The sequence below is a fragment of the Bacillus sp. FSL M8-0077 genome, assembly GCF_038050255.1.
GTDB classification, from domain to species: domain Bacteria; phylum Bacillota; class Bacilli; order Bacillales; family Bacillaceae; genus Bacillus; species Bacillus altitudinis.
On the sequence record NZ_JBBPAF010000001.1, the window covers coordinates 1,633,178 to 1,863,863 of the forward strand.

At 40.4% G+C, this 230,686-nt stretch carries 221 protein-coding genes and 3 pseudogenes (1 of these 224 only partly in view); 204 read left to right on the top strand and 20 right to left on the bottom strand.

The window, feature by feature from the left end; translation table 11 throughout:
* The 86 genes from fabD to NST57_RS08800 all read left to right on the top strand — a co-directional run.
* Nucleotides 1-93, top strand: the end of a protein-coding gene (gene fabD, locus NST57_RS08375; RefSeq protein WP_046343522.1) for an ACP S-malonyltransferase. The gene continues 852 nt to the left of window position 1, outside the view; the window shows 93 of its 945 coding nt (coding positions 853-945); its start codon lies off the left edge, out of view; the stop codon is at nt 91-93.
* Complete coding sequence (fabG, locus tag NST57_RS08380) at nt 93-836, top strand: 3-oxoacyl-[acyl-carrier-protein] reductase (protein ID WP_142155025.1); 744 nt, start codon at nt 93-95, stop codon at nt 834-836. Before fabD ends, fabG begins: the two co-directional genes overlap by 1 nt.
* Before the next feature lie 81 nt (nt 837-917).
* Nucleotides 918-1,151 carry an acyl carrier protein gene (acpP, locus tag NST57_RS08385; protein ID WP_003212028.1) on the top strand — a complete coding sequence of 78 codons (234 nt, stop codon included), beginning with the start codon at nt 918-920 and terminating at the stop codon, nt 1,149-1,151.
* Nucleotides 1,152-1,335: 184 nt separating this feature from the next.
* Nucleotides 1,336-2,079 (top strand): ribonuclease III, encoded by a 744-nt coding sequence (gene rnc / locus NST57_RS08390; protein ID WP_008344850.1) that lies wholly within the window; start codon nt 1,336-1,338, stop codon nt 2,077-2,079.
* A 105-nt stretch (nt 2,080-2,184) separates the two neighbouring features.
* Nucleotides 2,185-5,745, top strand: a complete 3,561-nt coding sequence (gene smc / locus NST57_RS08395) for a chromosome segregation protein SMC (RefSeq protein WP_341298387.1) — start codon at nt 2,185-2,187, stop codon at nt 5,743-5,745.
* Between the two features lie 21 nt (nt 5,746-5,766).
* Nucleotides 5,767-6,753, top strand: coding sequence for a signal recognition particle-docking protein FtsY (ftsY, locus tag NST57_RS08400; protein ID WP_007499644.1), 987 nt, complete (start codon nt 5,767-5,769; stop codon nt 6,751-6,753).
* 141 nt (nt 6,754-6,894) lie between these two features.
* Nucleotides 6,895-7,227, top strand: a complete 333-nt coding sequence (locus NST57_RS08405; protein ID WP_008344844.1) for a putative DNA-binding protein — start codon at nt 6,895-6,897, stop codon at nt 7,225-7,227.
* Between the two features lie 13 nt (nt 7,228-7,240).
* Complete coding sequence (gene ffh, locus NST57_RS08410; protein ID WP_341298388.1) at nt 7,241-8,584, top strand: signal recognition particle protein; 1,344 nt, start codon at nt 7,241-7,243, stop codon at nt 8,582-8,584.
* Nucleotides 8,585-8,689: 105 nt separating this feature from the next.
* A complete protein-coding gene (rpsP, locus tag NST57_RS08415) occupies nt 8,690-8,962 on the top strand; it encodes a 30S ribosomal protein S16 (protein ID WP_003212139.1) in 273 nt (90 codons plus the stop codon).
* Nucleotides 8,962-9,207: a KH domain-containing protein gene (locus NST57_RS08420; protein WP_012009937.1), complete on the top strand. Its 246-nt coding sequence runs from the start codon at nt 8,962-8,964 to the stop codon at nt 9,205-9,207. The genes rpsP and NST57_RS08420 overlap by 1 nt, the downstream gene beginning before the upstream one ends.
* A 103-nt stretch (nt 9,208-9,310) precedes the next feature.
* Nucleotides 9,311-9,697 carry a YlqD family protein gene (locus NST57_RS08425; protein ID WP_046526650.1) on the top strand — a complete coding sequence of 129 codons (387 nt, stop codon included), beginning with the start codon at nt 9,311-9,313 and terminating at the stop codon, nt 9,695-9,697.
* Between the two features lie 8 nt (nt 9,698-9,705).
* Entirely contained in the window at nt 9,706-10,230 is a 525-nt protein-coding gene (gene rimM / locus NST57_RS08430) for a ribosome maturation factor RimM (protein ID WP_341298389.1), read from the top strand.
* Entirely contained in the window at nt 10,227-10,961 is a 735-nt protein-coding gene (trmD, locus tag NST57_RS08435) for a tRNA (guanosine(37)-N1)-methyltransferase TrmD (RefSeq protein ID WP_007499635.1), read from the top strand. The genes rimM and trmD overlap by 4 nt, the downstream gene beginning before the upstream one ends.
* 137 nt (nt 10,962-11,098) lie before the next feature.
* Nucleotides 11,099-11,446 carry a 50S ribosomal protein L19 gene (gene rplS, locus NST57_RS08440; RefSeq protein ID WP_003212364.1) on the top strand — a complete coding sequence of 116 codons (348 nt, stop codon included), beginning with the start codon at nt 11,099-11,101 and terminating at the stop codon, nt 11,444-11,446.
* 90 nt (nt 11,447-11,536) lie between these two features.
* A complete protein-coding gene (gene ylqF / locus NST57_RS08445; protein ID WP_007499632.1) occupies nt 11,537-12,385 on the top strand; it encodes a ribosome biogenesis GTPase YlqF in 849 nt (282 codons plus the stop codon).
* 76 nt (nt 12,386-12,461) lie between these two features.
* The gene (locus NST57_RS08450) at nt 12,462-13,226 is read left to right on the top strand and encodes a ribonuclease HII (protein WP_341298390.1); all 765 of its coding nucleotides are present in this window, start codon (nt 12,462-12,464) and stop codon (nt 13,224-13,226) included.
* 28 nt (nt 13,227-13,254) lie between these two features.
* Nucleotides 13,255-14,988: a glycosyltransferase gene (locus NST57_RS08455; protein ID WP_341298391.1), complete on the top strand. Its 1,734-nt coding sequence runs from the start codon at nt 13,255-13,257 to the stop codon at nt 14,986-14,988.
* Nucleotides 14,985-15,260 carry a FlhB-like flagellar biosynthesis protein gene (locus NST57_RS08460; protein WP_341298392.1) on the top strand — a complete coding sequence of 92 codons (276 nt, stop codon included), beginning with the start codon at nt 14,985-14,987 and terminating at the stop codon, nt 15,258-15,260. Before NST57_RS08455 ends, NST57_RS08460 begins: the two co-directional genes overlap by 4 nt.
* Before the next feature lie 176 nt (nt 15,261-15,436).
* Nucleotides 15,437-16,597 (top strand): ADP-forming succinate--CoA ligase subunit beta, encoded by a 1,161-nt coding sequence (sucC, locus tag NST57_RS08465; RefSeq protein ID WP_008344824.1) that lies wholly within the window; start codon nt 15,437-15,439, stop codon nt 16,595-16,597.
* 22 nt (nt 16,598-16,619) lie between these two features.
* Nucleotides 16,620-17,522: a succinate--CoA ligase subunit alpha gene (gene sucD / locus NST57_RS08470; RefSeq protein ID WP_007499624.1), complete on the top strand. Its 903-nt coding sequence runs from the start codon at nt 16,620-16,622 to the stop codon at nt 17,520-17,522.
* 63 nt (nt 17,523-17,585) lie between these two features.
* Nucleotides 17,586-18,488: a DNA-processing protein DprA gene (gene dprA / locus NST57_RS08475; protein ID WP_142155031.1), complete on the top strand. Its 903-nt coding sequence runs from the start codon at nt 17,586-17,588 to the stop codon at nt 18,486-18,488.
* A 194-nt stretch (nt 18,489-18,682) separates the two neighbouring features.
* On the top strand, nt 18,683-20,758 hold the full coding sequence (gene topA, locus NST57_RS08480) for a type I DNA topoisomerase (RefSeq protein ID WP_142155032.1): 2,076 nt from the start codon (nt 18,683-18,685) through the stop codon (nt 20,756-20,758).
* 70 nt (nt 20,759-20,828) lie between these two features.
* Entirely contained in the window at nt 20,829-22,133 is a 1,305-nt protein-coding gene (gene trmFO / locus NST57_RS08485) for an FADH(2)-oxidizing methylenetetrahydrofolate--tRNA-(uracil(54)-C(5))-methyltransferase TrmFO (protein WP_072367268.1), read from the top strand.
* A 62-nt stretch (nt 22,134-22,195) separates the two neighbouring features.
* On the top strand, nt 22,196-23,113 hold the full coding sequence (gene xerC / locus NST57_RS08490; RefSeq protein ID WP_341298393.1) for a tyrosine recombinase XerC: 918 nt from the start codon (nt 22,196-22,198) through the stop codon (nt 23,111-23,113).
* Between the two features lie 14 nt (nt 23,114-23,127).
* The gene (hslV, locus tag NST57_RS08495; protein ID WP_007499614.1) at nt 23,128-23,673 is read left to right on the top strand and encodes an ATP-dependent protease subunit HslV; all 546 of its coding nucleotides are present in this window, start codon (nt 23,128-23,130) and stop codon (nt 23,671-23,673) included.
* 16 nt (nt 23,674-23,689) lie between these two features.
* A complete protein-coding gene (gene hslU, locus NST57_RS08500) occupies nt 23,690-25,090 on the top strand; it encodes an HslU--HslV peptidase ATPase subunit (RefSeq protein ID WP_142155034.1) in 1,401 nt (466 codons plus the stop codon).
* Nucleotides 25,091-25,124: 34 nt separating this feature from the next.
* Entirely contained in the window at nt 25,125-25,904 is a 780-nt protein-coding gene (gene codY / locus NST57_RS08505) for a GTP-sensing pleiotropic transcriptional regulator CodY (protein ID WP_041108981.1), read from the top strand.
* Between the two features lie 288 nt (nt 25,905-26,192).
* On the top strand, nt 26,193-26,582 hold the full coding sequence (gene flgB, locus NST57_RS08510) for a flagellar basal body rod protein FlgB (RefSeq protein WP_073413488.1): 390 nt from the start codon (nt 26,193-26,195) through the stop codon (nt 26,580-26,582).
* Nucleotides 26,582-27,034, top strand: a complete 453-nt coding sequence (flgC, locus tag NST57_RS08515; protein WP_007499610.1) for a flagellar basal body rod protein FlgC — start codon at nt 26,582-26,584, stop codon at nt 27,032-27,034. Before flgB ends, flgC begins: the two co-directional genes overlap by 1 nt.
* Nucleotides 27,035-27,045: 11 nt before the next feature.
* On the top strand, nt 27,046-27,363 hold the full coding sequence (gene fliE, locus NST57_RS08520) for a flagellar hook-basal body complex protein FliE (protein WP_007499609.1): 318 nt from the start codon (nt 27,046-27,048) through the stop codon (nt 27,361-27,363).
* Nucleotides 27,364-27,413: 50 nt separating this feature from the next.
* Nucleotides 27,414-29,006: a flagellar basal-body MS-ring/collar protein FliF gene (gene fliF, locus NST57_RS08525; protein WP_341298394.1), complete on the top strand. Its 1,593-nt coding sequence runs from the start codon at nt 27,414-27,416 to the stop codon at nt 29,004-29,006.
* An 11-nt stretch (nt 29,007-29,017) separates the two neighbouring features.
* Entirely contained in the window at nt 29,018-30,034 is a 1,017-nt protein-coding gene (fliG, locus tag NST57_RS08530; protein WP_008344808.1) for a flagellar motor switch protein FliG, read from the top strand.
* Nucleotides 30,027-30,791, top strand: a complete 765-nt coding sequence (fliH, locus tag NST57_RS08535) for a flagellar assembly protein FliH (protein ID WP_142155035.1) — start codon at nt 30,027-30,029, stop codon at nt 30,789-30,791. Before fliG ends, fliH begins: the two co-directional genes overlap by 8 nt.
* Complete coding sequence (gene fliI, locus NST57_RS08540) at nt 30,788-32,104, top strand: flagellar protein export ATPase FliI (RefSeq protein ID WP_142155036.1); 1,317 nt, start codon at nt 30,788-30,790, stop codon at nt 32,102-32,104. The genes fliH and fliI overlap by 4 nt, the downstream gene beginning before the upstream one ends.
* Before the next feature lie 8 nt (nt 32,105-32,112).
* Nucleotides 32,113-32,556 carry a flagellar export protein FliJ gene (gene fliJ, locus NST57_RS08545; protein WP_024720352.1) on the top strand — a complete coding sequence of 148 codons (444 nt, stop codon included), beginning with the start codon at nt 32,113-32,115 and terminating at the stop codon, nt 32,554-32,556.
* A 12-nt stretch (nt 32,557-32,568) separates the two neighbouring features.
* Entirely contained in the window at nt 32,569-33,252 is a 684-nt protein-coding gene (locus NST57_RS08550; RefSeq protein WP_142155037.1) for a magnesium transporter MgtE N-terminal domain-containing protein, read from the top strand.
* Nucleotides 33,253-34,575, top strand: a complete 1,323-nt coding sequence (gene fliK / locus NST57_RS08555) for a flagellar hook-length control protein FliK (RefSeq protein ID WP_142155038.1) — start codon at nt 33,253-33,255, stop codon at nt 34,573-34,575.
* Nucleotides 34,575-35,018: a flagellar hook assembly protein FlgD gene (gene flgD / locus NST57_RS08560; protein WP_142155039.1), complete on the top strand. Its 444-nt coding sequence runs from the start codon at nt 34,575-34,577 to the stop codon at nt 35,016-35,018. The genes fliK and flgD overlap by 1 nt, the downstream gene beginning before the upstream one ends.
* A gap of 21 nt (nt 35,019-35,039) precedes the next feature.
* Nucleotides 35,040-35,831 (top strand): flagellar basal body rod protein FlgG, encoded by a 792-nt coding sequence (flgG, locus tag NST57_RS08565; protein WP_142155040.1) that lies wholly within the window; start codon nt 35,040-35,042, stop codon nt 35,829-35,831.
* A gap of 37 nt (nt 35,832-35,868) precedes the next feature.
* Nucleotides 35,869-36,084, top strand: a complete 216-nt coding sequence (locus NST57_RS08570) for a flagellar FlbD family protein (RefSeq protein WP_008344794.1) — start codon at nt 35,869-35,871, stop codon at nt 36,082-36,084.
* Nucleotides 36,081-36,509, top strand: a complete 429-nt coding sequence (fliL, locus tag NST57_RS08575; protein ID WP_142155041.1) for a flagellar basal body-associated protein FliL — start codon at nt 36,081-36,083, stop codon at nt 36,507-36,509. Before NST57_RS08570 ends, fliL begins: the two co-directional genes overlap by 4 nt.
* Nucleotides 36,510-36,541: 32 nt before the next feature.
* A complete protein-coding gene (fliM, locus tag NST57_RS08580) occupies nt 36,542-37,540 on the top strand; it encodes a flagellar motor switch protein FliM (RefSeq protein ID WP_142155042.1) in 999 nt (332 codons plus the stop codon).
* On the top strand, nt 37,530-38,651 hold the full coding sequence (gene fliY / locus NST57_RS08585; protein ID WP_142155043.1) for a flagellar motor switch phosphatase FliY: 1,122 nt from the start codon (nt 37,530-37,532) through the stop codon (nt 38,649-38,651). The genes fliM and fliY overlap by 11 nt, the downstream gene beginning before the upstream one ends.
* Before the next feature lie 27 nt (nt 38,652-38,678).
* Nucleotides 38,679-39,041, top strand: coding sequence for a response regulator (locus NST57_RS08590; RefSeq protein WP_003212360.1), 363 nt, complete (start codon nt 38,679-38,681; stop codon nt 39,039-39,041).
* Nucleotides 39,042-39,059: 18 nt separating this feature from the next.
* A complete protein-coding gene (gene fliZ / locus NST57_RS08595; protein ID WP_142155044.1) occupies nt 39,060-39,719 on the top strand; it encodes a flagella biosynthesis regulatory protein FliZ in 660 nt (219 codons plus the stop codon).
* Entirely contained in the window at nt 39,712-40,377 is a 666-nt protein-coding gene (fliP, locus tag NST57_RS08600; RefSeq protein WP_142155045.1) for a flagellar type III secretion system pore protein FliP, read from the top strand. Before fliZ ends, fliP begins: the two co-directional genes overlap by 8 nt.
* Nucleotides 40,378-40,393: 16 nt before the next feature.
* A complete protein-coding gene (gene fliQ, locus NST57_RS08605) occupies nt 40,394-40,663 on the top strand; it encodes a flagellar biosynthesis protein FliQ (protein WP_003211206.1) in 270 nt (89 codons plus the stop codon).
* A gap of 6 nt (nt 40,664-40,669) precedes the next feature.
* Complete coding sequence (fliR, locus tag NST57_RS08610) at nt 40,670-41,449, top strand: flagellar biosynthetic protein FliR (RefSeq protein ID WP_142155046.1); 780 nt, start codon at nt 40,670-40,672, stop codon at nt 41,447-41,449.
* On the top strand, nt 41,446-42,534 hold the full coding sequence (flhB, locus tag NST57_RS08615; protein ID WP_142155047.1) for a flagellar biosynthesis protein FlhB: 1,089 nt from the start codon (nt 41,446-41,448) through the stop codon (nt 42,532-42,534). The genes fliR and flhB overlap by 4 nt, the downstream gene beginning before the upstream one ends.
* 29 nt (nt 42,535-42,563) lie before the next feature.
* Nucleotides 42,564-44,597 (top strand): flagellar biosynthesis protein FlhA, encoded by a 2,034-nt coding sequence (gene flhA / locus NST57_RS08620; RefSeq protein ID WP_142155048.1) that lies wholly within the window; start codon nt 42,564-42,566, stop codon nt 44,595-44,597.
* Entirely contained in the window at nt 44,597-45,715 is a 1,119-nt protein-coding gene (gene flhF, locus NST57_RS08625; protein ID WP_341298395.1) for a flagellar biosynthesis protein FlhF, read from the top strand. Before flhA ends, flhF begins: the two co-directional genes overlap by 1 nt.
* Nucleotides 45,712-46,617: a P-loop NTPase gene (locus NST57_RS08630; protein ID WP_142155050.1), complete on the top strand. Its 906-nt coding sequence runs from the start codon at nt 45,712-45,714 to the stop codon at nt 46,615-46,617. Before flhF ends, NST57_RS08630 begins: the two co-directional genes overlap by 4 nt.
* Nucleotides 46,614-47,696: a chemotaxis-specific protein-glutamate methyltransferase CheB gene (locus tag NST57_RS08635; RefSeq protein ID WP_142155051.1), complete on the top strand. Its 1,083-nt coding sequence runs from the start codon at nt 46,614-46,616 to the stop codon at nt 47,694-47,696. Before NST57_RS08630 ends, NST57_RS08635 begins: the two co-directional genes overlap by 4 nt.
* A 5-nt stretch (nt 47,697-47,701) precedes the next feature.
* Nucleotides 47,702-49,732, top strand: coding sequence for a chemotaxis protein CheA (locus tag NST57_RS08640; protein ID WP_341298396.1), 2,031 nt, complete (start codon nt 47,702-47,704; stop codon nt 49,730-49,732).
* Between the two features lie 24 nt (nt 49,733-49,756).
* On the top strand, nt 49,757-50,218 hold the full coding sequence (locus tag NST57_RS08645; RefSeq protein WP_008344771.1) for a chemotaxis protein CheW: 462 nt from the start codon (nt 49,757-49,759) through the stop codon (nt 50,216-50,218).
* A 12-nt stretch (nt 50,219-50,230) separates the two neighbouring features.
* On the top strand, nt 50,231-50,857 hold the full coding sequence (locus NST57_RS08650) for a chemotaxis protein CheC (RefSeq protein ID WP_007499567.1): 627 nt from the start codon (nt 50,231-50,233) through the stop codon (nt 50,855-50,857).
* Complete coding sequence (locus NST57_RS08655) at nt 50,857-51,357, top strand: chemotaxis protein CheD (RefSeq protein WP_007499566.1); 501 nt, start codon at nt 50,857-50,859, stop codon at nt 51,355-51,357. Before NST57_RS08650 ends, NST57_RS08655 begins: the two co-directional genes overlap by 1 nt.
* Before the next feature lie 24 nt (nt 51,358-51,381).
* Entirely contained in the window at nt 51,382-52,149 is a 768-nt protein-coding gene (locus tag NST57_RS08660) for a FliA/WhiG family RNA polymerase sigma factor (protein ID WP_007499565.1), read from the top strand.
* A gap of 21 nt (nt 52,150-52,170) precedes the next feature.
* Complete coding sequence (locus NST57_RS08665; RefSeq protein WP_142155053.1) at nt 52,171-52,710, top strand: Swarming motility protein SwrB; 540 nt, start codon at nt 52,171-52,173, stop codon at nt 52,708-52,710.
* A gap of 155 nt (nt 52,711-52,865) precedes the next feature.
* A complete protein-coding gene (gene rpsB, locus NST57_RS08670; protein ID WP_007499561.1) occupies nt 52,866-53,600 on the top strand; it encodes a 30S ribosomal protein S2 in 735 nt (244 codons plus the stop codon).
* Nucleotides 53,601-53,691: 91 nt separating this feature from the next.
* Nucleotides 53,692-54,573 (top strand): translation elongation factor Ts, encoded by an 882-nt coding sequence (gene tsf / locus NST57_RS08675; RefSeq protein WP_007499558.1) that lies wholly within the window; start codon nt 53,692-53,694, stop codon nt 54,571-54,573.
* A gap of 134 nt (nt 54,574-54,707) precedes the next feature.
* Complete coding sequence (gene pyrH / locus NST57_RS08680) at nt 54,708-55,430, top strand: UMP kinase (RefSeq protein WP_008344767.1); 723 nt, start codon at nt 54,708-54,710, stop codon at nt 55,428-55,430.
* Between the two features lies 1 nt (nt 55,431).
* A complete protein-coding gene (gene frr, locus NST57_RS08685) occupies nt 55,432-55,989 on the top strand; it encodes a ribosome recycling factor (RefSeq protein WP_008344764.1) in 558 nt (185 codons plus the stop codon).
* A 129-nt stretch (nt 55,990-56,118) separates the two neighbouring features.
* Nucleotides 56,119-56,901, top strand: a complete 783-nt coding sequence (locus NST57_RS08690; RefSeq protein ID WP_142155054.1) for an isoprenyl transferase — start codon at nt 56,119-56,121, stop codon at nt 56,899-56,901.
* Between the two features lie 12 nt (nt 56,902-56,913).
* On the top strand, nt 56,914-57,708 hold the full coding sequence (locus tag NST57_RS08695) for a phosphatidate cytidylyltransferase (protein WP_142155055.1): 795 nt from the start codon (nt 56,914-56,916) through the stop codon (nt 57,706-57,708).
* 39 nt (nt 57,709-57,747) lie between these two features.
* Nucleotides 57,748-58,899, top strand: a complete 1,152-nt coding sequence (gene dxr / locus NST57_RS08700) for a 1-deoxy-D-xylulose-5-phosphate reductoisomerase (protein WP_142155056.1) — start codon at nt 57,748-57,750, stop codon at nt 58,897-58,899.
* A 6-nt stretch (nt 58,900-58,905) separates the two neighbouring features.
* Nucleotides 58,906-60,171, top strand: coding sequence for an RIP metalloprotease RseP (gene rseP, locus NST57_RS08705; RefSeq protein WP_139241394.1), 1,266 nt, complete (start codon nt 58,906-58,908; stop codon nt 60,169-60,171).
* Nucleotides 60,172-60,251: 80 nt separating this feature from the next.
* On the top strand, nt 60,252-61,949 hold the full coding sequence (locus NST57_RS08710; protein ID WP_142155057.1) for a proline--tRNA ligase: 1,698 nt from the start codon (nt 60,252-60,254) through the stop codon (nt 61,947-61,949).
* 75 nt (nt 61,950-62,024) lie between these two features.
* A complete protein-coding gene (locus NST57_RS08715; protein ID WP_445818785.1) occupies nt 62,025-66,338 on the top strand; it encodes a PolC-type DNA polymerase III in 4,314 nt (1,437 codons plus the stop codon).
* A gap of 419 nt (nt 66,339-66,757) precedes the next feature.
* Nucleotides 66,758-68,608: a glycoside hydrolase family 9 protein gene (locus NST57_RS08720; RefSeq protein WP_341298397.1), complete on the top strand. Its 1,851-nt coding sequence runs from the start codon at nt 66,758-66,760 to the stop codon at nt 68,606-68,608.
* A 17-nt stretch (nt 68,609-68,625) separates the two neighbouring features.
* On the top strand, nt 68,626-70,734 hold the full coding sequence (locus tag NST57_RS08725) for a glycoside hydrolase family 48 protein (RefSeq protein WP_142155060.1): 2,109 nt from the start codon (nt 68,626-68,628) through the stop codon (nt 70,732-70,734).
* A gap of 79 nt (nt 70,735-70,813) precedes the next feature.
* Nucleotides 70,814-72,040, top strand: a complete 1,227-nt coding sequence (locus NST57_RS08730; protein WP_142155061.1) for an endo-1,4-beta-xylanase — start codon at nt 70,814-70,816, stop codon at nt 72,038-72,040.
* A 20-nt stretch (nt 72,041-72,060) separates the two neighbouring features.
* Nucleotides 72,061-73,191, top strand: a complete 1,131-nt coding sequence (locus NST57_RS08735; protein WP_142155062.1) for a cellulase family glycosylhydrolase — start codon at nt 72,061-72,063, stop codon at nt 73,189-73,191.
* 241 nt (nt 73,192-73,432) lie between these two features.
* Complete coding sequence (gene rimP, locus NST57_RS08740; RefSeq protein ID WP_008344744.1) at nt 73,433-73,906, top strand: ribosome maturation factor RimP; 474 nt, start codon at nt 73,433-73,435, stop codon at nt 73,904-73,906.
* Between the two features lie 32 nt (nt 73,907-73,938).
* On the top strand, nt 73,939-75,054 hold the full coding sequence (gene nusA, locus NST57_RS08745; protein ID WP_003211013.1) for a transcription termination factor NusA: 1,116 nt from the start codon (nt 73,939-73,941) through the stop codon (nt 75,052-75,054).
* Between the two features lie 15 nt (nt 75,055-75,069).
* Nucleotides 75,070-75,354, top strand: coding sequence for an RNase P modulator RnpM (rnpM, locus tag NST57_RS08750; RefSeq protein ID WP_142155063.1), 285 nt, complete (start codon nt 75,070-75,072; stop codon nt 75,352-75,354).
* Nucleotides 75,347-75,649: a YlxQ family RNA-binding protein gene (locus tag NST57_RS08755; RefSeq protein WP_007499528.1), complete on the top strand. Its 303-nt coding sequence runs from the start codon at nt 75,347-75,349 to the stop codon at nt 75,647-75,649. Before rnpM ends, NST57_RS08755 begins: the two co-directional genes overlap by 8 nt.
* Nucleotides 75,650-75,668: 19 nt before the next feature.
* Nucleotides 75,669-77,786 (top strand): translation initiation factor IF-2, encoded by a 2,118-nt coding sequence (infB, locus tag NST57_RS08760; RefSeq protein WP_142155064.1) that lies wholly within the window; start codon nt 75,669-75,671, stop codon nt 77,784-77,786.
* A complete protein-coding gene (locus tag NST57_RS08765; protein ID WP_017359071.1) occupies nt 77,783-78,061 on the top strand; it encodes a DUF503 domain-containing protein in 279 nt (92 codons plus the stop codon). The genes infB and NST57_RS08765 overlap by 4 nt, the downstream gene beginning before the upstream one ends.
* 17 nt (nt 78,062-78,078) lie before the next feature.
* Nucleotides 78,079-78,429 (top strand): 30S ribosome-binding factor RbfA, encoded by a 351-nt coding sequence (rbfA, locus tag NST57_RS08770; RefSeq protein WP_007499525.1) that lies wholly within the window; start codon nt 78,079-78,081, stop codon nt 78,427-78,429.
* 68 nt (nt 78,430-78,497) lie between these two features.
* A complete protein-coding gene (gene truB, locus NST57_RS08775; protein WP_341298398.1) occupies nt 78,498-79,427 on the top strand; it encodes a tRNA pseudouridine(55) synthase TruB in 930 nt (309 codons plus the stop codon).
* Nucleotides 79,428-79,445: 18 nt separating this feature from the next.
* On the top strand, nt 79,446-80,396 hold the full coding sequence (gene ribF, locus NST57_RS08780; RefSeq protein WP_017359069.1) for a bifunctional riboflavin kinase/FAD synthetase: 951 nt from the start codon (nt 79,446-79,448) through the stop codon (nt 80,394-80,396).
* Between the two features lie 155 nt (nt 80,397-80,551).
* A complete protein-coding gene (gene rpsO / locus NST57_RS08785; protein ID WP_008354438.1) occupies nt 80,552-80,821 on the top strand; it encodes a 30S ribosomal protein S15 in 270 nt (89 codons plus the stop codon).
* A gap of 183 nt (nt 80,822-81,004) precedes the next feature.
* Nucleotides 81,005-83,122, top strand: a complete 2,118-nt coding sequence (gene pnp / locus NST57_RS08790; RefSeq protein ID WP_007499522.1) for a polyribonucleotide nucleotidyltransferase — start codon at nt 81,005-81,007, stop codon at nt 83,120-83,122.
* A 125-nt stretch (nt 83,123-83,247) separates the two neighbouring features.
* Nucleotides 83,248-84,201: a polysaccharide deacetylase family protein gene (locus NST57_RS08795; RefSeq protein WP_445818786.1), complete on the top strand. Its 954-nt coding sequence runs from the start codon at nt 83,248-83,250 to the stop codon at nt 84,199-84,201.
* Between the two features lie 33 nt (nt 84,202-84,234).
* The gene (locus tag NST57_RS08800) at nt 84,235-85,467 is read left to right on the top strand and encodes an insulinase family protein (RefSeq protein ID WP_142155067.1); all 1,233 of its coding nucleotides are present in this window, start codon (nt 84,235-84,237) and stop codon (nt 85,465-85,467) included.
* 52 nt (nt 85,468-85,519) lie between these two features.
* On the opposite strand, the gene NST57_RS08805 is transcribed toward NST57_RS08800, so the two are convergent.
* Nucleotides 85,520-85,783, bottom strand: coding sequence for a phosphopantetheine-binding protein (locus NST57_RS08805; RefSeq protein ID WP_142155069.1), 264 nt, complete (start codon nt 85,781-85,783; stop codon nt 85,520-85,522).
* A 170-nt stretch (nt 85,784-85,953) separates the two neighbouring features.
* Here NST57_RS08805 and NST57_RS08810 point away from each other — a divergent pair, with 170 nt between their 5' ends.
* From NST57_RS08810 to NST57_RS08820, 3 genes are all read left to right on the top strand, one after another.
* Complete coding sequence (locus NST57_RS08810; protein ID WP_341298399.1) at nt 85,954-86,874, top strand: aminoglycoside phosphotransferase family protein; 921 nt, start codon at nt 85,954-85,956, stop codon at nt 86,872-86,874.
* A gap of 173 nt (nt 86,875-87,047) precedes the next feature.
* Complete coding sequence (locus NST57_RS08815) at nt 87,048-88,817, top strand: ATP-binding cassette domain-containing protein (protein ID WP_160141241.1); 1,770 nt, start codon at nt 87,048-87,050, stop codon at nt 88,815-88,817.
* Nucleotides 88,814-90,529: an ATP-binding cassette domain-containing protein gene (locus tag NST57_RS08820; protein ID WP_142155071.1), complete on the top strand. Its 1,716-nt coding sequence runs from the start codon at nt 88,814-88,816 to the stop codon at nt 90,527-90,529. The genes NST57_RS08815 and NST57_RS08820 overlap by 4 nt, the downstream gene beginning before the upstream one ends.
* On the opposite strand, the gene NST57_RS08825 is transcribed toward NST57_RS08820, so the two are convergent.
* Nucleotides 90,516-90,776 carry a phosphopantetheine-binding protein gene (locus NST57_RS08825; RefSeq protein WP_160141242.1) on the bottom strand — a complete coding sequence of 87 codons (261 nt, stop codon included), beginning with the start codon at nt 90,774-90,776 and terminating at the stop codon, nt 90,516-90,518. The genes NST57_RS08820 and NST57_RS08825 overlap by 14 nt on opposite strands.
* Before the next feature lie 101 nt (nt 90,777-90,877).
* Here NST57_RS08825 and NST57_RS08830 point away from each other — a divergent pair, with 101 nt between their 5' ends.
* From NST57_RS08830 to NST57_RS08845, 4 genes are read left to right on the top strand one after another with little or no spacing between them, the layout of a single operon-like run.
* Nucleotides 90,878-91,891 carry a hypothetical protein gene (locus NST57_RS08830; RefSeq protein WP_142155073.1) on the top strand — a complete coding sequence of 338 codons (1,014 nt, stop codon included), beginning with the start codon at nt 90,878-90,880 and terminating at the stop codon, nt 91,889-91,891.
* Between the two features lie 19 nt (nt 91,892-91,910).
* A complete protein-coding gene (locus NST57_RS08835; RefSeq protein ID WP_142155074.1) occupies nt 91,911-92,489 on the top strand; it encodes a CYTH domain-containing protein in 579 nt (192 codons plus the stop codon).
* Nucleotides 92,490-92,495: 6 nt separating this feature from the next.
* A complete protein-coding gene (locus tag NST57_RS08840; RefSeq protein WP_142155075.1) occupies nt 92,496-93,641 on the top strand; it encodes a nucleotidyltransferase family protein in 1,146 nt (381 codons plus the stop codon).
* Nucleotides 93,642-93,664: 23 nt separating this feature from the next.
* On the top strand, nt 93,665-94,834 hold the full coding sequence (locus NST57_RS08845) for a hypothetical protein (RefSeq protein ID WP_341298400.1): 1,170 nt from the start codon (nt 93,665-93,667) through the stop codon (nt 94,832-94,834).
* Here NST57_RS08845 and NST57_RS08850 read toward each other — a convergent pair.
* Nucleotides 94,831-95,913, bottom strand: coding sequence for a serine hydrolase (locus NST57_RS08850; RefSeq protein WP_160141243.1), 1,083 nt, complete (start codon nt 95,911-95,913; stop codon nt 94,831-94,833). The two genes, NST57_RS08845 and NST57_RS08850, sit on opposite strands and share 4 nt — an antisense overlap.
* A 109-nt stretch (nt 95,914-96,022) precedes the next feature.
* Between NST57_RS08850 and NST57_RS08855 the strand changes: the two genes are divergently transcribed.
* The 53 genes from NST57_RS08855 to mutL all read left to right on the top strand — a co-directional run bounded on the left by NST57_RS08855 (nt 96,023) and on the right by mutL (nt 160,236).
* Entirely contained in the window at nt 96,023-97,252 is a 1,230-nt protein-coding gene (locus tag NST57_RS08855; protein WP_045034279.1) for a methionine adenosyltransferase, read from the top strand.
* 5 nt (nt 97,253-97,257) lie between these two features.
* Nucleotides 97,258-98,292: a hypothetical protein gene (locus NST57_RS08860; protein ID WP_341298401.1), complete on the top strand. Its 1,035-nt coding sequence runs from the start codon at nt 97,258-97,260 to the stop codon at nt 98,290-98,292.
* A gap of 15 nt (nt 98,293-98,307) precedes the next feature.
* Entirely contained in the window at nt 98,308-98,859 is a 552-nt protein-coding gene (locus NST57_RS08865) for an AAA family ATPase (RefSeq protein WP_341298402.1), read from the top strand.
* A 4-nt stretch (nt 98,860-98,863) separates the two neighbouring features.
* Nucleotides 98,864-99,853 carry a phosphotransferase enzyme family protein gene (locus NST57_RS08870; protein WP_341298403.1) on the top strand — a complete coding sequence of 330 codons (990 nt, stop codon included), beginning with the start codon at nt 98,864-98,866 and terminating at the stop codon, nt 99,851-99,853.
* A complete protein-coding gene (locus NST57_RS08875) occupies nt 99,850-100,578 on the top strand; it encodes an SDR family NAD(P)-dependent oxidoreductase (protein WP_341298404.1) in 729 nt (242 codons plus the stop codon). The genes NST57_RS08870 and NST57_RS08875 overlap by 4 nt, the downstream gene beginning before the upstream one ends.
* A 14-nt stretch (nt 100,579-100,592) precedes the next feature.
* Nucleotides 100,593-101,366, top strand: coding sequence for a glucose 1-dehydrogenase (locus NST57_RS08880; protein ID WP_142155081.1), 774 nt, complete (start codon nt 100,593-100,595; stop codon nt 101,364-101,366).
* Between the two features lie 16 nt (nt 101,367-101,382).
* Nucleotides 101,383-102,189 carry a histidinol-phosphatase HisJ family protein gene (locus tag NST57_RS08885; protein ID WP_142155082.1) on the top strand — a complete coding sequence of 269 codons (807 nt, stop codon included), beginning with the start codon at nt 101,383-101,385 and terminating at the stop codon, nt 102,187-102,189.
* Between the two features lie 24 nt (nt 102,190-102,213).
* A complete protein-coding gene (locus tag NST57_RS08890; RefSeq protein ID WP_057079536.1) occupies nt 102,214-103,296 on the top strand; it encodes an inositol-3-phosphate synthase in 1,083 nt (360 codons plus the stop codon).
* Between the two features lie 3 nt (nt 103,297-103,299).
* Nucleotides 103,300-104,151 carry an HAD hydrolase family protein gene (locus NST57_RS08895; RefSeq protein WP_142155084.1) on the top strand — a complete coding sequence of 284 codons (852 nt, stop codon included), beginning with the start codon at nt 103,300-103,302 and terminating at the stop codon, nt 104,149-104,151.
* The gene (locus NST57_RS08900; protein WP_142155085.1) at nt 104,152-105,288 is read left to right on the top strand and encodes an aminoacyl--tRNA ligase-related protein; all 1,137 of its coding nucleotides are present in this window, start codon (nt 104,152-104,154) and stop codon (nt 105,286-105,288) included. It abuts the gene before it with no gap.
* Complete coding sequence (locus NST57_RS08905; protein WP_341298405.1) at nt 105,275-106,405, top strand: nucleotidyltransferase family protein; 1,131 nt, start codon at nt 105,275-105,277, stop codon at nt 106,403-106,405. Before NST57_RS08900 ends, NST57_RS08905 begins: the two co-directional genes overlap by 14 nt.
* 4 nt (nt 106,406-106,409) lie before the next feature.
* Nucleotides 106,410-107,666: an ATP-grasp domain-containing protein gene (locus NST57_RS08910; RefSeq protein ID WP_341298406.1), complete on the top strand. Its 1,257-nt coding sequence runs from the start codon at nt 106,410-106,412 to the stop codon at nt 107,664-107,666.
* The gene (locus tag NST57_RS08915) at nt 107,653-108,963 is read left to right on the top strand and encodes a type III PLP-dependent enzyme (RefSeq protein ID WP_341298407.1); all 1,311 of its coding nucleotides are present in this window, start codon (nt 107,653-107,655) and stop codon (nt 108,961-108,963) included. The genes NST57_RS08910 and NST57_RS08915 overlap by 14 nt, the downstream gene beginning before the upstream one ends.
* Nucleotides 108,929-110,122 carry an acyl-CoA dehydrogenase family protein gene (locus NST57_RS08920; RefSeq protein ID WP_341298408.1) on the top strand — a complete coding sequence of 398 codons (1,194 nt, stop codon included), beginning with the start codon at nt 108,929-108,931 and terminating at the stop codon, nt 110,120-110,122. Before NST57_RS08915 ends, NST57_RS08920 begins: the two co-directional genes overlap by 35 nt.
* Nucleotides 110,123-110,147: 25 nt before the next feature.
* Complete coding sequence (locus tag NST57_RS08925) at nt 110,148-111,143, top strand: hypothetical protein (protein WP_341298409.1); 996 nt, start codon at nt 110,148-110,150, stop codon at nt 111,141-111,143.
* Nucleotides 111,112-111,666: a hypothetical protein gene (locus NST57_RS08930; protein ID WP_142155091.1), complete on the top strand. Its 555-nt coding sequence runs from the start codon at nt 111,112-111,114 to the stop codon at nt 111,664-111,666. Before NST57_RS08925 ends, NST57_RS08930 begins: the two co-directional genes overlap by 32 nt.
* Before the next feature lie 12 nt (nt 111,667-111,678).
* Entirely contained in the window at nt 111,679-113,646 is a 1,968-nt protein-coding gene (gene asnB / locus NST57_RS08935; RefSeq protein ID WP_142155092.1) for an asparagine synthase (glutamine-hydrolyzing), read from the top strand.
* A 61-nt stretch (nt 113,647-113,707) separates the two neighbouring features.
* Nucleotides 113,708-113,980: a YlmC/YmxH family sporulation protein gene (locus NST57_RS08940; protein ID WP_008344726.1), complete on the top strand. Its 273-nt coding sequence runs from the start codon at nt 113,708-113,710 to the stop codon at nt 113,978-113,980.
* Nucleotides 113,981-114,103: 123 nt separating this feature from the next.
* Entirely contained in the window at nt 114,104-115,006 is a 903-nt protein-coding gene (dpaA, locus tag NST57_RS08945) for a dipicolinic acid synthetase subunit A (RefSeq protein WP_341298410.1), read from the top strand.
* On the top strand, nt 115,003-115,596 hold the full coding sequence (gene dpaB / locus NST57_RS08950) for a dipicolinate synthase subunit B (protein ID WP_017367267.1): 594 nt from the start codon (nt 115,003-115,005) through the stop codon (nt 115,594-115,596). Before dpaA ends, dpaB begins: the two co-directional genes overlap by 4 nt.
* A 139-nt stretch (nt 115,597-115,735) precedes the next feature.
* Nucleotides 115,736-116,755: an aspartate-semialdehyde dehydrogenase gene (asd, locus tag NST57_RS08955; protein WP_019744172.1), complete on the top strand. Its 1,020-nt coding sequence runs from the start codon at nt 115,736-115,738 to the stop codon at nt 116,753-116,755.
* A 92-nt stretch (nt 116,756-116,847) separates the two neighbouring features.
* Nucleotides 116,848-118,062 (top strand): aspartate kinase, encoded by a 1,215-nt coding sequence (dapG, locus tag NST57_RS08960; RefSeq protein ID WP_341298411.1) that lies wholly within the window; start codon nt 116,848-116,850, stop codon nt 118,060-118,062.
* A 30-nt stretch (nt 118,063-118,092) separates the two neighbouring features.
* Entirely contained in the window at nt 118,093-118,959 is an 867-nt protein-coding gene (dapA, locus tag NST57_RS08965) for a 4-hydroxy-tetrahydrodipicolinate synthase (protein ID WP_142155096.1), read from the top strand.
* Between the two features lie 171 nt (nt 118,960-119,130).
* Nucleotides 119,131-120,798 carry a ribonuclease J2 gene (rnjB, locus tag NST57_RS08970; protein ID WP_142155097.1) on the top strand — a complete coding sequence of 556 codons (1,668 nt, stop codon included), beginning with the start codon at nt 119,131-119,133 and terminating at the stop codon, nt 120,796-120,798.
* 276 nt (nt 120,799-121,074) lie between these two features.
* Complete coding sequence (locus NST57_RS08975) at nt 121,075-121,803, top strand: ClpP family protease (protein WP_008344713.1); 729 nt, start codon at nt 121,075-121,077, stop codon at nt 121,801-121,803.
* Entirely contained in the window at nt 121,800-122,036 is a 237-nt protein-coding gene (locus NST57_RS08980; RefSeq protein WP_142155098.1) for a YlzJ-like family protein, read from the top strand. The genes NST57_RS08975 and NST57_RS08980 overlap by 4 nt, the downstream gene beginning before the upstream one ends.
* A 110-nt stretch (nt 122,037-122,146) precedes the next feature.
* On the top strand, nt 122,147-124,522 hold the full coding sequence (locus NST57_RS08985) for an FtsK/SpoIIIE family DNA translocase (RefSeq protein WP_341298412.1): 2,376 nt from the start codon (nt 122,147-122,149) through the stop codon (nt 124,520-124,522).
* A 164-nt stretch (nt 124,523-124,686) separates the two neighbouring features.
* Nucleotides 124,687-125,412, top strand: coding sequence for a GntR family transcriptional regulator (locus tag NST57_RS08990; protein ID WP_008344706.1), 726 nt, complete (start codon nt 124,687-124,689; stop codon nt 125,410-125,412).
* 103 nt (nt 125,413-125,515) lie between these two features.
* The gene (locus tag NST57_RS08995; protein WP_227820623.1) at nt 125,516-126,745 is read left to right on the top strand and encodes an MFS transporter; all 1,230 of its coding nucleotides are present in this window, start codon (nt 125,516-125,518) and stop codon (nt 126,743-126,745) included.
* A 318-nt stretch (nt 126,746-127,063) separates the two neighbouring features.
* Nucleotides 127,064-130,180 carry an MMPL family transporter gene (locus tag NST57_RS09000; protein WP_341298413.1) on the top strand — a complete coding sequence of 1,039 codons (3,117 nt, stop codon included), beginning with the start codon at nt 127,064-127,066 and terminating at the stop codon, nt 130,178-130,180.
* 145 nt (nt 130,181-130,325) lie between these two features.
* Nucleotides 130,326-131,603 carry an EF-P 5-aminopentanol modification-associated protein YfmF gene (yfmF, locus tag NST57_RS09005; RefSeq protein WP_341298414.1) on the top strand — a complete coding sequence of 426 codons (1,278 nt, stop codon included), beginning with the start codon at nt 130,326-130,328 and terminating at the stop codon, nt 131,601-131,603.
* Entirely contained in the window at nt 131,603-132,895 is a 1,293-nt protein-coding gene (gene yfmH / locus NST57_RS09010) for an EF-P 5-aminopentanol modification-associated protein YfmH (protein WP_341298415.1), read from the top strand. The genes yfmF and yfmH overlap by 1 nt, the downstream gene beginning before the upstream one ends.
* A 153-nt stretch (nt 132,896-133,048) precedes the next feature.
* The gene (locus NST57_RS09015; protein WP_142155103.1) at nt 133,049-133,525 is read left to right on the top strand and encodes a MarR family transcriptional regulator; all 477 of its coding nucleotides are present in this window, start codon (nt 133,049-133,051) and stop codon (nt 133,523-133,525) included.
* Nucleotides 133,503-136,622 (top strand): MMPL family transporter, encoded by a 3,120-nt coding sequence (locus NST57_RS09020; RefSeq protein ID WP_341298416.1) that lies wholly within the window; start codon nt 133,503-133,505, stop codon nt 136,620-136,622. The genes NST57_RS09015 and NST57_RS09020 overlap by 23 nt, the downstream gene beginning before the upstream one ends.
* Before the next feature lie 29 nt (nt 136,623-136,651).
* Entirely contained in the window at nt 136,652-137,380 is a 729-nt protein-coding gene (gene ymfI / locus NST57_RS09025) for an elongation factor P 5-aminopentanone reductase (RefSeq protein WP_142155105.1), read from the top strand.
* A gap of 73 nt (nt 137,381-137,453) precedes the next feature.
* Nucleotides 137,454-137,711: a DUF3243 domain-containing protein gene (locus NST57_RS09030; RefSeq protein ID WP_008344693.1), complete on the top strand. Its 258-nt coding sequence runs from the start codon at nt 137,454-137,456 to the stop codon at nt 137,709-137,711.
* 131 nt (nt 137,712-137,842) lie between these two features.
* Entirely contained in the window at nt 137,843-138,634 is a 792-nt protein-coding gene (locus NST57_RS09035) for a DUF3388 domain-containing protein (RefSeq protein ID WP_003211480.1), read from the top strand.
* A gap of 23 nt (nt 138,635-138,657) precedes the next feature.
* On the top strand, nt 138,658-139,569 hold the full coding sequence (locus tag NST57_RS09040) for a RodZ domain-containing protein (protein ID WP_142155107.1): 912 nt from the start codon (nt 138,658-138,660) through the stop codon (nt 139,567-139,569).
* A gap of 72 nt (nt 139,570-139,641) precedes the next feature.
* Nucleotides 139,642-140,223 carry a CDP-diacylglycerol--glycerol-3-phosphate 3-phosphatidyltransferase gene (gene pgsA, locus NST57_RS09045; protein ID WP_008344688.1) on the top strand — a complete coding sequence of 194 codons (582 nt, stop codon included), beginning with the start codon at nt 139,642-139,644 and terminating at the stop codon, nt 140,221-140,223.
* 16 nt (nt 140,224-140,239) lie between these two features.
* Entirely contained in the window at nt 140,240-141,490 is a 1,251-nt protein-coding gene (locus tag NST57_RS09050) for a competence/damage-inducible protein A (protein WP_116306871.1), read from the top strand.
* A gap of 177 nt (nt 141,491-141,667) precedes the next feature.
* Nucleotides 141,668-142,711 carry a recombinase RecA gene (gene recA / locus NST57_RS09055; protein WP_007499478.1) on the top strand — a complete coding sequence of 348 codons (1,044 nt, stop codon included), beginning with the start codon at nt 141,668-141,670 and terminating at the stop codon, nt 142,709-142,711.
* 300 nt (nt 142,712-143,011) lie between these two features.
* Nucleotides 143,012-144,574: a ribonuclease Y gene (rny, locus tag NST57_RS09060; RefSeq protein WP_003211958.1), complete on the top strand. Its 1,563-nt coding sequence runs from the start codon at nt 143,012-143,014 to the stop codon at nt 144,572-144,574.
* Between the two features lie 89 nt (nt 144,575-144,663).
* Nucleotides 144,664-145,458: a TIGR00282 family metallophosphoesterase gene (locus tag NST57_RS09065; RefSeq protein ID WP_019744184.1), complete on the top strand. Its 795-nt coding sequence runs from the start codon at nt 144,664-144,666 to the stop codon at nt 145,456-145,458.
* A gap of 202 nt (nt 145,459-145,660) precedes the next feature.
* The gene (gene spoVS / locus NST57_RS09070; RefSeq protein WP_003211281.1) at nt 145,661-145,921 is read left to right on the top strand and encodes a stage V sporulation protein SpoVS; all 261 of its coding nucleotides are present in this window, start codon (nt 145,661-145,663) and stop codon (nt 145,919-145,921) included.
* Nucleotides 145,922-146,124: 203 nt separating this feature from the next.
* Nucleotides 146,125-149,169 (top strand): efflux RND transporter permease subunit, encoded by a 3,045-nt coding sequence (locus NST57_RS09075; protein WP_341298417.1) that lies wholly within the window; start codon nt 146,125-146,127, stop codon nt 149,167-149,169.
* Nucleotides 149,170-149,361: 192 nt separating this feature from the next.
* The gene (locus NST57_RS09080) at nt 149,362-150,231 is read left to right on the top strand and encodes an alpha/beta fold hydrolase (protein ID WP_341299210.1); all 870 of its coding nucleotides are present in this window, start codon (nt 149,362-149,364) and stop codon (nt 150,229-150,231) included.
* Nucleotides 150,232-150,452: 221 nt separating this feature from the next.
* Nucleotides 150,453-151,517 (top strand): L-threonine 3-dehydrogenase, encoded by a 1,065-nt coding sequence (gene tdh, locus NST57_RS09085; protein ID WP_142155111.1) that lies wholly within the window; start codon nt 150,453-150,455, stop codon nt 151,515-151,517.
* Entirely contained in the window at nt 151,514-152,695 is a 1,182-nt protein-coding gene (locus NST57_RS09090) for a glycine C-acetyltransferase (protein ID WP_007499472.1), read from the top strand. The genes tdh and NST57_RS09090 overlap by 4 nt, the downstream gene beginning before the upstream one ends.
* A gap of 158 nt (nt 152,696-152,853) precedes the next feature.
* On the top strand, nt 152,854-154,380 hold the full coding sequence (miaB, locus tag NST57_RS09095) for a tRNA (N6-isopentenyl adenosine(37)-C2)-methylthiotransferase MiaB (RefSeq protein ID WP_007499471.1): 1,527 nt from the start codon (nt 152,854-152,856) through the stop codon (nt 154,378-154,380).
* Between the two features lies 1 nt (nt 154,381).
* Nucleotides 154,382-154,816: a RicAFT regulatory complex protein RicA family protein gene (locus NST57_RS09100; RefSeq protein ID WP_060832340.1), complete on the top strand. Its 435-nt coding sequence runs from the start codon at nt 154,382-154,384 to the stop codon at nt 154,814-154,816.
* A 248-nt stretch (nt 154,817-155,064) separates the two neighbouring features.
* On the top strand, nt 155,065-155,610 hold the full coding sequence (gene cotE / locus NST57_RS09105) for an outer spore coat protein CotE (RefSeq protein ID WP_007499466.1): 546 nt from the start codon (nt 155,065-155,067) through the stop codon (nt 155,608-155,610).
* Between the two features lie 125 nt (nt 155,611-155,735).
* Complete coding sequence (mutS, locus tag NST57_RS09110) at nt 155,736-158,312, top strand: DNA mismatch repair protein MutS (protein ID WP_142155112.1); 2,577 nt, start codon at nt 155,736-155,738, stop codon at nt 158,310-158,312.
* Nucleotides 158,313-158,334: 22 nt separating this feature from the next.
* Entirely contained in the window at nt 158,335-160,236 is a 1,902-nt protein-coding gene (gene mutL, locus NST57_RS09115; protein ID WP_341298418.1) for a DNA mismatch repair endonuclease MutL, read from the top strand.
* A 222-nt stretch (nt 160,237-160,458) separates the two neighbouring features.
* On the opposite strand, the gene bslA is transcribed toward mutL, so the two are convergent.
* Nucleotides 160,459-160,995: a biofilm surface layer hydrophobin BslA gene (gene bslA / locus NST57_RS09120; protein WP_142155114.1), complete on the bottom strand. Its 537-nt coding sequence runs from the start codon at nt 160,993-160,995 to the stop codon at nt 160,459-160,461.
* Nucleotides 160,996-161,120: 125 nt separating this feature from the next.
* Entirely contained in the window at nt 161,121-161,522 is a 402-nt protein-coding gene (locus tag NST57_RS09125) for a hypothetical protein (RefSeq protein ID WP_341298419.1), read from the bottom strand.
* 590 nt (nt 161,523-162,112) lie between these two features.
* Here NST57_RS09125 and NST57_RS09130 point away from each other — a divergent pair.
* The 3 genes from NST57_RS09130 (at nt 162,113) to NST57_RS09140 (ending at nt 164,963) form a co-directional block, all read left to right on the top strand.
* A complete protein-coding gene (locus NST57_RS09130; protein WP_142155117.1) occupies nt 162,113-162,586 on the top strand; it encodes a CarD family transcriptional regulator in 474 nt (157 codons plus the stop codon).
* Between the two features lie 313 nt (nt 162,587-162,899).
* Nucleotides 162,900-163,649 carry a poly-gamma-glutamate hydrolase family protein gene (locus NST57_RS09135; RefSeq protein ID WP_142155118.1) on the top strand — a complete coding sequence of 250 codons (750 nt, stop codon included), beginning with the start codon at nt 162,900-162,902 and terminating at the stop codon, nt 163,647-163,649.
* 165 nt (nt 163,650-163,814) lie between these two features.
* The gene (locus NST57_RS09140) at nt 163,815-164,963 is read left to right on the top strand and encodes a Rap family tetratricopeptide repeat protein (RefSeq protein WP_341298420.1); all 1,149 of its coding nucleotides are present in this window, start codon (nt 163,815-163,817) and stop codon (nt 164,961-164,963) included.
* A gap of 89 nt (nt 164,964-165,052) precedes the next feature.
* Here the strand turns inward: NST57_RS09140 and NST57_RS09145 are convergent, their stop codons facing one another.
* Nucleotides 165,053-166,378, bottom strand: coding sequence for a S8 family peptidase (locus NST57_RS09145; RefSeq protein ID WP_341298421.1), 1,326 nt, complete (start codon nt 166,376-166,378; stop codon nt 165,053-165,055).
* Between the two features lie 585 nt (nt 166,379-166,963).
* Between NST57_RS09145 and NST57_RS09150 the strand changes: the two genes are divergently transcribed.
* Both NST57_RS09150 and NST57_RS09155 read left to right on the top strand, forming a co-directional pair.
* Nucleotides 166,964-167,698: a poly-gamma-glutamate hydrolase family protein gene (locus NST57_RS09150; RefSeq protein WP_073414213.1), complete on the top strand. Its 735-nt coding sequence runs from the start codon at nt 166,964-166,966 to the stop codon at nt 167,696-167,698.
* Between the two features lie 76 nt (nt 167,699-167,774).
* Nucleotides 167,775-168,224: an SACOL1771 family peroxiredoxin gene (locus NST57_RS09155; protein WP_142155121.1), complete on the top strand. Its 450-nt coding sequence runs from the start codon at nt 167,775-167,777 to the stop codon at nt 168,222-168,224.
* 46 nt (nt 168,225-168,270) lie between these two features.
* On the opposite strand, the gene erbB is transcribed toward NST57_RS09155, so the two are convergent.
* The 4 genes from erbB to NST57_RS09175 form a co-directional block, all read right to left on the bottom strand.
* Nucleotides 168,271-168,639, bottom strand: coding sequence for an SMR family multidrug efflux transporter EbrB (gene erbB / locus NST57_RS09160; RefSeq protein WP_341298422.1), 369 nt, complete (start codon nt 168,637-168,639; stop codon nt 168,271-168,273).
* A 15-nt stretch (nt 168,640-168,654) separates the two neighbouring features.
* A complete protein-coding gene (gene erbA / locus NST57_RS09165; protein WP_142155123.1) occupies nt 168,655-168,972 on the bottom strand; it encodes an SMR family multidrug efflux transporter EbrA in 318 nt (105 codons plus the stop codon).
* A 2-nt stretch (nt 168,973-168,974) separates the two neighbouring features.
* The gene (locus NST57_RS09170; RefSeq protein ID WP_142155124.1) at nt 168,975-169,517 is read right to left on the bottom strand and encodes a TetR family transcriptional regulator; all 543 of its coding nucleotides are present in this window, start codon (nt 169,515-169,517) and stop codon (nt 168,975-168,977) included.
* 112 nt (nt 169,518-169,629) lie between these two features.
* Nucleotides 169,630-169,893, bottom strand: a complete 264-nt coding sequence (locus NST57_RS09175; RefSeq protein ID WP_142155125.1) for a spore coat protein — start codon at nt 169,891-169,893, stop codon at nt 169,630-169,632.
* 104 nt (nt 169,894-169,997) lie between these two features.
* On the opposite strand from NST57_RS09175, the gene NST57_RS09180 reads away from it, so the two are divergent.
* The 9 genes from NST57_RS09180 (at nt 169,998) to NST57_RS09220 (ending at nt 176,872) form a co-directional block, all read left to right on the top strand.
* On the top strand, nt 169,998-170,399 hold the full coding sequence (locus NST57_RS09180) for a YmaF family protein (RefSeq protein WP_007499437.1): 402 nt from the start codon (nt 169,998-170,000) through the stop codon (nt 170,397-170,399).
* A gap of 69 nt (nt 170,400-170,468) precedes the next feature.
* Complete coding sequence (miaA, locus tag NST57_RS09185; RefSeq protein WP_142155126.1) at nt 170,469-171,419, top strand: tRNA (adenosine(37)-N6)-dimethylallyltransferase MiaA; 951 nt, start codon at nt 170,469-170,471, stop codon at nt 171,417-171,419.
* A gap of 25 nt (nt 171,420-171,444) precedes the next feature.
* Nucleotides 171,445-171,666 (top strand): RNA chaperone Hfq, encoded by a 222-nt coding sequence (hfq, locus tag NST57_RS09190; RefSeq protein WP_003211269.1) that lies wholly within the window; start codon nt 171,445-171,447, stop codon nt 171,664-171,666.
* 161 nt (nt 171,667-171,827) lie between these two features.
* Nucleotides 171,828-172,160: a YmzC family protein gene (locus NST57_RS09195; protein WP_142155127.1), complete on the top strand. Its 333-nt coding sequence runs from the start codon at nt 171,828-171,830 to the stop codon at nt 172,158-172,160.
* A 79-nt stretch (nt 172,161-172,239) separates the two neighbouring features.
* Nucleotides 172,240-172,452, top strand: a complete 213-nt coding sequence (locus NST57_RS09200) for a hypothetical protein (protein ID WP_003212415.1) — start codon at nt 172,240-172,242, stop codon at nt 172,450-172,452.
* A 265-nt stretch (nt 172,453-172,717) separates the two neighbouring features.
* Nucleotides 172,718-173,110: a class Ib ribonucleoside-diphosphate reductase assembly flavoprotein NrdI gene (nrdI, locus tag NST57_RS09205; protein WP_017359034.1), complete on the top strand. Its 393-nt coding sequence runs from the start codon at nt 172,718-172,720 to the stop codon at nt 173,108-173,110.
* The gene (gene nrdE, locus NST57_RS09210) at nt 173,070-175,172 is read left to right on the top strand and encodes a class 1b ribonucleoside-diphosphate reductase subunit alpha (RefSeq protein WP_142155128.1); all 2,103 of its coding nucleotides are present in this window, start codon (nt 173,070-173,072) and stop codon (nt 175,170-175,172) included. Before nrdI ends, nrdE begins: the two co-directional genes overlap by 41 nt.
* Before the next feature lie 17 nt (nt 175,173-175,189).
* A complete protein-coding gene (gene nrdF, locus NST57_RS09215; RefSeq protein WP_024720404.1) occupies nt 175,190-176,170 on the top strand; it encodes a class 1b ribonucleoside-diphosphate reductase subunit beta in 981 nt (326 codons plus the stop codon).
* An 84-nt stretch (nt 176,171-176,254) separates the two neighbouring features.
* Nucleotides 176,255-176,872: a hypothetical protein gene (locus NST57_RS09220; RefSeq protein ID WP_007499431.1), complete on the top strand. Its 618-nt coding sequence runs from the start codon at nt 176,255-176,257 to the stop codon at nt 176,870-176,872.
* A 55-nt stretch (nt 176,873-176,927) separates the two neighbouring features.
* Here NST57_RS09220 and NST57_RS09225 read toward each other — a convergent pair whose 3' ends face one another.
* On the bottom strand, nt 176,928-177,686 hold the full coding sequence (locus NST57_RS09225; protein WP_341298423.1) for an N-acetylmuramoyl-L-alanine amidase: 759 nt from the start codon (nt 177,684-177,686) through the stop codon (nt 176,928-176,930).
* A gap of 319 nt (nt 177,687-178,005) precedes the next feature.
* On the opposite strand from NST57_RS09225, the gene spoVK reads away from it, so the two are divergent.
* From spoVK to NST57_RS09280, 12 genes and pseudogenes are all read left to right on the top strand, one after another.
* Entirely contained in the window at nt 178,006-178,965 is a 960-nt protein-coding gene (spoVK, locus tag NST57_RS09230; RefSeq protein ID WP_008344008.1) for a stage V sporulation protein K, read from the top strand.
* Between the two features lie 120 nt (nt 178,966-179,085).
* Nucleotides 179,086-180,348 (top strand): GTPase HflX, encoded by a 1,263-nt coding sequence (gene hflX, locus NST57_RS09235; RefSeq protein WP_341298424.1) that lies wholly within the window; start codon nt 179,086-179,088, stop codon nt 180,346-180,348.
* A gap of 18 nt (nt 180,349-180,366) precedes the next feature.
* A complete protein-coding gene (locus NST57_RS09240) occupies nt 180,367-181,647 on the top strand; it encodes a methionine gamma-lyase family protein (protein WP_046343581.1) in 1,281 nt (426 codons plus the stop codon).
* 91 nt (nt 181,648-181,738) lie between these two features.
* Nucleotides 181,739-182,149, top strand: a complete 411-nt coding sequence (locus tag NST57_RS09245) for a MerR family transcriptional regulator (protein WP_007499423.1) — start codon at nt 181,739-181,741, stop codon at nt 182,147-182,149.
* A gap of 60 nt (nt 182,150-182,209) precedes the next feature.
* Nucleotides 182,210-183,544, top strand: a complete 1,335-nt coding sequence (gene glnA, locus NST57_RS09250; protein ID WP_335373675.1) for a type I glutamate--ammonia ligase — start codon at nt 182,210-182,212, stop codon at nt 183,542-183,544.
* A 456-nt stretch (nt 183,545-184,000) separates the two neighbouring features.
* Entirely contained in the window at nt 184,001-184,285 is a 285-nt protein-coding gene (locus NST57_RS09255; protein ID WP_142155133.1) for a hypothetical protein, read from the top strand.
* Between the two features lie 71 nt (nt 184,286-184,356).
* Nucleotides 184,357-184,572, top strand: a complete 216-nt coding sequence (locus NST57_RS09260; RefSeq protein ID WP_142155134.1) for an XtrA/YqaO family protein — start codon at nt 184,357-184,359, stop codon at nt 184,570-184,572.
* Nucleotides 184,573-185,311: 739 nt separating this feature from the next.
* Nucleotides 185,312-185,587, top strand: coding sequence for a DUF3986 family protein (locus NST57_RS09265; protein WP_142155135.1), 276 nt, complete (start codon nt 185,312-185,314; stop codon nt 185,585-185,587).
* A gap of 401 nt (nt 185,588-185,988) precedes the next feature.
* Nucleotides 185,989-187,158 (top strand): annotated as a pseudogene (locus NST57_RS09270) (ribonuclease YeeF family protein); the annotation flags it as partial.
* Between the two features lie 84 nt (nt 187,159-187,242).
* Nucleotides 187,243-187,656: pseudogene (locus NST57_RS20350) on the top strand (deaminase); the annotation flags it as partial.
* Between the two features lie 12 nt (nt 187,657-187,668).
* Nucleotides 187,669-188,073, top strand: a complete 405-nt coding sequence (locus NST57_RS09275) for a hypothetical protein (protein ID WP_341298425.1) — start codon at nt 187,669-187,671, stop codon at nt 188,071-188,073.
* A 652-nt stretch (nt 188,074-188,725) separates the two neighbouring features.
* On the top strand, nt 188,726-189,382 hold the full coding sequence (locus tag NST57_RS09280; protein WP_341298426.1) for a sulfotransferase family protein: 657 nt from the start codon (nt 188,726-188,728) through the stop codon (nt 189,380-189,382).
* Nucleotides 189,383-189,565: 183 nt separating this feature from the next.
* On the opposite strand, the gene NST57_RS09285 is transcribed toward NST57_RS09280, so the two are convergent.
* On the bottom strand, nt 189,566-189,826 hold the full coding sequence (locus tag NST57_RS09285) for a YesK family protein (RefSeq protein ID WP_142155138.1): 261 nt from the start codon (nt 189,824-189,826) through the stop codon (nt 189,566-189,568).
* A gap of 34 nt (nt 189,827-189,860) precedes the next feature.
* Entirely contained in the window at nt 189,861-190,280 is a 420-nt protein-coding gene (locus NST57_RS09290; protein ID WP_142155139.1) for a stress protein, read from the bottom strand.
* A 191-nt stretch (nt 190,281-190,471) separates the two neighbouring features.
* Here NST57_RS09290 and NST57_RS09295 point away from each other — a divergent pair, with 191 nt between their 5' ends.
* The 13 genes from NST57_RS09295 to NST57_RS09355 all read left to right on the top strand — a co-directional run bounded on the left by NST57_RS09295 (nt 190,472) and on the right by NST57_RS09355 (nt 202,829).
* Entirely contained in the window at nt 190,472-191,311 is an 840-nt protein-coding gene (locus tag NST57_RS09295; RefSeq protein ID WP_142155140.1) for an SMI1/KNR4 family protein, read from the top strand.
* A gap of 613 nt (nt 191,312-191,924) precedes the next feature.
* Nucleotides 191,925-193,016: a response regulator aspartate phosphatase gene (locus tag NST57_RS09300; protein WP_142155141.1), complete on the top strand. Its 1,092-nt coding sequence runs from the start codon at nt 191,925-191,927 to the stop codon at nt 193,014-193,016.
* A 2-nt stretch (nt 193,017-193,018) separates the two neighbouring features.
* Nucleotides 193,019-193,153 (top strand): hypothetical protein, encoded by a 135-nt coding sequence (locus NST57_RS09305; protein WP_341298427.1) that lies wholly within the window; start codon nt 193,019-193,021, stop codon nt 193,151-193,153.
* Nucleotides 193,154-193,279: 126 nt separating this feature from the next.
* Nucleotides 193,280-195,208 carry a T7SS effector LXG polymorphic toxin gene (locus NST57_RS09310; RefSeq protein WP_142155142.1) on the top strand — a complete coding sequence of 643 codons (1,929 nt, stop codon included), beginning with the start codon at nt 193,280-193,282 and terminating at the stop codon, nt 195,206-195,208.
* A 5-nt stretch (nt 195,209-195,213) separates the two neighbouring features.
* Entirely contained in the window at nt 195,214-195,693 is a 480-nt protein-coding gene (locus NST57_RS09315) for an immunity protein YezG family protein (RefSeq protein WP_142155143.1), read from the top strand.
* Nucleotides 195,694-196,614: 921 nt separating this feature from the next.
* The gene (locus tag NST57_RS09320; protein ID WP_142155144.1) at nt 196,615-197,532 is read left to right on the top strand and encodes a patatin-like phospholipase family protein; all 918 of its coding nucleotides are present in this window, start codon (nt 196,615-196,617) and stop codon (nt 197,530-197,532) included.
* A gap of 233 nt (nt 197,533-197,765) precedes the next feature.
* Nucleotides 197,766-198,026, top strand: coding sequence for a hypothetical protein (locus NST57_RS09325; protein WP_142155145.1), 261 nt, complete (start codon nt 197,766-197,768; stop codon nt 198,024-198,026).
* Complete coding sequence (locus tag NST57_RS09330; protein WP_142155146.1) at nt 197,999-198,394, top strand: hypothetical protein; 396 nt, start codon at nt 197,999-198,001, stop codon at nt 198,392-198,394. Before NST57_RS09325 ends, NST57_RS09330 begins: the two co-directional genes overlap by 28 nt.
* A gap of 48 nt (nt 198,395-198,442) precedes the next feature.
* Nucleotides 198,443-198,916: a hypothetical protein gene (locus NST57_RS09335; RefSeq protein WP_142155147.1), complete on the top strand. Its 474-nt coding sequence runs from the start codon at nt 198,443-198,445 to the stop codon at nt 198,914-198,916.
* 689 nt (nt 198,917-199,605) lie between these two features.
* Nucleotides 199,606-200,355 (top strand): hypothetical protein, encoded by a 750-nt coding sequence (locus tag NST57_RS09340; protein WP_142155148.1) that lies wholly within the window; start codon nt 199,606-199,608, stop codon nt 200,353-200,355.
* Nucleotides 200,356-200,442: 87 nt separating this feature from the next.
* The gene (locus NST57_RS09345; protein ID WP_142155149.1) at nt 200,443-200,709 is read left to right on the top strand and encodes a hypothetical protein; all 267 of its coding nucleotides are present in this window, start codon (nt 200,443-200,445) and stop codon (nt 200,707-200,709) included.
* A gap of 717 nt (nt 200,710-201,426) precedes the next feature.
* Nucleotides 201,427-202,356: a DNA/RNA non-specific endonuclease gene (locus NST57_RS09350; RefSeq protein WP_341298428.1), complete on the top strand. Its 930-nt coding sequence runs from the start codon at nt 201,427-201,429 to the stop codon at nt 202,354-202,356.
* Nucleotides 202,356-202,829 (top strand): antitoxin YezG family protein, encoded by a 474-nt coding sequence (locus tag NST57_RS09355; protein WP_341298429.1) that lies wholly within the window; start codon nt 202,356-202,358, stop codon nt 202,827-202,829. Before NST57_RS09350 ends, NST57_RS09355 begins: the two co-directional genes overlap by 1 nt.
* Nucleotides 202,830-202,935: 106 nt before the next feature.
* On the opposite strand, the gene NST57_RS09360 is transcribed toward NST57_RS09355, so the two are convergent.
* Entirely contained in the window at nt 202,936-203,397 is a 462-nt protein-coding gene (locus NST57_RS09360) for a macro domain-containing protein (RefSeq protein ID WP_142155151.1), read from the bottom strand.
* 186 nt (nt 203,398-203,583) lie between these two features.
* On the opposite strand from NST57_RS09360, the pseudogene NST57_RS09365 reads away from it, so the two are divergent.
* Together NST57_RS09365 and NST57_RS09370 are read left to right on the top strand one after the other, a co-directional pair.
* Nucleotides 203,584-204,126, top strand: a pseudogene (locus tag NST57_RS09365) (GNAT family N-acetyltransferase).
* 140 nt (nt 204,127-204,266) lie between these two features.
* Complete coding sequence (locus NST57_RS09370) at nt 204,267-204,848, top strand: phosphatase PAP2 family protein (protein ID WP_142155152.1); 582 nt, start codon at nt 204,267-204,269, stop codon at nt 204,846-204,848.
* 57 nt (nt 204,849-204,905) lie between these two features.
* Here NST57_RS09370 and NST57_RS09375 read toward each other — a convergent pair whose 3' ends face one another.
* Nucleotides 204,906-205,277 carry an iron chaperone gene (locus NST57_RS09375; RefSeq protein WP_341298430.1) on the bottom strand — a complete coding sequence of 124 codons (372 nt, stop codon included), beginning with the start codon at nt 205,275-205,277 and terminating at the stop codon, nt 204,906-204,908.
* A gap of 559 nt (nt 205,278-205,836) precedes the next feature.
* On the opposite strand from NST57_RS09375, the gene NST57_RS09380 reads away from it, so the two are divergent.
* A complete protein-coding gene (locus NST57_RS09380) occupies nt 205,837-206,949 on the top strand; it encodes a response regulator aspartate phosphatase (protein WP_341298431.1) in 1,113 nt (370 codons plus the stop codon).
* 462 nt (nt 206,950-207,411) lie between these two features.
* Nucleotides 207,412-207,633 carry a hypothetical protein gene (locus NST57_RS09385; RefSeq protein ID WP_142155155.1) on the top strand — a complete coding sequence of 74 codons (222 nt, stop codon included), beginning with the start codon at nt 207,412-207,414 and terminating at the stop codon, nt 207,631-207,633.
* A 40-nt stretch (nt 207,634-207,673) separates the two neighbouring features.
* On the opposite strand, the gene NST57_RS09390 is transcribed toward NST57_RS09385, so the two are convergent.
* Nucleotides 207,674-208,369, bottom strand: coding sequence for a YoaK family protein (locus NST57_RS09390; RefSeq protein ID WP_341298432.1), 696 nt, complete (start codon nt 208,367-208,369; stop codon nt 207,674-207,676).
* A 34-nt stretch (nt 208,370-208,403) separates the two neighbouring features.
* Nucleotides 208,404-210,269 carry a DNA ligase D gene (locus NST57_RS09395; RefSeq protein ID WP_341298433.1) on the bottom strand — a complete coding sequence of 622 codons (1,866 nt, stop codon included), beginning with the start codon at nt 210,267-210,269 and terminating at the stop codon, nt 208,404-208,406.
* Between the two features lie 115 nt (nt 210,270-210,384).
* Between NST57_RS09395 and ku the strand changes: the two genes are divergently transcribed.
* Nucleotides 210,385-211,233, top strand: coding sequence for a non-homologous end joining protein Ku (gene ku, locus NST57_RS09400; RefSeq protein WP_341298434.1), 849 nt, complete (start codon nt 210,385-210,387; stop codon nt 211,231-211,233).
* A 27-nt stretch (nt 211,234-211,260) separates the two neighbouring features.
* On the opposite strand, the gene NST57_RS09405 is transcribed toward ku, so the two are convergent.
* On the bottom strand, nt 211,261-211,704 hold the full coding sequence (locus tag NST57_RS09405) for a DUF2188 domain-containing protein (protein ID WP_341298435.1): 444 nt from the start codon (nt 211,702-211,704) through the stop codon (nt 211,261-211,263).
* 136 nt (nt 211,705-211,840) lie between these two features.
* Between NST57_RS09405 and NST57_RS09410 the strand changes: the two genes are divergently transcribed.
* The 3 genes from NST57_RS09410 (at nt 211,841) to NST57_RS09420 (ending at nt 213,741) form a co-directional block, all read left to right on the top strand.
* Complete coding sequence (locus NST57_RS09410; RefSeq protein WP_341298436.1) at nt 211,841-212,314, top strand: VOC family protein; 474 nt, start codon at nt 211,841-211,843, stop codon at nt 212,312-212,314.
* 48 nt (nt 212,315-212,362) lie between these two features.
* On the top strand, nt 212,363-212,776 hold the full coding sequence (locus NST57_RS09415) for an Rrf2 family transcriptional regulator (protein ID WP_341298437.1): 414 nt from the start codon (nt 212,363-212,365) through the stop codon (nt 212,774-212,776).
* Between the two features lie 113 nt (nt 212,777-212,889).
* Nucleotides 212,890-213,741 carry an SDR family oxidoreductase gene (locus NST57_RS09420; RefSeq protein ID WP_341298438.1) on the top strand — a complete coding sequence of 284 codons (852 nt, stop codon included), beginning with the start codon at nt 212,890-212,892 and terminating at the stop codon, nt 213,739-213,741.
* 117 nt (nt 213,742-213,858) lie between these two features.
* Here NST57_RS09420 and NST57_RS09425 read toward each other — a convergent pair whose 3' ends face one another.
* Nucleotides 213,859-215,214 (bottom strand): IS1182 family transposase, encoded by a 1,356-nt coding sequence (locus NST57_RS09425; protein WP_142154945.1) that lies wholly within the window; start codon nt 215,212-215,214, stop codon nt 213,859-213,861.
* A gap of 258 nt (nt 215,215-215,472) precedes the next feature.
* On the opposite strand from NST57_RS09425, the gene NST57_RS09430 reads away from it, so the two are divergent.
* From NST57_RS09430 to NST57_RS09445, 4 genes are all read left to right on the top strand, one after another.
* The gene (locus NST57_RS09430; RefSeq protein WP_341298439.1) at nt 215,473-216,189 is read left to right on the top strand and encodes a (Fe-S)-binding protein; all 717 of its coding nucleotides are present in this window, start codon (nt 215,473-215,475) and stop codon (nt 216,187-216,189) included.
* Between the two features lie 21 nt (nt 216,190-216,210).
* Nucleotides 216,211-217,635, top strand: coding sequence for a LutB/LldF family L-lactate oxidation iron-sulfur protein (locus NST57_RS09435; RefSeq protein ID WP_341298440.1), 1,425 nt, complete (start codon nt 216,211-216,213; stop codon nt 217,633-217,635).
* Nucleotides 217,632-218,354, top strand: coding sequence for a LutC/YkgG family protein (locus tag NST57_RS09440; protein WP_341298441.1), 723 nt, complete (start codon nt 217,632-217,634; stop codon nt 218,352-218,354). Before NST57_RS09435 ends, NST57_RS09440 begins: the two co-directional genes overlap by 4 nt.
* A gap of 133 nt (nt 218,355-218,487) precedes the next feature.
* Nucleotides 218,488-219,396 (top strand): DMT family transporter, encoded by a 909-nt coding sequence (locus tag NST57_RS09445; protein ID WP_341298442.1) that lies wholly within the window; start codon nt 218,488-218,490, stop codon nt 219,394-219,396.
* 11 nt (nt 219,397-219,407) lie between these two features.
* Here the strand turns inward: NST57_RS09445 and NST57_RS09450 are convergent, their stop codons facing one another.
* Nucleotides 219,408-219,692, bottom strand: a complete 285-nt coding sequence (locus NST57_RS09450) for a hypothetical protein (protein ID WP_341298443.1) — start codon at nt 219,690-219,692, stop codon at nt 219,408-219,410.
* 15 nt (nt 219,693-219,707) lie between these two features.
* Here NST57_RS09450 and NST57_RS09455 point away from each other — a divergent pair, with 15 nt between their 5' ends.
* From NST57_RS09455 to NST57_RS09485, 7 genes are all read left to right on the top strand, one after another.
* Entirely contained in the window at nt 219,708-221,924 is a 2,217-nt protein-coding gene (locus NST57_RS09455; protein ID WP_341298444.1) for an RNA ligase, read from the top strand.
* Nucleotides 221,925-221,988: 64 nt separating this feature from the next.
* On the top strand, nt 221,989-222,699 hold the full coding sequence (locus tag NST57_RS09460) for a DUF421 domain-containing protein (protein WP_341298445.1): 711 nt from the start codon (nt 221,989-221,991) through the stop codon (nt 222,697-222,699).
* 228 nt (nt 222,700-222,927) lie between these two features.
* A complete protein-coding gene (locus NST57_RS09465; RefSeq protein WP_007499369.1) occupies nt 222,928-223,509 on the top strand; it encodes a TetR/AcrR family transcriptional regulator in 582 nt (193 codons plus the stop codon).
* Between the two features lie 21 nt (nt 223,510-223,530).
* Nucleotides 223,531-226,674, top strand: a complete 3,144-nt coding sequence (locus NST57_RS09470) for a bifunctional cytochrome P450/NADPH--P450 reductase (protein WP_341298446.1) — start codon at nt 223,531-223,533, stop codon at nt 226,672-226,674.
* A 249-nt stretch (nt 226,675-226,923) separates the two neighbouring features.
* The gene (locus NST57_RS09475; RefSeq protein WP_045034804.1) at nt 226,924-227,832 is read left to right on the top strand and encodes a trypsin-like serine peptidase; all 909 of its coding nucleotides are present in this window, start codon (nt 226,924-226,926) and stop codon (nt 227,830-227,832) included.
* Nucleotides 227,833-227,978: 146 nt separating this feature from the next.
* Entirely contained in the window at nt 227,979-229,973 is a 1,995-nt protein-coding gene (locus NST57_RS09480) for a glycosyltransferase family 39 protein (RefSeq protein ID WP_341298447.1), read from the top strand.
* A gap of 227 nt (nt 229,974-230,200) precedes the next feature.
* Complete coding sequence (locus NST57_RS09485; protein WP_341299211.1) at nt 230,201-230,581, top strand: NucA/NucB deoxyribonuclease domain-containing protein; 381 nt, start codon at nt 230,201-230,203, stop codon at nt 230,579-230,581.
* Nucleotides 230,582-230,686: the final 105 nt, after the last annotated feature.

The window sequence follows — 230,686 nt, forward strand, 5'->3', positions numbered from 1 at the left end:
GTGAAAAAAGTCAATCGCCGCCTGACGACCATCTCTGTATCAGATCAAGAAACAATTGAAGCTGCAATTCAAACACTCAAGGGGGATTCTTGATGCTTACAAATAAAACAGCCGTTGTAACAGGTGCATCACGGGGTATTGGCCGTTCGATTGCGATCGATTTGGCGAAAAAAGGTGCCAATGTTGTGGTGAACTATTCAGGCAACGAAGCAAAAGCAAATGAAGTCGTCGATGAGATCAAAGCGCTTGGCCAGCAGGCTTTTGCTGTCAAAGCGGATGTGTCAAATGCAGAAGAAGTACAGGCATTAATGAAACAAGCCGTTGATACATTTGGTTCAATCGATATTCTTGTGAATAATGCTGGCATTACAAAGGACAACCTGCTCATGAGAATGAAAGAAAATGAATGGGATGATGTCATTAACATAAACTTAAAAGGTGTCTTCAACTGTACAAAAGCTGTAACACGTCAAATGATGAAACAGCGCAGCGGAAGAATCATCAATGTAGCCTCTGTTGTCGGCGTATGTGGAAACCCTGGACAAGCAAACTATGTTGCAGCAAAAGCTGGTGTGATCGGTTTAACGAAAACAACAGCGAAAGAGCTGGCAAGCCGTCATATTACAGTCAATGCCGTAGCACCAGGCTTTATTTCTACTGATATGACAGACAAGCTTGATGACAATGTTCAAACAGAAATGCTTAAGCAAATCCCGCTCGCACGCTTTGGTGCGCCTGAAGATATAAGCAACGTTGTTGTCTTTTTAGCTTCAGAAGGAGCAGGTTATATTACAGGCCAAACCATCCAAGTGGATGGCGGAATGGTCATGTCTTAAGAAATATCAAAATTTCGTTAGGTTTTCTCTAGTTTTTTAAAAACGAATCAACTATAATACTTTGAGGGGAGGTGAAAGGCAATGGCAGACGTATTAGAGCGTGTATCAAAAATTATTGTAGACCGCCTTGGCGTTGATGAGGCTGACGTGAAAATGGAAGCTTCATTTAAAGAAGATTTAGGCGCTGATTCCCTTGATGTAGTTGAGCTAGTTATGGAACTTGAAGATGAGTTCGATATGGAAATTTCTGACGAAGATGCTGAAAAAATTGCAACAGTCGGTGACGCTGTGAACTACATAAATAGCCAGCAATAAGCGTAACAAAGTCCCGTCTATTTTCATGGCGGGACTTTGAAAATTTATGTTAGTTTCAACATATTCAGCTGATCAATTGTCAGCCTTTTTCAGATGCTAAGGAGCACGGTTTCCTTGCATGTAGAAAGAGAGACTCCATATAATCAGTATCCTTAAAGGCGATGACGCCTACCTGGAGGTTGCTATGCCAAAACAATATAAAGACAAACAGAAACAGAGCAAAAAACTAGAGCAATTCAGAGAATTTCAGCAGCGCATTTCTGTACACTTTAAAAATGAAAAACTACTCTATCAAGCCTTTACACATTCCTCTTATGTGAATGAACATCGGAAAAAACCTTATGAGGATAATGAAAGACTTGAATTTTTAGGAGACGCTGTTTTAGAATTGACGATCTCACAGTTCTTATTTGCAAAATATCCAGCCATGAGCGAAGGAGATTTGACCAAACTGAGAGCGGCGATTGTATGTGAGCCATCACTTGTGTCATTAGCGCATGAGCTGTCCTTCGGAGACCTTGTTCTTTTAGGAAAAGGGGAAGAAATGACAGGCGGCAGAAAGCGCCCGGCACTCTTAGCAGACGTATTTGAGGCGTTTATCGGAGCGCTTTATTTAGATCAAGGACTTGAGCCTGTTGAACGATTCCTAGAAGCCTATGTGTACCCTAAAATTAATGACGGAGCATTCTCACATGTCATGGACTTTAAAAGCCAGCTTCAAGAATTTGTTCAGCGAGATGGAAAAGGTGTGCTTGAATACCGAATCCTGCATGAAAAAGGTCCAGCACATAACCGGGAATTTGAAGCAAATGTATCCCTTAGGGGAGAAGTGCTCGGGATTGGAAATGGCCGTTCAAAAAAAGAAGCCGAACAGCATGCTGCACAGGAAGCACTTGCTAAATTACAGAAACATCATATGAACCAATAAAATCCCCCTCGTGATTCAGGGGGATTTCACTCTGTTTTCCATCATCTTTTTTCAGTTCATATGGTAAGATAATAGTACTTTAAATACATAAGGAGGATCACTCTCATGTTCCTCAAACGTTTAGACGTGATAGGATTCAAATCTTTCGCACAGCGGGTGACCGTAGACTTTGTCAAAGGGGTTACAGCTGTTGTTGGACCAAACGGAAGCGGCAAAAGTAATATTACCGATGCGATCCGCTGGGTACTTGGAGAACAATCAGCGAAAAGCCTCCGCGGAGGAAAAATGGAAGACATCATTTTTGCAGGAAGTGACTCAAGAAAACGAGTCAACTTAGCAGAAGTGACATTAACGCTCGATAACGAAGATCACTTTTTGCCGATCGATTTTCACGAAGTCAGTGTGACAAGAAGAGTCTATCGTTCTGGAGAAAGTGAATTTCTCATTAACAATCAATCTGTCCGCTTAAAGGATATTATTGATCTTTTCATGGATTCAGGTCTTGGAAAAGAAGCTTTTTCGATCATCAGCCAAGGGAAGGTAGAAGAGATTCTATCGAGTAAAGCTGAAGAAAGACGTAGCATCTTTGAAGAAGCAGCTGGTGTCCTGAAATATAAAACAAGAAAGAAAAAAGCCGAAAATAAACTGTTTGAAACGCAGGACAACTTAAACCGGGTGGAAGATATTCTGCATGAACTAGAAGATCAAGTAGAACCACTAAGAATGCAGGCATCTATTGCAAAAGACTATCTGCAAAAGAAAGAAGAACTTGAAAATGTAGAAATTGCTCTCACCGTCCATGATATTGAAGCACTGCACGAAAAATGGACAACACTTGGTGAAGCTGTCGAGCGGTTCAAACAGGATGAAATGAAGCAGTCCACAGACATTCAAGCGAAGGAAGCCAAAATCGAAGAATCGAGAGACCGTATTCAGGCGCTTGACGATTCGATTCATGACCTACAAGAAGTCCTCCTTTTCACAAGTGAAGAACTAGAAAAGCTTGAAGGGAAAAAAGAAGTTCTAAAAGAACGGAAAAAAAATGCGGCCGCTAACCAAGGGCAGCTAGAAGACACGCTCGTGCGTTTAACCGAAAAACAGGCGTTGTTAACGGAAAAGATTGAACAGCAGAAAGTCACACGTGACAGCCTGCAAACAGAAGTGCAGCAGCTAAAAGATGAAGTGAACACAAAACAGCATCAGCTGTCTCTTCATAGTGAAGATGTGGAAGGGCAAATTGAACAGCTGAAAAGCGATTATTTTGACCTATTAAACGAGCAAGCTTCTATCCGAAACGAACGTAAATTACTAGAAGAACAGCAGCGCCAAGCAGCCTTGCAGCTAGAGCGGTTAACGCAAAATAATCAGAAACATATCGAAGAACGGGTATCTGTGAAGGAAAAGAAAACAGAAGCCGAGCAGCAGCTTTCAGAACGAGAAGAAGACATTTTGGCTCAGGTGAAACGCTTTAGAGAAGCGGAACAAAAGCTAGAGCAGATGAAACGTCAATACGAGAAAAAAGAAACGGCTCTTTACCAAGCCTATCAATATGTACAGCAGGCAAAATCTAAAAAAGAAATGCTTGAATCCATGCAGGAAGACTTCTCAGGATTTTTCCAAGGAGTGAAAGAGGTTTTAAAGGCAAAGGATCGGTTAGGTGGTATTCACGGGGCGATTGCAGAGCTGATTCAAACAGAGCAGCAGCATGAAACAGCGATTGAAATTGCACTTGGCGCAGCCACGCAGCATGTCGTTACTGAAAATGAAGCGGCTGCCAGACAGGCCATTGGATACTTAAAGCAGCATTCCTTTGGGCGTGCGACCTTCCTGCCGATGAACGTCATCAAAGAACGAACCATTCAGTTCAGAGATATTCAAACAGCTGAGCAGCATGACGCATTTATCGGCGTAGCGAGTCACCTCGTTTCCTTTGACGAAAAGTATGAAAAAGTCATACAGAATTTGCTTGGAACGGTCCTGATTGTTCAAGACTTAAAAGGTGCCAATGAGCTGGCAAAAATGCTTGGACATCGTTACCGGATCGTGACCCTTGACGGGGACGTCGTGAACCCAGGCGGTTCAATGACTGGGGGCGGCGTAAAGAAAAAGAACAATTCCCTCCTCTCCAGAAACCGAGAGATTGAAACATTAACAAAGCAGCTCGTCGAAATGGAAGAAAAAACAACGATCCTTGAAAAAGAAACAAAAGAAACGAAGCAATCGATTGCCGCAAGCGAAGTCCAGTTAAATGAACTGCGTCAGCGCGGCGAAATTCTTCGAGAAAAGCAGCAAGAGTTAAAAGGGACATTATATGAACTGCAAGTAGCTGAAAAAAATATTAACGCTCATCTAGAGCTTTATGATCAAGAAAAAGAAGAGTTGCAGCAGCGCTCTAGCGAACTTGCGAGCAAGGACAAAGAGCAGGCAGCCCTTGAAACATCTATAGGTGAGAAATTGGCCTCTCTTGACGAAGAGATCAACACGTTAACAAAACGGAAGCAGACCCAAAGCTCAACGAAAGAAACCATTTCTTCCGAATTAACAGAGCTGAAAATCTCGCTTGCCAAAAAAGAGCAGTCTTTAGCAAATGAACAAGAAAAACTTTCGAGCTTAACGGCTGAATTAGAAGAGGCTGAAAAGACGCTGACGGAAACAAAAGAAGATTTGTCCCTCTTAACAAGTGAAATGTCATCCAGCTCAAGCGGTGCAGAACAACTGGAAGAAGCGGCAAAAGAGAAACTGGAACATAAAAACAAAACGACAGCGCTTATCTCAGAGCGGCGCAAACAGCGCCTGGCTCTTTCTGAAACATTAGAATTCGCAGAACGTGAACTGAAAGAGCAAAAACGCCTATATAAACAGCTCACGACAAGCTTAAAAGATGAAGAGATCAAGCTTGGCCGCATGGAAGTTGAACTTGATAACCTCATCGCCTATTTAAACGAAGAGTATGCCCTTTCGTTTGAAGGAGCAAAAGAAATGTATCATCTGACCCTATCGCCGGATGAAGCAAGAAAACGCGTAAAATTGATCAAACTAGCCATTGAAGAGCTTGGAACAGTGAACATAGGCAGTATTGACGAGTATGAACGTGTGAATGAACGTTTTCTTTTCTTAACAGAACAGCGTAATGATCTGACAGAAGCAAAAAATACGTTATTCCAAGTTATTGAAGAAATGGATCAGGAGATGACGAAACGTTTCTCTGAGACATTCTCTCAAATCCGCGGGCATTTTGAATCTGTTTTCCAAGCATTATTTGGCGGGGGAAGAGCAGACCTTAAGCTGACAGATCCAAACGATTTACTAAACTCAGGCGTCGATATTGTGGCGCAGCCGCCGGGGAAAAAGCTTCAAAATCTAAGCCTGCTTTCAGGCGGAGAAAGAGCATTAACAGCCATCGCTTTATTATTCTCGATCTTAAAAGTGAGACCAGTTCCATTCTGTGTGCTGGATGAGGTAGAAGCGGCGCTTGATGAAGCGAATGTGTTCCGCTTTGCCCAGTATTTAAAGAAATACAGCCAAGAAACACAGTTCATTGTCATTACACACCGAAAAGGAACCATGGAAGAAGCAGATGTTCTATACGGTGTCACGATGCAGGAGTCAGGTGTCTCAAAACTAGTATCTGTCAAACTAGAGGAAACGAAAGAGCTTGTCCAGTAATTAAAGGAGGTTTTTGAACCAATGAGCTTTTTTAAGAAATTAAAAGAAAAATTTACGCAGCAAACCGATTCAGTATCAGAAAAGTTTAAAGATGGACTTGAAAAAACGAGAAATTCGTTTCAGGGAAAAGTAAATGAACTCATTTCTCGCTATCGTAAAGTGGATGAAGACTTTTTTGAAGAACTAGAAGAAGTGTTAATCGGTGCTGATGTTGGTTTCACGACTGTGATGGAACTGATTGATGAGCTGAAAAAAGAAGTGAAATTAAGAAACATTCAAGACCCAAGTGAAGTACAAGCAGTCATCTCTGAAAAACTCGTGGAGATTTATAATAGCGGCGAGGAACAAATCTCTGAACTGAACATTGAAGACGGCCGTTTAAATATTATTTTATTTGTAGGCGTGAACGGTGTCGGTAAAACCACAACTATTGGTAAGCTGGCAAACAAGCTGAAAAATGAAGGGAAATCCGTCATTTTAGCAGCAGGTGATACGTTCCGTGCTGGGGCGATTGAGCAGCTTGAAGTATGGGGCGAGCGCTCTGGTGTTCCTGTTGTTAAACAAACAGCAGGCTCTGACCCGGCAGCGGTCATCTATGATGCCGTTCAATCAGCTAAAGCCAAAAAAGCAGATGTCCTGATTTGTGATACAGCAGGCAGACTGCAAAACAAAGTCAACTTGATGAAAGAGCTGGAGAAGGTCAAGAGAGTCATTGAACGCGAAGTGCCCGATGCACCTCACGAAGTACTGCTTGCCCTTGATGCGACAACGGGTCAAAATGCGATGGCGCAAGCGAAGGAATTTTCTAAAGCGACAAACGTGACAGGTATCGCATTAACAAAGCTTGACGGTACTGCAAAAGGCGGGATTGTTCTTGCCATTCGCAATGAGCTCAACATCCCTGTAAAACTTGTCGGATTAGGTGAAAAAGTAGACGATCTGCAAGAGTTCGATGCTGAATCGTATGTGTACGGATTATTCTCAGACATCATTGATCAAGAAGACTAATCAAGATGCCGGCAAAATTGCCGGCATTTTTATTTAAATATCGCCGCAGGAAGTGACAAGATAAAAACTTGACACATAGATCAGAACCGTGTAAACTTAGTTGTTGTAAAGGGAATGAACTTAACAAAGGGGAGAGAGCCCATGACGCTTGAAAAGACAACGAGAATGAACTACTTGTTTGATTTCTACCAATCGTTGTTGACCGCAAAACAAAAGAGCTACATGTCGCTTTACTACCTAGACGATTTTTCCCTCGGTGAAATTGCGGATGAATATGAAGTATCAAGACAGGCTGTTTATGATAATATTAAACGGACTGAAGCGATGCTTGAACAATATGAAGAAAAGCTGCTCTTGTTTAAGAAATTTAAAGAGCGTAAAGAACTTCTCACAAAAATGAGAGAGCTTGTAGCAGATTCCGCGCAAAAGGAAGAAGCAGAAGCTTTAATTGAATCGCTTGAGAAATTAGATTAGGAGGCGGCACAGTATGGCATTTGAAGGATTAGCCGACCGACTGCAGCAGACGATTTCAAAAATCCGCGGCAAAGGAAAAGTGTCAGAGCAAGATGTAAAAGAAATGATGCGCGAGGTACGCCTTGCCCTTCTTGAAGCTGACGTCAATTTTAAAGTAGTCAAAGACTTTGTGAAAAAAGTAAGCGAGCGGGCAGTTGGGCAAGAGGTCATGCAAAGTCTTACCCCAGGACAACAGGTCATTAAAGTTGTAAAAGAAGAACTCACTGAATTAATGGGCGGGGAAGAGAGCAAAATCGCTGTAGCGAAAAAATCTCCAACTGTCATTATGATGGTTGGTCTTCAAGGGGCAGGTAAAACGACCACAACTGGAAAGCTTGCCAACTTACTTCGCAAAAAACATAATCGCAAGCCGATGATGGTGGCCGCTGATATTTACAGACCAGCAGCGATCCAGCAGCTTCAAACGCTTGGGAAACAGCTTGATATGCCCGTATTCTCATTAGGTGATCAAGTTAGTCCTGTCGAAATTGCCAAACAGGCAATTGAAAAAGCGAAAGAAGAACATCACGATTATGTCATTTTAGATACAGCAGGACGTCTTCATATTGATGAAGACTTAATGGATGAACTTCAGAAAGTAAAAGAAGTCGCAAATCCAGAAGAGATTTTCCTCGTTGTTGACTCGATGACTGGTCAAGATGCTGTCAATGTCGCAAAAAGCTTTAATGAACAGCTTGGTTTAACAGGTGTTGTTCTTACAAAACTAGACGGTGATACGCGAGGCGGGGCAGCACTTTCAATTCGTGCAGTCACAAATACGCCGATTAAATTCGCCGCACTAGGTGAAAAGCTTGATGCAATTGAACCATTCCATCCGGAGCGGATGGCATCGAGAATTCTTGGCATGGGAGATGTGCTCACGCTTATTGAAAAAGCACAAGCAAACGTTGACCAAGATAAAGCGAAAGAGCTTGAACAAAAAATGCGGACAATGAGCTTCACGCTCGATGATTTCCTCGAGCAGCTTGGGCAGGTTCGTAACATGGGTCCACTTGACGAACTGATCCAAATGATGCCGGGAGCCGGTAAAATGAAAGGGCTCAAAAACGTCCAAGTAGACGAAAAGCAGCTCAATCACATCGAAGCGATCATTAAATCAATGACGACCGAGGAAAAAGAACAGCCAGAGGTCATCAATGCAAGCCGCAGAAAACGGATTGCAAAAGGAAGCGGAACATCTGTACAGGAAGTCAATCGCCTTTTAAAACAATTTGACGAAATGAAAAAGATGATGAAGCAAATGACCAACATGTCCAGAGGAAAGAAAAAAGGCGGCTTTAAATTACCATTTATGTAATTGGTTATACATGATAAAACCGTTGTTAAGAAAAAACACTTTACAAACCCTTTTATCATTGTTAATATACTATCTTGTTGAAATATTTTCGGAGGTGCTAGTAAAATGGCAGTAAAAATTCGTTTAAAACGTATGGGATCAAAAAGATCTCCTTTCTATCGTATTGTTGTAGCAGATTCTCGTTCACCACGTGACGGTCGTTTCATCGAAACAGTTGGAACATACAATCCAGTCTTATCACCAGCTGAGGTGAAAATCAACGAAGAATTAGCACTTAAATGGCTTCAAAATGGTGCGAAACCATCTGATACAGTTCGTAACCTTTTCTCAAGCCAAGGAATTCTTGAAAAATTTCATAATGCGAAAAACAGCAAATAATGAATGAGCTGTCCTTGGAAGAATTGATTGTGTCCATCGTCGAGCCACTTGTTGATTTCCCTGAAGATATTCACGTATCTTCATTAGAAAAAGATGAGCAGGTCATTTACACACTGTCTGTCAATGCTGAAGATACCGGAAAAGTGATCGGAAAGCAGGGACGCACAGCAAAAGCGATACGAACAGTCATGTTTGCAGCAAGTGCAGAGTCTTCTAAGAAAGTTCAACTTGAGATTGCTGACTAAAAAGGGAGAGGGCTTAGGACCTCCCCTTTTTTTACACGTTTAAATCTATTTTTCGTTATACTGTAGAGGACAAATGCCTTCGGATAGGGGGACAAAAAGGAAGATGCAGATCATTCAACATGTCACCGTCATGCAAGTATTAACTGAAAGCAGTAAGGACAAACTGTTAACGACTTTTTTGGAGAAAAAAGAAAGACTAGAACGTGAGTGCAATCAACTATATTTTCAACTAAAAAAGCATGAAAAAGAACCACATCAGCAAGAAGCCATCCCTCAATTTCAAAAAGCCATTGAAAAAAGACAAGAAAAAATGAGGCAAATTGATTTTCAAGTCGAGCAGCTGCATATCTTGCCTCTTGGCAGTGAAATGAAAGAAACAGAAGTGGATGCGCTGGTTGAAGTAAAAATAGGTGATAAATGGGATGACAAAATGCAAGACAATGTCATCGTCGTGAAAGACGGCACCATTGTGGAAATACGTCAGGGGTGATTGAGAACATGGAGCTAGAATGGTTGAATGTCGGAAAGATTGTCAATACACATGGAGTGCGCGGAGAAGTACGTGTCGTGTCAAAGACTGATTTCCCAGAAGAACGCTACAAAAAAGGCAGCGTCCTTTATATTTTCAAACAAAACCAAAAAGAACCGCTAAAAGTGACTGTCGCATCACATAGACAGCACAAACAATTTGATTTACTGACATTTGAAGAAGTCGGCTCATTAAATGAAGCTGAGCAATTAAAAGAGTCGATTTTAAAAGTAGAAAAAGAACATCTTGGTTCATTAGATGAAGGGGAATTTTATTTCCACGAAATCATCGGCTGTGAAGTATATGATGAAGAGGATAAACTGATTGGCCAAATCAAAGAGGTTTTAACGCCAGGGGCAAATGATGTATGGGTGGTTGGAAGAAAAGGCAAAAAAGATGCCCTCATTCCTTATATTCCATCTGTCGTCAAAACAGTTGATATTTTATCCAAGAAAGTACACATTGAAGTGATGGAAGGACTCATTGACGAATGAAAATTGACTTTTTAACACTGTTTCCTGAAATGTTTGAAGGAGTGCTTCACTCATCGATCTTAAAAAAAGCTCAGGAAAAAGATGCGGTCTCATTTGATGTCGTGAATTTCAGGGAGTATTCGGATCATAAACATAAAACAGTGGATGACTATCCGTATGGGGGCGGTGCTGGCATGGTTCTGAAAGCACAGCCTGTATTTGATGCGGTAGAAGATTTAACGAAAAAAGCAAACAAGAAGCCCCGTATTATTCTTGTCTGTCCTCAAGGAGAAAGATATACACAAAAGAAAGCAGAAGAGCTTGCAAAAGAAGAGCATCTTATGTTCATTTGCGGCCACTATGAAGGCTACGATGAGCGCATCAGGGAACATCTTGTCACAGATGAAATCTCAATCGGAGATTTCGTTCTCACAGGCGGAGAGCTGCCGGCGATGATGATTGCAGACAGTGTGGTCAGGCTTTTGCCTCATGTGCTTGGAAAAGAAGCGTCTCATATCGAAGATTCATTTAGTACAGGTCTGCTTGAGCACCCGCACTATACAAGACCAGCTGATTATAAAGGATTGAAAGTACCGGATGTGCTTCTCTCTGGAAATCATGCCAAAATTGAAGAGTGGCGGCGTAAAGAATCGTTGAAGCGAACCTATACAAGACGGCCAGATTTGATTGATTCTTGCAAAACATTAACGGATGAAGAAAAAAGATGGCTTTGGCAGCTTCATAATGACTAGATTGTATTGCACAAGGTATACAGGTGTGGTATGATACTACTTGTGACTTGGACGGCTTGCCGATTCAAGTTTGAAAACGATGTTCCGCTGCAATGAAGAAAGAGGACATGAGCATCTGTTGGAAGGAGTTGAAAACGATGCAACATTTGATTGAAGAAATCACAAAAGAACAATTGCGCACTGATCTTCCTGCGTTCCGTCCTGGTGACACTTTACGTGTACACGTTAAAGTTGTCGAGGGTACTCGTGAGCGTATCCAGATCTTTGAAGGTGTTGTAATTAAGCGTCGTGGTGGTGGAATCAGCGAAACTTTCACAGTTCGTAAGATCTCTTACGGTGTAGGCGTTGAGCGTACATTCCCTGTACACACACCAAAAATCGCTAACATCGAAGTTGTACGTCACGGTAAGGTACGTCGTGCGAAACTTTACTACCTACGTGAACTTCGCGGTAAAGCGGCTCGTATCAAAGAAATCAGACGATAATGATATCAAAGGAAAGAGCTTGTTACCTGTAACAGGCTCTTTTTTTGTACAATGTATAGAGACAACCGTTAGAAGAGAGAAGGTGCACATATGACAATTCAATGGTTTCCAGGCCATATGGCAAAAGCAAGACGGGAAGTCACAGAAAAATTAAAGCTCATCGACATCGTATTTGAATTAACCGATGCAAGGATTCCGATGTCCTCTAGAAACCCAATGATTGAAGAAATCCTCCAAAACAAACCGAAAATTATGCTTTTAAACAAAGCAGATAAAGCAGATCCTCGTATGACAAAAGAGTGGCAGGCACACTTTGAAGCGCAAGGTGTACGGTCACTTGCCATTAATTCTGTCGATGGACAAGGTTTAAATCAAATCATTACGACATCAAAAGAAATCTTAAAAGAAAAGTTCGATCGAATGAAAGCAAAAGGCGTTAAGCCGCGTGCCATTCGAGCTTTGATTATTGGAATTCCCAATGTCGGCAAATCAACACTGATCAATCGGTTGGCAAAGAAAAATATTGCGAAAACAGGAGATCGACCTGGTATTACGACGTCACAGCAATGGGTGAAGGTAGGAAAAGAACTTGAACTGCTCGATACCCCCGGAATTCTCTGGCCGAAATTTGAAGATGAACAAGTAGGTCTTAGACTGGCCGTCACCGGAGCGATTAAAGACTCAATTATCAACTTGCAGGATGTCGCAGTTTATGCGCTGCGCTTTTTAGAAGAGCACTATCCAGAGCGATTAAAAAAACGCTATGATCTAGCAGAAATACCTGAAGATACAGTTGAGCTGTTTGATGCTATTGGCACAAAACGCGGCTGTCTGATGAGTGGAGGATTCATTAATTACGACAAAACGACCGAAATCATTATTCGGGATATTCGAACGGAAAAATTTGGTCCCCTCACTTTTGAGAAGCCTGAAAGCTAAAAGACACGCAGCTCATGCGGGTCTTTATTTTTTGCGAAAAACTGCCGATATAAAGAAGGAGGCTGAGGAAAAGCCAATGTACACGGTCAAACAAATAAAAGAATTAATAGAACAACATGCTGACGACGAGTCATACATTCGTGAACTATTGAAAGACGATACAAGAATAAGTGTCCAGAAGCTGATGGACAAATGGAACAAAGACAGAGAAAAGCAGCAAGAACTGCATGCAGCATGGAAGCAAATGCTTCAATTTGAAACCAAAGCAAAAGCGCAAGGATACACTTATATTGCAGGCATAGATGAAGCGGGAAGAGGACCACTCGCTGGTCCAGTTGTTGCGGCAGCTGTGATATTAAAAGAAGATACCGTCCTACTCGGTTTAAATGATTCAAAACAGCTATCTGAGAAAAAAAGAATGACCTATTATGAGCTCATTCAAAAGGAAGCACTCGACATCGGCATCGGCATTGTTGATGCGGCAACGATTGACGAAATCAATATATACGAAGCATCAAGACTGGCGATGGTGAGGGCTGTAAAGCAGCTCACTCACACACCTGATTATCTACTCATAGATGCGATGACGCTCCCGCTTCCTACTCAACAGGAGAATATCATCAAAGGAGATGCTAAAAGCGCATCCATCGCAGCTGGTGCATGTATTGCCAAAGTGACAAGGGACATGATGATGGAAGAGTATGGACGACAGTACCCTGAGTATCAATTTGAAAAACATAAAGGGTATGGAACGAAAGAGCACCTGGCTGCCATTCAAGCACATGGCGCCACACCTATCCACCGGTTATCATTTGCACCAGTGAAATCTGTTATTTCATAAATATTTTGACACAAGGAGGCTGCCTGTGATGACAAGAGTTGAAGATATACATACTGCACTGAATAGTCGGCTGAATACGGTAGAATCTGTTCCGCTTAACACGGAAGGAAAGGAAAATATTCACCGGCTCATTCTTGGCAAAGTACTAAAAATGCTTGGTGATGATACAGCGCTTGTTCAAATAGGCGCTACCAAAATAAAAGCGCAGCTAGCGGCTCAGCTCAAAGCCGATTCTTTCTACTGGTTCCAATTAGAACAAGAAGGTGGAGGCAGCCTGAGTAAATTAAGACCTGTTCAGCAATTTGACCAAGATCCTAAAACATTAAAGGATGCCGCAGCTAAACTACTAGAAGGTTTGTCGCTTAAAAATGGACTTGAACAAATGTTAACAGCTACAGCCTTTTTAAAAGAAAAACCGGTCATCAACGAAGCAGAGTTAAAAACGGCAGTAAAATGGATTGAACAACTTCAAGGCACGGATATCAAAAAAGGTCTGCAGGCACTTCTTTTTGCTTTAAAGAAAGATTTGCCGATTCAGCAAGGAGTGCTCCAATCAATATTAGCGATGAAATCCCCCTCTGCACTTCATCAGGATGTGACAGCACTGCTAGATCGATTAACACAGCTTCCGAAGCAATCAGAAGCCACACAGGCTCTTACACAGGCCGTTCGTGCGGTCGTAAATACTGAGACAACCGTTCATGCAGAAAAGCTCTTATCGGTGCTTCTAGGAGCAAAAGAAGGCCAAACGAAGCAAGGAGAAAGCTTGCAGGTGCAGCCTCATATCAATCCGGCTCAGCAAACAAAGCAGAGCCAGCCCGCCTCTATACAACAAGGGCGACAGGCGGATACAGTGAATCAGAACAGCGTGCAGCAATTATTAAGTCCAAAACAGCTCCCGCTTCAGCAAATAGAACGCATTCTGACAAGCATCACAAAGCAAGGAGCAGACGGACAGCAGCAGCTTGATGTAAAACAGCTCACATCACTGGTTCAAGCAGTCCAGCAGGCAGGACCACAGGCTGACGCAAAGGCAGCCGTGCTTCAAAAGGAATTTCCGTTTCTTTCAAAAACAGAGGCAAACGCATTGGCAAAGGTCATTCAGCAGACTGAACCAGCATTAAGCAATAAAACCGATGTACTCGATTTACTGATGACGATGAAAAAAGCGATAGGTGTACGAGATGAAATTGGGATGCTGAAATTACTGGAAAAGGGCAGCCAAGATGTCAAAAGCCAAGAGCTTCACCAATTAAAGATGGTTTTAAATGATGCGAGGCAAGCTGATGTTCCGGAGCCCGTAAAAAAAGAAGTGGATCAATTATTTCATAGATTAAATGGGCAGTTACTAGTGCATCAGGAAAACCAAACAGTTAGTCAAATGATGGTCTCTTACCCTCTTTTCTCAAAACATAGTGTTCAAGATTTAACCTTTATTCTAAAAGGGCATAAGAAAAAAGATGGCTCTATTGATATTTCTCAGTGCCGTTTAATGTTTTATTTAAACATGGAAAACTTAGAAGAAACGTTAATAGACTGTACGATTCAGCAAAAAGTGATGTCAATTACAGTCGAGACGGCTCACGAACTGCAAGGAACCATTAATCCAATGATTCCAGCTGTTCGAGAGAATTTAAATGCCCTAGGGTATAGTTTAACAGGGATTACAGCGAAAAAGAGAGAAGAGCCAATTGATCCGTCTCACTTTCTAGATGAACACTTTCATAAAATCAGCGAGAAAGGGCTGGACTTACGAGTATGAAGAATTCAAAACCGCTTAGAAGAGCGGTCGCTCTACACTATGATGAAGAAAAACAAAAGGCGCCAAAAGTCGTTGCAACAGGCAGCGGCTATGTGGCTGATCATATTATTGAAGAAGCTCAAAAAGCTGGGGTCCCTATCCAAGAAGACCGAAATTTAGTAGAACTGATGCGCCACTTAACGCTCGATGAGGAAATCCCAGAAGCGTTATACGATACTGTAGCAGAAATATTTTCATTTATCTATCGATTGGATCAAAAAATGAAAAAATAAGGTAAAATAAGTGTTTTGACTGAAAAATTTATATTTTTAATAAAATAAAAGTTTGAATGTTTAGAAGGATTTTACGATTTTACATAGAACCCTAGACATTCTCTTTTTTATTCTTTAAAATGAAAGCGCAGTCTATTTTATAATTTTTGTTTCTACATATGTTGGGAGGATGGGAAATGAATATCCATGAGTACCAAGGAAAAGAAATCCTAAGAAAATATGGGGTTTCAGTTCCAAATGGTAAAGTAGCATTTACACCTGATGAAGCAGTGAAAGCATCAGAAGAGCTAGGAAGCTCTGTATATGTCGTAAAAGCACAGATTCATGCAGGCGGCCGTGGTAAAGCAGGTGGGGTAAAAATTGCAAAAACAAAAGATGAAGTGAAAGGGTTTGCAGAGGAATTGCTCGGCAAGACACTAGTCACACATCAAACAGGGCCTGAAGGGCGCGAAATAAAACGCTTACTTATTGAAGAAGGCTGCGATATTCAAAAAGAGTACTATGTAGGACTCGTTTTGGATAGAGCGACATCAAGAATTGTTTTGATGGCTTCTGAAGAAGGCGGTACTGAAATTGAAGAAGTAGCAGAAAAAACGCCAGAAAAAATCGTGAAAGTGGTCATCGACCCAGCGATTGGTCTTCAAGCCTATCAGGCGAGAGAAGTCGCGTTTAAAATTAATATTCCAACAAAATTAGTTGGTCAAGCTGTTAAGTTTATGACAAGCCTTTACAATGCGTTTATTGAAAAGGATTGTTCAATTGCCGAGATAAATCCTCTTGTTGTAACAGGTGATGGAAAAGTCATGGCACTTGATGCAAAATTAAACTTTGATAGCAATGCCTTATATAGACAAAAAGATATATTAGAATACCGTGACCTTGATGAAGAAGATCCAAAGGAGATTGAAGCATCTAAATATGACCTAAGCTACATTTCTCTAGACGGGAATATTGGCTGTATGGTGAATGGAGCAGGCCTTGCGATGTCTACAATGGATATCATCAAGCATTACGGCGGGGACCCTGCAAACTTCCTTGATGTTGGCGGCGGTGCAACTGCTGAAAAAGTAACGGAAGCATTTAAAATCATCTTATCTGATCAAAATGTCAAAGGGATTTTCGTGAACATTTTTGGCGGCATCATGAAATGTGATGTCATCGCAGAAGGTGTTGTTGAAGCGACGAAACAAGTCGGCTTAACATTACCACTCGTTGTACGTCTTGAAGGAACAAACGTTGAATTAGGGAAGAAAATCCTGAGTGATTCAGGCTTAAATATCACTTCTGCTGAGTCTATGGCTGACGGGGCAGAAAAGATTGTATCTTTAGTCAAGTAGAGCAGAAAGGCAGGGAACCTAAATGAGTGTATTTATTAATAAAAATACGAGAGTAATTGTTCAGGGGATTACCGGTTCAACCGCATTATTCCATACAAAACAAATGATTGAGTATGGAACAAATATCGTTGGCGGTGTCACACCTGGAAAAGGTGGAACTGAAGTAGAGGGAGTTCCTGTATTTAATACTGTATCTGAAGCAGTACAGACAACTGGAGCAAATGCTTCTGTTATCTATGTACCAGCACCGTTTGCAGCAGACGCCATTTTAGAGGCTGTTGATGCAGAAGTGGATCTAGTGATTTGTATCACAGAACACATTCCAGTTCTGGATATGGTTAAAGTGAAACGCTATATGGAAGGTAAGAAGACAAGACTTGTTGGGCCGAACTGTCCTGGCGTGATTACACCTGAAGAATGTAAAATTGGCATCATGCCTGGCTACATTCATAAAAAAGGTCATGTTGGTGTTGTGTCTCGTTCTGGAACGCTTACATATGAAGCGGTACATCAGCTTTCAGAGGCTGGTGTTGGTCAATCAACAGCTGTAGGAATTGGCGGAGACCCTGTCAATGGCACGAACTTTATTGATGTATTAAAAGCCTTCAATGAAGATCCTGAAACGCATGCAGTGATCATGATTGGTGAAATCGGTGGTACAGCTGAAGAAGAAGCAGCTGAATGGGTAAAAGCAAATATGACCAAGCCGGTTGTTGGCTTTATTGGCGGTAAAACAGCGCCTCCAGGAAAACGCATGGGACATGCTGGTGCCATTATTTCTGGTGGTAAAGGAACTGCTGATGAAAAAGTAAAAACAATGCGTGAATGTGGAATTGAAGTGGCAGAGACACCATCTGTCATGGGAGAAACCTTAATTAAAGTGTTAAAAGAGAAGAATCTCTTCGAAGCTTGTAAAACGCATTAATGACACAAGAAGACTTGTTCTTTGACAAGTCTTCTTCTTTCTATCTTAAACTGGAGGAATGGTATGTACAACGTGTCCGAAAGAATGATTTTTCACCGCTTAAAAGGCCTCATCTCACCCTCTTTGTTAACAAAATGGTGGAAAGTCGATCCTAAGCTATATATAAATGAAGAAACACATCATTTCAAACAGGATCGATCATTACAAAAGATCGACTTTACCCGCTTACTACAAGCTGAAGAAAATGAATTCCCCATTTTTCAACACATCGTTCAAGCCTATTTAAAGCAAAATATTCACATGATTCCCATCACATCACCTTTATATCCCAGCTCACTAAAACACATTTATGATCCTCCCCCAGTATTATTCCTAAAAGGAAACGTTACCTATTTAAATGAAGAAAAAAGTTTAGGTGTAGTAGGTACACGAGTGCCATCCTCTTATGGAGAAGCGTGCGTGAAGAAAATTGTTGGAGAACTTGTAGAGGAAGATTGGATGATTGTAAGTGGTTTAGCAAAAGGAATTGATGGACTTGCACACAAAGAATGCATACGGAAAAAAGGAAAAACGATTGGTGTTGTAGCTGGCGGCTTTCAACATGTATATCCAAAAGAACATGTGCAAATGGCTCAATATATGGGAGAACATCATTTGCTGTTGTCAGAGCATCCGCCTTATATCAAACCAGAAAAATGGCATTTCCCAATGAGAAACCGATTAATTAGTGCCCTGACAAGAGGAACCATCGTGATCCAGTGCAAAGAAAAGAGCGGTTCGCTTATTACAGCCTACCAGGCATTAGAGCAAGGAAAAGAAGTGTTTGCTGTTGCAGGATCGATCTTTGATTCTAATTCTATAGGTCCAGCTAGACTGATTCAGCAAGGTGCCAAGCTTGTTCATTCAACGAAGGATATTTTAGAGGAATTCTCCTTGAGTGGTGTTCAATATACTGAACTCCCATAAAAATATCGTTTGACAAAAGACATCGGAATATTTAATAATAGTGAGGATTTAAGTTTACACTTTGTTTTTCGTGTTTATAATGATGTTCATCATAAAGAATTTTTAACGATTGCCTGTTAGATAGGTGCAATTAACATAAATATAAATTTGTGAAATGGATAAAGAGAGAACACCTCTTAAGGGGGATTTTGAGTATGGCTGATTATTTAGTCATCGTTGAGTCGCCAGCAAAGGCGAAAACGATTGAGCGTTATTTAGGAAAAAAGTATAAAGTAAAGGCTTCAATGGGGCACATAAGAGATTTACCGAAAAGTCAGCTTGGTGTTGACACTGAGCATGACTTCGAACCGAGATATATTACGATTCGAGGAAAAGGTCCAGTCTTAAAAGAATTAAAAACAGCAGCGAAGAAAGCAAAAAAAGTATATCTCGCAGCTGACCCCGACAGAGAGGGAGAAGCGATTGCTTGGCATTTAGCTCACAGCCTTGACCTTGACCTCTCTTCGGATTGCCGCGTTGTCTTTAACGAGATTACGAAAGATGCAATTAAAGATTCCTTTAAACATCCACGTATGATCAATATGGACTTGGTGGATGCGCAGCAGGCAAGACGGATTTTAGATCGTCTCGTTGGATATAAAATTAGCCCGATTTTATGGAAGAAAGTCAAAAAGGGCTTAAGCGCCGGTCGTGTTCAATCAGTTGCACTCCGCCTGATTATTGACCGCGAGAATGAAATTAATGAATTCAAACCAGAAGAATACTGGACAATTGATGGCACCTTCCTAAAAGGGAAAGAAAGCTTTGAAGCGAGTTTCTTTGGCGTAAATGGCAAAAAACATCCGCTAAAAACAAAAGAAGATGTAAAAGAAATCCTTTCGAAATTAAAAGGAAGCAAGTTTTCTGTTGAAAAAGTGACGAAAAAAGAACGTAAACGTAACCCAGCTGTTCCGTTTACAACATCTACCTTACAACAAGAGGCAGCAAGAAAACTAAATTTCCGTGCGAAGAAAACAATGATGATTGCACAGCAATTATATGAAGGAATTGATCTTGGTAAAGAAGGTACAGTAGGTCTCATTACATATATGAGAACGGACTCAACACGTATTTCCAATACGGCAATTGAAGAAGTATCTGCTTTCATTGATCAAACGTACGGCAAGAATTTCTTGAATACAACAAAACGTACTGCCAAAAAGAACGAAAATGCACAGGATGCTCACGAAGCCATCCGCCCGACTTCTACGCTAAGAAAACCAGCAGATGTCAAACACGTGCTAAGCAGAGATCAGCTTCGTCTTTATAAATTGATTTGGGAACGTTTTGTGGCAAGCCAAATGGCACCAGCTGTTCTTGATACAATGAGTGTGGATCTTGAAAATAACGGGCTTACTTTCCGTGCAAATGGAAGTAAGGTGAAATTCCCTGGATTTATGAAAGTATATGTTGAAGGGAAGGACGACCAGTTAGAAGAAAAGGACAAAATGCTTCCTGATCTGAAAGAGGGGGATACCGTTCTTTCAAAAGATATTGAACCAGAGCAGCACTTCACGCAGCCGCCTCCACGTTACACTGAGGCAAGACTTGTCAAAACCCTTGAAGAGCTAGGTATTGGCCGCCCATCGACGTATGCACCAACATTAGATACCATTCAAAAGCGGGGCTATGTGGCACTTGATAACAAACGGTTTATTCCAACAGAGCTTGGAGAGATTGTGCTCAACTTAATAATTGAATTCTTCCCTGAAATCATTAACGTAGAATTTACTGCGAAAATGGAAAAAGAACTTGATAGCGTTGAAGAAGGTACGATTGAATGGGTACGCATTATCGACAGTTTCTATCAAGACTTTGCAAAACGGGTAGAAAAAGCAGAAGCAGAGATGCAGGAAGTTGAGATCGAGCCTGAATACGCCGGAGTTGATTGCGAAGAGTGTGGTCATCCAATGGTGTACAAAATGGGGAGATACGGTAAGTTCATGGCTTGCTCTAATTTCCCTGACTGCCGTAACACAAAACCAATTGTCAAAGATATTGGTGTCAAATGCCCGACTTGTCACGAAGGAAATATCGTTGAACGGAAATCTAAGAAGCGCCGCATTTTTTACGGTTGCGATCGTTTTCCAGAGTGTGAATTCGTCTCTTGGGACAAACCAATTGAAAGAAAGTGTCCAAAATGCGAAAATATGCTTGTAGAGAAAAAGCTGAAAAAAGGCATTCAAGTTCAATGTGTGTCCTGTGATTATAAAGAGGAACAACAAAAATAGCGGTGAGCAGCCTTGTTCACCTGCTTTTTTATGTCATCAAACAGAACTTACAAAATAGGAGAGTTGTACAATGAGTCAATTTGTAAATGTGATCGGAGCAGGTTTAGCAGGAAGTGAAGCGGCATGGCAAATTGCCAAGCGCGGAATTAAAGTCCATCTGTATGAAATGAGACCTGTCAAACAAACACCAGCTCACCACACAGATAAATTTGCGGAGCTCGTATGCAGTAACTCATTGCGTGCGAACGCTTTAACGAACGCAGTAGGTGTTCTAAAGGAAGAAATGCGTCATTTAGATTCAGCCATTATCGCAGCAGCAGATGAAAGCTCGGTTCCTGCTGGCGGAGCGCTTGCAGTAGATCGTCATGAATTTGCAGCAAACGTCACAGACCGTGTGAAAAATCACCCGAATGTGACGGTCTTTCAAGAAGAAGTGCAAAGCATTCCAGAAGGTCCGACGATTATTGCGACGGGTCCTCTTACATCAGAAGCCCTTTCAAAAGAATTAAAATCATTAACCGGTGAAGAGTATTTATATTTCTACGATGCAGCAGCGCCGATCCTGGAGAAAGACAGCATTGATATGGATAAAGTGTACTTGAAATCACGCTATGATAAAGGAGAAGCGGCTTATTTAAACTGTCCGATGACAGAAGAAGAATTCGATCGTTTTTATGAGGCGCTCATTTCTGCTGAAACTGTGCCGTTAAAAGAGTTTGAAAAAGAAATCTTCTTCGAAGGTTGTATGCCCATTGAAGTCATGGCCAAAAGAGGGAAAAAAACCATGCTGTTTGGACCGATGAAACCAGTTGGTCTTGAAGATCCAAAAACAGGGAAAAGACCTTACGCTGTTGTTCAATTAAGACAGGATGATGCGGCAGGTACTTTATATAATATTGTTGGTTTTCAAACTCATCTGAAGTGGGGCGATCAAAAGGAAGTATTCCGTTTGATCCCAGGTCTTGAAGAGGCAGAGATTGTTCGCTATGGTGTAATGCACCGTAATACATTTATTAACTCGCCAAGCCTTCTAAAACCGACGTATCAATTTAAAAATAGAGACGACTTATTCTTTGCCGGACAAATGACTGGTGTTGAAGGATATGTTGAGTCCGCAGCTTCAGGACTAGTGGCTGGAATCAACGCAGCTCGATTTGTTAAAGGAGAAGAGCTTGTGACACTCCCAGAAGAAACAGCAATTGGCAGTATGGCTTACTACATCACATCCACAAACAAGAAAAGCTTCCAGCCGATGAATGCAAACTTTGGCTTGCTGAAAGATCTTGGCGTTCGAATTAAAAACAAACAAGAGCGCTATGCAGAGTACGCTAAACGCGCAATCGGAACTATTCAAACTATTTCGAAATCTCTGTAGTAAAACATTGCACGGAAAGCAAGATATGTGATACCATTTAAAAGCCTTAAAGAGGTGTAAAAATGACGGATAAACAGCGTCTTGTCCACTTATTCATTGAATATTTGCAGATTGAAAAGAACTATTCAGCTTTAACAATCTCAGGTTATACTGAGGCGATTGAAGAGTTTGTCAGATTTATGAACATTCAAGGAATAGACGGTTTTGAAGAGGTATCCTATCAAGATACGAGAATTTATTTAACAGAAGCTTATGAAAAAGGCCTTACAAGAAGAACGATTAGTAAGAAAGTCTCTGCACTTCGCAGCTTTTATAAATTTTTATTAAGAGAACAGCTTGTGAAAGAAAATCCTTTTTTACTCGTTAGCTTACCAAAGCAGGATAAGCGAATTCCTTCATTTTTGTATGAAGAGGAACTAAAAGAGCTATTTACAGTTTCTGATGTAAATACACCGCTTGGACAAAGAAATCAAGCCATTTTAGAACTTCTTTATGCAACAGGTATGAGGGTCAGTGAGTTATGTTCATTAAAAGAATCTGATCTTGATTTATCGATGGATACAGTGCTTGTTCATGGGAAAGGCAGCAAACAGCGGTATGTACCTTTCGGCTCTTATGCACATGAAGCGCTCTCCACATATTTAGAGGATGGAAGGCAGAAGCTGAAAGTGAAGAGAAAGGATCGTGCTGATTCACATGTGTTTTTGAATCAGCGCGGAGCTCCTCTTACAGATAGAGGCGTTCGATTCATTCTAACTGAATTAATGAAAAAGGCGTCTGGCACATTACATATCCATCCTCACATGTTAAGGCACACCTTTGCTACGCATCTTTTAAACGAGGGAGCCGATTTGAGAAGTGTTCAAGAACTTCTCGGTCACTCAAATTTATCATCAACACAGGTGTACACGCATGTATCAAAAGATTCTTTAAGAAAAACGTACATGTCTCATCACCCAAGGGCTTTTAAACGATCCTAAAAGGAGGTTTTTTCATGTCATCATTTCATGCAACCACAATCTTTGCCGTTCAACATAAAGGAAAAAGTGCGATGGCTGGAGACGGTCAAGTCACTTTTGGGCAGGCTGTCGTCATGAAACACACAGCAAAAAAAGTGCGCCGTCTTTTCGGAGGCAAAGTGCTCGCAGGTTTTGCTGGTTCAGTTGCAGATGCATTTACACTTTTTGAGAAGTTTGAAACGAAGCTTGAAGAATACGGTGGTAACTTAAAACGAGCAGCTGTAGAACTGGCGAAAGAATGGCGAAGTGACAAGATGCTCAGGCAGCTTGAGGCCATGCTTATCGTCATGAATAAAGAAAGTATCCTGCTCGTATCTGGAACAGGAGAGGTCATCGAGCCAGACGATGGCATTTTGGCTATCGGCTCAGGCGGTAACTACGCGCTTAGCGCCGGGAGAGCACTCAAGAAACATGCAGGTGATCATCTCTCAGCTCGAGAGATTGCAAAGGCGGCTCTTGAAACGGCCGGAGAAATCTGTGTCTACACGAACGATCAAATCACTTTAGAAGAGCTTGAATAGAAAGGACATGAGACGTATGGAGAAAAAGCCGTTCACCCCAAGAGAGATAGTTGAAAAGCTCGATCAGTACATTATTGGTCAGCTTGATGCGAAAAAAGCAGTGGCGGTGGCTTTAAGAAACCGTTACAGAAGAAGTCTTTTACATGATAAGCTAAAGGATGAAGTCGTTCCTAAAAACATCTTAATGATTGGTCCGACAGGTGTGGGGAAAACAGAAATTGCCCGCAGAATTGCAAGGATTTCTGGTGCGCCTTTCATTAAAGTGGAAGCGACGAAGTTTACTGAAGTTGGATATGTCGGACGTGACGTAGAATCAATGGTCAGAGATTTAGTGGAGACGGCAATCAGACTAGTCAAAGAAGAAAAAATGAAAGATGTGCAAGAAGAAGCGGAAAAACAAGCAAACAAACGGCTTGTTCATCTACTTGTTCCTGGAAAGAAAAAAAGTCAGTCTGTGAAAAATCCTTTTGAGATGCTATTTGGTGGTTCTGATGATGATGACAGTGATCGAGATCACTCAAGTGAAGAAGTAGAGCTTGAATCGACAAGAAAACGCATTGCACACCAGCTGGCGATGGGCGAACTTGAAGACCATTACGTCACGATTGAAGTTGAAGAGCAGCAGCCGTCCATGTTTGATATGCTTCAAGGATCGGGTATGGAGCAAATGGGTATGAACATGCAGGATGCGCTTAGCAATCTCATGCCTAAAAAGAAAAAACGCAGAAAGCTGACCGTCAGAGAAGCGAGAAAAGCGTTAACTGCTGAGGAAGCTTCAAAACTGATTGATATGGATGAAGTCGGTCAGGAAGCTGTGCAAAAAGCAGAGCAGCAAGGAATGATCTTTATCGATGAGATCGATAAAATTGCCAAAAGCGGTGGTGCATCGTCTGCAGATGTTTCTCGTGAAGGGGTTCAACGTGATATTTTACCGATTGTAGAAGGTTCTACTGTGATGACGAAGTATGGGGCTGTGAAAACAGATCATGTACTATTTGTAGCAGCAGGCGCTTTTCATATGGCGAAACCCTCGGATTTGATTCCAGAGCTTCAAGGACGCTTCCCAATCCGTGTAGAATTAGATAAATTAAGTATAGAAGACTTTGTGAAAATCTTAACGGAACCAGATAACGCGTTATTAAAGCAATATAAGGCTTTGCTTGAAACAGAAGGTATATCTCTTGAATTTTCTGACGATGCTATTCATAAGATTGCCGAAGTGGCTTATCACGTCAATCAGGAGACAGATAACATCGGTGCAAGAAGGCTTCACACCATACTTGAGAAGCTGCTAGAAGAGCTCTCATTTGAGGCGCCTGATATTACAATGGAAACAGTGACCATTACCCCTCAGTATGTAGAAGAGAAGCTAGGAAAGATTGCAAATAACAAAGACTTAAGTCAATTTATACTTTAACAAATGAATAAAGTAATCTAGGAGGATCATTATTATGGCGTTACTACAAAAAACAAGGATTATTAACTCGATGCTGCAAGATGCAGCGGGGAAACCGGTTAATTTTAAAGAAATGGCAGAAACACTGAGAGATGTCATTGATTCAAACATTTTCGTATTAAGCAGAAGAGGGAAGCTTCTTGGCTACTCTATTAACCAGCAGATTGAAAATGCACGTATGAAAAAAATGCTGGAAGATCGTCAGTTCCCTGAAGAATATACAAAAAGCTTATTCAATGTCCCTGAAACATCTTCAAACCTTGACATCAACAGTGAGTACACAGCTTTCCCGATTGAGAACCGTGATTTATTCCAATCCGGTTTGACAACGATTGTGCCAATCATCGGAGGCGGAGACCGCTTAGGGACGTTAATCCTTTCTCGTTTGCAAGATACATTCAAAGATGATGATTTAATTCTTGCTGAATACGGCGCAACAGTTGTTGGAATGGAGATTCTTCGCGAGAAAGCGGAAGAAATTGAAGAAGAAGCAAGAAGTAAAGCGGTTGTTCAAATGGCAATCAGTTCTCTTTCCTATAGTGAGCTTGAAGCGATTGAGCATATCTTTGAAGAACTTGATGGAAACGAAGGGCTGCTTGTGGCAAGTAAGATTGCTGACCGTGTAGGAATCACTCGTTCAGTGATCGTAAACGCACTTCGTAAATTAGAAAGTGCAGGCGTTATTGAATCTCGTTCTCTTGGAATGAAGGGAACATACATTAAAGTATTAAACAACAAATTTTTAATTGAACTTGAAAATTTAAAATCTCATTAATCAAAAAACCCTTTTTGGCCGAAATAAACGCTGAAAAGGGTTTTTTTGTATAAAAAAAGAGGAATTGTCCGAAAAATGACACGCTTTTTTCCAAGAAACCCCTTACAATTCTGTAGTGCTTTGAATCTAGGTCTTTGTACCTATTCGTAAAATAGATATATATTACGAGTTTTTTTTACAATTACATCATAGACTTTAATCCTATTATTTCTTACAATGAACATATGGTTTTACAAATCTCGACATGATTAAATGGAATGAAATACATATGATTGGAGGTATATGGTTTTGGATATATTTTCTGGAACGATAAGCAACCTTGAGAATGCCTTGGGCAGAGCGAATGTTAAGCAAAAAGTCATAAGCAATAATATCGCGAATATAGACACACCGAACTACAAGTCTAAAAAAGTTGCATTCCACGATATGCTAAATGATGCGTCAATCAAATTAGACGCTAAAAAAACATACCAAGGTCACATTGATTTTTCTAAAACAGGGTCAAATTATTCAGTTGTTACGAGTAACCGTACTTCTTATCAAGAAAACGGAAATAATGTCGATATTGATCAAGAGATGAGTGAACTCGCTAAAAACCAAATTCAGTATAATGCGTTGGTTGAAAGAATGAGCGGAAAGTTCAATTCTCTTAAAACAGTTTTGACAGGAGGTAAGTGATGTCGATTTTTTCAGGCGTTAACGCTTCGGCCTCAGCATTAACAGCACAGAGGCTCAGAATGGACGTTGTATCCTCGAACCTTGCGAATATGGATACAACAAGAGCGAAACAGGTTGATGGCAAGTGGGAGCCTTATAGACGCAAGCTCGTCACATTACAGCCGTCAGGTGAATCATTTTCATCTATATTGAACTCAAGCATGAATTCGAGCGGCAAATTAGGAAACGGCGTCAAAGTAACAAAGATTACTGAAGACGAAACTCCATTCAACCTTCAATATGATCCTACAAATCCCGATGCCAATGAAAATGGATATGTTCAAACACCGAATGTTGATCCATTAAAGGAAATGGTTGATCTCATCAGCAGCTCAAGGTCATATGAAGCAAACGTGACTGCGCTGAATGCGAATAAAAGCATGTTGATGAAAGCTTTAGAAATAGGAAAGTAAGGTGAAAAGAATTGGTTAACGCAATATCTCCTTTCCAGCTTCAAACTGCTCAGCAAGCAAGTGAATTGACGAATGCATCGTCAGTGCAGGCGGCTGCACCTAAAAGCCAAACGAATTTCTCTGATGTGCTGAAGAATTCCATTGAGGCATTAAATCAATCACAGCTCAAATCAGACCAGTATACGAATGCTCTCGCACAAGGGAAAGATGTCAATCTCGATGAAGTCATGATTGCTTCACAAAAAGCGAGTGTGACACTCACAGCTGCCACCGAATTTCGGAATAAAGCAGTCGAAGCGTACCAAGAGATTATGAGAATGCAGATGTAGGAGGTGCTGGTGGACAAAAAATAGACTGAATGGAATGACCGGGGGTTAAGATGAATCGTACTTTAATGCAATTAAGAACAAAAACAGTTGAGTTTTGGCGAAATCGATCAAAATTACAAAAAATACTCATGATTGGCGGCGTAGCTGCCCTAGCAATCATTATTACGGTTGTTAGCATCTTTGCTTCTTCTGAAAAAATGGTTCCGTTGTTTAGAGATTTGTCTGAGGCAGAAGCAGGGCAAATCAAACAGGAACTGGATGGCAAAAACGTTAAATCGGAACTTGCAAATAACGGAACGACGATTTTAGTTCCAGAAAAGCAAGCAGACACTTTAAAAGTCACACTCGCATCAGAAGGACTTCCTAAAACGGGGAATATTGACTACTCCTTCTTTGCAAATAATTCCGGCTTCGGTTTAACAGATAATGAATTTGATGTTCTGAAAGTAGACGCAACTCAGACAGAACTATCCAATCTGATCAACACGATTGATGGGATTAAAGATTCAAAGGTTATGATTAACCTGCCAAAAGATTCCGTTTTTGTTGGAGAAGAGCAAAGTAATGCATCAGCATCAATTGTGCTGCAAGTTCAACCAGGCTACACGCTTACTCAGCAACAAGTAAAAGGCCTTTATCATCTTATTTCAAAAAGTGTGCCGAACTTAAAAACAGAAAACATTGTCATTATGGACCAAGATTCCAACTACTATGACTTAAACAGCAGCTCAGATTCCTATGCAAGTGGAATGGATGCACAGCAGCAGAAAAAAGAGGAAATTGAAAAGAATCTTCAACGAAAAATTCAACAGCTGCTTGGAACGATGATGGGTCAAGAGAAAGTTGCCGTATCGGTCACAACAGACATTGATTTTACTGAAGAAAAAAGAAAAGAAGATCTTGTCGAACCAGTTGATCAAGAAAACATGCAAGGAATTGCTGTCAGCGCTGAAAAGATTGCTGAAACTTATTCAGGTAGTGGCGCAGCAGCTGGAGGCACCGCTGGAACAGGTGACGATGATGTCACAAATTATCAAGGCGCCGATGGAACGAATGGAAGCGGAGATTACGAAAAGAGCGAAGATCGCATCAATTATGAAGTCAACCGCATTCATAAAGATATCAAAGAAAGTCCTTATAAAATCAGAGACGTTGGCATTCAGGCACTGGTGGAACCACCTACTGCAAATGATCCGACCTCATTAACTGCTGAAAGGCAGGATGATATTAAAAAAATTCTTTCAACCATCATCAGTACATCGATTGATAAAGAATACACAAACGGTCAAGCACTCACTCAAGCTGACTTGGATAACAAAATCGTTTTATCTGTATCAAAATTAGACGGTAAACAGCAAACGACAGCAGAAAACCCTTCAAACAATATTCCGATTTGGGTTTATATTGTTGGTGGTGTGCTACTACTTGCCATTATCGCTCTCATCATTCTTCTCGTACGTAAGCGAAGAAAAGAAGAGGAAGAAGAGTTTGAGTTTGATGAACGTACACCAATCCATGTTCCTGATATCGATACTGAGCCAGAAACAGAAGAAATGGTGAGAAAAAATCAGCTTGAAAAAATGGCGAAAGATAAACCAGAAGACTTTGCTAAATTGCTACGCAGCTGGCTGTCCGAGGATTAGGAGGAATACACATGTCGAGAAAAGATCCAAATCGACTAACAGGCAGACAAAAAGCAGCAATCCTAATGATTTCCTTAGGGCTAGACGTGTCAGCATCTGTATACAAACATCTGTCTGAAGACGAAATAGAAAAATTAACATTAGAAATTTCAAATGTAAGAAGTGTAGATACTGCTAAAAAAGATGAGATCATCGAAGAATTTCACAGCATTGCCATCGCGCAGGACTACATATCACAAGGCGGCCTTATGTACGCAAGACAAGTGCTTGAAAAAGCGCTTGGTGAGGACAAAGCGGACAGCATCTTAAATCGCTTAACATCCTCACTTCAAGTGAAACCATTTGATTTTGCTAGAAAGGCTGACCCAGAGCAAATTTTAAACTTTATCCAGCACGAGCATCCACAAACCATTGCGCTCATTCTATCCTACCTAGATCCAGTACAGGCTGGACAGATTTTATCTGAGTTAGGCGAGGAAGTGCAAACTGAGGTTGCAAGAAGAATTGCTTTAATGGACCGCACATCTCCAGAGATCATCAATGAGGTGGAACGTATTCTTGAACAAAAGCTTTCTTCAACCTTTACGCAAGATTATACCCAAACGGGCGGAGTCGAAGCGGTAGTCGAAGTACTGAATGGTGTAGACCGTGCAACGGAGAAAACCATTTTAGATACACTGGAAATACAAGATCCTGAGCTTGCTGATGAAATTAAGAAACGTATGTTTGTCTTTGAAGACATTGTCACTCTTGATAGCAGAGCCATTCAGCGCGTGATTCGAGATGTTGAAAATGACGATTTACTACTTGCACTCAAAGTGGCAAGCGAAGAAGTCAAAGAAATTGTCTTCCGCAACATGTCGCAGCGTATGGTCGAAACGTTCAAAGAAGAAATGGAGTTTATGGGACCTGTCCGGCTTAGAGATGTCGAGGAAGCACAGACTCGTATTGTCAGCATCGTAAGACGACTTGAAGAGGCTGGAGAAATCGTCATAGCTCGAGGTGGAGGAGACGATATCATTGTCTAGGATTATCAAACATGAAACATCTGTTATTCCTGAACAAGGCCGTCAAACCATTCCCTTGCAGCAAGTGGAATTCAAAAGAGAACGCCACGAAGAAGAGCTTGTCAACGAAACAGAAGCATCTCAGCTTGTATTAAGTGATGCACAAGATGAAGCAAGCCGTATTTTAGAACAAGCAAATCGTGAGCTGGAACAAACAATGGCTGAAATCAATCAGCGGCGATCTGATTTTGAAGCAGAAAGAGTACAGCTCATTGAAGAAGCGAAACAAACAGGTTATCAAGATGGTTTTCAAAAGGGCGAAGCAGATGCGAATTTACAGTATCAATCGATTCTTCATCAAGCGAATGACATTGTCAGCCTTGCAAAGCAGGACTATGAAGCAAAAATTGAAAGCTCTGCTGAAGAAATTGTCGAACTTGCCTTTGAGCTCGCTAAACGAGTATGGAATGCAGCTGAGGACACAAAAGAACAATTTTTAACGCTAGTGAAGCAGGTCATTTCAGAAGTGAAAGAATATGACGATATTTCCATCTATGTCGACCCTGCACATTACGAACATGTGATGGAATATAAAGACGAATTAAATAGAATCCTTCAAAAAAATACACATCTTGCCATTTACTCGGATGAAAAAGCACCAAAAGGTACTTGTTACGTCGAAACAAGCTTTGGAAAAGTGGAAGCGAGTGTTGATACCCAAATGAATCAGTTAAAGGAAAAGTTATTAGAAGTCATTGATTCAGGTGATCACAAATGAACATAGATGTGCTAAAAGAAACGATTGAAACCGCCGATCCTTATAAACGTTTTGGTAAAGTCAATCGAGTTGTTGGACTGATGATCGAGTCCAAGGGGCCAGAAAGCTCAATCGGTGATGTATGTCTTATTCACAAAAAAGGGAGTAAGAATCATCCGATCAAAGCAGAAGTCGTTGGTTTTAAAGATGAAAACATTCTGCTCATGCCCTATGTAGAAGCCTCTAACATCTCACCAGGCAGTCTTGTTGAAGCAACAGGTGAGTCGTTAAAGGTCAAAGTAGGAACTGGTTTAATCGGGCAGGTTGTTGATGCTTTCGGTGATCCACTGGACGGCAGCATGCTTCCTAAAGGACTTGCACCTGTCTCAACAGATCAATCTCCTCCAAACCCAATGGACAGACCGCCTATTCGTGAAAAAATGGGCGTTGGTGTCAGAGTGATCGACAGCTTGCTCACAGTCGGCACTGGTCAAAGAATCGGAATATTCGCGGGAAGCGGTGTTGGTAAAAGTACCTTAATGGGGATGATAGCCAAGCAGACAGAAGCGGATCTCAATGTCATTGCACTTGTTGGAGAGCGTGGACGTGAAGTTCGCGAATTTATCGAAAAAGATTTAGGAGCTGAAGGACTGAAGCGTTCGATTGTTGTTGTCGCAACTTCAGATCAGCCCGCACTGACAAGATTAAAAGCAGCCTATACGGCAACAGCCATTGCCGAATATTTCAGAGACAGAGGCAAAAATGTCATGTTTATGATGGATTCTGTCACAAGGATCGCCATGGCACAGCGAGAAATAGGACTTGCAACCGGCGAACCGCCAACAACAAAAGGATATACGCCTTCAGTGTTCGCTATACTGCCAAAATTGCTTGAACGAACTGGTACAAATCAACTTGGTTCCATCACAGCGTTTTACACAGTGCTTGTTGATGGTGACGATATGAATGAGCCGATCGCTGATACAGTGCGGGGGATTTTAGATGGCCACATAGTACTTGATCGTGCATTGGCCAACAAAGGACAGTTTCCAGCTGTCAATATTCTGAAAAGTATCAGTCGTGTCATGAGTAATATCGCAAGTCATGATCACAAGGAAGCGGCTAACCGGTTCCGCCAGCTTTTATCCACATATCAAAACGCTGAAGACCTCATTAACATTGGAGCATATAAAAAAGGCTCCTCTAAAGATATTGATGAGGCCATGCAAGCTTACCCACAACTGATTTCATTTTTGAAGCAGGACGTTGAAGAGGCTGTATCGATTGAAGACAGCGTGAGGATATTGCTCAGTTTGATGAATAGAGAGGATTGACAAAAACAGTGAGATATCAATACAAATTTCAAAAGCTCTTAGAATTGAAAGAAAGTGAAAAAGACAAATCACTCGCAGCGTATCAACAATCCGTTTCGGCATTTGAGCAAGCCGCTGAAAAACTCTATGAAAATATGAGTAAAAAAGAGCTAATGGAAAAGAGCAAAGAAGAAAAGCTGAGAAGTGGGATGAGTGTTCAAGAAATGCGTCATTATCAGCAATTTGTGACGAACTTAGATAACACCATTCATCATTATCAGCAGCTTGTGATCATGAAACGCCATCAAATGAATGAAAAACAATCTGATTTAACTGAAAAAAATATTGAGTTTAAAAAGTTTGAAAAAATGAAAGAAAAGCAATTTGAAAAGTTCTCCCTTGAACATAAGGCAATTGAAATGAAAGAAATGGATGATATCTCTATCAGCCAATTCATGTTTCAAGGACATTAGGAGTCGAGATGAATGCCTAAGAAGGAAAAAACAAAGGAATCAAGCGGCGGTAAATTTCAATGGATCTTGTTTATTGTTATTATCCCATTGGTTGTGCTTGTGATCGTGGTGGGCACAATCCTTTATATGGCGGGTTATGATCTAAAAAAACCGCTCCAAAACATTCCAGGAATTAGCAGCTTGGTTGGATCAGATGACACCTCAAAAACGTCATCTTCAAATAACGATCAACGTGATACAGAGTTGAAAGCGTTGAAAAAGACGATTAAAGAACAAGAGAATGAACTCGAAATTGCTCAAAAAGACTTGAAGACAAGTGATGAAGAGATTAAACGATTGAATCAAAAAATCAATTCACTTGAAAAAACATCTGAAAATGAGGATACGTCAGCAAGTGACAGTTCATCAAACAGTACATCATCAAGTGGTAACGCATCAGGATCGTCATCTGATACGTCAGCATCTTCTAATCAGCAATCAAAAGGAAAGGTCGCCAGCATTTATGAAAGCATGGATGCAGGGAAATCTGCCAAAATTCTATCAGAGCTAAGTGATAAAGAAGCTTTGAAGATCCTTGAAGAGCTGAGTAAAAATAAGCTGACGGACATATTAGCAAAACTGACACCTCAGAAGGCAGCAACGTTCACGAAGGAGCTTGCCAAAAAAGAAAAAAGTGAAGATGGGGGTGGACAATAAGTGAAGCTATTGGATATTGGAGCCTTACAGCAATCTTCCCAAGGTCTCTCTGGACTAAAGGGAGAGGGTGCAGTATCTGCTCGCGGCCTATTTAAACAATTGTTAAATGGCGCAGGTATTCAAAGTGGTCCAGCTATTTCTCAGCCAGCGGGAACCACTCTATCCATGAATGATGCGATGCAAATCATTGAAAAATGGATGCAATCACCTGATGAAGGAATAGATGGAGATCTTCTTGCGGCACTTCAGGCGCTGCAAGGTCAAAAGCTTGAGGGGGCTGACTTAAAGTCACTTGAAGAGCTATTTCAAAAGATGGAATCGGTTATCTATGGCGATCAGGATGAGAAGCCAGTTGCTGAACATAGTGAACAGCTCATACAAGTCCACTTTTTCTTATATCAACTGCTGAATCAGCAGCCAGTGAGCTTCGATGCAAAACTTGTACAGGATATTCAAGCAAAAGGTGAAGATTTCATCAAGTTTCTAACGAAAAACGGAGCAGATGAAAAGCTCATTCAACAAGTAAAAGAGCAGTTCTTCTCGCAAGGATCGGCACCTAAGCTGAATAATATGTCGCAAAGCGAGCTGAAACACTTTAATCAATTAATCGATCATATGATGGCGAATGCGAAAGGGTCAGATAAAGAGTGGAAAATTTCCTTAGGAGAGTTAAAAGAAATGGTTGCTCCAAGGCAAGAATCTTCCTTCTCATCTCCAGCAAAAGGTGCTGCCTCACTTGAATGGCTCATGAAAAAAGAAGTCATCAAGGGTCAAGGCACTGCGGCACCTGCTTCTGAAAAAACAATCACCCATACGCTGCTTCCAGGGCATAAACAGTTTTTCCAACTGCAATCAGCAGCTCCTGTGCAGCAGACGCAAACAACTGACGAAAAGCCAGGCACGGTTGATCAGCAGATTTTAAATACGTGGAAACAAATGAAGTTCACACCATTTGGCAATTCAAGCGGACGGTTTACCGTTCGATTAAATCCAGAAAATCTCGGTTTTATTACCATCCAGCTAACGAAACAAAACGGGATGTATGCGAGTAAAATTACAGCTTCAACACAAGCAGCAAAAGAGCTGCTCGAGCATCATCTGCCGCAGCTCAAGCAGGCGTTACCGAACATGTCGGTTCAAGTTGACCGTTTCCATATACCGCTTCAGTCAAATGAGCAGCCGTCTTTTGGACAATTTAATGAAGAAGGCAAGCAGCAGCCATCAAAAGGACAAAGTTTTCAGCAGCCTGATGAACAGGAAGCTGAATTCCAAGATGTACTGGATGCTCTTGTTGGATCAGATGAAGATGAGGAGGAGATTTAATGGCAACTGTTGATGCGACGAATAGAACAACTGCAACGACAGACACTTCTTCAAGCGCAGCAAAAAAAACAGACACGCTTGGGCGAGATCAGTTCTTGAAAATCTTGCTTACGCAGCTTCAAAACCAAGATCCGACAAACCCGATTGATGACCGTGAGTTTGTCACACAGCTTGCAACATTTTCTTCTTTAGAACAGCAAATGAATATGAACGAATCTATCACTCAAATGAATCAGATCATGTCTACATTTGTTGCACACCAAGATCCGTTTACGACATATGTAGGCTGGATTGGTAAAGAAGTAGCGGGCAAACAAGATGATCAAGACATATCTGGCACTGTGAAATCTGTGAAAAACATAAATAACGAATACTTCTTATATCTAGAAGATGGGACGAAAATCAGCCCTTGGGACGTTACAACTGTTGGAGAAAAATCGTAAGCAAATCGAGGAGGAAAATAAATGTTACGCTCACTTTACTCAGGAATTAGCGGAATGAAAAACTTCCAAACAAAATTAGATGTTGTAGCCAATAACGTGGCCAACGTCAATACACACGGATACAAAAAAAGCCGTATCACTTTTAAAGATATGGTCAGTCAAACCATTGCAAGTTCTGGTGGACCGACGAATAACTCTGGTTCAATCAACTCAAAACAAGTTGGTTTAGGATCAGCTTTATCTTCTATTGATAAAATCATGACATCAGGTTCTTCTCAAAATACAGATCAACCTTATGATTTCTATATCAATGGTGATGGGTTCTTTCGTATTCAAAGTCAAGGAGAAATTCTTTATACACGAACCGGGAATTTCAAACCTGACTCAGAGGGTAGCTTAATTACTCCTGATGGGAACTATCTGCTTGGAATGGATGGACAAAAAATAACGATTCCAGAAGGCGTTTCAAGTGTAAGTGTTGGTCCTGATGGAACGATTTCGGTAGTTGAAAACAATGTATCGAGAACAGTTGGACAAGTATCGCTCGTATCTTTCCGTAATGCAGGAGGATTAGACAAAGTTGGTGACAACCTTTACCGCCAAACGTTAAGTTCAGGTGCACCAAGTAATCCTATCGTTCCTGGTGAAGAAGGAACGGGTGTCATCCAAACAGGTAAACTTGAAATGTCAAACGTTGATTTAACAGAAGAGTTTACCGAAATGATTATCGCACAGCGTGGATTCCAATCGAATGCAAAGACGATCACAACATCTGATGAAATTCTGCAAGAACTTGTGAATCTGAAACGATAGGAGGTAGGGGGAGCGGTTTATCGCTTCTCTGCTTAATATGATTGAAGTGACAAGATTAAATGGCAAAGGATTTATGCTCAACGCTCTCCATATCGAGCAAATCGAAAGCTTTCCAGACACGACCATTACACTCGCCAATGGAAAGAAATTCGTTGTGAAAGAAGATGAAGAGCAGCTTCAGGAGAAAATCATTTCTTTCTATAGAAAAATCCAAGTCATTTCATTGAATCAAGGAATAGAGGAGTTTGAATGAAGAAGAAATTAGTCGTAGTAATGCTTATCATGATTATTGCTATCGTCGGAATTGGAGCAGGCATTTTCTTTCTGCTAAATGGGTCAGAAGAAGCAAAAGCAGAAAAAGAACCAACAGCAGATGAAGTCGTAAAAGCTTCTGTTGAAATTCCTGAGATTGTGACCAATTTAAAATCTGAAGGAAATGCGGTTAAACTTGTGCTAAATATTGAAACAGATTCAGAAAAAGCCAAAGACGAGCTTGAAAAAAGAAGCTTCCAAGTGAAAGATGCCGTGATCGACATTTTATCAGATACGAATGCAGATGAACTTGATGGCAAAAAAGGCAGAGACCATTTTAAAACACAGGTCAAAAACAAAGTGAATAACTATTTGCAAGATGGCAAGGTGAAAGAAGTTTATATAACCTCCTTTAGTCTGCAATAGAGGCGATTAATTGACACGATGGAGGTGAAGAAATGTCAGGAGAAGTGCTTTCCCAGAATGAGATCGATGCATTATTATCCGCCATATCAACAGGCGAAATGGATGCAGAAGAGCTGAAAAAAGAACAAACGACGAAAAAAGTGAAAGTGTATGACTTTAAACGTGCACTGCGCTTTTCAAAAGACCAGATTCGAAGTTTAACAAGAATTCATGATAACTTCGCTAGACTGCTTACCACACACTTTTCAGCGCAGCTAAGATCATATATTCAAATTTCTGTCAGCTCGGTTGACCAAGTGCCATATGAAGAATTTATTCGTTCGATTCCTAATATGACATTATTAAACTTATTTTACGTCAGCCCGCTTGAAGGAAGAATCATGCTTGAAGTGAACCCAACGATTGGCTATGCCATGATGGATAGGCTGATGGGCGGGATTGGCATTAGTCATAATAAGACAGAATCACTGACAGAAATCGAAACAAAGATTATCTCAAACATGTTTGAGGGAGCTTTGGAAAACTACAGAGAAGCGTGGCAGTCCATAACCGACATCGAGCCAGAAATGGCAGATTTCGAGGTAAATCCCCAGTTTGTTCAAATGGTGTCACCAAACGAAACAGTTGTCGTCATTTCTCTTAATACACAAATTGGTGAGGTAAGCGGGGTTATTAACCTCTGTATTCCTCACGTAGTATTAGAGCCTATTATTCCGAAGCTGTCTGTACATTACTGGATGCAATCTGAACGAAATGAACCGAAACAAGAAGAAACGAAGGCCATTGAAAAACGGATTATGACGGCGAAAATACCGGTAGTCGCAGAGCTTGGACAATCGGAGATGACGGTGGAAGAGTTTTTGAATTTGGAAATTGGTGATTGTATTGCCTTGGACAAACCAGTAAATGCGCCTCTTACTGTTATGGTCGGAAATAAACCGAAATTCTTGGGACAGGCCGGCCGCGTGAATCGGAAACAGGCGATTCAAATTCTAGATCACGACATAAGAGGTGAAGAAGATGGAGAATAACGGAAGTAAATTATCACAAGATGAAATCGATGCGCTCCTTAAAGGAGGCAGTAATGACGATATAGAGCCTGAGACACTCCTTTCTGCAATGGAACAAGATGCCATTGGAGAAATCGGAAATATATCATTTGGAAGCTCTGCAACAGCACTTTCAACCCTATTAAGTCAAAAAGTGGAGATTACAACTCCAACTGTCACAGTGATTCAAAAAAGCAAGCTGAATGAGGAATTTCCTCATCCGTATGTCGCGATTGAAGTGAATTATACGGAAGGCTTTAGTGCAAGCAACCTGCTTGTTATCCAGCAAACCGATGCGGCAGTCATTGCGGATTTAATGATGGGCGGAGATGGAACAAATGCTGACCCGTCGTTAAGTGAAATTCACTTAAGTGCAGTACAAGAAGCGATGAACCAAATGATGGGTTCTGCAGCGACGTCCATGTCAACAGTCTTTAATAAAAAGATTGATATTTCCCCGCCTCGCGTTGAGCTGCTTGATGTGAAAGAAGGAGAAGGCACAGACCGCATTCCAGCTGAAGAAATGCTTGTCAAAGTGTCCTTTAGATTAACAATAGGTGAACTCATAGATTCAAATATTATGCAGCTTTACCCTATTACGTTTGCGAAAGATTTGATTGCAGAATTAACAGACCCAGCGGAAGAAGAGCCGGTTCAAGAAGCACCTCAGAGTGCGCCTGAACCACAGCAGGCTGCTCCGCAAGCACAATCTGCTCCTATGCAGCAATCGGCACCACCGAAAAGACAGGCGAAGCCAAAGCCGGCAGAACCTGTCAATGTGGCGCCAGTTGAATTTGAGGCATTCAGTGAGCCTCAGCATACAACAAGTCAGCTCGGTAATCTTGATATGCTGATGGATATTCCACTTTCCATTACAGTGGAGCTTGGAAGAACGCAGCGCAGTGTGAAAGAAGTACTTGAACTTTCCGCTGGAAGTATCATCGAACTGGACAAACTTGCAGGTGAGCCAGTCGACATTCTGGTCAACAAACGAATCGTCGCCAAAGGAGAAGTTGTTGTCATTGATGAGAACTTTGGTGTACGTGTGACTGACATTTTAAGTCAGTCTGAAAGACTTTCTAATTTAAAATAAACAAACATATAGGGAGAGAATAAGTAAATGGCTACTAAGGTATTAATCGTAGATGATGCAGCATTCATGAGAATGATGATTAAGGATATTCTTGTAAAAAACGGATTTGATGTAGTAGGAGAAGCAGAAAACGGCGCACAAGCTGTTGAAAAATTTAAAGAAACATCTCCTGATCTAGTCACAATGGATATCACAATGCCAGAAATGGACGGGATCACAGCATTAAAAGAAATTAAACAAATCGATGCTTCTGCAAAAATCATTATGTGCTCAGCGATGGGACAACAATCAATGGTTATTGATGCCATTCAAGCAGGTGCAAAAGACTTTATCGTGAAGCCATTCCAGGCAGACCGTGTACTTGAAGCAATTAATAAAACGTTAGGCTAAAAAAGGGTGTAAGACTTGTTGAAAAAACGTTTGATATGTATAGCAATGATCAGTTTTATGCTTTTCTTAACAGCGCAGCCAGCCTCACTGTTTGCTGAAACAAAAGATCCTGAAAATGGCACAGTGAATGAATGGCTCAAAGATGAGAAAGAAAGCAAAAAGGATACAGAAAAGAAAACCACTGACAATCAAACGAATCCGGCAGAAGAAGTTCCCTCTTCTTCTGTCTCCATTATGGATTTTGTCAAAATGATTGGTGCCTTACTTTTTGTCATCCTGCTCATTTACGGATTGGTGAGATTTGTAGGCAAGCAAAACCGCTTACTCAAGCCATTTCGCTATGTTGAAAATATTGGCGGTACGACGGTTGGTCAAAATCGTTCAGTACAGCTGATTAAAGTGGGCAAACGAGTATTAGTTGTCGGCGTAGCAGACTCAATCCAGCTGCTAAAAGAAATCGATGATGAACAAGAATGCGAAGCGATTGTGAAACAATACGAAGAAGCGATGGAAAGTAAGACTGACTTACCGAAAATGATGCAAAAATTAACATCGCAAGTGAAGAAACACGATCAGCCGACCACTTCTTCTTTTTCAGCCAATTTAAAGGCGCAGCTAGCCGAATTGAAAAAGACCCAATCAGAAGTCAGAAAGAAAGGCCCGAAACAAAATGAATGAGTTTATCGATTTATTTAATTCCAGTGGCACAGGGAATATTAGCACATCTGTCCGTCTACTTTTATTGTTAACTGTATTTTCAGTTGCACCAGGCATTCTTATTTTAATGACCTGTTTTACACGGATTGTGATTGTACTTTCGTTCGTCAGAACATCACTTGCAACCAACTCAATGCCGCCAAACCAAGTGCTTGTAGGACTTGCTTTGTTTCTCACATTTTTTATTATGGCACCCACGTTCTCAGAGATTAATAAAGAGGCACTCACGCCGCTTTTAAATGATGATATTACGTTAAATCAGGCCTATGAAAAAGCCGAAGTGCCAATTAAAGAGTTTATGAGTAAACATACGAGACAGAAAGATTTGGCTTTATTTCTTAGTTACGCAAAAATGGATACCCCTGAATCGATTAAAGATATTCCCTTAACGGCGATGGTACCAGCTTTTGCAATTTCAGAATTAAAGACGGCATTTCAAATTGGTTTCATGATCTTTATTCCATTTTTAATTATTGACATGGTGGTCGCAAGTGTCCTGATGTCGATGGGGATGATGATGCTTCCGCCGGTTATGATATCGCTCCCTTTCAAAATATTGTTATTTGTATTAGTCGATGGATGGTATTTGATTGTTAAATCTTTGCTGCAAAGCTTTTAGAGTAGGTGCTTAAAACATGAGTTCAGAATTTGTCATTACGATGGCTGAAAGATCAGTGTATGTTGTATTACTTGTCAGCGGGCCGCTTCTAGCGCTCGCACTAATCGTGGGACTAATTGTCAGTGTGTTTCAGGCGACAACCCAAATCCAAGAACAGACGCTTGCGTTCATTCCAAAAATTGTTGCAGTGCTCATTGGACTTGTTGTGTTTGGTCCGTGGATGCTTTCAACAATTGTGTCATTTACAACAGAGCTGTTCTCGAATTTAGATCGATTTGCAGGTTAATCAGAGATGTCAATCATAGAATTATTTCCTGCCTTTCTTCTAGTTTTCATTCGGATTACCGCTTTTTTTGTGACAGTGCCGCTATTAGCGCATCGAACGATACCAGCAGTTCACAGAGTTGGTTTTTCACTGTTTTTGGCTGTCATTAGTTTTAGCACAATTAAAGAACCGCCAACACTCGATATCGACGGTCTTTACATGATGCTTGCCGTGAAAGAAGCAATGGTCGGACTTCTTCTTGGACTGATTGCATATATCATGGTGTCCGCTGTTCAAATTGCCGGTTCGTTCATTGATTTTCAAATGGGTTTTGCAATCGCTAATATTATTGATCCACAAACAGGGGCGCAAACGCCGCTAATGGGGCAGTTTTTTTATACGGTTACCTTGCTGCTGATGCTGGCAACAAATGCACATCATTTGCTGCTTGATGGAATCTATTACAGTTTCCAATATATTCAAGTTGATCAGTATGCGCTGAACTTCGGCAGTGAATCCTTTGCTTACTTTATCGCAAAGAGTTTCAACCAAATGTTCATCATAGCCTTTCAAATCTCAGCACCTGTTGTGGCTAGTTTGTTTTTAGTCGATTTGGCATTAGGAATTGTGGCACGTACAGTTCCGCAAATGAACGTATTTGTCGTTGGACTTCCCATTAAAATGGGCGTGAGTTTTATTATGATCATCATTTGTATGGGTGTCATCTTCGGGGTCGTCCAAAATACATTTGAAACGATTGTGCTTACCATGAGGAATTTCTTGGAATTGGTCGGTGGTTCGTCATGACGACAAGACTTAGACTCGACTTGCAATTTTTCGCAGGTGAAAAAACAGAAAAAGCAACACCGAAAAAGAGACGGGATTCACGTAAAAAAGGGCAGGTTGCCAAAAGTACCGACGTCAATACAGCCATCTCATTTCTACTAATCTTTTTATCATTCTTTTTTATTGGGCCTTTTATGAAAGAGCGTATTATTGCGCTCATTGAACGTTTTTATTCAACAACGATGCTAATGAAGGTTAGCACATCTAATATTCATCAACTATTTGTGGAATTACTTCAGGAAACAGGACTCCTCCTCATGCCAATCCTTGGTGTTGGTATGCTGGCAGGGATCATTAGTAACTATTTGCAAGTTGGCTTTCTCTTTTCGACAGAAGTAATCAAACCGAAATTAGAAAAACTTGATCCAATCAAAGGGTTTAAACGAATATACAGTATTCGAGCCCTCGTAGAGCTATTAAAATCCATTTTGAAAATTGGTTTAATTGGTTTTGCGACATTTATTGCACTTTGGATGCACTTTGACGATATCCTGAGGCTTCCTTTATTAACAGCAGAGGAAACTCTTCATTTTGTGGCAAATATGACCTTGATTATGGGTCTATATGCAGCAGGTGCTCTCATGGTCTTAGCGGGGCTTGATTATATGTATCAGAAATTTGATTATGAAAAAAACTTACGGATGTCTAAACAAGACATCAAAGATGAGTATAAAAAATCAGAGGGTGACCCGCTCATAAAATCAAAAATCAAACAGCGGCAAAGGGAAATGGCCATGAGACGGATGATGCAGGAAGTCCCAAAAGCGGACGTCATCATTACAAACCCGACCCACTACGCAATTGCCTTGAAATATGACGAAGAAAAGATGGACGCGCCCTATGTAGTGGCAAAGGGAACGGATATTTTGGCTTTGAAAATTAGAACAATTGCGAAAGAACACGATGTCATGACTGTAGAGAACCGGCCGCTCGCCCGTGCCCTCTACGATCAAGTGGATATCGACCAAGCGGTACCGGAAGAATATTTTAAGGCGATCGCAGAAATTTTGGCCTATGTATATAAAACGAAACAAAAGATTTTATGAATTTTTGGTTTTAAAAGGAGAGAACAGGCATGTCAGCAAGAGATTTATCTGTTTTATTCAGTGTTATTTTAATCGTGGCGATGCTGGTCATACCGTTTCCGCCCGTCCTATTAAGTATCTTAATCATTATTAATATTTCTCTTGCGCTTATCGTGCTTCTCACCACAATGAACATGCAAGAACCACTGCAATTTTCCATTTTTCCATCGTTACTTTTGCTCTTAACACTGTTTCGATTAGGGCTTAACATCTCTACAACACGTTCTATTTTATCAACTGGAGATGCTGGTAAGGTTGTAGAAACGTTTGGATCATTTGTTGTTGGGGGCAATATACTCGTTGGTCTGGTTGTCTTCCTTATTCTGATCATCATTCAGTTTGTTGTCATCACCAAAGGGGCAGAGCGTGTATCAGAGGTTGCGGCCAGATTTACACTCGACGCGATGCCAGGTAAACAAATGAGTATTGACGCAGATTTGAATGCAGGAATGTTGACAGAAAGTGAAGCTAGAAACCGCCGTGAAAAAGTAGCCAGAGAAGCAGACTTTTATGGTGCAATGGATGGTGCAAGTAAGTTCGTTAAAGGGGATGCCATCGCAGGTATTATCATCGTTATTATCAATATTATCTTTGGAATTATTATTGGGATGATTCAGCAAGGAATGTCGATTCAAGAATCAGCTTCCCACTTTACTCTTTTAACAGTGGGGGACGGAATTGTGTCGCAAATCCCTGCACTTCTCATCTCAACAGCGACAGGGATTGTTGTCACAAGAGCGGCTTCTAACGGAAACCTTGGTTCAGACATTACGGATCAGCTCTTTGCCTTCCCTGCCATGCTTTACGTCACAGCAGGCACGATCTTCCTGCTTGGATTGTTTACGCCGATTGGCATACTTTTGACAGGGCCGATCGCAGGTTTGCTTGCACTCGGTGCATACTTGATGTCGAAAAACAAACAGGATCAAGAAGAGATCGAAGAAGTACTGGAAGAGCAAGCAGAGGTAGAAGAGATGAAAAGTCCAGAAAGCGTCATTCATCTCCTGCAAATGGATGCCATTGAATTTGAATTTGGCTACGGGTTGATCCCGCTTGCAGATGCCAATCAAGGCGGAGACCTCCTAGACCGAATTGTCATGATCAGAAGGCAGCTTGCTCTTGAATTAGGTCTTGTCATTCCAGTTGTCCGTATTCGAGACAACATTGCGCTGAACCCGAATGAATACAGACTCAAAATAAAAGGGAACGAAGTGGCAAAAGGAGAGCTGCTGCTTGATCATTACTTAGCAATGTCTCCAACGCCTGATGATGATCCGATTGAAGGAATTGAAACAATCGAACCATCCTTTGGTTTGCCGGCAAAATGGATATCAGAAGCAGAAAAAGATCAGGCTGAAATGCTTGGGTATACAGTGGTCGATCCAGCATCTGTTGTGTCTACCCACATCACAGAGAAGATTAGACAAAACACCCACGAACTGCTTGGACGCCAAGAAACGAAGCAATTAATCGATCATCTGAAAGAAAGTTATCCTGTTCTAGTAGATGAGGTAACACCGAATCCGCTAGCAGTCGGGGATATCCAAAAAGTACTTGCAAAGCTTCTGAAAGAAAAGGTCTCTATTCGAAACCTTGTGACCATCTTTGAGACCCTTGCAGACTACGGAAAATTAACGACTGATACAGACTTGCTAACAGAGTATGTTAGACAGGCACTTGCAAGACAGATTACTGCACAATATGCAAGAGAAAATGAATCATTGAAAGTCGTAACATGCTCAGGCCGAGTCGAAAAGGTGATTGCAGACAGCGTGCAGCAAACAGAGCATGGAAACTACTTATCGTTAGATCCAGAATCCTCTGAGAGTGTGATTCAATCAGTGGCGAGAGAAATTGAACAGCTTTCGCTTCGTCAGGAAACGCCGGTTCTATTATGCTCACCTCCTATAAGAATGTACGTCAAACAGTTGTTAGAAAGATATTTCCCAGATTTACCGGTACTATCTTATAACGAACTAGAAGCAAATGTGGAAGTACAGAGCATCGGAGTGGTGGATATCTAATGAAAATGAAAAAAATCACAGCGAATTCTATGCAGGAGGCAACGATTCAAATCAGGCAGCAGCTTGGGAAGGATGCCGTCATATTAAATTCGAAAACCGTTGTCAAACGAAAGCTGTTCGGTTTAAAGAAACAGCAAATGGTTGAAGTGATTGCAGTGCTGGATCAAGATTTTGAAGAAAGAGCGGGGAAAGGATTACATCCAGCAGCAGCGCCTATCCCGGTGTTACCGAAAAAGGAGCAGATTCAACATCTTACGCAAGAGCTGCCGGCTGCCGCTCAAGCAATCAAAGCAGCGCCTTCTCATTCTCAGCCTTTAGAATATGCAAGAAACGAGCGACATGCTGGGATCTTGCCGGATTCTCTCATCAAGGTTGATCAAAAGCTAAAAGATCAAGGTCTTGATGATGAGATTCGAGATGAATGCTTAAAGGGTCTTTTAACAAAGGGTGCTGTGAAAGAAGAGCAGATTGAAAAAGAACTTGAAAAACTGCTCACAGGGATGCTGCCGGCTCACACTTCTGATGAGCCGATGATTCGTTCGAAATACATTGTGCTGTTTGGTTCAACTGGTGCTGGTAAAACGACAACGATTGCAAAGCTTGCTGCGAAAACGGCTATTCAGCAGCAAAAGAAAATTGCTTTTATCACAACAGATACGTACCGGATTGCAGCGATTGAACAACTAAAAACATATGCTGAACTGCTGAATGCACCTCTTGAGGTTTGTTATTCAAGAGAGGACTTTGTGAAAGCACAGCAGACCTTTAAAGACTATGATCATATTTTCATTGATACAGCAGGCCGTAACTTTAAAGAAGAGGCGTATATTAAAGAACTGACAGATATCATTCCATTTGATGAAAGCATTCAAAGTTTTCTTGTCATGAGTGCAACGTCGAAGTATCAGGATATGAGAGCTATGGTCAAACGTTTTGAGCCTGTTCCAATCGATCAATTTATTTTCACAAAAGTTGATGAAACAGACACGATGGGAACGATCTTTCAAATCATTGCAGAATCTCAAATTGGGCTCGGTTTTTTAACAAATGGCCAAAATGTGCCTGAGGATATTCTTGAGAGTTCTCCCCTTGATTTGACAAGGATGGTCTTACAATGATGAAGCCTGACCAAGCCGAAGGTTTAAGAAAGCTTGTTCAGCAGAATCAAATGATTGTGCCGAACTCTCTTCATGCGAATGGACAGGCGAAAACCATTGCTGTCATGAGCGGTAAAGGCGGGGTAGGTAAATCGAATTTGACGCTGAATATGGCACTGTCTATCGCAAATACAGGCAAACAAGTGCTCATTATTGATCTCGACTTTGGCATGGGGAATATTGATATTTTACTAGGGAAAACATCGACCAGCTCTATATTAGACGTGCTTGTTAGAAAAAAATCCTTCCAAGCGGCTATGACAAAAGGAACGGACAATCTGTATTACATTTCTGGCGGAAGCGGGCTTGAACAGCTGTTTTCTTTAGACAAAGATCAATGGTCGTTCTTTTTAGAAGAGATGGGGAAAATATTGAATGACTTTGATTGTATATTCTTTGATATGGGTGCAGGCTTGTCAAAAGATCAACTCCCCTTTGTCTTATCGGCAGGAGAAGTGGTCGTCGTGACAACGCCAGAACCAACATCCATCATGGATGCCTACAGCGCAATTAAGCACTTAGCCATTCATCAGTTTGAACAGTCTGTTCAAATCATTGTCAATCGGTGTAAAACCCCTTCGGAAGGATCTGAAACGTACCGGAAATTAGCGGGAGTGGTGACGTCATTTCTACACCGAAAGCTTGTGTTTGCTGGGGCGGTACCTGATGATCCTGCTGTTCCTAAAGCAGTCATTGAACAAATGCCATTTTATATGAAGCAGCCTCATTCAAGGCTAAGTAAAACCATTAAAATGCTGGCTGAAACACTTTATCATCAGCAGATAAGAGAGGCACAGAGAGAGCAGCATACGTTTATAGATAAGTTGTCCTCTTTTTTTAAAAGGAGGAAGGTGGACTCATGATTAGAGTGCTTGTAGTAGATGACTCGGCTTTTATGAGAAAACTCATCAGTGATTTCCTAAGTGCCGAGCAAGAAATTGAAGTCGTCGGAACGGCGCGAAATGGAGAAGATGCCTTAAAGCGGATTAAGGAATTGAATCCAGATGTTGTCACACTTGATGTGGAAATGCCTGTTCTAAACGGAACAGAAGCATTAAAACAAATTCTGGCTGAACACGACCTTGCTGTGATTATGGTGTCAAGCCAGACGAAGCAAGGGAAGGAATTAACCATCCATTGCTTAGAACTCGGTGCTTTTGACTTTGTGACAAAGCCTTCAGGAAGTATTTCGCTCGATTTACACAAAGTAAGAGGTCAAATTGTAGAGCGGGTACTTGCGGCAGGCCTGTCTAGAAAACGTACTGAGAAACAAGTTTCTCCTAAGCCGTTCATGAAGCCGCCAAGTCCAATTCCAGCGGCCGCTCCCCGCCTGCAAGAAGTAAGAAGCGGCTCATCGCTCCGAAAGATTATTACAATCGGAACTTCTACGGGAGGGCCTAGGGCGCTTCAACGAGTCGTCACGAAGCTGCCAAAAGACATAGAGGCGCCGATTTTGATTGTGCAGCATATGCCGGCCGGATTTACGGCATCGCTGGCTACTAGATTAGATCATTTATCACAAATTACGATCAAAGAAGCTCAAGATGGAGACATCGCTAAAAATGGAGTGGCTTACATAGCTCCTGGTGGATTGAATATGTCACTTCATGAACAAGGGGCAGCTTTAGTGATCAGGCTGTCCCCAGAAGACACTGACAGCCGTCACAAACCTTCTGTTAACTATTTATTTGAATCCATCAGCAACATAAAAGGCTACGAGAAAATCGCTGTCATTATGACAGGGATGGGTAGTGACGGCACAGAAGGTGTCAAAAAAATGGTCGCAAGCGGTCATACAAAAGTCATTGCAGAAAAAGAAGAATCATGTGTTGTTTTCGGAATGCCTAAATCAGTCATTAAAGCAGGCCTTGCACATGAAACAAGGCATGTGGATGACATCGCACATGCAATTATAAGCTCCATGAAAAAAGAGAGGGCGTGAACACGTTGGATGTAAACCAATACTTAGATATCTTTTTAGATGAAAGCAGAGAACACTTACAAACTTGTAATGAAAAACTTCTTGAATTAGAAAAGAACCCAACAGACTTGCAGCTAGTGAATGATATATTCAGAGCCGCTCATACACTGAAAGGCATGAGTGCAACGATGGGCTTTGATGATATGGCTCAATTAACACATCATTTAGAAAACATGTTTGATGCCATCAGAAACGAACAAATGATTGTCACTCCTGAATCAATGGATACGATGTTTGAAGCACTTGATCACCTGGAAGCAATGGTTCAATCGATTGCAGAGGGCGGGGATGGAAAACGTGATGTCACAGAGATTAGTAAAAAACTAGATGTGACAGGAAGTCATGCAGAAACAGCATCTGCCGTTGAGACTGCTGAAGCATCATCAGCTGCAAGCGACCTAGATTATAACGAATTTGAACGAACAGTTCTTGATGAAGCGAGAGAACAAGGCTTTAAATGTTATGAGCTGAACGTGACATTAAGTGACGCATGCTTATTAAAAGCCGTTCGTGTCTATATGATTTTTGAAAGACTGAACGAAGCAGGAGAAGTTGTCAAAACGGTTCCGAATGCAGAACTTTTAGAATCAGAAGATTTTGAATCTGAATTCAGCATTTCTTACTTATCGAAACAGCCGATGGAAGAAGTGAAAAAAATCGTGACAGCGATCTCAGAGGTTGAACAAGTGGAGATTTCCGAAGTCTCTGCCTTTGAAGAAGCGGCTCCGGCTGAAACAAAAGCAGAGAAACCTGAGCAGAAAAATGAAGAAGCCGCAGCGGCGCCTGCTATTAAAGCGCCAGCAAACGATGCGCCAAAAGCAAATGGCAATAACGGTGCAGCTGCCGGCGGAACGAAAACGATCCGTGTCAACATCGATCGTCTAGATTCACTTATGAACCTGTTTGAAGAGCTTGTCATTGATAGAGGACGTTTAGAACAGATTGCCAAAGAACTTGAAAACAACGAACTCACGGATACAGTGGAAAGAATGTCCCGTATTTCTGGAGACCTGCAATCGATCATCTTGAACATGAGAATGGTGCCTGTAGAAACGGTGTTTAACAGATTCCCACGTATGATTCGTCAATTGACGAAAGAGCTCAATAAGAAAATTGAACTGATCATTGAAGGTGCTGAGACAGAGCTTGATCGAACAGTGATTGATGAAATTGGCGACCCGCTCTTACACTTACTTAGAAACAGTCTCGATCACGGGATTGAATCACCAGAAGAACGTGTGAAAAAAGGCAAACCGGAAAAAGGAACCGTTCTATTAAAAGCGTATCATAGCGGAAACCATGTCTTCATTGAAGTAGAAGATGATGGCGGCGGGATTAACCGTAAAAAGGTCCTTGAAAAAGCATTAGAGCGTGGGGTTATTTCGGAAAGAGAAGCGGAAACGCTTGAAGATCACCAAATTGATTCATTGATCTTTGCAGCAGGGTTCTCTACAGCTGATACGATTTCTGATATCTCGGGCCGAGGTGTAGGTCTTGACGTTGTGAAAAACAAGCTGGAATCATTAGGTGGTTCTGTGAGTATTAACTCAACAGAAGGTCAAGGCTCACTGTTCTCAATTCAGCTTCCACTCACATTATCGATCATTTCCGTACTTCTTGTGAAACTAGAGGAAGAAACATTTGCTATTCCGATTTCTTCTATTATAGAAACGGCTGTCATTAAGAAGAGTGACATCCTTCAAACGCATGATCGTGAAGTCATTGATTTCCGCGGATTTATTGTACCGGTTGTGTACTTGAAGAAACAGTTCAACGTACCAAATGCGAATGATTTAGAAGAAGAACTGCACATTATTGTTGTCCGTAAAGGAGACAAGCTAACAGCATTTGTGGTCGATTCGTTTATAGGTCAGCAAGAGGTTGTATTGAAATCACTTGGAGATTACCTACCAAACGTATTTGCGATATCAGGCGCAACAATCTTAGGTGACGGTCAGGTTGCACTCATCGTTGACTGTAATGCACTGATCAAGTAAAAAACAATAGAGGAGCGGTCTGAAATGAGTACAGATATCAAAACTGGCGAAAAGATGATTGTGTTTATCGTAAACAAAAAAGAATACGCCATTTCAGTATCAGAAGTAAAGTCCATTGAAAAATGGCAGCAGCCGACGAGAGTTCCTGGCGTTGCCCCTTATATATGCGGTGTCATTAATCTACGGGGTGTCGTGACACCTGTCATTGACCTTAGAGTGAGACTTGGATCAACTGACAACGAGATTACGGACGAAACAAGAATGATTATTGTACAAGTTGGTGACATTGAAGTCGGCTGGATTGTTGATGAAGCAAATGATGTCATTACTGTCCATCAGGAAGAGGTAGAATCTTCTACTGATTCAGCTGAAAAAGAAGGACTGTCATGGGTGACAGGGATTATTAAGCATGATCAGCGTCTATTCAATATCATTCATGCTGGTGCGGTCCTCGACAAGAGCGTGCAAGATGCACCTGTTCATTAAGGGGGATGTGAAATGAGCATTTTCAATGAAATTAAAGATGAACAGCTAGATATATTAAGCGAGGTTGGGAATATCGGAGCAGGCCATGCAGCGTCTGCTCTTGCCAGCCTATTGAATCGCAAAATTGATATGGCTGTTCCTTTTGTCAAAGTTCTCTCGTTTGAAGATTTAATGGATTTCTTTGGTGGAGCAGACCTTCCAGTTGCCAGTATCTTTTTGCGAATGGAGGGTGATCTTACCGGTTCAATCTTTTTCATTATGCCGTTTGAACAAGCTGAACAATTTGTAAGAGAGCTTGTTCAGGACCCAGCATTTGATATTGATACGATTCATGAACACATGCTAGGAACATCAGCGCTTCATGAGCTAGGAAATATTTTAGCAGGCTCTTATTTATCAGCACTTGCCGATTTAACAAAACTGCAGCTTCATCCAAGTGTTCCAGATGTCACGCTCGACATGTTCGGGGCTGTCATTAGTGAAGGATTAATGCAGTTTAGTCCTCTCGGCGATCAGGCAATTGTGATTGATACATCTATTTTTGATGATCAAAATCAGCAAGAGCTGAAAGGAAATATGTTTCTATTACCAGACTTTGAATCGTTTGAAAAACTGTTCAAAGCATTAGGTAACCTATAATGAACGTGCAGATTCCGGCAGTTGTAAAGGTTGGTATAGCGGATGTTCAGCTTGTGAAAACACCGGACCGTATTCGGACATCCGGTCTCGGTTCTTGCGTAGGACTTGTCCTTTTTGACCAAGAAAAAAAACTGGCAGGACTTGTCCATGTCATGCTTCCAGACTCCTCTCTTTCAAAAGGAGCGGTAGAGAACTTGGCTAAGTATGCAGATACAGGTGTCAAGCACACAATTGATCTGCTCTTAAAAGAAGGAGCGCGTAAACATGCGCTAAAAGCGAAGCTTGCTGGCGGCGCGGAAATGTTTAAATTTAAGTCAACCAATGATCTGATGAGAATTGGGCCTAGAAATGTATCAGCTGTGAAAGAACATCTGTCTCTTCATCATATCCCGATCATTAGTGAGGATACGGGCGGGAACAACGGACGCACGATTGAATTCGATCCGCTTACAACAGAACTTGAGATCCGCACTGTGAAACAAGGCATTATGAAGATATAACTAAGGAAGTATAGGGGGAGAAAGATGCAATCCTTAAATTACGAAGATCAGGCGCTATGGGCTAGATGGAAAGAGTGGAAGGACCCAGCTGCTGGAGATGATCTTATGCGCCGCTATATGCCGCTCGTCACATATCATGTTGGAAGAATTTCCATCGGTCTCCCGAAGTCAGTGCACAAAGAAGACTTGATCAGTCTAGGGATGCTCGGTTTATATGATGCCCTTGAAAAATTTGACCCCGGAAGAGATCTGAAGTTTGATACATATGCATCCTTCAGAATTCGCGGGGCCATCATCGACGGTCTTCGTAAAGAGGACTGGCTGCCTCGTACATCAAGAGAAAAAACAAAAAAAGTAGAAGCGGCAATTGAAAAGCTTGAACAGCGATATTTGCGAAATGTGACACCAACAGAGGTTGCTGAAGAACTCGGCATGAGTGAACAAGATGTGGTCACAACGATGAATGAAGGGTTCTTTGCGAATTTGCTCTCGATTGATGAGAAGCTGCATGATCAAGAAGACGGAGAAAACGTTCAAGTCATGATTCGCGACGAAAAGACTGTGACACCTGAAGAGAAAATGCTGAAAGATGAATTAATTGAACAGCTTGCCGAAAAAATGACAGAGCTTTCCGAAAAAGAAAAGCTTGTGATTAGTCTTTTCTATAAAGAGGAATTGACGTTAACGGAAATTGGTCAAGTGCTTAATTTATCGACCTCCCGCATTTCGCAAATTCATTCAAAGGCATTGTTCAAGCTTAAGCATCTGCTTGATAAAGCCATTCAATCTTAAAGAGTTAGTGAGTGAAAAAATATGCTATGGCTGATTAGCTTTCTGCTTCATGCTGCACTTATTTATTTTGTGATCATTTTATACACGAGAATGAATTCGCTGAAGGCAACAGAACAAAAGCAGCGAGAGCTTTTAGAAGAAACGGAAAATACCCTGGCTGCATTTTTGATGGAAGTTAAAGAAGAGAATGAAAAACTATCAAAAGCAGCAGCCACTTCCCCTGATTTTTCTGCTGAAGAGCTGGAATCGGATCTTCAGACACCAAAGCAGCCACAACCACCAATTGAATCCCAGCAATCGGTAGAAAGTGAAGATCCAGTTCCAGAGCACCTGTCGGCTCTCCTTAGCGAAGTTGAGGTGCAGGAAGAGAAGGTAAACGAACCCGTTTCAAGTCTCGAAACAGAAGCTTCTGCGCCTTCTGAAAGTGAAATAGAAGAAACATTCGAGAATCAAGTAAAGGCCTTATATGATCAAGGGCTATCATTAGAAGAAATAGCGAAAGAGTTAAAAACGGGCAAGACAGAAATCGAGCTTTTATTAAAATTTAGCGGAAAGCTGTAAAGGATTCTTGATTGTCAGTCCATCATGTGTTATATTATTTCTTGGTGTTAAATACACACGCTTAATGATTCGTATGAAGGTGCTGCCGTGGCGCAGTTTTATGTGAACATGACTTAAGCGGAGGAAAAAAAACCATTATATTAGGAGGCAACAACATGTCAGTTATTTCTATGAAACAATTGCTAGAAGCTGGTGTTCACTTCGGTCACCAAACACGCCGTTGGAACCCAAAAATGAAGCGTTACATCTTTACAGAGCGTAACGGTATCTACATCATCGATCTTCAAAAAACGGTGAAAAAAGTAGAGGAAGCTTACAACTTCACGAAAAACCTTGCTGCTGACGGAGGAAAAATCCTTTTCGTTGGTACGAAAAAACAAGCACAAGATTCAGTGAAAGAAGAAGCAATCCGTTCTGGTATGTTCTATGTAAACCAACGCTGGCTTGGCGGAACGTTAACAAACTTTGAAACAATCCAAAAACGTATCAAACGTTTAAAAGATATTGAAAAAATGCAAGAAAACGGTACGTTCGAAGTTCTTCCTAAGAAAGAAGTCGTTCAACTGAAAAAAGAATTAGAACGTCTTGAAAAATTCCTAGGCGGAATCAAAGACATGAAGGGTCTTCCAGATGCACTTTTCATTATCGACCCTCGTAAAGAGCGTATTGCAGTTGCAGAAGCTCGTAAATTGAATATCCCAATTATCGGTATCGTTGACACAAACTGTGATCCAGACGAAATTGATGTTGTGATCCCTGCAAACGATGATGCAATCCGTGCTGTAAAACTTCTAACTGCTAAAATGGCAGATGCGATTCTTGAGTCTAAACAAGGCGAAGAAGAAGCTGTTGTAGAAGAAACGACAGAAACTGAAACAACAACTGCGTAACCTATTCAAAAGGTGATAAGAGGGAACTGCCTTTTATCACCTTTTTTTCACCTAGTAATCCGTGTTTTAACATAGAAGGAGGAAATGTAAAATGGCAATTACTGCTCAATTAGTAAAAGAACTGCGTCAAAAAACTGGTGCAGGTATGATGGACTGTAAAAAAGCGTTAACAGAAACTGATGGTGACATCGATAAAGCAATCGATCTTCTAAGAGAAAAAGGAATCGCAAAAGCTGCGAAAAAAGCAGACCGTATTGCGGCAGAAGGATTAACTCTTATTAAAACTGACGGCAACACTGGCGTGATCCTAGAAGTGAACTCTGAGACTGATTTCGTTGCTAAAAACGAAGGATTCCAAAATCTTCTTAACGAACTTGCTGATCATTTACTTGCTGCGAAACCTGCAACAATTGAAGAAGCACATGCTTCTAAAATGGAAAATGGTTCAACAGTTGAAGAACATATTACTTCTGCAATTGCGAAAATCGGAGAAAAAATTACGCTGCGCCGTTTCTCAGTCATCACAAAAGAAGATAACGCTGCATTCGGTTCTTACTTACACATGGGCGGACGCATCGGTGTATTAGCGGTTCTTAACGGAACAACTGATGAAGAGCTTGCGAGAGACATCGCAATGCACGTTGCTGCTGTAAACCCTAAATACATTTCTCGTGACCAAGTGTCTGAAGAAGAAGCAAACCGTGAGCGTGAAGTATTAACACAACAAGCGCTTCAAGAAGGAAAGCCTGAAAATATCGTTGCTAAAATGGTAGAAGGCCGTCTAAACAAATTCTTCGAAGAAATTTGCTTACTTGACCAAGCATTCGTTAAAAACCCAGATGAAAAAGTGAAACAAGTTGTAGGTGCGAAAAACGCAACTGTTCAAACTTATGTTCGCTATGAAGTGGGCGAAGGTATCGAAAAGCGTCAAGACAACTTTGCTGAAGAAGTCATGAGCCAAGTGAAAAAATAATGTTTGAAAAGCTCTCTGGGGCTTTTTTAGGGAGCACAAGCACTGTGTTCCCTATTTTTTAGAGGATATTGATTTACAAAAGACGGTTTCTTACGCATAATAAGAGACGGTATAGTTTACACTTGGAGGTTATCATGAGCAAACCGAAATATAATCGCATTGTACTGAAGCTAAGTGGAGAAGCACTAGCTGGTGATGCTGGAAATGGAATTAACCCAACTGTCATTCAATCAATTGCAAAGCAAGTAAAAGAAATTGCAGAACTTGATGTTGAAGTTGCAGTCGTTGTAGGCGGAGGAAACCTTTGGCGTGGTAAGACAGGCAGTGACTTAGGAATGGACCGGGCAACAGCAGACTATATGGGGATGCTTGCAACAGTGATGAATTCATTGGCATTACAAGACAGCCTAGAAACGCTTGGCATTCAGTCTAGAGTACAAACCTCTATCGAAATGAGACAGGTTGCAGAGCCATACATAAGAAGAAAAGCGATCCGTCACCTTGAGAAGAAACGTGTCGTGATTTTTGCTGCAGGTACTGGTAACCCTTATTTCTCTACTGATACAACAGCAGCACTTCGTGCAGCTGAAATTGAAGCAGATGTCATTTTAATGGCGAAAAACAATGTAGACGGTGTCTACAGTGCTGATCCTCGTACAGATGCGGATGCAGTAAAATATGATAAGCTTTCATATCTTGATGTACTAAAAGAAGGGCTTGCTGTAATGGATTCTACTGCGTCCTCATTATGTATGGACAATGACATTCCATTAATCGTCTTCTCTATTATGGAAGAAGGAAATATTAAACGTGCCGTCAATGGCGAATCAATCGGAACGATCGTGAGGGGGAAATAACGTGTCAAAAGAAGTGTTGAACCAAACAAAAGAAAAAATGGAAAAAGCCGTTCAAGCATATGGACGTGAACTAGCAACTGTCCGTGCGGGCAGAGCTAATGCTTCCCTTTTAGACAAAGTAACAGTGGATTACTATGGCGCACAAACACCACTTAACCAAATTGCGTCAATTACAGTGCCAGAAGCACGTATGCTGATTATCACACCTTACGATAAAACAGCGATCGGTGATATCGAAAAGGCGATCCAAAAGTCTGATCTTGGTATCACACCAACAAGTGACGGAAACGTGATCCGTATTGCGATCCCAGCACTAACAGAAGAAAGACGTAAAGAACTTGTAAAAGTTGTGAGAAAATACTCAGAAGAAGCAAAAGTAGCTGTTCGTAACGTTCGTCGTGATGCAAACGATGAATTGAAAAAGCTAGAGAAAAATGGGGAGATCACTGAAGATGAATTAAGGTCATCTACAGAGGATGTTCAAAAATTGACAGATGAATATGTCGCTAAAATTGATGAAGTGACAAAAGATAAAGAAAAAGAAATCATGGAAGTTTAAGAAAAAACTATGTACAATAGATAATAGTGAAAAGACCCTCTTCATGTTTACAGGGGGTTTTTTTGTTAATACTGTTGAGGACTATATTAATAGCGGGAACGCAACCTTTTTGGGTGATGGAGGAATCTCATGCTCAATATACTCAAAAATTGGAAGAATCAGCAAACAGCAGCTTCCAACTTAGAAAGCCTGACAAAAGAAGACATATTAAATGGAGAAATTCCTGAACATATCGCCATTATCATGGATGGGAATGGAAGATGGGCGAAGAAACGTGCTCTTCCACGGGTAGCAGGACATCATGAAGGAATGAAAGTCGTCAAGCGCATGACAAAGCTTGCAAATGAGCTGAATGTCAAAGTGTTGACTTTGTATGCTTTCTCTACAGAGAATTGGAAACGTCCAAAACTAGAAGTAGACTTTTTAATGAAGCTTCCTGAAGAATTTTTAAACATTTATCTGCCTGAACTCATCGAGGAAAATGTCCGTGTACGTTTAACAGGAGATCCAGACGGCCTCCCGCAGCATACAAAAAAAGCGGTAGAGAACGCAGTGAAGAGTACGGCGAATAATGACGGACTCATTTTAAATTTTGCGCTCAATTATGGAGGACGGACAGAAATTATTTCTGCATGCAGACAAATTTCTGAAAAAGTCAAAGAAGGCAAGCTTCAAGCAGAAGACATCACAGAAGAGATGTTTTCAGCTTATTTAATGACAGAATCTCTTCAAGATCCGGATTTGCTTATTCGCACGAGTGGAGAAATTAGATTGAGCAACTTTATGCTTTGGCAAATTGCGTACAGCGAGTTTGTCTTTACGGATGTGCTTTGGCCTGACTTTTCTGATGAGCATCTCATAGGCGCTATCGGAGAGTACCAGCGCCGCGGCCGGAGGTTCGGTGGAATTTAGAGGGTGGTGCAGATGAAACAAAGAATTTTGACGGGTGTTCTGGCAGCTGCAGTGTTTTTACTTGCAGTGATTTATGGACAAATGCCATTTACCCTGCTGATTTATTTAATGGGAAGTGTCGCTCTCTTTGAGCTTCTTAGAATGAAAAAGATTTCGATTTTCAGCTTTCCTGGCATTGTCAGCTTAATTTTGCTTTGGCTGTTAATGGGCGGAGAAAATAGCTTCTTCCCGAACGTAGACGCATCAAAAATGCAGATTGCTTTATTTGCAGTCTTAATCCTTTTAACTTATACAGTTCTGAGCAAAAACTCTTTCACATTCGATGAGGTTGCTTTTGTTATATTAGCCACATTATATATTGGCGTTAGTTTCTATTATTTTATTCAAATTAGAGGCTTGTATGGCATGAGTGCGATCTTCTTCGCAGCGGTGATTATTTGGTCGACTGACTCAGGTGCCTATTTTATTGGGAAATCTATGGGGAAACGAAAGCTTTGGCCAGAGATCAGCCCAAACAAAACAGTAGAAGGATTTATCGGTGGAATCGTCACAGCGGTCGTGCTGTCACTTGTGTTTCAGGCGGTTACAGGATTTTTGCCATCATATCTGCTTGTTATATTTATTACTCTTTTGCTCAGTATTTTTGGACAGCTTGGCGACCTTGTTGAATCTGCTTTAAAGCGTCATTACCATGTGAAGGATTCAGGGACAATACTTCCGGGTCATGGCGGAATTTTGGACAGGTTTGACAGCTTTTTATTCGTTCTGCCGTTTTTATATTTATTGCTGGCCACGTTTGCCAGCTAACCTCATAGAAACTAATTGAACGAGAGAAGGAGTGGCAATTTGAAATATATTTCGCTATTAGGCGCAACAGGATCAATTGGAGAACAAACATTAGATGTGATCAGGCAGCATCCAGACAAATTCAAGTTGAAAACGATGACGTTTGGCAGAAATATAGACAAGGCCATCCCCATCATTGAACAATTTCAGCCTGAATTCGTTGGATGTGTAGACGAAGAGACCTATCGCACGTTAAAAGGTCATTCATTTCAATACGATGTCAAAATGGCTGCGGGTGATGAAGCGAATATCGAAGCAGCGACCTATGATGCAGTGGATGTTGTGGTCAATGCACTGGTAGGAAGTGTCGGACTTGTGCCGACATTAAAAGCCATTGAACAAAAAAAGACGATCGCACTTGCAAATAAGGAAACACTTGTGACAGCTGGTCATATAGTAAAAGAGTACGCCAAAAAGTATGACGTGCCTTTACTTCCTGTCGATAGTGAACACTCCGCTATTTTTCAATCCCTGCAAGGTGAACAAGCTAAAAACATTGAACGCTTAATCGTCACAGCTTCAGGCGGCAGTTTCCGAGATAAAAAACGCACGGAGCTTGAAGGTGTAACGGTTGAAGAAGCGCTGAATCATCCGAACTGGTCCATGGGCGCAAAAATCACGATCGATTCAGCGACCATGATGAATAAGGGGCTTGAGGTGATTGAGGCGCATTGGCTGTTTGATATCCCATACGATCAAATTGATGTGCTGTTACATAAAGAGAGCATCATCCATTCCATGGTGGAATTCCATGACAAAAGTGTTATGGCTCAGTTAGGTACACCTGACATGAGGGTTCCGATTCAATACGCGCTCACTTACCCTGATAGAGCGCCATTAAAAGAAGCGAAATCATTGAACCTTTGGGAGATTGGACAATTAAATTTCCAAAAAGCGGATTTTGACAGGTATCGCTGCTTACATTTTGCTTATGAATCAGGTAAAATAGGAGGGACAATGCCGACTGTGCTTAATGCAGCCAATGAAATAGCTGTTGATGCATTTTTAAAAGGCAAAGTAACGTTCCTGCAAATTGAAGAATTGATTGAAAAGGCACTGAACAGACATCATGTGATTTCAACGCCTAGTTTGCAAGATATCCATGAAGTGGACAAAGATACACGAGACTTTGTTCAATCAATCCTCGCATAAGGTGGTATGTTCGTGAATACAGTGATTGCGTTTATTATTATTTTTGGAACGCTCGTTTTTTTCCACGAGCTTGGCCATTTAATTATGGCGCAGCGCGCAGGCATTTTATGCCGCGAGTTCGCAATTGGTTTTGGACCGAAGATTTTCTCCTTTAAACGAAAAGAAACCGTCTATACCATCAGACTTCTGCCAATCGGCGGATTTGTTAAAATGGCTGGAGAAGACCCTGAAGTCATTGAAATTAAACCGGGTCATACAGTAGGGCTCTTATTCAATGAGCAAAATGAAGTAGAAAAAATCATTTTAAATGATAAAGAGAAATATCCTGATGCACTTGTCATTGAAGTTGAACAAATTGATTTAGATCATGCGATGAGAATTTCAGGATATGAGGCTGGAAATGAAGACATTCTCACTGGCTACAATGTAAGCCAAACAAGCTTCTATATTGCAGATGGCGAAGAAATTCAAATTGCGCCATACAATCGTCAGTTTGGTTCAAAAACAGTATGGCAGCGTATTAAAGCCATTGCAGCTGGACCGATTATGAACTTTATCCTGGCATATGTGATTCTAGTGGCTTTAGGATTTATTCAAGGTGTAACCGTGGATGATCCTGTACTTGGTAAGCTGACAAAAGACGGCCGGGCAGCGCAAGCTGGGCTTATGCAGGGAGATCAAATCGTTTCAATTAACGGGGATAAAATGAATTCTTGGACAGACGTTGTTCAAACGGTTCAAAAAAACCCAGATAAAAAAATGAATGTCGTCATTGACCGAGATGGCAAAGAAAGCACCATTCAAGTTGTACCGGAAGCTGTGAAGGCAGAAGGAAAAACCATTGGCCGTTTTGGCTCTTATCCACCAACGGAAAATGGCTTTCTCAAAGTCATTTCATCCTCAGGAACTACAGTGATATCTACAGCAGGTCTCATCTTAACGAACTTGCAAAAGATTGTCACCGGACAATTTTCATTAGATATGCTTGCAGGCCCTGTTGGAATATATGACATGACAGGAGAAGTAGCGAAACAAGGTGTGTTAACATTAATGCAGTTTGCTGCGTTTCTTAGTATCAACTTAGGGATCGTGAATTTATTACCGATTCCTGCATTAGACGGAGGAAGATTACTTTTCCTATTCGTTGAAGCCATTCGCGGCAAACCAATTAATCGTGAGAAAGAGGCACTTGTTGTCTTCATTGGTGTTGCGTTCCTCATGCTATTAATGCTAGTAGTGACATGGAATGACATCCAGCGATTATTTTTATAAAAACCAATGTCTCTTGTTTCTCATTCTGGGAAACAAGAGTTTTTGTGAGAAGTCCTATTTCTTAAATGAGGTGTAACGACATGAGACAATCCTTGACTTTCATTCCAACTCTTCGAGAGGTGCCGGCAGATGCTGAGGCAAAAAGTCATCAGCTTTTAGTAAGAGCTGGATTTATTAGACAAAACACGAGCGGTATCTATCATTATCTGCCGCTAGCACATAAAGTGATTCAGCACATTCAATCTATTGTTCGCAAGGAAATGGAAAAGGCGGGAGCAGCTGAGCTGTTAATGCCAGTGCTACAGCAAGCAGAAATGTGGCAAGAGTCAGGAAGATGGTATACATACGGTCCAGAACTCATGCGTATGAAAGATCGCCACGGCCGCGAGTTTGCACTTGGCCCAACACACGAAGAAGTGATCACATCACTCGTACGCAGTGAAGTAAAATCGTATAAAAAGCTTCCTTTGACACTATATCAAATCCAATCTAAATTCCGTGATGAACAAAGACCTCGCTTTGGGTTATTGCGCGGACGTGAATTTATTATGAAGGACGCCTATTCATTCCACTCTTCATCAGAGAGCCTTGATGACACATACAACAAAATGTTTACAGCTTACTCAAATGTCTTTTCAAAAGTAGGTCTTAACTTTAGACCAGTCATTGCCGATTCTGGTGCAATGGGAGGAAAAGATACACATGAGTTTATGGCACTGTCAGAAGTAGGGGAAGATACAATCGCATACTCTGACACCTCTTCTTACGCTGCGAACATTGAAATGGCTGAGGCTGTGTATCACGGAGAAGAAGCAAACCCTGCGGACTTCAAAGAACTTGAGAAAGTTCACACGCCGCAGGTGAAGACGATACAAGATGTTGCGGCATTCTTAGAAGTGGCTCCTTCTACATGTATCAAATCTGTCTTGTTTAAAGCGGACGACGCGTATGTACTTATCTTGACAAGAGGCGATCATGAAGTAAATGATGTGAAAGTGAAGAACTTAGTTGGAGCACAGCTTGTAGAGCTTGCTTCACGTGAGGAAGTACTAGACGTGATCGGAACAGAACCAGGATTTGTTGGACCGGTGAAACTTGAAGCGGAAGTAACGATTTATGCAGACCACGCTGTAAAAGGAATGACAAATGCAGTTGCAGGTGCAAATGAATCGGATTATCACTATGTCAATGTCAATCCTACTCGTGATCTGTCAGTAAAGGAATATACAGATCTTCGCTTGATTCAAGAAGGAGACGTTTCTCCAGATGGTGAAGGCACGATCCAGTTTGCAAAAGGAATTGAAGTAGGACAAGTCTTTAAACTAGGCACGCGTTATTCAGAGGCAATGGATGCAACATACCTCGATGAAAATGGACGTGCGCAGCCAATGATCATGGGCTGCTATGGTATTGGAATTTCTAGAACCCTTTCTGCAATTGTTGAACAGCATCATGATGACAAGGGGATTATTTGGCCAGAAACAGTTGCGCCATATGATCTTCATCTACTTGCCTTAAATATGAAAAACGATGCACAAAAGGAACTGGCTGAAACGCTGTATGAGCGTTTACAGGAAGAGGGCTATGATGTCCTTTTCGATGACCGCCAAGAGCGTGCAGGCGTCAAATTTGCCGACAGTGATTTAATTGGACTGCCAATTCGCATTAGCTGCGGGAAACGTTCAGAAGAAGGTATTGTCGAAGTGAAATTCAGAAAATCAGGTGAATCACACGAAGTATCTGTTGATGAACTGATTTCATTTATACGCCAAGCATAAAAAACGAACAAAAAAATGAAGGTACCTCCTGCAAAAAAGAGGTACCTTTCTGATTTGCAAAAGGAGGGTCCTGTCTTGGATGAACAATTACCGATTACCCGGCGGCAATTTCATATATTACTCAATCAGATTCAAATGACAGATGATGACCTCAGTCGTTACTTTGAAGAAGGCGAGATCGTCAAATTGACGGTGCATAAGGCGGCAAAAACGTGGCATTTCCAATTTAAATTTAAGGCGCTTTTACCTTACAAAGTATATGCAATGTTTTTAAGCAGGCTGACAAATGCATTTTCTCATATCGCACAAGTCACTTGTACGATTGAAGTCAATGATCCGCACATATCTGAAGAGCTCGTTCAATCGTATTGGTCACATTGTGTGGAAGAGCTTCAAGGAATTTCTCCCCCAATCATCAGCTTGCTTCAACAGCAAAAACCAGCGCTGTCTGGACATAAGATCATCATCAAAACAAAAAGCGAAACTGAGGCTCTGGCCATCAAGAAGAAATACAGCCCAATGCTTCAGGCTGCATTTAAACAAGTTGGTTTTCCAGAACTTCAATTTGATACAGAAATTTTTGTATCAGATCAAGAGATTCAGAAGTTCAGAGAACAAAAACTTGCTGAAGATCAAGAAAAAGCCATGCAAGCCCTTGTTGAGATGGAGAAGAAGGAAAGTGAGGATCAAGAGGAAGCTCCTTCTGGCCCTCTGATGATTGGCTATCAAATTAAAGACAATGAAGAAATACGTACGCTTGATAGTATTATGGACGAAGAAAGACGAATCACCGTCCAAGGGTACGTGTTCGATGCAGAAACGCGCGAACTAAAAAGCGGCAGAACCCTTTGTATCTTTAAAATCACCGATTATACGAATAGTATTTTGATCAAAATGTTTGCGAGAGAAAAAGAAGATGCTCAGCTCATGAAATCCTTGAAAAAAGGGATGTGGGTCAAAGCAAGAGGAAGCATTCAAAACGATACGTTTGTGAGAGATCTTGTCATGATCGCAAATGACGTCAATGAAATGAAACCTCAGCTGAAAGAAGATACTGCACCAGAGGGAGAAAAGCGCATTGAGCTTCATTTGCATTCTCCAATGAGCCAGATGGATGCTGTTACTGGTATCGGTAGACTTGTTGAACAAGCAAAAAAATGGGGGCATGAGGCCATTGCCCTGACAGATCACGCCGTTGTACAGTCCTTTCCAGATGCGTATGCAGCAAGTAAAAAGCATGGCATTAAAATGATGTACGGGGTGGAAATCAATTTAGTCGACGACGGGGTGCCGATTGCGTATAATCCAGAGCACCGCTTGTTAGAAGATGCGACGTTTGTCGTATTTGATGTTGAGACAACAGGACTCTCTGCTGTTTATGATACGATCATTGAGCTTGCAGCCGTGAAAATTAAAGGCGGGGAAATCATTGACCGCTTTGAGGCATTTGCAAATCCTCATCATCCGTTATCAGCGACAACCATTGAATTAACCGGTATCACGGATGACATGGTGAGAGATGCACCAGATGTGGTCGATGTTGTTCGGGATTTCAAAGAGTGGATTGGACAAGATATCCTTGTTGCTCACAATGCAAGCTTTGATATGGGCTTTTTAAATGCAGCATATAAGCGACTGTTAAAAACAGATAAAGCGTCAAACCCTGTCATTGATACACTAGAACTTGGCCGATTCCTTTATCCTGAATTTAAAAATCACCGGCTGAACACGCTGTGTAAAAAGTTCGATATTGAACTCACGCAGCATCACCGGGCGATTTATGATGCTGAAGCAACTGGGTACCTCATGCTGAAGATGCTAAAGGATGCGGCTGAAAAAGAGATTGCCTACCACGATCAATTGAATGAAAACATGGGGCAGTCCAATGCGTATCAGCGCTCACGTCCTTACCATGCAACGGTGATTGCACAAAATGAGACGGGTCTAAAGAATTTATTTAAGCTTGTTTCACTTTCTCATATTCATTATTTCTATCGTGTGCCGCGTATCCCTCGCTCACAGCTTGAGAAATGTCGAGAAGGTTTAATTGTTGGGTCTGCTTGTGATAAGGGTGAAGTGTTTGAAGGGATGATGCAGAAGTCACCTGATGAGGTAGAAGACATTGCCGCATTTTACGACTATTTAGAAGTTCATCCGCCAGAAGTGTATCAGCATTTACTCCAGCTGGAGCTTGTTCGGGATGAACGTGCATTAAAAGAGATCATCACAAACATTGTGAAACTTGGTGAAAAACTGAATAAACCAGTCGTGGCGACTGGAAATGTGCACTACCTGCATCCAGAAGACAAAATTTATCGGAAAATCTTAATTTCATCACAAGGCGGGGCGAATCCGCTTAACCGTAATGAACTGCCAAAAGTTCATTTTAGAACAACTGATGAAATGCTAGAAGCCTTCTCTTTCCTAGGGGACGAAAAGGCGAAAGAGATTGTCGTGACGAATACGCAAAAAGTATCTGAGATGGTCGAAAGTATTAAACCAATCAAAGACGACCTTTATACACCAAAAATCGAAGGTGCAGATGAAGAAATTCGGGAAATGAGCTATAACATGGCTCGCAGCATCTACGGTGACAATTTACCGAAAATTGTAGAAGACCGAATAGAGAAAGAATTAAAGAGTATTATTGGTCACGGTTTTGCTGTTATTTATTTAATTTCTCATAAGCTTGTTAAAAAATCACTTGATGATGGATATCTAGTTGGTTCAAGGGGATCAGTTGGTTCATCCCTCGTTGCGACATTAACAGAGATTACAGAAGTGAACCCGCTTGCGCCGCACTATGTATGTCCAAACTGCAAGCATTCTGAGTTCTTTAATGACGGATCGGTTGGCTCAGGATTTGACCTTCCTGATAAAGACTGTCCTGAATGCGGCACGCCGTATAAAAAAGACGGACACGATATTCCGTTTGAAACGTTCTTAGGTTTTAAAGGAGATAAAGTGCCTGATATCGACTTGAACTTCTCAGGAGAATATCAGCCGATTGCCCATAACTATACGAAAGAGCTGTTTGGTGAAGAGTATGTATACCGCGCAGGTACAATCGGTACCGTTGCAGAAAAAACGGCATATGGTTACGTGAAAGGCTACGCAGGAGATCATAACCTTCATATGAGAGGTGCTGAAATTGACCGGCTCGTACAGGGCTGTACAGGGGTCAAACGGACAACGGGCCAACATCCAGGCGGTATTATCGTAGTGCCGGATTATATGGACATTTACGATTTCTCACCAATTCAATATCCAGCAGATGCGACAGGTTCTGATTGGAAAACGACGCATTTTGATTTCCATTCAATCCATGATAACTTGCTGAAACTAGATATTCTTGGGCACGATGATCCAACGGTCATTCGGATGCTTCAGGACTTGAGCGGAATTGATCCAAAAACGATTCCGACAGACGATCCTGAGGTCATGAAAATCTTCCAAGGAACGGAACCTCTTGGAGTCACAGAAGAACAAATTGGATGTAAAACGGGAACACTTGGTATCCCAGAGTTTGGCACAAGGTTTGTTCGTCAGATGCTTGAGGATACAAAACCAACAACCTTCTCTGAGCTTGTTCAGATCTCTGGTCTATCTCACGGTACAGATGTATGGCTCGGCAACGCCCAAGAGCTGATTCATAATAAAACGTGTGAACTAAGTGAAGTGATTGGCTGTCGTGACGATATTATGGTATATCTGATTTATCAAGGTTTAGAGCCGTCACTCGCCTTTAAAATCATGGAATCTGTTCGTAAAGGGAAGGGGCTTCCTCCTGAATGGGAAGAAGAAATGAAGAATAATAACGTACCAAACTGGTACATTGATTCTTGTAAAAAGATTAAATACATGTTCCCTAAAGCCCACGCGGCTGCTTATGTATTAATGGCCGTTCGGATCGCTTATTTCAAGGTGCACCATGCACTTCTGTACTACGCGGCTTATTTTACCGTTCGTGCAGATGACTTTGATATCGAAACGATGACAAAAGGATCGAATGCGATTCGAGCGGTCATGGACGATATTAACTCAAAAGGTCTTGATGCATCACCGAAAGAGAAGAACCTATTAACTGTACTAGAGCTTGCACTTGAAATGTGTGAAAGAGGCTATCACTTTAAAAAAGTAGACCTATACCGATCAAGTGCCACTGAGTTTATCATTGATGGAGACGGGTTAATCCCGCCATTCAATTCCATCCCTGGACTTGGAACAAACGTTGCGTTAAATATTGTACGTGCACGCCAAGATGGTGAATTCCTTTCAAAAGAAGATTTACAAAAACGAGGAAAAGTGTCTAAGACCATCCTTGAGTATTTGGATCGTCAAGGCTGCTTAGAAGCACTTCCTGATCAAAACCAGCTTTCTTTGTTCTAATGTGAAAAATGAAGAGCGCCCTTAAAGGGCGTTCTTTTTATATATACAATAAAATTATTATGTAAACTAAAATATTTTAACTGGAATTATTTTCTTGTTGGTTCATATATCTTGATTTAACGTCGTGTTTTGAGAGAAGAGATTGTATGTCATTCTTTCTACCTAAATAGAGCTTAAAAGAGAATTTAGCCGTCTGAAATGTTCTCATACGACATATGATCATTTTGGGTACAGTCACATGAAGAATCAAGAGAAAACCCTCGGTGAGCGTCAAACTGATGGCTGTTTACTATGCACATTTTTGAAACACGCTTGATTCTTTTCAACACTGTACAAAACACGAACGGAGTGGCAAGGAGGTGGTCATTTCTTGTTCAATATTTCACGTTTTAAAAAAAGAAAGGGTGAGAAGTAGGTACATGTCAGATTACAACTATGTAGAGGTGCTTCAAAAATCAATTTTGTTTTACGAAGCCCAGCGTTCCGGAAAGCTTCCTGAAAGCAATCGTCTTAACTGGCGAGGGGATTCTGGACTAGAGGATGGGAAAGATGTTGGTCATGATTTAACAGGCGGCTGGTACGATGCTGGTGATCATGTGAAGTTTGGGCTTCCGATGGCTTACTCTGCAGCCGTGCTTGCATGGACAGTCTATGAGTACCGAGAAGCTTACGAAAAGGCAGAGCTGCTTGATGATATGTTAGATCAGATCAAGTGGGCAACCGATTATTTTTTGAAAGCCCATACAGGTCCAAATGAATTTTGGGCACAAGTAGGTGATGGGAACGCTGATCATGGCTGGTGGGGTCCAGCAGAAGTGATGCCGATGAACCGGCCGGCATTTAAAATTGATGAACATTGCCCAGGAACAGAAGTAGCCGCACAAACCGCAGCCGCTTTAGCAGCGGGTTCAATTATTTTTAAAGAAACAGACGCGCCATATGCAGCAAAGCTTCTCACCCATGCAAAGCAGCTTTATGCATTTGCTGACCAATATCGCGGTGAGTATACAGATTGTGTCACCAATGCGCAGCCATTTTATAACTCCTGGAGCGGCTATATTGATGAGCTCATTTGGGGTGGAATATGGCTGTACTTGGCGACAAATGACCAGACCTATTTAAACAAAGCACTAAAAGCAGTAGAAGAATGGCCGAAGGATTGGGATTATACGTTTACGATGTCGTGGGACAATACCTTTTTTGCTTCGCAAATTTTACTTGCGAGAATCACAAAGGAGAAAAGATTTATCGAATCGACAGAGCGTAATCTCGATTATTGGTCCACGGGTTTTGTTCAAAATGGAAAAGTAGAAAGAATCACTTATACGCCTGGCGGACTAGCGTGGTTAGATCAATGGGGGTCACTTCGTTATACAGCAAATGCCGCATTTTTAGCGTTTGTATACGCAGATTGGATCTCCGACCAAGAAAAAAAGAATCGATATCAAACGTTTGCGATCAGGCAAACACACTATATGTTAGGGGATAATCCGCAAAATAGAAGCTATGTCGTTGGATTTGGCAAAAATCCGCCGATGCATCCACACCATCGAACTGCACATGGCTCATGGTCTAATCAGCTGACAACTCCTTCTTCTCATCGGCACACGCTTTATGGAGCGCTTGTTGGGGGGCCTAATGCACAGGATCAGTATACCGATGACATCTCTGACTATGTATCAAACGAGGTAGCAACAGACTATAATGCCGCCTTTACTGGAAATGTAGCCAAAATGGTGCAGCTGTTTGGTCAGGGGCAGTCAAAGCTGCCGAATTTTCCGCCTAAAGAAAAAGTGGAAGATGAGTTTTTTGTAGAGGCAGCTGTCATGAGTAACGATACAACATCTACTCAGATCAAAGCCATTCTATACAATCGATCAGGCTGGCCGGCAAGAAGTAGTCAATCACTTTCTTTTAGATATTATGTCAATCTGGGCGAGATATTTGCGAAGGGATTCACTGATAAAGATATTCAAGTGACAGCTGTCTACAATGAAGGCGCTTCCTTATCTCCGTTAACGGTGTATGACGCATCATCCCATATCTATTTTACAGAAATCGATTTTACTGGCGTAGCTATTTTTCCAGGAGGCGAATCGCTTCATAAGAAGGAAATACAGTTCCGGTTATCTGCGCCAAATGGTGCGAATATATGGGATGCCTCAAATGATTATTCCTTTCAAGGATTAACATCCAATATGCAGAAAACAGCGAGAATTCCTGTTTTTGATCAAGGTATTTTAGCATTTGGTACGCTTCCGAATAAATAAATATAAAGGGTGAGGACATGACAAATAAAGAACGGTTTTTAACGCTTTATCATCAAATGAAAAACGATGCGAATGGGTATTTTTCAAAAGAAGGCATTCCGTATCATTCCGTTGAGACACTCATTTGCGAGGCGCCTGATTACGGGCATATGACAACTTCAGAAGCTTACAGCTACTGGTTATGGCTTGAAGTATTGTATGGGCATTACACAGGCGATTGGAGCAAACTAGAAGCTGCTTGGGATAATATGGAGAAGTTTATCATTCCAGTAAACGAAGATGGACATGACGAACAGCCGCATATGAGCTCTTACAATCCATCTAGCCCAGCCACATACGCTTCAGAAAAACCATATCCAGATCAATATCCGAGCCAGTTGACGGGTGCTCGCCCTGCTGGTCAAGATCCGATTGATCATGAACTGAGGTCAACTTACGGAACGAATGAAACGTATTTAATGCACTGGCTTCTTGATGTAGACAACTGGTATGAATATGGGAATTTGCTCAACCCATCACATACAGCCGCATATGTAAACACATTCCAGCGGGGTCCTCAAGAATCCGTATGGGAGGCTATTCCTCATCCATCACAAGATGATAAAACGGCCGGAAAGCCCAATGAAGGTTTCATGAGCTTGTTCACAAAAGAAAATCAAGCGCCAGCCGCCCAGTGGCGCTACACAAATGCGACGGACGCTGATGCACGTGCGATACAGGCAATGTATTGGGCAAAGGAACTTGGCTATAATGGGTCAGCCTATCTTGATAAAGCGAAAAAGATGGGTGATTTCCTTCGTTACGGAATGTACGATAAATATTTTCAAACAATCGGAAGCGGCAAGCAAGGTAATCCGTATCCTGGAAATGGAAAAAGTGCATGTCATCACTTAATGGCATGGTATACCTCTTGGGGCGGGGGACTTGGAGAATATGCGAATTGGTCATGGCGTATCGGAGCGAGCCATTGTCATCAAGGGTATCAAAACCCAGTCGCTGCCTACGCTTTATCCTCAGATAAGGGAGGCTTAAAGCCATCGTCACCGACTGGTGCAAGTGATTGGGAAAAGACGTTAAAGAGACAGCTTGAATTTTACGTCTGGCTTCAATCAAAAGAGGGAGCGATTGCAGGAGGTGCTACCAACAGCTGGAATGGAGACTATAGCGCTTATCCAGCAGGAAGAAGCACATTTTATGATATGGCTTATGAAGATGCGCCTGTTTACCATGATCCTCCGTCCAATAACTGGTTTGGAATGCAAGCATGGCCGATTGAGCGTGTAGCAGAGCTTTATTATATCTTTGCAAAAGATGGCGACAAAACATCTGAAAATTTCCAAATGGCCAAATCTGTCATCACAAAATGGGTCAACTATTCACTAGATTATATTTTTATTGGCACTCGTCCTGTGTCGGATCAAGATGGATATTTTTTAGATGGTCAGGGTCAAAGAATTCTAGGGGGGACAAATGTTGCTGTTGCTACGACGAGTGCACCTGGAGAGTTTTGGATTCCTGGGAATATAGAATGGAGCGGCCAGCCTGACACTTGGAGCGGGTTCCAATCTGCAACAGGTAATCCAAATTTAACGGCAGTTACAAAAGATCCTACTCAAGATACTGGTGTACTGGGCAGTCTCATCAAAGCACTCACATTCTTTGCTGCTGCAACACAGAAAGAGACAGGAAACTACACAGCACTTGGCATAAGAGCAAAAGAGGCAGCGGCACAGCTCCTTGAGGTTGCGTGGAATTACAATGATGGCGTAGGGATTGTTACAGAGGAAGACAGAGAAGACTACCACCGTTTCTTTAAAAAAGAAGTGTACTTCCCAAATGGCTGGAATGGAACATTTGGTCAAGGAAATCAGATCCCTGGTTCCAGCACCATTCCTTCTGACCCGCAGCGAGGAGGGAACGGAGTGTATACGAGCTTTGCAGATCTTCGTCCGAAAATCAAGCAAGACCCAGCTTGGTCAGCACTAGAGAGTAAGTATCAAGCATCTTTTAATGAAGCAACAGGCAAATGGGAAAACGGAGCGCCAAGTTTCACCTATCACCGTTTCTGGTCGCAAGTTGATATGGCTACCGCTTATGCAGAATACCATCGTCTCATAAACGAATAGAACCTAGTGCAGCTGCCGGCATTTTTAGCCGGCGGTTTCCTCATAAGATAAATGAATAGAAAGCAAAGGTGATGTCATCATGGTTAATAAGAAAGAATTTATGAATCATTCATTCAATGGCGGATCAGAGGAACAAGAAAATCAAAGCTGGAGAAAAGAAGCAAATGATCGAATCTTACAACATAGACAAAGGGAACTTATCATAAACGTCATCAATAAGGAACAAAAGCCAGTTGCCGGAATAGAGGTGGAAATAAAACAAATCAGACATGAATTTGCATTTGGCTCAGCGATGAATGACCAAGTGTTATTCAACCAAACTTACGCTGATTTTTTTGTTCAACATTTTAATTGGGCTGTGTTTGAAAATGAGGCGAAATGGTATGCAAATGAGCCGGAAAGAGGGAGAATTACCTACGAAAAAGCAGATGCAATGCTGAATTTCGCGAATAGACATCAAATTCCAGTGAGAGGTCACGCCTTATTTTGGGAGGTAGAGGATGCGAATCCAAACTGGCTGAAATCATTACCGAATCACGAAGTATATGAAGCCATGAAAAGGCGGCTTGAGCATGCAGGCAATCATTTCAAAGGGAAATTCCGTCATTGGGATGTAAACAATGAAATGATGCATGGTTCATTTTTTAAAGACCGGTTTGGGAAACAGATTTGGAAGTGGATGTATGAAGAAACGAAAAAAATAGATCCTCAAGCCTTGCTGTTTGTCAATGATTATAATGTGATCTCATACGGCGAACATCATGCATATAAAGCACATATCAATGAACTTCGTCAGTTGGGGGCACCAGTTGAGGCCATTGGAGTTCAAGGTCACTTTGCAGATCGAGTAGATCCAGTCGTTGTAAAACAAAGACTAGATGTGCTTGCTGAGCTTGGTCTGCCAATATGGGTTACAGAGTATGACTCTGTTCATGCAGATGCCAATAGACGAGCGGATAACTTAGAAGCTTTATATCGGGTTGCCTTTAGTCATCCAGCCGTAAAAGGTGTATTGATGTGGGGATTTTGGGCAGGTGCGCATTGGAGAGGTGAGCACGCAGCCATCGTGAATCATGATTGGTCGTTAAATGAAGCAGGCAGGCGTTATGAAAAGCTTCTACAGGAGTGGACGACACAAAAAGTGGTCAAAACAGATGCGAATGGCCAAGTGACATGCCCAGCATTTCACGGGACGTATGAGGTTCAAATCGGTGAAGAAAGTAAAATGTTGCAGCAGCAGACGATTGAACTTGACTCAACTAAACAAACACCTCTTCAACTAGATATCATCGTACCAGTAGAATAAGAGATTGTGAGGAGAATGGAATGAAAACATGGGTTCAACGGGTGTCTTGTTTGATTCTACTGATCACGCTATGGGCAGGATGGTTCTCACTTACCGTAAAGGCCTCCTCCTACGTGCAAACATCTGGTACACATTTTGTATTGAACAACCACCCATTTTACTTTGCTGGCACAAATAATTATTATTTCCATTACAAATCAAAAAAGATGGTAGATGCTGTTTTTGACGATATGAAGGCAATGGATTTAAAGGTTATTCGTATTTGGGGATTTCACGATGGCACCCCTCAAGAAAACTCAGTCTTACAATCTCGTCCAGGCGTTTATGAAGAATCCGGCTTTCAAAAACTAGACTATGCGATTCATAAAGCAGGGCAGGAAGGAATCAAGCTGGTCATTCCGCTCGTGAACAATTGGGATGATTTTGGCGGGATGAATCAATATGTGAAGTGGTTTCAGGCAGGATCACATGATCACTTTTATACAGATTCTCGTATAAAAACAGCTTACAAAAACTATGTGCGCTATGTATTAGAGAGAACCAATACGTACTCAGGTGTTCAATATAAAGATGATCCTGCTATTATGACATGGGAGCTCGCCAATGAGCCGCGCGTTCAGTCAGACCCTTCGGGAGATATACTAGTAAACTGGGCAGATGAAATGAGTGCATGGATCAAATCAATTGACTCGAATCATCTTGTTGCTGTAGGAGACGAAGGGTTCTTTCGCATAACAGGTCATGACGACTGGTTTTACAGTGGAGGAGAAGGTGTTGATTGGGATCGTTTGACTGCTCTCCCTCATATTGATTATGGAACCTATCATTTATACCCGGATCACTGGAATCAGTCTGCTGCATGGGGAGTGAAATGGATCAAAGATCATATCACCCAAGGAAACGCAATCGGAAAACCTGTTGTATTAGAAGAGTTTGGCTATCAAAATCAAACCGCCCGTCCTGATGTATATGATAGCTGGCTGAAGACAATTGAACAGCTCGGAGGCGCAGGCAGCCAATTTTGGATTTTAACAAGCATTCAAGACGATGATTCCCTCTACCCGGATTATGACGGTTTTCGAGTTTTAAAGGAGAGCCGGGAGGCAGAAATTATTCGTGAACACGCCAAAAGAATGAATGAAAAGAACTGATGAAGAATGCCTGTTTATAAGGAACTTCATTTGCATAAAAAAATTGGATATGGTATAGTTTTTATGGAAATGCTAACGATTACCGAGACAAGAGTGGGGAAACCCGCTCTTTTGTATTGAACAGGCAATTTTTGTCTCGACATTATTCATCCGTTTTCTGCTCCCCCTGCTCACAATAAAGCAGGGTTTTTATGCAGAATGATTGATAAGAGCGTTTATCGAAAGCACAAGGAGGAAGAGAATGAGCAAAAAAGTAGTGGATATCGTAAGCGACATGGTGCAGCCAATTTTAGATGGCTTACAGCTTGAACTCGTTGATGTTGAATTTGTCAAAGAGGGTCAAAACTGGTTCCTTCGCGTATTTATTGACTCTGACAAAGGCGTCGATATCGAGGAGTGTGCCAAAGTGAGCGAAGCCTTAAGCGAAAAGCTTGATGAGGCAGATCCAATTAGCCAAAACTACTTTCTTGAAGTGTCCTCTCCTGGAGCGGAGCGCCCATTAAAGAAAAAAGCTGATTTTGAAAAAGCACTTGGAAAAAATGTTTTCATGAAAACATACGAACCAATTGATGGTGAAAAGGCATTTGAAGGTGAGCTTACAAGCTTTGATGGTGAGATTGCAACAGTGACAGTGAAGATCAAGACAAGAAAGAAAGAGATCAATATTCCATACGAAAAAATCGCTAACGCAAGATTAGCAGTTTCGTTCAATTAACCTTTTCATTGATATAAGGGGGAACCATAAAAATGAGTAGTGAGTTGTTAGATGCCCTGACTGTTCTTGAGAAAGAGAAGGGCATTAGTAAAGAAATTATTATTGAAGCGATAGAAGCTGCACTCATTTCTGCATACAAGCGTAATTTTAATCAAGCACAAAATGTGCGTGTTGATTTAAACCGTGAAACGGGAACGATTCGCGTATTCGCAAGAAAAGATGTTGTAGATGAAGTGTATGATTCTCGCCTTGAAATCTCTGTAGATGATGCAGCAAATATGAACCCGAATTACATGGTTGGTGACGTCGTTGAAATTGAAGTCACACCAAAAGATTTCGGACGCATTGCAGCTCAGACAGCGAAACAAGTCGTGACGCAGCGAGTGAGAGAAGCAGAGCGAGGTGTGATTTACACTGAGTTTATCGATCGTGAGGAAGACATTATGACGGGAATCGTTCAGCGAATTGACAGTAAATTCATTTACGTGTCACTTGGCAAAATCGAAGCCCTTCTTCCGGTCAATGAACAAATGCCAAATGAGGATTACAAACCACATGACCGCATTAAAGTGTTCATTACGAAAGTAGAAAAAACAACAAAAGGACCACAAATTTATGTATCAAGAACACACCCAGGTCTTTTAAAGCGTTTATTTGAAATCGAAGTGCCAGAAATTTATGATGGTACTGTAGAGCTTAAATCTGTCGCTAGAGAAGCAGGGGACCGTTCTAAAATATCTGTTCGTACAGATGATCCTGATGTTGATCCAGTTGGTTCTTGTGTTGGACCTAAAGGTCAACGTGTACAAGCAATTGTCAATGAGCTGAAAGGCGAAAAAATTGACATCGTTCATTGGTCTAATGACCCTGTTGAATTTGTTGCCAATGCGTTAAGTCCATCAAAAGTACTTGATGTCATTGTAAATGAAGAAGATAAGGCGACAACTGTCATTGTACCTGATTATCAGCTGTCATTAGCCATTGGTAAAAGAGGTCAAAATGCGCGTCTTGCAGCGAAATTAACGAGCTGGAAGATTGACATTAAAAGCGAAACAGATGCAAGAGAACTCGGTATTTTCCCAAGAACTGAAGACTCTGAATCTCTTTTCTTAGAGGCTGAACCAGTAGCTGAGGAATCTGACGAATAAGAGGTGATATAAAAGGTGAAAAGCCGAAAAAAAATCCCGCTTAGAAAATGCGTCGTGACGGGAGAAATGAAACCAAAGAAAGAACTGATTCGCGTGGTTCGTTCAAAAGAAGGTGAAGTGTCTGTTGACGCAACCGGAAAAATGAACGGGCGCGGTGCTTACCTTTCTCTCGATAAAGAAACCATTCTTGCGGCGAAGAACAAACGTAGTTTACAGCAGCAATTTCAGACACAGATTGACGATCACATTTTTGAAGAATTACTAGAACTAGCTGAAAAGGTGAAAAAACCAAATGACTGAATCTGAATGGTATCCTTTGCTTGGTCTAGCAAATCGAGCTCGTAAAGTCGTGTCAGGAGAAGATCTGGTGATCAAAGAAATTAGACATGCGCGTGCTAAGCTGGTTCTTCTTGCAGCAGATGCCTCATCCAACACAGAGAAAAAGGTATCTGACAAATGCAAATTTTACAATGTTCCGGTTAGAAAAGTTGAAGACCGTTCCGTTCTCGGACGTTCTATTGGGAAAGAAGCTCGCGTAGTTGTCGCTGTCACTGACCAAGGCTTCGCTAAGAAGCTTATAAGCTTGCTCGATTAATTTATTTGGGGGTGAACGAATGGCTAAAGTGAGAGTATATGAATACGCAAAAGCCATAGATGTTTCAAGTAAAGATATTATAGCAGCGCTTAAGGATATGAACGTGGAAGTGAACAACCACATGGCGACGCTTGAAGACGACACTGTGAAAAAGCTAGACGCTATCTACAAAAAAGCCAAAGCAAAAGAGACAGCTAACGAGAAACCCGCAGAACAAAAAAAACAATCATCTACCAAAAACAATGATAGAAAGAAGAATGACGTGCAGAATAATCAATTTAATAAAAACAAAAAAAACAACAACCAAAACAAAAACAAAAATAAACGCGGCGGCAACAAGGCGCAGCATCAGCAAGCAAGACCTGTGAAGCCGAAAAAAGAGCTTCCTGAAAAAATTGAATTTACAAATTCAATGACAGTCGGTCAGCTTGCTGACGAGCTTGGCAAAGAAACAGCTGAAATCATCAAAAAGCTGATGATGCTTGGTGTCATGGCAACGATCAACCAAGAACTTGATAAAGATACAGTCGAATTAATCGCTTCTGAATATGGCGTTCCTGTTGAGGAAGTGATCATTTTAGAAGAAACTGAACTTGAAAAGTATGAAGTTGAAGATAAAGAAGAAGATATGCAAGTACGCCCTCCAGTTGTAACAATCATGGGACACGTTGACCACGGGAAAACAACGCTTCTTGACAGCATTCGTAAAACGAAAGTCGTTGAAGGCGAAGCGGGTGGAATCACGCAGCATATTGGTGCATACCAAATTGAAGAAAACGGTAAGAAAATCACGTTCCTTGATACACCAGGACACGCAGCTTTCACTACAATGCGAGCACGCGGTGCTGAAGTAACAGATACGACGATCTTGGTCGTTGCAGCAGATGACGGTGTCATGCCGCAAACGATTGAAGCGATCAACCACGCCAAAGCGGCAGAGGTGCCAATCATTGTTGCTGTCAATAAAATTGACAAACCAACAGCGAACCCTGACCGCGTGATGCAGGAATTAACTGAGCATGGTCTTGTACCTGAGGCTTGGGGCGGCGAAACCATTTTCGTTCCTTTATCTGCAAAAACAGGTGAAGGCATTGACGAATTGATCGAAATGATCCTTCTTGTCAGCGAAGTAGCAGAACTAAAAGCCAACCCAAATCGTGCGGCAAAAGGAACTGTGATCGAGGCTGAGCTTGATAAAGGAAGAGGTTCTGTTGCAACCCTTCTCGTTCAAACTGGTACACTTCAAGTAGGTGACCCAATCGTTGTCGGAAATACATTTGGCCGTGTACGTGCAATGGTCAATGACATCGGACGCCGCGTGAAAACAGCAGGACCATCTACACCTGTTGAAATCACTGGTTTAAATGATGTACCGCATGCAGGGGATCAGTTCCTCGTATTCAAAGATGAAAAAACAGCTCGTCAAGTCGGTGAGGCGCGTGCGTCTAAACAACTTGATGAACAGCGTTCAGACAAAGCGAAATTATCTCTCGATGACCTATTTGAGCAAATCAAACAAGGTGATGTGAAAGATATCAACTTAATCGTAAAAGCAGACGTACAAGGTTCTGCTGAAGCACTGACGGCAGCTCTTCAAAAAATTGAAGTAGAAGGCGTAAAAGTGAAAATCATCCATACGGGTGTTGGAGCGATTACAGAATCTGATATCATTTTAGCAAGTGCTTCTAATGCGATCGTGATTGGATTTAACGTACGTCCTGATGGCAATGCGAAGAGCACAGCTGAAACAGAAAACGTAGATATCCGCTTACACCGCATCATCTACAAAGTCATCGATGAAATTGAAGCTGCGATGAAAGGGATGCTTGACCCTGAATATGAAGAAAAAGTCATCGGTCAAGTTGAAGTTCGTCAAACGTTCAAAGTATCAAAAATCGGTACAATTGCTGGTGGCTATGTCACTGAAGGTACCATTACTAGAGACAGTGGTATCCGCTTAATTCGTGATGGCGTCGTCATCTTTGAAGGTGAAGTCGACGTATTAAAACGATTCAAAGACGATGTGAAAGAAGTTTCACAAGGCTATGAATGTGGTATTACCATTAAGAAATACAATGATATCCGTGAAGGTGATGTCATGGAATCATTCGTTATGCAAGAAATCGAAAGAAAATGATCGGTTATACCGAGTGTGAGTGTATGATCTATGATGCATCCTCACTGAAGGAAAAACGTGCGGTTCTGCAGCGTATCATGACAAGAACGCGCCATAAATTCAATGTGACCATTGCTGAAATGGACTATCAGGATACATGGCAGCGTACTTCGATCGGAATCGCCGTCATTTCCTCCTCCCGGGTTCAAGTGGAAAAGGAACTTCAGCGTGTGTTAAGCTTTATTGATTCTTTTCCGGAAATTGAACGAACGATCACGAAAACTGAGTGGTTTTAATTAGAGGTGATAAGATCATGAGTATGAGAGCAACCCGTGTGGGTGAGCAAATGAAAAAAGAATTAGGCGACATCCTTGGCAGAAAGCTAAAAGATCCAAGAATCGGATTTTTGACTGTAACGGATGTTGAAGTATCCGGTGATTTGCAAATTGCCAAAGTCTACATTTCTGTTCTTGGCGACGAGAAGAAAAGAGAGGAAACCTTAAAAGGCCTTGCAAAGGCGAAAGGGTATATCCGCTCTGAAATTGGCAATCGAATTAGACTTCGCAAAACACCAGAGCTTCACTTTGAATTCGATGAGTCTGTAGATTACGGTAACCGAATTGAAAGCCTGATTGCTGAACTAAACACAAAAGATCACGAATAAGACGTTGAAATAAGGATAGGCGATGATCGTCTGTCCTTTTTCATCGTTTATGAAAGGAGAGAACGCAGGTGCAAAACGGTGTTCTTTTATTACATAAAGAAAGAGGCATGACCTCTCACGACTGTGTGTTTAAAGTGAGAAAGATTTTACACACAAAAAAAGTGGGACATACAGGGACACTCGATCCAGAGGTTTCAGGTGTTCTACCTATTTGTATTGGACGAGCGACAAAAATTGTGGAGTACTTAACAGATAAATCGAAAACGTATGATGCGGAAATCACCATTGGATTTTCTACAACGACAGAAGACCAAACAGGTGAAGTAGTGGAAGAAAAAAAGGTGCTAGAACCAATGTCAGAAGATGACATTGATGCTGCGCTGAAACAATTTGAAGGAACCATTGAACAGATTCCCCCCATGTTTTCTGCTGTGAAAATTGGCGGAAAAAAGCTCTATGAATATGCAAGGCAAGGCATTGAAATTGAACGTCCAAGCCGTCAAATTACCATTCATCGCATCGAGCGGACAACACCTGTCACATTTGAAAATGGAAAGGTATCCTTTAGATTCACCGTACTGTGTTCAAAAGGCACGTATGTGAGAACGTTAGCCGTCGATATCGGAAAAAAACTTGGGTTTCCAGCCCACATGTCTCACCTCATTCGCATTGGATCTGGCGACTTTACGTTAGATGAATGTATCACTCTTGATGAGCTGCGGGAGATCAGCGAGAAAGGAACAGTTGAGGAACATCTTGTGCCAATCGAGCGTGCGCTCAATCATTTGCCGAAATGGGAGATAAATGATACATTAGCAAGTAAAGTGGAAAACGGTGCAGTCCTACCTATGCCTGATGAATTTGCTCATTTTGCAGAGGAAGATCGTGTCGCTGTCTTTGCTCCTTCAGGCCGTTGTATGGCGATTTATATGAAGCACCCGACCAAACAGAACCTGATGAAGCCGGCGAAGATTTTATCACAGGACAAGCAATCTTAAAGAAAAGGTGACCATCTCGTGAAGACTATACATATTTCACACCCACATACATTGAATCAAAAGGATCAAGTCCCGTCTGTGATGGCTTTAGGGTATTTTGACGGTGTTCACCTCGGACACCAAAAAGTGATTGATGCAGCGAAAAACATTGCGGAAAAAGAGGGTTTAGCTCTAGCTGTCATGACCTTTCATCCGCATCCATCACATGTTCTGCAAAAAGCACGTGAACCAAAAGACTTAATTACACCGCTTGAGGATAAAATTGATTTTATCGAACAATTAGGTGCTGACTACTTATACATTGTGCAATTCAGCGAAAGCTTTGCAGCACTGTCTCCTCAAGAGTTTGTCGATCAATATTTGGACGAACTGAATGTGAAGCATGCAGTCGCTGGTTTTGATTTTACATTTGGCCGGTTTGGCGCAGGCACAATGGAAACGTTTGATGAATACGGGAAAGGGCGGATTGCTGCGACCATTGTACCTAAGCTTTCCAACCAAGACCGAAAAGTCAGCTCAACCCTTATACGTTCCGCATTGAAAAATGGAGACGTTGAATATGTGAGTGAGCTTTTAGGGAAACCGTATCAGCTGCGCGGCATTGTGATTCATGGAGATAAACGAGGGCGCACGATTGGCTTTCCAACCGCCAATGTTGGTTTATCTGCTGAATACATCATCCCGCCAACAGGCGTATATGCAGTGAGAGCGGAAGTGAAAGGCAAGGTGTATGACGGTGTTTGTAACGTTGGCTATAAACCAACATTTTACGAAAAACGTCCTGATCAGCCTGCGATTGAAGTGAACCTTTTTGATTTTAACGAAGAAATTTATGGTGAACCGATTAAATTACAGTGGTACAAACGGATCCGCAGTGAACAAAAATTTAACGGCATCCAAGAATTAACGGCTCAAATTAGTCAAGATAAAGAAGAAGCGATTCAGTTTTTTCAAGATCATCTTCATTAAACAAAAAAATCGCAGAAAAACCGCTCTATCATTTGCAAAATCGGCATATTTTTAGTATGATAATTCCTGTAGCTTTAAAACCACTTACTTGGCAGGCCGACTTCACCGACGGTTGCGAGGTAGATGGGGCTAACATGATTTGGAGGTGAAACAGGATGGCTATTACTCAAGAGCGTAAAACTCAATTAATTAATGAGTTCAAAACACACGAATCTGATACTGGATCTCCAGAAGTTCAGATCGCTGTCCTAACAGAATCAATTAACAACTTGAACGAGCATTTACGTACTCATAAGAAAGATCACCACTCACGTCGCGGTCTTTTGAAAATGGTAGGTAGACGTCGTAATCTTCTTACGTATCTACGTAATAAAGACGTAACTCGTTACCGTGAGTTAATTAACAAACTAGGCTTACGTCGATAATCGTAAAAAGCGGGAGGATTCCCGCTTTTTTATCGTATAATCACTAATATTTTATGGTTAAAATGTTGAAAGAATGGCAAAAACCCTTCTACATACAGCTTTCACATTGATATGTGAAAATCATTTTGTTCATAATAAGAAATAACCTAAAAACTTTACGACAAGAGAGGAGTTTATCTCAGAATGGGACAAGAGAAACAAGTCTTCACCATAGACTGGGCTGGACGTCAACTGACAGTTGAAACTGGCCAGCTTGCAAAGCAAGCAAACGGAGCGGTTCTCGTACGCTACGGAGATACGGCTGTGCTTAGCTCAGCAACAGCTTCTAAAGAACCAAAACCACTTGATTTTTTCCCGCTTACTGTAAACTACGAAGAAAGATTATATGCAGTTGGTAAAATTCCTGGTGGTTTCATTAAAAGAGAAGGCCGCCCAAGTGAAAAAGCAATCCTTGCGAGCCGCTTAATTGATAGACCGATCCGTCCACTATTTGCAGACGGATTTAGAAATGAAGTACAAGTCATTAGTATTGTCATGAGTGTGGATCAAGATTGTTCATCTGAAATGGCTGCAATGTTTGGCTCATCTTTAGCTTTATGTGTGTCTGACATTCCATTTGAGGGACCAATCGCTGGCGTGACAGTAGGACGAGTAGATGGAAAGCTAATCATCAATCCAAATGTTGAGCAGCTTGAACAAAGCGATATCAACCTTGTTGTAGCTGGAACAAAAGATGCAATCAACATGGTAGAGGCTGGTGCTGATGAAGTACCAGAAGAAACGATGCTTGAAGCCATCATGTACGGCCATCAAGAGATCAAACGCTTAATCGAATTCCAAGAAGAAATTGTGAAAGCTGTCGGTAAAGAAAAAATCGATATTCCTTTATATGAAGTCGATCAAGCATTAGCAGAGGAAGTAAAACAACTTGCTGAAGCGGATCTACTGAAAGCGATTCAAGTACATGAGAAGCATGCTCGTGAAGATGCCATCAGTGCTGTGAAAAAAGCTGTCGTTCAAAAATTTGAAGAAGAAGAGCGTGACGAAGCTACGATTAAACAAGCGAAGGATGTCTTAAATAAGCTTGTGAAAAACGAAGTTCGCCGCCTTATTACTGAAGAGAAAGTACGTCCAGATGGACGCGGGGTCGATCAAATCCGTCCACTTTCTTCAGAAGTAGGACTTCTTCCAAGAACGCACGGTTCAGGATTGTTTACAAGAGGCCAAACACAGGCACTCAGTATTTGTACATTAGGTGCACTTGGTGATGTACAAATTCTTGATGGTCTTGGTGTTGAAGAGTCTAAGCGATTCATGCACCATTATAACTTCCCGCAATTTAGTGTTGGTGAGACCGGTCCAATGCGTGGTCCAGGCCGCCGTGAGATTGGACATGGGGCGCTTGGCGAACGTGCATTAGAGCCAGTCATTCCATCTGAAAAAGATTTCCCATATACGGTTCGCCTTGTGTCTGAGGTGTTAGAATCAAACGGTTCTACTTCACAAGCAAGTATTTGTGCGAGCACACTTGCGATGATGGATGCAGGTGTTCCAATTAAAGCACCAGTTGCAGGGATTGCAATGGGACTTGTGAAATCCGGTGAATACTACACAGTGCTGACAGACATTCAAGGAATGGAAGATGCACTTGGTGATATGGACTTTAAAGTTGCAGGTACATCAAAAGGTGTAACAGCACTTCAAATGGATATCAAAATCGATGGTCTATCAAAAGACATTTTAGAAGAAGCACTTCAACAAGCGAAAAAAGGAAGAATGGAAATTTTAGATAGCATGCTGTCAACGATTCCAGCTTCTAGAGGAGAATTGTCACGTTATGCACCAAAAATCTTAACGATGACAATCAATCCAGATAAAATTCGCGATGTCATTGGACCAAGCGGTAAACAAATCAATAAAATTATTGAAGATACCGGTGTGAAAATTGATATTGAACAAGACGGTACAATCTTTATCTCTTCTACTGAAGAAGACATGAACCAAAAAGCGAAGAAAATCATTGAAGATCTTGTCAGAGAAGTTGAAGTTGGCCAACTTTACCTAGGTAAAGTAAAACGAATTGAAAAATTCGGTGCCTTCCTCGAAATCTTCAGCGGCAAAGATGGACTTGTTCATATTTCTGAGCTTGCACTTGAACGTGTTGGCAAAGTAGAAGATGTCGTGAAGATTGGTGACGAACTACTCGTCAAAGTCACTGAGATCGATAAACAAGGCCGTGTGAACCTTTCTCGTAAAGCTGTTTTACGTGAAGAAAAGGAAAAAGAAGAAAAGCAGTCTTAATGAGAACAAATAAAATGTGTTAGAAGCCAGGTATCCGTGCCAGGCTTCTTTCTTTTCTTGCGCGTAACAATAGTTCTAGCTTGTTTCTCCCCATCATAATTTGTGGTAAAGGGGAGGGACAACCATTGAAAAAAACGATACCATTCTTTGTGTTTGTATTTTTACTGCTCGTGTCATATCAAACGATGAAGCAGCCGGCTGCTGTTACATATATGGATTCAATGAAAGAGCACGCCGAGGTAGCATCTGTTTCAAAAGATATTCTGTATCAAGAGATCGAATCGAAGTCTTCTGACTATGAAGAGAAGCCGCAAAATGCTAAGATTGATAAAGTGTGGAAAAAGATGCCTGGCTTAAATGGACAGACAGTAGATATCGATGCTTCTTACGAAAAAATGAAAAAACGAGGCTCTTTCGATGAAAAGCTGCTTGTTTTTAAAGAAACAAAACCATCTGTCCATTTGCATGAACTTGGTGCTGAACCCATCTATAAGGGACATCCAGATAAAAAGATGAATGCATTCCTGATCAATGTAGCTTGGGGCGACGAGCATTTAACAAAGATGTTGAATACACTAGAAAAGCATCAAGTGAAGGCAACCTTTTTCTTAGAGGGCAAATGGGTGAAAAACAGTACAGACCTAGCTAAAAAAATCGTGGCAGATGGTCATGAAATTGGAAATCATTCATACAATCACCCGGATATGCGCACACTGACAAGAGAACGAGCATTAGAGCAGATGATCAAAACAAATCGCCAAATTGAAGAATCCCTTGGGAAAAAACCGATATGGTTTGCGCCTCCAAGCGGCAGCTTTAAAGAAGAAACAGTAAAGCTTGCGAAACAAGAAGGAATGGAAACCATTATGTGGACAGTAGACACGATCGACTGGCAAAAACCATCACCAGCTGTATTACAAAAACGAGTGCTTGGGAAAATTCACAATGGGGCGATGATATTAATGCATCCAACAGACGCAACAGCGAGAAGTCTTGACGCACTTATCACTCAAATCAAAGAAAGAGGATATGAATTAGGAACGGTTTCTGACCTCCTAAGTGAAAAAAGACGTCCGTGATGCGATTTGTTTGTTGAATAGGAGGAGCAAAACTTGGTCAAAACGTATACATGCCAAAACGGAGTAAGAATTGTACTTGAAAACAATCCCACTGTAAGGTCTGTCGCCATTGGTGTCTGGATTGGAACAGGTTCTAGACATGAGACACCAGAAGTAAATGGGATCTCACACTTTTTAGAGCATATGTTCTTTAAAGGGACAAAGACGAGATCTGCACGTGATATCGCAGAATCCTTTGACCGCATTGGTGGTCAAGTGAATGCCTTTACGTCAAAAGAATACACTTGCTATTATGCAAAGGTACTTGATTCACATGCAGGGTATGCCCTCGATGTATTGAGTGACATGTTTTTCAACTCTGCTTTTGATGAAGAAGAGCTGAAGAAAGAAAAAAATGTTGTTTATGAAGAAATTAAAATGTATGAAGACACTCCTGATGACATCGTTCATGATTTGTTAAGCAAAGCCATTTACGGTGATCATTCATTAGGTTATCCGATTCTGGGGACAGAGGAAACACTCTCTACTTTTAACGGTGATTCCCTTAGAAAATATATGGACGAATTCTATACACCGGATCGCGTCGTCATCTCTGTTGCAGGGAACATCGATGACACCTTCATTCGTGAGGTCGAAACATTATTTGGCTCGTATGAAGGAAAGGGGAAAAAGCAGCCTGTCGAAGCCCCGCAATTCCACTATGACAAACTGACACGCAAAAAGGAAACAGAACAGGCGCACCTTTGCATGGGCTTTAACGGACTTCCTGCTGGAGATCAGGGCATCTATGACTTAATCGTCTTAAATAATGTTCTAGGCGGTAGCATGAGCAGCCGGTTGTTCCAAGACGTAAGAGAAGATAAAGGACTTGCGTATTCTGTGTTCAGCTATCATAGTTCATTTGCAGATAACGGAATGCTGACGATCTATGGTGGAACTGGAGCGAAGCAGCTGAACCTGCTATCTGAAACCATCTTACAAACATTAGACGTCTTAAAACGTGAGGGAATTACGCAGAAAGAACTTGAAAACTCTAAGGAGCAAATGAAAGGCAACCTCATGCTCAGTCTTGAAAGCACAAACAGCAAGATGAGCCGAAATGGTAAAAATGAATTACTCCTTGGCAAGCATCGTACGCTTGATGAAATTATTGATGAAATCAATCGCGTCTCATTAGACGGCGTGAATAATTTATCGAAAAGAATCTTTACAGAAGATTATGCGCTCTCGCTTATTAGTCCAACAGGTGATGTACCTTCTGCTTAAACAAAAAAAGGCATGTCTTTTAAAAGAGATGCCTTTTTTTCATGCCTAAAGATTAATCAGCTAACTTGTTTTGCAGCTGATGAACAATTTTATTGATTGTCGAAAAGTGCTCTGTCAATAGTTCCTCATCTGCAAATTGAATATCAAAAACCTCTTCTAATTCCAAAATGAGTGAAACTGCTTTAATTGAATCGAGACCTTGATTTGTTAACTCTTCATCTGCACCAATAGAAATCTTGCTATCATCGTCTAAAGAACGCAGGACCAAATCTTTTACTTGACTTGATAGTGAAAGGGCATCCGTCGTTTCATTCATCTGCAACGCTCCTCTTTACAAATTTTCTATTCTTTACATAAATTAACTATATTAGAATGAAAAAACATTGTAAAGCAGTTTCGACATAAATAGGAATTGTTGATCATTCTCTTCAAATGAAAAATTTGGTAGAGTGAGAAGAAAAGAGACTGGGAAGGATGGATCAATCCATGAATAAAACAGACCTTGTGCAGCATATTCCCTTATTAAAAAAAGCGATCTCCATAGACCAAATTGATAAAGGCTATTCTCGAGATGAAAAATGGGTCGTGACGATGTCATCAGGTGAAAAGTGTGTCCTTCGATTCACAGATCAAGACCAATATGACAAAATAAAGACGCAATTTGAACTCCTTTCCCAATTAAGACGTCACGGTGTTCAGTGTGCTGATCCAGTGAAAATGGGTGTTCTAGATGAAACACAGCAAGTGTACTATATTTTATCGTTTGTAGAAGGTCAAGAAGCAAAAGAAATCATAAGTCAGTTAACAGAAGAACAGCAGTATGCGATCGGGGTAAGTGCAGGACGGGATTTACGAAACATGCATACATACCCAGCGCCATCACACATCGAACCTTGGGAAGAGCGTGTTGTGAAAAAGCATCATCGATATTTAGCTGCTTATCGGGAAAGTGGTATCACCATAGAAGGAGATGAAAAAGTTGCGCAGTTTATCGCACAGCACATAGATATGGTGAAGGGAAGGCCTAACCAATTTCAGCACGATGACTTTCATTTAGGGAATATTATTATAAAGAATGATAAATATGCAGGCGTTATTGATTTTAACAATTTTGATTGGGGAGACCCCATGCATGATTTTTATAAAGTAGCTCTTTTCAGTAGAGAAACAAGTGAAGCATTTGCGGCTGGTCAAATCAATGGGTATTTTGATGGTGAAATACCAGCAGATTTTTGGCAGCTTTACTCTTTATATGTCGCAATGAGCATCTTTTCATCAATTATGTGGGTCATTAAATTTGATCCAGGTCAAATGGATGAGATGATCGAAAGACTAGAAAATATATTAAAAGATCATGATTATTTTCGTCAAATAGAACCTCATTGGTATACGCGTATCGCTAGATAACAGTGAAATATAGGACGATTAGGCGGTGATGGAAGTCACTGCCTTTTATGTTATAATGATACAAATTACACATTGTCATGAGTAGAAACATTTTATATAATCCAAACAAGGATCGAAAAAGTTGTAAAAAAATTCCGTTTTTTGTTGAAAAAGAGCAAAAGGCTGGTGATGGATTGAAACAAATCGACAAGGATTCAAAGCAGTTATGGCGTGTATATTTATGGACACTTTCATTTTTAAAGCCTTATACAGGTAAAGTGATTCTAGTCATTATGAGTGGATTCGTTATTACCTTGAGCGAACTCATTATACCTAAATTTATTCAATATTTTATTGAAACGATTTTGCCAGCAAAAGACTTTTCTAAAATGAATGGATTATTGTCAGGACTGACTGGTTTGATAGCACTTGGTATTATATTGACAGCTGCACGAAATTTATGGCAAAGAAAATTAATCGAACAAGCCTCAAGAGATTCACAATTTGCTGCCTTCCAGCAAATCCGTCAACTCGGTTTTTCATACTACGAACAACATTCTGTTAGTGAAACACTCTCCTTTGTTAACACACAAACACGAGCTGTACAAGAAATTTACAGACGATACTTCCCACAATTTATCAATCAGACACTATTTATCGCCATCTCACTATACTTTATGATACAAATTTCTATCTTACTCACTCTCATTATCATTCCAAGTTTTATTCTCTACTATATCTTTGGCCCTTGGCTTGAAAAAAAGGCAACGATCTACGGAAGACAAAGTGCAGAAGGTTTTCGCACACTGCAAACAAAATTATACGAAAGTCTTGCTTCAATGGAAGAGCTTAGAATTTTAGGTTATATGAATTGGGACATGGAGCGGATTCAAAAGCTGCATGAACAGGTTCGCCAAGATCATGAAAAAAATGTTTTTTTCGCTTACTTACGAGGAAGCAACCGCAGGCTCACTTATTATATTGGCGCTCTTGCTACATTTGCACTCGGCATCTACCTTGTAAATCATGGCCAGCTGACGACAGGCGGTTTTGTGGCATATATACTATATTATTTTTCAGCAATGCATATGCTTACTTCTATTGTCACACTTCTAACAGAACAACGAATCTTAACCTTTCAAATTGAACCTTTGTATCATTTTATGAAAAAAACACCCGATATTAGAGAGCCTCGTCAGCCAATGCAGCTTGATCAAGTCGAAGGCGATATCGTGTTTCATGATGTCGATTTTCATTATCCCAATCACCCTCCTTTATTAAAGGGGATGAATCTACATATTCGACGTGGTGAGAAAGTAGCGCTTGTCGGTACGAGTGGTGGAGGGAAAACATCGCTTCTTAAATTAATTGGACGCTTTTATGATCCCTCATCTGGGATGATTACACTTGATGGAATTGATTTGCGCTGTTTACCTACTAGCCAAATAAGAGATGCGATGGGGTTTGTTTTTCAAGAAACGTTTTTATTTAATATGAGTGTAAAGGACAATATTCGTTTTGGAGATACAAGTCTTTCAGATCAACAGATCATTGAATCCGCTAAAAAAGCAGATTGCGACTCATTTATAAGAGAACTAGAAAACGGATACGACACCATACTTGGGGAAAGAGGATTAAAACTATCTGGTGGTCAAAAACAAAAAATTGCAATTGCCCGACTATTTGCTAAGAATCCAACTGTTGTATTACTCGACGAAGCAACAGCATCTCTTGACAGTGTCAGCGAGCAAAAAGTCCAGCAGGCATTACATCAAACATTTAAGGAATCTACTGTCATTGCAGTCGCACATCGTTTATCTACTGTAAGACATTTTGACAGAATTATTTTGATAGAAGACGGTCGTATGTTAGAAACTGGGCATTTTAATGAGTTGATGAGGAAAAAGGGGCATTTTTATCAATTGGCGTCTGACCGTTCAGAAAAGGAGGCAGGTGTAACATGAGGAAAAATTGGCTGTTTCTTTTGATCACAAAGCAAAAATGGATGCTCATCCTCGCTCTTTTACTCGTTTTGATTGAAGCAGCAGCTAATTTAGCCATGATTGGGCTGCAAAAGTGGCTCATTGACGATGTCCTTTTGAATAGCGGCAATCAACATTTCCCCCATATTTTGATGCTGTTTGCCATCATTTTTCTTGTCTATGTTGTCATGTTTGTCGCCAGCCCATATGTGATGCACAAAAACTACCTTACCATCCACCATTCATTACAGAAAAAGATGTTAGATCAGCTTCAGCAAGTATCAATGAGATCATATAAAATTCATCCAGTTAGTTATTATTTACACAAGCTTAACCAAGATGTAAAAACAGTCGCTGTTACATCTGCTTTGCATATACCGAAAATTGTACAAACTATTTTTATGGCCGTTGTTTTATCGATCATTTTACTATCTGTGAGTCCTGTATTATTTTTCTTGCTTCTTTTTGCAAGCACGTGTTATTTCATTGTCGGTAAAAAAATGGCGAAAACGGCAACAAACATCGCAAAAGAAGTGCAAGAGAGAAAGTCTGATTTATTCGTGCATGTCGAAGAAGGAATTTCTTCTACAAGAGAAGTTGTTGCATTTGATCGACGTAAATGGGAAATCGGTTTGTATGAAAAGCTATTTAACAACATGATGGATCGTGTCATAAAAGAAGGTAAGTTTCAAAATAAGCTTCTATTTTTAACAGAACCATTGAAATGGTTTGGAATACTATCTGTGCTCGTGTTTGGCACATATCAAGTAGCAGCAGGAAACATGTCAATCGGCTTGTTTGTCGTCATTTACCAATATGCTTCTCAATTAATGAAAAGTTATCAGGAGTTATTCCAGTATGTATTTGAATTTTTCCACCAGCGTGCATCTGTTCATCGAATCGCAGAAGTATTGCAAATAGAAAACGAAGAAAAAGGAACGAAGCGAATACATTCTGTGGAAGATGTGGTGTTTGAAGATGTTTGTTTTTCTTATGAACAGACATCTAAAGGGGCTTTAAACGACTTGAATCTTCATATTCAAAAAGGGAAAAAAGTGGCCATTGTTGGAGCGAGTGGTAGCGGGAAATCGACTATCTCAAAGCTGGCACTTGGACTTTATCAACCGGATAGCGGAAACGTTTTAGTAAATGGCGTTGAATTATCAGAGATAGAGCCATCTCATTTCTTAAAACGAGTAGCCGTTGTCCCGCAAGAACCCTATTTCTTCCCAGACACCATACGCCTCAATCTCATCATGGGACTAACGGATATTACCGAAGAACAACTTGAACGGGTTTGTGAGATTGCACAAATTCTTCCCTTCATTAAAGGACTTGAAAAAGGATTTGATACAGTCATTGGAGAGAGGGGAATTTCCTTGTCAGGGGGACAACGACAGCGTTTAGCTATCGCTAGAGCACTTTTAAAACAGGCTGATTTTCTGATCTTAGATGAGGCGACATCGGCCCTTGACCGGCAGACAGAAAGGCAGGTTCAAAAAGGGATAGACGATGCAAAAGGGGGAAGCACCTTGCTTGTTATTGCACACAGATTATCGACCATACAAAATGCAGATATGATCTATGTACTTGAAGACGGTGCTGTGCAAAGCTGCGGTACTCATGAGGAGCTGATGGAAGCCTCCTCGCATTACCGCTCTTTATTTATGGCGCAGGTCATCACAGCGTCTTAGTCAGTTTGTTTTTGACCAAAGTAAAGAGTCGATCTAAGGTGCGAAAGTGGTCAGGGTGTAATTCTTCGTCTTCAAACGCAATGTGAAAGGTGTCCTCTAATGAAATAACAAATGAGACAATTTGGACAGAATTTAATCCTAAAGCTTTTAAACTATCATCAAGGCCTGGCTGCTCAGTGAGCGACAACTTATTCATCACAAGTTGGACAATTTTTTCTTCAACTTCTGTTCGTGTCAGTTCATTCATGTCGTGGCTCCTTTCTAAAAGATTAATATGTGTTATATTTTGGTGGATTAAGAAGAAAATTGCAATCATTTTTATAAATCGATCATAAGGGGTGGCATTCATTGTCATATGTAAGCTATCAAAAAAATAATGTTCGTGTGGTATTAGGGGCAGATGAATCAGTTCAGAATTTAGTCATAAGTAAAGTACATCCCTATGTTGAGTGCAGCCAAATAACAGACAGACTTGAAGGAGACGTTTGGACGATTTTAACCAGCAAATATGCACAAGACATTCAAACAGAAGTGCCACTTGAAGAAGTCTTTTATCAAACCAAGATGGAACCTCGCTGCCGCTACCTGTATCACGGAGAGAAGAAAGTCGTTGTGATAGATGAACCAAAAGATGTCAGATGGACAGCCCAGCACGCACTGCGTTTAATAAGAGTACTGCTTCGTCTTTTGTGTTATCAGGATGGACTCGTCTATTTGCATGGCGGCATGATGGAGATGAATCAAAAAGGGATTGCACTAGTGGGCGGGTCAAGAGCGGGCAAAACATCCACCATTTTATCCTTGTTATCATTAACCGATGCAACGTACATCACAAACGATGATATAGGGATTTCATATACGAACAACGAGTACAAAGGAACTGGTTGGCCGAGGTCTATGAGTATTCGGAAAGATTCTTTTGAAGCCATTGAAAAGCTAGGTACACCATATCGACTTCAAACATCGAGTCATCCATTTAATGAAGATGATAAGAACTATCATTTCGTCTATCCGGAGGAGTTAGAAAAATGGTTTTCACGTGAAGTCAAAACAATAGGGAAAATCGATGTCATGGTGTTTCCTGAATTTTTACCTCACGGGCAAACGGGTGCATCCCTTTCAAAAATCAGTTCACAAGAAGCGGCGGAACGTCTGAAGGAGCATGCAGTGATTAATCCTGGAAGACATAATGAATTCCTCTTACCATATTTCACATTACCGACACCCGAAGAGCTAGAACCATTTCTTGAAAATCTAGCGAAAAAGATCCCTTGTTATTCATTAAAGCAGGCATTTACTTCTTTAGAGAAAGGAACCTTTCTCATTCGAGAGCTTCTTGAACAATCCGATATTGTCGTGTAAGACTTTTTGGAGGTGAGTCATGGTTGAGCAGGAGTATAAATATTTGTTGTCACAAACAGATTTTCAATACATCTACAACATGTTAAGTCAAAGTCATAAACCCACTTATCTACTGAACTTCAATTACTATTACGACACCTCAGATTTTTTATTAAAACGATATGGCTATACCGTACGTATCCGTCAAAATAGCGGCAAACAAACACTTGAGATCAAGTGTCCGAGTCGAACGTCTGGCTATAAAAGAGTAAGAGAAGAAATGTCATTTCCTATTGAGGATCTACCGCAAAAACTAGATGTACAGAACTTCATAACGTCTTTACCTTTTACAATGACTGAACAGCCAGAGTTGTTAGGACTATTGGTCACTGAACGAACTACCTTTTATATCGAGACTGGCATCAAAGTGGATTTGGATCAAAGCAGCTATCTTGGCATCACAGATCATGAATTAGAAATTGAATATGACAATGAAAAAGCATATGAGGCAGATCAATGGTTTCATAGACTAACGGATGGTTTGGACATGCCAGCCAATCGAAAAGGGAAACGCTCTCGATTTATCACTAGATTTAAATCACTATACGGGAAGGAGTAAATCCACATGCGGGCTGTTTTGGATCAATCCACTCTCTCAAATGAAGAGAGGCTGCTATTACTTGGCTCACGTATTCAATTAAATGAAAAAGAAGAAGAGTTGATGAGAGATTTATTAAAAGATGGCATCGATGTGCCTCAAATGATTGGACTTGCATCAAGACATAAGGTACTTCAACTGATGACGCCCCATTTGATTCGCCTTGATGATGAAAAAAACATCACGACAACCTACAAATTTTTACTTCACTATCATTATATCGGGAATCGTCAAAAAAATATCGAGAGGTTCAAGGAATTAAAGCGTCTCTTACAAACATTTCGAAAAGCAAAGCTGAAAGCAGTCCCTCTAAAAGGAGCCATTTTAACGCCTCTTGTTTACAAAGATTATGGACTCCGAATGATGTCAGACCTTGATTTCTTAATTCATCCAGATGATCGAAAAAGAGCTTCTTCATTGCTCAAGGAGGAAGGGTTTATCATCGGGAAATATGACTGGACAACCGATCAAGAAATACCGATTTCCCGAGAAGAAGAAATGATGTGGAGAATGAATGCCGGGAATCTTTATTCACATATTAAACGAAGCGGAGAAGACTTTTTGAAGGTACACCGTGTTGATTTCTCATATGATGTTGAGCTGAAAAAAAACTACGACGCTACAAATGCCTTGCTGGACGCTGCTAAAGAAAAGTCATTTTTGCAAACGGATACTTATATGCTAGAACCTTTAGATTTTCTCATTCACCTTGCTTTCCATTTATACAAGGAAGCAACAAATGTACAGTATGTCTATTTACACGCAGACCTCAATTTGATTAAGTTTTGCGATGTAAGGGAGTACGTCAAGTTTGCTGAAGAGCAAAATCAGCTTGATTGGCATGCTTTGCAAGCAAGAGCGAAGGAATTAGGGGCCGAGAAAGCACTTTTTTACACGTTTACGTTTGTAGATTTATTGTATCAAACGACCTATATCGATCAATTGCAGCAGTTAGACATGAGTGACCAGTCGTTCTTAGAAGCTTATGGAGAAAATGATTTTGATTCTTCGAAAATGTGGAAAAAATCTTTTGTTGAGCGTTTTTTCAGCTTGGATAATCGCGATGAGCTTGAAGAGGAGCCTGTCATACAGCTGTTCCCTGAAAGGCAGTAGCAAAATGAAGAGGAGGATTCTATATGGAGATAAAAGAGCTTTTTGAAAAGCCAAAGAACGATTTTCCTTATGAAAAATCATTTGTGTTTGCAGGTATTCATTTTAACATTTTATCAACCGAATCGCTGGCAATTGAAGATATCGAACATTATATCCCGAAAGAACCAGACAGCCCTGTGGGGGATATGCCTTCACAGATTGATATACGGTTTATCATTGATCCTGAGCTTGAACAGGCCGTTCGCAATGCGTGCTTTCAAAAGGGTGAAACGATTACAGCAAAAAGGAAGTTTACTTACAAACGATTGAAATTAGACGATCAAGTATTATTTGCTTCGCATGAAGGTGACGAGCCGCACAGTGTGGCGGTCAATAAAGGGCGTTATGCTGTGATTGGAAAAAACAATAATGAATCTGCAATACGCTGTCCACTGCGAATCGTTCGAGAAATTGCCCTTAGAACATTAGAAAACCAAGGTGGATGCTTTACGCATGCAGCGGCTGTCTCTTTTGAAGATGGCCAAAAAGGAGCGCTCATTATTGGCGATAAAGGTGCCGGGAAGTCAACTACTATGTGGCAGTTTTTGCATCATGGGGGAGCAGATTTTATCACAAACGATCGTTCCATTTCAGTGCTTGAAGATCAGGAACTTACTGTGTATGGATGGCCGATGTGCTTGGCGCTTGGAGTAGGAACCGTCCAAGCCACAACAAATATACAGGAACTGAAAAACAAAAAATTCAGCCGGTCTCAAGATAAAAGAATATGGGATGAAACCATATCAACAGAGGAAGAGGCAAAAGAAAAATGGGCGAGCGGCTGTAAGTTTGAAATTACACCAAAAGAAGCTGCTGACATGACAGGAACAACGATTCGGAGCTCTACGAAAGTAAATATGGTGATTTTTCCTTCACTCAAAATAGGTTCAGGTGAGATCAGGCTTGTACCAGTAAAAAACGATGATCAGAGAGCAAAAGATATCATGGTCGCCAATATAAGAGAACCAGAAGATCCTGACTATTTAAAAGGCTGGCTCGGCCTTCGGCATGTGTCAGATACCTTTCTTGAACAAAAGGCATCTGAGCTGATCCATCATTTATTCAATATGCCATGTTTTTATTTAGAGGGTGATCCGCGGTATCTCCAGGACGCGATTCCAGATCTATTAAACAAAAAAGTGAGTTCCATTTAAAGAGACGATTGTCTAAACATTCGTTTGAGCCGGTCTTCACGCTTTTTTATCTGTTCGTGATCTGCTGGCAGCATGATTTGAAAGAGCATGTCGGCAATCGGCCGTGCGAGCCTTTCGTCAGAGTTTAAGAGAATGCAAACACCTAATTTACGCTTTGGAATGAAGCCAATATAGGAGGTGAAGCCTTTAATTTCTCCGCTATGTTCAGCTAAGGTGAATCCGTTAAAAGGTCTCAAAAACCATGATAGACCAACACCTCTAGTGAAATCTTCTTCAACCATAACGGGGCTTTGCATTTCTTTTAGCGAATGCTGATGAAGCAGACGGTTTCCGTCGTATTGAGCTTGAATGAATCGAATCAAATCGTCTGCTGTAGAGAATAGTCCGCTTGAACCGTCCTCCCAAGATGGTGTTTCAGCACTTGGATAGGATATGCCGGAAAGATCAGTGGAAGAAAGGGTATACCCTTTGGCTGTGGATGCTGTTTCAATAAATCCAGTTTGCTGCAAATCGAGCGGTTCTAGTATGTGGGTATGCACTAATTCTCTAAATGGCTGTTGACTCACTTTTTCTAGTACTTTACTTAAAATTGAATAGCCAAGACTGGAATAATTGATGATAGACCAAGGCGGTGTAAAAATAGTCAGTATTTCCATGCACTGAGCTAATGTCATATCTCGCAGATGAGTTGCTTTATCGAGTGTTTTAGGCAGGCCTGAGATATGAGAGGCAATCATTCGGAAAGTGAGTGGAATTGGTTTAGATATGTGACTTTTTATGAAAGAAAGTAAAGGTTCGTAAGTATGAATAGGCTCATCGAGTTGAATCAATCCTTCCTCTCGTATTTTCATCATGACCATTGCAGTAAAAGGCTTAGTCACAGAACCAATTCGAAAGGTTGTGTCTTTTGTAACAGGGGTGCCGCTTTCAATATCAGCTAGGCCCTCATGCCACGACCAAATGTGCTTATCTTCATGAGAAATACAAATAGAGCAGCCAGGGATTTGATGTTGATTCAATAACTTCCTAATGTCAGTGGTTGTATCTTGCAAGTGTTGTAGGAACGATTCATTGATCAAAATAGACACCTCTTTCATACAGAATATATATATATTACCAAATGTTTCATGTTGTTTTAAGGTAAAGGATCAATATTTTTATATTTTAAAAGAGAGCGGGCGATTGATAATGAAAACAATTCAAAAAACCATTCTTGATATTTTAAAAGGTGATGGCCAGGATATCGAACAAATTCCATATGAGCTTGTAGAACGTAAAGGAGTAGGACATCCAGATACGATGTGTGACGCTATCGCAGAAAGAGCTTCTCAATATTATTCTCAATATTGCATGGAGCATTTCGGCAGAGTAGCACACCACTGGTTTGACAAAGTGATGCTTCTTGGCGGAGATGCTGATGTAACGTACGGGAAAGGAACAATGGTCAAACCTTATCAAGTTGTGTTTGCTGGAAAAGGGGCATACGCATACGGTGATGAGCCTATTCCTCTTAAAAAGATTCTTTTCGATGCAGCCAAAGATGTGTTATCAGAGGTGACGACCGGATTTGATGCTGACGAACATCTCGTCATTGACTGCCGGATTGTTGATCATCAAGGGGCAGGCCGTAAAAATTCAAGATATCGTCCGATGGTTGAAACAGACATGATCGAGATTGGTGATCCAAAGCTTGTTTCAAATGACTGTAATTTACTGCATGCTCATGCCCCGTTAAGCCGTCTTGAGAAGCTAGTTCTCTATACAGAGCGTTATGTGAATGGACCGGAATTTAAAAAGGTGAACCCAGATACCGGCTGGGATGTGAAAATATTTGGAAGCAGACGTCATGAAGATTTCAAACTCATAGTAAACATGCCTTTTCTAGCAAAAGATATTCATAGTCTTGAGGAATATTTTGCCCGTAAAAAAGAATGTCAGGATCAAATTGCACGCTATATTCATGAAACGTTAGGACTTACCCCTGATCTTATGCTGAACGCAACAGATCGCAATGGTCGCCCGTACTTAACAGCGCTTGGTTCTGTAGCAGATACAGGCGATGTAGGTGTTGTTGGAAGAGGAAATCGATTAAATGGATTGATCACCCCAATGCGGTCTATGAGTATTGAAGCGCCGGCTGGTAAAAACCCGCTTGATCATACAGGGAAATTGTATGGAGTGCTCGCACAACGATTGGCAGATCAAATTTTTGAGACCATTCAAAAGCCAACAGAAGTGCATATCTTTACTTCAAAAGAAGCACCGCTCCACAACCCTGATGAAATTGCCGTCCGTATTGAACAGTGGGATGGAAATGAAGTGGATAGAAAGAGAATTGAAGACATTGTCATGAATGCGGTTCATTCGATGGGCGATGTGACAAAAGATTTAATTTTTAAAGGCGTGACAATGTGGTAATAAGGATGAAAGAAAAAGTCATTGATGCCGTTCATGCATGTATTCATACAAAAGAACCCATGGCAGTGACCATTCATCCATATGAAATTGAAAAACACCAACAATTGAATCAACATCATCTTCTATTGATGCTAAAGCCTGAATTAACCAGTATCCATAAAGGTGTACAGCTTGATCGAATACTAGATGAACTTCTCCTACGCTTAGATAATCATGATGTAGAAATAGGAGCCGTGCGCGTTATATCATCTTTATATTTGAAAGAAAAGAAAATAATAGAAAAACAATATGGGATGCTGAACAAAATCTCTAAAAACGGTCTGAGTGAATTGTCAGATACGGCAAAAAAGATGCTGTTCTTTAAATACCCAGAGTTTAAACAGAAGGAACATTTCATATATGGAGGCCATCAATTTTTAAAAAAGTACGAAGAGCTTACGCCATATGGTTTAGAGCTTCTTACACGGAACTTGAAGGTGGACAAGCTAGGTGCGGGCACATACGCCATAAAGGCCGAGGTGGATGGAGAACAGATGCTTCTGCTCAATTCATTCCACCCTTGTCAAATTGAGTGGTTCACTGCACCTGCAAAGTCTATTATCGTCATGGAATGTTTTTCAAAGAAGCCTATGAGGATGCTAAGAGAAGACTTTATCGGTGCAACGGACCCTAGAGAGGCAAAAGCATGTTCTTTTAAACACATGCTGCTGTCGGAGCAAAAGCGGTTTGGTTTAACGAACGTGTGTACTCGTTTTAATGGCATTCACCTGTCACCGGGACCTGTAGAAGCAATGGCGGGAATGATTCACTATTTTCGTACACCTGAAACAAGGCTGACGCCCGCACATACACTTTTTGGCCAGTTGTTAAAGAAAAACGGCTTTTCGGAGGAATCACTAGATCTGTTATGTGAAGATGTGTCCATTCATTCAAGCGAAGTGCCAGTATTTGAATTAACTGAAAACCTCAATTGGGATGAATCATTAGATCTGTTAACAAAAGTGAGAAACGACATTCAAAAGCATGAACGTGTTCTGTAACAGGGGGGGAACCACTTGAATAATGAAGGAGCTAGCCAGCGAATATGGATTGTTGGTCCACCTGGATCTGGAAAAACGACCCTTGCCCATCACTTGAAACAGGAATTAATGTTACCTCACTATGAGCTCGATGCCCTATTTTGGCAAGCGAACTGGAAAAAAACAGATCGGAAATTGTTTATCGATAACGTCCATGAAGTTGTTAAACAAAAGAAATGGGTGATTGATGGTCAATATTCATCTGTTCACCATATCTTGACTGAATATGCTGATACGATCATATGGCTTGATGTGAAGAGAAGGAAGACATTCCCCCGTCTCATGAAAAGGACGTTCAAACGGCTCATGACAAGGGAGAAACTTTGGAATGGAAATAAGGAGCGAATAGGTAATGCGCTCCAATTTTTCTCATATGCCTTTCATGTGTATCCAGAGGTGCTCCATCAAAACGAGAAGCTTTTTCACAAATTAAAAAAAGAATCACGTGTGAAATGCCTGCGCATAGACAAGCAGGAAGCGGTAGATCTGGTACTTAGGAAAATCAAAAACCTTGAGAAAAAGGGGTGAGGACATGATGAAATCTGATGATGCTGATAATGTCCTGAAAAATTGGTTTTCGGAACAGCCAATCCGTTTAACACCTTTAAACGGAAGAAGTCCTAATGAAGGCTGGCTTGTAGAGGATGCTAAAAACCGCTTTGTCTTAAAAAAATGTGCGAGAAATCATGATGCAAAGTGGCTTCAATATTTAGAAGATTTAACAGATGCTTTGCTTGATTATGGTTTCCCGATTCAACCCATGATAGAGGCAGAGAACGGTCGTAAAACCATTTTATTCAAAGAACATTTTTGGCAGCTGCGGCCCTATTTTGAAGGAAGACCCTATGAAATGGGAAATCGTTCAGATGAACAAGAAGCCATTCGGGTATTAAGACAACTTCATTCATTAAAGAACTTACCGAAAGGGCCTGTAAACCCAAACTGCGAATTGAAGAACTGGATAACTTCACCGGACGAAACACTGGATCAAACGGCAAGTGTATTAAAGAAAGTCGTCTCTTCTAAAAAGGCTGCTTCTTTGCTTAAAGTGTATGAACAGGAGCTGATGAATGTACTCACGCTGTTAAATCCTAGTCTGTATGAGGCATTACCTCATGCTGTCACACATGGTGATTTTCATTCTGGCAACCTGCTCATCCGTCATAAGAAGCTCGCCATGGTTCTTGATTTTGATACAGCAGGTTATAGACCACGAATTTATGATGCAGCCATATCTGCTTTTTTGTTAACGAGAATCAAGCGGGGAACGTTTCAACTAGACATTGTGAAAACGATTCAGTTTTTAAAGGCATATGCCGATGACTTATCTGAAAACGAGTGGCGTTCTATATCTGGCTTTATCAGACTTTTATATATTCCAACAGGGCGGTATTTAACACTTCTGCATACTTACACACCTCACTTATTGAACTGGTATATTGATTGGTCCTTGGAAGCACTAGAATCTGCATCAAGCCAGCTGAAAGAAGAGTGGTATCTCCAAAAGGAGATGAGGATATGAAGGTTGCTGTTGTCACTGGTGGAAATAGAGGTATTGGAAAAGAGGTGTGCAGACAGCTTGCACGAGATGGCATGCTTGTTATTTTAACAGCACGGCAGATTGAAAATGCTGAATTAGCTGCTTCTGATATGAATGAGCAGGTTGTGCCATACCAGTTGGATGTGACAAGCGAAGAATCGGTTGAACGTCTGTCGGCATTTATGGAGGATTCGTACGGGAGAGTGGATGTGCTGATTAATAATGCGGGAGTCTTTCTTGACAACATAATGGATGACGCCTTTCCATCTTTTTTAGATCTTCCTGTATCGATACTTCAAGAAACGATGAATGTCAATGTGTATGGCGCAGCTAGAATGACCAAGGCGGTTTTCCCTTACATGAAAGAGGCTGGATATGGACGAATCGTCAATGTATCTAGCGGTATGGGAAGGCTCTCCGCCATCTCCGCTTCAAACGATGTTAGGCGTGACGGAAAAAGCGGTCCTTACTACAGGATGTCAAAAGCGGCTTTGCACGTTCTGACAAAAGTCACCGCTTTAGAGGGGGCGCCATTTTCTATTCTTGCGAATGCGGTGTGTCCTGGCTGGGTACAAACGGACATGGGGACATCAGAGGCTGTTAAAACTGTACAGGAAGGTGCATCAGGAATCGTATGGGCGGCACAGCTCCCCCGAGATGGACCAACAGGAGAGCTACTAAGAGAGGGTAAAAGACTTCAGTGGTAAGAGGAGGCAGCTACATGCGAGGTATGAAAGAAAAGACAGTGATTGTGACAGGCGGGGCGCAGGGGATTGGATATGCGGTCGCAGAACGAGCAGCACAAGAAGGGGCGCAAGTCGTCATTGCTGATCACCATGTAGATTACGGATTAGCAGCAGAAAAACGGCTCAAAGAAAACGGATATGATGTGTTGTTTATAGAAGCTGATATTGCTGATGAGGCTGCCATTGTCTCAATGGTAGAAAGAACAGTCGATCATTTTGGAAAGATTGACATGCTTGTGAATTGTGCAGCCGTTTTTATCATGCGTGGCCTTGAAGCCACTGTTGAAGAATGGCGTCGCATCATGGACTTAAATATTATGGGGCAAGCGCTATGTGTCAAACACACGTCACCTTACATGGAGAAAATAGGAAAAGGATCCATTGTAAATATTGCCTCCATTTCAGGTCATATTGCCCAGCCGAAATATTTAACATACAACGCGACAAAAGCAGCCGTTGTGAATATGACGCGATGCATGGCAATGGATTTGGCAGATGCAGGTATTCGTGTGAATGCCGTAAATCCCGGTACGGTGTGGAACAAAAATAACGAACGATTTCACTTGGAAGAACTTGGGTTGACAAGAGATCAAGCAAATCAGCACCCTGATATTGGAGGGATGCACATGTTAAAACGAACAGCTGATCCAGAAGAGATCGCATCTGCTGTCATCTTTCTTCTCTCAGATGAAGCGAGTTTTATCACAGGAGAAAATTTAATGGTTGACGGCGGCTATACTGCCATGTAGAGGAGTAAACATTTTGATGAAATTTGATCTGCACACACATCATCAGCGCTGTGGTCATGCGGAGGGAAACATCAGAGAATATATCGATGAGGCTGTCAAATTAGGCCTAGAATTTATTGGAATATCGGATCACTCCCCGTTTTTTGGTGAAGAGGCCGATCATTTTAAACCCTGGGTAGCGATGGCTAAGAGTGAATTTCAATCATATGTAGAGGAAGTCCTGCAATTGAAAAAGGAATATGAGGGGAAAATTCACGTGTTGTTAGGTGTTGAATCTGACTATTTTCCAGAATACGAAGCCCTCTACCGAGACGTGTATCGACATTATCCATTTGATTATATCATTGGCTCGGTTCATGTCAGTAATGGATACGACCTATTTAACCGGAAACGCTGGGAACGAATCACAGAGAAACAAGCAATCATTGAAAAAGAGACGTATTACCAGTTGATTAAGATGTCTGCTGAGAGTCAAATGTTCGACGTTTTAGGTCATATTGACGCCTTAAAAGGTTTTTATCCAGAAATTGCTCATCTCAAAACAGAAGCTGTCGATGATGCGCTAAAAGTCATTGCGGAGAGTGGTTCTGTGATTGAAGTGAATACCTCTGGCAAAACAAAAGACTGCGGAGGCTGGTATCCATCAATGGATCTATTAGAGCGAGCCAAATTTTATGGTGTGGATGTCACGTTTGGCTCAGATGCTCATCAGCCCGCCCGCGTGGCAGATGATTGGCTGAAAGTGAAACAAACGCTGAAGGAATTAGGTTACCAGGAATGGTGTATTTTTCAATCTCGTCAAAAGCGAAAACTGGCTCTATAAATTCATAAAAAAGGGGTTATGAACATGACAAAAGTTCGTGTAGCAATTGCAGGAGTAGGATCATGTGCGTCAAGTATCGTTCAATTTGTGGAGTTGGCTAAGGAAAAGAAGGATACGCTCTCTGGTGTTATGCATGACGTCATTGGAGGCTATCAGTTATCTGATGTCGAATTTGTTGCAGCTTTTGAAGTAGATCAAAATAAAGTCGGAAAAGACTTATCAGAGGCCATTTTTACTAAACCAACAGCTGCAGTGAAACATATCGATGTTCCGTTTTTCCAAGTAACCGTCGAAGCAGGTCCTTTATGTGATGGACTTGAAGGAGATTTGTCCAATTGCATTCAACCACATGAACATTCACTGAACATGAAAACACATGATGTGACGCAAAGGTTAAAAGATGTTCAGGCAGATGTACTCGTCTGCTTCTTACCAACAGGTTCGTTTGAAGCAGTTCGTGTGTACGCAGAGGCGTGTGCACACGCTCAAACAGCCTTTATTAATGCGACACCTGAACCGGTGGCAAATGATCCTGAGTTTGTCAAAATGTTTGAAGAGTCGGAGACCCCGCTCCTTGGAGACGATTTAAGAAGTCACTTAGGTGCAACCACACTGCATACAGCTTTAATTGAACTATTAAAATCCCGCGGGATTGATATCACCAATACGTACCAACTAAATGTTGGGGGCAATACGGACTTTTTAAACCTAGCCAACCCTATGAGATCAACGAGTAAGCAAAAATCGAAGAGAAAAGCATTGTTCGCTTCAGGTATTGATGCCAGTGAAGTGGCAGCAGGTCCAAATGGTTATGTCAGCTACCTAGGGGATCATAAAGTCTGCTTCCTGCGATTAGAAGGGAATTCGGTATTAGATTCTGACATTTCACTTGAAATTCGTTTACAAGTAGAAGATAGTCCGAATTCAGCTGGTGTCATTGCGAATGCGATGCGTGTTGCAAAAGCAGCGAAAGATATGAATCATAGCGGTGTCATACATGACGTCTGCCCATTCTTATTTAAGAGTCCACCAATTGGACAAGTCGATTCAGAATCATTACGTCTGTTCAATGAATATGTAGCAAATGCTGAGCTGAAAAAGGTGTAACCAGTGGAAGCGGAACTCAATCTTCGCAAGATCAAATTTGCCGCTTTTGACTTGGATGGAACATTAATTGATGACAGAGGCGAGCTCATTGGTGATGTCCATGGCGCAGTGAACATGCTGCGCCAAAGAGGCATTATTCCCATTATTGTGACAGGAAGAACATATGATTCTTTCTTCTCTCTGGATTTAGATCGATCTCTACTCGCCTTATTTCATCATGATGTTTTGCTGAATGATGGGAATGTCATTTGTCATCATGAAAAGAAAACATTTGAGGTGAAGCGGTATGTAGATGCTGCTTTATGCCAACAGATCATCGCATCACTCGATGGAAAAGCTGAATTTGTCATGGAATCTCATGGAAAGCACATGGCATCAAGTAAAAGCGCTAAGTTGAAATACTGCATGCTATACACCTTTCCACGAGAAAAAATAGAGGTTGGTCACAAGAAAGAATTCAACTTTGACCATGTAACTAAACTATTTATTTTACCAAAAGAAAAAGTGGATCTTGCTCAACAATTAAAAAATTGTCATTGCGACGTAGCAGATGCCCAGTTTTTAAATGCTCAAGTCATATCTCCAAAAGGGATTTGTAAGGCAGACATGCTTGAGCACCATTTATTCGATTGTTTTGGAGAAAGAGATTTAGATCGTGTGATTGCCTTTGGAAATGGTCATAATGACAGGCTGATGCTGAAGAAGGCCAAGTGGGGGCTAGCCGTTCAAGATAGTCATCCGTCGGCGATTGAGTTAAGTGATGTTCATTTACAGGAGCCTATTTCTGATTATCTATATAAAGTTTTACAATCATTTGAAACGACGCACGTTATCAATGAAAAGGGAGGTATTTAGTTGAGGACCTTTCAACTGCCTTTGCCAGAAGCATTAGAAGATACAATGATATCGGATTTTATGGAAAGAGTTTCATTTCTATCTGCTCATATTGTGCACGTGGCTCTTAACAAAGAGGAATCTATGATTGAAGTAACCGTAGATAAAATGGGAGACAAAGAGGCAATATCAACTGCGTTTTCGAATCTATCGTCAAATATCGCACAGCTGCGGAGATTTCGTGAAAAAGAAATAAAATCAAATATTCATTTATCTAGTGAGCCTGTTCATTCGAAACTAAGCGAGGAAGATCAAAAAAGAACCTTCTATGATGAAGTTGAATTGGAACTTTCAAACTACTTTGATCAATTATTTTTAAATATAGGGATTTCACTTGGAGCAAAAGTAAGGCGATACCCTTCGACGATCAGTAAAGATTTAATGGAAAAATGTAAGTATCATACGAATTTCCCGCAAAATATTTATTCTGTTTTTGAGATCCCTCATGATTATCAAATCATTGATGATATTCGAGAAAAGCATCATGGTTTTCAGCCTGAACACTTCCAGCAGGCAGGCCGTTTTTTACAGCCGTGTATTTGTTATCACTGCTATGAGGAATGGGAAGGGAAGACGTATACAGACAATCAAATGATGACAGCAACGGGGCAATGTTTTAGACATGAAATCTCTTGGAAAGTGGACCCTCTCAGGAAAATAGAATTTAGTATGCGCGAAATTGTCTTTATTGGTCATCAAGAATTTATCAATGAAACGAGAAAAACACTCCTTGAACACACATGGGAATGCTTTCATCAACTTGGTCTAAGTGGAAAGGTTACGACCGCAAATGACCCTTTTTTCTTTTATGATGATATGGATAAAGCGAATTATCAATTAATGGCTAATAGCAAATATGAATTAGTCGCTGTGACAGAAAAGAAAGACGTTTCAATCGCTTCTTTTAACGACTGCGGAGAAATGCTTTGCGAAAGGTTCCATATTAGCGGAGAAGATGGTCTACCGCTTTATTCAGGTTGTGCGGCATTTGGGATCGATCGTTGGGTTCAAGTGTTTTTACAAACATACGGTCGAAATCGAAAGGATTGGCCGAAAGATATGCGTCATTTAAAGGAGGAGCGCTATGCTGCAAAGTAATCTGACTCAAGAAGAACATACAGCTCTCACTTTATCCACTCCTTTTTTAAAAGCGAGTCAAATTGAAGAGATGCAGGAGCTTTTGTATAAGCAGCAAGACTGGAATGTCATTCTCGGAATGCTGCATGTTCACCGGACAGCAGGAATTGCGTGGAAGAATATTAAACGTTATGCCATTCATTTAAGAAAAGAGTTTAAAGCGACTTATTTTTTAAAGTCGTTAGAGATTATGTATAAGGGTCAATTAGAAACGGCTCGAGACAATATCAAGTTAAACGATCAGTTATTTCAAGCACTTGATCAAAAAGGAATTGAGTATGCCATTGTAAAAGGAAGTGTGATTGGCCAGTGGGCCTACGGTGATGTTGGGCTTCGCTTATTTGGGGACAACGATCTCTTTATCTCACAAGATCAGCTGCAAGAAACTGGACACGTATTAAACGAATTAGGCTATATTCAAGGTTCTTGGAACTATGAAACGGAGACAGTCACACCTGCCAAACGCAAAGACATCCTTTACCTCATCATGAACTCACATCAAACCTACACCTATATGAAACCTACACCAGATTGCCGCTTTATTGATTGTCATAAAATTGATGTTCAGTTTTCAGTTGACCTCATGACAGGAAACCGAACGGATTCAATCGTCAAAGAAATGCTATCTAGACGAATTCAAACATCTGTTGATCAGCACGATGTATGGTCTTTAAAAGAAGAGGATATGCTTCTTTTCCTATGTATTCATTTTTATAAAGAAGCGATTTATTTAAATGAAGTGGAGTCAATGAAAGACTTACTGCTTTATAAACTGCTAGATATATATGGCATGTTTATGAAGGAAGACCTACTCGATGTGGATTTGTTTGTCCGGCAGACGAAAGCGTATGGCTTTGAAAAGATGGTCTATTTTGCTTTTCATTATGTGAATGAGGTCTTTCCTCAAACGATTCCTGAACTTGTCATGAACGTACTTCAGCCTGAATCGCTTACTTATTTATCCGAAGTGCTGGATGCAAATGATGTCGTTCATACTTGGAATCAGCCAATTCGTAAACGATTCTTTCATATTAATCGATCTTTAGATATTAAAAAGCATTCTGTGCATAAGGAGTAGTGTCATGAAAGATCCGGCATCGCTATTTGATTTTAAGGGAAGAAATGACGTGATTTGGTATGGGAATATGAATCAAGAACAGAGCTGGGATCAAACAAGAGCTTTACCAGTCATGACAGATCATGTTCAAAATGAACTGGTTCTTCAGCAAGAACAGCAGCTGCTTTTGATTGCATCTAAAGAGCATCATGTCATCTTGCATCATCAGCCTGATAAAGCTTTTTTAGCCTATTTGGAAAATCAAGGTGTCCAGCTTCCGCATATGACTCAACTAGACCATTCATTTAAATTAACTGGACTTATTGTACCGTATCTTTTAGATGAATCACTTGAAAAAGAAGCATTGATTGAAAAAAGAACAATATACGGCTCAAATGCTACACTCGTAAAGCGATTCAATCATAAGATTTCTACTAGAAGATGGGCAGAAGAACATCAGTTTAACGTCACATGCGGCGCTATCTGTCATCATGCTGACGAATTAAAACAGACGTATGAAGAATTAAAGGCGAAGAATTTCTCAAAAATGGTTCTGAAAATACCTTATGGATCATCTGGGAAGGGGCTGCGTATTTTAAAAAATGACCGAGAATTTATGCAGCTGCTGACCTTTATTGAAAGAAGGAATATCGAAACGGATTTGCTCTTAGAGGGATGGCATCCGATTAAACGGTCCTTAAATGCCCAATTGCTCATTCAAGAGGAGGGGTCACACTTACTCTCCATTACAGAGCAGAAAATCAATGAGGACGGCATTTACTTAGGCACGGATTTTGCGCCTGTGTATGAATTGGACAAAAAACGTGAATACGAAGCAAGCATGCATCGAATCATAGAGCTTCTTTATGATGAAGGGTATCGTGGTGTGGTTGGTGTCGATTCAATTATTGATGAAAATGAACAGCTCATACCGATCATCGAACTAAATGCCCGGTTCACACAGGTCACTTATTTACTCCCACTGATTTGTCGTTTTTTTTCAACTTACGAATATATCGAAAGCCGCTTTAAACGATTCTCATGCAGCGCTGACCTGCCATTTGAAGATGTCTTAACGGAGGTAACAGAAGCACTCAATCCGGGAGAAGATGGCGGGTTCTTTATTTATACTTTTGGTAAGACGAGATCTGATGATACGTGGCACTATCGATTGTTTATCTTGTTTTACCATATGAAGAAGGACAAGCAGATTCATATGCTGACAATGTTTGATGAGATGGAATTTTCATCAGAAAGGAGGAGGAGATGTGCTGGAAAATGACTTTACGCTCTTAGAGAAAGCGAATCGTTATGGGACGCCGATGTATGTATACGATGGAGATGCATTGAAAGAGCACTATGAGCACATTACATCATGGCTCCATCAAACAGCTGAGGTGTTCTTTTCATTTAAGTCCAATGGAAATGTCTCGATTGCATCATTGTTACGGTCTTTTGGGGCTGGTATAGAAGTGGCTTCTGAAGGAGAGCTTTTCATGGCGATAAAAGCAGGTTATTCACCGCAGCATATCATTTTTTCTGGACCGGGTAAGCAGAAGGAAGAGATTGATACCGCTGTTCAGCATGAGATCTATTGTATTATCGCCGAATCTAAGGAAGAACTCACCTACATCGCTGAGTCTGCAAAACGTCAAGACAAGCAGGCATCAGTAGGCATTCGGATCAATCCAGAATCAATTGAGTCACGAGCCAAAATAAAAATGGGTGGAGTTCCAAGTCCATTTGGAATAGATGAATCTAAACTGAATGATGTATTTGATCTGTTTCAGAAGTATGATCATTCGCTGCTATTTAAAGGTATCCATATGTATCTGGGAACTCAAGTTCTTGATGAAACATCGCTTTTATCATCGTTTGAATACACACTTAACACAGCTGTTCGAATCAAGAATGAATATGGACGAACATGCCAGATGGTTGATTTAGGTGGCGGTTTTGGCATTCCGTATTTTCAGCATGAAACCCCGCTTCATGCTAAAAGGCTATTTCAACACGTAGCGGATTTGATTAGATCATATGAAACGGAGCTTGAATTTCCGAGATTTATTATAGAAATGGGGAGATTTCTTTTAGCAGAATGTGGTGTTTATTTAACAACCATACAATATGTAAAAGAATCAAAAGGGCAGCCGTTTTTAATAGCAGATGGTGGGATGCATCATCATCAAGCGATGACGTTTAGAGGCAGACTGCTCCGCAATAATTACCCTATGCGGCTCATCAAACATTCCAGCAACACCGCAGACGTAGTGAAACAATCAATTGTTGGTCCACTTTGTACCCCGGAAGATTTAATTGGCAGGCAGGTGGAGCTTCCGCAAGGGGAAGTAGGGGATCTTCTTTGTATTGAGAAATCTGGTGCATATGGACTGTGCTACAGCCCTACCTTGTTTTTAGGTCATTCTGCTCCGCTTGAGCTACTTTTGTTTGAGGGGAACGATTATGTTGTGCGAGATAGAGGGACCCCGGAAGATCTCTTATGGAAACAAAATAGATCACTCTTTAGACAAAGGAGGGGTGGAAATGAAACTGACAGAGCTTCGACAAGAAACGATTGATCGTCTCATTCTCCAATTTTCAGAAAGAGCAGGGCAGCTAGATGCCGAATCTCGGTTCCCACATCAGAATCTAGACGAGCTGATTGATTGTGGATTACATGTCGCCAATATGCCGAAACAAGACGGAGGTCTTGGATATGGATTTGAAGAAACGATCACCTTGTTGTCACACATATCTAAAGGGTGTGCGTCAACAGGCCTCATTATGGCGATGCATTACTATTCGCTCGGCGCATTTTCTGAAGTGCTGACAAGTGAGCAGCAGGCTTCGGTATTTAACGATATTCGGCATTCAGGAGAGTTCATCGCTTCTGTCAGCGATCCGAATGTGATTTTTATTTATCAGCGAAAGCAAATGGAGGGAATTCCAACCATCACCGCCGAAAAAACAGATGGCGGATATCTTGTGAGTGGAACTAAGTTTACTGTGACAGGTGCACCGCGCATTAAATATTTACCAATCTATTGTGAGTATGCCCCGTCGTCATGCACATCTCAATATGGAATGACGGCGCTCTTAATGACATTACCGAGTGAAGGTGCTGAGGTGGAGGAATCGTGGAATTATTCGGGAATGAGAGCATCGATGAGTCATCACATTCATTTTGATCAAGTGTTTATACCCGATCATCAGCTCATCGGGCGGGAAGGCTACGCAATAGAAGATACTGAACATTTAATCTATTGGTTTCGTTTAGCTGTTACCGCTGTTTATTACGGGATTGCAAAGGCAGCATATGAACATGCCCTCGGTATGGCATATAAAAGGAATGATCGAATTTCTAAGAAGAAATCAGCCTTTTTACCAGGTCAACAATTTCGTATTGCAGATATGAAAATGAAATTAGATGTTGCACATTCTCAGCTCATGGCCTGTGCCCAGCAAGCAGATCGAGAAAAGCAACAAACTCATTACTCGAGTGAGTTGTATACGAAGACGCTTATTACTAAACACTTTGTGACGCAGGCGGCAGAAGAAATCGTGGAGCTGGCTTCTCAGGTCGAGGGTTTTTCTTCATTACAGCAAGGATCTTTGCTCGAGCGCTTAAGCCGAGATGTGAAAGCGGCAAAATTTCATCCACCTTCAGAAGATGTATTAAAAGAAGTGATTGCGAAAAAAGAGCTGGGCATTATCCCGTTAAAAAATCGCTGGGTATGATGGCGTAAAAAAGGAGGAGACATATGTGGCTACTGCAGCACCTATTTACCGAAACAATTATTTAAACTGTTCTCAATTAACGATTGCAGCCATGCTTCTTAGAAAAGGAATTCAAATCGACAGGATTTGGAGGCAAGCTGGTCTTGTTTATAGATCTCAAGACCAAGGATTTGTTTTGATCGGTTCCTTTAAACACTTTCGTGAAGATATTCTGCATCATAATGGCATTCATTTAGAAGAAATTTTTTACACCGAAGAGGAATTAGACCTCTATATGAATCGGGTATTTAAACAGCATCCAAAGAGAGGCACTGTGTCTGTTTCTTTAGATATATTTGAATTACCGTACTGTCCATTTTTTGAAAGAGAACACGGATATCATACATTGGAAGTACTTGAGGTGAATGATGATCATGCGGTGATCAGTGACCATGCTTATTCCTATCATGGCACATTGAGTAAAGATCATTTGATGAAAGCCGCACGCTCTGTGTACGAACATACGCCTCGAACCGAAAATCGTTATAAATGGATCAAACAGGTTGATCTTGAGAAAGAACCGGATGTAATGAAAATTTTAAAGGAACATGTCGCCATATTAGAAGGTGCACCGCCACATTTTGAATTGCCTGGAGCTGTCACAGGACTTGGTGCTATCTCAGTCATTCAAAGAGATTATATTGATAGTATCAAAGATAATGAAAATGGTAATTTATTGGATAATGTTTATTTTGAAGGACTAAAGGATGTAGCCAACTCCAGAAAACATATGGTGACATTTTTATCATCTTATGAAAATGAGCATTTACAACCCCTTATTCAAGCATTTGAAGATGCTTATCAAAGCTGGACAGTGCTAGCTAATTTTACGGCTAGAGTAGGTCTCAGCAAAAATCCTCGCAGTATGATTGAAAGGACGTCGAATCGGTTTCAAAAAACATTAGAAGTGGAGACAAGCCTGCTCACGCAACTAAAAGAGGTGATTCAAAATGAAAACCTATCAACCCCTCACTCTTCATGATTATGTCAATAACAGAGGCATCACATATCAAAATGAATATGAAAAAGGCCAATTAACAATTGGCGGGGCTTCTTTGCCGGCTGAGCTGGTCATGAACGTGAAAGACTCTTTGGTCGAAGGCATTCCTTTTCAGTTTATTTATCAAGATCAAGGAGACAATATTGAATTAGAGGGCCAGTCTATTCAATTTCAGGCAGTTGAAGCAGAAGCGCTCCATGTCGTTGGCTGTTCATCTAATGGTAATCTCTACGAAAAGATGACATTATTACGAGAGGGGACCGTTGTCTTGGAGTCTCGTCTTTCATTAACCGATGTGATTGAACGTGAACCTGCATTTGATGATCGATTGGCTTATGCATTTGATTATATTCATACGGTAGCCGGCATCAATCATCATTTGACATCAAACCTATGGATTGATTCGCTTTCCTTCTCGCAAAAAATCGTTTTTGATGAAATCCGCTTTCAAGATAATCCATTTATGCATATTTTTGCAATGACGATCCAGCAGTCAGATCATTGATGGAAGGGAGCCATGTCTATGTGCGGCATTGCAGGTTATTGTCATTTTAACAAAGCACCACTTGATCCACACATTTTACTGAAGATGAAAAACGCACTTAGTGTACGTGGGCCTGATGATAGTGGTGTATATCAAGACGACTCAGTTGGTTTGGTTCATACGCGGCTTTCCATTATCGATATTCAATCTGGGCCGCAGCCAATAACAAATGAAGATGAGTCTATTTGTGTGATTTTAAATGGCGAGATTTATAATTTCCAAGAATTAAGAGAGGACTTATGGAATAAAGGTCATACGTTTCGTACGCTGACAGATACAGAAGTACTTGTTCATGGCTATGAAGAATATGGGATTTCTTTTATTGAGCAATTAAATGGAATGTTTGCAGCTGCGATATGGGATCAAAAGAAGAAAGAATTCTTTTTATTTAGAGACCGGTCTGGGATTAAACCGCTTTATGTTTCAGAATGTAGAGGAGGGCTTATTTTCGGATCGGAAATGAAGGCTCTTCTTCAGCATCCAGATATACAAATTGCCATTCAGCCAGAGGCTGTCCTTAGTTATTTATCCTTCCGTTATGCGATTGGCGAGCAAACTTTCTTTCAAGGAATTCAAACATTACCCCCAGGGGTCATCTTGAAAATAGATGAAACAGGAATGACAAAAGAGGCATATTGGCAATATCCTTTCCCATCTGATGGAATTGACAGAGGAGAACGTTATTATCAAAAGGGATTGTTTGAATTACTTCAAGATAGTGTGCAAAAACAAATGATGTCTGATGTACCTGTAGGAGCTTTTTTGAGTGGGGGAGTGGATTCGACTTCTATTGTTGCTTTGATGTCCAAATATGCGAACGAGAATATTCACTGTTTTTCGACCAGCTTTGAAGAGGAAGGTTTTTCTGAAGAAAGCTATGCCAAGCTCGCAGCAGAACAATACAACGTCAAGCTTCACTCGCATCGAATGAGTGAAGAAGAGTACTTTCAATTATTGCCAGAAGTTGTGAAACGAAGAGATCATCCTCTTTCCATTCCTCATGAAGTCGCTTTTTACCATATGTCACGTGAAGCAAAAAAGCATGTAACGGTTGTTTTGTGTGGTGAAGGAGCGGACGAATTGTTTGCAGGGTATGGACGTGTATTTAGGAGTCCTTCAGATTGGCGTAAAATTTTATGGCTTCAAAAAAACCGAAAGCTGTCATCCATCCTTTCAAAGGTATTATTTGAACCGTCCTTTCAGCAACAGGTGCATCAATTTATCCATCTTGATGGGGAAATGGAACATTATAAAAAAAGATATGCTTGGTTTACTGATAGTGAAAAAGAGCAGCTCTTAGGTCAGCAAGCTCATTCAATTGATTCTGCTGATTCGCACATGAACAAATTGATCGCCCAGTGCTTTAAAGAGATGGAAGGAGCTTCGTATGAAAACAAACTGCTCTATTTATTTCAACAAATCCATCTACCCAACTTGTTAGACCGGCTTGATATGATGACGATGTCACACGGACTAGAAGCACGTGTACCATTTCTTGATCATCGCATCATCCAATTTGTCAACGAAATGCCTTTCAAGTACAAACTTCCTTATAAAGGGCTACCTAGCAGGGTGCAAGCTTTTTTCCAATCGAGCCTCAAAACAAGTGAGGTCCAAGATATTCCGAAATATATGTTAAAAAAGACAATGGAGCAAACGGTGGATAAGCGTATATTATATAGAAGAAAAATGGGTTTTCCGGTTCCGGTGTATCATTGGATGAACAAAAGAATGGAAGAAATCGAAGAGAAACTTCTTGATCAACAAAGCTTTGCAACACAATTATTTCAAAAAGAGCCGCTAGAACAATTTTTGCGACATCATTCGAATCAGAAGAACAAAAATGGAGCGGACCAAAAAGTGTGGATGCTTTACAACTTGGAATTATGGCATGATCACTATATAAAAGGGGCGCGTCTTCCGCTCCAAACTAGTCATTAAGAGGCCCGGTCTATTCCCCCTCCGTGCTGCATATATGATATGGAAGGGGAGTGATGCGATTTTGAGGCTAAGTGAGCTGTCAGGAAAAGAGATCGTCGATATTAAAAGAGCGGAGCGGCTTGGCGTGCTTGGACAAACAGACCTTGAAATAAATGAACAGGACGGTCAAATTACAGCACTCATCATACCTTCCGTCAAATGGTTTGGCTTTCGAAAACAAGGAAATGACATCCGCGTTCCGTGGAATCACATTCAAAAAATAGGATCAGATATGATCATTCTCGATGTGCCTGAAGAACTTCAGCCGCACGGAGAAAAAGAGCACCCATCATAAAAGGGTGCTCTTTTTCTTTTCTCTCCCCGATTTGTTCACAGGCTGAATCCTCTCCTCATATGCTGAAAGGGAGATTCGGAAAATATTACAGACTTTTTTAAATAAAGAAGGTGAACGGTCAGTATGTTGAGCGGTTTAACGGTTGCGGTGATCGGGGGAGATGCTAGGCAGCTTGAAATCATTCGCAAGCTGTCACAGCAGCATGCCAAAGTGTTTTTGGTCGGTTTTGATCAGCTGGATCATGGATTTATTGGTGCTGAAAAGCTGAAAATGTCAGAGCTTCCATTTGAGCAGGTAGACAGTATGATCCTTCCGGTATCAGGTGCTACAGACGAAGGGGTCGTTGCCACCGTTTTTTCAAATGAGAAGGTCGTGCTAGAAGCTAAATATTTAGAAAGAACCCCTGCACATTGTACCTTGTACTCAGGTATTTCTAATATGTACTTAGACAATATGGCAAAGCAGGTGAACCGGAAGCTTGTGAAGCTGTTTGAGCGAGATGATATTGCCATATATAACTCTATTCCAACAGTTGAAGGGATTATCATGATGGCCATTCAGCAAACGGATTATACGATTCATGGGTCACATGTCGCTGTTCTCGGGCTTGGTAGAACAGGGCTCACCATTGCCCGCACATTTCGGGCGCTAGGTGCGGAAGTGAAAGTTGGTGCTGCGGATACAGCCCATTTAGCGCGAGCCTTTGAGATGGGACTTGATCCATTTTCAATGGACCGTTTAAAAGATGAAGTAACGGATGTCGACATCATCATCAATACGATTCCAAGCTTAGTATTAGATTCATCTGTCATCGTCAGCATGACACCAAAGACACTCATTTTGGATATCGCCTCCCGCCCAGGTGGAACAGACTTTGACTTTGCACAAAAGCATGGAGTGAAGGCACTTCTTGCACCAGGACTTCCAGGAATTGTGGCACCAAAGACAGCCGGGCAGATCATTGCAAAAGTGCTTTCTGGGCTCTTATGTGAACTTGCGGATGAAAAAAGGGGGATGGAATCATGACAACACTAAAAGGGAAAAGAATCGGCTTTGGTTTAACAGGTTCCCACTGCACGTACGAAGCCGTTTTTCCGCAAATCGAATCACTCGTGAAAGAAGGGGCAGAAGTGCGTCCTGTCGTGTCGTATACGGTGCAAAATACAAATACGAGATTCGGAGAAGGTGCGGACTGGATTGAGCGGATTGAGAAGCTGACAGGATTTCAAGCGATTGACTCAATCGTCAAAGCAGAGCCACTCGGACCTAAACTTCCACTTGATTGTATGGTCATTGCGCCTTTAACAGGCAATTCAATGGCGAAATTTGCAAATGCACTGACAGACAGTCCAGTCTTAATGGCTGCTAAGGCGACCATTCGTAATCATCGCCCTGTCGTTTTAGGCATTTCCACCAATGATGCACTAGGTTTAAATGGTACAAATCTCATGAGACTCATGTCGACAAAGAACATTTTCTTTATTCCATTCGGCCAAGATGATCCATTCAAAAAACCGACTTCCATGGTAGCGCATATGGATCTACTGACGAAAACAGTAGAAGAGGCGCTCGAGCATAGACAAATACAGCCCATTTTAATTGGATCAAACGAATAATAGATTCACTAGAAAATCATGAAAGATTCAAAAAAGGTACTTCAAGCCTTGCTTTTCTATGGTAAAATAAAATGTAAAAAGTCATAGGATGGCCATCCGAAAGAAAAGAATCATGGATGGGTCGGAAGGAGTTTTACTGATGGGAAGAGGATTGCATGTAGCTGTAGTTGGAGCGACTGGAGCTGTCGGTCAACAAATGTTAAAAACACTAGCTGACAGAGATTTTGAAATGGATACACTGACTCTACTATCCTCAAAACGTTCTGCTGGAACAAAAGTGACATTCAGAGGTCAAGAGTATACCGTTCAAGAAGCAACACCTGAAAGCTTTGAAGGGGTCAATATTGCACTATTCAGTGCGGGAGGAAATGTTTCCAAAGCGCTAGCTCCTGAAGCGGTCAAACGAGGTGCAATTGTTGTCGATAATACAAGTGCTTTTCGTATGGACGAAAATACCCCTCTTGTCGTACCAGAGGTAAACGAAAAAGATTTGCATGACCATCAAGGGATCATTGCAAACCCTAACTGTTCAACGATTCAAATGGTGGCGGCGCTAGAACCGCTTCGTCAAGCGTATGGCATGAAAAAAGTCATTGTGTCTACTTACCAAGCAGTATCAGGTGCAGGACATGAAGCCATTGACGAACTGTACAGCCAGTCGCAAGCCATTTTAAATAAAGAAGATGTGAAACCAGAAGTCATGCCTTATCAAATTGCCTTTAATGCGATTCCGCAAATTGATAAATTCCAAGACAATGGCTATACATTTGAAGAAATGAAAATGATCAATGAAACGAAAAAAATCATGCACTTGCCAGAGCTGCAAGTAGCGGCAACATGTGTGAGACTGCCAATTGAAACGGGTCATTCAGAATCGGTTTACGTTGAACTTGAATCAAATGACGCAACGGTTGATGACATCAAGTCCATCCTAAAAGATGCACCAGGCATCACATTACAAGATGATCCGTCTCAGCAAATTTATCCAATGCCTGCAGATGCTGTTGGTAAAAACGACGTATTTGTCGGCCGCATTCGGAAGGATTTGGATCGTCCAAATGGCTTCCATATGTGGATTGTATCTGATAACCTGCTAAAAGGCGCTGCATGGAACTCCGTTCAAATTGCAGAAAGCTTACGAGCATTAAAATTAGTTTAACATTCAATGGATGATGAGGACGAATAGAAGAGAGTTAGGCATCTTTCGCCTACTCTCTTCTGTTACGTCAGAATGAACTTGGAGTGAAAACAGTGAAAATAATTGTCCAAAAATTTGGCGGTACATCTGTCAAAGATGATCAAGGGAGAAAAAGGGCACTTGCACATATCTTATCTGCAAAAGAGAAAGGCTATAAATCGGTCGTTGTCGTGTCTGCGATGGGACGAAAAGGCGATCCTTATGCGACAGATACGCTGCTTGGTCTTCTTTACGGCAGTGCGCAGCATATGACAAACCGAGAAAAAGATTTACTCGTGTCTTGCGGAGAAAATATTTCAGCTGTTGTTTTTTCAAGTATGCTGAATGAAAACGGGCTAAAGGCTGTTGCGATGACAGGATCACAGGCAGGCTTTGTGACGGATCAAGAACATACAAATGCGAAAATTATTGATATGAAGTGTGAACGTCTTGAGGCGGCACTTGCTGCGCATGATGTGGTTGTCGTTGCTGGATTCCAAGGCGCTGCGAAAAATGGAGACGTGACAACAATCGGACGAGGCGGCAGTGATACGTCAGCTGCTGCGTTAGGCGCTGCATTGCAGGCAGATTTCATCGATATTTTTACAGATGTAGAAGGGGTCATGACAGCAGATCCCCGTATCGTAAAAAATGCAAAACCACTGAGAGTCGTGACATACACAGAAATTTGTAACCTCGCATACCAAGGGGCAAAAGTCATTCACCCTAGAGCTGTTGAAATTGCCATGCAAGCAAAAGTACCAATGAGGGTCCGTTCAACATACTCTGATGATGAGGGCACACTCGTGACATCACACTACTCAGATAAAATGAGTCATGATGTGTACGACCGCCTGATTACGGGTATTGCACATGTCAATGATGTCACACAAATCAAAGTCCCAGCTAAAGAGGGACAGTACAGCGTACAAACAGAAGTCTTTAAAGCAATGGCAAATGCACAAATCAGTGTCGATTTCTTCAACATTACACCGAGCGAAATCGTCTATACGGTGACAGGTGCAATGACTGAAAAAGCAACGGCGATCCTAAAAGATCTGGGCTATACGCCGATTGTCACGACAAACTGTGCAAAGGTATCAGCTGTTGGAGCAGGCATTATGGGTGTCCCAGGTGTCACATCTAAAATTGTATCGGCACTATCTGAGCAAAATATTCCGATCTTACAGTCCGCTGACAGTCATACGACGATTTGGGTGTTAGTGAACGAAGAAAACATGAGAGCGGCTGTCAATGCCCTTCATGAAGTGTTTGAACTTTCAAGATAAATGTGATTGAATCATGATGAGGTGAAAAAAATGAATTTCGGAAATATCGCAACAGCTATGATTACACCTTTTGATAAAAAGGGCAACATTGATTTCCAAAAGCTATCAATTCTCATTGATTACTTGTTAAAAAACGGCAGTGACTCTTTAGTCGTTGCAGGGACAACAGGCGAATCGCCAACTTTATCGACTGAAGAAAAAGTCGCTCTTTTTCAGCAATCGGTAAAATTAGCAAATGGTCGTTGTAAAATCATTGCAGGAACAGGCAGTAATAACACAAATGCGTCTATTAAACTAACGAAAAAAGCAGAAGAAGCGGGCGTTGATGCAGTGATGCTTGTCGTACCTTACTACAACAAGCCATCACAGGAAGGCATGTATGCACACTTTAAAGCAATTGCCGAGTCTACATCTCTTCCTGTCATGCTTTACAATGTACCAGGAAGAACGGTTGCTTCATTAGCACCAGAAACAACGATTAAGCTTGCGCAAATACCGAACATTGTCGCAATCAAAGAAGCAAGCGGTGATCTAGATGCCATGACAAAAATCATTGCAGAGACACCAGAAGATTTTGACGTTTACTCTGGTGACGACAGCCTAACGCTTCCTGCGGCAGCGATTGGTGCAAGAGGAGTCGTCTCTGTGGCATCTCATATCGTAGGCCTTGATATGCAGCAAATGCTAAAAAGCTACGCTTCAGGACAAACAGCGAATGCGGCATTGATTCATCAAAAGCTGGTGCCGATCATGAACCAGCTGTTCTCAGCGCCAAATCCAACGCCTGTCAAAACAGCTCTTCAGCTGAAAGGATTAGATGTCGGATCCGTTCGACTCCCGCTTTTACCTTTATCAGAAGAAGAGAGACTGAATTTAAGCAGCGTATTAAACAGCTGATCAAAACAAAAAAATTCGTAAGCGGTCATTCTCAGATGTCCCTGAGTATGACCGTTTTTTATACATAAACACTTTCTTAAAATGTGACTTCATCTTGTTTTCTAAAATTAGATTCAGTTATAATAGCATTAAGCGATGATGGACGGGCTTGAGACTAGGAGGATAAGAATTTTGAAAAAGAAAAATACAGAGAACGTAAGAATTATTGCACTGGGAGGCGTTGGAGAAATAGGGAAAAACTTATATGTCATTGAGATTGATTCCGACATATATGTTGTAGATGCAGGACTCATGCATCCAGAAAACGAAATGCTAGGCATTGACGTGGTCATTCCTGATATCTCTTATTTAACAGAACGAGCTGATCGGGTGAAAGCAATTTTTCTTACCCACGGACATGATGAAGCAATCGGAGGCGTATTCCATTGCTTAAGCAAATTGTCTGTACCAGTTTACGGCACGAAGCTGACCCTTGCGTTACTTCGAGAAAAGTTAAAGCAATACGGCTTCAATCAAAAAGCTGATTTGCGTGAGGTTCATGCAAAGTCGGTTATTACATTTGAAACAACAAAGGTATCATTCTTTAGAACGAATCACAGTATTCCTGATTCAGTCGGAATCAGCTTCAAAACATCTCTTGGTTCAATCGTATGCACAGGTGATTTTAAATTTGATCAAACCCCAGCGCTTAACCAAACCTGTGACATCGGAGAGATTGCGAAAATTGGAAACAATGGCGTTTTAGCACTTCTTTCAGACAGTGCAAATGCTGAAAAACCAGGCTATACACCTTCTGAGGCGCTCGTCCAAGACGAAATCTCAAATGCGATGTACAATGCTGAAAATCGTGTGATTGTCGCTGTATCTTCATCAAATATTAACCGTGTACAGCAGATCATTAATGCCACAAACCAAAATGGCCGTAAGCTTGCAGTAGCAGGAAAAAATATGATGACAACTCTTCAACTTGCGATCAAACTTGGTTATGTGACAGCAGACGAAGAATTATTTGTTCCAGTCCAAGAAGTGAAAAAAATGGCGAAAAACAGTGTGGTCATTCTCACAGCAGGAAGCCACGGTGAGCCTCTCGCTGCTTTAACAAAAATGGCGAAACAAAATCACAAACAGCTTCATATCGAAAAAGATGACACGGTTGTGATTGCGTCTACACCTCTTCCAGGACAAGAACTCACATATTCAAAAACGGTGGATTTTCTTACAAGAAGCGGAGCACAAGTGATTTTTGCTCAAAAACGTGTTCATGTATCAGGACATGGCTGTCAAGAAGAGTTAAAACTAATGCTGAATTTACTGAAGCCAAAGTATTTAATTCCAGTAAACGGCGAATATCGCATGCAAAAAGCACATTCTCGTATTGCTGAAGAAGTGGGAATGAAACGAAGCGACATTTTCTTAATTGATAAAGGGGATGTTGTGGAATTTAGAGGACAAAACGTAAAGATCGGTGAAAAAGTGCATCAAGGGAACATTTTGATCGACGGTCTTGGCGTTGGTGATATCGGGAATATTGTCTTACGTGATAGACGCCTATTGTCCCAAGATGGCATCTTAATTGTGGTCATTACGCTCGATAAACAAAAGAAACAATTAATTTCTGGACCTGAGATCATCACAAGAGGATTTGTGTATGTAAGAGAATCCGAAGAGCTGATTGTGAAAGCAACAGAAATGGTCAAGGGGATTGTGAAAGAGCAAACGGAAAACTCAATTGTTGAATGGTCAACACTGAAACAATCCATGCGCGATGTATTAAACCAATTCTTATATGAAAAAACAAAACGTAAGCCAATGATCATTCCAATTATTATGGAAGTGTGATGAGAAAAGCCCAAAGAGCACAAGCTCTTTGGGCTTTGTCTTCTTTTTAGCGTGATAGAAAACCTTTGCAGTCTAGAAAGAACGAGCACCGGAGCGAATTTGACATTCGTGAGTACCGAAGCGCAGGACTGACAACGAATGCGAGGGTTTGTCTACACGCTAAGCCCAAGGAGCACAAGCTCTTTGGGCTTTTTTGATGTGACGTGATGAATGCGGATGGAATGTGACGATCTTGTTCATAATAGGAGGAGAGTTTTTAGGAAAGGATGGAGACAAATGGACGAACAGAATGAACAGCAGCCTGAGCGAAAACCAGAAGAGAAAGATAGCATTATGAGCAAAATACAACAGCTTGGTGAAACAGCCGTCCCGCAGTTGTCACAAGATACAAACATACACTGCCTCACCATTATTGGACAAATTGAAGGGCACATGCAGCTTCCGCCACAAAATAAGACAACCAAATACGAACATGTCATTCCACAAATCGTAGCAGTTGAACAAAACCCAAAAATTGAAGGACTTCTGATCATTTTAAATACAGTGGGCGGCGACGTAGAAGCAGGACTAGCCATTGCGGAAATGCTCGCTTCTTTATCCAAACCAACTGTATCAATTGTGCTTGGCGGCGGCCATTCTATTGGGGTCCCAATCGCCGTATCGTGTGATTATTCATACATTGCCGAAACAGCAACGATGACCATTCATCCTGTACGCTTAACCGGTCTAGTCATCGGTGTTCCGCAAACTTTTGAATACTTAGATAAAATGCAGGAAAGAGTCATTAATTTTGTCACGAGCCACTCAAACATTACAGAAGAGAAATTTAAAGAGCTTATGTTCTCAAAAGGCAATCTGACAAGAGACATTGGGACAAATGTCGTTGGCCATGAGGCGGCAGAATACGGACTGATGCATGAAGTCGGCGGCGTTGGACAAGCGATTAAAAAGCTGAACGAGCTTATTGGAGAACGGGCTGCACAAAACGAGGGGCTGATCCAATGATTTTATATACACCTATGCCTTATGAAGCCATTTACGCTGAGGAACAAGGAGAACGCAAACTACAGCAGGTGCACATTCAAGGTGTGCCAGTGATGGTTGAAATGAAAGAAGATGAAGCGGAAATCGTTCAAGTGATGAGTACGAATCCAATGGACTTTTTGAATCAGGAGCTTGCACCAGGTAAGCGATTGAAGTTACATTTAGGTGCCAATCAAACCGACTCATATGAATGATTCTATGCTATAATAAAGGGAAAACTTACAACAAGATGCAGCCAAAACCAGGCTGCTTTCTTTCTGATCTTCAGGTAGGTTATATTTTCTTTTGTAGTAAGGTGATGAGTATGGCAAAAAAGAGAAAACGGAAAACAAGAAAAAAACAAAATAAACAGCTAAAACTGAAATATGAACTAAATGGGTTAGTCTGTATTGCCATAGCGATCATTGCCATTTTACAGCTAGGTGTAGTTGGACAAACCTTTGTACATCTATTCCGATTCTTTGCAGGTGAATGGTTTATTCTCTGCCTTATCGGATTATTTCTTTTTGGTGTGACGATCTTTTGGAAAAAACAAATTCCTGATTTACTGACAAGAAGAAAAGCAGGTTTATACTGCATGATTGCAAGTATCTTGCTTTTGTCACATGTGAAGCTTTTTCAGCATCTTTCAGCTGCAGGCGTGATAGGCTCTCAAAGTGTGATCAGAAATACATTTGAGCTATTCTTAATGGATATGAAAGGTGAGACAGGCTCGCCCGATTTAGGAGGCGGTATGATCGGTGCCGTATTATTTGCTGCCTCCTATTTCTTGTTTGCACAAGCAGGGTCTCAAATCATGGCCATTGTGCTGATGCTGATCGGAATTGTTCTGATCACAAACCGGTCACTGCAAGAAATGGTCAAAAAAGTGACGCTACCTGTATCACAATTTTTGGTGAAGCAGTGGAAAGCATTTATTGAAGATATGAAAGGCATAAGGCAGGCAAAAAAAAATGCACCTGCGCAGAAAACAAGTGAAAAGAAAAAACGTTCACGCTTGCAAGAAGAGGACAAAGAGGATCAGGATCATATGTTGATCGAGGAAGAAGAGCAGGCTTCTGACAATCGTCAGCCGATTATCTCAAGTTTTGCTGATCGAGATGACATGTTCACACCGCCGGTTCAAAAAGATCAGCCGGTCAAAGAGCGAGATCCTCTTCAAGAAACAGTACAAGGCACTCCGTCTCATGATACAGGGGATGAACCGAAAGAAGCTCCGCCTATGACGTTTACGGAGCTTGAAAACAAGGATTATGAGCTGCCATCGCTTGATATTTTAGCTGAGCCGCAGCATTCAGGTCAGCAAACAGATAAGAAGAATATTTATGGAAATGCAAGAAAGCTTGAAAAGACCTTCCAAAGCTTTGGTGTAAAAGCAAAAGTGACACAAGTTCATTTAGGGCCAGCCGTCACAAAATATGAAGTATACCCTGATGTCGGCGTGAAGGTAAGTAAGATCGTCAACTTAAGTGATGATTTAGCCCTTGCATTAGCAGCAAAAGACATTCGAATTGAAGCGCCGATTCCTGGTAAATCCGCCATCGGAATTGAAGTTCCCAACGCAGAAATTGCGATGGTTTCTTTAAAAGAGGTTTTAGAATCGAAACAAAATGACCGCCCAAATGCCAAGCTGCTCATCGGACTGGGCCGAAATATTTCTGGTGAAGCTGTGCTGGCTGAAATGAATAAAATGCCGCATTTACTTGTGGCTGGCTCGACAGGAAGCGGAAAAAGTGTATGTATAAACGGCATTATCACAAGTATTCTCATGAGAGCGAAACCTCATGAAGTGAAGATGATGATGATTGACCCTAAAATGGTTGAATTAAATGTTTATAATGGCATCCCGCATCTGTTGGCTCCAGTTGTGACCGATCCTAAGAAAGCCTCACAGGCACTTAAAAAAGTAGTCAGTGAAATGGAGCGCCGTTATGAATTGTTTTCTCATACGGGCACAAGAAATATTGAAGGGTACAATGATTACATTAAACGAATGAATCAATCAGAAGAGGCGAAGCAGCCAGAACTGCCTTATATTGTCGTCATTGTCGACGAGCTTGCTGATTTAATGATGGTTGCTTCCTCTGATGTGGAAGATTCCATTACAAGGCTTTCTCAAATGGCACGTGCTGCAGGGATTCATTTAATTATCGCCACACAGAGACCTTCAGTTGATGTCATTACTGGTGTCATTAAAGCCAATATTCCATCCCGTATTGCATTTAGCGTATCGTCACAAACTGATTCAAGGACCATTCTTGATATGGGAGGCGCAGAAAAATTGCTGGGCAGAGGGGATATGTTGTTCTTACCTGTCGGTGCGAACAAACCAGTTCGTGTACAAGGTGCCTTTTTATCAGATGAAGAAGTGGAACATGTCGTTGATCATGTCATCACACAGCAAAAAGCACAATATCAAGAAGAAATGATCCCAAGTGAAGAAACGCAAGATCAGCTTGGGGCTGTGGACGACGACTTATATGATGAAGCAGTTGAACTGATCATTGGCATGCAGACGGCTTCTGTTTCTATGCTGCAAAGGAGGTTCCGCATCGGTTATACCCGTGCCGCACGTCTTATTGATGCAATGGAAGAGCGCGGTGTTGTCGGACCATATGAAGGAAGTAAGCCGAGAGAAGTCCTACTCTCAAAAGAACAACATGACGAGCTCTCTTCATAATTCGAAGAGAGCTTTCCTAACATGAAGTTAACGATATATTGATTATGTTAACTGGATGTCAGACTATTTATTTATTTGCAAAAACATGATATAGTTATGTTCATCTTATCTCGGAATAGAGATTTCTCATCTTATCATTTGCATTGATTAGACGGAGGGAAAACATGTCGACCAAAACAGACAATCGCCATTTATATTTGAAAGTGATTGACCGTATTAAAGAAGATATTCAAACAGGTGTATATGCCGAAAAAGAAAAACTGCCTTCTGAGTTTGAGCTCTCAAAGCTTTTAGGCGTGAGCAGAGCGACCCTTCGTGAAGCCCTTCGTATATTAGAAGAAGAAAAGTATTTAATTAGAAGGCATGGTGTGGGGACTTTCGTTAACTCAAGACCGCTTTTTTCTACTGGCATTGAACAGCTGACAAGTGTCACAAAAATGATTGAACAGGTCAATATGACGCCAGGTACCATCTTTTTGTCCTCACAAGAAGGAGAGCCGACAGAGAATGATGTCATTCGTTTTCAGTGTGATGAATCCGAGAAGGTCTTTTCAATGGAACGCGTTCGAACAGCAGATGGACAGCCAGTCGTCTATTGTTTAGATAAAATTCCAGTCAAACATCTTCCCGCTTCTTTTACTCATGAGGAAGAATCGCTTTTTGAGCTGTTTGGCAGAGAACCGCACAGCGGAATTAAATATGCAGTGGCAGACATCGAACCGATTGGTTATCACGATCAGGTTTCACCGATATTAGAATGTGACCCAGAAACAGCGTTACTCTTACTGAAACAAATGCACTATGATCAAGATGATCAGCCGGTCTTATACTCGCTTAATTATTTTCGAGCGGATAAATTTAGCTTCCATGTCATACGTAAACGATTTTAACAAAGCAGTCGCTTCCATAGGCGGTTGCTTTTTGTTTGCCCATACATAAAACCCGTGAAACATGCCACACTAATACGTAACAGTATATAGAATTGGGTGAATGATGTTGGGCGAGAAAACGGTCAGTAAAAAGAATATTATTGCATTATCATCAGTGCCTCTAATCATGACACTTGGGAATTCGATGCTAATCCCCGTATTACCAGAGATAGAAAAGAAACTCTCAATCACTTCCTTTCAAGTGTCACTCATTATTACGGTATACTCCGTTGTGGCGATTTTGTGTATTCCGATTGCCGGTTATTTATCTGACCGAATTGGGCGGAAAAAGGTCCTTTTACCGTGTCTTTTAATCGCAGGACTTGGAGGAGCTGTGGCAGCTGTTGCCTCTACCATCATGAAAGAACCCTATATGTGGATTCTTTTTGGCAGGGTCCTTCAAGGAGTTGGCTCAGCCGGGGCAGCACCTGTCGTCATGCCGTTTATTGGCGATTTGTTTCATGATGATGAAGAGGTAAGTGCGGGACTTGGAGCCATTGAAACTTCTAATACAGCTGGAAAGGTACTAAGTCCTATTATTGGGGCACTTCTCGCTTCTTGGTTTTGGTTTGTGCCGTTTTGGTTCATTCCATTCTTTTCAATCATCAGTTTTGTGATGGTTCTGTTTATGGTTGAATCCGCAAAGAAAGAGGAAGATCCGCCTACATTTAAGGAGTTTTTAAAATCAACAAAGACGATTTTTAAGCATGAGGGACGCTGGCTTTATGCCATTTTTGCTATTGGCGGTTTTATTATGTTTCTTCTTTTTGGCGTGCTCTTTTATTTATCAGATAACCTAGAGGCGGCGTATCAAATAACGGGTGTCAAAAAAGGCTTGCTGCTAAGTATCCCGCTCCTTTTCTTATCAATCAGCTCGTATATTGCGGGGAAAACAATTGGGAAAGAAAAGGGGAAAATGAGGATATTTCTCATCGTTGGTATGGCTCTTTTATCACTTTCGTATATATTTTTATGGTGGAATCACAGTTTTTACGTGTTGTTTGTTTGCTTAAGTATTGGCGGCGTAGGGATTGGGATTGTGCTTCCAGCACTTGATGCGCTGATAACAGAAGGTATTGAAAAAGAGCAGTGCGGAACCATTACGTCATTTTATAGCAGTATGCGGTTTATCGGTGTTGCTTTAGGACCTCCAATTTACGCATTTCTTATGGATAAAGGAGACGCCATCGTTTTTATTCTATCGACCATATGTAGTCTCATTTCATTATTTTTGGTCCTCTTTTTCATCCAGCCAGATGAAAAGGATGAAAGTGAACAATTGAAAACGGTTTAAACATAGAAAAAAGACGGTATTTTGCCATCTTTTTTCTTTTTTATAAATTGACATGTAAAATTTTGATAGTTAAACTAATGTATAGTAATATCTTTTAAATTATCCCAAATAGGAGGTGTACTAAAACATTCAATTTCTGTCTTTGTTTAGGGCAGAAATTGAGCTCGTGGCTGATGATGAATATGTGTTTCTTCAACACGAAAGGACAATTGAATAGGTCATCCTGCCATTAGCACGTTGAAGGAGACGAAGTCAGCACTTCAGACACGCTCAAAAACAGCAAATTGATTGATGAACTAGAAGGAGCTTGAAGCAGCTATGTTGCAAATAATTAAAGCAAGATGGATTGTATTAATGGTGTGGATGATAACAGCTGTGATTCTGTTTATTACTGCGCCCAATTTAGAGGAATTAACAAGAGAAAAAGGGCAGTTAAAGGTTCCAGAGGGGACACCAACAGCTGAGGCACTTCACTTATTGGATAAGCTTTCAGATCATAATGGGAAAAAAGATACTGGTGTGATTGTATTCTCCGAACAACATTTGTTCCCTGCGAAAGAGCAGGAATTAAAAAAGGCTTTAGCTGCACTCATGACACATGCCCCAGAACTCCACATTGACGGAATTACTTCGTATTTTCATGTAGATCCTGACATTCAACAACAACTTTTATCAAAGGATAAAAGTACACTTCTTGTTCCATTCAAATTCGACCACTACGAAACAAAAGCTGTGAAGGTTAAAGAACGAATTGAGGAAGTTTTAAAGCCCTACAACGTTTCATATGAAATGACAGGTCAAAAATTTGTGGACTCAGATGTCATTAAAAGCTCTCAACAAGGTCTGAAGAAAACTGAACTTATCACGATGATTTTTATTTTCTTTATTTTAATAATTGTATTCAGATCGATATTGGCACCTGTTGTTCCGCTCATTACGATTGGCATCTCTTATGCTGTCAGCCGGTGTATTGTGGCTTTTCTCGTAGAATATACACCATTTCCTCTGTCTAATTTCACTCAGATTTTTATGGTAGCTATTATGTTCGGTATAGGAACGGATTATTGTATATTACTTTTAAGCCGTTTTAAAGAGGAGATTGGTCAGGGGCGTGATGTCAAAGAATCGATTATCATCACGTATCAATGTGCAGGGAAAACAGTCTTTTTCAGCGGCTTAGCTGTGTTAGTCGGCTTCTCAAGTATTGGTTTCGCAAAATTCCAATTGTACCAATCAGCCGTCAGTGTTGCCGTAGGCGTTGGCATCCTGCTCATTGCACTTGTCACAATCGTTCCCTTTTTTATGTCGGTTTTCGGAAAATCCCTTTTTTGGCCGTCTAAAAGAGAAAACATCCGCCATCCACAAAGTAAGATATGGGAATGGGCTGGGCGCTTTTCATTTAAAAGACCGCTCATCAGCTTAGGTTTAGTTGCACTCATCACTGTTCCTCCTATTTTGATGTATGACGGCACTCTTTCTTATAATAGTTTAAATGAGATTGGGGCAAAGTATGAGTCAGTGTCTGCATTTAATACGATATCAGAGCAATTTGGCTTTGGTGAAGCGCTGCCGCTGAATGTGCTTGTCGAAAATGACAATGAGCTCGATAATCAAGAAAAGATTGTCATGATTGAAAAACTGACCCGTAAGTTAAATGACATTGAGGAAGTAAAAGCGGTTCGCAGTGTCACTCGCCCAGTTGGTGATGGGTTAAGTCAGCTCTATGTTACCTCTCAAGCGAAAGAGCTGGGAGGAGAGCTTGGGAAAGGTCACGAGGGCATCGGAAAAATTACAGATGGCTTGACCGAAACAAACTTAGCACTTCTTAAACAAAAGCCAAAAATTGAAGAATCCGCTAAAGGGATTGATCAGTTGATTGATGGGACAAAAGCCATCAAAGGCGGTATCGGAGAAGTGAGGAAATCACTCATTTCTTTAGAGGATGGTGTGAGGCGCAGTAAAGAGGGCGTAGGAACCATTCGCACTGAAATCAAACAAGCGAAAAAAGAATTAGAGCATGAATATCGCAGAAGTGAAACGATGATTCAAGATCTTGAACAAGTCGTAAGCACACTGGAAGGTCACGCAACATCAAATGAGCAGCTGATGACAACGATTATGAAAGTGAAACAATCCTACGAAAACGTATCATTTGAAGGGCTTGAAAACCGGCTTCCAGAAATCAAAGATATGCTTGAATATAAAGAAATCAAAAAAGTATTCAAAGACACAAAAGGAATGCTCGATCAAGCTGGAGAGCAAATGAAAGTCTATGAAGAGGAAGCATCTGCCTTTAAACAAAAGATCAAGAAAGCAGATCAAGTCATTCAAACGGTCTCAAGCAAGCAAAAAGAAATCAAACAACAAGTAAAGGCGCTGATGACAGGTCTAGATCAAATTTATGATGGTCTGGATGAAACGAACAAAGGACAAAAACAGCTCATCAAAGAAATGCCTAAAATTGAAGATGGCGCAGATCAGCTGACAGATGGCCAAAAAGCCGTGAAAAAAGGGTTTAGCCAGCTATCATCTAAACTCTCCCTATTAACAGATGGATTAGATGAAAGTATTTCTGGACTTGAGCAAGTAAAAAGTGGCTTTACCGAAGCGGACAGCTACTTAAAACAGCTTCAGGAAGCACCAGATGAAGAAATAACGGGCTGGTTTATACCAGAAGAAGTACTGAAACGCCATGAGTTTAAGAAAATATTTAATACGTATATGTCACCAGATCGTAAATTAACAACCTTTGAAGTGATATTAAACGTAAATCCATACAGCAACGAAGCAATGAAAGGTGTTGCAAAAATCGAGGAAACCCTTGATCAATATTTACCTGTAAGTGGTTTGAAAAATGCCAAATACGGTGTATCTGGTATCTCCAGTTTAAATGTTGACTTAAAAGAAACGTCAGACGGTGACTTTATCAGAACGGTTATTTTCATGTTAATTGGTATCTTTATTATTTTAGTTTTATTACTAAGGTCAATCGTCATGCCGATATACTTAACACTTTCACTCATATTAACGTATTTTACATCCATTGGCTTAACAGAATGGATTTTCAAAACATTCTTTGGCTACGATGGTGTCAGCTGGGCTGTTCCATTTTTCAGCTTTGTTATCCTTGTGACCCTTGGCATTGATTATTCGATCTTCCTGATGGATCGTTTCAATGAATGGAAGGGAGAGCATGTTCAAGCATCCATGATATCAGCGATGAGAAATATGGGGTCCGTCATTATTTCAGCAGTTGCTATTTTAGCGGGTACTTTTGCTGCGATGCTGCCATCGGGTGTATTATCATTAGTTGAAATTGCAACGGTCGTACTCATTGGACTTTTATTATATGCTTTTGTCGTTCTACCACTCTTTATCCCGGTCATGGTTCGCATCTTTGGAAAATGGAATTGGTGGCCGTTTAGAATGAAATAACAACCTGCGTCTCTGCTTTTAGCAGAGGCGTTTTTATTTCCTATCCTTTCCTCTGATTGATATAATGACTATTAAATGGCTGTTTCACGTATATATCAGCTATGTTCTAATACATAATAAATAGGATGAACAAAGGAGGTTTCTCATGACGTACTTACAAGAGAAGACATTTGATACACCTGGTCTTCATACTCATATTGTCAAAACAGAAAAATTTAAAACCGTGACGATCCTTTTTAAAATGCTTGCGTCTTTATCCAAAGATGACGTCACCATGCGTTCTCTTTTCCCGCATGTACTTTTAAGAGGAACAGAAAAAATGCCGAAAACGGGAGAGCTTCGTGCTTATTTCGACGAGCTCTATGGGGCGACCGTTTCCGCAGACATGGCGAAAAAAGGTGAAAATCACATCATTACCTTCCGTCTAGAAATGGCGAATGAAAAATATTTAAAGGATCAAACCCCTTTACTAGAAAAAGGGATTGCCTTACTTTCTGAACTATTATTCCAACCGTACGTGGAAAACGGGGTATTTCATGAATTGTACGTTGAGCAAGAAAAACGAACATTGAAACAGCGCATTCAAGCCGTTTATGATGACAAAATGCGCTATTCAAACTTAAGACTTGTGCAGGAAATGTGTAAAGGTGAGCCATACGCACTGCACGTCAATGGTGAAATGGAAGACGTCGAAGCGATTACGGCAGAAGCGCTCTTTAAAGCATACGAGCATGCACTTCAGTCAAATCAGCTGGATCTCTATATTGTGGGAGACGTTGATGAACAAGACATCAATCGAATGGTCTCGCAATACTTTCAAACAAGTGAAAGAGAGCCGGTCAAACAAAATACCGAATCATCAAGATCACAAATAGAGCCAAAAGAAGTCATTGATGAAGAGGACGTAAAACAAGGAAAGCTGAACATTGGCTTTCGCACACATACAACGATAGCAGATGAAGATTATCCGGCGCTGCATTTGTTTAATGGCATATTCGGCGGCTTCTCGCATTCAAAGCTATTTATCAATGTGCGGGAAAAAGCAAGTCTTGCGTACTATGCTGTTTCTAGACTTGAGAGCTTTAAAGGTTTGATGATGGTCATGTCAGGAATTGAAGTCGGCAACTATCAGCAGGCAGTAGACATCATTAAAGAACAATTTGATGCCATGAAAAAAGGCGATTTTTCTGATGAAGCAATTGAGCAGACAAAGGCTGTTGTCAAAAATCAGCTGCTCGAAACCATTGATACGTCTTATGGAACAGCGGAATACTTATATCAGCATGCCGTCGTGCCAACAGGGGAGAGCCTCGATTCCTTTTTAGAAGCGTTAGACAGAGTGACAAAAGAGGACATCATCAAAGTGGGTCAAAAAATCGAATGGGATACGACCTATTTTCTTAAAGGAACGGAGGGTGCTTGATGACAGTGAAAACAATTCAATTCGATCAGCTGCAAGAGACGGTGTATCACGAAAAAATGGACAGCGGACTAGACGTCTATGTGCTGCCAAAGCAAGGGTTTAACAAAACCTATGCAACCTTCACAACAAAATATGGCTCTGTCGACAATGAATTTGTGCCGCTTGGCAAAGAAGACATGATCCGAGTGCCTGATGGAATTGCCCATTTCTTAGAGCATAAGCTGTTTGAAAAAGAAGATGGAGATGTGTTTCATACATTTAGTAAACAGGGGGCAGCCGCAAACGCATTTACGACGTTTACGAGAACGGCTTACTTATTTTCAAGCACGGCCAATGTCGAACAGAATCTTGAAACACTCATCGATTTTGTGCAAGAGCCTTATTTTACTGAAAAAACGGTCGAAAAAGAAAAAGGCATCATTGGTCAAGAAATCAACATGTATGATGACAATCCAGATTGGCGTTTATTCTTTGGTCTGATCGAAAACCTCTATCAAGAGCACCCAGTGAGAATTGATATTGCTGGAACTGTCGAAAGCATTGCGCCTATTACGAAAGACCATTTATATGAATGCTACGAAACGTTCTATCACCCAAGCAATATGCTTCTTTTTGTAGTGGGTCCTGTTGATCCGGCGCAAATTTTAGACCAAGTAAGAGCGAATCAGGCAAAAAAACCATTTACCGATCAGCCGGAAATTCAGCGGAAAGAGATCAATGAACCTGATCGTGTATACCGAAAAGAATACGAACTGAAAATGAATGTACAAGGCTCTAAATGTATGTTTGGTTTGAAAACGAAAAACCCACATAAAAAAGGAAAACAGCTCCTCAAACATGAGCTTGGCATGAATCTTATTTTAGAGACATTGTTTGGTAAAAGTTCTCTGCAATATGAGCGTATGTATGAAAAAGGCTTGATTGATGAGACATTCAGTTACGATTATACGGAAGAAGGCGGTTTTGGCTTTACTTCAGTTGGTGGAGACACAAATGACCCTGATCAACTCGCAGATGAATTAAAAGAAACGCTTCTTCAAGCAAAAAGCCTGATTACAGAAGAAAAGATTGAACTTGCTCGCAAGAAAAAAATTGGCAGCTTTTTAAAAGCGATGAACTCTCCAGAGTACATCGCCAATCAATTCACTCGGTACGCATTCTTAGAAATGAGCTTATTTGATGTCGTGCCAGTGTTGGAGCAAATCCAATTAACAGATATTCAGCAAATCTTAGACGAAGAAATTGATGAAGAAAGAATGTCAGTTTTCAAAGTCGTGCCGAAAGCAAAATAAATGAAAAAAAGACAAACTCAACGTATAAGAGTTTGTCTTTTTTGTGTCTAGCTAAAGAATGCGCTTTAAATGTGAGGATATTGATTGACAATTGTTTCGGGATTTAGTTAAACTCTTTAATAGTTAAACACTTAAACTAAAAAGGAGCAGCTTATGGAACAAAATAAAATTGCCCAGCTCATTCAGAGGTATGCAGATGTCTATCTCATGATGGAGAAAAAAGTATCGAGTATGATCACAGAAAAGCTTGATAAAGAGCTGACGCTTGATCAATATTACTCGCTTCGATACATCAATTTACATCCGGGGTGTACATCAACGGACCTGGCTTATGTATGTAATGTAAACAAAAGTGCTGTAACATCCATGACCAATCGCCTTTTTACGAAAAACTATATTTTTCGTGAACATGATCAAGCTGACAGAAGAAATGTTCACCTGTACGTCACGCCAGAGGGCAAAGATGTAGTCAGTCGAATGGAGAAGCAGCTTCAAGACCTAGTTCGATCTTATTTTGAAAAGCTTGAAGAAAAAGAAATGGAATCATTTATTCAAACATATGAAAAGATCTATCAAGTGATCATCGAAGAGGAGGCACAACATAGTAATGAGAGCAATCATAAAGGGTAGATGGCTGATCACGATCCTTTGGGTCGTACTAGCGGCTGTATTATTAATCACCGCTCCTAATATGGCGCAATTAACAAAAGAAAAAGGGCAGATTTCTGTTCCAGATGGTTATCCTTCTTCCTACGCCGATCAATTATTAAAGAACATGTCTGAAAATGGGGATACGGAAAAATCGATCGTCATTGTCTTTCAAGGAAAGGATATCGTCAAAGAAAGAGAAGCTTCTTTAAAGAAAGCGATGGAGATTTTAGAAAAGGATCAAGATCTCCATGTTGAAGACATCACTTCTTATTTTGATGCAAACAAAGATATTAAAAAACAGATGCTCTCTAAAGATCAAACAACACTTCTTGTTCCAGTTACATACGACTCGAACAAAATCAAAGCATCCGATTTTAAAGAAAGAGTCAATGAAAAGCTTAAGAGCCTGAACCTGAAATTTGAAATGACAGGGCAGCCGCTAATCGACGATGATGTCATCACAAGCTCACAAGAAGGTCTGAAAAAAACGGAATTCATTACAATAGGGTTTATTTTAATTGTTCTTGTGCTTGTCTTTAGATCCGCAGTGGCACCGTTCGTTCCTTTAGTGGCCGTAGCGCTTTCCTATTTGGTCAGCCAATCCATTGTGGCTTACCTAGTAAAGTATGTTGATTTTCCGCTCTCGACCTTTACCCAAATTTTTATGGTCGCCATCATGTTTGGGATTGGAACCGACTACTGCATCCTGTTGCTAAGCCGGTTTAAAGAAGAACTATCTCACGGAAAAGATAAGATTGAGGCGATTATTACAACATATAAGACGGCAGGTAAAACCGTTTTATTCAGCGGAATTGCTGTCCTCATTGGTTTTACATGTATCGGTTTAGCCGAATTCCAACTGTATAAATCAGCTGTCGCCGTGGCGGTTGGTGTCGCCGTGTTAATTGTGGCACTGCTCACTGTCGTTCCATTCTTTATGGCGGTTTTAGGAAAAGTGTTATTTTGGCCGATCAAAGGCGATATTGCCCACCCGCAATCGAAAATGTGGGAAACAGCCGGTCGTTTTTCATTTAAGAAACCACTTCTCAGCTTGTTAATCGTTGCAATTATTACCCTTCCAGCGATTCTCATGTATAAAGGGACACTTTCATATAACAACCTAGACGAAATCGGCAATAAATACGAATCCGTCAATGCATTTAATACGATCTCTGACAAATTTGGACCAGGTGAAGCCCTTCCAGCAACCGTTGTCGTGAAATCATCCGATCTTTTAGACAATAACGAAGGTCTGATTGCTGTTGAAAAACTAAGCCGCGCCATTGAACAAACAGATGGCGTGAGTAAAGTAAGAAGTGCCACACGCCCTGTTGGAAAAGGACTGAATGATCTGTACGTGAAATCTCAAGCCAAAGAGCTAAATAGCGGGCTTGATAAAAGTAATGAAGGGTTGAAAAAGATCCAAGATGCTCTTACAACCATGAGTAAATCCATCGAGGATCAAACACCACAAATTAAAGCATCTGGAAAAGGCATTAACAAGCTGATTTCTGGAACTGAATCCGTACAATTAGGTATTCAAAATGTTGAAAAATCGTTAAGAAAACTAAAAAACGGTATTGATCAGAATAAACAAGGTGTTGCTAAAATTAAAAATGAAATAAAAGCTGCGAAAAAAGAACTAACGGATCAGGTTGCACAAGTGAACCAGCAAGTGGCACTGTATAAAAACATTTCCAAAGAATTAAAAGCAGCATTGGCACAAGTCGATACGTCATCCTCTGCCGCAGCGGATGTAAAAGCTTTGATCAGTCAAGCGAATAAACAGTTCAGTACACTTGAAGAGCAAATTCCGCAGGTGAAAGAAAATCAATCATATCAAGCCATCAAAGCTTCATATAACGAACTTTCTACTACCTTGCAAGAAGGAGCCAAACAGGCTGACAGCTATGCAAAACAAGCAAAAGAAGCAAAAAAACAGCTTGAAGCAGCAGATGCTTTTATCGCAACAGCTTCAGAGCAGCAAAAAGTGTTTACAGATCAAATTGATGAGCTGATTGCTGGCTTAGAAGCCATTGAAAACGGGCTAGATCAAACGTCTAAAGGCCAAGGACAGCTAGCTGATAGTATGCCTAAACTTGCAAATGGAGCCGGCGACATCATTAATGGTCAAAAACAAATGAAAGAAAAAATTGGCGGCTTTGGTGACGATCTGACCAAGCTGACAGATGGTCTAAACAAAAGTGTCGACGGCCTTGAGAAAATTTCAAACGGCTTAATGGGTGCAGGAGACTACTTAGATGAACTGAAAAACGCACCAGATCAAGACATGGCCGGTTGGTTTATTCCAAAAGATGTCCTAAAAAATAAAGCTTTCAAGCAAGTGTTCGATTCCTATATGTCGGATGACCGCAAGATGACAAAGATTGACGTCATCTTAGAAGACAATCCATATGGAAACGACGCCATGAAAACGATTAAACAAGTAGAGGCTTCCGTCAAACGTGCACTTCCTGAAACAAACTTAAAAGATGTTTCATTTGGCGTATCTGGTGTTTCAAGTATGAACGCTGATTTAAAACAGCTGTCAGACCAAGACTTCAATAAGACGGTTCTTTACATGATGATCGGTATTTTCCTGATACTTGTGATTCTGTTCCGTTCTCTCGTGATGCCGCTTTACTTAGTTGGATCGCTGATTTTAACGTACTTTACCGCCATTGGTGTAACAGAATTTATTTTCACCCATTTCTTCGGATATCCGGGCATCAACTGGGCTGTTCCATTCTTTGGCTTTGTCATCTTAATGGCGCTTGGAGTCGATTATTCGATTTTCTTAATGGAACGTTTTAATGAATACAAAACAAAAGACATCCAGTTTGCCATGACCGAATCAATGAAAAATATGGGATCTGTTATTATGTCTGCTGCCGTCATTTTGGCAGGAACATTTGCAGCGATGCTGCCATCAGGTGTATTGTCACTCTTACAGATTGCAACACTTGTTCTCACAGGGCTTTTATTGTATGCGCTCGTTGTGCTACCATTGTTCGTACCTGTGATGGTCAAATTGTTCGGATCAGCGAATTGGTTCCCATTTAAACGAAAAGAATAAGGATTCCATAAAGAAAGTAGGAACAAAGTATGAGTCGTTGGGCACTGATTACTGGTGCCAGTGGCGGAATTGGGCAGGCGACAGCCAAAAAGCTTGCCCAAGAAGGCTGCCATCTGATGCTCCATTATCATCAAAATGAACAAGCGGCTAGTCATCTTTCCGCTTATCTCAAAGAAACATATCAAGTAGAAACGTACGTCGTCCAAGCTGATTTAGCGAAAACAGGCGGAGCAGCAGAGCTTGTCAGCCGCCTGCCGCTTGATCCAGATATTCTTGTTTTAAATAGCGGAAAGAGTCATGTTGGTTTAGTGACAGATACTGAAAAAGAAGTTCTAGCCAGCATGGTGCAGCTTCATGTGACAAGTCCTTATGAGCTTACCCAATCCATTTTGCCTGCCATGATTCAAAAAAAGTCAGGTCATATTATTGCAGTTAGCTCGATATGGGGGGAAACGGGTGCCTCGTGTGAAGTACTGTATAGTATGGTCAAGGGTGCGCAAAATGCCTTCATTAAAGGACTTGCCAAAGAGCTTGCCCCTAGTGGAATTAGAGCAAATGCAGTCTCACCAGGTGCTGTTCAAACTGATATGATGAAAAGCTTCACTCAAGAAGACCTTGCGATGATGGAAGAGGAGATTCCGCTCGGCCGTCTTGCCGCACCTGACGAGATAGCCGATGCCATTTGGTTTCTTGCCTCCAAGCAGTCAAGTTATATCACAGGTCAAATTTTATCTGTAAATGGCGGCTGGTACTGTTAAAAAACGTGTATAATTCATCTCTCCATGACAAAAGCTATGGCTGTAATTCATCTTTTCGAATGGAGGAATCGACATGTCTGTACTTGAGAGCTGGGACCATTGGAAAAACTTTTTAGGTGACCGTTTAAATCATGCACAGGATAAAGGTTTATCAGATGATACCATCAATAACCTTGCGTATGAAATTGGAGGATACCTAGCTAATGAAGTTGAAGCAAAGAATGAGCAAGAAAGAGTACTTTCTGACCTTTGGAGCGTTGCATCAGAAGATGAGCAGCGTGCCATTGCAAACATGATGGTCAAGCTAGTTGAAAATAATAGCTCGCACTAAACAAAAAGAGAGGTCGTTTGTGCCTCTCTTTTTATTTTAACCGTTTCACAACATTGTGCTTTCTAAAAATGTGAAAATGCTTTATGATAAAGGAAGGTAAAAATTTGCCACAATGAAGGGGGTAATATCATTTGGCAAAGCTCGAATGGTATTTTGAATATGAGATACAGGTGAACCGTCCCGGACTTTTAGGAGACATTTCTTCTTTAATGGGGATGCTTTCAATTAATATTGTGACAATTAATGGTGTTGATGTATCAAGACGCGGCATGCTTCTTCGATGTGACCACACAGATCAAATTAAGCGACTTGAATCAATTTTAAATACAATGGAAACGATAAAAGTAACGAAACTAAGACAGCCAAAACTTCGTGACCGTTTAGCTGTTCGTCATGGAAGATACATTCAGCGTGATGCGGATGACAAAAAGACGTTCCGTTTTGAAAGGGACGAGCTTGGTCTTCTTGTCGATTTTATGGCTGAATTATTTAAAAAAGAAGGACATAAATTGATTGGAATTCGCGGAATGCCGCGTGTTGGAAAAACAGAATCAATTGTTGCTTCAAGTGTATGTGCAAGTAAGAGATGGCTGTTTGTATCGTCGACTCTTTTGAAACAGACCATTCGCAGTCAGCTGATTGCCGATGAATACAGCCCGGATAACGTCTTTATTATTGATGGGATTGTGTCGACAAGAAGAGGTTCTGAGAAGCACTTGCAGCTTTTAAGAGAAATTATGAGACTGCCTGCGACAAAGGTGGTAGAGCATCCAGATATCTTTATTCAAAATTCAGAATATACAATGGATGATTTCGACTACATCATTGAATTGCGTAATAGTGCAGACGAAGAAATTACATACGAGCACGCTGAAGAACCACAAGTGTTTGATCATTCTGGTTTTTCTGGCTTCGATTTTTAATATGGTAATGGTAGGTGTTTGTTTTGACTGAATTGGGAAAACGGCTCGTTGAGGCCAGAGAGGAAAAAGGGATGTCGCTGGAGGATCTGATGGCGGCTACCAAAATCCAAAAGCGCTATTTGCTAGCAATAGAACAAGGAAACTATGATATCATTCCAGGTAAATTTTACGTCAGAGCGTTTATTAAACAATATGCCGAAGCCGTTGGACTGAATCCTGAACAATTGTTCGAAGAGTTCCGTAAAGATGTACCAAGTACGTATAACGATGAAGTGTCTGATAAATTATCAAATATTAAACCGCAAAGAGAGCTGCCAAAGCCTGCCTCAAAGGTACTGGAGCTACTTCCGACGATTTTAATCATTGGAGGAATCCTTGTGGTGATCGCTATCATTTATGTGATCATTCAAGCGGTTAATCATGATAGCGGACAGAAAAATAATCAGGCGGCTCCTCAGCAATCAGAATCAAAATACGAAGTGTCTGAGGATTCATCGCTTGCAAAGGATCAAAAGAAAAAGGAAAAAGCTTCGTCAGATGATCAAGAAAAATCATCTGAAAAAGACGATTCCTCAAAGGATTCATCTAAAGACGATGAAGATGTTTCTTTGAAGGCGACGAATACAGAGGGTTCTACGACAACGTATGAAGTATCAGGTGCAGAAGAGATGGAGCTAACCATTTCTTCCTCGCAAGCTTCATGGCTTCGTGTGAGAGACGAATCTGGAAAAGTGCTGAAGATGGGTGAATTGAAAGATGGCGAATCGTTTAAAACAGACTTAACTGATCTTTCCCAAGTCGATATCCGCTTAGGAAATGCAACGGGAATCGATATCAAAGTCAATGACGAAACGCTGAAGTACGAATTAGACCCTAAAAACACCATGACACAAAACATTGTGATTGTGAATAAAGGAAAGGAAAAGTCATCTTAAGCAAGTAGATGACTTTTCTTTTGTTCCTACTATTATATACATAAAAAATGCTTTATTGGAGGATTGGAATTCATGTTTAACTTACCGAATAAAATTACTCTTTCTAGGATCGCTTTGATTCCTGTGTTTATGTTGATTATGCTTGCTCCATTAGATTGGGGTGTTGCGCGCTTTGGTGATGTCAGCATCGAAGTCACTCACCTTGTTGGAGCGATCTTGTTTATTGTCGCTTCGACAACCGACTGGATTGATGGTTACTATGCACGTAAGCTCAATTTAGTCACAAACTTTGGTAAATTTTTAGATCCGCTTGCAGATAAATTGCTTGTTTCAGCGGCTTTAATTATACTTGTTCAATACAACCTCACACCGGCATGGATGGCGATTGTGATCATTAGCCGTGAATTTGCTGTAACAGGCCTAAGGCTTGTCTTAGCTGGAGGCGGTGAAGTGGTCGCAGCCAATATGCTTGGAAAAGTGAAGACGTGGGCGCAAATCATTGCGATTTCGGCACTTCTTTTGCATAACTTGCCGTTTGAGCTTGTATCATTCCCATTTGGTGATCTTGCCATGTGGGTAGCGGTGTTCTTCACTGTTGTCTCAGGCTGGGATTACTTTGCGAAAAACTGGGAAGCCTTAAAGAATTCTAACTAAAAAGGACGTGTACGCTTTGAAGTCAGAGAGAAAAGCAGAAATTATTGCAGTCGGTTCCGAACTTTTGCTAGGGCAAATTACGAATACGAATGCACAATTCATCAGCAAACAACTAGCTGAAATTGGTGTGAATGTTTATTACCACACAGCAGTTGGTGACAATCCAGAGCGTTTAAAAAGGGCCATTCAAGTGGCACAGGAAAGATCGAATTTTATTATCTTCTCAGGGGGTCTTGGACCAACGAAAGATGATTTAACAAAAGAAACCATTGCAAATACGCTCGGTAAAGAGCTTGTGCTAAATGAAGAAGCATTTGAGTCTATTCAAGAGTACTTCCGTAAAACCGGACGTGATATGTCGCCGAACAACCGTAAACAGGCGCTCGTTCTAGAGGGATCTGATGTGCTCGTAAACCGTTTCGGAATGGCACCTGGTATGTTTATACAAGAGGGAGATACGTTTTACATTCTGCTCCCTGGACCGCCAAGTGAATTGCACCCGATGTTTGAAAACGAAGCGAAGCCGCTTATTTCTGAAAAACTCGGCCTAAAGGAAAAAATCGTGTCTGTTGTCTTGCGTTTCTTTGGCATCGGTGAATCTCAACTGGAAACAGATCTTGAAGATTTAATTGATGCACAGACCAATCCAACGATTGCACCGCTTGCAGCTGACGGGGAAGTGACGCTAAGGCTGACAGCCAAGCATGAGGATGAAAAAGAAACAGAGCGTCTGTTAAAAGAAACAGAAGCACAAATTTTAGAACGGGTCGGCGAGTACTTCTACGGATATGGTGATACATCTCTGGCTTTTGAAGCTTCAAAGGCCTTGCATGAACACGGGAAAACAGTGGCAGCGGCTGAAAGCCTGACTGGCGGTATGTTTTCAGAGTGGCTGACAGATCTCGAAGGGGCATCATCCATTTTAAACGGCAGTGTGGTTTGTTACACAAATCAAGTCAAGCAGCAAGTGCTGGGCTGCCGTGAAGAAACATTGTCTTCTCATGGTGCTGTCAGCAAAGAGTGTGCGTTAGAACTTGCAGAAGGCGTTAGAAAACTGACGGGAAGCGATATCGGTATTAGCTTTACAGGTGTGGCAGGTCCTGAACCACACGAAGGACAGCCGGTTGGAAAAGTATTTATCGGGCTATCGACAAAAGACCAGACAGACGTGTTTGAATGGATGTTTACTGGCAGTCGATCAGGCATTCGCAAGCGTGCTGTGAAATATGGTTTGCACCATCTTCTCAAATTATTAAAAGAAAGTTAATTTTGTTTTTTATGAGGTTTACTCCTTTATAAAAGAGCGTTTTTTCTAATAGAAACAGTTCTTTCCTTAAATAATCTGCCAAGAAAAAATCGAATATGTGTTCGTTTTTTTCTTGGCAAATGACGTAAAACAAGGTATAGTATAGATAGTGGAATTGATAAAGGAGGAAACAATAGAATGAGTGATCGTCAAGCAGCCTTAGATATGGCTCTTAAACAAATAGAAAAACAGTTTGGTAAAGGCTCTATTATGAAACTAGGAGAGCAAACAGATACACGTATTTCAACAGTACCTAGTGGTTCGTTAGCACTTGATACTGCGCTTGGAATAGGTGGATACCCTCGCGGCCGTATTATTGAAGTATATGGTCCAGAGAGTTCTGGTAAAACGACAGTAGCACTTCATGCAATTGCTGAGGTTCAGCAGCAGGGAGGACAAGCTGCATTTATCGATGCGGAGCATGCGCTAGATCCAGTTTACGCTCAAAAATTAGGTGTCAACATTGATGAGTTGTTACTTTCTCAGCCGGATACAGGAGAACAAGCACTTGAAATTGCAGAAGCACTTGTTCGTAGTGGGGCAGTTGATATTGTTGTCATTGACTCAGTAGCTGCTCTTGTACCAAAAGCAGAGATCGAAGGAGACATGGGAGATTCACACGTTGGTCTTCAAGCACGTTTGATGTCTCAAGCACTTCGTAAACTATCTGGTGCTATCAACAAATCAAAAACAATTGCGATCTTTATTAACCAAATTCGTGAAAAAGTAGGGGTTATGTTTGGTAATCCTGAAACAACGCCTGGTGGACGTGCACTTAAGTTCTATTCATCTGTTCGTTTAGAAGTACGCCGTGCTGAACAGTTGAAACAAGGGAACGACATCATGGGGAACAAAACGAGAATTAAAGTTGTGAAAAACAAAGTGGCACCGCCATTCCGTATTGCCGAAGTAGACATTATGTATGGTGAAGGTATCTCGAAAGAGGGAGAAATCATCGACCTTGGAAGCGAACTAGATATCGTACAAAAGAGCGGGGCTTGGTATTCTTATCAAGAGGAACGTCTTGGACAAGGACGTGAAAATGCGAAGCAATTCCTAAAAGAGAATAAAGACATTCTTCTTATGATTCAGGAGCAGATCAGGGAGCACTACGGTTTGGATACAAACGGAGTGAAATCAACTGACGAAGAAGGACAAGAAGAATTGGAATTGAATGACTAAAAAGACGCTGAAAAGCGTCTTTTTTTTACAATTACATGACAGCTAGCGGGTCAAAAGTTCTGTCTTTGCTTGAAATAACGACTTACGCCTCAGTCTGACTAGCTTGACAAGTATTTCCGACACAATTACAATGGGAATGTATCACTTGTTTTTCTTAACATGATTGATAACTAATTTAAACTTGACAAGGGCAGTGAGGATCTCATTCCCTGTGAAGGCCCTGTATGTTGAGACACAAAACAATGTACATGCCGACACTTTATTTGTAAAACCAAGTTCATAGCAAGAGGAGGTGAAAATATGTCGCCTACGATGTTTACGATCATCTCCATTTTGCTGAGCCTAATCTGTTTAGTTGTTGGCTACTTTGTTCGTAAAACCATTGCAGAAGCAAAAATATCCGGCGCAAGAAACATGGCCGAACAAATTGTTGAGGATGCAAAGCGTGATGCGGAAGCATTGAAGAAAGAAGCACTCTTAGAAGCGAAAGATGAAATTCATTCGTTTCGTGTAGAGGCGGAGCAAGAAGTTCGTGAAAGACGTAATGAGCTTCAAAGACAAGAAAACCGTTTACTTCAAAAAGAGGAAAACCTTGATCGCAAGGATGAATCTTTAGATAAACGGGAGTCCCTGTTGGAGAAGAGAGATCATTCTCTGAATGAACGACAACAACATATTGAAGAGATGGAAAGCAAAGTGGATGATATGATTCGTTTGCAGAAAGCCGAGTTGGAGCGTATTTCTAGTCTAACTCGAGATGAAGCGAAACAAATCATTCTGGATCAAGTTGAAAATGAGCTTTCCCACGACATTGCAGTCATGACGAAAGAATCTGAAAACCGGGCGAAAGAAGAGGCTGATAAAAAAGCGAAAAACATTCTTTCACTTGCGTTACAGCGTTGCGCGGCTGATCATGTAGCTGAAACAACGGTATCTGTAGTCAATCTTCCAAATGATGAGATGAAAGGTCGTATTATCGGACGTGAGGGACGAAATATCCGTACGTTAGAAACGTTAACAGGTATTGACCTGATCATTGATGATACACCTGAAGCTGTCATCTTATCGGGCTTTGATCCGATAAGACGTGAAACAGCGAGGATAGCTCTGGACAAGCTAGTCCAGGATGGACGTATTCATCCTGCACGAATTGAAGAAATGGTGGAAAAATCACGCCGTGAAGTCGATGATTATATCCGCGAGATGGGTGAGCAAACGACATTTGAAGTCGGAGTTCACGGTCTGCATCCGGATCTCATCAAAATTCTCGGTCGCTTAAAATTCCGTACAAGTTATGGACAAAATGTCCTGAAGCATTCAATTGAGGTTGCACATCTTGCAGGTCTCATGGCTTCAGAGCTTGGAGAAGATGCAAAGCTTGCAAAACGAGCAGGTCTTCTGCATGACATTGGAAAAGCCATTGATCATGAAGTAGAAGGAAGCCACGTGGAAATTGGCGTTGAGCTTGCGACGAAATATAAAGAGCATCCTGTTGTCATCAACAGTATTGCATCTCACCATGGTGACCAAGAACCGACATCTATTATCGCTGTTCTTGTTGCGGCAGCCGATGCATTATCTGCAGCACGCCCTGGTGCAAGAAGTGAGACGCTTGAAAATTACATTCGGAGACTTGAGAAATTAGAAGACATCTCTGAATCTTATGAAGGTGTTGAAAAATCGTTTGCGATACAAGCTGGACGTGAAGTGCGTATTATGGTGAAGCCAGATTCAATTAATGATCTTGAGGCTCACCGTCTAGCAAGGGATATTCGTAAGCGAATTGAGGACGAGCTCGATTACCCTGGTCACATTAAAGTGACAGTTATTCGAGAAACTCGCGCAGTAGAGTATGCAAAATAGAGCGGTGCGCTTAGCACCGCTTTATTTTTTTGTGTAAATATGCAACACTGATAAGAAGATCATTTTATAAGAGAAAGGGTTCAAAACGTATGAAAATATTATTTGTTGGAGATATCGTTGGTTCACCTGGCAGAGATACACTGAAAGAATACTTGCCAAAGCTAAAGAAAAAATATCAGCCGCACTTTACGATTGTCAATGGAGAAAATGCGGCTCATGGGAAAGGCCTCACAGAGAAAATCTATCACGAGCTGCTTCAAGCTGGGGCTGATGTGCTCACGATGGGGAACCATACATGGGATAAAAGAGACATTTTTGATTTCATCGATGATGCACCCCATATTGTTCGTCCGGCAAACTTCCCGCAAGGTACACCAGGGAAAGGTCTCACTTTTATTAAAAAACAAGGTAAAGAACTAGCTGTCATCAACTTGCAAGGCCGCACATTTTTACCTCCGATTGACTGCCCATTTCAAAAAGTAGATGAGCTCATAGCAGAAGCTTCAAAACGTACACCGTTTATTTTTATTGATTTTCATGGTGAAGCCACAAGTGAAAAGCAAGCAATGGGTTGGTATACAGACGGCCGTGCATCATGTGTTGTTGGAACACATACACATGTTCAAACAGCAGATAACCGCGTCTTGCCAAAAGGAACTGCTTATATTTCGGATGTTGGCATGACTGGTCCTTATGACGGTATTTTAGGTGTTGACCGAGAAACGATTATTAAACGATTTAAAACGAGCCTCCCTGTCCGTTTTGAAATTGCAGAAGGCCGCACGACATTAAGTGCAGTGATCGTAGAAATTGACGAACCGTCGAAAAAAGCTGTCAAAATTGATCGAATTTTGATAAATGATGACCATATTTTCTTTGAATAAATGTTCACATATTTATTTCAGAAAAATATTAATCAGAAAGAAGGAATATGCGCCCTCTATCGTGAATATAGTAAAAATGGTAGGTAGCCTGCTATTTTTGAAAAACATTTTGGGGATGGATTTTCAAAAAAATAGCAACATCTAACAAAGATTGTTCTAATGAACACTCACTTATCCATTGTAAATTTAAGGGGGAGCAAAAATGGAAATTTTAAAAGTTTCAGCAAAGTCAAATCCAAATTCAGTAGCAGGAGCATTAGCCGGCGTTTTACGTGAACGCGGTGCAGCGGAAATACAGGCTATCGGCGCTGGAGCACTGAATCAGGCGGTCAAGGCTGTCGCCATTGCAAGGGGATTTGTTGCGCCTAGCGGAGTGGATTTGATATGCATTCCAGCCTTTACTGACATTCTTATCGATGGAGAAGAAAGAACAGCAATCAAACTGATTGTTGAACCACGATAATTCTAATTTTATTATTTTCAACCTGCTTACATCATGTAAGCAGGTTGTTTTTGTTTACCGCTATACATTTCTCATATAACATATTTCTTTCACAAAATAGATAGAAAATGACATATTAGAGCTTGCATTTTTTCACCATGATGATAAATTAAGATTAAGTTGAAAATACTTCATCAAAAATAAATATTTAAGTAGGTGAAATAATGATTGAAGCTTTTTTAAAAAGAGGAAAGCTTGTTTTTATTTTATTTTTTATCGTTCTCATTGCTGGAGGTTATTTGTTTACACAGCTACCTAAACGAGAATTGCCAGAGTTTCAAGCGAATATTGTGACCATTTCGACTGTTTTCCCAGGTGCTGATGCAAAACAGGTAGAAAGTGATGTCACCAATAAGCTCGAGTCAGCCATTTCTGATATCAATGGCATAGAGAAGACAAGCTCTGTTTCTGCCATTGGTTTTTCAAATATTGTGCTTGAAATTGATGATCAAGCCGATTTTCAAAAGGTGGCAAGTCAAATCAAGAGTGAAACCACAAATGCCGCCTCTTCTTTTCCAGATGGTGTGATGGAGCCAGATGTAAAGGATGAGTTTGGCAACGTGCCAGTTGGTTCTTATATGATTGTAGCAAGTAACTCATCTGATTTAGCAAAAAGTCAGGAATCGCTGCGTGCGTTAAAAGAAAAAGTGGAGGACATCAAAGGTGTTGATGGTGTCGTCATCAAAGGATTCAATGACAAACAAGCAATATTGAACTTGGATTCAAGCAAACTGGAGGATAATGGGTTAAACGTGACCGATGTCACAAATGCTATCAATCAAGAATTTGACACATCCCCTCTAGGTGACGTCCAGGCAGATGGAGAAAAGGTCAAGCTGTCCATTGATGCCTATGATCGTTTAGATCAAATCAAAAAGATTGAGATGTTCTCAAAAACGAGCCGAGAGCCTGTTACAATCGGTCAGCTTGGTCGTTTAAAAGAAGTAGAAAAAGAGAAAAGTGATATCGTTTCATATAATGGAAAGCCCGCCTATTCATTTACAGTCAATATCAAGCCAGGACTGGATATTCCTAAAATGTATGACAAAGTTAGTGCGGTCATTGAAAAAGAGAAAGAGCTGCCAAATGGTGTGGATTGGATAGACTACTATTCACAAAAAAGTGAAGTAGATGCCATTTTTAACGATTTAATCAAAGAAGCGATCGTGGCCGTCGTCGCCGTCATTATCGTCACCACACTTGGTCTAACCATTGGTGGTGCGTTTATCGTTTCACTTGCAATCCCGCTATCCATAACGATCGGAACCATTCCGCTGCCGTTTTTACAAGTGGACCTTAATCAAATTTCAATTATTGGCTTTATCATTGCCCTAGGGATACTTGTAGATGACGCCATTGTCGTCAATGATAATATTTTAAGGCAGATGAAAAAATACGAAAGTCCGCTTAAAGGAACCATTGCAGGTGTAAAAGAAGTGGCTGGATCCATTTTAACGTCAACACTGGCAGTTGTCTTTGCCTTCTTACCACTTGTTTTCCTTTCTGGTGCGAACGGTTCATTTATTCGAGCGTTACCGTCTGTTCTAGTCACAACTGTACTTGCGTCAATGGTCATTTCATTGACACTTGTGCCAGTGTATCAATATACAGCAAACCGAAAAAGAAAGAACAAGAAGATTCAAAAGGAACCGGGCTTTTTAGGCAAACCATTAAAAAGATTAGCCGATTTTTATGCAGATCGAGTACTGACAAACATCGTGAAGCGGCCACTTCTCATTGGATTAAGTGGTTTGCTCGTTGCCACACTTGCCTTTTTGCTTATTTTCGCAACACCATTTGAGTTTTTCCCTGGGGCGAATAAGAAAGAGGTGGTTGTCACTGTGACACTTCCAAGTGAAACAACCTTAGACAAAACAAATGACACATTAGAGAAAATAGAACATGAGATCAAACAGCAAAAAGGCATTGAAGAGACGGCCATATTTGTAGGCGGCGGTGTGCCGAACTTGTTTAATGAAAGTATCTCAAACGCAAGTGATCACACTGGTCAGGTTGTTGTCAGAGTAGACAATGATCAGCTGACAAGCAAAGCATTGATCGATCGTATGACAGAACCATTGCGAAAGAAATTTAAAGATGCTGATATCTTTATGAAAACCATTGTTCAAGGTCCGCCAACTGGAGCGCCTGTGACTGTGACCATTGCAGGAGAACAATTTTCAAAGCTCGTGGATGTGAAAGAGAAGCTCACAAAAGAAATGAAAGAAAGCGGAGCGAGTCTGATCACAGACGATGTCAATCAGCCGGTGAAAACCATCTCATTTGAATTAAATCGTGACCGAATGGCAGAGGATGGGCTCACTGCTCAGTTTGTCAGCAGACAGCTTGGCCTTGTCACAGAAGGAATTCCGTTAGGCACTTTTAAACAAGGAACAGATGACATCGACCTCGTAGTGAAACAGGACATGGGGACACATCAAAACGGACTGAAGCTAAAAGACATCAAGGTACCTGTGAGTCCAAATGAGGGTGGCATTCCTCAACTGGAGCCGCTTAGCCGATATGTAAAGGAAAAAGAAACAGAGCAGTATGAAAGCATTCCTCATGAAAACGGGATACCGACGATCACGTTAAAGGCATATCCTGGTACATCAGATACGTTTAAAGACGATATGACAGAAGTCATAAATGAAGTTGGGAAAAGCGATGCAGCGAAGAATTTGACCATTTCTCAGGGTGGAGAAAATGAAGATCAAACTCAATTCTTTATTGAAATTAGTCTCTTATTTGGGGTAGTCCTTCTGCTCATTTATGTGACCATCGCTTTCCAGTTCAATTCACTCCTGCTTCCGCTTTTAGTTCTTGGAACGGTTTACTTAGCGATATCCGGAGCCATTATTGGACTATTTGTCACTCAAACGCCGTTTAGCTTTATGGCCACAATGGGGATTGTCTCATTGGCAGGTATTGTTGTCCGAAATGCGGTCGTTTTGTTTGAATTTATTGAACAGCGGCGCAAGCAAGGTCTCGATCAACAGGCAGCTGTGATTGAAGCAGGGAGAGCAAGGATTAGACCTATTTTGCTGACAGCATTTACAGCACTTGTCGCCCTTATGCCTGTAGCACTAAGTAATGATCCGCTCTTTAAACCGCTGGCCATCTGTATTGTATCGGGCGTGTTCTTCTCAACAATTTTGACATTATTAATTGTGCCTGCCTTATATATTGCCGTTTCAAAAAGACGCTGACGAGAAAAGCAAATCTCCTTCTATTCGGGGATTTGCTTTTTTATGTGGAGTAACTTTGTTATGATAGGAATAAAAGCCTAAATTTGAGCTCGTTTCAATTATTAGACCAGTCAGTATCTAGAACTACGTTTAAACGATTGATCATTCCACTGATAACACCTTACTTCTATAGGGGAGGGGCTTTTTTTGGAAATGCGGAGTATTTATAAAAGTGAAGGAAAAAAACTTATTACTCAACATTATAATGATTATCTAAAGTCTTTTGATTTTGATGTTGAGCAGATTTATGTTGATACAAGTTATGGAAAAACGCATGTACTTATAGCCGGACCACCGGAAGGGAAACCTATTTTTATATTTCAGGGTGGTAATTGTATAAACCCGATGACTTTATCATGGTTTTTGCCACTTGTAGAAAAATATAGAATATATGCTCCAGATACAATTGGTCATCCAGGATATAGCAGTGAAAATAGAATGTCAGCGAAGGACAATAGTTTTGCTGAGTGGATCAAAGAACTAATGGATTACTTTAGTATCGATCGAAGTGCATTTGTTGGTCCATCTTACGGGGCAGGTATTATTTTGAGGTTAGCTGCCTTTATGCCGGAAAAAATTGACTGTTCTGTTTTGGTCTCACCTGCAGGCATAAGTTTAGGCTCTAAGTTTAAAATGATTCAACATATTTTACTTCCCTTAGTCTTGTTTAAAGCCACTTCTTCACAAAAATATCTCAATAAAATCACTGATACAATGTCAGATAATAGCATGAGGGAAATGGATAAAAAATTGATTGGTGATATTTTTAAATATATTAGACTTGAACAAGAAATGCCGAAGTTAACAACGAAAGAAGAATTAACTTCCTACCGTTCTCCCACTCTCATCATAGCAGGAAAAAAGGATATCTTTTTCCCTGAAAGTACATTAATGAAAGTAGCTAGTGACATCATTCCGAATTTGACTGGATTTAAGGCGTACGATATGGGCCATTTCCCATCTAAAGAACATCTGTTACACATGAACAATGATATTGGAGATTTCTTAAAGAAGTACTACTAAATCTTATATTTATGGAACTGTAATATAACTAGGGAACTTCAAATCATTATGAGGTTCTCTTTCGTTTTTTTTTAGAACTAGCACTGTTTTTTAGAAAAATATCCAAAAAAATTTGTGGAGTGCTCATTTGTCTTCTCTCAATAGACAGTGCTATTTACGGTTAAAAAAAGGCATGGTAAAATCTCATTGGGAGAAGTTTTTTAACAAAGGGGTTGTACGTCATGTGTGGAACGATGAAAGCGATTGTTAAAAAAGAAAGCGCTTACGGAGCGGCGATGATGGAAATGCCGATTCCAGAAATAAGGGATCATGAAGTGCTTATCCAGGTAAAGGCTACATCGATATGCGGAACGGATGTGCATATTTATAATTGGGATGATTGGGCGAAGGGGAGAGTCAAAGCACCGTACATTTTTGGTCATGAATTCACAGGGGAAGTTGTCAAAACGGGGAACCAAGTCTCACGAGCAAAAGTTGGGGATTTTGTATCGGCTGAGACGCATATTGTATGTAATCAGTGTTATATGTGTTTAACGGGTCAGCAGCATTTGTGCAGCGAAACGAAAATTTTAGGGGTAGACATTGATGGCTGTTTTGCTGAATATGTCAAAGTACCAGAACAAAATGTGTGGCATAATCCAGCTCAAATGCCAGTGGAAATTGCATCTATTCAAGAGCCGCTTGGAAATGCTGTTCATACAGTTCTGCATACACCTGTATCAGGAAAATCAGTGGCGATTTTTGGCTGCGGGCCCATTGGTTTAATGGCGATTGCGGTTGCAAATGCCGCCGGGGCTGTCCAAGTGTTCGCTGTTGATAAAAATGAATACAGACTGGATCTTGCCCGTAAAATGGGTGCAGATCATATCGTGGATATCGGAAAAGATGATCCTGTTGCCATGATTAAGCAGCTCACGCGGATGGAAGGGGCAGACGTGATGTGTGAGATGTCAGGACATCCCGTTGCGATTAATCAAGCACTTGAAGCTTGTGCAAATGGAGGGAAAGTGAATATACTAAGTTTGCCAGAGCGGCCGGTAACCATTGACATTACGAATCAAATTGTTTTTAGGGGATTAACCGTGCAAGGGATCACGGGGAGAAAAATGTTTGAGACGTGGCGTCAAGTATCTGAACTTTTAAGAACGAATACCATTGATGTACAGCCGGTCGTCACCCATACGCTGCCATTTGAAGATTTTGAAAAGGGATTTGAACTCATGAGAAATGGTACGTGCGGGAAGGTCGTACTCATCATGCCATCATATCAAAGGGGGACGAAATGATGAAAGAATTTACGTATTTACAAGATGAATTGGACACAATGAAGCAGCAAGGCACCCACCAAACACTGAAAGAAATCGATTCCAAACAATCATCCACGGTGACATTAAATGAACAATCCGTCATACAACTCTCTTCAAATAACTACTTAGGTCTCACCTCACATCCAAGGCTGATGAAAGCGGCAAAAGAGGCGATTGATGAATTCGGTGCTGGAACAGGATCTGTACGAACCATTGCTGGAACGATGACGATGCATGAACGGCTTGAAAAAAAGCTCGCTGCTTTTAAAAAGACAGAGGCAGCCCTTGTATTTCAATCAGGCTTTACGACCAACCAAGGGGTCTTATCGAGCATTCTCACAAAAGACGATATTGTCATTTCAGATGAGCTGAACCATGCCTCAATCATCGATGGGATTCGCTTAACAAAGGCAGATAAAAAAGTATATGCTCATTCTAATATGGAAGAGCTTGAGAAAATTTTAAAGAAATCGATGAATTACCGCGTTCGTCTTATCGTGACAGATGGTGTGTTTTCAATGGATGGAGATATTGCACCGCTTCCTGAGATTGTAAGACTTGCAGAAGCATATGATGCCTTTGTGATGGTAGACGATGCCCATGCGTCTGGAGTACTTGGTGAAAATGGGCGCGGAACGGTGAATCATTTTCAACTTGACGGCAGAGTGCATATTCAGGTTGGCACACTTAGTAAGGCAGTTGGTGTGCTAGGCGGTTACGTAGCTGGTTCTGCTGTTTTAATCGACTACTTAAAGCATAAAGCAAGACCGTTTTTATTCAGCACCTCACATCCGCCGGCTGTCACAAGAGCCTGTGAAGAAGCCATTGAAGTGCTGTTAGACGAACCGGAACGCATTGAAACACTTTGGGAGAACGCAGCCTATTTTAAAGAAAAAGTCATCGGTCTTGGATTTGAGGTGGCACCAACAGAAACGCCTATTATTCCGATGATGATTGGAGACGAGGCACTCACTTTCCGTTTTTCAAAAGCATTAATCGAGCGCGGCGTTTTCGCTCAAGGCATTGCTTTCCCAACTGTAGCGAAAGGAAAAGCGAGAATTAGAGCCATCATCACAGCAGAGCACACAAAAGAAGAGCTTGACCGTGCACTGACAATCATCGAAGAAGAAGCAAAAAAACTGAATATACTTGATTGAGAGAGCTGAGGCTCTCTTTTCTTTTGATAAAGAGTATTGATGACTGTCCAGATGAATAGACATTTTTCATAGAAAAAACACGTGTGAATTTATTTTCAATTCACGACAAAATAGTCTATACTGTAGGGTGGAGCTTGGTTTGAAAGGAGTATAAATTCATGAATGAAGAGCAGAGAAAAGCGAGCGGACAAGTAAGTTCATCGGACAAAAAATCCGAGAAGGACTACAGCCAGTATTTTGAAGCTGTGTACATTCCGCCTTCCTTAAAAGATGCAAAAAAACGGGGTAAAGAAGAAGTCGAATACAATCAATTTCAAATTGACGAGCGGTTTCAAGGGTTAGGGAACGGCCGCAAGTTTTATATTCGCACATATGGCTGTCAAATGAATGAGCATGACACAGAAGTGATGGCTGGTATTTTTATGGCGCTTGGTTATGAACCAACAAATTCGACTGAAGATGCGAATGTCATCTTATTAAACACTTGTGCTATTCGTGAGAATGCCGAAAACAAAGTGTTTGGAGAGCTTGGTCATTTAAAAGCATTAAAGCGTGAAAAGCCGGATTTAATCTTAGGGGTCTGCGGATGCATGTCGCAAGAAGAATCGGTCGTTAACCGTATTTTAAAGAAACACCCATTTGTTGACTTGATTTTCGGTACCCACAACATTCACCGCCTGCCAGAGCTATTATCTGAATGCTACCTGTCAAAAGAAATGGTCATTGAGGTATGGTCTAAAGAAGGCGATGTGATTGAAAATCTTCCGAGAGCCCGCCAAGGAAAAATTAAGGGCTGGGTGAATATTATGTACGGCTGTGATAAATTCTGTACATACTGTATCGTCCCTTACACGCGCGGTAAGGAAAGAAGCCGCCGTCCGGATGAAATTATTCAAGAGGTCAGACGCTTAGCAGCAGAAGGATATAAAGAAATTACCCTTCTTGGTCAAAACGTGAATGCGTATGGAAAAGATTTTGAAGACATGGAATATGGTCTTGGTCACCTAATGGATGAGCTGCGTAAAATCGATATACCACGTATCCGTTTTACAACAAGCCACCCGCGTGACTTTGATGATCACTTAATTGAAGTGCTTGCCAAAGGCGGAAACCTTCTCGATCATATTCATTTGCCGGTTCAATCAGGAAGTTCTTCAGTGCTGAAACTCATGGCAAGAAAATACGACCGTGAACGTTACCTTGACCTAGTACGCAAAATCAAAGAGGCAATGCCGAATGCTTCATTAACAACGGACATTATCGTTGGGTTCCCAAATGAAACAGATGAGCAGTTTGAAGAAACGCTTTCCCTCTATCGTGAGGTTGAGTTTGATGCGGCTTATACGTTCATTTACTCTCCAAGAGAAGGAACACCAGCAGCCAATATGAAAGACAACGTGCCAATGCGTGTAAAAAAAGAACGTCTGCAGCGCCTGAATGCACTCGTGAATGAAATTTCCGCGAAAAAAATGAAGGAATATGAAGGGCAGACTGTCGAAGTACTAGTAGAGGGTGAAAGTAAAAACAACCCTGAGATCCTAGCCGGATATACAAGTAAAAGCAAGCTTGTGAATTTTAAAGCACCAAAAGAAGCGATTGGCAACATCGTCAAAGTGAAAATCACACAAGCCAAAACTTGGTCTCTTGACGGAGAAATGGTTGGAGAAGCTATCGAGGTGAATTAAAATGACGCTTTATTCAAAGAAAGAGATTGTCGAGCGCGCAAGAGAGCTCGCGAAAATGATTTCTGAAACAGAAGAAGTTGATTTCTTCAAAAAAGCAGAAGCGCAAATCAATGAAAATACAAAAATTGCAGCGATCATTAATCAAATTAAGGCGCTTCAAAAGCAAGCTGTGAATTTAAAGCATTATGGTAAACATGAAGCCTTAAAACAAGTGGAAGAAAAAATTGATGCCCTGCAAGAAGAACTGGATGAGATCCCAGTGATTCAAGAATTCAAAGAATCACAAACAGAGGTTAATTCCTTGCTTCAGCTTGTAGCGCACACGATTTCTAATCAAGTAACGGATGAAATCATTCTTTCAACCGGCGGTGATCTCTTATTAGGAGAAACCGGTTCAAAAGTGAAAAACTCATCCCAAAGTTGCTCCATTAAATGAGAAAACCCCGCAGATGCGGGGTTTTTTGTTTCCTGATGTAAAAATTGCATACCTTCCTTCTCCTTCAGCTTCCATTGACCCCGATCTCTCACTCTCCAACTTTTCCAATTTTCAAGGCAAGTTTATGGGCGACCATGCATACACTGAAACAGAAATGAATTTAATTGAACATGAGACTCAAAATCGTGACACACTAGACGAATGCCCAGCATAAGATAAAACGATCAAGAACAAGGAGGCATGCCGGAATGTCTGAATACAGAGAAATTATTACAAAAGCGGTGGTTGCAAAAGGGAGGAAATTTACCCAAAGCACACACACCATTTCTCCATCGCAAAAACCAACCAGCATCCTAGGCGGTTGGATCATTAATCATAAGTATGATGCTGAAAAGGTCGGTAAAACCGTTGAGATTGAAGGTACGTTTGATATTAACGTGTGGTATTCTTACGCAGACAACACGAAAACCGAAGTGGTCACAGAACGTGTGAAATATGTAGATATCATCAAACTGAGATATAAAGATAAAAACTTTCTTGATGATGAGCACGAAGTGATTGCGAAAGTCTTGCAGCAGCCCAATTGCTTAGAAGTGACCATTTCTCCAAATGGCAATAAAATTGTCGTTCAAGCAGAGCGTGAATTCATTGCTGAAGTAGTAGGGGAAACCAAAATTGTTGTAGAAGTCAATTCAAGCTGGAAAGAAAAAGATGATCACGAATGGGAAGAAGAAGTGGATGAGGAATTAGAAGATATTCATCCAGAATTCCTAGCGGGTGATCCAGAAGAGTAATTGATGACTAGGGCGCATATCCCCCCTAGTTTTTTTGTGCCTTGATCCAGGGAAAAAAGGTGAATTTTTATGCTATAATGAAAGATGGTATGAATTCGAAAGTAATATAGTGAGGGATTAGAAATATGGCAAGTTATACGCCCATGATACAGCAATATTTAAAAATCAAGGCAGATTACCAAGATGCCTTTTTATTTTTTCGCTTAGGCGATTTTTATGAAATGTTTTTTGATGATGCAAAAGAAGCAGCACAAGAATTAGAAATTACGTTAACAAGCAGGGATGGCGGGACGATTCCAATGTGTGGTGTTCCATATCATTCTGCGGCTGCATACATAGAACAACTGATTGAAAAAGGCTATAAAGTCGCCATTTGTGAGCAGGTGGAAGACCCTAAAACGGCAAAAGGTGTGGTCAAAAGAGAAGTCGTTCAACTGATTACACCAGGTACGGTCATGGATGGCAAAGGACTGAATGAAAACGAAAATAACTTTATCGCTTCTGTTTCCAGCTTTCAAAATGGCTACGGTCTTGCACTTTCCGATTTATCAACAGGTGAAAACATGGCGGCTTTCATTGAACGGTTAGATGAAGTTGTGTCTGAAATTTATTCTGTCGGTGCAAAAGAGATTGTGGTATCAAAGCAGCTCGATGAAGAAACGGTGAAAACCCTGAAGGAACGCTGCCAAGCGACCATCTCATACGAAGATAGCGATGAATTAATAGATGAAACTGAACGCCTCGTTGCTCATCTTGACGAACATCTTAAAAGAGCATTTTTAACACTCTATGCATACTTAAGAAGAACGCAAAAAAGGAGTCTTGATCATCTTCAGCAAGTTCAAGTGTTTCAGCTTGAACAAACGATGAAAATTGATCTTTACTCAAAGAGAAACCTTGAATTAACAGAAACCATCCGTTCAAAAAGCAAGAAGGGTTCTTTATTATGGCTCTTAGATGAAACAAAAACGGCAATGGGCGGAAGACTGCTGAAGCAATGGATTGATCGTCCGCTCATCCGTCTTTCACAAATCAAAGAACGCCAGGAAATGGTGCAAATTTTGATGGAACATTTCTTTGAGCGAGAGGATCTGCGAGAACGATTAAAGCAAGTGTATGATCTTGAACGTCTAGCAGGCCGTGTGGCATTTGGAAATGTGAATGCCCGTGATCTTATTCAATTGAAAGAATCTCTCAAGCAAGTGCCATCTATTAAAGAGCTTGTCCGTTCTCTCCCAGAGGAAATGGCGAAATCTAGAGCAAATGACATTGATCTATGCGGTGATTTACTTGATTTATTAGAAGATGCTCTTTATGAGAATCCGCCGATGACGTTAAAAGAAGGCAATTTGATTAAAGACGGCTACAATGCAAAATTAGATGAATATCGTGATGCGAGCCGAAACGGGAAAGATTGGATCGCTCGTCTTGAACAGCAAGAAAGAGAATATACAGGCATTCGTTCGTTGAAAGTAGGCTTTAATAAAGTGTTTGGCTACTATATCGAAGTGACCCGGGCAAACACACATTTATTAGAAGAAGGCCGTTATGAAAGAAAACAAACCCTTGCCAATGCAGAGCGGTATATTACACCTGAATTGAAAGAAAAAGAAGCCCTTATTCTTGAGGCGGAATCAAATATTAGTGAATTGGAATATGAACTATTTTCTGCGCTTCGGGAACAAGTAAAAGCGTATATTCCTAGATTACAGCTGCTCGCCAAACAAATGAGTGAGCTTGATGCGCTGCAATGCTTTGCGACTGTAAGTGAAAAGCGGCGTTATGTCCGCCCTGAATTTTCACAAGATGAAGTGGAAGTCATTGGTGGCCGTCATCCTGTTGTTGAAAAAGTGATGGATCATCAAGAGTATGTACCGAATGACTGCCAAATGGGCAAAGGGAGACAAACCTTGCTCATTACTGGTCCGAATATGTCAGGGAAAAGCACATATATGAGACAAATGGCATTGATCTCGATTCTTGCGCAAATTGGCTGTTTTGTGCCAGCATCAAAGGCAACCCTTCCGATTTTTGATCAAATCTTTACACGTATTGGGGCAGCAGATGATTTGATTTCTGGTCAAAGTACTTTTATGGTAGAGATGCTTGAAGCAAAAAATGCGATGGTACATGCGACAAAGAACAGTTTGATTTTATTTGATGAAATTGGACGCGGGACAAGTACATATGATGGGATGGCTCTTGCGCAGGCAATCATTGAATTTGTGCATGATCATATTGGTGCCAAAACTCTTTTCTCCACCCATTATCATGAACTGACGGTACTTGAATCCCAATTAAGCGAGCTGAAAAATGTCCACGTACGAGCTGAAGAGCATGAAGGGACAGTTGTTTTCTTACATCAAATCAAAGAAGGTGCAGCGGATAAAAGCTACGGCATCCATGTAGCGCAGCTTGCTGAGCTGCCTAATGCGATCATTGATCGAGCCCAGACCATCTTAACGGAGCTTGAGAGCGGATCACATGAAGTGGTTCCGCGCGTCTCTAAAGCCCCGAAAAAAGAGATGGCTGAGGAAAAACAGCAGCTTTCTTTCTTTGAAGTGGAAGAAAAACCGCAAACAAAACCTGTGTTGAAAAACAAAGATCAAGCAGTGATCGAAGAATTGAAGTCATTTAATTTAATGGATATGACACCGCTTGAAGCCATGACAAAGCTATATGAATTGCAAAAGAAATTATAATGTAAGGTGAGGTGAGCAAGAAATGGCAAAGATTATTCAGTTATCCGATGACCTATCAAATAAAATTGCAGCTGGTGAAGTGGTCGAACGTCCAGCTTCTGTCGTGAAGGAGCTCGTGGAAAATGCGATCGATGCTAGTAGTACTGTCATTGAAATCGATGTAGAAGAAGCAGGACTTTCTTCTATTAGAATTATTGATAATGGGGTGGGAATCGATGCTGAAGATTGTAAGCTCGCCTTTCAGCGTCATGCGACGAGTAAAATCAAAGATGAAAATGATCTGTTTCGTGTCAGGACGCTCGGTTTCAGGGGGGAGGCGCTGCCAAGTATTGCCTCAGTCTCTCACTTAGAAATGAAGACAAGTACCGGTGAAGGTGCTGGAACACACTTAGCTCTCCAAGGCGGGAAGATCATTTCGGAGAAAAAAACCTCTGGCCGTCGCGGCACCGAAATTGTGGTCACCAACTTATTTTATAATACGCCAGCCCGTCTAAAATATATGAAAACTGTTCATACGGAGCTTGGCAACATTTCTGATGTTGTGAACCGAATTGCACTTGCTCATCCAGAAGTGTCGATTCGCTTGCGACATCAAGGAAAAGTGCTGCTTCAAACAAATGGAAACGGAGATGTGCGGCATGTGCTTGCGGCCATTTATGGAACGGCAGTGGCCAAAAAAATGCTGCCACTACATGTACAATCACTTGATTTTGAAGTGAAAGGCTATATTTCCTTACCAGAAGTGACAAGGGCATCTCGTAATTATATGTCTTCTGTTGTCAACGGCAGATATGTCAAGCATTTCCCGCTGGTGAAAGCCATTCATGAAGGATACCATACACTGCTCCCGATCGGACGTCATCCGATCACATTTATTGAGATGAAGATGGACCCGATTTTAGTCGATGTGAATGTACATCCATCAAAACTTGAAGTAAGACTAAGTAAAGAGCAGGAACTTCATGAGCTGATCAAACAAGGGATTAAGGACGTCTTTCAAAAGCAGCAGCTCATTCCAAGTGCTCACATGCCTAAAAAAGCGCCAATGCCAGCTGTGAAAAATGAGCAGCAGTCCTTAGCTTTTGATTCTAAACAAACAATGAAAAGCCGAGCGGAGACCCCTGTTTCCTATGAGGCGTACCCGCTTGAATCGGCTGTATACGAGACAAGTCAGAAGGACACATACGGGATGCCTGAACCGGAAAGCTTGGAAGAGACTTTATCAGCACCGTCTGAAGAAACGTTTGACCATGTATATGTAGAGGAATCTGCAGCTTCGCATGAACAACATGAGGAAGTGATGCTGGAAGACAGTGCAGCTCAGCATCAGGCTGAAAGTGAACGTGTCCCTGTCATGTATCCGATTGGACAAATGCACGGAACGTATATTTTGGCTCAAAATGAACGCGGTCTTTATATCATCGATCAGCACGCAGCCCAAGAGCGAATCAAGTATGAGTACTTTCGTGAGAAGGTAGGAGAGATTGAACAGGAAGTCCAAGAAATGCTTGTGCCATTAACCTTTCACTATTCTAAAAACGATATGCTGATTATTGAAGAGCATCTCGATATTTTAGCAAAAGTAGGGGTCTTCTTAGAACCGTTCGGATCAGGAAGCTATATCGTTCGATCGCATCCACAGTGGTTTCCTAAGGGAGAAGAGGCTGAACTCATCGAAGAAATCATTCAGCAAGTGCTTGATGAGAAACGAGTAGATATTAAGAAACTGAGAGAAGAAGCGGCGATCATGATGAGCTGTAAAGGCTCGATTAAAGCAAATCGTCATTTGCGTCATGATGAAATCAAAGCCTTATTAGATGAACTCCGGCAAACACAAGACCCATTTACATGTCCGCATGGCCGGCCGATTATGATTCATCATTCCACATATGAAATGGAGAAGATGTTTAAACGGGTCATGTGATGAATGAGAAAAAGCGCTCTAATAGCGCTCAGCGTGAAGAGAAAGTGAGGGTTTTTAAGACAAGATGTCCACAAAACCCTCATTTTTGTCTTTTGAACTGTTCAAGAAACGATATATGGTGTTTTTCATTTGGAGTTTATTCAATATACGGTGTATTTAAAACTTCAAAAAACTGTCGAGGTTTTCTCGACAGCCTGAAGCGCTCTTAGAGCGCTTTTTTGTTTAGCATCCGCAAGGATTTGGCGGTGTGACGACAACTGGGCGTTTATTAATATCAATCGTATCCTCTGCATAAAATGTGGAACCAATGCTGATCGCACGATTTTCTGCGCGGAACGTATATGTACCTGCAGCAGGAAGTACTTTATGTGAAAGTTGTAATGTATATTGGGAACTTCCGAATAAATCGAAACGAGCTGGAATGCGGACAGTTTTTCCGTTGTTCAAAATGTAACTGTCTTTTAATGCTTTTCCATTGATAATATCCTTTGTTGTGGCTTGAAAACCTGCTGGTAAAGTAAATTCAACTGCACCAATACTAAGAACAGAATTTGGACGGTAAGTTAGGTCAATGTCAGAAAAAGACCATTCCTGTTTACTTGCTCCTGTGATTTTTGCATAAAGGGCAGCTGGTCGTGCATTCGTTGAAGCTTTGCCTTCCTCTGTTTTAGCCCCTTCAGCTGATGCGGCTAGCGGTACTGAGAGTGCCATGATCAATGTAAGCATCCCCATCATAATCATTGTCCATGTTTTCTTCATTTCTTCCTTCCCCCTTGATTGATTATAGGTAAATAATAGATGATTGCATCCATTATTTACCTATAAGGTTACCATATTCCTATATGTCATTAAATGGTATTTTATACCCTTATTTTGCTTGTTTTTTAGTAATAACGGGGTAGGAATGCATTTGATTGGTTCATTCCGTAAGCATTTCCTGTCATATGATGATTTGCCGGCATCATCATATTCATATCATGATAGCCATATGGCTGGTAGGGAGCCATACCATAACCGCCGTAGTGACCGAAGTGATGGTGATCGTTCATCTGTACATTTGAATAGGGTTCATACTGCTTCATAAAAGGGGAATAGGCTGAATGATGATGCGGATGGTGTCCGCTATAAGCATCTTTTTTACCGGTATGATAATGATTTGGCATATTCATAGGGTCATGCATGTTTGGTGCGATCACATGCTCATGATTGGCTGTATACACATTTTCAAACGTGTGATAGGGATTTCCTTGATGGTAATGGTTGGTTTGGTTATTCATATTGTTCATTTTGTATCTCATCCTTTTTTTCAGGTTGCCATATCTTATGAACTGCACCTGTTTCATGAGCCTATCCATATGAAAGAAAAGAACGACATCCAACAAAAAAACCGGCTTTTCAGCCGGGAAAACAAAAATCAGGTGCAGCGTCAAACACTAAAATGAGAAGCTATGTCTTTTTCTGCGACGCTTCTTACATCTGCTGCAGACACTTTTAGGATAATAATGGGGATCGTAGCTTCTTGAAGTATCCCAAAAATCGCTCTCAAACCAATCATCTTTTTTATGATAAAACTTCTTTTTTTCACACGGATCAATATGGTGATGATCGTCATGCTTTTTATAGCATTTTGAGTGGGAATGTTTGCTCTTGCATTTGCACATTGTCATCCCTCCTAAATGTGACTCAATGCTAGTATATGCAAGAAAGGTGTACGAGGACTGGATGGTGGCGCTCCTTTTGTAAAAAAAGGCTAATTCTTTAAAAACTCAAATAAAAAGAATTGACTAGTGCTAAATTAACATGATAAAATATAAATTTTTATCCTCTGCTGAAATGTGTTATAATCATATTGTGAATACTTTCGGAGGTGGCGGATTTGTTTCAAATAGGTGATAAAATTGTTTATCCTATGCATGGAGCCGGTGTGATTGAAGGAATGGAAGAAAAAGAGATTTTAGGTAAGACGGAGGAATATTTTCTGATTCAAATGCCGAATATGCAGATGATGATCCCAAGAGGCAGAATCAATCAACTAGGTATACGTCCGGTAGCTGATCAAGCTACGCTGAAAGTTGTGATGAACAATTTTGCAGAAGAAACAAACGACGACACGCTTACTTGGAAGCAAAGATATGATGAAAATCTGAAAAAGCTAAAAACAGGTTCGATTGAAGATGGCGCAGACGTTGTCAAAGATCTGATGAGACGTAATCAGAAAAAAGCTTTAAATTCTAGCGAAAAGAAGATGCTTGAAGATGCACGGGGCATGTTAGTGAGCGAAATTTCACTTGCACAAGGCATGTCGCAAGATGAAGTGCTGACAGCATTAGAGAATGAATTAAGAGTTTAATGCTCGATATACAGAGACTGGCTGTAAACAGTAGGAGATATTCCTTTTGTTTACAGCTTTTTTATTTGAAAAAAGATGAAAATTCCCAATTTTGTAGGTGTTTTTGACTAAAACTAAAATGAGGTCATAGGATTTAGTTTTTACTTGCACATGAACCGTTTTAAAGAAGCCGAAAATACCTAGGACAACATAAAAAAACAGGTAAGTTCTCCTGATTATGAAAAGGAGCCGGACATTCTTTGAATTCTTTTAGCGATTGATAGTAAAATAATGCGATAAGATGACATCGAAGAGAATGAAAAGGAGCGGTGAAATGAAAAGACTACTCATATGTGGATTCATCTTTCTCATCCTGTGTGCTCTTTTAATGGTGAAATGCAGCCATTCCATGCCAGAAAATAAAGAGCAAAAGCAACATCATGAAGAAGTACAAAAGTATAAGAAAGAGCGAAAAAAAGGTGATCAATATGAAAGTTTTAAACAACTCATACAGCATGAAAGAGACGGCTATGAGATAGAATTTCACGAAAAAGGCGGAAGTGACTTACTTGTCTTTTCTCCTCACGGCGGCGAAATTGAACCAGGAACAAGTGAAATTGTAGAAGCATTTCAAAAAAAGTACTCTACGTATTTATTTGAAGGGACAAAACAAGACAACAACCGAGACTTGCATATCACTAGTACAAAATTCGATGAACCCATTTTGGTTCAAATGATTAAAACATATCCCTTTTCTATATCTATCCACGGTTATAACAGTGATAGAAGACATACACTTGTGGGCGGGACAAACGAAAAAATGCAAAAAGCGGTTGTGCGAGAACTAAAAGACCGGGGCTTCTCCGCAGAGCTCGTGCAAAAAGGCGAACGCCTCTCTGGAACGGATCCAAACAACATTAATAATCAAAATGCAAGTGGGGAAAGTGTCCAGTTAGAAATTAGTACGGCGCAGAGAAAAGCCTTTTTTGACAACTTCGATACAAGAAAAGGAAAGAAAAAAGCATTTAGTCGCTATGTCAGTGGTTTAAAAGAAGTGCTTAGAGAATTCGACCCTTCTTCGTAGAAAAAAGGTTTTGATGGGCAAAAGTACTCTCTTTAAACTTGGTAAAAAAGATAGAAATGTGCAAAATCAACATAAAATATGAAATAAATGACAATTTGCCTTAAAATCATAAATTATGTAAAATAATAGTTATCAGTTTGATATGATAGAATGGGGCTGAAGTGGATGGCACACAAAATACCATCTTCCGAAGTAGGTGTAAAAATCAATCAATGGTACACACATATTTGCAAATTTGAAGTTGATCAGGCAAACGATATGAAGCGCCTTGTTGAAGAAGACATTCATGAGATGGAAGAAGACCAAGATTTATTACTCTATTATTCTCTCATGGATTTTCGCCATCAAATGATGCTTCAGCACTTAACGCCAGTCCATGCAGGGAATGAATCGCTTCAAGCGGTTTCTTTTCCAAAAGAAATTGAAGAGGCAGAAGACGAGTTGACGGGTTTAATGGGCTATTACTTTCATTTTTTCCATGGAATGTATGCATTTATCCAGCACCGCTATATCGAAGCCATTTCCTATTATAAGCATGCGGAACATCAGCTGATCTTAGTGACAGATGAGATCGAAAAAGCGGAATTTTATTATAAAATTGCTGAAGTATACTATCATATGAAACAAACCTATTTTTCTATGCATTATGCGAAAAAAGCGAGAGACATCTATAAGAAACATCAGCTTTATGGAAAAAGAAGCATTCAATGCGATTTTGTGATGGCAGGTAATTGGATTGATGTAAGTCAGCATCAAAAAGCGCTCCCGTATTTAGAAAAAGCTTTAAAAGTGTGTGAAGCAATGGAAAGAAAAGAATGCACATCTTATTTTAAGGCGATGGCCCTCAATAACTTAGGAACTTGTCATTATAGTATGGGAACCTATCATACAGCGACTGTCTTCTTTGAACAAGCCATTTCACTTTATCAAAAAGATCAAGCTGCAACGATGATCAAATCATTGTTTTCACTGGCTCTTACTTGTTTTAAACTCGAAGATATGGAGCGAGCGAGTGAGGCTATAAAGGAAGGCATGAATCAGGCCTCTATATTGGGAGATGAAATTTATCAATTGAAATTCCAATTTTTACAGGCACTCTATATAGAAACAGACAGCTCTGAACAATTGAGATCAGCCCTTTTGGGACTACGAAACAAAAAAATGTTTGCTGATTTAGAGGAATTGGCACTTGATGCGGCTAATTATTATAAGGAACGCGACATGTACAAGGAATCTTCCACTTTTTTTGAAATTGTGATCGAAGCGCGTACGCACATTCAAAAAGGAGATGAGATGTATGAGAACGAAGCATAACATGTCAGCTGCTCAAGTAGAAGAAAGACTTCACACATAAAAACAGACAAAACAACACCCTTTACGAAAAACGTAAAGGGCTTTTTTATTTATTCTTGGATGGCTTTTTCTGCGTCGATGGCACCTGCTCCGTAAATCATTGGGTCCTCTCCAGACCACTTGCTTGTATTTTCTTTTAATAAAGTTTTGACTTCATCAGGTGTTAAATCTGGTGAATGCTCTAATAATAGTGCGCAGATACCGGCACAAATAGGCGTCGCCATCGAAGTGCCAGATAACGTCGTATAATCATCATCGACTCTACTTGATTTATCTAGTTTATCTAGGAATGATCTTGGTGATCTAAGAGAGACGATATTGACTCCTGGTGCGAGGAGGTCGGGCTTTGTTTCACCGTAGACCGTTGGACCTCTGCTCGAAAATGGTGCCACGACATCGTCACTTGATTCGGGTGTATTTCGATCATCATAGGCTCCGACCGTAATGACTTTTTGACTCACGGCAGGGCTAGCAATCGTTTGACTGTTAGGGCCGGAGTTCCCAGCAGCAACGCATACCACAATCCCTTGATCCCAAGCTGCATTGACAGCGCGCACCATCGGATCGTCTTGTTCGTCATCATAACGCTGCGCATCGCCGCCTAGTGACATACTGATAATGTGAATTGGGTCATCAGGATGGTCTTCGTTGAACTGTATGCACCACTCAACACCTTCTATAATAGTAGAAAGTGATCCAGCGCCTTGTTTATTTAACACTTTTACCCCAATGATATTGGCTTTTGGAGCGGGTCCTTTGTATAAGCCGTCTGAGGCAACTCCGTCTCCAGCCACATCCCCAGCGCAATGCGTTCCGTGACCGTTATCATCATAAGGTTTCGTTTTTTGTTTGACTAAATCTACAAAGTTGCGAATTCTTCCATCTAAGTCCTCATGTGGGTATACGCCCGTGTCAATGACAGCAACCGTAATGCCTTCACCGGTTAAGGTCGTGCCATTTCGAACGACTTCATCCGCATGACTTGCTTGTGTCGCCACATCCAGTAGTGCATGTACCTGTCTATCTAAATATATTTTGCGAATATGCTCCCCATTCGCTAAGAGTTCCTCTAAAGCAGCAGGGGTAAGATCAGCTGCGCAGCAGTCAATGTGTGAAAAGTGTTTTTTGATGTTTGTTTTTCTACTTTTTTTCATTAGCTGCTTTGTACTTTGAATGCCAGCTTCGACTGCATCTTCCTTAAATTCAATGATGACCCGAAGCTGCTTTCTTTTCTTTAACCTTCCTTCAAAAAAACGATGAAGAAAACAAGGTGTCCACTTAAAAGGTTTATAGAGGTGAAGGACGGTCTCTCTTAAAGGCTGATCCAGTTTACTAGCATGTGTTCTGACCATTTGTACCATGGAAAATCCAAACATGTGATGCCCTCCATTCTAGCTCTCAATTCTCGTACACTCTTACGTTATGAACATGACAGCATCTTCGTTCGGATTCTTGTCCCTTCTTTTGTTCATATTGGCGTCTGACTCATTTCCTCCAAAAAGAAAAAGCGTTTACATTTTGTAAAATAATAGAAAAAGGTGGAAATCATATCAAAACTGCCGATGATAGGTGGGAGAGTTCTTCTTAGAGAACCAGTAAAACAGAGGATTCTGCAGAAAAAAGGGGGGTTCTAGACAGGGTCAATGCTCATACAAATGTGATTCATTCCAGATGAAAAAAATCAAATTCGCATAAAAAAAAGACGAATTAAAGAAAACAGACTGGGTAGGACTAGGTCATTTTAAACATAACTTCATTTGTTTGTCATACTATTCTAACTCTGTTTTCAATCAGGAGAGGCGTTTCTGTGTATATAAATGCAATTATCTTATTTTTGAGGAATCTCATGATCTAGAGTGTTATGATCAAATTTGAAGAGAAAAAGTGGAAAAAATGAAAAGAAATGATGATTCAATATTAATCATAGAAACGGCTTAGAAATCTGTTAAAGGAGAACGGGAATGAAGAAGTTTTTTGCTTTGCTTCTCCTGCTTGCACTCGGATGGGGCGTCTATTATACCATGCAAGCACAGGAACATGATGAGCCAGTGTCATCAGGTGGAGAAGACGAAAGCGGTTCAAATGATATGTATCGTAATTTTAAAGAACTGGAAGAGAATGAATCAACAGATCATTATCAAATCACATCCAATCCAGTGCCCGGCAGCCGTCTTCTAGTAATGTCGCCTCATGGCGGGAGAATCGAAGGCGGCGTTAGTGAGATTGTCCATTTTTTTGATAATGATTTTTCTACGTACTTATTTGAAGGTTTTAGAGAAAATGCATCAGAACTTCATATTACAAGTACAAACTTTGATGAACCAATCGGAGTCGCACAGGCAAAAGCACATGATTATGTATTAGCTGTTCACGGGTATAGAGGGGAGCCGGGAATTGAACACACCCTTGTTGGCGGAACAGACTATGACCGTGCTGAAAAAATCGTGAACTCATTAGAGCGCAACGGTTTTTCTGCTGAACTTGCAGTTGCACACGCAACCCTAAGCGGAACGAGCAATCATAATATTAATAATCTTACTAAAACAGGGCAAAGTGTACAGCTTGAGATTAGTAGAAGTCAACGGGAAGCGTTATTTGACAGTTTCGATTTTCGGCAGCGATCGAGTACAAAAAACGAGACGTTCTACCGGTATGTCAGGGCGATTCGAACGGTGCTGGATGAAGAATATACGTAAGGATGGTTCACATCTTAAGACAGCAAGATGAATTCTTGTTACACTATAAAAAGTGATAACAAAAGGAGAGACAGATATGGCACGTCATCATTTTCATCTTCAAGCGAGCTGGCCTGGTTTGCGTAACGATGTGGGGACAATCGAATGTGAACAGTTAAAGACGAAGATTTCCATTCCAAAAGAAATGGATGGACCGGGTATTGGAACAAATCCAGATGAGATGCTCCTAGGTGCAGCGGCTACATGTTATATCATTACACTTGCAGCCATGATGGAGCGGAGTCAATTAGAGAAAGAGGATCTATTGATGAGCTCTGAGGCAGTTGTCGATGTGACAAACGGTGTGTTTACATATGAGAAAATCATTCACCGTCCTGTCATCATTCTCAAAGAGTCGGCTACTGCACAGGACATAGAACGAGCTCGTATGCTTGCACATAAAGCTGAAAGCTCATGTATGATTTCTAGAGCTGTGCAAGGGAATGTCCATATTTCTTTAGAAGAAACCATCAAAGCTGGTTATTAAGATAAAAAAGTCATTTTCTCTTGATTAATGGAGAAAATGACTTTTTTTATGACGTCCATTCGGTTTGATCGAGTGGTTCTTTCTTTTCTTCCTTTTGTTTTTTGGATTGATTTAAGACAATGACGCCGCATATGACAAGTGCAAGACCAATGAATCCTTTCATATGAATGGTTTCGTTAAATAGCACGAGGCCCACAAGAGCAGTAAGTGCTGTACCGACCCCAGACCAAGTGGCATATGCAGATGACAGCTCAATTGTTTTGAGTGCCAAACTGAGAAAGGTAAAGGCGCACCCAAATCCGATCAGCACTCCCATACTCGGCAGCACCTGTGTAAAACCTTGCGAAAGCTTCAGCATTGTACTGCCAAAAACCTCTGTCAAAATGGCTCCTGTTAAATAAAGCATTCCTTTCATATCACTTCACATCCTTTAAGACATATTTAATAGTACGACCCCTGAAACAAGCATTGCCATTCCAATAAGTGCTTTACGGTTTAAGGTTTCTTTGAAAAAGAGCACGCCAAAAAAAGCCGTGAGGACAGTACCGACCCCAGACCATGTGGCGTAAGACATGCTAAGTGGAATGATATTTAGGGTCAATGACAGCATGTAAAAAGCAAGTGTATAGCCAGCGACAACGACAGCGCTAGGTTTAAAGCGTGTGAAACCATTTGATAGTTTCAGCATCGCTGCCCCAATCGCTTCTGAAAAAATGGCGACAGCCAAAAAAAGATATCCGAGGATCATCATCATCCCTCCTCTAAAATGTGTAAAATTCGATGAAGTAAAAGGGTTTTTTCCTCTCGATTCAATGGTTCAAGCTGAAACATTTCTGAAAACCATATGCCATCACAGGCAAGACGAATCAGCTGGCTAAGTGCAGAATCATTGATTTCCTCGGCTGCTTTTTCTTTAAATTCCGCATAAAAATGACGCCAAGGATTTAATAACGCTTCATCAAATGACATGGTTGCCAGCATACTTGTACATAGCTGTGTGGTGTTTTGCCTATCAAGATCATTTAATGTGGCCAATATATAGGCACGTACATAAGGCGCCTTTTCGTTTTTGTATGTTTCCTGATACGTGTCAAGCTGCTGACGAAAAGAGGCAACCGCATGCTCATTCATCTGCTGGATCAGTTCTTCCTTGCTCGAAAAATGATACAGTAGTCCGGCTTTGGTCATATTTGCATGTTCTGCCACCTGCTGAAGGGTGAGCTGACCCAATCCTTCTTTTAGAATGGTGTGAGCTGCTGCTTCAAAAATTTGTTCTTTTTTCGTTTTAGACATAAAAAAAACACCTACTTTACTGAACGGTCGGTAAAGTAAATGTTAACCTATGAAAAACAAACGTGTCAATCGATTCATTTTATAAGAGGATGTTTTCACTAAATTGTCATTTTTAATAATAAGGGTATGGTCCATATGGCGGATATTGCGGTGGATAAGGATAACCATAGCCATATCCTGGAGCGAGGAGCGACCCAGCTAGAAGCCCTCCAGCAAAACCACCTAAAAATGGCGGTCCAAAAAATCCAGGTCTCCCATAGCCGAAACCAGGGCGTCCAAATCCAAACCCAGGTCTTCCAAAACCAAATCCAGGGCGTCCAAATCCAAAAGGTCTTCTCATCTCATCTTGAACAAACGGTGCGTCAAAATAATTCATAAAAAAAGGCTCCTTTCACATAAAATCACTGTAACTGACATCAGTGTATTCGAATGGCCTACATGTGTTTGGGTGAATGCCTAAAATAAGGAGGAATGTAAAAAATGGGCCTGTATCCATCTGATTGGGCTAAATGTCCACCTCATGCTCATGCTTATAAAGCGCGAACGGATGTAACAGAAGAACATTATCATTTAATAGAAGGTATTTCTCAGCCTGTGAATGGAAGCAGTACTGACAGACATACTCATTATTACCGGGGGATCACGTCGTTTGAAAGAGGGCATTTCCATAGATATTATGGCGTCACTGGACCTGCTATCCCAAGAGTGGACGGGACGCACTATCATGAAATTGAGGAAGTCACGTTTTCTGCCTATACCGATTCTGTCCCGATTCCATACGGGGGAGTCGTTTACAGTCCAGATGAAGAAAGGCCGACGCATAAGCACCGTTTAAAAGGAAAGACATATGAAGTGGTCGGGAATGAACCACTTGGCTGGTGACGAGGAGTATATAGGAGAGAAAGAGAAGTTATGCTATACTGTAGGCAGTTTGTAAAAGAGAGTGATGTTATGAAAAAACAACCAGTGATTGTATTAGTAGGTCCGACGGCTGTCGGAAAAACAAAGCTGAGCATTGATATAGCGAAAGCATTTAATGGAGAAATTATCAGCGGGGATTCGATGCAGATCTATAAAGGGATGGATATTGGCACAGCGAAAATCACCCTGGAAGAAATGGAAGGCGTTCCGCACCATTTAATCGATATTAAACAGCCGGACGAATCGTTTTCTACAGCTGAATTTCAGCAGCTTGTCCGCTTAAAAATCAAAGAGATTGCTGCGAGAGGGAAAACGCCCATGATTGTTGGTGGAACTGGGCTATATATTCAGTCTGTTTTATATGATTACACGTTTACTGATGAGAAAAGTGATCCTGCTTTTAGAGAAGAGATGACGCTGTTTAAGCAGCAGCATGGACCGATCAAGCTGTATGAAAAGCTAAGAGAAGCCGATCCTGAGGCTGCAAAAGCGATTCATCCGAATAACGTCCGCCGCGTGATCAGGGCGCTTGAAATCATCCATACAACAGGTCAGAAAATGTCTGATATGCAAAACGGGCATCAAGAAGTTCCTCTGTATGACACTGCCTTCATTGGGCTGAAAATGGACCGAGAGCTTTTGTACGAGCGCATTCATCAAAGAATTGATATGATGTTAGATGAAGGCTTAATTGAAGAAGTGAGCGCACTTTATCAATCTGGTTTGAAAGATTGTCAGTCTGTTCAAGCGATTGGTTATAAAGAGTTGTATGCCTATTTTCAAGGCAACTGCTCACTTGATGAAGCCATCCAGCAATTAAAACAAAATTCCCGAAGATATGCGAAGCGTCAGTTTACGTGGTTCCGTAATAAAATGGATGTCACCTGGTTTGATATGACACCACCTTGCCACTTTTCAGACAAAAAAGAGGAAATTTTCGCATATATAGCAGGAAAGCTTGGACTTAAAGCGAAACTGTAGTTATCAGAATCAAGGAGGACGAAACATGAAACCGATTAATATTCAGGACCAATTTTTGAATCAGATCCGCAAAGACAATACATTTGTCACCGTATTTTTACTGAATGGCTTTCAGCTTCGCGGTCAAGTAAAGGGATTTGACAATTTCACGGTGCTGCTTGAGACAGAAGGGAAGCAGCAGCTTATTTATAAACACGCGATTTCAACATTTGCACCTCAAAAAAATGTAAATCTTGAATTAGAATAAACACCAATTTTCACCAATAGCCCCATGCATCTGCGAATAAACCGGCCGAAACCCGCTACGTTTTTTGTCAGTGCAGAGGGGCTATTTTGCATGCCATGAAACTTTTCTGTCTAAGCTGCGTATAAATCCTTATTGGACATTGAAAAGGTGAGGGGATTTATATGGAAAATGCAGAGCTTGAATTAAGAAGGATTCGAGTGATTCTTCTTTTGATTGGAATCGTTGTCTTATTTGGATCATGCGCCATCTCGAACATCGAAACGAGACAAGAAAGTTGGCATAACCATTCTGGTGAGCGTGATCGGAGCCATGTTGATGGTCTTTTACCATCATCTGTTGCGCTAAAAAATAATCACATTGCTGTTGTGAAAGATGATGAAGTATATGTATACCGGTTTGATGAAAAAGAAGGAGAGCTGACGCTCGTTACCTCAAAGTACATAGATGAATGGGATGAAGATGATGGTGATAGTGAAGACTTCGATGAAGAGTAAGCACGTAAATTTACAAATGATTGTGAAGTCGCTACACTATAATCATGCATCAGACATCTAGACAGAAAAGGATGAGTTCATGACACACAAAATTAAAATTAATCATTGGGAACAAACTTGTGAAGATGACTCCTGTTTCGAATATGGAACAAGCGTTTCTGTAAACGGGAAAGAGTTAGTAAGAGAAGCCTCGATCGTCTCTGCGCTTGAAGCGGTGCTGAAAGAATTAGGTGTTGAAGTGGAAATAACAGAAGTGTCAGAAGATTTACAGTGCGATGCCTACAAAAAATAAAACAAAAAGTCTAGTCTACTAAGCGATTTTTTTTCGTGTTATGATAGATTTCGGTTTCAGTTGAATAGGGAGTAGGGCAGTCTATTTTTAGAACCTGCTCTGCTCTATTTATTTGAACGTACGAGTTCGGCTATGAATGTTCGGCCGGGTTGGTTGATTTTTTTCGTTTTGAGCATCTATATATTGTGTTTTAAAAAAACATAGTATACTATATATAGTGAATAACGGAATGATCAACAATACTAAAAACTAGGTCGTGATGGAATTGATTCAAATCGTATTTGATTCAAAAACAGGAAATGTTCAACGCTTTTTGGACAAGACCCCTTTTACAGACAAACGAAAATTGACTGGAGAAGAGTTTTTGGATACGCCGTTTATTCTCGTCACCTTTACGACAGGATTTGGACAAGTCCCTGGTACCACGCAGTCATTTTTAGAGAAAAATGCGCACCTTTTACTAGGTGTAGCGGTGAGCGGGAACAAAGTGTGGGGAGATAACTTTGCCAAAAGCGCCGATACGATTTCTAAACAATATCAAGTTCCTATTTTGCACACCTTTGAACTAAGCGGAACAAAAAGGGATGTTGAATTGTTTACACAGGAGGTAGAAAGAATTGTCACAAAATCAGGTTCCAAAGTGGATACAATTAAATAACGAGATTATGATTCAAAAAGAAGGAAAGTTTCAGTTCGACAAGGACAAAGAAGCTGTACATAGTTATTTCGTAGATTATATTAATCAAAACACAGTCTTCTTTCACAACTTAGAAGAGAAGATTGATTACTTAATAGAAAACGACTACTATGAGGAAGAATTTTTAAGACAATACAGCATGTCAGATATTAAAGAAGTATTTGAAGCTGCATATGCCAAGAAATTTAGATTCCCATCATTTATGAGTGCGTTTAAGTTTTACAATGATTATGCACTGAAAACAAATGACAAAAAGAAAATCCTTGAACGCTATGAAGACCGCATTTCAGTTGTGGCTCTTTTCTTTGCGGGCGGAGACAAAAAGAAAGCACTTGAGTTTGTGGAGCTGATGATCAACCAAGAGTATCAGCCAAGTACACCAACATTCTTAAACGCAGGCCGTAAAAGACGTGGTGAGCTGGTGAGCTGCTTCTTGCTTGAAGTGAATGACTCATTAAACGATATTTCAAGAGCCATTGATATTTCCATGCAGCTTTCTAAATTAGGCGGCGGCGTCAGCTTGAACCTTTCAAAGCTTCGTGCGAAAGGTGAAGCGATCAAAGATGTAGAAAATGCGACCAAAGGTGTCGTAGGCGTCATGAAACTTCTTGATAATGCATTCCGATATGCAGATCAAATGGGACAAAGACAAGGTTCAGGCAGTGCGTACCTGAATATATTCCACAGAGATATTAATGATTTCTTAGATACGAAAAAAATCTCTGCGGATGAAGATGTTCGTGTGAAAACACTTTCGATCGGTGTCGTCATCCCAGATAAATTTATCGAGCTTGCTAGAGAAGATAAAACAGCTTACACATTCTATCCTCATACAGTTTATAAAGCTTATGGACAGCATCTTGATGAGATGGATATGGAAGAAATGTATGACGAGCTTGTAGAAAACCCGAAAGTCAAAAAAGAAAAAGTCAATCCGAGAAAACTTCTTGAAAAATTAGCTGTTCTGCGCTCAGAATCAGGCTATCCATATATCATGTTCCAAGATAATGTGAATAGAGAGCACGCACTGAACCATATTTCACGTGTGAAATTCTCAAACCTTTGCTCAGAAGTACTTCAAGCATCAGAAGTCTCTTCTTACACGGACTATGATCAAGATGATGAGATCGGACTTGATATTTCTTGTAACCTTGGTTCTTTAAATATCATGAACGTGATGAAAAACAAATCCATTGAAAAAACAGTCAAGCTTGCAACGGACTCACTCACACTTGTGTCTGAAACAACAGATATCCGCAATGCACCAGCTGTTAGAAAAGCGAACAAAGCGATGAAGTCAATTGGACTTGGTGCGATGAACCTTCATGGGTATTTAGCTCAAAACCAAATCGCTTATGAAAGTGAAGAAGCAAGAGATTTCGCTAATACGTTCTTTATGATGGTGAACTATTACTCCATTAAGCGTTCAAGTGAGCTTGCAAAAGAAAAAAGGGAAACATTCCACCGTTATGAGGGCTCTGGTTATGCAACAGGTGAGTACTTCAATAAATACGTAGAAAATGATTTCACTCCAAAAACAGAAAAAGCGGCTGCGCTATTTGAAGGCATGCACATTCCAACAAAAGAAGATTGGGCAGCACTCAAAGACTTTGTAGCGGAAAATGGCATGTACCATAGCTATCGATTATGTATTGCGCCAACAGGTTCTATTTCGTATGTTCAATCGGCAACAGCGTCTGTGATGCCAATTATGGAACGTATCGAAGAACGAACATACGGAAACAGCAAAACGTATTATCCAATGCCAGGACTTTCAGCACAAAACTGGTTCTTCTATAAAGAAGCATACGATATGGACATGTTTAAAGTGGTCGATATGATCGCAACCATTCAGCAGCACGTCGATCAAGGAATCAGCTTTACATTATTCCTAAAAGATACGATGACAACGCGTGACTTAAATCGCATCGATCTTTATGCACACCATAAAGGCATTAAGACACTTTATTATGCAAGAACGAAGGATACAGGGCAGGAAGGCTGTCTTTCTTGTGTTGTTTGATTAAAGGAGAGTTTAACGTGACAAAAATTTATGATGCAGCCAACTGGTCAAAACACGAAGACGATTTTACACAAATGTTTTACAATCAAAACGTCAAGCAATTCTGGCTTCCAGAGGAGATTTCCTTAAACGGGGATCTCTTAACATGGAAATATTTAGGCGAAAAAGAGCAAGATACGTACATGAAGGTACTGGCTGGACTGACGTTACTTGATACAGAACAAGGAAATACAGGAATGCCGATAGTGGCTGAACATGTGGACGGCCATCAGCGTAAAGCCGTGTTAAACTTTATGGCCATGATGGAAAATGCAGTTCATGCGAAATCATACTCAAATATCTTCATGACGCTTGCACCGACTGAAACGATTAGTGAAGTATTTGAATGGGTCAAGAAAAATAAATTCTTGCAAAAGAAAGCAGATATGATTGTAGGTCTGTACCGTTCCATTCAAAAGGATGACCCGATCTCCTTATTTAAAGCAATGGTTGCTTCCGTGTATTTAGAAAGCTTCCTATTCTATAGCGGCTTTTACTACCCGCTATATTTCTACGGTCAAGGAAAGCTTATGCAAAGTGGTGAAATCATTAACTTGATTTTGCGCGATGAAGCGATTCACGGTGTTTATGTTGGATTGTTAGCACAAGAAATTTACAACAAACAAACACCTGACGTGCAAAAAGAGCTCTATGATTTCTCTATCGATCTGCTTAATGAGCTTTATGAAAATGAACTTCATTACACAGAGGATATTTATGACCAAGTCAATTTATCGCATGATGTGAAAAAGTTCATTCGTTACAATGCCAATAAAGCGTTAATGAACCTTGGATTTGCCCCTTACTTTGAAGAAGAAGAGATTAACCCGATTGTGTTGAACGGACTCAATACAAAAACAAAGTCTCATGACTTCTTCTCGATGAAAGGGAACGGCTACAAAAAAGCAACAGTTGAGCCGTTAAAAGATGACGATTTCTTCTTTGGAGATGAATCATAAGTAAAACGCAAAAGTCAAAACGCATCACTCGTTTTGGCTTTTTGCCATTTCAGATAAAGCGTTACATACTGGAGGTTACCGAACATGGGAAAAATGGACGAAATGATTTTAGTTGCACCGCGCGCACGCGTGTTCCAAAACGAAACACTTGCGTTTAATGGTGTGAATAGTGAAGAGAAAACAATCAGCACCATTATGAAAGAAATCGAAGAGCACTTCGAGCAGATGCGAAGAGGCGATGCAGAAGAAAATCCTGACTTCAAACAGCCGATACCTTATGTTGTGATTAAGCGTGAGGACGAAGTGTATGTATATGAAAGACTTCAAGGCGGGGGAGAGACTCGCTTACATCATAAATTATCTCTTGGCTTTGGCGGTCATATGAATTTCATTGAAGGAAAAAAATTTGCTGAGATTCTAAAAGAAAATACCGATCGTGAACTGGACGAGGAACTTTCGATTCAAGAAGAAGACAAACTTGAAATGAAAACCCTTGGGCTCATCAATGATGATGACAACAGTGTCGGACGTGTGCACATCGGACTATTATCAGCCCTTGAATTATCGCCGGGTGCTCATGTAGAAGTAAAAGAAACAGATCAAATCTCAGGAAAATGGATGAAAGTAACAGATTTGAAAAAGCCTGAGTACTTCGATCGTCTTGAAACATGGTCTCAATTTGTCGTGAACATTTTAGCATAATTGGATAGACAACAAACCGGCTCTAAAGATGACTTGAGCCGGTTTGTTTTTTAGATTATTGAAAAACGAATGCGTCGTGACCGGCCTGCTTTAATCGAGCGACGAGGTCATCTGCATTTTGCTTTGAACGGAAAGCGCCAGCTTGGACTCGGTACATGCCGCTATCCAGTACGACCAGCGCTTCAAACCCTTTGGATCTGAGTGTAGCTGCTAGTTCATCCGCATTGGCTTTGACCTTGAAAGCCCCGGCCTGTACTTTATATAGGTTACTTGCTTTTTTTTTCAATTGAAGGGCTTTTTCTAATCCAATGGCATGAGCACGAGCGATCCTTTGAAGGAAAGTAGCGTTACGGAGCTTATTTGCATCAGCTGCCGTATCAATGAAACCGTTTTCAGTTAAAATAGCAGACATAGAAGTTTCCCGAAGAACGTGGAAGTTCGCCGTTTTCTTGCCGCGGTCGGCAAAATCAACGGAGCGGACAATCTCATCATGAAGGGCATTGCGATACGTGGTGGTTGGTGCTGAAACGCCAGGGTACACATAACTTTCAAAACCTGTGCCTCCGCCAGCATTAATATGAATAGACACGAAATAGTCAGCTCCCCAGCTGTTTGCCGCATTCGTACGCTGGGATAACGTGACGGATTGGTCAATTGAACGACTTAAGCGGACGGAAACCCCATCATATTCACTAATCAACATATCTCTCAGAAAAAGCGCAATTTGCAGTGTGATATTTTTCTCCAAAAGTCCATTAGCAGCAGCTCCAGAATCTGTTCCTCCGTGGCCAGGATCAATAAAAATTTTCACCATCTATTCATCACCTCATCTTTATTTTATGAGGAAATAGAAAAATTGCCTGTACAAAATGCGGAAATCATTGAGACTCTTTTCTGCACAATTTGGGATGAAAAGGCGCCATTTTTCTAAGAAAAAACAAATTGTTGGTTTGTCCGCCCGAAATGGATGAATACAATGGAAATAGCACATCATTTCCTGGGAAACCGCACAATCCCCTACAATAACCGGTATCTCGGGTCATTTTGACAGTAAACCGATCTAATGCGGGCGATTGTCACGATTACAGCTCCACCCGAATAGAGTAAAGAGAGAAGAGCGAGAGGTGAATACGTTGGAGCGAGCTGTCACATATAAAAATAACGGCCAAATCAACATTATACTTAATGGACAGAAGCAAGTATTGGTTGATGCAGATTCAGAGGCAGAATACTTAGAGGCCTTGCAAAAAAATGAGGCCAAACACAGCATCTTACGAGAAATAGAACGAGAAATGAACAGCCTTGTCGGAATGGATGAAATGAAACGAAACATAAAAGAAATTTATGCTTGGATTTTTGTGAATCAAAAAAGACAAGAACAAGGATTAAAGGTAGGAAAGCAAGCGCTTCATATGATGTTTAAAGGAAATCCCGGCACAGGGAAAACAACGGTTGCACGGCTTGTCGGGAAGCTTTTCTTTGAAATGAATGTTCTTTCAAAGGGGCACTTAATTGAAGCAGAGCGAGGGGATCTTGTTGGAGAGTACATTGGACATACAGCTCAAAAAACAAGAGATTTGATTAAAAAATCACTAGGCGGCATTTTGTTCATCGATGAAGCCTATTCCCTTGCCCGCGGAGGAGAGAAGGATTTCGGGAAAGAAGCCATTGATACGCTTGTAAAACATATGGAGGATAAGCAGCATGAATTCATTCTCATTTTAGCTGGTTACTCCAAGGAAATGGATCATTTTCTTTCTTTAAACCCTGGTCTGCAATCGAGATTTCCGATCAATATCAACTTCCCTGATTATACGGTCGATCAGCTGATGGATATTGCAAAACGAATGATGGCCGATCGGGAATATGTCTTTACCCAAGAGGCAGAATGGAAACTGCGAGACTATTTAATGCACATCAAGAGCACAACGAGTCCTGCCAAATTCAGTAACGGCCGTTTTGTACGAAACACCATTGAAAAAGCGATCCGAACTCAGGCGATGAGGCTGCTTCTTGTGGATCATTATGATAAAAAAGATTTACTTACGATTAAAAGCCATGATCTGCAAATGAAAGAGGATACGCCTTCTTGAAATGGCGTATCCTTTTTGTAAAGAGACAAGAAATTAAACCTTCCGAATGGTGGTATACGTGTGATGTGTTTGGTATGATGGTACTACTGAAACTTAAGTACAGAAAGGAAACAACTGACGTTGAATGAACATGAAATGATCGAAAAAGCGATCCTTGTCGGCTGTCAACTGCCGCATATAACGGATGAACGCTTTCAATATTCTATGGAAGAATTAGCTTCCTTAACCAAAACAGCTGGCGGTGAAGCTGTCAGCGTTATGACGCAAAAAAGAAATAGACAGGACAGCGCGACTTACATCGGGAAAGGGAAAGTGGAAGAGCTTGAAGTGCTTTGCGAGGAGTTAGACTGTGAGGTTATTATTTTTAATGACGAGCTTTCGCCCAGCCAGTTAAAAGCTTTGGCGACTGCCTTAGATGTGAAAATTATTGACCGTACGCAATTGATTCTAGACATCTTTGCAAAAAGAGCCCGTACAAGAGAGGGGAAGCTGCAAATAGAGCTTGCCCAGCTTCAGTATGCCTTGCCGAGGCTGAGTGGACAAGGGATCAGCCTTTCAAGACAAGGCGGCGGAATTGGCGCAAGAGGTCCAGGTGAAACAAAACTTGAAACAGACAGACGTCATATCCGAAACCGCATACACGAAATTCACGGACAGCTGTCTGCAGTCAAAGAACACCGCACAAGATACCGCGAACGCCGTAAGAAAAATGGCGTATTCCAAATCGCTATTGTCGGGTACACAAATGCCGGGAAATCTACATTGTTTAACCAGTTAACAGAAGCGGATAGTCATGAAGAAGATTTGTTGTTTGCCACACTTGATCCAATGACGCGTAAAATGACACTTGAATCTGGCTACAGTGTGCTGATTTCAGATACAGTTGGTTTTATTCAAGACCTTCCAACCACACTGATTGCAGCATTTCGTTCCACCCTTGAAGAAGTAAAAGAAGCAGACTATTTGCTTCATGTGATCGATTCTTCAAATGAGGATTATGAAGGGCACGAACGAACGGTTCATAAGCTTTTAGAAGAATTAGAAGCTGACCGTATTCCGATGCTGACTGTCTATAACAAAAAAGACCAAATCCGGCCGGATTTTATCCCTTCCTCAAAGCAGCGCCACATTTTAATCAGTGCTAGGCGCGAGGAAGATGTGAAGCGGTTAAAAGCGGATATCATGGCCGAACTGAAAAAAGATTTTTTAAAGCCATATCATGTAAGGATTCCGGCATATGAAGGAAAACTCATATCTGCCTTAAAGTCAGAAACCTTGGTGGAATCATTGGAATTTCAAAAGGAAGCAGAGCTTTATGACATCACTGGATTTAGTGGTGAGGAGCAAACCATATTAGGACAAATCAAGAAGTATATGTTGTAGGAAAGGAATTAAATCACGATGTTTCACACTTTAAAACATGGCACCATTTTAGAAAAAATAGCAGCAGAAGCAGAACAAGACATTTCACAAATACATCAGCAAATTGATCGAAAGAGCGAACAAAATGAGTGGCGGGTTCTTGAAAGCTACCGGAAACATAAAGTCAGTGACTCTCATTTTAACCCGACAACTGGTTATGGCTACGATGATATGGGAAGAGACACGTTAGAAAAGATCTATGCGGATGTATTTGGAGGGGAAAGCGGTCTTGTACGCCCGCAGATCATTTCTGGAACACATGCCATTTCCATCGCCTTATTCGGTGTGCTAAGACCTGGCGATGAATTGATCTACATGACGGGGAAACCTTACGATACCCTAGAAGAGATTGTCGGGATTCGCGGCAAAGAAGGGACAGGCTCATTAAAAGATTTTCAGATCGATTACAAAGCCATTGATTTGCGTCAAGATGGATCTGTCGATTTCGACAAAGTCAAAGAATCTATTTCCCCAAAAACAAAAGTCATCGGGATTCAGCGTTCTAAAGGGTATGCTTCAAGACCATCCTTTACAATAGAAGAAATTGAACAAATGATTTCATTTGTGAAAGACATCAATGAGGACATCATAGTGTTTGTTGACAACTGTTATGGTGAATTTACTGAATTACAAGAGCCGTGTCATGTGGGCGCAGACCTTATGGCAGGTTCTCTCATTAAAAACCCAGGCGGCGGCCTTGCCAAAACGGGCGGCTACATCGTCGGAAAAGAAAAATGGGTAGAAGCTTGCTCTTATCGAATGACATCTCCAGGCATCGGCAGTGAAGCGGGTGCATCGCTGTATGCGCTCCAGGAAATGTATCAAGGATTTTTCTTAGCACCGCATGTTGTTGCACAAAGTTTAAAAGGCGCCGTGTTTACAGCGCGTTTTCTTGAAAAACTCGGGTTCCAAACAAACCCGTCGTGGAATGCGAAAAGAACCGACTTGATTCAATCTGTAGAATTTGGAGACCCTAAAAAAATGATTGCATTTTGTCAGGCCATTCAATATGCATCACCGATTAACAGTCATGTCACACCGCATGCGAGCTATATGCCGGGATACGAGGACGATGTTATTATGGCAGCGGGCACATTTGTCCAAGGAGCCAGCATTGAATTATCAGCCGATGGTCCGATCAGACCGCCGTACACAGCCTATGTTCAGGGCGGTCTCACGTATGCCCATGTGAAAAATGCGATTTGCAGTGCTGTAGATGCCTTATTAGAGCAAGGTTTTATTGAAGTGCCTGCTCGATAAAAAAATCCATGTTAATATTCCTAACATTTCGTTGACACATAATATAACATGACATATAATAAATTTAAGCAAAGAGGAGGAGACAGTTGAGATGAGTGATAACATTCGCCGCTCAATGCCTTTATTCCCAATTGGGATTGTCATGCAGCTAACAGAATTATCTGCAAGACAAATTCGCTATTATGAGGAAAATGGTTTAGTATTTCCAGCTAGAAGTGATGGGAATCGCCGATTATTTTCTTTCCATGATGTTGATAAATTACTAGAAATCAAAAACCTCATCGAACAAGGTGTAAACATGGCAGGAATCAAAAAACTTTTTGCCAAAGCTGAGGCAGAAAATCCATCGTCTGAAACAAAGACAGAGGAGAAAACCACAGCGAAGCACAACTTGACAGATGATGAACTCAGGAAGCTACTGAAGAAGGAACTTATTCAGGCTGGACGTTTCCAACAAGGAACGACCTTTAGGCAGGGGGATATGTCAAGGTTCTTCCGTTAACCAATTAGCAAAAGCATTGCTATACACATTTTACCTTTTGTAGGGGAGGAGTTTTACGAAATGGCAAAGTACACAAGAGAAGATATCGTAAAATTAGTAAATGAGGAAAACGTAAAGTACATCCGTCTGCAATTTACAGACATTCTCGGAACAATTAAAAATGTTGAGATTCCTGTGAGCCAGTTAGAAAAAGCTCTCGATAACAAATGTATGTTTGATGGTTCATCTATTGAAGGGTTTGTACGTATCGAAGAATCAGATATGTACCTATATCCAGACCTAAACACGTTTGTTATTTTCCCTTGGACAGCAGAAAAAGGTAAAGTTGCACGCTTTATTTGTGACATTTATAAGCCAGATGGAACACCATTTGATGGAGACCCTCGTAACAACTTAAAGCGTATCTTGAAGGAAATGGAAGAACTAGGATTTAGTGATTTCAACCTTGGACCTGAGCCAGAATTCTTCTTATTTAAATTAGACGAAAAAGGCGAGCCAACGCTCGAACTAAACGATAAAGGTGGATACTTTGACCTTGCACCAACAGATTTAGGTGAAAACTGCCGCCGTGACATCGTGCTTGAGCTTGAAGAAATGGGCTTTGAAATCGAAGCATCTCACCACGAAGTAGCACCTGGTCAGCATGAAATTGATTTCAAATATGCAGGCGCGATCCGTTCTTGTGATGACATTCAAACGTTCAAGCTTGTTGTGAAAACAATCGCTAGAAAGCACGGTCTTCATGCGACATTCATGCCAAAACCATTGTTCGGTGTAAACGGATCTGGTATGCACTGTAACCTATCATTATTTAAAAATGGTAAAAACGCATTCTTTGATGAAAAAGCAGATTTACAATTAAGCGAGACGGCAAGACACTTTATCGCAGGTATCGTGAAGCACGCAACAAGCTTTACAGCGGTCACAAATCCAACGGTGAACTCTTACAAACGTCTTGTACCTGGCTATGAAGCACCTTGCTATGTAGCATGGAGTGCACAAAACCGCAGCCCATTGATTCGTATCCCTGCATCACGCGGCATCAGCACACGTGTAGAAGTGCGCAGCGTAGACCCATCTGCAAACCCATACCTTGCACTAAGCGTATTACTTGCAGCAGGTCTTGACGGCATCAAAAACAAACTAGACGCACCAGCGCCAATCGACAGAAACATCTATGTCATGGACAAAGAAGAGCGCCTTGAAAACGGTATTGCTGACTTACCTGCAACACTTGCAGAAGCACTTGAGCTGCTCAAGTCAAACGAAGTCATGGTCAACGCACTAGGCGATCACTTATTCGAGCACTTCATCGAATCAAAAGAAATCGAATGGGATATGTTTAGAACCCAAGTACACCCATGGGAACGCGATCAATATATGTCTCAGTATTAATCAAGAAACCCCTTGAAACCATTGGCTTCAGGGGGATTTTGTTTTTGAGGGTGTTTCTAATATTTCAAAATGAGGAAGCAGCCACCCGCAATTCACCCACAAAAAAATGATAAAAAATCACTCCATTATCTTGGTGATATACTCTTCATATTTATTCGTTGAATCTGTGTCTATTTTTTCCAGTATGAGGTCCAAGCCAACGAAGCTGTACCGATGTAGAAAGATGAGAAGCAGCTGCTAATGATTAGATTGCCCTCAAAGTGTGCAAGACGATTCTGACGAGAATGATCAAAAAGAAGAGGAAGAGAAGACGGGGATGCATAAGGTGCTACGCAAACGATTAAGACGGTGGTTCCTGCTTTATCGCTTAGAGGATTTACATCGTGTTCATCTCTATGAACCACTTAAAAAATATGAACTGCTTAGTCGGATCAGGAAAGGGTGGAGGATTATCAGATGAAAAACAAATTCTTAGAAGGAGACTGGATTAAAGCATCTAGGAAAGGAAAAAGAGAACAACTTAATAAAGCTTGTTATGTACTTAAAGTAGCCGAGGATGACATTTTAGTAAGGTTCCTTAGTGGTAATACCTTGGTTGTTCCAAAGTCTTGGGCTGAAAATTTGGATGAGGCACTTACTGAAGATGATCTGAAGGCTTTGATTGATTTGTCTTTAGATTTAAGGGACGAACACTTCTTTAAAATGTGTTTACGTGATTTGCAAGCTCTTCAGGGCAAATAAAAAGAACCGAAGCACAAGGCTCCGGCTCTAATGAATCTCGACAATTCATTATAACATGGGAGGCCTTGTGAATGAATAATCCTTACAAACTTACGGACTCAAATATCTCCATTGATAACTTTATGACCAAAGGAGAAGTGAAAGTCATTATCCTAGATGGTCATTCCAACAATGTGGTGTTGGCTGAAACACCAATGTACGGTAAAACCGAGATCACTACACGTGATGGCCAGTTCACAAATTTAAATTATACAAGTTCTCACAGAATAGAAGATAGAGCTTCCTAATTACTTGAAAAAATCTAAAAAATGCCGATTTAATAAAGAAGAATATTGAAAAAGTGTGTATTTATGGACTATTTTGGATTTCTTAAAACGATGGGGATACCAGGTAATTTGGCTGCTGCAACTATACTTTTTATTATCATTTTCAAATTAATAAGACCTATTAATTTATTATCATCAAGTATCTTTGAACAAAAGTTGTTAACTAAAGATATGGTTATACTATTATTAAGTATTAAATATCTTGGACAGACTTTATGGTGGGTATTGATTAATTTCTATACTTTATATTTTTGACGTACCGTCCTGGACAGGGGATCCAGGTTTATCTCCCATGATAGGATCAATTTTTTTTGCAATTGGTGCTCCAACTTTTTTTTAATTTATTCTATTAACAGTGAATTCCCTTCAAAACTTAAATCTGTTAAAAGTAAGAATATTATTAGTAATACTTTTCATGATTTGTTTATTTTGCTATTATTTTCCGTTGAAAGGGAATGCAAAAAGGATGGAAAGTAGCTAGACCATATGTACAGAAAGCATTAAAGGCGCCTCAAAATTATATTATTGATGGCCCTGGATCAGGAAGGCGCATTATACAGGTACGTAGCAAAAAAACCAAAAAACCACTATTCAGACTAGATTATGCACCTATAAAACATGGAAGACCTGCTGTTCTGCATTATCATGTTCCACCTAATCTAAAAGATCATCATGTTATTTTCTAAAGGGGAGATCAACGTTGCTTAACTTAGACGATACAATGCATTTGCATGTAGGCTATTATGAAAATGATTTAGATTATGAAGGTGTGTTTTTTAAAAGTTTAGATTCAGGGAAATGGTTATTGTTTTTTGATCAAGAAAGCTATGGTATCAAACTTAAACAAAAATATGAAAAATATGATGATTTTGGTTTGTTGGTTGGAGAGTCTAATATTGATGATGAAGATATTGAGGATAAAGGTGATGCATTGTTCGAACAATTTCTAAAAGAAAATGGTTTAATAAAAGCATAGCGTTTTTGTGTGATACGTTACAATAAATAAAATGATATAGAAGAAGATATCTTTATCTGTTTAAAGACTGTTATGTAGACTTTAAAACTTTTCTAGAAGTATATTGATTCTGAAGGCGATGCGTTTTGGGAATAATAGAACCAAAGTGTCCATTTTTATGGGCACTTTTTTTATTTGCATTGCCGAGAACAAGCGAACATGAATATTTTGTCCAGAAAGAAGAACCTGCGGACGCTGATCATTGGGCACTTTAAGTGCCACAATGGGTGTCCGCTTTTATGTTGTATCTTTATTCCTATTTAATGATAAGTTTTGTGTTGATAAAATTGACCTTGTCAATGAATAGGAGGGAGTGACTTCTGCTGAGGAAGATACTTGATGCAAAAGCACTAACTAGTGCCATGGATACAAGGGCAAAACACTATCAGGAACTCCGCGAACAAATGATAGATTTAAAAAAGGCATTACAAGGTGTTGCCAACCTCGGTGACGACTTCACTGGAAAAGGTGCCGATAACATTAAAAGCTTCTACAAAGAACTCGCCGGAAATGTGGACATGTTTATTAGCTACATTGATAAACAAAAAGCCTTTCATGAAGGTGTTTCTGGGACATTTGATGATACAAATTTTGGCGGCGACACCTTTGTAGAAGAACACTTTTTAGACAACGCTGTACATATGGGAATCAAGAATGCCAAAAGCATCGTGAAGGATCAAAAAAAGGCACTCAAAACGATTTTTCAAGATATTGATGACCTCATTTCTCTGGAGGTATTTGATAGTAAAACCTTTGACGGAAAAGATTGCAGATGCGGAAGATGAACGGAAAAAGACGGTTAAGGATTTAATTGAACTTGATCAAAATTTAAAAGATGAACATGCTTTGTCAGAAACTGAGGAGAAGGCTACAATGGCATTGTACGCAGAAATGATGAATGCGACAAATGATGGAAAATCCATTTCGCCTATGAATTTTGACAAGAAAGCGTATCAAAATAGCGAAATATACAAGGCAAAAAGCGATATTGAGAAGCAAACTTCTGAATATCTGAAAATCAAAAAAGATCAAGAAGAAGCCCGCAAAATCGCAAAGGAACAAGAAGCACTCGCCAACCGTCCTTGGTATGAAAAAGCACTAGATTATGGGGGAAACATTGTCAATGAGCTAACAGGTGTGAATGATCAAAGCGTGCAGCTACGGGCGTCGATCCAATCACAGGTGAAGAGCTTACGGCAGGCCAACGAGTCGCTGCAGGTGGCATGGCAGCAGCCGGTTATATCCCTATCGTCGGCTGGGCAGGACGCATTTTTAAAGGCGGGAAAGCCGTCTATAAAACCACCCAAGCCACGTCAGCCGCAGTCAGAGCGGTCGACATCTATAAGACGTCACAAAAATCTTTTGATGCCCTAAAGACATCCCAAAAAGGTTTATACGGGCTCACCGCGACCAACGGCTTCAGCGAAGCGATTACAGGTCGAGACATGTTTGGAAACAAGGTCTCGAAAGAACAGCAGGAAGCAAGTATGAATGCTGCGCTTGCAATGCTTTTACCGTTTGGTATGAAAGGAACTATAAAGAAAACTCCAGGAGTTATCCAAAAGTCAAATAAACAAATTAGTGAAAGCTATGATGAAATAAAGAGATTCAGGGAAAAAGCAGGATTAAAACCTTATGCTATTGATTCTGGTGATACGGTAGCAGCAGTTAAAGTTAACGATAGGACATTTTTTGGAGTGAATTCCACGATCACTAAAGAGTCTCAAAAAGCAACAAGGGAGCTAAGACAAAAGTGGTCAAAAGAGGTACAATGGGTTCCACCTAAAAAGAGTTCCCCTAAACATTTAGGCCATGCTCAGTCATTGACACATGCAGAATCTCATTCATTAATTAGAGCTTTTGAAAAGGAAGGTCAATTACCGAAAAAAGTAACTATGTTTGTAGATAGGAAGACTTGCAATATTTGTAGAGGGGAAATGCCAGCCTTGCTAAAAAGGTTGGGGGTTGATGAATTAGAAGTTTATAGTGGTGGATTAGAAAAACCTTTAGTTATCAAAGCAACTAAATAAGGAGGAAATTTCGTGATTGTATATAATGGACCAGTTGAAGAACCAATTGAAAACCCAGGAGAAGAATTTATTAAAAATATTTTCTTTGAAAAAGAAGCGGATTATTGGAAACAAGGAAGTGGAGATTCTTGTTTTGAGGTAGAAGGAGAAGATGAATGGCTTATTTTCTTTTATGATGAGCCATATGGATTCTTTATCATGAGACATCCTGATTATTTAGTCCCTTTGAAAAAGGATGTTGAAATAGAAACAATAGAGCATTTGGTTGGTGGAGAACCAGTGAAAGTACCATCATGCAGTTATGTAAGGCGAGAAGAAGCATATAGAATTGTTCAACACTTTTTAAGTACAAAAACTATGCCTGATTTTGTTGAATGGGTTGATTTATATGACATCGATTTTGAACATGATTTTTAAAACTAGAGTGTCCATCTTTATGGGCACTTTTTTATTTGCATTGCCGAGAAAAAACCGAGAAAAAGCCGACAAAAAGGGGGATAAAAAGGGGACCTTTTTTCCTAAGTGGATCATCGTATGATAGAGACAAGCAAAACGAACGTGAATATTTTGTCCAGAAGGAAGAACCTGCGGACGCTGATCGTTGACCACTCTAAGTGCCTTGATTGGTGTCCGCTTTTTTATTGGGAGACGCGCCTTTCCCTTATCAATGGCGTATCTGGATACGGAACAAAGGTGTTGAGGAATGTGGCCATACTAGAGGTACATTCTGAGCATAGCAGCTGGTCTGCGGCGGTCGTATCGAGGACAGTTTTTCATTTTACTTGATGATGGAGCGTACTTGGCATCAACGAGTGAACTGTCATTGTGCGGTTGATCCAGTTATTGTAGGGTTGTCAACTGAGGAAAAAGAAGAGATTAGAAGAAGAGTCTTATAAAATCACTATTGAAAAATGATTGAGTAGTTGACACCACTTGTCTTTAGAATCAGAAAGTACCAATTTATATGCATACTAAAAATTCGTTGTGTGGAAATCAAAATGTGTAATGGAATGAATACTGATTGAATACATTCATTTAAACATCATTACATTGTGAGAAGGTGAGTAACATGGACAGCAGGTTGTTTTTAGTATTATGCAATCATCGGTCTGGATCTAGTGCTGTAGCTGGGGTGTTGCATCATTTAGGTATACATATGGGGGAACATTTAATCGGCCCATCTAGCTCGAACCTGAAGGGGCATTTTGAGAATATTAATTTTGTCATAATGAATGATAAGATATTGGAGTCATTAAACTCTTTTTGGTTTGCGCCTCCTTCACGATCAAGTGTCCTTTCTAACCAATTTCCTAAAGACCAAATTCGTTCTTTTCTTAGTAATCAAGTAAAACCAGCGTGGGGAGTAAAAGATCCTCGCACAGCACTAACTTTCGATATTTGGAAGCCTTTTTTTGAGGAAATTTCTGATATCACTTTTATATTTGTTTGGCGCCCTATTGAAGAGTCTGTTTCTTCACTTGCTTTAAGGGAGGGTTTTGGTGAGCGAACTGCAGCTTTTATTTTAAAAATATATGAAGATAACCTTAAACGAATTCGAAAAGAGCTTGAACAAAAAGAAAAAGACATAATTGATATAAATTTCAGTGATCTATTGGGTAACCCAGAACCGTTTGTAAAAGAGGTCAATTTTAGATTGAATAAAAAAGAAGATCAAAATATCGAAAATGTTAAGGAATTTCTTGATGGAAAGTTAAAGCACTTTTAAAGCGTGAGAAAAAGGAATTAGCATGAAGAATCCAGATCTAATTAATTATGAAACAGATTGATAAGGATGTACAATAATGCCCCTTTTTGATACTTTTTTATGGATGAAAAAGATATTCTGGATATCTTGGAGTACTATAAAGATTAAAAAGTACGCAACTTCTGAATTGGAAGTTGCTCTATGTTATTCACTCCTAAAATAACTCAAGATGGCATTTATAATTAAAGTGATCACAGATGCAACCAGTAAAGATATACTGATTGCACCCAATCCTAAACCTTCCCAACTTCCTACGAAAAAACTTATTAATAATAAGATAATACTTACGAGGATGAGAATCGATGATATTCCATACTGTAAAGGTATATTTTGTCTTTTAAAGATAAAACAAACACCTAGTATAACAATCGTAAGGATAACTGTTATCGGCCAAAATGATGACATTTGTTGACCTTCCTTCTTTTGGAAATATATGGAATTATTTTATTTCCTCATCCATTACTTTCTTATACTTTTCAAATTCAGCATCTTTCATTTCTCCGTTCATTTGTAATAAAAAGTTTCCTTTTGAATAGGTGTGAGAGAAGAACATAGATCCAGCATTGCCTAACTCATCATAATAAGATTTCGCCTGCTGTAAATCAGTTTCATTTCCAAATTTAAAAATCCTTCCGCCAGCATTTTCACCTAAGGAAGGAACGAGAATTCTTTTTCCTTCTTCTCTTATATTTCCAAACTCTTTTTGTTTAAGATCAGATGGTTTTTCTGCTTCAAGTCCAGCACTTTTAAAAGCTTCAATAATGTTGCCTGTGGTGAGCTGTTTTTCATTAGATGCTGCGCTACTGCAAGCTGTTAGTATCATTAAACAAGTAAAAATGAATACAAATAATTTCTTCATGTTGGATCCTCCTGATTTTTAGGTGCAAAGGAAATTTTACATGAAGTACCTTCTTTTTACTATCGTTTCGACAAAAATAGACATTGTGAATGACTAAGTAACAATTATTCTTCTTTTATTTTGACTGAATTGTCAAATATACTCATCAAGGTGGTATACTTATGTGCATATTTTACTAGGAGGCATTTACCTTGAAATCATTTTGGGAAATAGACGAGGAAGGTTACTATACGTTAAAAAAGGTCAACGAAGCAGAAATAGCTAAAGCTGAAAAGAAACTTGGAGTCATTTTACCAGATACATATAAAAAGCTCATTATGGAACAGAATGGTGGTTATACCATTCATAATGCTTTTCCAACCACTCACTCTAATTCATGGGCTGAGGATCATATTCAATTTAATCACCTGCTGGGAATTGCTGAAGATGAGGGAATTATGGATAGTCCCTATTTAATAAAAGAGTGGGAGCTACCAGAAGGGCTTGTTCTAATTAGCGGTGATGGACATACTTGGGTAGCGATGGATTATCGAAAAACGAAAGAGAATCCTGCAATTCATTATTTCGATGTTGAGATGGAAGAAGACTTTAAATTAGCAGATTCTTTTGGTGAATTTATTCAGGGGCTTTATACAGCTGAGTACAGTGTTGATGAGGAAGCAGCAGAGGGTGAATATGAACTTCCTGAAGATCATTTAAGTAAAGAAGAACTTGAAGCCATATTTGAATTGGACGTCCTTGATGAAGGTAATTTGTATAAAATTCAATATTACCCGATGGTTGATTTGAACGAAATTGAATGGTTTTTTAAAAAGATGCAATATCACATTGAAAAAACAAAAGATGAAGATGATCTTTATGAAGTAGCTGATACGATTATTAACATTCTCTTATTGAATCCAAATATGCCAATCAACGATAAAATTAATGAGATTTTACAGCAAATAGCTAAATTTCTAGAAAAAAATGATGAACCACTATTAGTGAATCTCGGAGAACATATTGCAATGAAAACAAGTTTCCTTTATTAAGATTTGAGCTGGCAAAGGTTGGCCATACTGGTGGAAGCTCATTTTAGGAAAAATGCAAAAGAGAGCATTCTGTCTAGAGTTGCTCTATATTACATCAGTTTTTATTAATCAGTAATTCAGTGCTTTAAAAAACAATAAATCAACGTTGATGATCCACGAAGACATATAAAGACAATATAGTACACTTGTGGGAACGCGATCAGTATATGCCTCAATATTAATAAAGAAAAGCCCTTGAACTCATTTGCTTCAGTGTTTTAAAAAAGAGAATAAGTGTTCCTATAGAAAATGTTTTATAGTTGTTTCTCCACTACTAAATTCAATATCACTTCTAAGCAATCATGTTTTGTAGAGGAAATGCTTCTTCTATGTAATAAATCTACCTTAGAAAACACTTGTTACTTCTTGTGTTACAGTATACCTATGTTTAACTATTTACTGCCATGTCATTCCTATTTTAATGCGTTCTACACAAAACATACCTTTTATAAATGCACACTATTGCATTTTTGCGGGATACCGAAAACTTTTAAAATAACCACCTTGTCTTTACATATGTTGTAAATTCCGTGTTAAAATTATACAAAGGAAATGATAGCAAGGGGGTAATGGAATGTCGAATTTGATTTCTTCTGTAGATGTAGCAAACACTCTCAACAAATGGTATTTACATATTAAAAAAAGGGAAGTTTCACAAGCAGTAGAGTTGAGGGATGAGATTCAAGATATGTTAGACGAAATGGAAGAAAATCAAGATGTTTTACTCTATTTCAATATTCTTGATTACAGGTTTAAGGTACTGATGGAAGATTTAGTGGGGCAACCAACAATCACAGAAAGTGAAAGAGTCAAAACAGATGACATGCTAAGGTTTTACTTTTATCTTTTTAAAGGTATGTATGAGAGTGCAAAGAATAACTATTCAGAAGCTCTAGTCCTATTCAGAGTAGCTGAGAGACAATTGGACAAGGTACATGATGAAATTGAAAAGGCTGAGTTCCATTATAAAATTGGTACACTCTACTATTTCAATAAGGTCACCCTCCTTTCTCACCATCATCTACAAACAGCAAAGGACATCTATAAGGGTCATGAAGGCTACAGCATACAGACCATAAACTGTAATATGTTGTTGGCACTGAATTTGATTGATGATGGTAGACTAGATAAAGCTGAAAAAATGCTTTTGGATTGTATTGATAAACTGATTGAAAAGAATGATAAGAGATTGTTAGCGTTAGCTTATTATGATCTAGGATTTCTAAAAATTCAGGATGACCACCATATAGAAGCAATTGAATATTTCAACAAAGCAATTTCCGCAGATGATCTAAAACAGTCAGCTCCTGTTTCCTACTTACAATGTGCGTATGAATTTGCAAGATCAAGCTATAAATCAAATCAGTTGAATCAGGCAGTAAGTTGGGTTGCTGAGGGGAAAACCTTTTCTAAAGAACAGCAGAACACAAACTTTATTTTGAAATTCAATATCCTTGAGAAATGTTATACAACACCACAGGAAAGCTATGAGGATATTAAGAAAGAACTAGGACTTTTGGAAGAAAGAAAAGCATATGTTGATATAGAGGCTTTAGCTCCTGATGTTGCCTCCATTTATAAGAAGTTAAATCTTTATGAAGAAAGTAACTATTTCTTGGAATTGGCTTTAAAATCTTGTACGCTTATAGGAAAGGAGGTCATATGATCATGAAAAAAGTAATGATGATGATTACTACTGCTTTGCTATTAGGTACAATTCTTGGAATGCCTGTTGTACAACAAACTCAGGCAGATGCTAAAAATGAGATAGTGTTACTTTCCTCAAGAGGTGCAGGATCATAAAAGGGATGGGGTTTTAATCCATCACTGCGGAGGATAATTGGTTAAAAAACGATAAAGTGGATTAAAGTGTCAGGCTCCTTATGGTATTCTAGTAAAAGAATATGCCATAAAAGGAGTCTTTTTTATATGAAAATATTAGATGCTCCATCTTTACTATCAGCTGTAGAACAGAGATCAAAGGCCTATCATGAGCTTCAAGAAGAAATGAAACTTGTGAAAAAAGCATTAAAAAGTGTGTCGGGCTTAGGTGATGAATTTACTGGAAAAGGTGCAGACAATATCAAATCTTTTTATGAGGATCTTGCGCTGTACACAGACACATATCTTGATTTTATCGATATGCAGAAAGCTTTTTTAGATGGGGTGAAAGGAAAGCTTGATGATGAATCATTAGGCGGGAGTACTTTTATTGATGAGCACTTTTTAGACACTCAATTGAAACAAGGGATTCAGAACAATAAAGATATGGTCAAAGAACAAAAAGAGGCACTTTCCACTATTTTTGACGATATTAGTGATTTAATTGAATTACATACATTTTCAAGTAAAGAGGTCAATGAACATTTAGACGATGCGAACAAAAAAAGAAAAGAGACCATTGAAGTTTTACATCAAATAGACAATGATTTGAAAACGGAATACGCAAAGTCAGAAGCGGTTGAGAATCACCTCAACACTTTTTATGCAAAGATGATGGCTGCTACTGGAAAAGGAAAGAATGCTCAGCCAATGTATTATGATGCAAAAGCATTTCATGAGACAGACGTGTACAAGAACCATGATCAAATTGATGCTCAAGTGAAAGCCTATTTAAAGGTGAAAAAAGAAGAAAAAGAAAAACGAAGAATCAAGGAACTGAAAGAAAAGCTCAATGATCCGTCGTGTCTATCAGAAGCGAAATACTTTGAGATTGTAGATGAGATCGGTTATGAGAATCTCACATATGATCAAAAAATGTATTACAGCCAGCTTCTCCAAATCAAAGCTCAGGAAGAAGCATCGGAGGTATTTATTGATAGTGTAAAAGGTGCTGCAGTGGGTCTATATGATGTGGCAAAAGATACAGTGACCGGAATCTATGATCTTGTCACTGATCCTGGTGGGGCTGTGGAATCAGTTGTAACGGCTGTTTCACATCCAATTGAAACATCGAAAGCGATTGGAAAATCGATTTCAGACTCATTCCAAAAAGAAGTCATAAATGGTGATGCGTATTCTCGGTCACACTGGTTCGCCTATGCGACTGGTTCTCTTGCAGAAATTGTCTTTGGTTCTAAAGGGGCAGGAGCCATCACAAAAACAGGGACAACAGCGGCCAAAACAACAGTGAAGAAAGGCCTTGAACAAGGAGCAAAATCATTAGATAGAGTCTCTATTCCGAATCTATTGCCATACTCACCAAAGTTTCAAATGGCTGGTGGACCGAAGCTCCCGTACAATGTATTTGACGGAGAAAATCTCAAAAATAAACTTCTCTCCATGGCAAAGCGTCTAGACAACAACTCAGGATACGGTATCTCTCAGACAGGCAGAAGATTACCAGCACCTAAATCACCACCGACCGTTGTCAGTTACGGAGAGCACTATGTGCGATGGAAACGCAAAAAGGTATTAAAACCGAATGTCGTTTATTCAACAAAGCAAGGTTACACCTACACAACAGATCACTATGGCCGCATTGTCAAAGTTGAAGCAAATAATTTAAAATATGGAGAGGTCAAAAGAAATCAATATGCTCAATCCAATTCAGGTAAGCCGGATCGATTATCAAAAGATGATGGAGGTCATTTGATAGCCTCTATTTTTAAAGGGTCTGGAGATATTGATAATCTTGTACCAATGAGTTCACAGATTAATCGGAGTGGTGGGAAATGGTACACTATGGAACAGGAATGGTTGGCAGCCTTGAGGAAAGATCCCCCTAAACATGTAGAGGTCAGTATTCGACCTATCTATAAGGGTGATTCATTAAGACCTGATAAGTTCGTAGTACAATATAAAATTGGTGAAAAATTCGAACAACGTGAGACTATTAAAAATCAACCTGGAGGTTAAAGAAAATGGAATCTATAGAACGCTATTACAAAAAAATAGCAGAAACAATTAATGAAATGATCCCATGTGATTGGGGTAAAGTTTGGATGTATGCAGAAATACTTGATGATTCAGCTGGAATTAATTTTTATTTTACTGAAACTAATAATGAAGAACGTATTTATGGGCATCACATTCCTGAGAGATATAGTGTAAGTGACTATGTTTACGACCATTTATTAGTCGAACTCAGTGAAGACTTTGAAGAATTGAAAAAGGAATATATAAAAAATGGTTTAGGTACTTGGACAACAGCTACTCTGGAGCTGGAGAGATCGGGGAGATTCTCAATTGATTATGGATACGAAGATATTCTCAATACAGGGCTTTATGGTATTCAGAGAAGAGAGGTTTGGGAATATAAAACTTTTGGAATTCTACCTGAAGATGAGGAAGATAAAGAAGCAGTACTGAATTATATTAAAAATAAAGAAGAAAACAACTAATACATTACCCGCCTGTACCAATATTTACATCAAGCTCATAAAACGCATTAATAAAGAACGTTTGTACTTTATTAATTTAATCATTCGAAAAGGATTAGCGAACACAATGTTGCTTTCATAATTCTACGGCTGCATTAAAAATGCCCATTCTGACTCCTCAGTAAAATAACCTTAATCTTTTCAATGATGCTGTAGTCGTAAGTAAGGGTCATAATCGCCTCTTGTTGATCATGTGTGTTTACTGTTTTAGGAACAGGGTTTATTCAATGACAATTTTTTTGAAAAAATCTCCATTGTATTTTCTTAAAAAACTGATCGAAACTCGACTATGATCGACCGAAATACAACATCCAAAAGATTATAGGCAGAATTAAACAGACCTTGCAGGGTCTGTTTTTTTATGGGGTCGGATTGGGAACCAACCCTTTCAGTTTTCATCAGTTGATGTAGTTCACCTGATAGGGAAGGAGTCGCTGAATCGAGCCATTCGAAAACATCATTGAAACTTTGGCGTAGCTTTGGTTTTGGTCATTTAGGTTCATTTCATTTTTTAATTAATACAGAACCAAAATCCACCGATAGAATGTTACTGTAAGACATATTTTATATATTCTTTATATTATTTTTAATATGCATTGGGATCAATCGATTGTGATCAAGACAATCAAGATAGGAACGTCACGAAACACGAAACTTACAGTGTGTGTGGCAAGTTGTATGAAAAAAAGAATCTAATGTAAAGACCTAGCTGCCTATATTCATAAATTTTCAGCCATATACATTAAATTAAAAAGTAATTCGAATTGTCTAGAAAAAATGTTCAGAATGTATTTAGTTAGACAATATTACATCGCGTAGACTAAGAAAAAGACCGAATAAAAAATTGAAGTAGGAGATACTAAAAAAAAAGGAGATGATAAAATGCTTGTAGATGGGGTTTTTGAAGGCGGAGGAGTAAGAGGAATTGCTCACATAGGTGGGGTACAAGCTATTGAAGAAAATGGATATCAATGGAACCGTCTTGCAGGTACGTCTGCTGGTTCTATAATTGCAGCTTTATTAGCTAGTGGATACTCTAGTTCAGAAATAAAAGAAGTTATGGAGAGTTTGGATTACAAAAGATTTATGAAGGGAAGTTGGATTGACAAAGTCCCTCTAATAGGGAAAGGTTTAAATCTCTTTTTAAATGAAGGCTTATATGACAATAGCTACGAAGAAGAATGGCTTGATGACCTGTTAAAACAAAAAGGGATTAGAAATTTTGATGACATTGAAGAAGGTAAATTAAAAATTATAATTTCTGATATTTCAAATGGTAGAATGGTTACTATCCCAGATGACCTAGTGAGATATGGTGAATCGAATAAATTCTCTATCGCTAAGGCTGTTAGAATGAGCAGTACAATTCCTTTCTTTTTTCGACCAGTAAAATGGAAAGTGAAAAACCAAAAGACCTTTTACTACATAGTAGATGGTGGGATTCTAAGCAATTTTCCAATTTGGATATTTGATTCTAAAAAATCACCTAAATGGCCCACGTTTGGATTTCGGTTAATTAAAGAAGAGATAACCCCCATACCAATCAAGAATTTTGGTCTGATTGGTATGTATAAATCTATTTTTAAAACAATGATGCAAGCACATGACTTGTATTACTTAGATAAAGAAACCGAAGTAAGGACTATTAAAATTCCAACTGGAACGATTACAAGTACTGACTTTCATTTAAATGAAGAAGAAAAAGCATGGCTTTTTCAGTCTGGTTATAAAGCTGCTACGAAATTTTTAAAAACGTGGGACTTTGAAAGTTATATTAAGAAATTCAGAAGTGAATCATGAGAGGAATTAATATTCCTTTTGTATATTGTTACATTGATAAATTTGTTACGAATGTTCAGCTCCTATTGTAGTTTGCGATTGTTGTTTAACGTGATTATGATTTCGGGTTTTTTATTATATAAATACAATCACAACGAGGTTTAGCAATCTTAAATGAGAATAACATCATACCGACTCAATTGACAAGAACCGAATGAGTGTATAAAAAACACATAATATCAGGAGATTTTAATTTGACAGCGACAGACGATAAAATAAATTCACAATGGTACAATGCCTTAATAATAGACTTAGGATTAGATCCTCAACATTTTCAAATAGTACAAGGGTCAATTTCTATGGAAAGAGTTACATCACAAGAAATATGGCGTTTCTTTAATACAGTACCCTCCGTTTCAATAATAGTAACTACCAACCAAGAAGCCATATTACATTCTCTGATCAGTATCGAAATGTTATTAACAGCTTGGAATTACAAACTGATAATGATATGAAAAAATTACTTAAAGATAAATTTATGAGTTGGGAAGCATACAGAGATAATGAAACTACAGATCCAAAAATTGAGGAATATACTGTAGATGGAAAACAAGATTATTCGAAGTTTGAATTAATCAAGTTCCAAAATTGGGCAATAAAAACAGTTGAGTTTCAATTAATTGAGACTGGTTCAGCAATACCAAGACAAAAAGATATTGTAGCCGAGGCAATTGCTAAGTGGAGATCGGCACCGGCACAAGGTAACTATGTCTATACCGCCATAGCTGACACACTTCAAAACAGCTTAGACATGAGTAGTAAAAAATTCTTACACTTGAACAGTGAAGCAAAAAGTGAGAATGTATCAAATACATGGGTGTAAGGTGTAGTCGATATTTCTGCTGGTTTTTTCGCATCAAAAAATTCTTCGGTGCAAAAGTTTTCAGATGCAATTGACGGAAACAGTATTCGAATTCAAGCTGATTTTAATCAATTTGTAATGTTGCCAGGAGAACCCTTTCGTTTAAAGGATGGTAAATTACCAGAACTTAAGGAGTCTTACCTTTGGTTTGAGCCAGCTGCTCTAAAGTTAGCCAAAGAAAATAACAATAATAAGGTTTGGAAACGCTCCTCTCCTTCCTGGGAGAGTATGTTTGGAACCAACGGTAGCCATAATCACTTAATTGCTGGATTAGTTGTGGTTGATGGTATACATCTGACCATAAAACTGAATGCTGACATACCTAAAGAGGAACGAGATGAATTTGCGGCATTAGTAAAAGAAGGATCATATCCATTGTTTTGTGCTGAAGGTCAAGGTGGATGGGTACATGGTATAGACTTTATCGATGGTGGAGCAATCACAATTACATCATCAAGTAAATTAGGATTATCGGATTCCTAATAAATCCATTAGAAACAATTTTCAACTAATTTTATATATATGTCTGAATAATGGAAAAATAATAATTTAAGCATTGAATACATGCTGGCTCAACCATCAAATTCTATTTAGAAGATAAACTAATTCCAAAAAAGGTCCCTAAAAAGTAGGTAATCAACTTTTTAGGGACCTTTTTTTATTTAAAGTATCTTTTTTATGTCTCATTCTTAATTAACTTAACAGGGGCGTGCGAATATTTTGGATATTCAATAGGGGATAAAACATTTCCCGCCAAATAGAAAAACCATTTCGAATTAATAATTAAATCAAGAAACGATGACAATCATCACCTTTTTTAACCCCTTAGATCGAGGGTTTTTTTGTTTAGATTTTTAAAAATATTAAAATTAAATATTTTTAAAAAATTTTAACAATTTTAACAATTTTGCATCTTTATTTTTTTTTGTATATTCGCAACGTTTTAAGAGAAGAGTATGAGAAGAGAAGGATTATAGTTGATGGCCGGCAAGGGAATTCCACTTCAAATTGTAAAACTTCTCGATATGGATTGGAAAGAGGGGGATTCTAATATTTACTAATTCGAAATTTTAAGAAAGAAAACATCGTAGGGGTTTTTTATTAATGTCGAAATGGTGTAAAAGAAATTGAGTGTTAAATATTAAAAAATTTAAAATACAGGAGGTAGTTCTATGTCAATGGTAAATAAGGCGATTGATGAAATTGGAAAAAAGCAAGATGAAGTATCAAAGAAAATAATGGCTTCACTTCAAATGTTAGTAGCTCTTTCAGAATCAAAGAAAGAAAATATGGAAAATTCAATGAAAGAAAGAATGAAGTCTGCGCTTGTTAACAATGAAATCCCCCCTGGAAGCGCATTATTAACACAAAACTCGGTTCATGTTATGGCTTCTTCAGGACCTGCTGATGGCATTGATCAGGGTTTAAGTTTATTATTTGAGCGTGCTGAAGAGAATTGGAAAAAAGCTTTAAGTAACATGGTAAAAACAGTTTTAGACACGGTTTTAGGAAATGCAAGTGGATCCTCTAGTCAGGAAGATACTTATCTTATTGCTTTAGACGGTAAAGCTGCTATTCCAGGTAAACAAGAAGAATCATTTGTGCCCGTTAGAATTGATCTAAGTGTTTGGACTTATGATTTAAAAAGTTTTGGAGTAGTAGATGAAGCACAAAATGCAATTGTATATGTTGCGAAAAAATCTCTTATCAATTACAAAGATTTGGATAGAAGTACTGTGGATCAGATGTTGAAAAATATAGGCATGGAAAAAGCTCTTCGTGAAGATTTGATAAAACAGATTGAAGATGATAAAAAAGCTCATGAAGAAACCAATAACAATGTAGACAGTATAGTCCCTAAAAATATTAAAGCATATAACATGTTATATAAAAGCTTACAGGAAGCACCACATGGTTTTTAAACATAACACCAAAAGAGTTTCACTTCCTATACTGAATTTGTGAAAAAATAATCATTATTAGAGTCATTATTAGAGGAGGAATAAAAAATGAGGCTACTTTGTGATAATTTAAGCAATGTTCATCAACAGCAAACTTGGGTGGTGGATGGAAAACCGAGCACACTATTACTATTTACTCAGGAAGCATCGTTTGAGTTTCAAAATATTAATGGCTTACAAATTACTGTTACTGCAGGAGGGCATCCTGACACAGCTAATCTGAATTATATAAATGGTAGATGGGTGTTTAATGGAGGAATTAATTTCCAATCAGATATTAGAGGAGATATTGTAAGGGTAAGTTGTTTAGCTTAAACTTGAACAAAAATAAGTAAGTCAGTTAACACTAGTGCTTTTCGCACTAGTGTTAGTCGAATTTATAAATTTTAGGGTAAGAATATTTTTTATCTATCTTACAAATTTACTTTGCTGGGAAACTGTCTATTCCAAATGAAATAACTGCGGTATAGATAGAAAATAAAATTTGGAAAATAGTTGTGCCATGGAGCATATAATCAATCCAACTCTTTATTTATTCTTGCCATTCGGCGTTATTAAAAGTTTGCAATGGTAAAGTAAGGGATAAAATCACACTCTTGCTATATTTACCACATATCAAAATGGATTATTAGAGGAATTACAGAATTAGTTCATGAAAAATAAGGAATCTTTAAAAGATAACAATATTTGTTTTTGCACTATCCTTAAGAAAGAAATGAGGGAAATTTGATAATGAAGTTTTACTTCGCAAATGGCCAACAAGTGGTTTTCATTTATGAAAAAGGAACCATCAGGAAAAAGCCGCAAATTGGAGGAGCTTTTTCTTTACCACTAGATTCATTGGCTGAAAGGAAGAGACAGTGAGATAAGTCAGCAGAAAAGAGTTTTTCAACGAGCAGAAAAAGGAAGTAGGATTTTTCAAAGAGAATAACACTAAGTATCGGTAGAATACCTCCGAGGTCGCTTTAAAAGTAGCTCTATTAACCAATGAAATTACGTCCTTTTTAGAAATTAACCAAACGAGAGACAGTTGTGACAGCTGTTTCACATCCAATTGAAACATCGAAAGCGATTGGAAAATCTATTTCTGATTCATTCCAAAAAGAGGTCATTGAAGGTGATGCCTACTCGAGATCACACTGGTTCGCATATGCGACTGGTTCTCTAGTAGAAATTGTCTTTGGTTCTAAAGGTGCAGGAGTCATCACAAAAACAGGGACAACAGCGGCCAATACAACAGTGAAGAAAGGCCTTGAACAAGGAGCAAAATCATTAAATAGAGTCTCTATTCCGAATCTATTGCCATATTCACCAAAGTTTCAACTAGCAGGTGGAGGGAAACTCCCTTATAACGTGTTTGACGGAGAAAATCTCAAAAATAAACTTCTCTCCATGGCAAAGCGACTAGACAACAATTCAGGATACGGAATCTCTCAGACAGGCAGAAGATTACCAGCACCCAAATCACCACCGACCGTTGTCAGTTACGGAGATCACTGTGTGCGGTGGAAACGCAAAAAGGTATTAAAACCGAATGTCGTTTATTCAACAAAGCAAGGTTACACCTACACAACAGATCACTACGGACGCATTGTCAAAGTCGAAGCAAGTGATTTAAAATATGGAGAGGTCAAAAGAAATCAATATGCTCAATCCAATTCAGGTAAGCCGGACAGATTACTGGATGATGATGGTGGACATTTAATTGCGTCAATTTTCAAAGGGTCAGGCGATATTGATAATCTTGTTCCAATGAATGGAAATTTAAACAAAGGTGAATGGAAAAAACTTGAGAACACTTGGGCTGATGCTCTTCAAAATGGTGATGAAGTTAAAGTGAAAATAACTCCTAACTATAAGGCTGATTCTCTACGTCCTGAAACTTTTGATATTAAGTATAAAATCGGTGATGATGAATGGGAAATCAGACGATTTGATAATGTGTATGGAGGTAAAAAGTAATGAAAGAAGAAGAACTAGAATATGTATATAAGCTGATAGTTGATGTTGTAGTGGAAACCATACCGGTCAAGTGGAAAAAGGTCTATTTATATGGTGAGGTAGTTGAAGGTTCACAGACTGCTTACTTTTATTTTTTACCTGAAGAAAATGATAGTAAGCCGGTATATAGTCATGAGATAACTGAATTGTTTGAAGTGAGTGAACATGAATACAAAGAAAGGTGGCATCAATTAGTCGACTACATCCAAGAACTTGGGAGAGTGTTTGAACAAAGTGGTCAAGCACCTTGGACAAATTTTACAATGATAATTGATGAAACAGGATATTTAAATATAGAGTTTAATTATGATGACCTTTCGAATACAAACCCTCATGAAAGAAAAACTATTTGGAAATATAATCATCTAGGCATTATACCTAAAAGCAATTCGAGTAAAAAACATTTAGAAAAGTACCTTTCTACTTTGAAGTAAAAATCGTTCTGAGAATATTAAAGAAATACAGACTAGAGAACATAATAAGAGCACTCATTCCAAGCAGAAAGGGTGCTCTTATTCACTCTAGAATTTCTCATTTCACCTATTTAAACCGATAAACCGTCACTTCACACTCACCAAGGACCTCTTCCATCATCTCTCGAACAACCGTCCAATCGCCACCTGCCAAGCCGCAGCCGATCCCATAAGGAAAGGCGATAGAATGAAGGGGATTCTCTTCATTTGGATTTGTCACTGTCTGTTTTAGATGTTCAAAGCAGCTGCGTAACGCGTCGTCATCCGTTTGTTTTGTTTTTCTTCCGTATCCAACTTGGGCGAATAAGTTGGCAATGGTTTTTCCGTCGCTCGTTGTGATGAGCTGAACGGAGCTTAATAAATCATCTCCTTGTTCTGCACATAACCGTTTATAGTCTTTATACACATTTGGATATTTGCTTTTGATCTGCTTTGCTAACCCTGCTCCCATGACACCCTTACAGTTCACCTGATGACAGATGATGTCTTCTTTTGCCTCTAAGATGTTGCCTTCTACCGTTTTAATCATTTTAAGTCATCCCTTTTCAACAAAATACAAACTTATGTTCTATTATAGCAGTATTGAAGACATTATTTCATTGCAAAATGCGCTTGGGCTTTAAAAAATGGAGTAGTCTATACGATCAAATTGTCAAAAACAGTGCATGTCATCTAAAATAGTGAAAGATAAAGAAGATACAGTAAGGAGAGTCTTATGGATAAAATAGAAACAAATCGTTTAATTCTTAGACCATTTCGTGATGAAGATGCACCCGGAATGCTTGCATACTTGTCTCAACCAAGAGTGAATTGTTTTCTGGATGATCAAATCTCTACATTAGAAGAAGCGGTCGCTAAGGTGCAAAAAAGAAAAGCAGATCACTCTTATATGGCGGTTTGTTTAAAAGAAAGTCAGTTGATTATCGGTGAATTGTTTCATTTAAAAGATGAACCGGACACGTATTCGATTGGCTGAAATTTTCATGCGTCATATGAAGGAAAGGGATATGCCCGTGAAAGTGCTGAAGCGCTCTTGTCATATCTATTTGTCAATAAAGGAGCAAGGCGTTTATATGCATATGTAGAGGATGACAATGATCGATCTCAAACATTATGCGAACGTTTAGGTATGAGGAAAGAAGGCTTCTTTCTTGAGTTTGTTTCATTTACTACAAATGAGGATGGCACCCCTAAATATGAAAACACCTATCAATATGCTTTGCTGAAAAAAGAATGGGAGCAGTATCATTCTAAATAGTGCTTTGTTTCTTGGTATCCGAATGACAACGAAGTGACAAAAATGTGAGATGATCCCTTTATTTTGTTCGCTCGATCGATGTCACGGTCTTCTTTTTTCATTTATCCTTTTCCTAAACGAAGCAAAAGGAATGAAATGAGATGCAGGAGTTTAATGAACGGGTATTTCGGTCGATTAATCAGCTTAGTATGAATCACGATGTCTTAAATCCAGTTCTTATTGGGTTGGCTGAACATTCAGTGATGTTCATTGCGATCATGGTTTTGATCATGTGGTTTCAAAACCGGAGGAGAAGAAACAGGTGGATGATGATATCTGCTGGGTTGACCTTTATCTTGGCAGAGATGCTAGGGAAAATCGCTGGGATCTTTTATTCCAATCAGCAACCCTTTGCAGAATTGAATCAAGTTAATCTTTTAATCGAAAAGGAAGTGAATAACTCTTTTCCGAGTGATCACACCATTTTTATTTTTTCCATTTGTATGGTCTTTTGGCTTTTCCACAAGCGTCATATTTATTGGCTTTTCATTGCCTGCGCTGTAGGATTTTCAAGGATTTGGGTAGGTGTTCATTATCCATTTGATGTGTTGGCAGGTGCTGTGATCGCCTGTTTAACGGCGGTAACGGTTGTTTATTTGCCGCTATTCCAAAAGGGCGTAAATGTACTTCTGTCGTGTTATGAATGGGTGGAGCAGAAATGGACAGGAGAGAGAACCAAATAAAATGTAAGTCCACGAAAAAACACCCCAATCTGTTATGAAATCAGATCGGGGTGTTTATTATTTTCGCCAAAACGTTGAACAATCCGCTTTGTCTTCAATATTAAATTCAATGATTTTTTTAAGTAGAGGATAATCAATGGGGAAGCTTTCTTTCATGCGAAACATCTTTTTTCCATGATCATAACCAGCTTGTACAATTTCAGCTGAAAAGTGATCAATTCCTTTTCCTTCTGGTGCGACAGAAATGTGATGTTTTGCAACACTAAACCCAATAATAAACGTCCCGTGATCTGTGAACATGGGCTGATTCCATGCAATTCTTGGCTCTAATTGAGGAAATGTGTCTTCAATCCATTGTAAGATGTCTTGCATGCGCTGTTTCAGCTCTGGATGACCGATATTGCTTACATATTCTTCAAAAACCTGCATTGTTTTCATCCTCCATATTCATCAAGCCTCAGACGGGATTCGAACCCGCACTCCTTTCGTAAGCATAGGCTAGGGGGCAACACGCTTCCCTACGGAATTTCACCGACAGGAGTTTCACCTGTCTCAGCTCATTTGCTTTTCGGTGCTTCTGAAACCCTTGCCTTGCGACCCGCTAGCTACAATTGTTTTACGGCGCTCTTCCCTTCTAGAGCTACTGAGGCACGGAAGTTCTTGTTCATATTATATAGAGAAACTTGAAAAATGAAAAGCAGTGCTCATGATTCAGGGCCATCGCACAAAATAGTCAATGGAATAAATCCAAAAAGCCCAATAAGGGCTTTTTTCAATTCAACCGTATCTTTTGGAAGAAAAAAGACGGAATTTTTAGTGTATACATCATTGACTAGGAGAAAGAAACGCAATAACAAAGGAATCAGTTATTGAAGATTCAAGTGATTCATATTAAAATGATGTCAAATGGACGAATTAGCAATTGCTAATAGAAGTTCCATATTTAGTGAAATCATGTGGTGTAGCTGAAGGTGATTGGGGGTGTAGAATGAGCAAAGTTCCTGTGGCGGAATTGGCATCACTATTAAATGACTGGAACATGGAAATCAAAAAAGATCATGCAGATGAGGCAGAACGGCTATTTGCTAAAGCGAAACAAGCAGTAGAGGAAATTGATGATGCTGATATCCTCATGTATTATTCTCTTCTTGAGAAAAGGCATCACATTCTGATGTACAATTTAAGAGGGCAAAAAGGCAATGTTTCAACGAAAAGTATAGAAGGTCATTATGGGAAAAAAGATGATGATTTATCTAATCGCCTTGCTTACTATTTTGATTTTTATGAGGGTGTGTATGAACAGCATCAGGGGAATTATGAGGTTGCATTACAGATGTATCAAAGTGCGGAAAAGCTCTTAGATAAAATTCCAAGTGAAATCGAACGCGCTGATTTCGATTTTAAGATCGCGTGGCTTTACTATCGCCTGAGTCATATCATGCTTTCATTAAGTTATATTCGCAGGGCTCTGCACGTCTATAAACGTCACAAGCACTATGAAAGAAGAACTGCACTTTCATATTCTCTTATTGCAGCCAACCTTACAGAGATTGGCCGGTACGAAGAAGCGCTTGAGAATTATCGTATGGCGGAAGAGGTGTTAACTAGCGAACATGATGATTTTATGCTGGCTCAGCACCACCATAATGTGGCCATTTTATATTCATTTTGGAATAAACCGAAAGAATCTATACGACATCTTGAAAAAGCATTGTCTCATCAAGAGTATTATGATTCAGATTTCTTTTTCCATTCTACGTATCTGATCAGCCGGGAACTCTGTGTGATTGGTGAAAAGCAGCGTGCAAGCCAGTATATTGAGGCTGCATATGCCCGAATGAAAGATGCTTCTCATGAAGTGTTTCAGCTCAAAATAGGCATCGTACATGATCTTTACTTAACGAATGTACCACAAAGATTTCAGCAAATTGATGAGAAATTAAGAAAGTTAGAAGAAAAGAATGAATATCATGAAGTGAAAGAGCTTTCTCACTTTTCTGCAAAGTATTGTGAAAAGCAAGCACTTTATGAGCAGTCTGTTTTTTACTTGAATAAAAGTTTAGAAGCGGATTTACATATGAAAAGAATGGGGTTGATATAAGATGAAAACAGGATTAAAAGTATTATTCGTTGTGGGTTTAGCGGTCGCTGCGGCTGTTTTAACTGAAAATGTAGCGGGTTCTTTCGAAGTAGCAGAAAAAATCATTGGTGGTTAATCACCCAATCATATCTCGCCCTTGTTGATGATCATCAGCAAGGGTTTTTTATATGGGTGAAAATAGGCTCTTCTTATTAAACGCTGCAAGAACGTTTAATAAGAAGAATTCGCAACAAAGGGGGTGTGCAAATTTGTTACCTGCTCCATTATTCTAAATAAACATAGGGCAGAGCAACAAGTTAAAAAGGTCACCTTTCTTTGCTTAATTTAATTTTTTGCAGGACTTTTCATTCAAATTTTATCAAATTGGTCTATTGTACATAGAAATTGTTACAAAAGAGGGAACACCGCTCCATTTGTCACGCATATGATGAGATGAAGTGTAAGTTGAAGGCAGGTGATTGTATGGATCCACGGGTGTATGGAGGCTTTCATGGCGGCGGTTTTGGCGGCGGAGCAGTGGGACCTCATATTGGCTTTGGCGGGTATTATGTGAGCCCTGGCGTGTTCTCGGGCTTAGGAGGTTACCCTGGATATGGGGGATATGGGACATTTTCTGGCTATTCTCCATATGGCTCCACGTTCATTATGGGGCGTCCTCCTGGTTTTTATGTCAGAAGTTATTAGTGTTTCATCACAGTGATTGAAATAGCCATCTAAAGATTGGCTATTTCAATTGGTGAAAGTGCTTGAATGTAGACGTGATCACAATAACTCCTAGGATGCAAATAGGCAGCCAAATGATGATAAACGGATCGTAAGTATCTGTATACGCAGCTAAAGCCGCTCCTAGACAGTAAAAGACAATAGAACCGATTCGCAGCAAGCTCACATGCTGAATAGGAGCTTTTCTTTTTTCTCGATTTGATAAGCGCTGGACCAAGTCTTCAAATAGGTTAGCAAGTGTACTAGTTAGAACTATAGTAGAAATGCCAGCGACATTTAATTTACGTGCGGCCGCCGTTTGCATGCCCATCGCCATACTTAAAAGGATAATCAGCATAAAATAAGCATCTTGTGTAGAAGGAAAAATGGTCATAAGAGCAAATAGAAGCAAGATGATGACTTCTATGAAAAAGATGCGTGTAACGGCTTTTGGCCAAAATGTTTTTTCGTGTTTTCCACCTATGACAACAGCTAGTAAAACACCTAGAAGAAATCCGCTAAGTGCAGTGATAGAATGAAGAGCGGTTAACTGTAATGAACTGCCTGCTGCAATGCCAAGCAGTACAATATTTCCCGTCATATTCGCTGTAAACACATGCCCTAGGCTTAAATAGCCAATAACATCTACTATCCCTGCGGTAAGGCATAAGAAAATCAGCGCAATGTTTCGTATTGTGTGTGCGGTCAAAATGGTCATCCCTTTCTTTCTCTCTGATGAATAAGTGTAACGCTTAATGACCGCGTATGTCCATTTTATGAGCTGGTAAAATGTCCTGCAGCTGATATAAAACTTGTCGAAAACAATCATCATTCACATGGTGCCTCATTTGCCGGAATGGATCGCCTTTTTCCTTTAGACGCTTCATAACAGCCGGCATCGTAAATAAAGAAGGGTGACATTCTTCGCTATTCAATTCTTCCCATTCAATCGGTGTTGCAACAAGTCCAAGCTCGTTTCCTCTCGGGGAATAGGGGGCGATGATCGTTTTTCCAGCATCATGTTGAAGGTAGTCTAAATATAAACGATTGCCGCGGTTTTTCTTTAGACGCTCTAGCGTAAACAGCTCGGGTGCTTGTTCACATAAAAATTGGCAGATGAACGCAGTGAATTGTCTAGTTTGTTCATATGTGAAGGCATTTTTCTTCAATGGGATATAAACTTGCAGTCCTTTCCCACCACTTGTTTTAATAAATGCGGTGAGAAAGAGTCCATCTAAAATGACCTTGATTCGTTTGGCTGCTTCTATTGCTAAGTGAAACTCTTTAACAGATGGCGGATCTAAATCAAATACAATTTCTACAGGCCGATCTGTATCTCTCGTTTCAAAAGGAATATGAAATTCCATCGCCAGCTGGTTACCTAGCCAAAGCAACGTGTTAGGATCATTACAGATTGTGTATGAAATATCGTGCGCTTGATCTGTCTCAACAAAATCAGGCGCATAATCGGGCGTTGCCTTTTGATAAAAAGATTCTCCACGAGTGCCATGAGGGAAGCGAATTAACGTAAGACGTCTTTCACGTAAAAAGGGTAATAAATAGGGAGCGGCTTGTCTCAAATAAAGTAAGTAATCTGCCTTTGTGATATGAAGGGCAGGTACAACCGGTTTCTCTGGGTGGGTGACGTCAATCATAGCAGGGAGCGGATAAAGCTGTTTGAGCATGTGCTGAAAGGTACACGCTGCTGGATCTGCATCGAATAAAAACGAAGAAAACCGGGGCTCTCTTAAAGCTGATCCATCAAAAGCGATACAGGCAATCTTTGCGACAATAGATGGCGGGATTTCATATTGTGAAGCTCCTGTCATTTGACCTTTGGTTAGGAATAAGGTGCGCAGGGTTTGTTCTTCTTCTTTAGAAAAACCATGCTTAAATTGGACAACCTCTATGAGATTCGTTTCTTGATAAAGACATCCTTGAAAATAGCCATTGTCTTTATCAAAACGGGTCACGATGACCGATACATACCGCCAATTTTTAATTTTGAGCCAATCTTTCGAGCGGGTATGCTCTTGCCATTTACTCATCTTCTTTTTAGCAACTAATCCTTCCGCTAAATAGGTCAGCATGATTTTTTTCATATAATCAGGGCTGCTATCGGTTTGGATGATTTGAAGAAGAGAGGGGTGATTCAGCTGAACGGAGGGAGGAAGATTTGCAGCTTGGAACACCTCATGCAGCTCAGCTTTTCTTTCTATCAGCGGTAAATCAACGAGGGATTTCCCTTTGCATCTCAATAAATCAAATGCAATGAAATGACATGGGAACCGCTTAGCCTGGCGTTGAATGGTTTCTGTGTTTTTCAGACGGCCTCTTTGCTGAACCTTTGTAAAATCACTTTCTTGTTCACTCAGTAAAAAGACCAATTCTCCATCTAGGGTCAGCGGTAAAAAAGGTGCAAGCTGCTTCGTTATTTGCTCGCACTGATCAATGACTTCAGGAAATTGTTCGTTTAATCGTTTGCCCGCTCTGCTTTCTAAATAGATTGTGTCTTTTTCCCATATAAGAATGGCCCTGAAGCCGTCATATTTTAATTCATACAGCCAGTCTGCTCCAACAGGAATATCATGTGCAGACGTTAAACGCATCGGTTTCATTGTGTTTTTCACTTCCTTACATCATGTGTTCTTAGAGTGGGATGAAATTTTCATAAACATACATAACTCAGATGAAAACATTGCATAGTAAGGAGAAAAGAACGGAGGCGTTACGATGCATACAGTATGGAAGGGTGGCATTAGCTTCGGACTGGTGAATATTCCAGTCAAGCTGTTTACCGCTACAGAAAACAAAGATATTAAATTAAGACAGCTTCATAAAGAATGCCATACGCCGATTAACTACAAAAAGGTTTGTGCTAACTGCGGTGAGGAGGTAGCGCCAGAGCAAATTGTGAAAGCGTACGAGTATGCCAAAAATAAATTCATTGAATTGGATGAGGAAGAACTCGAAAGGCTGAGAAAAGAAAATGAAGACAAAGCCGTAGAAATCATTGATTTTGTGAAGATAGAAGAAATCGATCCCATCTATTATGAAAGAAGTTATTTTCTATCTCCAGATACCGGTGGAGCAAAGGCTTATTCATTATTAAGAAAAGCGTTGCAAGAATCAGGGAAAATCGGTGTAGCCAAGATCATGATTCGTTCAAAGGAGCAATTAGCGATTGTTAGGTGCTACGAACATATTTTACTAATGGAAACCATTCATTTCCCTGACGAAATTAGACAAGTATCAGACGTCCCGAATATCCCGCAAGAGGAAAACATCGTAAAGAAGGAGTTGGATACAGCGCTCCTTTTAATCGAGCAGCTGACAACAACATTTGATCCTGCCGCATACCGGGATGAATACAGAGAGCAGCTGATGAATGTAATTGGAGACAAAATCTCTGGAGAACATACTGTTCAGCCAGATACGACAGGTAAAAAAGAGGCTTCATCCAATGTGACCGATTTGATGGCCGCTTTGCAGGCTTCTATCGATCGATCAAAACCGGCAAAAACGAAAAAAGCAGCACCTAAGAAAAGAAAAGCACCCGCTAAAAAAGAAAAGAATGCATAAAGAAAAGACCGCTTGCCAAAGGGCGGTCTATTTTGGCTTCACCACATCCTGAATCGTCCCGTCTGTTCGGTGGATGACAACTGCTGTTCCTTTTTTAGATGAAATCTCCTTCGCACGGTCGATGGCTTCCTGTTTCGTTTCTTTTACCTCACTTGCACGCTTCGCTTTTTCAGTTTGAACTGCCCAGCCTTCATCATGTTTCACGACATGCTGCGCATGGTCCATGAGCTCTGGTCGTGCAGAGCTGCTTTTCTTAGAAGGTGTCACAGAACCATGAGAGTCAAAGTCCTCCATTTCTTTTTCCGTCGCATTCTTTTTCCACTCTTTTGCTTGATTGATCGCAATTGGAATCGCTCTACCTTCTTTATAGCCTTCCTGCACCATTTTGTTGGCAATCTCAAGTACTTTTTTTCGAATGACTTTGTCTAACGATTGAAATGAAGCTAGATAATCCTCCATTGTCCAAGGCATATTGAACACTCCTTCATATGCAATTGACCAAACATTTAATCATCTCAATCCAATGGCTTGGTTGAAATACATCGTTTTGCTGAGGAAGAATGTTTTCAATTCCTGCACAATAGAAGATAGTAAAGGAGTGATTGAAATGATGATGAAAGGGTTGTATGAAGCACATTTACCTGTGACTGATTTGAAGGCATCCATTTCTTTTTTTGAAAAATTGGAATTAACTCTCGCTCATGAAAATGAACGAGTGGCCTTTTTATGGATTGAGAAAGGAAAGAGCTGGCTTGGCCTTTGGAAGGTTGACATGTCCACTGTTCCATATCATCCAGCCACTCGCCATGTTGCCTTCCAAATGGAAACATCCAGCATTGAGCACATTAAAGAATGGCTGATAGAAAAAGGGATCAGCATTCATCCGATGTTCGGTTTTTCGGAAGAGCAGCAGCCTTTAGTTCTCGATAATCCGCCACAATTTCATGCCGCCATTTACTTTCTTGACCCCGATGGGAATCTGCTTGAATGTATCGCACCGCTAGAAATCGATGCAGCAAAACATCATGAGATGATGACATTTGAGGACTGGGAAAGAAAGAAACATCCGTTTATTGATTGACAAATCCACTCATTGTAACTATATTGATTACAACGGTGGTGAAAGATTGTGAAACAAATTAGCAGCAGGTATACCATTGCTGTTCATATTTTGTCATTTATTGCAGGTGTTTCAAAAGAGTGCACAGGGGATTTTATTGCAGAAAGTGTCAATTCAAATCCTGTCATTATTAGAAAAATGATGGCTATGCTCAAAAAGGCGGATCTCATTGAGATTCGCCGCGGAGTTGGCGGTGCTTCCTTAAAAAGACCGGCAGAGGACATCACACTGCTAGATGTGTACCGGGCTGTGGATGTAAGCGCAGATGAAGAGTTATTTAACTTTCATCAACCAGTCATTGCATGTCCAATTGGTCAAGCGATGGATACGAGACTGCGGCAAGAACTCAAAGAAGCACAGTCTGCACTTGAGCGTCACCTAAAACAAGTGACAATTAAGCAATTATTAATCGAGGCGGAGTAGAAAAAGCTCATACATGGAGCTTTTTTTACCCCTTCGTTGTAACCATTTTGATTATAACGAATGATCTGATGCAAGAAACATCACCGTTAAACGAAAATGAGGAGGTCAAATCAATGACAATATTAGTGACAGGTGCAACAGGACAACTTGGATCGCTCGTCGTCAAACATTTGCTCGCAAAAGTACCAGCTGAACAATTGGCGGTCAGTGTTCGAGATCCGCAAAAAGCAGTACATCTAAAGGAAGCTGGGGTGGATGTGCGCAAGGGAGACTTCACACAGCCGGATACACTTCAATCAGCGTTTCAAGGGATTGATCGTCTTTTGATCATTTCGTCTGGGGATGGAGATCGCGTGAAGCAGCATATCAATGCGATCCAAGCAGCGAAAGCAGCGAATGTGTCATTTATTGCTTATACAAGTGTTGTCAATGCAAGAGAAAGTCAGCTTAACCTAGCACATGACCATGCAAAAACAGAAGAAGCAATTTTGGCCTCTGGCATCCCCCATGTTTTTTTAAGAAACAATTGGTATGTGGAAAATGAAAAAGATACGATTCTGGCATCAGTGAACGGAGCGCCATTTATCAGCCCAATTGGTGAAGGTAAAGTCGGCTGGGCAACAAGAAATGACTATGCAGAAGCAGCAGCAAATGCGTTAACACTCCCGGCACATGATCAGGAAATCTATGAATTGTCAGGACCTCTTCGCACACACACTGAGCTTGCACAAATGGTCAGCAAAGTGAGCGGGAAAGAAATCAAAGTAGAGCATATGGATGTAGATACATTTGGAGAATTTTTAGCGTCAAATGGTGTACCGAAAGAAGCTGTTCCATTTGTCAAAGCGATGCAAAGCGGAATTCGCGATGGGGCATTAGCGGTCGAAAGCCATGACTTCGAAAAACTATTAGGACGCTCTTTAACACCTATTGAAGATAGAATACGAGAAATGATGTCAAACTAAACATGAAAAAACGCCCTGTAAAAGGGCGTTTTTTCATGTCAGACCGTAGACAAACCCCACTTTTACTTAAAGTAAAAGTGGGGTTTTCACTGATTTTGATAAAATTTATCTGTTGTCTTAGGCTGGACATGGTCCTTTCCATGTCCAGTTTGCTAGCTTTTTGAGATTCATGGCAGCGAAAGTAAGCATCGCCTGCATTGAAACTTTTTTGAGTCCACGAAGTTTCGTCCAACGCATACCATGCTTTTCTTTTGCATCCGCAAAAACGCGTTCTATTGTTTCTTTCCGTTTTGCATAAATGTCTTTATTCATTTGTGTCAGTCTCAGATGGTCTGCTTCATCTAGATAGTCCTGCCAAATATGCCGATGAATTTGTTTGGTGTGATTTTGACTTTGTGTACAGTTATTTAAAAACGAGCAGGATTTACATACCTCTGAATCAGACGCATATTGCTTATAGCCTTCTCTAGTCGTTGTACGATAAGAGAGAATTTGCCCGTTGGGGCAAATGTAACAATCAAAATATGCATCATACACGTATTCATTCTTTTTCAAATAACCAGCTTTTGTTCTTGGACGAGTGTAAGGCATGACAGGTCTTATCTCTTGATCCATTAAAAACTTAGCGATGTAAGGTGTTTTATATCCTGCATCTACTGCGACTACAAATGGTTTTCCGACTTTTTCTGTCACCTTTAATACGAGTGAATCCAACATACGACTATCATGAACATTTCCACCAGTGACCAGTGATCCTAAAATAAATCCTTTAGAATCACAAGCCGTATGAAATGAATAGGCAAATGATTTTTCTCGCTCATCCTTCACATAGTAGCCACTCTCTGGATCAGTCGTACTTACCTTGATTTCTTTTGTCTCTTCTTTATTCTGTAGGGGTAAAGGCTTTTTTCCATGTTCTTCACGGTCAATATTGATCTCCTCATGAAGCTGATTTTGATAACTTCTCGTCTCTACTCGAACAATTTTCTTTTCAAGTTTTTTCTTATTGGCATTCGCTTTTACATGAGTGGAGTCAATGAAGGCAATAGAAGGGTCAACGAGTCCTTTTTTCATCGCTTCTCTTAAGATTCGGTAAAAAATTTGTTCGAATAAATCTGTATCATGGAAGCGTCTCACGTAGTTTTTACCGAAGGTAGAAAAGTGCGGGATTTTCTCAGAAAATCCATATCCAATAAACCAACGATAAGCCACGTTGGTTTCAATTTCTTTAATGGTTTGCCGCATAGAGCGAATGCCAAATAGATATTGAATTAAGACCATCTTAATGAGAACAACGGGATCAACACTTGGTCTACCATTGTCAGAACTATAATGATCTTTGACAAGATCATAAACGAAATCAAAGTCGATCGCTTGATCAATTTTTCGTACAAGATGATCTTGAGGCACTAATTCATCTAAAGCCACTACTTCTAATTGATTTCGTCTTTCTTCTTCACGTTTCGATAACATATTTATCCCCCACAGATTAGTGTTATTACCCTTATTATACAAAAAAGCCTGTAGACTTTGTCTACAAGCTGACATGAAAAAACGCCCTGTAAAAGGGCGTTTTTTCATGTATCTACACAAGCAGGATGTCCAAATTTTAGACATATCCGTTCGTTGAAATTTCAGAAATTTGGGATTAAAATGAAATAAAGGTCCATTATTTAGTCATCAGATGACCAGACATAAATCAAGGTGCAGCAAAAGAAAGGAAGTTCGCCGATGAGAGTCAGTTTATTTGTCACCTGTTTAATTGACACTATGCAGCCACATGTAGGAAAGGCGACTGTTGAGGTGTTAGAGCGGCTTGGTGTTGAAGTGGCATTCCCTGAAGCACAAGTGTGCTGCGGGCAGCCCGCCTTTAACAGCGGCTATACAAAAGAAACAATCAAAGCGGCCAAAAATATGATCAAAGCCTTTGAATCAGCTGAATATGTCGTCGCACCATCAGGTTCTTGTAAGGCCATGTTTTTAGAATATCCGCATCTTTTTAAAGAAGACCGAGCGTGGTTTGCCCGAGCTCGGGCACTTGCTGCGAAAACATATGAATTAACGGAATTTATTGTTGATATATTACATGTAACAGATGTAGGCGCGAGTCTGAAAGGAAAAGCCACCTATCATACCTCCTGCCATATGACGAGACTGCTTAGAATTAAGGAAGCGCCTTTCACACTGTTGTCAAATGTCAAAGATTTGGTGATGGAACCATTGCCTCGCGCTGAAAATTGCTGCGGATTCGGAGGAACCTTTTCAATCAAAATGACATCCATTTCTGAGCAAATGGTCGATGAAAAAGTACAGAGTATAGAGGAGACAGGCGCTGAATATATCATTGGTGCTGACTGTGGATGTCTGCTGAATATCGGAGGAAGGCTGAATCGTCTTCATAAGCCAGTCAAAGTGATGCATATCGCAGAAGTGTTGAATAGCCGCTGAAGCTAAGAGGGGGAACGGCACATGAGTATGAAAATTGGAGAGAAGGCATTTAAAGAGCGGATCGGCGAAGGATTAGAAGACGCTGTGATGAGAGGAGCTGTTTCATCGGCACAGGAGCGTCTGTATAAAAGGCGGATGACTGCAAGTGAAGAGCTTGGAAATTGGGAAAAGTGGCGTGAACTTGGGGAGGAGATCAGGCAGCATACGCTCACCCATCTTGATGACTATTTATATCAATTAAGCGAGAGCGTGAGTAAACGTGGAGGTCATGTGTTTTTTGCAAAAACAAAGGAAGAGGCATCGGCGTACATTCAAGATGTAGCACAAAAAAAAGCAGCAAAAAAGATCGTGAAATCAAAATCAATGGTCACAGAAGAAATTGAAATGAATCAAGCGCTAGAAGAGATTGGCTGCGAGGTAGTTGAAAGCGATCTTGGAGAATATATTCTCCAAGTTGATGACCATGAACCACCTTCACATATCGTGGCACCAGCCCTTCATATGACCAAAGAACAAATACGGGAAGTTTTTCACGAAAAGCTTGGATATGATATGTCAGAGACTCCTGAAGAAATGACCAAATTTGTAAGAGCTTTGTTACGAGAAAAATTTCTTGAAGCAGATATTGGTGTGACGGGCTGTAACTTTGCTGTGGCTGACACAGGATCGATTTGTCTTGTGACGAATGAAGGGAATGCGGATCTTGTCACGTCCATTCCAAAGACACATATCGCAGTCATGGGGATGGAGCGGCTTGTACCAACGATGGAGGAGCTCGATGTCCTTGTCGGTCTATTGTGCAGAAGCGCAGTCGGTCAAAAGTTAACAAGCTATATCTCTGTCGTGGGACCAAAAGGAGAAGGAGAGGTCGATGGGCCAGAAGAGTTCCATTTGGTCATTGTGGATAACGGACGGTCAAATATATTAGGGACGGAATTTCAGCCAGTTTTGCAATGTATTCGGTGTGCAGCCTGTATCAATGTGTGCCCCGTTTATCGGCATGTTGGCGGTCATTCGTACGGATCGATTTACCCGGGTCCGATTGGCGCTGTTCTTTCGCCGCTTCTTGGCGGCTATGATGACTACCAAGAGCTTCCTTTCGCCTCAAGTTTGTGCGCAGCCTGTACAGATGCTTGTCCAGTGAAAATTCCACTTCACGAATTATTAATCAAACATCGACAAGTCATCGTTGAAAAAGAGGGGAGAGCGCCTAAAGCGGAAATGATGGCAATGAAAATGTTCGGAATGGGCGTATCCACTCCTAGAATGTATCGATTTGGAACAAAAGCAGCCCCTTTGCTCTTGAAACGTATGGCTTCAAACGGACAGATTTCAAAAGGTGCGGGCCCTTTAAAGAATTGGACAGAAATTCGTGACCTCCCGGCGCCAAGCAAAGAAAGGTTTCGGGATTGGTTTAAAAAAAAACAAAAGGAGGAGCGGCAATGAAAGGAATCATTTCTCATCGAGATCCATTTTTAGCACATATCCAGCAACAATTAGGCAAAAGCTCCTCCAAGCCTGCATCTATTCGGCGTCCGGCTTGGAAGCATCGAGTCAATTGGGAAACAAATGAAGGTCTGTCGAAAGAAGAATTGGTGGAGCAATTGAAGGTGCAATGTCAGCAAATTCATACGAGAGTGGTAGAAACAAAGCCAAAAGAAGTACCCTTAACATTACGATTATTGATGAAAGAGTATGGAGAAGGTCCTGTGATGACTTCGAGCGATAGACGTTTTGCACAATATGAATGTCATCCTATGTTTCAAGCCTGGCGGAAAGAAGGAATCTCAGTCACTAGCTGGAATGCAGATACATCAAGAGAAGAAAATATAAGGCAGGCAGAACAAGCGAAATATGCAGTGGTATTCAGTGATTACACACTTGCAGAATCCGGAACGGTTGTTCTTTCCTCCCATCAAGGTCAAGGGAGAGCACTTCATTTTTTACCGATGATGTATATCGTATGTATTGAAAAAAGCACAATTGTCCCGCGGATGATTCATGCTGTTTCAGCTCTTCATCGCCTAGTAGAAGAAGGAGAGCAGACGAAAGGCGCCATTCATTTTATATCAGGTCCAAGTAATTCTGCTGATATTGAAATGAATTTAGTCGTTGGTGTTCATGGTCCGGTGCGGGCTGTGTATGTATTAATAGATGATGAATAAGGGCTTTCGTGAAGAAAGCTTTTTTTATGTAAACATTCTAAAAATTCACCTTGATCTAGGCGAATAGTCATAGTAAGATGACGTCATACAAGATGAGAAACTCATCTACTGCTGATTGTAAAGGAAGCTGCTAATGGAAATGAAGACAAATGCTCCAAAGAAGTCAATTGCGGTGCCGCTTGTGATCTCAATCATTGCGATTTCGTTTTCGGCCATTATTGTGAAGTGGTCTAGTGCGCCTGCTGCTATTTTAAGTATGTATCGAATGATATTTGCGGCGGTTTTGATGCTTCCGTTTATTCTGCCGCGTCAAAAAGAGTTTGTCTCGTTAAAGCGTAGAGACTGTTTTTTTTTATGTATGTCAGGTTTCTTTTTAGGACTCCATTTTGTTTTGTGGTTCGGCTCATTGAAGCTCACCACAGTGGCAAGCTCGACGATCATCATTGCACTTCAGCCGATGGTGTCATTATTAGGCGGATTTCTCATTTTTCGTGAACGAACAACGAAGTCAGCCATTTTCACAATGTGTGCGGCGATTGTTGGTGCGCTCATGATTGGATGGGGGGATATTGGACATAGCCAAGACGCCATTATAGGAGACATTTTATCCTTTTTCAGTGTAATCGCAGTTGTTTGTTATTTATTAATCGGTCAACAAGCTGTGAGAAAGATATCTCATTGGATTTATAGTTTTTGTGTATTTGGTTTTGCCGGCCTTTTTTTAATTTTATTTAACCTTGTACAGCAAACGCCTTTTGTAGGCTATTCGGGTAAAGAATGGGGGATTTTTTTACTTCTCGCCATTATTCCTACCATGTCCCATGTGATTAATAACTGGCTGTTAACCTATGTGAATGCGACAACTATTTCAATGAGTATTCTAGGCGAACCTGTTGGGGCAACGATACTCGCTGTTTTACTGCTTGGAGAGAAAGTCACACTGCTGCAAATGTTCGGTGGTCTACTTGTCCTTTTAGGTGTCTTTTTCTTTTTGATGCAGCAGCGACAAGGGATCGTGATGAAAACAAAAAAATCCGGTTAACTCCCGGATTTTTACTCTTTTAAATGATTTTTTTCAATTACTTTGTTTAATCTAGCCTCTACTTTCTTTAATTCCACTTGTTTTCTTCTTATCATTCGAATGGCAATCACAATGATGGTCACGATCAATGCGATGAATAGAAGAGAAAATACTTGGAATACGATATCCCCAATATTGAATGCAGCACTCTCTTTAATAATATGTAACCCCTCCTTTTGATATCTATATATTACCATATTAAATAAAAGATTGAGATTTATCCATAATTTATCTATAATAGGTAAAATATCACTCATTAAAGGAGAACCATTATGAGAACTTTAGTCCTTTTACGAGGTCTCCCAGGTGCGGGTAAATCAACTTGGATCAAAGAACAAGGCTTAGAACCATATACATTATCAGCGGATCAGATCCGTCTGTTAACCCAGCCTCCGCAGTTATCAGTCAATGGGAAACCGGAAATTTCAAGCAAACATGATCATAAAGTCTGGTCTTTATTATTTGAACTCCTCACAGCCCGGATGGAACGAGGAGACTTTACTGTCATTGATGCAACACATGTCACAAGTAAGTCCATTTCGCAGTATAAGTCATTAGCTACTTCATACCGCTATAGAGTGTATGTCGTCGATTTTACGCAAGTGCCTCTTGAAACAGCCCTGCTGCAAAATCGCAGTCGAGAGCCGCACAAAGTAGTGAAGGAATCTGTGTTATATCAAATGAATGAACGGTTAAAGACAGAGAAGGTGCCTTCATGGGTAACCGTTTTGACGCCTGAGGAATATCCAGCCATTATGACTTATCAGCCCAGGTCTTTTGATCAGTATGAGGCCATTCACGTCTTCGGTGATATTCACGGCTGTTTCACAGCTCTAAATACTTATTTGCAAGGAGACTTGAAAGAAAACGAGCTTTATATCTTTGCAGGTGATTTGCTTGATAGAGGAATAGAAAACAAGGAAGTTTTAGAATGGATGCTGGCACATAGAGAATGCCGCAATGTGATCGTAATTGAAGGAAATCATGACCAGCATCTTTACAAATATGCACATGAAGAAAAAGTGAGAAGTAATATGTTTAACCGTCATACTGCGCCTGAAATTGCGGAAGCAGGTTTTGACCTAAAAGAATTAAGGAAGTTTGTCAGAACATTTCATCAGCTCACCTATTTTACGTATCATGGTCAGACATTTCTTGTCACGCATGGTGGGCTTGCTCATTTGCCAGAAGAGCTTCTGCATGTCTCAGCGCAGCAGCTTATTCACGGAGTAGGTGAATATTCAGATGACATTGATCACTTATTTGTGCAAAACACTTCTGGATTAGATATCATTCAAATTCACGGTCATCGCAATTTATATAGACTGCCTATCCAAGCGGCGGAAAGATCTTATAATCTCGAAGGTCAGGTTGAATTTGGCGGACAGCTGCGTGTGTTAAAAATCACAGCAGGCGGGATTGAGACACATGAAATTGACAATCCTGTCTACAGAGCTTCTGAAAACAAGCAACCGGTCTTTGTTCAGCCCAATTTGACGCTGGATGATTTTTTAGCCCATTTAGATCAGCATGAATATGTACAGGAATTAAAGCTGCCACACGATATTTCATCTTTTAATTTCACCAAAAAAGCTTTTAGTGAAAGACAATGGGATGAAATAAATGTCAAAGCAAGAGGTTTGTTTATCAATATGACTTCAAAGCAAATTGTGTCTAGAAGTTATAATAAGTTCTTTAATATTGATGAACGTCCTGAAACAAGAATGCATCATTTAGTGAATCATCTTCGATTTCCTGTGACGGTCTATGATAAAGCAAATGGATACTTAGGCACGGTTGGGTTTAACGAAATAACAGATGAACTGGTGTTTACGTCCAAATCGTATACGTCACATGTGAAGCAAAATCAGCATGCTGCTTGGGTCGAAGAGCTATTTTATGCGACCTTTGACGAGGTACAGGTCGATTACATCAAATCATACGTACGTGACAACCATGTATCCCTTGTATTTGAAGTCATTTTGCCAGAGAAAGATCCGCATATTATCACATATGATCATGATCAACTCATTTTACTAGATATCGTGAAGCGTCAGCTGAGCTATGAAAAAGAACCATTTGCTGAAGTGAAAAGGCTCAGTGAACAGCTTGGCATGCGGTGCAAACAGAAAGTGGCAGTGTTTCATGATTGGACCTCTTTCTATAAATGGTATCAATCTGTATCACATGATGACACAATCAAAGAAGAAGGATATGTCATTGAGGATAACAGCGGCTTTATGACCAAGTTAAAGCTTCCTTATTATCAATTTTGGAAGCAAATGCGATCCATTAAACAGCGTGTTGCAGACAAGCGCTCCACCCAAAAATATATGCAGGCTTTGCAAACAACAGAGCAAGCAAGATTTTATACATGGCTGCTCGAGCAAGATCCAGTAAACGTGAGAAACTACTCAATCATTGAGCTGCGTTCACAATTTGAGCAAACGGAAGCGGCCCATTTGAATAATGATGGAATAAATGCATAGTCTAACAAAGAGTCTTTTCTAAAGAAAAGGCTTTTTTTCATGAAATCGAAAGGTGGAAGCTGAAATGCCAGATCATATTGAAGTCATTCTTCGAACCATGTTTGCTTTTGCTATTTTATTCGGCGGTGCTCGTCTTCTTGGAAAGCAAACCATTGCGCAAATGAATATTTTTGATTTCATTGCAGCGATCAGTCTAGGTTCAATTGCAGCGAACCTGGCGTTTAATACTACGCTTCCGCTTCATCACACAACCATATCTTTTGTGACACTTGTGATCATTATTTATGTGATTTCTTTACTTGCTTTAAGAAGCCGGAATGTGAGAGGATTTATGGCCGGTAAACCAACGCTTGTGATTCAAAATGGCAAAATCCTTGAAGAGAATATGAAAGGAATGAGGTATACACTGGATTATTTAAATCAACAGCTCAGAGAAAAGAATGTGTTTGACATTAGTGAAGTTGAATTTGCAATGATTGAAACAGATGGGCATATGTCAGTGAAAAAATACCCTTCATTTGATCATGTCACGCGAAAAGATCTTAACCTGTGGATGCAGGTAGATCGTTACATGCCCATTGAAGTCATTATGGACGGAAAGCTCATTTTGAAAAACCTCCATGAAAACCAATTAACTGAGCAGTGGATATATGAAGAAATTCAAAATAGGCAGCTGTCTTTAAAAGACATTGTTTATGCGGTTCGTTCAAGTAATGGCAGTTTATATATTGATACATATGACGATCACATCCATTCTCCAATTGACCAAGAATGAACATATAATACAGACGACACCCGCGCGTCACAAAAATGCCAATATTTATAAGTCGTTTGGATGTCATCTCTCTAGGTATCATTTCTCAATTATTATTATTTTCAGAAAATGTGGTGACGGATAAAAATAAGTATGTTTTAGTATAAATAGAGAATTTAAAAATATTAATATAATATACATTAAACGGAATGAACGTTCATTCCTGATATAACGAAAGGAGAGGATGAAATGCCCGCAGCAACTACTGATAAACAGGAGCAGATTATGAAGGCTTCTCTGGACTTATTTATTGAACGGGGTTTTGACGGTACAACGATGCCGATGATTTCGAAAAGAGCCAATGTTGGAGCAGGAACCATTTATCGTTATTTTGATAGTAAAGAGGCTCTTGTGAACATTTTATACCAGCGAAGCCTGACTGCATTTATCGACAAGGTGAATACAAACAGTCCAGACCCTAAAGCAAGTATCAGGGCTTATTTCAAACATGTCTTTTACTGCTTAGTGCTCTTTACGAAAGAGAATCCAAGTGGTCTGTACTTCTTAGAAATTGACAAACGCTCACACTATTTAGATGAGACAAGTAAAGAGAAGATGCAGCAGCTATTAAATGAGCTATTTCATATTTTTGAAGAAGGCAAAAAGGATGGAATTCATCCAAATCTTTCAGGGAGAACGATTTTATCCATTGTATTTGGAGCGTTCGTTCAGCTTCATAAACAGATTCTAGCAGAGGAAATTGAGCCAACGATTGAATTTTTAGAAGATATTGAGCAATGCTTATGGCGTGCCATTAGCGTTGCATCATAAAGAAATAAAGGGAGTGGGCACATGCAACAAACATCAATCATTCCAAAACCAAAAACATACGGACCTTTAAAAAATATTCCTCATATCAAAAAAGGAGAGCTTTCTCAAACCTTTTGGCGGCTGGCAGATGAATTAGGGCCGATCTTTCAGTTTGAATTTTCAAAAGCAACAAGTATTTTTGTTTCCAGCCATGAACTTGCCAAAGAAGTATTTGATGAGAGGCGTTTTGATAAATTCATTGGAAGCAGTCTCAATAAAGTGAGAACATTTTCAGGGGATGGGTTATTCACAAGTTGGACAGAAGAGCCGAACTGGAGAAAGGCTCATCACATCTTGATGCCGGCGTTTAGCCAGCAGGCCATGAAGGGCTATCATGAGATGATGCTTGATATTGCCACACAGCTTGTACAAAAATGGCAAAGAACGGGCCGTGATGAAGAAATTGAAGTAGCAGAGGATATGACAAAGCTCACTTTAGATACGATCGGGCTATGCGGTTTTGATTTTCGATTTAACAGCTTTTACAAAGAAAATCAGCATCCATTTATTGAAAGCATGCTGAATGGTTTAAATGAAGCGATGGATCAAGCAAGCAGATTGCCGGTTGCAGATAAATTAATGATCAAAAGAAGAAAAGAATTTGAACAAGACGTTGATTTTATGAAGCAATTAGTAGATGACATTATTCAAGAACGGAAAAAACAAGATAAAACGGGCAATGATTTACTTTCTCTCATGCTACATGCAAAGGATCCTGAAACAGGTGAACGCCTGTCAGATGAAAATATTCGTTATCAAATCATTACCTTCTTAATAGCGGGTCATGAAACAACAAGCGGATTGTTGTCATTTGCGATTTATTTCTTACTAAAGAATCCAGACAAATTAAAAAAAGCCGTACAAGAAGCAGACGACGTGCTGCAAGGCGGACTACCGACATTTAAGCAGGTTCAAAAACTAAGTTTTACGCGTATGGTCTTAAACGAAGCACTTCGCCTCTGGCCGACGGCACCTACGTTCTCTCTTTATGCGAAAGAGGATACAGTCATTGGAGGAAAATATCCGATCAAAAAAAATCAAAGTGTCAATGTGCTGCTTCCTAAATTACATCGAGATCAAGCGGTTTGGGGGGAGGATGCAGAAGAATTCAAGCCTGAACGTTTTATGCATCCTGAAAAAATTCCACAGCATGCCTATAAACCGTTCGGAAATGGCCAGCGTGCATGTATTGGGATGCAATTTGCCCTTCATGAAGCCACGATGGTTCTGGCGATGGTTCTGCACAACCTTGAATTGATTGACCATACGTCGTATGAACTGGATTTAAAAGAATCCCTGACAATTAAGCCGAATGATTTTAAAATCAAAGTGCGGCCAAGAAAGCAGCAATTCTTTATGGCGCCTCCGAAAGAAGAAGTGAAGAAAAACATGGCATCTGCTGAAGCAAAAATAGCGAGTCATGGAACGCCGCTATTGGTCTTATATGGATCAAATCTTGGTACAGCAAAGCAAATGGCAAACGAATTTGCTGAAGACGGGAAAGCAAAAGGGTTTGACGTGACAACGGCACCACTTGATGATTATACCCGAAAGTTACCAGAGTCAGGCGCAGTATTCATTGTAACGGCTTCATACAACGGCCATCCGCCTGACCATGCGAAACAGTTTGTGGATTGGGTGATGCAGGATGAGGAGCAGGATCTATCAAACGTGACATTTGCAGTCTTTGGGTGCGGGGATCGAAATTGGGCGAGCACGTATCAGCGTATTCCTCGTCTGATTGATGAAGCACTTGAAAGAAAAGGGGCGAAACGTTTAACGGATATAGGTGAAGGAGATGCGGGCGGTGATATGGATGAAGATAAAGAAACATTCCAGAAGACAGTCTTCGACGAGCTTGCAAAAGAATTCAATTTGACCTTGCAGGAGCAACGTCAAGAAAAGCCAAACCTATCCATTGCATATACGAATGAACTAGTGGATCGTCCTGTAGCTAAAACATACGGTGCCTTTTCAGCTGTTGTATTAAAAAATCAAGAATTACAATCTGAAAAAAGTACCCGCCAAACAAGGCATATCGAACTTCAATTACCCGAAGGCAAGCATTATAAAGAAGGAGATCATATCGGAATCGTGCCAAAAAATAATGCAACACTCGTTCAGCGGGTGACCGATCGTTTTAAGCTGGATCCAGAGCAGCACATGATACTCTCTTCGGAAAAAGAAGCAAGTCATTTACCATTAAATCAGCCAATTCAAGTCGAAGAATTGCTGGTGTCACATGTAGAGCTGCAAGAGCCTGTGACACGTACTCAGCTAAGAGATCTTGCAAAATATACGGTATGCCCACCTCATCGTATTGAACTTGAACAAATGGCGGGAGAAACTTATCAAGAAGCTGTATTAAAGAAGCGTGTGACCATGCTGGATTTACTAGAACAATACGAAGCATGTGAACTGCCATTTGATCATTTCTTAGCCCTTTTACCAGGCTTGAAGCCTCGTTATTACTCGATCTCCAGTTCGCCAAAGGTAGATGAAAAGAGGCTTAGTATCACAGTAGCTGTTGTGAAAGGAAAATCATGGAGCGGACGCGGTGAATACGCAGGCGTCGCATCAAACTATTTATGCGGGCTGCAAGAAGGAGATGAAGTGGCCTGCTTCCTTCATGAAGCTCAAGCAGGATTCGAATTGCCGCCTTCTCCTGAAATACCAATGATCATGATTGGACCAGGAACAGGTATCGCCCCATTTAGAGGGTTCATTCAGGCAAGGGAAGCATGGCAAAATGAAGGGAAGCCGTTAGGTGAAGCTCATCTTTATTTTGGGTGCCGCCACCCACATGAAGATGATCTGTATTATGACGAACTGCAGCTTGCAGCACAAAAAGGAGTCGTCACCATTCACCGTGCTTACTCTCGCTACGAGGAGCATAAAGTGTATGTCCAACACTTCATTAAAAATGATGGAGCCAAGCTCATTGAATTGCTCGACAAAGGCGCCTACTTGTATATTTGCGGGGATGGAAAGGTCATGGCACCAGATGTCGAGGCAACAATGATTGAACTGTATCAGTCTGAGAAACAGTGTGCAAAAGAAACAGCTGAACAATGGCTGACATCACTAGCCAATGACAACAGATATGTAAAAGATGTATGGAGCTGATTCAAAGGTTTTCTATCAGCTGAAAAGAAGACAAAGGGCTAACATAAATCACAATTTAACCCTTATCTTGAAACCGCCAATTTGGCGGTTTTTCTGTTTTCAAAGAGAGATCGATAGAATAAATATTTGGAAGATTCAAAACGCCTAATTTACAAATGAAATATTTTGAAAAAATAAGAATATTCTCTCATTTACTCCAATATGAAACAATCGTATCATTTTTGATATAGGACATAAAGGAGGAATATGATGAAAAAGGTGAAAAAATTAATCCCTTCTCTACTCGTTTTTGGTGCTTTAAGTGTACCTAGTTTTGCCCATGCAGCATCTGATTCAGTACTAACGTCTGATTATGACATGGTGACTTCTGACGGAAAGGTGATTTCTTCAGCTGACTTCCACAACGATATGAAAACCCCCTCATCCTTTGACAAAGTGGATGATCTCTCTTCTACTATTGGCGAAAAAGTAAAACCACTCACAACATATTTAAAAGACTTTCAAACAAAAGTAGTCATTGGAGACGATGGTAGAACAAAAGTGACGAATACAAGAGTAGCACCCTACAATTCTATTGCTTATATTACATTTGGTGGTTCTAGCTGCACCGGAACACTCATTGCTCCAAACAAAATATTGACAAACGGACACTGCGTCTACAATACAGCCACAAGAAGCTATAGTGCAAAAGGGTCTGTCTACCCAGGCATGAATGACAGCACGGCCGTGAACGGCTCAGCAAACATGACCGAATTCTATGTACCAAGCGGATATATCAACACGGGGGCGAGTCAATATGATTTTGCCGTCATTAAAACAGATACGAACATCGGGAATACGGTCGGCTACCGCTCTATTCGTCAAGTGACAAATCTAACAGGTACAACGATTAAAATTTCTGGATATCCAGGTGATAAAATGAGATCGACTGGCAAAGTGTCACAATGGGAAATGTCAGGTCCAGTCACGAGAGAAGATACGAATCTCGCATACTACACGATTGATACATTTAGCGGAAACTCTGGCTCTGCGATGCTAGATCAGAATCAACAAATCGTCGGGGTCCATAATGCGGGTTATTCAAACGGAACGATCAACGGCGGACCAAAAGCTACTGCTGCCTTTGTTGAATTTATCAACTATGCGAAGGCGCAATAAAATATAGAGCATTCAGCTTGTTTCCTGTGAAGGGGACAGGCTTTTTTTATTGTCAAATGCAGAAAAGTTTCTTTTTTTGTTCATCACTATTTCATATTTAAAAGCTATGCTGAATGAAATAAATGAAAAAGAAAGAAGAGATATGAGTGAAAAACAAAAAAGTAGATATGATATTGTTGGTGATTTTACTTATTGCAGCTTTTCTCTACACCTATCAAATTTGGCAGAATGATAGTGCTAATCAATATTATTTAGCTGCAGTCAAAAGTATGTCCAAAAGCTTCCATCACTTTTTTTATGCCTCATTTGATGCAACTGGATTCGTATCAATTGATAAACCACCCGTCGTTTTATGGATTCAAACCATTAGTGCACTTATTTTTGGTTTTCATACATGGAGTGTGATATTGCCGCAGGCACTTGCTGGAGTGGGGTCTGTTCTTCTTCTTTATCTCATGATAAAACCGGCTTTCGGTCAAGGTGCTGCAAGGGTGTCAGCGGCCGTTATGGCTCTCATGCCAATTGCCGCAGCTGTGAGCAGAACGAACAATATAGACAGTATGCTTGTCTTTATATTACTTGCGGGTACGTATTTCTTAATGCGTGCTGTAAAAAGCGGAAAGATGCGCTGGCTTCTTATTGCCTTCGCTTTGATAGCGGTAGGATTTAATATGAAGATGCTGCAAGCGTTTATGGTCGTTCCAGCATTTATTTTCTACTATTTTATTGCTGCTCGCGTACCGTTAAAAAAGAAAATTTTCTCTCTCTTATGCTCTATGGTCGTATTAGTCTGCTTATCTCTATCGTGGGCAGTTGCTGTAGATATGACAGCTGAAAGTGAGCGCCCTTATGTGGGAAGCAGCCAAACAAATTCAGTGTTAGAACTTGCCTTTGGTTATAACGGCACGGAACGGCTGCTTGGACAGACGACAGGGAAATCCTTTGGTGACATGAACCAGCAAGCGGGTATGGTGATGCCAGATCATTCTGGATTAGGCGATTCGTCAGAGGATCAGTCAAACAGAAATCAGCCGCCTCCATCCCAAAATCAAATGACGCCACCTCAACATGGTCCAGGTGGTGGTTCTCCGCCTGGCAGTGCTGTAGGTCAACAAAGCATGAATATGTATGGCACTGGGAATCCCGGCATATTTCGTTTATTTCAATCTGCATTGTCAGGTCAAATCAGCTGGATGCTGCCGTTTGCTTTGTTTGGGCTTTTAGGGATGATCATCAGCTGGTGGAAGGAGAGAAAAGCTCAATTAAACGAATGGAAACAAACGATGTTTTGGACAGCATGGCTGATTCCTGTTGCAGGATTCTTTAGTATTGCGGGATTCTTCCACCATTACTATCTCATTATGCTTGCCCCGCCTATTGCAGCACTATGCGGCATAGGAGCTAAGAAGATGGGAGAGTTATTTAAGGCCAACAAAGGAGTATCTGCGTATTTGCTTCCAGCAGCAATCGCTGTTACAGCCATCTTCCAAGGGTATATTTTGAGTAACTATACGACTCAAATCAGTAGTATTTGGATGTATGCCATTGCGATTGCAGGGATGATTATCGCTATCCTATTGCTGATGTACAGAGAAAAACAATTGATCATGAAACGACTGCTCATCACCGCTTTGACAACGCTGTTACTGATTCCAGGTTTTTGGTCCGCCACCCCAATCATATATGGTGGAAATGCTGTTCTTCCAGAGGCAGGTGTTCAGCTGGCTAGTTCACGAGGAGGGAACATGTTTACATCTAGTGTCGATCAAGGCTTACTCACTTATTTAAAGGCGCATCAAACAGGAGAAACGTATTTATTTGCAACGCTTACGACTGTGACCGCAGCGCCATATATTATTGATGAAGATGAGAATGTCATGGCCTTAGGCGGTTTTAATGGGACAGATCCTATTTTGACTGTCAACAAATTAAAAGCACTTATTCAACAAGGAAAGGTGAAATACTTTTTATTACCAGACAATCAGTCATCAGCTAACAGCAAATTGGTGAGCTGGATTAAATCACATGGTACAGTCATCTCATCAGAAGAATATAAACAATCCTCATCAGCTGAAGAAGGGATGCCGTCGGAGATGTCTTCACAAAATGAAACATTATATAGAGTAGATGAAATATCTTAAGTAGAACAAGGCGAATGATGAAGAAATCATTCGCTTTTTCTTATGGATCAGTATCTAGGGAGATTCAGCTCATGTTTTTCACATGTCATCACGCAGCCACTCATACATTAAAAATGACTCATTCCCTTCAAGTCAACATCATTTCATCAGAAGTATGAGGAGGTCACGAGCTTTTGAAGATGAGAAAAGGCTGGATCGCTGCTGTCATTCTTTGTTTTGTCATTTGGATGGGTGTGTTATTAGGTGGTTTTGGAGAGGATCGTTCCGCAAAAGGGGCAGATCGTTATGATCATGTGATTCAATTTCCTAAGGAACGGTATCCTGAAACAGGCAGTCATATTCAAGAAGCTATTCGAAAAGGGCACTCAGACGTGTGTACCATTGACCGAAATGGGGCAGATACCCGCAGGCAAGAATCATTAAAAGGAATTCCCACAAAACCCGGTTTTGACCGGGATGAATGGCCGATGGCGGTGTGTCTTGAAGGAGGAAAGGGGGCGAGCGTTCAATATGTCAGTCCATCAGATAATAGAGGCGCTGGTTCATGGGTCGGACATCAAATCAGCGGGTATCCTGACGGGAAACGAATTTTATTTATTGTCAAATAAACGTAGACAAGAGGCTCCTTGAGAGGGGCCTTTTTGTTCAACAGGAGCGTATTCGAGCTAGCAGGTACAAAAGATTCAATGGTACAATCAATCCATCAAGTACAA

Bases quoted from the DNA above. Each gene is read 5' to 3' on its own strand.
- fliM (WP_142155042.1), top strand. From the start codon at position 36,542: ATGTCAGGAGAAGTGCTTTCCCAGAATGAGATCGATGCATTATTATCC.
- NST57_RS08460 (WP_341298392.1), top strand. From the start codon at position 14,985: ATGAAGAATTCAAAACCGCTTAGAAGAGCGGTCGCTCTACACTATGAT.
- yfmH (WP_341298415.1), top strand. From the start codon at position 131,603: ATGACAGTGAAAACAATTCAATTCGATCAGCTGCAAGAGACGGTGTAT.
- NST57_RS09375 (WP_341298430.1), bottom strand. From the start codon at position 205,277: ATGCAGGTTTTTGAAGAATATGTAAGCAATATCGGTCATCCAGAGCTG.
- erbA (WP_142155123.1), bottom strand. From the start codon at position 168,972: ATGATCCTCGGATATCTTTTTTTGGCTGTCGCCATTTTTTCAGAAGCG.
- NST57_RS09395 (WP_341298433.1), bottom strand. From the start codon at position 210,269: ATGAAACCGATGCGTTTAACGTCTGCACATGATATTCCTGTTGGAGCA.
- NST57_RS08910 (WP_341298406.1), top strand. From the start codon at position 106,410: ATGAAAGATCCGGCATCGCTATTTGATTTTAAGGGAAGAAATGACGTG.
- erbB (WP_341298422.1), bottom strand. From the start codon at position 168,639: ATGAAAGGAATGCTTTATTTAACAGGAGCCATTTTGACAGAGGTTTTT.
- NST57_RS08840 (WP_142155075.1), top strand. From the start codon at position 92,496: ATGCGGGCTGTTTTGGATCAATCCACTCTCTCAAATGAAGAGAGGCTG.
- NST57_RS09080 (WP_341299210.1), top strand. From the start codon at position 149,362: ATGCGGAGTATTTATAAAAGTGAAGGAAAAAAACTTATTACTCAACAT.
- NST57_RS09125 (WP_341298419.1), bottom strand. From the start codon at position 161,522: ATGAACAATATGAATAACCAAACCAACCATTACCATCAAGGAAATCCC.
- NST57_RS08990 (WP_008344706.1), top strand. From the start codon at position 124,687: ATGTCGACCAAAACAGACAATCGCCATTTATATTTGAAAGTGATTGAC.
- NST57_RS09140 (WP_341298420.1), top strand. From the start codon at position 163,815: ATGGCACACAAAATACCATCTTCCGAAGTAGGTGTAAAAATCAATCAA.
- NST57_RS08455 (WP_341298391.1), top strand. From the start codon at position 13,255: ATGACAAGAGTTGAAGATATACATACTGCACTGAATAGTCGGCTGAAT.
- NST57_RS08420 (WP_012009937.1), top strand. From the start codon at position 8,962: ATGAATGAGCTGTCCTTGGAAGAATTGATTGTGTCCATCGTCGAGCCA.
- NST57_RS09260 (WP_142155134.1), top strand. From the start codon at position 184,357: ATGAATAATCCTTACAAACTTACGGACTCAAATATCTCCATTGATAAC.
- flgC (WP_007499610.1), top strand. From the start codon at position 26,582: ATGTCGATTTTTTCAGGCGTTAACGCTTCGGCCTCAGCATTAACAGCA.
- NST57_RS09470 (WP_341298446.1), top strand. From the start codon at position 223,531: ATGCAACAAACATCAATCATTCCAAAACCAAAAACATACGGACCTTTA.
- NST57_RS09220 (WP_007499431.1), top strand. From the start codon at position 176,255: ATGGGAAAAATGGACGAAATGATTTTAGTTGCACCGCGCGCACGCGTG.
- sucD (WP_007499624.1), top strand. From the start codon at position 16,620: ATGAGTGTATTTATTAATAAAAATACGAGAGTAATTGTTCAGGGGATT.
- NST57_RS08920 (WP_341298408.1), top strand. From the start codon at position 108,929: ATGAAACTGACAGAGCTTCGACAAGAAACGATTGATCGTCTCATTCTC.
- NST57_RS09430 (WP_341298439.1), top strand. From the start codon at position 215,473: ATGAGAGTCAGTTTATTTGTCACCTGTTTAATTGACACTATGCAGCCA.
- dpaA (WP_341298410.1), top strand. From the start codon at position 114,104: ATGTTGAGCGGTTTAACGGTTGCGGTGATCGGGGGAGATGCTAGGCAG.
- NST57_RS09090 (WP_007499472.1), top strand. From the start codon at position 151,514: ATGATGAAAGAATTTACGTATTTACAAGATGAATTGGACACAATGAAG.
- NST57_RS09180 (WP_007499437.1), top strand. From the start codon at position 169,998: ATGGGCCTGTATCCATCTGATTGGGCTAAATGTCCACCTCATGCTCAT.
- NST57_RS08590 (WP_003212360.1), top strand. From the start codon at position 38,679: ATGGCTACTAAGGTATTAATCGTAGATGATGCAGCATTCATGAGAATG.
- NST57_RS09015 (WP_142155103.1), top strand. From the start codon at position 133,049: ATGGAACAAAATAAAATTGCCCAGCTCATTCAGAGGTATGCAGATGTC.
- NST57_RS09310 (WP_142155142.1), top strand. From the start codon at position 193,280: ATGAAAATATTAGATGCTCCATCTTTACTATCAGCTGTAGAACAGAGA.
- NST57_RS08860 (WP_341298401.1), top strand. From the start codon at position 97,258: ATGAAAGAAAAAGTCATTGATGCCGTTCATGCATGTATTCATACAAAA.
- fliI (WP_142155036.1), top strand. From the start codon at position 30,788: ATGAACATAGATGTGCTAAAAGAAACGATTGAAACCGCCGATCCTTAT.
- NST57_RS09175 (WP_142155125.1), bottom strand. From the start codon at position 169,893: ATGAATTATTTTGACGCACCGTTTGTTCAAGATGAGATGAGAAGACCT.
- rimP (WP_008344744.1), top strand. From the start codon at position 73,433: ATGAGCAAAAAAGTAGTGGATATCGTAAGCGACATGGTGCAGCCAATT.
- rplS (WP_003212364.1), top strand. From the start codon at position 11,099: ATGCAACATTTGATTGAAGAAATCACAAAAGAACAATTGCGCACTGAT.
- ymfI (WP_142155105.1), top strand. From the start codon at position 136,652: ATGAGTCGTTGGGCACTGATTACTGGTGCCAGTGGCGGAATTGGGCAG.
- NST57_RS08870 (WP_341298403.1), top strand. From the start codon at position 98,864: ATGATGAAATCTGATGATGCTGATAATGTCCTGAAAAATTGGTTTTCG.
- NST57_RS08930 (WP_142155091.1), top strand. From the start codon at position 111,112: ATGAAAACCTATCAACCCCTCACTCTTCATGATTATGTCAATAACAGA.
- NST57_RS08730 (WP_142155061.1), top strand. From the start codon at position 70,814: ATGGTTAATAAGAAAGAATTTATGAATCATTCATTCAATGGCGGATCA.
- rpsB (WP_007499561.1), top strand. From the start codon at position 52,866: ATGTCAGTTATTTCTATGAAACAATTGCTAGAAGCTGGTGTTCACTTC.
- rimM (WP_341298389.1), top strand. From the start codon at position 9,706: ATGGAGCTAGAATGGTTGAATGTCGGAAAGATTGTCAATACACATGGA.
- rpsP (WP_003212139.1), top strand. From the start codon at position 8,690: ATGGCAGTAAAAATTCGTTTAAAACGTATGGGATCAAAAAGATCTCCT.
- miaB (WP_007499471.1), top strand. From the start codon at position 152,854: ATGAATGAAGAGCAGAGAAAAGCGAGCGGACAAGTAAGTTCATCGGAC.
- rbfA (WP_007499525.1), top strand. From the start codon at position 78,079: ATGAGTATGAGAGCAACCCGTGTGGGTGAGCAAATGAAAAAAGAATTA.
- trmFO (WP_072367268.1), top strand. From the start codon at position 20,829: ATGAGTCAATTTGTAAATGTGATCGGAGCAGGTTTAGCAGGAAGTGAA.
- NST57_RS08710 (WP_142155057.1), top strand. From the start codon at position 60,252: ATGAGACAATCCTTGACTTTCATTCCAACTCTTCGAGAGGTGCCGGCA.
- NST57_RS09380 (WP_341298431.1), top strand. From the start codon at position 205,837: ATGAGCAAAGTTCCTGTGGCGGAATTGGCATCACTATTAAATGACTGG.
- NST57_RS08630 (WP_142155050.1), top strand. From the start codon at position 45,712: ATGATGAAGCCTGACCAAGCCGAAGGTTTAAGAAAGCTTGTTCAGCAG.
- NST57_RS09255 (WP_142155133.1), top strand. From the start codon at position 184,001: ATGAAAAACAAATTCTTAGAAGGAGACTGGATTAAAGCATCTAGGAAA.
- NST57_RS08890 (WP_057079536.1), top strand. From the start codon at position 102,214: ATGACAAAAGTTCGTGTAGCAATTGCAGGAGTAGGATCATGTGCGTCA.
- flhA (WP_142155048.1), top strand. From the start codon at position 42,564: ATGTCAGCAAGAGATTTATCTGTTTTATTCAGTGTTATTTTAATCGTG.
- NST57_RS08720 (WP_341298397.1), top strand. From the start codon at position 66,758: ATGTCAGATTACAACTATGTAGAGGTGCTTCAAAAATCAATTTTGTTT.
- NST57_RS08805 (WP_142155069.1), bottom strand. From the start codon at position 85,783: ATGAATGAAACGACGGATGCCCTTTCACTATCAAGTCAAGTAAAAGAT.
- NST57_RS09065 (WP_019744184.1), top strand. From the start codon at position 144,664: ATGAAAATATTATTTGTTGGAGATATCGTTGGTTCACCTGGCAGAGAT.
- NST57_RS09145 (WP_341298421.1), bottom strand. From the start codon at position 166,378: ATGTTTGGATTTTCCATGGTACAAATGGTCAGAACACATGCTAGTAAA.
- xerC (WP_341298393.1), top strand. From the start codon at position 22,196: ATGACGGATAAACAGCGTCTTGTCCACTTATTCATTGAATATTTGCAG.
- NST57_RS09445 (WP_341298442.1), top strand. From the start codon at position 218,488: ATGGAAATGAAGACAAATGCTCCAAAGAAGTCAATTGCGGTGCCGCTT.
- fliY (WP_142155043.1), top strand. From the start codon at position 37,530: ATGGAGAATAACGGAAGTAAATTATCACAAGATGAAATCGATGCGCTC.
- glnA (WP_335373675.1), top strand. From the start codon at position 182,210: ATGGCAAAGTACACAAGAGAAGATATCGTAAAATTAGTAAATGAGGAA.
- yfmF (WP_341298414.1), top strand. From the start codon at position 130,326: ATGACGTACTTACAAGAGAAGACATTTGATACACCTGGTCTTCATACT.
- NST57_RS09345 (WP_142155149.1), top strand. From the start codon at position 200,443: ATGAGGCTACTTTGTGATAATTTAAGCAATGTTCATCAACAGCAAACT.
- NST57_RS08405 (WP_008344844.1), top strand. From the start codon at position 6,895: ATGACGCTTGAAAAGACAACGAGAATGAACTACTTGTTTGATTTCTAC.
- NST57_RS09195 (WP_142155127.1), top strand. From the start codon at position 171,828: ATGGAAAATGCAGAGCTTGAATTAAGAAGGATTCGAGTGATTCTTCTT.
- NST57_RS09340 (WP_142155148.1), top strand. From the start codon at position 199,606: ATGTCAATGGTAAATAAGGCGATTGATGAAATTGGAAAAAAGCAAGAT.
- NST57_RS08425 (WP_046526650.1), top strand. From the start codon at position 9,311: ATGCAGATCATTCAACATGTCACCGTCATGCAAGTATTAACTGAAAGC.
- NST57_RS08995 (WP_227820623.1), top strand. From the start codon at position 125,516: ATGTTGGGCGAGAAAACGGTCAGTAAAAAGAATATTATTGCATTATCA.
- NST57_RS08810 (WP_341298399.1), top strand. From the start codon at position 85,954: ATGAATAAAACAGACCTTGTGCAGCATATTCCCTTATTAAAAAAAGCG.
- NST57_RS09390 (WP_341298432.1), bottom strand. From the start codon at position 208,369: ATGACCATTTTGACCGCACACACAATACGAAACATTGCGCTGATTTTC.
- NST57_RS09320 (WP_142155144.1), top strand. From the start codon at position 196,615: ATGCTTGTAGATGGGGTTTTTGAAGGCGGAGGAGTAAGAGGAATTGCT.
- pyrH (WP_008344767.1), top strand. From the start codon at position 54,708: ATGAGCAAACCGAAATATAATCGCATTGTACTGAAGCTAAGTGGAGAA.
- NST57_RS09075 (WP_341298417.1), top strand. From the start codon at position 146,125: ATGATTGAAGCTTTTTTAAAAAGAGGAAAGCTTGTTTTTATTTTATTT.
- NST57_RS09100 (WP_060832340.1), top strand. From the start codon at position 154,382: ATGACGCTTTATTCAAAGAAAGAGATTGTCGAGCGCGCAAGAGAGCTC.
- cotE (WP_007499466.1), top strand. From the start codon at position 155,065: ATGTCTGAATACAGAGAAATTATTACAAAAGCGGTGGTTGCAAAAGGG.
- NST57_RS08450 (WP_341298390.1), top strand. From the start codon at position 12,462: ATGTACACGGTCAAACAAATAAAAGAATTAATAGAACAACATGCTGAC.
- dprA (WP_142155031.1), top strand. From the start codon at position 17,586: ATGTACAACGTGTCCGAAAGAATGATTTTTCACCGCTTAAAAGGCCTC.
- NST57_RS09240 (WP_046343581.1), top strand. From the start codon at position 180,367: ATGTTTCACACTTTAAAACATGGCACCATTTTAGAAAAAATAGCAGCA.
- ffh (WP_341298388.1), top strand. From the start codon at position 7,241: ATGGCATTTGAAGGATTAGCCGACCGACTGCAGCAGACGATTTCAAAA.
- NST57_RS08645 (WP_008344771.1), top strand. From the start codon at position 49,757: ATGAGTACAGATATCAAAACTGGCGAAAAGATGATTGTGTTTATCGTA.
- infB (WP_142155064.1), top strand. From the start codon at position 75,669: ATGGCTAAAGTGAGAGTATATGAATACGCAAAAGCCATAGATGTTTCA.
- NST57_RS08875 (WP_341298404.1), top strand. From the start codon at position 99,850: ATGAAGGTTGCTGTTGTCACTGGTGGAAATAGAGGTATTGGAAAAGAG.
- fliQ (WP_003211206.1), top strand. From the start codon at position 40,394: ATGAGTTCAGAATTTGTCATTACGATGGCTGAAAGATCAGTGTATGTT.
- fliR (WP_142155046.1), top strand. From the start codon at position 40,670: ATGTCAATCATAGAATTATTTCCTGCCTTTCTTCTAGTTTTCATTCGG.
- nusA (WP_003211013.1), top strand. From the start codon at position 73,939: ATGAGTAGTGAGTTGTTAGATGCCCTGACTGTTCTTGAGAAAGAGAAG.
- NST57_RS09245 (WP_007499423.1), top strand. From the start codon at position 181,739: ATGAGTGATAACATTCGCCGCTCAATGCCTTTATTCCCAATTGGGATT.
- sucC (WP_008344824.1), top strand. From the start codon at position 15,437: ATGAATATCCATGAGTACCAAGGAAAAGAAATCCTAAGAAAATATGGG.
- NST57_RS09420 (WP_341298438.1), top strand. From the start codon at position 212,890: ATGACAATATTAGTGACAGGTGCAACAGGACAACTTGGATCGCTCGTC.
- NST57_RS09200 (WP_003212415.1), top strand. From the start codon at position 172,240: ATGACACACAAAATTAAAATTAATCATTGGGAACAAACTTGTGAAGAT.
- NST57_RS09000 (WP_341298413.1), top strand. From the start codon at position 127,064: ATGTTGCAAATAATTAAAGCAAGATGGATTGTATTAATGGTGTGGATG.
- NST57_RS09315 (WP_142155143.1), top strand. From the start codon at position 195,214: ATGGAATCTATAGAACGCTATTACAAAAAAATAGCAGAAACAATTAAT.
- NST57_RS09150 (WP_073414213.1), top strand. From the start codon at position 166,964: ATGAAGAAGTTTTTTGCTTTGCTTCTCCTGCTTGCACTCGGATGGGGC.
- NST57_RS08635 (WP_142155051.1), top strand. From the start codon at position 46,614: ATGATTAGAGTGCTTGTAGTAGATGACTCGGCTTTTATGAGAAAACTC.
- NST57_RS08650 (WP_007499567.1), top strand. From the start codon at position 50,231: ATGAGCATTTTCAATGAAATTAAAGATGAACAGCTAGATATATTAAGC.
- mutS (WP_142155112.1), top strand. From the start codon at position 155,736: ATGGCAAGTTATACGCCCATGATACAGCAATATTTAAAAATCAAGGCA.
- NST57_RS08880 (WP_142155081.1), top strand. From the start codon at position 100,593: ATGCGAGGTATGAAAGAAAAGACAGTGATTGTGACAGGCGGGGCGCAG.
- NST57_RS08820 (WP_142155071.1), top strand. From the start codon at position 88,814: ATGAGGAAAAATTGGCTGTTTCTTTTGATCACAAAGCAAAAATGGATG.
- NST57_RS08695 (WP_142155055.1), top strand. From the start codon at position 56,914: ATGAAACAAAGAATTTTGACGGGTGTTCTGGCAGCTGCAGTGTTTTTA.
- fliF (WP_341298394.1), top strand. From the start codon at position 27,414: ATGAATCGTACTTTAATGCAATTAAGAACAAAAACAGTTGAGTTTTGG.
- dapA (WP_142155096.1), top strand. From the start codon at position 118,093: ATGAATTTCGGAAATATCGCAACAGCTATGATTACACCTTTTGATAAA.
- NST57_RS09370 (WP_142155152.1), top strand. From the start codon at position 204,267: ATGCAGGAGTTTAATGAACGGGTATTTCGGTCGATTAATCAGCTTAGT.
- rnc (WP_008344850.1), top strand. From the start codon at position 1,336: ATGCCAAAACAATATAAAGACAAACAGAAACAGAGCAAAAAACTAGAG.
- hslU (WP_142155034.1), top strand. From the start codon at position 23,690: ATGGAGAAAAAGCCGTTCACCCCAAGAGAGATAGTTGAAAAGCTCGAT.
- NST57_RS08665 (WP_142155053.1), top strand. From the start codon at position 52,171: ATGCTATGGCTGATTAGCTTTCTGCTTCATGCTGCACTTATTTATTTT.
- NST57_RS08835 (WP_142155074.1), top strand. From the start codon at position 91,911: ATGGTTGAGCAGGAGTATAAATATTTGTTGTCACAAACAGATTTTCAA.
- fabG (WP_142155025.1), top strand. From the start codon at position 93: ATGCTTACAAATAAAACAGCCGTTGTAACAGGTGCATCACGGGGTATT.
- NST57_RS09450 (WP_341298443.1), bottom strand. From the start codon at position 219,692: ATGAGTGATATTTTACCTATTATAGATAAATTATGGATAAATCTCAAT.
- ftsY (WP_007499644.1), top strand. From the start codon at position 5,767: ATGAGCTTTTTTAAGAAATTAAAAGAAAAATTTACGCAGCAAACCGAT.
- NST57_RS09410 (WP_341298436.1), top strand. From the start codon at position 211,841: ATGATGATGAAAGGGTTGTATGAAGCACATTTACCTGTGACTGATTTG.
- NST57_RS09285 (WP_142155138.1), bottom strand. From the start codon at position 189,826: ATGTCATCATTTTGGCCGATAACAGTTATCCTTACGATTGTTATACTA.
- NST57_RS09465 (WP_007499369.1), top strand. From the start codon at position 222,928: ATGCCCGCAGCAACTACTGATAAACAGGAGCAGATTATGAAGGCTTCT.
- mutL (WP_341298418.1), top strand. From the start codon at position 158,335: ATGGCAAAGATTATTCAGTTATCCGATGACCTATCAAATAAAATTGCA.
- NST57_RS08905 (WP_341298405.1), top strand. From the start codon at position 105,275: ATGCTGCAAAGTAATCTGACTCAAGAAGAACATACAGCTCTCACTTTA.
- NST57_RS09300 (WP_142155141.1), top strand. From the start codon at position 191,925: ATGTCGAATTTGATTTCTTCTGTAGATGTAGCAAACACTCTCAACAAA.
- dpaB (WP_017367267.1), top strand. From the start codon at position 115,003: ATGACAACACTAAAAGGGAAAAGAATCGGCTTTGGTTTAACAGGTTCC.
- NST57_RS09155 (WP_142155121.1), top strand. From the start codon at position 167,775: ATGGCACGTCATCATTTTCATCTTCAAGCGAGCTGGCCTGGTTTGCGT.
- codY (WP_041108981.1), top strand. From the start codon at position 25,125: ATGGCGTTACTACAAAAAACAAGGATTATTAACTCGATGCTGCAAGAT.
- NST57_RS09385 (WP_142155155.1), top strand. From the start codon at position 207,412: ATGGATCCACGGGTGTATGGAGGCTTTCATGGCGGCGGTTTTGGCGGC.
- rpsO (WP_008354438.1), top strand. From the start codon at position 80,552: ATGGCTATTACTCAAGAGCGTAAAACTCAATTAATTAATGAGTTCAAA.
- acpP (WP_003212028.1), top strand. From the start codon at position 918: ATGGCAGACGTATTAGAGCGTGTATCAAAAATTATTGTAGACCGCCTT.
- NST57_RS08845 (WP_341298400.1), top strand. From the start codon at position 93,665: ATGGAGATAAAAGAGCTTTTTGAAAAGCCAAAGAACGATTTTCCTTAT.
- trmD (WP_007499635.1), top strand. From the start codon at position 10,227: ATGAAAATTGACTTTTTAACACTGTTTCCTGAAATGTTTGAAGGAGTG.
- flhF (WP_341298395.1), top strand. From the start codon at position 44,597: ATGAAAATGAAAAAAATCACAGCGAATTCTATGCAGGAGGCAACGATT.
- NST57_RS08825 (WP_160141242.1), bottom strand. From the start codon at position 90,776: ATGAATGAACTGACACGAACAGAAGTTGAAGAAAAAATTGTCCAACTT.
- fliL (WP_142155041.1), top strand. From the start codon at position 36,081: ATGAAGAAGAAATTAGTCGTAGTAATGCTTATCATGATTATTGCTATC.
- hfq (WP_003211269.1), top strand. From the start codon at position 171,445: ATGAAACCGATTAATATTCAGGACCAATTTTTGAATCAGATCCGCAAA.
- flgD (WP_142155039.1), top strand. From the start codon at position 34,575: ATGGCAACTGTTGATGCGACGAATAGAACAACTGCAACGACAGACACT.
- NST57_RS09305 (WP_341298427.1), top strand. From the start codon at position 193,019: ATGAAAAAAGTAATGATGATGATTACTACTGCTTTGCTATTAGGTACA.
- recA (WP_007499478.1), top strand. From the start codon at position 141,668: ATGAGTGATCGTCAAGCAGCCTTAGATATGGCTCTTAAACAAATAGAA.
- hslV (WP_007499614.1), top strand. From the start codon at position 23,128: ATGTCATCATTTCATGCAACCACAATCTTTGCCGTTCAACATAAAGGA.
- NST57_RS09290 (WP_142155139.1), bottom strand. From the start codon at position 190,280: ATGAAGAAATTATTTGTATTCATTTTTACTTGTTTAATGATACTAACA.
- fliG (WP_008344808.1), top strand. From the start codon at position 29,018: ATGTCGAGAAAAGATCCAAATCGACTAACAGGCAGACAAAAAGCAGCA.
- bslA (WP_142155114.1), bottom strand. From the start codon at position 160,995: ATGAAGAAAACATGGACAATGATTATGATGGGGATGCTTACATTGATC.
- NST57_RS09405 (WP_341298435.1), bottom strand. From the start codon at position 211,704: ATGCCTTGGACAATGGAGGATTATCTAGCTTCATTTCAATCGTTAGAC.
- flhB (WP_142155047.1), top strand. From the start codon at position 41,446: ATGACGACAAGACTTAGACTCGACTTGCAATTTTTCGCAGGTGAAAAA.
- asnB (WP_142155092.1), top strand. From the start codon at position 111,679: ATGTCTATGTGCGGCATTGCAGGTTATTGTCATTTTAACAAAGCACCA.
- ylqF (WP_007499632.1), top strand. From the start codon at position 11,537: ATGACAATTCAATGGTTTCCAGGCCATATGGCAAAAGCAAGACGGGAA.
- NST57_RS09280 (WP_341298426.1), top strand. From the start codon at position 188,726: ATGGACAGCAGGTTGTTTTTAGTATTATGCAATCATCGGTCTGGATCT.
- NST57_RS08855 (WP_045034279.1), top strand. From the start codon at position 96,023: ATGAAAACAATTCAAAAAACCATTCTTGATATTTTAAAAGGTGATGGC.
- NST57_RS09425 (WP_142154945.1), bottom strand. From the start codon at position 215,214: ATGTTATCGAAACGTGAAGAAGAAAGACGAAATCAATTAGAAGTAGTG.
- tsf (WP_007499558.1), top strand. From the start codon at position 53,692: ATGGCAATTACTGCTCAATTAGTAAAAGAACTGCGTCAAAAAACTGGT.
- NST57_RS09020 (WP_341298416.1), top strand. From the start codon at position 133,503: ATGAGAGCAATCATAAAGGGTAGATGGCTGATCACGATCCTTTGGGTC.
- NST57_RS09135 (WP_142155118.1), top strand. From the start codon at position 162,900: ATGAAAAGACTACTCATATGTGGATTCATCTTTCTCATCCTGTGTGCT.
- NST57_RS08975 (WP_008344713.1), top strand. From the start codon at position 121,075: ATGGACGAACAGAATGAACAGCAGCCTGAGCGAAAACCAGAAGAGAAA.
- NST57_RS09440 (WP_341298441.1), top strand. From the start codon at position 217,632: ATGAAAGGAATCATTTCTCATCGAGATCCATTTTTAGCACATATCCAG.
- NST57_RS08885 (WP_142155082.1), top strand. From the start codon at position 101,383: ATGAAATTTGATCTGCACACACATCATCAGCGCTGTGGTCATGCGGAG.
- NST57_RS08550 (WP_142155037.1), top strand. From the start codon at position 32,569: ATGCCTAAGAAGGAAAAAACAAAGGAATCAAGCGGCGGTAAATTTCAA.
- smc (WP_341298387.1), top strand. From the start codon at position 2,185: ATGTTCCTCAAACGTTTAGACGTGATAGGATTCAAATCTTTCGCACAG.
- NST57_RS09455 (WP_341298444.1), top strand. From the start codon at position 219,708: ATGAGAACTTTAGTCCTTTTACGAGGTCTCCCAGGTGCGGGTAAATCA.
- NST57_RS09360 (WP_142155151.1), bottom strand. From the start codon at position 203,397: ATGATTAAAACGGTAGAAGGCAACATCTTAGAGGCAAAAGAAGACATC.
- NST57_RS09435 (WP_341298440.1), top strand. From the start codon at position 216,211: ATGAGTATGAAAATTGGAGAGAAGGCATTTAAAGAGCGGATCGGCGAA.
- NST57_RS09225 (WP_341298423.1), bottom strand. From the start codon at position 177,686: ATGGTGAAAATTTTTATTGATCCTGGCCACGGAGGAACAGATTCTGGA.
- NST57_RS09170 (WP_142155124.1), bottom strand. From the start codon at position 169,517: ATGTCTAAAACGAAAAAAGAACAAATTTTTGAAGCAGCAGCTCACACC.
- NST57_RS08765 (WP_017359071.1), top strand. From the start codon at position 77,783: ATGATCGGTTATACCGAGTGTGAGTGTATGATCTATGATGCATCCTCA.
- tdh (WP_142155111.1), top strand. From the start codon at position 150,453: ATGTGTGGAACGATGAAAGCGATTGTTAAAAAAGAAAGCGCTTACGGA.
- NST57_RS08725 (WP_142155060.1), top strand. From the start codon at position 68,626: ATGACAAATAAAGAACGGTTTTTAACGCTTTATCATCAAATGAAAAAC.
- asd (WP_019744172.1), top strand. From the start codon at position 115,736: ATGGGAAGAGGATTGCATGTAGCTGTAGTTGGAGCGACTGGAGCTGTC.
- NST57_RS08690 (WP_142155054.1), top strand. From the start codon at position 56,119: ATGCTCAATATACTCAAAAATTGGAAGAATCAGCAAACAGCAGCTTCC.
- NST57_RS09030 (WP_008344693.1), top strand. From the start codon at position 137,454: ATGTCTGTACTTGAGAGCTGGGACCATTGGAAAAACTTTTTAGGTGAC.
- NST57_RS08980 (WP_142155098.1), top strand. From the start codon at position 121,800: ATGATTTTATATACACCTATGCCTTATGAAGCCATTTACGCTGAGGAA.
- topA (WP_142155032.1), top strand. From the start codon at position 18,683: ATGGCTGATTATTTAGTCATCGTTGAGTCGCCAGCAAAGGCGAAAACG.
- NST57_RS08655 (WP_007499566.1), top strand. From the start codon at position 50,857: ATGAACGTGCAGATTCCGGCAGTTGTAAAGGTTGGTATAGCGGATGTT.
- flgG (WP_142155040.1), top strand. From the start codon at position 35,040: ATGTTACGCTCACTTTACTCAGGAATTAGCGGAATGAAAAACTTCCAA.
- miaA (WP_142155126.1), top strand. From the start codon at position 170,469: ATGAAAAAACAACCAGTGATTGTATTAGTAGGTCCGACGGCTGTCGGA.
- NST57_RS08985 (WP_341298412.1), top strand. From the start codon at position 122,147: ATGGCAAAAAAGAGAAAACGGAAAACAAGAAAAAAACAAAATAAACAG.
- ku (WP_341298434.1), top strand. From the start codon at position 210,385: ATGCATACAGTATGGAAGGGTGGCATTAGCTTCGGACTGGTGAATATT.
- spoVS (WP_003211281.1), top strand. From the start codon at position 145,661: ATGGAAATTTTAAAAGTTTCAGCAAAGTCAAATCCAAATTCAGTAGCA.
- NST57_RS09460 (WP_341298445.1), top strand. From the start codon at position 221,989: ATGCCAGATCATATTGAAGTCATTCTTCGAACCATGTTTGCTTTTGCT.
- pgsA (WP_008344688.1), top strand. From the start codon at position 139,642: ATGTTTAACTTACCGAATAAAATTACTCTTTCTAGGATCGCTTTGATT.
- rny (WP_003211958.1), top strand. From the start codon at position 143,012: ATGTCGCCTACGATGTTTACGATCATCTCCATTTTGCTGAGCCTAATC.
- NST57_RS08660 (WP_007499565.1), top strand. From the start codon at position 51,382: ATGCAATCCTTAAATTACGAAGATCAGGCGCTATGGGCTAGATGGAAA.
- NST57_RS09355 (WP_341298429.1), top strand. From the start codon at position 202,356: ATGAAAGAAGAAGAACTAGAATATGTATATAAGCTGATAGTTGATGTT.
- fliP (WP_142155045.1), top strand. From the start codon at position 39,712: ATGAATGAGTTTATCGATTTATTTAATTCCAGTGGCACAGGGAATATT.
- NST57_RS08755 (WP_007499528.1), top strand. From the start codon at position 75,347: ATGACTGAATCTGAATGGTATCCTTTGCTTGGTCTAGCAAATCGAGCT.
- NST57_RS09485 (WP_341299211.1), top strand. From the start codon at position 230,201: ATGGGTGTGTTATTAGGTGGTTTTGGAGAGGATCGTTCCGCAAAAGGG.
- pnp (WP_007499522.1), top strand. From the start codon at position 81,005: ATGGGACAAGAGAAACAAGTCTTCACCATAGACTGGGCTGGACGTCAA.
- rseP (WP_139241394.1), top strand. From the start codon at position 58,906: ATGTTCGTGAATACAGTGATTGCGTTTATTATTATTTTTGGAACGCTC.
- NST57_RS08735 (WP_142155062.1), top strand. From the start codon at position 72,061: ATGAAAACATGGGTTCAACGGGTGTCTTGTTTGATTCTACTGATCACG.
- NST57_RS08570 (WP_008344794.1), top strand. From the start codon at position 35,869: ATGATTGAAGTGACAAGATTAAATGGCAAAGGATTTATGCTCAACGCT.
- NST57_RS09475 (WP_045034804.1), top strand. From the start codon at position 226,924: ATGAAAAAGGTGAAAAAATTAATCCCTTCTCTACTCGTTTTTGGTGCT.